Source organism: Mesomycoplasma ovipneumoniae (genome assembly GCF_030012565.1).
In the GTDB taxonomy this organism is placed as follows: Bacteria; Bacillota_I; Bacilli_A; order Mycoplasmatales; family Metamycoplasmataceae; genus Mesomycoplasma; species Mesomycoplasma ovipneumoniae_D.
The window spans coordinates 346,027-576,712 of sequence record NZ_CP124621.1 but is presented as its reverse complement, the minus strand read 5'-3'; the positions used below and the strand labels follow the sequence as shown (position 1 = coordinate 576,712).

Sequence of the window (230,686 nt, the reverse complement as noted above, 5' to 3'; positions counted from 1 at the left end):
AAAAACTTTAACCCTGGTAATGGACAACCAGTCCACAAATACCTCTTCCCAATAAAAGGATATGATGGACTCCAAGTTGATGCTGAAAATCCTTATTTTGTCCCATGGGTATCACATGATAAAGCCTGACTTAGAATTACTTATTAATTTAAACAACTAATTTATTTCAACCAATTAAAGGAGATAATTATGAAAAAAGCAAATCAAGAATACCAAAACAATAAAACAATTAACAACCATCTTAGTAAAAAATTACTTGCAAGCAGCGGTTTTTTAACCGGTGCTATTGTTTCGCTCTCGCCTTATCTTGCCAAAGTAATTACTCCAAAAACAATCTATGTCCAAAATTTTGTTGCTGACAATGTAAGTCCTAATTCAGGTGATTTTAGTTTTAAACTCCAAGGTAAAACAAAACAAGATACTGACTGAGCAAAAAAAGCTGATTTAGAACTTGTTTATATTAGTCAAAAATCACGTTATAGTGTTAAAACTAAAGTCGAGTATGACCCAAAAACTGACACTTTTCATACTTATGCCGATAATTTGCTTGGTGGTTCAATTTATGAATTACAACTTGTAGCCCCAAATAATCCGCGTTATTATTTTAGTTTTTCAAAAACATCGCAGTTTTTTTCAACAAAAAATCAAGTTGAAAAATTTAGTCATTATGATATTGAAAATGATACAATTTTAGATCTTGATTTATTTGACTCACAAAATTTACTTGATTCAGCTAATTTAATTTTGTACTACAAAGAAATTGGTTCAAATAAAATTCAAGAAGCAAAAGGACAACTTGTTGCCAAAAATGACCAAAAACAAGCTAGTTTTGTGCTCAGAAATTTAGATCGCAACCAAAAATACGAAATTGTTGGCACAAAATATTACTTTGATGATCCTGATCAGCTTTTTGATTTGGCAATTTCGCCTTTGGCTAATCGTTATTTTGCCCCAAGCCCAATTGCTGGTAAAATTTTAAATCTTAGCCAAAAAGCCTACGGTCTAAATTCAGCTTTGCTTGAGATTTCTTTGGCTTTTGAAAACAAAAATATTAAAATTAATCCAAATGAAAAAATTAATTTAGAATATTATTACAAAGACGAACTAGATAATTTCCAATTTGGCGTTGCAAATGATGTTAGCTTAGTAGTCCAAAACAATAAGGTTTTTGCTAATTTAGATTTAAAACAAATTCCTGGTGGAACCAAATTCTGAATTTCACGAATTTGGAATAACTCTGGCTCCTTGGCAATTTCAACAAATAATAATCTTTCATTTATTTCAGCACCCGAAATTGCCCGAATTAGAACTTTTGTTGATGCAAATAATACCTCAAGTTTTGATATTAAATTTAATGACCAGTCATTAATGTTAAATGGTAAAGAAGTAAAAATTAATTTCTTCGCTGATGACCAGCCAACTAAAATGCTATCAAGTTCAGCCCAAGTTGTTGGAAACAAACTATTTTCTTTGGCAAAAAATTTACCAAAAGAAAAACACTTTACAATTTCATCACTTGAAATTGTTGAAAATGCCACAAATTTTGACGAAAACGGTCAGCCTCAGACTAGTCAAATTTTCTTTGCCCAAAATTTTGACCAAAAACAGAAAAAGTTCTTTACTAATGCAACAAGTGCAATGGTTGAATCAGTTGTTGTTGACCGAATTAGCGAAGATCAAAGTCGCATTAGCATGATTCTTGATTCAGTTGATGATTTTATTAAAGATAAAATTGCAACTCTATACTTTAAAGTGGCTGGATCAAGTAATTTAATTAAATCTCAAGCACAAGCTTTTAGTATTAATGGTAATAAATTGGTTCTTAGTTGGGATTTAATTAACCTTGAGCCCGGAACTAATTATTTAATTGACTCAGTCGGAATTGCTGATTCTGCAAACGAATTTGTTAATAAATTATTTTTAAATTTTGGTCCTAATATTAGTACAAATAAACTAACCTGGACTACCCGTCCGGCTGTTAGTTCAATTACTTATACAACCAAATCTGACACTGCAGTTGAGCTTAATATTGCCTTTAAAAATATCCTAGAGTCACTAAAAAAAGCAAAAATAACTTATAAAGAACTAATACCTGGCGGGACTTCTAAGACTATTGATGCAATTATTGAAAATAATTCAATAATTGCCAATTTAGAAGTCAATTCACTAGCAAAAGGACAAAACTACTTAATTGAAAAAATCGAAGTTGAAGACTATAAGTCATCAAAAGGTGACTCCGATATTCTAGGCGTTTCAAAAACAATAACTCCGGCTCAGAAAATATTTGGTGTTCATGCTCCTCTGGTTTTAACTAAAATTGAAAATCTCGATGAGCAACAAACAACCGCCAAATTAAAAGTAACTTTTAGTCCTGAGACAATTAAGGCAATTGGAAATGACAAAGTAAAAATTTACTATTCTCTTGCTGGCTCATCACAACTCTTATCAGCTTTTGCAAATCAGACTACTAATAGCCAAAACCCTGATAATTCTTTAACTTTTGAACTAAGTGATCTTGAAATTGGTTCAAAATACAATATTAATTCGATTGTTCTTACAAAAGAAGTTGAACTAAACACTCAAGATACAAATAGAGTACTTACTGAAAGAAATATTTTATTTGGCGATGCTGATCACAAATTTGACTCAAGTCAGTCTTCATTTTTCACTCAGAGTGCAATTATTGAAGTAGGGTATGATAATTCTTACGAGCAGCGTGTAATTGCTACTTTCATTTTAGCTGATGCAAAAGGTGTTTATAATGGTAAGACCGCAACACTTAAATACCGTCTAAAAGCAAAAAATGGCGATGAGAATTTAGCAACAAATGCTAACTTTAAAGAAGGAAAAATTAGTGCTAAAGTAAATAGTGCCCGTATTTTATTTGATATTACCGACCTATACAAACAAGGTCTTTATGAAATAGACAAAAACTCACTCGAACTTGAAGGTGCAACAACTTCGCCAGCTACTGCTCCTGTCCAAGCCAATGCCCGAGTTCGCCGTTCCCTTGCTCAATTTGCCGACACCAATACAACCGCAATTTTAATTCCTTTTAAAGATAAACTGCTTGACTCAACCGAGAAAAGTCAATTTGAAACTATTCCAAAAACTGCTAATGTTACAAAAATTCAGCTAACAAATCGAACTAAAAACACAGCTCAATTTGAAATTGAATTTGGAAAAGATTTTATCCCAAATCACCAAAATGCTCAGGCAACTAACACCGAAAAGCTTGATGATTTTCTTAACAAAAACAAACTCAAAGTTCGCTTTAAAAAATATGGTGGCGAGCAACAAGAACAAATTGTTGAAGCAAAAACTGATGTTGCCAGCCAAAAAACAACTTTTGAACTTACAGGTCTTGAAAACGGTCAACAATATGTAATTCTTGGCTTTGAACAAGTCCAAGACGGTGCTACTCAACAAAGCACCCCAAAAGTTGATATTTATTTAGATGATCTTGATTTTTATAAAGACCAAATAATTGCAACCGCAGCGGTAATTAAAAAAATTGAATTTGATACTGAAGTTGAAACCCAAGCCCGTCTCAGACTTGAACTCAAAGATGATGGAAGATATACTGCCGGTAAAAAATTAATTGTTGAGTTAGAAAAAATTGACGGAGCTCAAACTCAAGGTCAACCTCAAGGTCAAGGTAATAATTTAACCTTAAGTGGGACTAGCCTTAATGGAATTTATGATTTTACCTTTTTAAATTTAGAAAAGGCAACAAAATATAAAATTAAATCAGTTAAATTTGAAAAAGAAACTACTCCCGCTGCTAATTCTGGTGTTCAGACTTTTGCTTCAAGACGTTCTAAGCGTAGTTTAGATCCAGTTTTAGTTAATGTTGACTCCCAAAGCGCAATCCAAGAAGAAGAAATTGAACTACTTGAAACTGATACAGATTTAGAAGCTAAAAAATCATTTGTTACAACAGCTAAGACTGCAAAAATTGTCAAAATTGAAACTGAGTCAATCCAGACAACCTCTTTAAATGTTAAACTTACTCTTGACAATATTGATGACTATTTAGGCCGAAAACAAATTGAGCTTAGCTATAAAAATTTATCAACCCAAGCAAGCCAAACTGAACAAGTTGAAGCAACTGTCGATACATCAGCCAAAACAATTACCTTTAATTTAAGCAATTTATCTCCTGGAGATAAATACGAAATTGAAAATATTAAACTAAAAGAAGACTCTACCCAAGTACGAAATGAACTTGATCTAAAAAAACAAGAATTTAAATTTGAATTTGATAACTCACCAAATACTCAGGCTGGTTTTGAAAAACAATTTTTCTCACCAAGACCAAGTTTAGCCCAAATTAAGCCAATTTCAACTTCTGAGACTTCTGTTCAAATTAATGTTAAATTAAATGACAATGGTGCTAATTGAAATAATAAATTTTTACAAATTAAAATTAAATCAAAAGGTAACCAAACTCCTCAACCTAAAATTCCAACTGTTTATAGTGCTGAAATAATTAACGGAAATGCCGTTTTTGACATTAGTGGTTTAGAAAAAGCTGGCCAATATGAAATTGAAGAGCTAAAAGTTCTTGACAGCTTGCCAACCCAACCTCAACCTGACCAAATTCAAGGCGGAGAAGCCGTTGATGGCTTTGACGGTGCTACTACTGCTACTACCCAACCAGGCACCCAACCTACCCAACCAGGTACCCAACCAGATCAAAAAGTAACTAAAGAATTTGTACTTGATGCTGAATCAGCAACAATTACTGATATTAGTTATAAATCTGATAATACAAGTGCTAATGTTACAGTTAGTTTTGCCCAAAATGAGCAATTTTTATACCAAAGTAGTGCTAATACAAAAAGAAAACTTCAATTTACTTTCCAAGATAGTCAAACTGGTCAGCAAGTAACTACCGAACAAGAATTTGGAACCAGTCAAGGTCAAGGCACAAAGCCAACTATTGACCTTAGTCTTAATTCAGTTAACCCTGGAAATTTATATGTTCTTACAAAAGTAGAAGATATTACTCCTGAAGTTGAAGGTGGACCAAAAAGACTAAAAACTTTCAAATTTAGCGATCCTCAGTCAGCCCAAGGAGCCCAAAATCAAGCTACCACAACTCCTGAAGTTTTATCAAAACTTTATTTTGCAACTAAACCTGAAGTAATTGCCTATTCAATTGATAAAATTTCTGAAACAAAATATCTTGCTAGCTTTACAATTAGAGACCCACTTGCCGGAAGAAATATCACAAATGGTGGATTTGAAGGTCGTGATGTTGAAGCAACTTTACAAAAAGTTGTTGATGCAAAAGGTGAAGACCTTCAACAGCAAACAGTTTATAATGTTACAAAAAAAGCAAAAATTAAAAACTCTAAATTTAGTTTTGAATTTGAAGACTTAGAAAAAAATGCTATTTATAAACTATTTAGTCTAACTTGAGCTGATATAGATAAAACACAGCAAACAATTTCCGGGGTTCAAGCAACTCGGATCGAAGTTGATCCAACTACAAAAACTAATCCAAGTTCAAATCAAGTTTTTTCAGATTTTGCAATTAAACTTAGTGATCCAGGGACAAAAACACAAATAGAAGGAAATGTTGCTGGAAATGGACAAGTTGAATTTGGTGGTCAATTTACCATTAGACCTGAATCGGCAAAAATTGTAAGCATTGATATTGATGACAAAAAAGTTGATAGTGCAACAATTACTTTAACTTTTGATAAAACTGATGAGTATTTAAAACATGTTGACTATAAAGATAAGTTAGAATTAGTTTATTACCAAACAGGTTCAACTATTGAAAAAACTGCTCCATTGACTCTTGATGCCGCTGACCAAGCTAATGTTAAATTTAAAGCTGAACTAACAGGCCTTGAAAAAGGTACCGGATTTCGTGTTTTAGGAATAAAACAAGCAGGTGCAGCTCAGTCCTCAAGACGTCGCCGAAGCACAACTTCTGCCAAACCATTAAATTTTGTTTTTGATACAAAAGTAACTGAAGAAACCAAAAAATTTGCTACCTTACCAATTGTTAATTCAATTTTACAGTTCCGTAATGATACAAACCCTGAAAATTATGATTTTATTTTAAATCTTAAAGATACTGGAGATGTATTTAAACACATTCAAGCCGGTCAAAAATCAATAAAAGCAAAAATTCAGTTTAAAAAAGTTGTCGATGGTAATGAGGCAAAAGACTCAATCCGGGATGTATTAGCAGAGCTACAAAAAACTTCTGCAACAAGTGGTCAAGCTAAACAATCAGCAGACGAGCCAATTCAAGACAGTACAACATTCAAATTTACGCTAACCGGATTAGATCCTTTTGCTCAATATTACATAACAAAAATTGCTTACGATACAAATGGCGATACTGATAATGCTTTAGATAAGACCGAATCTAACGAAAATTCAGGACTCTTCAATTTCTCACCTCAGGCTGAAGAAAAACGGGCATTTTTAACTTATCCAGCTAAAGTTGATGTAAAGTCAATTGACATTGAACCTGATTTTAGTCAAAATAATGCAAAACTAACAATTAAATTTGATCCAAAATTCAAAGCCTTTCTTGAAACACACCAAAAAATCAAAGTCAACTATAAAAGTCCAAAAGGTTTAGGACAAAGTGTTGAAATTAACAAAGACAATTTTAATGATTTTAAATCAAAAGTAAATACAAGTGCTCCAGAGCCAACTGTTGAAGTAACAATTAATAATATTAATGAACCAGGAAAATATGTTGTTGAATCACTTGATTTTCTTAATGATCAGCAAAAAGACTCTTCTTCTTCTTCTTCTTCTTTGTTACCAAACTTAGAAGTTCCACCAATTGCAATTAAAGAATCAGTTACTATTGCAAAACGTAGTTTTTATACAAATACAAAAATAATTGCAATCCGTAAAAAAGCAATTTCAGAAACAAGTGCAACAATTGAACTAGTAATCGAAGATCCAAATGGTTCATTTATTGGTAAAGCTGTAAAAGGAACTTTTACATATGGTACTAACCAAACAATGGAAGAAGCAGGCACAATTATTGCTGATCAAATTGAAAAAACTTCAAAAGTTGTCTTCCAATTAAAAAATCTTGATAAAAATACTGACTATAGCATTACTTCATTAGTTTTTGATCAAGCTCAAAACCAAACTCAAGCTAACCTTGGTGGTGCTCAGACTCAATTTCAAAATCAGCAAAATATTGAATTTGACGACCAAAAAATCCAGGAAAATGCACAGCAAGACTCAGGTCAACAAACTCCTGGCCAAGAAAAACAATTTAAAACAACTTTTGAATCTGCAACCGCTCTAGGAATTACTTATCAATTAGATAATAAAAGAAATGGTAAACCTTGGCAAAAAGCAAAAGTTAGAGTATTTTTCGCAAGTCAAGACAAACCGCTTGAGGAAAAATCAACAAGACTAAAATTAGTTTATAAATCTTCAAAACAAGGAATTTCTAATACGACAACAACTTCTGTTCAGGCTAATTTAGTGCAAACTCAAGGTCAGACTTCTCAGGGTTGACTAAATAACCAACCAGCCCAGGCTCATTATTACTATGAATTTGATCTTGATAATTTAGATGCAGGAGCACAATATACAATAATTGGTCTTGAAGATGAAGCCCAACAAATTAAAATTATTGTTCCTGATCCTAATGCTCCAGTTGCGGTTAATTTTTCTTCTCAGCCAAGTGTCCAGTCTTCATTTAGTTTTAATACTGCCCCACTGATTACAAAAATGACTTATGTTCCTAGTGAAACAAGCATTAAACTAAATTTAGCTGTTGAAAACTCACAAAAATTAGACTTTAGCAATCATCGAGCTATTATTAAGTTCAAAAAACTTCGTAGAAAGAACAATACCTATGGTTGGTGAGATCCAACAACGGCTAGTGCTACTGATCCATCTTCAACCGAAAATATTGATTCAGTTACAGTTAGAGTGCCTCAAAGACAACCAAGTGCAGCAGTTCAAGCTCAACAAGAAAGTGAAGAAAATTTTGGAATTACCTTTTTAGAATTTGAACTAGGCGGGCTTGAAAAAGGTAATTGGTACTTAATTGAAGAAATTAGTCTTGCGGCTAAAGGACAAAACCTGACACCATTAAGCCTTTATATTGACAAAGAAAAATTGCAACCTCTTGACAAAAGAGTTGAAACTTCTGAGGCAGAAAAATGACAAACCATTGTTAATACAACAGTTGAAACAACAGCAATTACAAGTGTAACAAGTTCAACGACAAGAAATTCAAGAATAACAGTTAGCGGTAGACAAAAAAACCAGGCTGAACTTACAAATGGTTATTTCCAAATTGAGCTTGATAGTGGTGATTGAACCTTTTTAAAAGATAAATATAATATTCAACTTGAACTTGAATCGGTTGAAAGAAAAATCTTTTATACTGAATCAAAACTGATAGCTGAATCAAGTGTAACTACAAGTGGCCGTACTATAAGACGAATTGTTCTTGAAGCCAAAGGTCTTATTCCTGGAGATAAATATACAATTAAAAATTATATATTTAATCTAAAAGAAGGGGTTCAGAATAGTTACGCCGTTCGCTTGCCACAAAAATTAAAAGTAACTCCGCCAGTTAATGCAACTATTGACTTAAAAACTAAAAATGCAATTAAGGCAATTAAATATGAGTCTGTTTCTGAAGGTCAAACTAATGTTGATGTTGAATTTTACAACAACAATGGTGAGTTAAATAATAAAAATCTTGAATTAAACGCCAAAATTGACGAACAATTTGGAAATAAATACATTCCTAGTTCTTGAACACAAAGCGATAAAAGAGTAACTACCACAAAACGATTAACTGCACAAGCAGGGCAGATTACTTCAACATTACAATTTGAAATTAATTCTGGCCTCAAAAAAGCAAAACAATATATTATTGAATCAATTAAAGATAAATCAACTAGGTCTGGAACCCCTATCACCTTCGACACCCCAATTAACCAAGAAAGTGCCTTACAACGTAAGTTTTACTCAACAGCTGAAAATACTAGATTAATTAAAACCGAAATTAAAGACGTAACAACCGATTCAGCAACAATTACGCTAGAATTTGACCAAAATGATGCTTTCTTAAAAGACGATCTTGTTACCTTGTATCTTGAAAAAGGTGATAAATCCCAATCAATTGGTGCAACAACTACTATTACTACAGGAAGTGGCGGACAGGATAAACTACAAGCTACCTTTAAATTCTTAAATATCCTTGAGCCTGGAAGAAAATACAAAATTAATGCCTTGACATCAAAAACTGTTGATCTTAAAGTTGATGAGTCTCAAAAAGATCCAAATCCTAATTTAACTCAAGGTTGAAAATTTGCTACTGGTGGTTCAGGTTCTTCTACAAGCTCCTCAAGTTCTTCAAGCACCTCAAGAAACCAAGTTATTCTTGATTTTATTACTCAACCTTTAATAACAAATATTGTTAAAACAGAAATTAATGATAATGATGCTACAATCGAACTTGAAGGTTGAACTAAAGATCTCCAAGATGCTGGCTTCAGTCCTAAATTTACTGTTACTGAGAAGAATCCTACTACACCAGCTCAACCGCCACAACCTGCTGGATCTGGTGGAGCTAACAACACCACCAAAGACGGAACTCAACAAAATTCCGTCCCTCCTGCTGAAAATAAAATTACCTTTAAAGTTTCTTCTTTAAATCAATTTACTGAGTATAATAATATAACTCTAACATTACAAAGAAATGGTGGAGGTACTGCAGGAGCTGGAGGAGCTGGAGGAGCTACTGCTTCAAATGTTAACCAACTTGCCCAAGATTTAACTGTTGCATTTGCTCCCGAAATTGCCTCAGGGGCAAAAAAAGATCTGCGAGAGTTTCGAACAACAGCTAAAAAATTAAATTTAGCTGATAGCGATGCAGTAAGCCTAAAGGCAATTTCAACGACAACTGTAAATCTTAGTGTAAAACTAAAAGATCCAAAGCAAGCTGATTCAATTGCCGATGTTCCTTTTATAGTATCATACAAAAAAGTCTTTCCTCCTATTGGTAATGATTTAACAATTGATTCAAATTCAAACCCAGTTTTAATTGATCCAAAAACCCAAACTTTAACTTTTAATATTGCAAATCTTGAACCAGGAGCAATTTATCAAGTAACCGAAATTATTCCTTATGATTCAGCAATTAAAGAAAGTCATAAAATTGAAAACTTACAACATGACGAGCAACTACTAAAATATCTTAAAGATGTTGATGGCTTGCCGGTTAAAAGTGCTTCTAAAAGCGGATCAAAATTCAACGACATTTACTTTGCTCCGCTTAATGTTCCTGTTAGTCTGGAATCAGCTTGATCTCACCCGCTAAGATATGATTATTATGAAGGTGAGCAAGTCTACGTTAAATTTAACGAGCAAGCCGGAACTGCAATAACTATGAAATGGCTAAAACAAAATCTTAAGGCTGAGTTAATCCCTCATAGAACTCACGGTAATACCAATGTAGCAAACCAAAATCCAGTTGAAAAAGATTTATCAACGGCAAGTAATTACCAACAACAACAAAAAGGTCATTTTAATAATGATGTTGTCTTATCAGACTTAAAATGAGATCCTCAAAGACTAACAGCAACATTTAAGTTGCAGCCAAAAACTTTAAAATCAATTGTTGGTGCTCAAATTAAAGTCACAATGAAGGATACAAATAACTATCAATTTGATCCTAGCAAAGAAGATCAAACTACAGGAAGTGGTAATGGCACTCAAAGTAGTCAGATTGGTACAACCGGTCAATCTACCACTGCTAAGCCTCAATCAATAACATTTAGACTTCAGTCTAGTGCTGCTATTGTTACCCCAACTAATGTTGATTATATGAATCCAGGGCTAATTGGCTTTAGTTATGCAATTTACGATCCACTTGATTTGATCCAAAAAACTGGAAAAGACTACAATCCTTTTGGTGAATTCCCGCATTTAACACCTTATGATGAACAAGACTGGCTAAAAGTTATTATTAATAAACAATTTGGACATTCAGTTAGCAGTAGGCAAATTGGTACCCCTGATAGTCAAATTTTTAATAGCCCGAGTTGGAATACTGGCCAACCAGTCCAAGATATTGAAGTTCCTGAAGAGCCAGTTGCAATTAGGACAAAAACCGATGCTGGCTTTGGGATAAAATATGTGACTCTTTATTGAAGAATTAATACTAATTTAGGAACTTTCCAACTGCCTGCAAAGTTTGCAAATGCAAAGCCGCTATGATATCCAGCGGGGAGAGTTGTTAATTTGCCAATTTCACTACAATTTAAAAATCCTGATATAACTAGTCCAGCTTCGACTTATTCATTTGTGCTTAATTCTCCTTATGCTACCCCTGGGCATATAATGCCTTATGCAAGTACTGCTGCACCTCATGATGCTTTATCGATAGTAACTCAAGGTTCGGACTATCGAAGAAGATGGAACAGACAATGAGGTGATAGTTTTGATGATACTCATGCAATTCCCCGAATTAATAAATTTCCAAAAGACATTTCAAAAGTATTTTGATCTGCACCTTCGGTTGAATGAACAACAAATGATCTGCAACTTAATGATATTTTCTTTTTAAATAGAGCAATCCCTAAACTAACAAATAATCGGAATACAAGTACTGGTTATAATTTCGATACCAAAAACCTTAGAATACAAACTGGACTTGTCGGTGGTTTTACTGGATATAACGGTGGGACTTGAAACATCTTATATGTAAAAAATAAAGACCATGACAGAGATAAACCCGATTTATCAAAAGTTAGTCTTACTTGAAATTATAATCAACAACAATTTAACGCCCCAGACTTTGAAAACCTAGCACACAAATCTTCTTGAATAGTCTCTATTACTAGTCATGATGGAAAACCTTTATTATACGACCCAATTAATTACTATGATATGCTAGGTCCGTTTTGACCACCTGAATTACCTGAATAATTTTAATAATATAAACAAAAGAAAAAAGAACAGCAAGCATGCTGTTCTTTTATTTAATTTTTAAAACTATTTTCGTTTTTATAAAGTTCAATAATACCTTTCAATAGATTATCTTATCAAACCGTGAAATTCGGGTAAAATGCTTGGTCTAAGAAAAAAATATGTTATAATCACTTCAACTAAGAATAATTAATAAATTTTGACATTAGAATTAAGGAGGAATTAAATATGTTCTTTTCCTAAAAAATCAAATAATGCAAATTTTGTACTATGTTTTAAAATATTGCATAATGCATTAAAATCAACCTTTTACAAAAAAAAAAAAAAAAAGAAAATGCTTGGTCAAAAATAAAGTTATGTTATAATTAATCTCACTTAAGAATAATTAATAAATTTTGATATTGAATTAAGGGGGATTAAGTTATGTTTTTGCCATAAAAAAATCAGAAAATGCGAATTTTCCATCATGTTTTTAAGTATGATGGAATGCCTTAAATTTGACCGTTTAGAAATCTACAAATTTAAGGCTTTTATTTATTGTTCTTTCAAAACTTCATATATTTTTTTAGGCTCAATTTAAATAAAAAAGAGTTTTCTTTTTACATTGAGTTTAAATAGCAGTTGTATTTTTATGATTTTTGTCAGTGTTTTGAACTAAAAAAGTAGTTTAAAAATCACATAATTTTGCTTTTTAAGTTAAAATTTTAGCTTTTTTAATTCGCTTTATTTGACTGTTAAGTAGATTTTTCTTTTGTGATGGTTATATTTCAAAAATTTTTTACTAAAAAATTTTTTTGTGTTATAATTATCTTGAATAACAAAAAATCATTAATGAATTTTTAGATATATTGTTCATTCAAAACTTAACCCTTTGCTAATCATTTATTCTTAGGAGCCATTCTTTTGAACTTTTGCTTCCTTTAATTTAGAAGTTTAAAAATTTGAATCTAAATTAATAGTAATCCTTTTTTTTGTTGTATAATTATAGTGTTAAATCTTATGTTACTTTGGATCAGTACTCAAGAGGCTTAAGAGGATATGTTGGAAACGTATTAGGGGTTCAAAAAAACCCGCGCAGGTTCAAATCCTGTCTGATCCGCCATATAAGCTCTCGTGGTGAAATTGGTATACACGTTAGATTGAGGTTCTAATCCGGAAACGGGTGCAAGTTCAAGTCTTGTCGAGAGCACCATATAATTAACCCTGTATAAAAATTAAATTATTAAAACTTAAAAAAAAAAAAAAAAACCACTTATTTAAGTGGCTTTTTTTTTTTTTTTAAGTTTTAATAGATTTTTGACTTGCTATTTCCTAAAAATTTCAAATTAATTATCAATAATCACTAGACGGTCTATAAGTTCGCTAATGAGTCCTTGAGTTAAATCGATTAATGAAATAATAGCGCCAGCATTTGAAAGAACACTTGAAGCTAATAATGCTGGTCTAACAGTTGTTTGTATTTTTCTAACACTATTTGCAAGAGTTAAAACTCCTCGAAGTCATTTGTTAACGCTACCTGCAATACCAATTGCATTTGCATGGCTTGCCATTTGCCCTTTGATTTTATCACTAATATCAAAAGGAGCTTTTTGTAGTTGATCATAAAGTTCTTTGTATTTTGCTGAAAGATAACTAAGCATTGAGCCTGCCGCACCGGCTGAAACAGCAGCAACAAAATTAAGAGCAAAACCATAAGCCACGGCTAGTCCAAAATTTATTGCTGCAAATGAAGCAGTTTTTACATGTGACCTTCATACTCCGGCTGAATATCTATTATAAGTATCATTGTTTTGTGGAACTCCGGAAGCTGGTACTCTGCGAAAGCTTATTTTTCTAGGATCTCAAGGGAATGGAACATTACCCATAGATCAACGGTTTTGTGGTTTGTATTTGTATGAAAATGTTACTGATGGCATTTTGACTTTGTGTTGATATTGTTTTTTTAATTGGTCATAATTAATGCCTTTTGTTGCTAAAGTGTCTTTTGCAAGTTTTTCAAGATTTGCCCTTGGATTTGCTTTTACTTTATTAATAAAATTATTGAAATTTTTTTTAAATCTACCAAGATTGCCAATTTTTCGTGCTTCTTGTTCAACATCTTGAACATTTAAAAAATTAACGCTAGAATTTTGTTCCAATTGGCTAATAACGTTATTAGCTTCTGTATCTAAAAAATTATTAAATTCTTCATTATAAGCTAGACTTGTTGAATCTTTTTGATGCCAATTTTCCTGGGAAATAACTGAAATTACTGGAACACTAATTAACAAGCTAGCAAATGTTAAATTGGTTAATGGACTTAGACCAATAATTTTTTTAATATTTTTGTTATTTATTTTCATAAATCACCCCATTTCTTTGAAGTAAAAAAAATTACTATATATCCTTATTATATAGTAAATTTTTGCTTTCAAATTTTTTTCTTTGTTTCTTTTTTCCCGAGTTTGCCAGTTTGATGGCAAAAATTCACTTTTTATTGAATATAAATATGCAAAAATACCCGTAAATCCGTGTTTTTTGAGGCTAAAATCTTAATTTTTATAATTTTGAAATTAACCTTTTGCAAAAAAAAAAAAAAAACTTGGTCTAAAAAAAATTTCTGTTATAATAGAGTCACTAAGAATGAATTAATGAATTTTATATTGAATTAAGGAGGGATTAGTGATGTTTTTTGTCTAATGCGCTCTGGTAGCGCGAATTTTCCATTATATTTTTAAATATAATGGGATGCCTTAAATTTGACCGTTTAGAAATCTATAAATTTAGGGATTTTGGTTATTGTTCTTTCAAAACTTCATATGTTTTTTTAGGCTCGCTGCAAATAAAAACGAGTTTTCTATTTGCATTGAGTTTAAATAGTAGTTGTATTTTTTTATTGTTTTTGTCAGCGTTTTAACTAAAAAGGTAGTTTAAAAATTTCATAATTTTGCTTTTTAGCCTGCTTTTTTGGTTAATAAGTAGGTTTTTCTTTCGTGAGTGTTAGATTTAAAATTCAGTGTTTTTCGTTTGGTAGTTATTTGTCCTGAGTTTTCCAATTATCTTAATAAATTGGTAAAAAATAGGTAATTAACTTTTGCCAAAAAAGTTAAAAAAGTGCCCAAAACCGGACACTCTTTTAAAATTATCTCATCAAACTGGGAAACTAGGGATATCCTTATTATATAGTAAATTTTTGCTTAAAATTTTTCTTTGTTTCTTTTTTAATGAAATACTCTAAGACAATAAAATTTTAGATTTTTTCATTAAAGGCGATCATAAATTCCTTTGGCAAATCAGTGCTAAATTCAAGTTCTTTTCCGTCAATATGTCTAAAAATTAATTTGTAAGCATGCAATCTTTGGCCTAAATTATCAACTTTGGTTCCATAAATTGGATCGCCATAAACTGGAAAACCTATATGAGCAAGATGTAAGCGAATTTGGTGAGTTCTACCAGTCTCAAGTTGGCATTTTATTAGGCTAAAATTTTGGTTTTTGTAAACAAAATGTTTAATTAATTCAACATTAGTTATTGCTTGTTTGGAATTAAAATAACTAACTGTCTTTTTTAAGGGATTTTTAGAATCACGAGCAATTGGCAAATTTATTTTAATAAATTTATGAGGTATTTTTCCAACTACTATTGCTTTATAAAATCTTTGAATTTCTCTTTTTGCCAATTGATCGGCAAAATATGAATGTGATTTTGCATTTTTAGCTACTAAAATAAGACCACTTGTATCTTTATCAAGTCGATGAATAATTCCAGGTCGAACTTTATCAAGATCACTGAGATTATTTTTTAAAAAATCAATGACTCCATTTACTAGCGTTCCGTCTCAATTGCCAACACCAGGATGAACAACTAAATTTTTTGGTTTATTGATTAAAAGAATATCTTCATCTTCAAAAATAATTTCAAAATCAATTTTAGCAGCTTTTAATGATGGTTGTGGACTTGTATAATCATTTATGATCATAATACTTTGACCAGATTTTACAAGTAAATTTTTTTTATAAGTTTCAACATTATCAATTAAAACTTTTTTATTTAAAATTAAATTTTGAGCAATAGCTCGTGAAGAATTAGTTAATTTAGCAACTAAAAGATCAATTCTTATCGGTTCTGAATCATAAATAATATTAATTATTTGATTTTTGTGCATGAATTATTCAAAGTTCTTTATGATAGTAAAGAACAAGTTCATCAATTAATGGGAAAATTAAATGTTGAATTTCAAAATTTGACTCGTCTTGTTGGATATTTTTGCAAACTTCAAGAATTAGCTTGATTTGTTTGCCAATTTTTTCAAGTGCTACTTCAGAAGTTCAAATTTTTGAATTAAATATTTCTAAATCTGAATTTTGACTAATTTCATCAAAACTTGAAATTGCAACTTGTCCTAGTGAACGGATTTTTTCAGCGACTTCGTCAACAAATTCAATTGTTTTTTTTGCTAATTTGTCTGTATATTTATGAATAACTAAAAAATCTACATCTTGTAGGTTTCAATGAAAATTTTTCAAATTAGTATATAAAACAGTTAGATTTGCTTGTAATTTATTTAATTTTGTAATCATATTTAAAATTATTGACTATTTTTTTACAGGATTTTTTTGCGCTTTTGCTGCCATACGACGAAATCTTTCAATTCTTCCGGTAGTTCGACTAAGTGATCTATCACCAGTAAACTGAGGATGGCAACCAGAACAAATATCAATTGTAAATTTATCAACTACTGTTTTGATAGTAAATTCTGAATTACAAGTTGAACAAGTTAGAGCTAAATCGTGTTGAACAGGATGGATATTTTTTTTCATGTTAGTCCTTATAATTTTTTTTAAATCAATTATAAAATTATACTTGTTTTTCGATATTTTAAAAATTTTGTGCTAATTTTTTAATTTCAGTCTGATGTTGCTCAACAAAATCGCTAATTGATAGCTGATTTGCTGGGGCTACTTTTGTTCCTGCAAGAACAAAAGGGCTTGAGACAATTTTAGCACCTAAAAATTCAAAAATTTGTTTAATTAAGGCAGTATGATTTCCAAATGGATATCAACCAATTGGGGCTCCTTGGGCTGTAAGAATTTGTACATTTTTTATGTTAGTTAATAATCCGTGATACTCGCCAGTTTCTTTGTTAAGACTAAAGGTTTGATTTGGGATTGTAATTGCATCAAAAAAGTTTTTAGTTGTGGCTGAATAATTAAAATTTGTCATTGAAGTTGAAAAAACAACTTTATCTACTTTTTTTAATTTATCAATTCAAAACTCTGCTTGTGCATTTTGGTAAAAACTACCATCTGAAAAATTTTTTTCTGTTAAATTAATGTTAGCAATCGCAAATTTATTTAGATCAAGAACTTCAATTTGATCCTCAGGATTAAATTCACGATAAAATTTAACAAAAAGATCTGAAAGAGTTGAAGAATATGATCCTTTTTGTTCATTAACTGATGACTTTAAAACTAGAATATTCATAATTTTCCTATTTTTATTTTTTTTAAAAACTTTTGGCTGTCTCTTTGATATGCTTTAGGAGAGTCTCATCAAAGCCATTTTCTTTATATTTATAAGACTGTTCAATAATAAGCGGATTATTGATTTTTTTAGCACCAAGAAAATTAAAAGTACCAATGATTGTCTCAGCTGGATTTGGACTTGGCAGTTCTTCTTGTTTTGAATGTGAGCTTAATATAATTTGGACATTTTCAATATTATCAAGAAGACCAATTGCTCCACCTTTTTTTGAATATTTATAAGAAAATGTACGATCAGCAAGACAAACTGCATCAAAAAAATTTTTAATTTGGGCTGAATAGCCTCAATTTATTATCGGTGATGAAATAATTACTTTTTTGGCTTGTTTTAGCTTTTCAATTCAAAAATCAGCATCAACTTCTTTCCAAAAACTTGAAAAATTTTCTGAATTTAGGGAAATTTGTCCGACTTTATAATCATTAAGATCAAATTCACTAATAATTGCATCAGGATTTTGCTCTTTATAATGTTCAATAAAAAGTTTTGCAACATTGTTAGAAGTTGAATTTTGGTTTAAATGTGACTTTATGTATAAAACTTCTGCCATTTTTGCCTCCATTTTGTTTTAATTTGCTATTTAATTACTTAAATTTTACCTTAAAAAACAATTTAAAAAAATAAAAAAAAATTATTACCAAGTTTTAAATTTTTTGGTATGATAAATATAGTAAATAAGAAAAGAAAATTAAGAATTAAAATTAGTTTGTTTTATCCCTGACATGGCTTGTTTTTCACTCTTCTAAAATTCACTTTTTTATTTTAGTTCAATAGCTTTTTTTGCATTAAATTTTAAAATATCTTTTAAAATTTAACTTTTGTATTATAATTTAGCCTTTAATGTAAAAGTTTAAATATATTATAAAAACTAGTTGAACTAGCAATTACAGGAGTAGATATGTCATTAAGTTTTTTTTCAAAGGCAAAAAAAGTTGAAAGACAAACCCAAGCCTTAAAAATAATTAAAGAAACTGAGTCAGAAAATTTATCAGCAAAGCAATTAAAATTAATTCGCTGAGCAAACGATACTCCACGAGTTAAAGTTGGTAAAATTCAAGACGCTAACTTACCTGGTTCGATAATAGATTTTAAAAACGTATCAAAATATTATCTTTTTGGCTCTGTTGTTACAAAAGTTTTTGCGGATATTAGTTTTAGTATTGCCGAGGGTGATTTTGCTATTTTAAATGGTAAATCCGGATCAGGAAAGTCAACAATATTGAATTTAATGTCAGGGCTTGATAGGGCAACTGAAGGTGATATTATTGTTGACTCGGTTAATTTAGCCTATCTTAAAAATTCAGAGCTTACAAAATTCCGTCGTCAAAAAGTTTCATTTATTTTTCAGTCATATAATCTTCTTGGAAATATAAATGGATATGATAATGTTCAAGTTGGGGCTTATCTTCAAGGTGATAAAACAAAACTTTTAGATATCCAGGATTTATTTACTGAATTTGAACTAGATGATATAAAATTTAAATTCCCTTCACAAATGTCCGGTGGTCAACAACAGCGAATTTCAATACTAAGAGCTCTTGTTAAAAACGCCAAAATAATTTTCGCTGATGAGCCAACCGGTGCTCTTGATGAAAATAACACAAATATAGTTTTAAGAATTCTTAAATATATTAATAAAAAATATAAAACAACAATTGTCATGGTTTCTCATGATCCCCAAATGGAACCTTTGGCCGATTTGATTATCAAAATAAATAACGGAAAACTGACAACAAAACGCCAAAAATCGCTCTCATTTGAGGAATTTTTGCAGGCAAAACAAAAAACTGCTAATTCATAGCTATTAATTTTAGAACCAAAGGAAAAAAATGAAAATATCGAAAATTTCAGTCGCCGAATCTGTTGGAAAAGGTCATCCTGATAAAATTTGTGACCAAATTGCTGACTCAATTCTTGATAAACTTTTAGATCAAGATCCAAACTCGCGGGCGGCAATTGAAGTGATGGCTTCAAATCGACTTATTATTATCGGCGGTGAAATTTCCACACAAGGCTATGTTGATTTTATCAAAACTGCTTGAGAAATTCTGTTTGAAATCGGCTATACCGAAAATGATTTTACAATAATTTCGAATGTAAATAACCAGTCAAAAGAAATTTCTAGTCTTGTAAATCGTTCTCAAAATAGCCTTGGTGCTGGTGATCAGTCGATTGTTTATGGTTTTGCCACTAATGAGACTAAAAATTTTATGCCGCTCGCCCAAAGTCTTGCACACTCTTTGGTTCAAAAAGCCGAATTTTACCGTAAAAATGGCCAGTTTTTAGAAGCCCTTGCTGACATGAAATCGCAAGTTGAAGTTGTCTATGATCAAGACGACCGCCCAAAAATAACTAAAATGTTAATGTCAATTCAGCATTTAAAAAATTATGACATAACTCGCTTTCGCGACTTTGTATTAAATAAAATTATGATCCCAACCGCCAAAGAATACGATCTAAATTCTGATTTTAAAACTTTCATTAATCAAGCTGGTGAATTTACAATCGGTGGGCCAATTGGTGATAGTGGTCTGACTGGGCGAAAAATAATTATTGACTCCTACGGAGATGCAGCTCACCATGGCGGTGGAGCTTTTAGTGGAAAAGACTATACAAAAGTTGATCGAAGTGGAGCTTATATTGCCCGTTATATTGCAAAAAATCTAGTTGCCGCTAATTTAGCAGATGAAATTGAAATTCAACTCTCATACCAAATTGGCTCTGAATTTCCTGATTTAGTTAATATTACTTATGTTAAAAACCCTAAATTTAGCACAGATCAAATTAGCCAAATTATTAGAGATGTTTTTGATCTTCGACTTGCTAATTTAGTTAGTCAACTTGGATTGTGAAAGCCAATTTACCAAAATCTTGCAGTTTATGGACATTTTGGCCGCGATGATCTTGATCTTAGCTTTGAAAAGACTGATTATGTTGAGAAAATTCACCAATATTTATCAAAGCAAAACTGAAAAAATTAGCCCTATTTTTTTAAGATTTTTTACTACCTATTTTTGTAATTTATATTATAATTTATATTGAATAAGTTAAACATAAAATAAGTAAAACAAAGTAATTTGCAAAAGGAGATATCATGGTACTGTATTTATCAAAAAGAAAAAAAATAATTGCCGTTTCATTGCTTGGACTATCCGTTGCCAGTGCAGCTTATATTCCGAGTGTTTTTTCGGGTAGTATTTTTGATCCTTTAGAAGTTTCCTATTCAACATCAACTCCTTCAATAGTTTTAAAAAACACCCCAAATGATGTTAATTTTTCTCCTGTAGCAAATACAAATTTTATCAATCCACCTAAAAAACAAAATCTACCAGAAGCTCCTATTCCAAGTCCAGGACCAAAAATAGTTGTCCCAAAACCAGTTGAAACTGTCCAACCTCCAACAGTCAAGAAAATTGACAACCCAGTTCCTCAGTCAACACCAAAAGCAAAACCAAGACCAATCTCACCAATCGTTACCCCAATTCGAACTATTGCCCGCCCAACTCCTCGTCCGGTCCAAAGAGTAAGAACAATTCAAACAGTTACTCCCCCAGCAGTCCAAAGTCGACCGGTAACTCCTACTTTTACCCCGCCTGCTCCTACTCCTTCAGTTTCTTATCAGCAAGTTGATACAAACGGTAAATATGGCCAAGCTCTCCAAAACCTTAGATTTCGAGCTTCAACTAATGTAACTACTGCTAATTCAAATATCGAAAGAATAACAGCTGAAATTCAGGAATTACAAAGACAACAAAATCAAAAACATTTGTCAGTTTACTGATCAGGGTCAAAAGTTGAAGGTACTGAAGAATATAACGAGCGTCTTAAAGTTTGAAATGAAAGTTATAAAGTCCAAATTAACAAAAAAAGATATGAACTTGAACGTCAACAATACGATTTAAAGTACCACTCTGAACGTAGAGCCCGTTTTGAACAAGGACGCCTAGATAGCCAAGAAATTGGTCTGCTTGAAAAGGTTATACTCCCGATAGAGAAACCGACGGATGAAAACCTAGAAATAATCATGTCGAAAAAGCAATTATAGCTAATAATGCAAGAGGAATTGCGCCTTATAATAGCCGGTGGCCAAATCAAGACTCAACAGTTTTAAGTAGCCTATCTCGTCCAGGTTGATCTGGCGGACTAAATAATCCTAGCTCACATGTAAATGATTCAAGTTTTACTTCAGCTCTACAAACAGCGGGTATTCCTAATGGTACCAATGCTATTCGCTTAATCCAATACAAGAAAGACGCCGGTAATACCGCTGGAGATAATAGTATTAGACAATTCAAATCCCTTTATTTAGACTCTTCAGATCCAACTGCTCTGTCAAAATTTGAAAGCATTCTTGAAACTTTAGCTAAATCTCATAGTGATTTAAAAGAAGTTGTACTTCAAAATGTTAAAGGCGACTATACCTCAACAATTGAACAAATTATCTCAAAACTGCCTAAATCAATTACTTCCTTGCGTCTTTTTGTTGAAGACAACAAAGGACTTGAGGCTCTTTCAAAATTAGAAAATCATAAACTTACTGAATTATCACTTTATTCAAATACTCAAAAAGAAACCGGAACTTGAGCTATCAATCCTAATGGTCTTAAAAATGTTGACTTTATTAAATGAGACTTTGTGGATAAAGCAAGTATAAATCTTTATAATCCTAGCGCAAAACTACCTGGTTCAATTCGTTTTGATACGCTTAGTTGAACAAAAGATCTAGGAAGTACTGAAAAAATTAATGAAGGACTAAAAATTGCTTTTGGATCAAAAATTAATCAGCGAGTATTCCAAGGAGTTTTTGGAGGCCGTGGGGGCTATCCACCTAACCTTGATTTTTCTAAAACCGATATAAAAACTTTTAAAGATATTAAATTTGACGAGGCTAACAATGAATTTAATCGTCAAATTTCAACATGAGAAACTGACACTGGTCAACCAGAAAAAGCTAACTTTTTCTTAAAATTCCGCGACATTTCCTTTGGAATCGACGCTAATAGTTCTACTTCAGGACCAAAAACTTACACTGTTGAGCTTGATAAATTTGATGGTCAATTCCAAAAAAGATTGAATTTTGGGCCTTTGTTTTCAAATATTTTCATTAAGGACAAAGACGGAAAACAAGTTCAGGGTGCAACTTTAGTTCTTAAAGGAACTTTTTCTCCAAGTGCCAAAACTGACTTAGAACATTTCCTAAAAGCTGCAAAGCGAACTGATGCTTTCAGTAAAATTCAAGTTGATTCTTCTTTGGCTTCCCAACTTGGTAGCTCAATTGAAGGAATACCTGTTGAAACTAAAGTATCCTAAAAATCCTTAAAAATTTTTAAATATACAAAAATCCAGCTTTAAATAGTAAAAGCTGGATTTTTTATTATAATTTAGAATATTCCTGAGTTTGGCAGTTTGAGGGTAAAAATTCACTTTTATCGAATATAGGTATGCAAAAATACCGGTAAATCCGTACTTTTAAGCTACAACCTTAACTTTTATTATTTTAAAATCAGCCCTTTGTAAAAAAAAAAAAAAAAAATGCTTGGTCTAAAAAAAATTTCTGTTATAATAGAGTCACTAAGAATGAATTAATAAATTTTGATATTGAATTAGGGAGGAATTAGTTATGTTTTTTGTCTAATGCGCACTGATAGTGCGAATTATCCATTATGTTTTTAAATATAATGGAATGCCTTAAATTTGACCGTTTAGAAATCTACAAATTTATGGCTTTTAATTATGGCTCTTTCAAAACTTCATATATTTTTTTAGGCTCGCTGCAAATAAAAACGAGTTTTCTATTTGCATTGAGTTTAAATAGTAGTTGTATTTTTTTGTGATTTTTGTCAGTGTTTTAACTAAAAAAGCTAGTTTAAATATTTTATAATTTTGCTTTTTTAGTTAAAAATGCCGTAAAACTGGAAATTTTTTTAAGATTATCTCATCAAACTGGGAAACTCAGCAAGGGTTACCGATTGAGGCTAAAACTTCCTAAAAATCGTTAAAAATTTTTTGGACAAAAAATTTTGTTTTTTTTAAAAAATCATTTATAATAATTTCTAAATCTATCTAAAAACAAAATTAGCTAAAATTTAAATTCAAAATTTGCCTAATTTTGTTTTTTTGTTTTAGGAGGTTAAAATGCAAATTTTTTATGTCTCAAAGCGCAAAAAATATCTAATAGGAGCAGCAGCAAGCGCTATTGCCGTTAGCTTTTCCTTTGCATTAAATGAAGTAGTAAATAATTTTAACTGAGAATCTCCTTTGGTTGCTTATTCACCAGAAGCACCATCAATAATTCTTAAAAATATACCAAATGACACTGCTTTTAATTCGCCAGTTACAAATTCTAAATTTACACCAGTCCAAAAACCAGAACCTAAAAAAATTGAATCAGATGCCCAAGTGGTCCAACCACAAAAAGTTGAAAAAATCCCGCCAAAAGTTGAAATTCCAAAACAAGTTAAAAAAATTGCTATTGCCACTCCTAAGCCTCAACCTGCTCCAAAAATAACAAGAAGAATAGTTAGTCGAGTTGAGTCAACCGTCCCAATTCCAGCTCCAAGTGTTTCAAGAACTGCAAGTTCGCCAGTTCATAGCACAGCAACCACTACCCAAAGAATCCAAACTTCGCCAAGACAATCTCAATCAGTTAATGTTTCACCCGGAGCAGTTGAGCGAGCAAAAGCCAACTGGCGTTTAGGTCTTGCTGCTTCAACACGAAGAACTGAGGCAAATATTGCCGCACGAGTAGCTGAAATTGCCGAACTAGAGCGCCAGTTAAAACATGAATTTAAACGTTATTACCCTAATGGCACCGACGAACAAAAAAAAGTATTTGAAGAAAGTCTAAGATACCAAATTTGAGTAGCAAATAATTACAAAACTAGAGAAGATAATTACTTAAAATTTTTAAAACAACAAGCAATAGAAGGTCCAAAATTTACTGATGTTCAATACAAATTAATCGAGCGCGGAATGACTGTTGATACTAATGATCATCACGGTTGAGTTTTTGTAAATCCTGATGACAACCCAATAACAGGAAAAAATGGACTTTATCGTCAACGGAACCAAAATCGTCTTTTAAGTAATGAAGGTTGAGTTCAACGTAATCCACACGGAATTGCTAATCAAAACTATGAAGGTTGAGACAAAGCCGATATTTCTTCTAACAGTGAATGAAAAACTGAAATTGACAAAGTTGCCGGTTCAGGTTCTGGCTCAATAAAAGTTTACCAATATACTCAAAACGCCCAAAATAAACATAAAGCTGTAAAATCCCAAATTATTGCTGTTTCAATTGATGCAAATGATAAAAATGCTTTTGAAAAATTCCAGGAATTTTTAAAATCAAATGTTGGCAACAAAATTGATGCTGTTGTTCTTAAAAATGTCGGCACAAAAAATAAAAACCAAAATATTGACAAAATTTTGCAAGCCTTACCAAATAATGTCCAAAAACTAACTTTATTTTTAGATGACCAAAAAGCAATAAATGGCCTGTCAGCACTTCGGGGCAAAAAACTTAAAGAATTAGAACTCTATTCTAACGAAAAAGCAATCGCTGATAACTGAGCAATTAATCCAAATGCCGTTGCTGATGTTGATTTTATTAGTTTTGATTATAATAACGCCGCTGATTTTCACAAAAACACACCTGATGAGCAAATTCCTGGATCAATTTTATTTGACACACTCCGTTGAGATAAAGGAGATAGTGAACAGAAAATCACCGAAGGTTTAAAATTAGCTTTTGGCTCCAAAATTTACCAACGTCCATTTCAAGGTCGCCATGGTGGTAAAGGTGGCTATCCTCCAAAACTAGATTTTTCTGAAACAAATATTAAAACAATTAAAAACCTTAAATTTGATGAAGTTGACCAAATTTTTAATGATAACATTAAAAACTGAAAAGAAGATAAATATGCATCTCAAGACTATGAAGGCTTTAAAAAGCTAAGATTTACTGATATTTATTTTGCCGCTGATACTAATTCTGGATCTAGCACTAATTCAGGTCCAACTTTTTCAGCTAATGTTTCCGATTTTGAAGGCTCAAAATATACTGACAAATTAAGTGGAATTTCTGAACGTTATGACAGTCCTTCTGGGCGAATTTATTTTCGTGACCAAGCTGGGCAAAATCAGCAAAATGTTACATTTAATATAAGTGGAACTCCAAACGAAGATGCCAAAGAACAACTTAAAGCTTTTGTTGAAGCAGTAAATAATACTTATCCTTTTAGCAAAATTGTTGTAGATTCAGAACAAATTAAACAAGATCTAATTAATTTCTATCAAGAAAAAACTAAAGATCCAAGACAAAAACAAGCATCACAAGGTAAATTTGCCTTGCGTGAAATAAGTGTTAAATCCTCATCATCATAATTTAGACTACTAAAAATTTTAAATATAAAAAAATCCAACTTTCACTATTTAAAGGTGGATTTTTTATTATCTTAAGTTTCCCAGTTTGACGGTAAAACTTCACTTTTTAGTGAATATAAACACGGATAAATACCGGTAAATCCGTGTTTTTTGAGCTAAAATCTTAATTTCTATTATTTCAAATCTAACCTTTTGCAAAAAAAAAAAAAAATGCTTGGTCTAAAATAAAATTATGTTATAATGAATTTCACTTAAGAATAAATTAATAAATTTTGATATTGAATTAAGGGGGAATTAATTATGTTTTTGCCATAAAAAAATCAGAAAATGCGAATTATCCATTATATTTTTAAATATGATGGAATGCCTTAAATTTAACCGTTTAGAAATCTTCAAATTTAGGGCTTTTATTTATTGTTCTTTCAAAACTTCATATATTTTTTTAGGCTCAGTGTGAATAAAAACGAGTTTTCTATTTGCATTGAGTTTAAATAGTAGTTATGTTTTTTTATGATTTTTGTCAGTGTTTTAGCTAAAAAAGGTAGTTTAAATATTTTATAATTTTGCTTTTTTAGTTTAAAAAGTGCCCAAAATCCGACCTTTTTTAAGATTATCTCACAAACCGGAAAACTCAGGAGGTAAATTTACCTTGCGAGAAATAAGTGTTAAACCCTCTTTAGAGTTTTCATCATAATTTAAACTCTAAAAAACTTTTAAATATAAAAAAATCCTGCTTTTACTATTTAAAGGTGCATTTTTTATTATAATTTAGAATATTTAAAGGACTAATTAATGAATAAAAAGCCAAATATACCGCTAGTTAAATTCAAAGACTTCAATTCAGTTTGAATTAGTGATCAAGTTAAAAATTTATTTGAGATTTCCCGAGGCCAATCACTAACCAAAAACCAAATAAAAACTAAACCTGTAGAGAGAGAGAGAGAGAGAGAGAGAGAGAGAGCAGCTACATCTACCCGGTTTACTCATCGCAAACAGAAAATCAGGGGATTTTAGGCTATTATAACGAGTTTTTGGCTGAAAATGTAATAACTTGGACCACCGCCGGTGTAAATGCTGGATCTGTTAATTTTCGAAAAGTCAAATTTTTTGCAACAGGTTCTTGTGGAATAGTAACTTCAAAAAAATATCCTGAAAACGAATTTTTTGCTATTGCTATTGGATTGCAAACGAAAAAAAATGTCACAAATGGTATTATTCCTTCACTAAAAATTATCGATATGGCTCAAATTGAGTTAAAATTCACCCCTGATCTTAGCGAGCAACAAAAAATTTCTCAACTTTTTGAGACTTTTGAAAACTTAGCAAACAAACTTGAGGAAAAAATTCACCTTTTAAAAGATCTTAAAAATAATCTAACAAAAAAAATGTTTACTGATATAAGTTCAGATTTTCCTTTAATTAGATTTAAGGGCTTTAATCAACCTTGAAAAACTGAGCAAATTAGTGATCTTTTTCAAACTTATAAAAACAAAAACTCAAATAATTTAAAACTTATAAGTTATTCAGTTTCAAATAAACTTGGATTTGTAAGCCAAAAACAACTTTTTAAAAAAGGTGGAAAAGCAATTTTTGCAAATAAAGACAACTCACAAATAATAGCAAAAAATTCTTTTGCATTTAATCCTTCAAGAATTCAAGTCGGTTCGCTAGCTTTATATAAAAATTTTTTGCCTGGATTAATTAGTCCGATGTATGAAGTTTTTAAACTTAAAAAAGATTATAATTCTGATTATTTTTTAATTTGATTTAAAACCGAAATTTTTAAAAAATTGATGCTAAAAAGTACAAACAAATCTGTTAGACATATTTTTCGTCTTAATGAAATTGAAAAATATTTTATAAAAGTCGCTGATACTGTCGAGCAAGAGAAAATTTGGCAACTTTTTGAAACTTTCGACTCACTAATTGCTGCTTATGAACAAAAAGCAGAATATTTTAAGAATTTAAAAACAAGTTTTATCACAAAAATGTTTGTTTATTAGCTAATTTAAGGGATTTGTTTCCTTTTTTTGTTTTTTTTGTTAAAATTTTTTACAGAACACATAGGAGGAAAAGTGACGAAAAGTACAATCACTAAAAAACTACTAACTAAAAAAAATATTTTTCTTTTAGGGCTAAGTACTATTGCTGGTGGAGTAATTATTGCCACTCCGCTACTCATTTTTGCAAATTTAGAACTAAAAAACCCGCGAATTGATGTGCAAAACCAAGCAAAATCAATTTCTTTTATTAGTATAAAGGACAAATATTTAAATGCTAATTCAGACTATTTAGATCTAAAAAAGAAACTTTTGAACGACGATAACACCAAAAAAACTGACATTGATTTAACAGATTTTTTTGATTTTTACCAGACTAACAACTCTAGCATTCCCGTTAATTTTTCAACCGATCATAATTGAAAACCTTTCAAATTGGAAATTTTTGATATCAAACCTGATGATAATGAGCAAACATTTGAGGTTTACTGGCGAGTTTTGCAAAAATTAGACGACAATAAAACAGCAACTTCTGACTTATTTAAACAAAAAGTTGCCTATAATTATGTTCCAGATTATTCACTTTCTAATTTTTCAACTTACTCAGAAGACCAGCTCAAGAAATTAAGACCTTATACAAATAGCGAGGTTAATTTTTCTTTTAAAAAAGAATTAACAAAGCTAATTTCAGTTGAAGATTTCCAAAAAGAAGTTAATAGCGCAAAAAATGACACTGAAGCTAGAGAAATTATTAACAAATATTTTAACCTTGATGAAACAATTTCAGAAATTTTTAGCAATAAAAGCTTTTACTTTGAATCTGAAAGTGGTATTCAAAAACCTCGCTATGATATAAATTTGGTAAAAGATCAAATTATAACTGATCGATATTTAGTAAAAACAGCAACTCCTGGGGTTTATAAATTGACCTTTGTTGCCCAGTTTTCTTCTGATTTTTCAAAGGAAATTGCCGCTGATATCAACAAGAATTCCAAATTTTTCCTTACTACTCAACTCAATTTAAGTGATTCTTTCCTTGATAATTCAATTAGCGATGATATTGTTTTAAGTGAATTTTCTGACAGTGATTATTTTCCAATAAATAATTTTAGTCAAAATAATTCAACTTTAATTACAGGGTGAGATTTTCTAAATTATTATAATAATGAAATTTTTGCAACCAAAGAAAAGCGTGCCGATTTTCTTAATTCACTTATTGAAAAAACTGTAAAAACACCACTAATATCAAAAATTAGATTCGAAAATAAACTAGCAAATTTAAATTTTAACCAAATTTCAAAATTTTTAGATGTTCAAATAAAACTAGATTCTGAACAAGTTAATCTAGATTTTAAAGATAACAACGTTGTTGCCCAAATTAACGGTGATATTGTTATTAAAGATAAAAGAAATGATAAAATTGTTGCTACAAAAAAATTTTCTCAAAGTATTAAAAATTTTGATATATTAGCTCAAAATGACCCTGATTTTGCAGCTTCAGTTAACAAAGGTAGTTTGTCTATTGAGCCAAAAGTCCAGGAAACTGTTGCAAAAGCTAATCAAAAAGGAATTCCAAAAGAAGAATTATTAGCACTAATTCAGTCAAATAATTTCGATAAATTAAAAAAAGTTCTTCAAAATTCCCGTTATTATGGTTTTAGATTTGACGAAACCCAATTAAAATCAATGGTTAATAGTTATAATTTGCCAACTGTTGAAGATTTAATTAAAAACTCAAATGTCGATGATGCAGCCTCTAAAGGTATAACATCAATTTCTTCTAATTATTTCAATAGTGACGAGAAAATTTCACAATTTTTGTCATTTTTATCAAAACAAGACATTAGTTTTGTCGCAAAATATTGGTTTGATTATTTTAAACATTTTGGATTAATAGAAGCTGGTACAAACTGGCCAGAAAATTTTGATATTAATGAATTATTTAAAAAATTAAGCGACATTAAAATTAAGCCTACAAAACAACCACGGGGTCAAGCAACTGAAGAAACTGGTGAGCCCAAAGTTTGACTTTTTTCATTTAACTATGATTTTTTAAAGTCTAATGACCATCTTGAAAATAGTTTTTATATTAATAACGAGCTTAAAAATACTCTTAATTTGATGAAAACAAATTCATCTTTTAGTCCTGAATATTTTGTAAAACAGATTGAATTACATGCAAAACAACTCAGTGCAACTGATTTTGCACAGCAAGACAATAAAAATAATATTGAAAATCTTACCGATTTTCTTGCAGCTTTTTATTCATTAGCTTATTCAAAACAAAAGAGTCAAAAACTTTTTACTGGTAATTTTGGTAAAGATTTTAATTACAAAATTCAATTTAGCCTGGAACCTAATTTAACAAATGTTGATACTTTAGAAAAAACAGATGCCGAAAAATTAAAAGTAAAATATTGATATAATATTGGCTCAGTTGATAAAAACGGCGATCTAGTTAGCGTTATTTATCAAACAAAAAAATCAGAAATTGAACTAAAAATTAATTCTGAAAACAAACTTTTAAGTGATGAAGTTGATAAATTAGATGAAATTGCCTCAACTTTTTCACCTAGTTCACAAATAGTTTTCTTAACCAAAGAAGACTTTGATGATTTTAAAAATCGAATCAATCTCGCTGTATCAAAATCAGATGAGAATAAACCGGTATCTGTTGATAAAGAAGTAGAAAAACTACCTTTTAGCAGTTATTTAACCTTTGAACACAAAGATTTAGATTTAGGCTTTTATGCAATAAAAAAAGCAAAATCAACTCAAACACAAGGTACAACAGACACAACAACACAAACTACTACCGACACTGACATTAGCGGTGTAATTGAGAAAATTACTAACCTGACTAGCCCAGTTCAACATAATTTATTTTTATATCTTTATGATAAAAAGAGTCCTCAAAATTTCTCAAGTCAACCTATCCGCGTTATTATCATGGAGCACACAAGCTCTTTATTCTTAAAATAAAAACTTATAAAGGAAATTGTTATGAAAAAGCTTAAATTAAATCATATAATTTTTGCAATTATTGGAGTTAGCGCGGTCGTTAGTGTTTCTGCCAGTGTTCCGTATTTAGTCTCCTTACAGTCAAAAAATTACAATTCAAAATTATCCGAATTTGACGAAAAACTAGCGAATGCTACAAATCTAAATGTTAATTCTGAATTTAACACTACTGAATTTGATAGTTTAGTTGCTAATTTAAAACTCAAGTCAAAATTTGCTAAAAAATTAAGTGCTTCTGATGCCCTAGATTTGCATTTTGATAAAGCATATAATTTTGACTTAAATAATGCAATTGATTTTAGTCAAATTAGTCAAAAATATCCAGATTTAAATTTCAGATTGGTTATTCCAAGGAGTCAATCTGAAGTAAAAATTGAGTCAAATAAAATAAAAAATCTTGCTGTTAATATTTCAAATTCAAGTAAAAGCATAAATTATACAGCAAGTTTTGACTTAGATTTTTCCGATCAAGATAAAACCTTGAATTTTTCACCACAAAATTTGAGTGCATCAATTAGTCTTTTAAATCAAGATTTTTTAGAAGGAAAAACTGCAACCGAAATTGCTATTTTGTTTTATAAAGAATTTAAGGAAAATTTTGAAAAAACAAAAAATTCAAGTTCAGCATTATTTGCAACATTTTCTAAATTTGGCGGAATTTCCTTTAATATAAATTCTGAACCGGTTTTTGTTTTTCCTTCCAATTTTGAAATAAAACCTGAATTGCAAGAAGAAAAATTAAATTTTACAAATGTTGATGATGTTAATAATAAAATTGATTTAGCATTAAGTTTATTTGATAAAAAAACACAAAAAAGTAGCAAATTAACACTTAACTTTGTTGATGTTCCTAAGAAAAAACACCAAAAAAAATCTTCTGAATTTTTAAAAATTTTCAAAAAAAATTATAAATTTAACTCAACAATTTCTAAACATTTAGCGCAAAACAAACTTAGCGTATCAGAATATTTTGCCCAAAATCCTCAAAATTTAAATCTTGAGCAGTTTAATTCTTGGTTTACTTCAAATTCAAATGAAAATGAAAACGAAAATAAAAGATTTCTAGAAGAAATTAAAGATTTAATCCCTAATTTTAGCCCAAAAAGTGTCACTTTTTCAGTAAAAGAAAACAAAAATAATCCTAAAAATTCTAATATTGTCAATGTTGGACTAAATATTGAAGGTAATTTTGCTGAAAAAACATTACTTCCTTTAGGTCTAAAACTTGGCGAAGATAATGCTTATACTTTCCATTTTGAACTAGAATTTGATGCAAACGAAGAAATTTATGGCGCATATTTTAAAAATGCAATTGAGAGTTTTGATCAGCAAGGGTCACAAGATATTGACAACTTAAGTTTTGAAATCAAGAAAGACTTGCCAATTACAGTTTTTGCTTCAACAATTGATGATAAAATCCAACCTTTTTTAAATAAACCTTACGATATAAAAAATATAACAACCCAACTAACCCCTTTTTTCGATGCTCTTAATTTTTTTGCAACAAAAAGTAATAAAATTAATCAGACTCAAATAACATCAACTACTGATCAGGCTGCTGATCAGGGTGCTGAAGGTATAACTCAGGGAGCCGAAGGTGCAACCGCACCTACACCTGTTGCTACAAATGTTAGCGCCTTACCAACCTTATTCCAAGATGATACATCAGATTCAAATACTTCTTCAGATTCAGCTTCAACCTCTCCTTCAAACCCAGATCCAACTACCCCTCCAACTACACAACCAACTCCTCCAAGCCAATCTCCAGAAACAACTACCGCGCCAAGTGATCAATCTTTAGGTGATTACCTAAAAAAACTTCTTGAAAATCTTGAAAAATCTGATCTTCCTGAAGGGACTTCTATTTATTTTTCTAGAGATTTTCAAGATGAGACCTATGAAATTAATCTTAAGATTAAAACCCCTAATGGAATTGAAAGAAATTTAACAGTTGAACTTGATAATGTAAATAAAGAAAATAAACTTTATAAATCTTTTTCTGACACCGTAAAAACTCACATATTTTTAGATTGAAAAACTAATGTTGAAACAGAAGAACAATCTTTAGATGGCAAAAAACAGCAAGTTGTAAAATCAATTTCAGCTGTTAATAATCCAAATTTTAGATTTAAGGCAAATGAAGCTCCTTCAAAAATATTAAAACAAAAAGTTCATATTGATGAACAAGAACAAGGTATTTATCTAGCCGAAGGTGGAATTTCTTTAGAGAATGATTCAAAAACCAACAAAGATCTAAAATTAGAAAGCGGCACTTCCTTGCTTTATGCTTTTAAACCAAGTAAATTACCTCAGACAGATGCGCTCCAATATTTTTTACTAAAAACAGGTGAAGAAGAAAACGATTTTAACTTAATTATTGAAAAGGAATTATTTATCCCGGGTGTTTTTAAAATTGGTGCTGATTTTTCTAAACCTAAACCTAAGCCAACCCATGGTATAAGTTTTAATAACAAAAAAGAAGGATTTCAATCAACATATAATGGTAAATTAGAGTTAAAATTAGAAAAAAGTACTGATGGAGGACCCCTTGAACCTAGTTTGCAACTCGACCCAAAAAATCGTCACTCAATATTCCAAGATTTTCTTAATAATTCTGAATCCACTATTATTTTACGTGTAGATATTGAAAAAAAAGATAGCAAATCGATTATGAATATGAAGTTTTATTCTACCGAATCTGATGATGCTAAAAAACCAATTTTCACCTGAGAGCGCGATATACCAGGAAATGCAAAATTAAATTTTAAAAAAGGCTTTACTTTTGGAACCACTAAATCAGAAAATCAAAAGAGCCTCAACGAAAGCGAAAGACCTGAAACTGGAATCACCTTTAAAGGTTTTGTTTTTTTTGACACACCTCAAAGTGAAGAAGAATATAATAAACTTTTTGAAAAATTTAGATCCGAATATCTCTAATCACAAATTTTAATTATAAAAAAACCTCGTAAAAACGAGGTTTTTTTATAATTAAGCAACAAAATTTAGACCAAAACAAAATAAATTACTAGAAACAATTAACAAAAGTGGTACAATCAAAATCATGTATAAAAATTATTTGTCTGAATTTTTCCTGCTAATTAAAAAAAAAAAAAAAAAGTTTGGTCAAAAATTAAAAATAAGTTATAATTAGAGTCATCTAAGAATAATTAATAAATTTTGATATTGAATTAAAGCGGAATTAGTTATGTTTTTGCCATAAAAAAATCAGATATTGCGAATTTTCCATTATGTTTTTAAATATAATGGAATGCCTTAAATTTACCCGTTTAGAAATCTACAAATTTAGGGCTTTTAATTATTGTTCTTTCAAAACTTCATATGTTTTTTTAGGCTCGCTGCAAATAAAAACGAGTTTTCTATTTGCATTGAGTTTAAATAGTAGTTGTATTTTTTTATTGTTTTTGTTATTTTACCCATAATGATTTTTGCCAGCGATTTAACTAAAAAAGGTAGTTTAAATATTTTATAATTTTGGTTTTTAAGTTAAAAACGCCGAAAAACCAGACACTTTTTTGATATTATCTTATCAAACTGGAAAACTCGGGAATATATATCACTTAGAAATATTGAAAGGATATGTGAAGAATTAAACTTTAAAATTGAAGATGTATTAAAATTATTTAAAATGGAGGAAAAAACAATTATGAGATATGAAGATTTAGAATTTAAAATACCTATAGAGGCTAAGGAATATGAAAAAGATTCAAAATTTGTTATTGAACAAATAATAAATATATTACATGAACGAAAAAATTCTGGTGATGATAAGATTATAATAAATACAAATTTAAAATTAGGACTACCATTAGAAAATATAAACAAAATTGCAGGTCCTATGATCGAAGCTTGGGCAACTGAGGTTTTTGCCGACATTAGAAATGTTCAAAATAATAAATATAATTTAATGAATGTAGAAACGTAAGAAAGATTATGGATGGCAGACATTATACTCGAGTTTAAGAAGGATAATGTTAAAGTTCTTACAGGAAATATTGATGTAAAGGCGACTGCAAATGATATTGTTGATAGTGGGAAAGGTCCTAATATTACTTCTTTTTCTAGGATTAGGACAGCTTATGTAGTTGATCCTGACTATATGTTTATAGTGTTGTCGATTAAGCATAAAGTTTATTCAGAAAGAAATGAACGAACACAATTGACGGATGGTGTTATGCAAGTTGTTGACTTTAATGCGTATGACTTAAAATTTATAGGAGATAATGACATAAGCTATAATCCGGCTCTAGGCACTGGCCAAATACAAATAAAAGATATTCATTATGTTAGTTTTAAAAGAAGAACTACCTGGGAAATGTGTCAATTATTAGATAAAAAATATTTGCATAGTAGCAGAAGAACAATTGAAGATTTCTATAGAGAGGCAATTAAAAATAAATGGATAAAACTTTAAAAATAATTTGTGGAAATGCAATTGAAGAACTTAAAAAAATTGAATCTAAAAGTATTAATTTAATTGTCACAGATCCGCCATACAATTTGAATAAAGATTATGGAAATAATAAAGATAATTTGGAATTTGAAGAGTATTTAGAATTTTCAAGACAGTGGCTTACCGAAGCAAAAAGAGTACTAAAAGATGATGGAACTATATATATTTTTATGGGTATGAGATATATATCATATATCTATAGCATACTTGAAAAAGAATTGAATATGCATTTTAATTCATGGATAACTTGGTTTTATACACAAGGGGTAGGGAAGACAAAAGGGTTTTCCCCTAGACACGATGATATACTAATGTTTACCAAGCATAAAAGTAAATTCACCTTTAACTTAGACGATATAAGAATTCCACAAAAATTTTACCGTTCAATAAATAATATGAGGGGTTCAAATCCGGGAAATGTATGGCAATTTTCTCATATGCATTATTGTAATAAGAATAGAAAAAAACATCCCACACAAAAACCAGAAGCTTTATATGAAAGAATGATTTTAGCTTCATCGAATGAAAATGATACTGTACTTGACCCATTTGTTGGTAGTGGAACAATGCTTAGAGTTTGCCAGCAAACTAATAGACGAGGTATAGGGATAGAAATTAATGAAGAGTATGTTCAAATGTGCAAGGAAAGATTAGAAGAAGATTTTACAGGTTTTGATAGTGGAGATGAAAGAATTAAAAGAGTGCCTAACGATTTAAATGATTCTAGTATTAGAAAAGAATATCTTGAAAATCACAAAAAATGGTTTTTAAAAAACCATCAAAACTTAATAAAGAAATTTGAAGATGAAGTAAATAAAAAATACTTTCATAAAAATGACAATTAGATAAAAATCTAGTAGTTTTTTCCAAATTAAAAATATAAATTCAACATACAAATATTTTTAATTTAAAAGGACAGCAGACATGTTGTTCCTTTAGCAATTTTTAAAATTATCACATCAAATAGGGAAACTCGAAAAAAAAAAAAAAAATGCTTGGTTTAAAAAAAATTTCTGTTATAATTATGTTCACTAAGAATAATTAATAAATTTTGATATTGAACTAAGGGGAATTAGTTATGTTTTTTATCTAAAAAATCAGAAAATGCGAATTTTCCATTATATTTTTAAATATGATGGTATGCCATAAATTTAACCGTTTAGAAATCTATAAATTTATGGCTTTTGATTATGGCTCTTTCAAAACTTCACATATTTTTTTAGGCTCAATGTAAATAAAAACGAGTTCTCTATTTACATTGAGTTTAAATAGTAGTTGTATTTTTTTATGATTTTTGTTATTTTATCCATAAATTGATTTTTGCCAGTGTTTTAAAATAGGTAATTAATTTTTACCAAAAAAATTAAAAAAGTGCCCAAAATAATCAGTACACTTTTTAAGATTATCTATCAAGCTGGTAAACTCGCGAAAATGTTTAAATATAATTAGCTGTTGGAATTTTTTTGGATAATTTTGTTTATTTTTGCTTCAAGACTTTTTGTTTCAAAAGGTTTTTTTGCTAAAGTTTTGTCTTTTTCAAGAGCTCCAAATTTTGATTTTGCACTTATTTGTAAAATCAAAATTAAAAAGCTAAAAATTAGACTTATTCACATTTTTGTATAATTAGGAAAATCAGAAAAAATTGAATCTGTGACGGTGGTTTCGCCAATTTTTACATTAACATTTTGCTCAACTTGAGCCGGTTGAAGGGCAACAATAAAGAAACTTAAAATAAAAATAATTATAGATAAAGTAAAAATAAATTTATAAAATCCTTTAAGATCGCCAAATTGTTTTCATAAATAAATATGTTGTGCTAAAATTAAAAAAAACAGAATAAAACCAAAAACAATAACAAGTGAAATTAAACTAATAAAAATCGGTCAAAGTGGCAATGAAGTTGATTTGCTTCTAGCAATTTCAGTAATTTCTTGAGTAGTTAAATTAGAAAAACTACCTTTTGAAACAAAATCAATTTCCCAATCAATTCGTTCAAGAAACTGTCAAATTTGGACAAAAGAGAAAATTATAATTATTAAAAGTAAAATTTTACTTATTAATTGTAAAACTTTACGAGTAAAATAGGGTGCGATAAAAAAGTAAATTTTAGCGCTTCGTGATTCTAAATTAGTTATCAAGATCAATTCGCTCCTTTGTTATTGCATCAAAAATGTGGATCCGTTCTAAATTAAAGCTGAGTTTAACTTTTTGATCTAAAAAGTATTCAAAAATATTGTTCTGGTTGGAAATTAGTTCGAGTTGATCGCTAACTTTAATTGCAACAAGTTGATCTTTACCAATTAACTCAACATTAGTAATAATACCGTCAAATTGGGCCTGATCTTGATTTAGATAAATATCTTCAGAACGAAAGCCGACTTGTAATTCTTGATTTTGACTTAATAAATTTGCCAATTTTTGGTCAACTTCAAATCAAATTGGAGCTTTTTTAGCCTTTATTTGGTTGTTCTCAACGATACAATCAAATAAATTCATTGTTGGCGAACCGATAAAAGTGGCAACAAAAGTGTTTTTAGGTTTAAAATATAATTCTTTTCCGGTTCCATTTTGCTGAATTTTACCATCATTAAAAACTACAATTTGGTTTCCCATCGTCATTGCCTCAAGTTGATCATGAGTTACATAAATACTTGTAGTTTTGAGCATTCGGTGAATATTTACAATTTCACGGCGCATTGATTCACGTAATTTTGCATCTAAATTTGAAAGTGGTTCGTCCATTAAAAAAACTTGCGGTGCACGAGCAATTGCCCGTCCAATTGCAACCCGTTGACGTTGACCACCAGAAAGATCACGCGGTTTTGAGTATAAATAGTCGCTGATTTTTAAAATTTGGGCAACATTTTTCACTTTTGAGTCAATAATGTCGCGTCTTTCTTTTGCAATTTTAAGTCCAAAAGAAATATTATCATAAACATTCAAATGTGGATAAAGGGCATAAGACTGGAAAACCATTGCAATATTTCGCTGATGGGGTGGCAGGTTATTATACCGTTTGCCATTAAAAATTAAATCACCTTGAGTAATTGAATTTAGGCCGGCAATCATTCTTAAAAGCGTTGTTTTTCCTGAACCTGAAGGCCCTAAAAAGATGCAAAAATTACCACTTTCAATTGTAAGATCAATTGCCTCGAGTGTATATTTGTCATTACCTTCATATTTTTTTGAGACATTATTAAGAACAATTTTGGCACCTTTTGTTTCTTCCTGTTGTTGGCCAATTTTTGCAACCATCTTATTTAAATCAATTTGATTTAAATCTAAATTAAGATCTTCAAGTTCAAAAAGTTTTTTATTTTTTTCCATAATTAACCTTTAACCGCTCCTTCAGAAAGTCCGCCAATTATGTATTTTTGCAAATACATAAATAAACCAAGCGCAGGAAGAGCCGCAAGTAGAGCCCCAGCTGCATAGGCACCAGCATTGACATGTTTTGGCTCAACATTAATAAAAGTTTCAAGCCCGACAGCAAGAGTTAAGTCTTGAATATTGAAAAGCACAAATCTTGGTAAAATAACATCGGTAAATGGTGTTAAAAAAGACCAAAGGGCAACCATAATTATTGCAGGTCGTAAAACTGGTAATAAAATTTTGAAAAAAACACCAAAATTTGAACAGCCATCAATTTTTGCTGAATCATCAAGCTCGCGGGAAATACTATCTAAATAAGCTTTGAGCATGAAAGTATTTCCAGAAACTGCCCCACCTGAGTAAATAATTACTAACATAAATATCGGTGAAATTCCGCCAATTTGGCCAATTTGGACTAAAATATAGAGAAAAATTAACGAAGAAGTTGCCGGAATCATTTGCAATAACATAATTATTGTCAAAGAATGTTTTGAACCTTTGAAACGAAAACGTGAATAAGCATAACTATTTAGTGCAACTGCGGTAGTTGAAATAACCATCGTTAAAAGCGCAATTGTTAGTGTATTTCCGTACCAAGAGAAAAAATAAGACCGTTCAGAAGTAAATAAATAAGTGAAATTATCAAATCCAAAAACAAACGGCGTAATTGTAATAAGTCGAGTATTAGCGACATTAAAAGTAGCAATAACTAGTGAAACTATTGGAAATAAAACAACAACAGACCAAGAAATTAAAATTAAATAATTAAGAAAAATTCAAAGTAACTCAATTGGTTTAATATCGCGTTCATCGCTTAAATTCAGACGTTTTTTTGGACTAGAAGTTTTGGCAACAAACTCATAACTAGCAATTTTTGACACTAATAAGTTCATAATTTTATCTCCTTTGCATTGATTTTATAAAACCACGAAGGGCAAAACTAATACTAATTAGCGCTGCCAGTGTTGAAAGTGCGGCGGCAAAAGCTTGGTGACCGTCAATTTTTATTCCTTGAGTTGTTAGCTTAAAGACCCAAGAAATAATAATGTCAGTTGAGGCCTCGCCAAATGGGGAGGCATTTGCATAAGCAGGCCCACCGCCAGTAAAAATTGAAATTGTTGTAAAGTTATTAAAGGCGCCGACAAATTGTCCAATTAGCATTGGCGCAATTCCCAGAAGCAGCTGGGGAAGCGTTAGCTTTCAGAAAATTTGCGATTTTGAAGCCCCATCAACAGCACCAGCTTCGTAAATTTCGCCCGAAATTGCCTGCAGATTTCCGGTAACAAGCATAAAAATAAAGGCATAACTAATTCAAGTCTGAACAACAATTAGTAAAACTCGGGCCGTACCAATTTGATTTAGTCAAGAAATTCCGTCTTTAATAAGTCCTAAATTAATTAAAATTAAATTAATATAACCTTTTGAATCAGCGGCAAACATTGAACGAATAAAAGACAAGGAAACAAACGCCGGCACTGCCCAAGGTAAAATAAATATTAGCCGAAAAATTTTTTTACCTTTAATTCGGGAAGAATTTGTTAAAATTGCAATTAAAATTCCTAGACCAATTGGAAATAGTGTTGATAAAACTGTCCAAATTGCTGTCCAACCCAGAACTGAAGCTAATGATTGAAACAGTCCAAGTTGGCGATAATCTCACCATTTTCCTCATTGCTTAAGTCCAACTCAGTTGACTGTCTGACCTGGGGCAGCATGATTGTAGCCATAGTCAGTAAAAGAAATTAAAACTGAAGTAATTATTGGCGCAGCAACGATAAAAATCATTAAAGCATGGCCAATTAGTGAAATCATTCACGGAAATCCGGTAGTCTGGAGTCACTGTTTTGAATAGAGTCATTTTCCCGGAACAACGCCAGCTTCCATTGCTTTTGCAATTCTTCAAGCCGAAATTGCCCCAATTATAAAGTAAATTAGCACAAAAGCCATTAAAATTACCGACAGGACGCCACCAAAAAGGTAAAAACGTGCATCAGTAAAAATACCATCCCGGGGCGAGTGCAGATTTGCTCCTAAGTCAGCAAAGCCCGGAATTCCGCCCATTTTCGACCAGTAAGCCCCAAATGAAAAGGGAATTATAAAAGCATAAGAAATTATACTAACAACTGAAAGTAAAGATCCTTTGATAAACTGACGAAATACAAATAATTCAGCAAGCCCCGGAAAGATTAAATTCAAAAAGAAGCTAATAAAACGGACGTTTTTTATTGTCTCAACAGGATAAGATTTTAGTGCTTCATTTGCTTTTGATTCATAAATTTTCTTGTTAACTTTTAGTTCGTTAAAATAACGGTAATTATTTGTTTTGAGAATTTGTTTGAATTTTGTTATTTTTGAGCTCAAAAACAGCGTTCTTTTTTGGTCGGTTTTTGCAATTTTGGCTTGTTTTTGCAAGTTTTTAAAGGCTGTTTTGGCAATTTCGTTTTGCTGAAGTCGCTTTTTGTTTTTAGCAACACTTTCGACATAATTTTGCTTAATTTCACTGATTTTTGTTTTAATTTCTTCTTGCTGAGTTTTAAAATCTGGACTTGATTTTAAAACTTTAAGCTCGTATTTTGCAAGAATTTTTTCATTTATAAATTTTATCCGTGTCTTAAAGTCTTCGATCGTTTTTTCTCTGGTTGCCCAGCCTAGATCTTGAAGATAATGACCTTTGTATGAATATTGTTTTAAATATTTAGCTTTTTGGAGCAAAATTTGCCATTTTAGACTTGATTTTGCCAATTTTTTTATTAAAAAGCTACCATAAAAACCAAAATAATGACTTTTAATTAAATCAAAAAGTTGTTGATTTTCATCTTTTAATTTATGGAAAAAATCTAGCTTGTCTTTTAAAATTTGACCGTGATTTTCTAGGGAAATATCTAAATCTGGAATTTCAAAATTTTGATTTTTTTGAATGTCGTAAAATAATTTAATCGCCTGATCAAGGAAATTTATTTTTGTTTGGGACAAACTAAAGGCGAGATATTTTTGTTTTTGAGCACTAATTTTGCTAATTTGGGCATTAATTTCGTGCTTAAATTCATTTAGTTTGCTAATATTTTTGGACTCAAAAGCGATAATTTCTTTCTTTTTTTCGCTAATTAATTCTCTTTGGGCTGCATTTTGCTGATTTGCTTGCTGTTTTAGGAAATCAATTGCATTTTTATAACTATATTCGAGCGAAATTATTTTTTGTTTTGCTTTGAGTTCTAAATTTGACTTTCTTTTTTTATATAAGTCAGTTTGTAACTGTTTTGTTTCAGTGTAATTTTTTTTAGCCAAAGCTGATTTTTTTAAGAGTTCTTCTTGTTTTTGTTTAATTTGCTGATAAAAATTGACAAAAAAATCACTTTTTAGTTTTGACTGAGATAAGAATTTTTTGCCATCTTCATCAAGAAATTGGCTAATTTTGTTTAGATTAAAATCAAAGTCTTGGTATTTTCTAACATAATTTAGGCAAACTTGGAAAATAAAGTGCTTTTTTATTAAGTCAACTTCAGATTCTAAGGTTGATTTTTTTGTTTTTTCAAATAATTCAACTTTAACTTGCGGGCTATCTTCTGTTTGGTTGAGTGATTTTGAAAAATCTTTAAATCAATTGCGAAGATTTTTGAGCTCTTTTTCAATTTTTTTAATTTCAAAACTGAGCAATTTTTCGACTGAAACTGCAAAATTAAGTTTAATATAAGCGTCTTTGAGAACTTTTAGCTCATTTTTAAAGGCAATTTTTTGACTATGTAATTCGCGTTTTAGATTATCGCGAATTGTTTGCCTGGCCCGTAAAAACAGCTCTTTTTCAATGTTTTCTTGAATTTTGATCTTATCTAAAAATCTTGAGTGAGTAATTTTTGCACTATGATAATAAGATTTTAGCGTTTTAGCCTCAATATCAATAATAGTGTCAAATTTCTTGCCATAATAATTATAGAGTTGTAATTTATGCATTAAAACCGCCACTTGCTAATTTGTATTTTGAAATAATTCGTTTAAGTCGGTAAATGTAGACTGAATAAATCAGCACAAGAACAATCAACCCACAAAAAATAGAGATAAAAATTCCGCTTATTAATTCAGCACTGTTTAATTTTTCTGCTCCTTGAAAAAAAGGATAGCCAGCCATTGAACAAAAGACAAAAATCCAAAAAAAGTAGAATAAATAGCCAATTTTTACTTTTGAATAAGCCAAAAAAAGGTAAATTCCAAAGAAAATCACAAATAAATTTGTCCCAATATAAGCACTTAATTTTCCAGCTGCTAAATTTGAGGCTAAAATTTCGCGTTGATTTTCTTGATCTGTTTTACTGATTTGATCTAAATGTGTCCCAAAAACAAAAGGGATTAAAATTCAACTAATAAGCGCGATTGACAAAAAAGCACTTAAACTAATTAGCAAATAAAAATGTGCCTTTGGTATGTTGATCTTAAATTTAAAAGGCCCCATTTTTAACTAAAATTTACAATAACCCTGCTAGTTCCTTGGTTTGCAAGAAGAATTTTTTTGTAGTATTCAATTGCAACTTTGTCAAAAAATATTTTGGCAAAATCTTCTTCGTTTTTAATTTTACCCAAAACACTTTTGTGGAAAACTTCTGAACCAAAAGTTTGATCATTTCAAGCTCCTCAAACTGTTGAACTAAATTGTGGATTTGATCTGTCAAAACGAGAATTATCGGTATTAAGAATTCCAACACCTTGATTTTCAATTGTTTTATCTGAGTCAATTACGTTAAGAATTTTGTCAAAACTTTTTGATTTTAAGTATTCACTAATAATTTTTTCAGCATCACCTAAGGTGTATTTGTCAACAGTTTGACCTGATTTTGTGGTAGTTTTTTGTGCTTTTGTTTGCTTAATTGTCTCAGGACTAACAAATGAGCGAATTAGGGCAGCACTAACATAATTATTTAAATAAGCACGGGCAATTTTTTCAATTGTTGCATCAGCAGCTGGATTTTTGGCAATTAGTTTTGCTTTTTCTTGAATTTCTTTAATTTCAGCAACAATACTTGCCTCAAGTTTTGTAAGATCATGATTATTTTCCAAAATTAATTTACTGTATTTTTCAATTTTTTGGTCTTTTTCAGATTGTTCATCACCATTTGCGCCAAAAAGGAAAGCCTCAACTTTACGAACGTGTGCGGTAGTATCACTTTGGGAAATATCAAGATCGTATTTTCCAGCTTTTGCATCTTTAATTCCAACTTTGAAAAAACTCTGATCAATTTGTCAGCTCTCACCATTTCCGGTGAATTTAGATAAATCTGTTTGGCCAAAAATTGTTGCTAAAGTATTACGGATTGCCGCAAATTTTTGGTATTTTTCAATTAAACTGTTAATTTTATTAGCACTTTCAACTAGGCTGGCATCAAGATTGTCTGTTTCAATTCTCGCCCCAAAAGTGAGATAATTTTCTTCTGAGCTAGCATCTGGATTTGTTGTTTTGTCTCAATTTGACTCAACTGTTTGGTTGATATACTTTGGATTTGCTGTTTTTTGAATTTGGGCATTTATTGCATTTTCAATTTCATTATCGTCTGTATATCCTAAGTCTTTTTTAAGTGTTTCAAATTTTACACTAAGAGGTTGATTAATTTTTTCAACTTCCTGTTTGATTTGATTTGTTAGCGCTTTTACAAACGGAATTTTTGAATCATCTTGGAAATAAGCGGTGTTTGTTTTAGCCGAAAACATTATTTTAAAAAGATCATTTAGGGCTTGTTTTCGCTCAGGAGATGATGAATTATTTCGAGAGTTGATCAAAAAAGATCATGAACCTAGCGCCTGTTTAAAATCAGTTTCATTAGTTGCTTTTGTGATGTTAAAAAAAGACTTGGCATCTGCAGATTTTTCTGAGTTTTGCACATCTCAAGTTCCAATAATTGCAAATTTTAGTTTCTTTTCTTTCATTAGCCGAAAAATTGTATTTTGGGTAACATTCATATCAGATTTAATAATTTGCGCTAAGTCTGCCTGTGAAATTCCCTTTTTAGACCAAATTGAATTTTTATAATCAGCTTCACTTTCATAAGCAGCTTTAAAAACTGGGTAGTAAATTTTTGCCACTGATTTAAAAGCTTCACGGAAATACTGCTGGTATTCATTGTTTTCCGGTTTTAAATTAGCATCAACAACCGGATCAATATCACTATGAAGAAGACCAGAAGTAAATTGATTATTTTTAGTATATAATAATTTTGACATTAAATTTAACGGTTTTCCGTCTTCGTCTTTTAAGTTTTCGCGCTGAGCAATTTTTTCAAGGGCACCAGCAAGAACACCATTTCCGTACCAAAAATCTTGGATTCTAAATAGACCTTCGCCTTTTTCAACAAGTTCAGCAAGTGAATCTGTGTCTGCATTTTGCAAAATTGTCCGGGTTTGGTCTTCATTTTCTGTTGAGGCTAGAACAATTCCTTCTTTGTTGTGTTGGATTCCAACAAATTCTGAGTGGACTCTGTTATCTTTTAGACCAAAAACAGTCCCGAAATTTCTCATATTTTCTTTTTCTGTTGCTGTAGCACCAATTTGAGCTGTAATTTCGTCAAATAAATTAGGTAAAAAATCATTAAGATAAGAAACTGCCCCACCTTGGACTAAATCGGTAATTCGGTCTTGGGGTGCATAAAAAATATCAGGTGTATTGTTTGTGTCTGTGTGTCCAACTGTTGAAAAATCTAGTGCTGAAAAGACATTTTTGGAAATAGTTCTAATTTTAAAGCCGTTTTTTGTTGCTGAATCAGTTTTGTTAAATTCTTCAATATTTTGTTTTCAATAATTTGTCTGGGCTGGGTCAACGGCGACAATAATTTCTTTATTATGGGCAAATTCGTTTACAGGACCCCCACAAGCTATTAAGGCAATTGGGCTAAAAGAAACCATTCCAAAAATTGATTTTGTTATTTTCTTCATGATAATTCCTTTCAAAAAAAACACTTTTACATCTATTTAAAAACAATTTTGTGTTTAAAAAAGCCAAAAACTGAAATAATTAAGCTAAAAAAGCTAAAAAATGGAAAAACATTAGTAAAAATTGACAAAAATGTTACCCATTTATAATCTTCAGTTTTTGAAAGAATGTAAATCAAGTGAATACATAAGAAAATATTGACAACTCAAGCTGTTATGCTAATAGATATTATGAATTTTCAAAAATAACTACTAAATTCGTTAGCTAAAATTAGACTTCAATTTTCGGAAATTTTCCATTCATATTTTCCAAAAGCTAATAAAACTAATACTCAAAAAGTAGAAATTACAAAATTTCCAATAAATAAATAGAAGTATTCGATGATTTTAGGACGATACTTTCGTTCAAGAGGCAGTTTTCCTAAAAAAATATATCGAAACCTTGTTTTTAACGTTGGTTTTGAATTTGTCATATGTCTATACGTACTCTTTTCTAATTTTATCAAAAAAAATAATTTTTTATTAAAAAATTAAAAAAACATAAAAAAATTCTTATAAAATTATTTTTTTGTGAAAAATCAATATTTTTCTTTATTTTTTGCAAAATTAATGTATAATTATTCCAACTATTAAAACAGGTTTTTACCGAGTTTGCCAGTTTGATGGCAAAAATTCACTTTTTATTGAATACAAATATGCAAAAATAACGGTAAATCCGTGTTTTTTTCCTAGAATTTTAATTTTTATTATTGTAAATTTAACCTTTTGAAAAAAAAAAAAAAAATGCTTGGTCTAAAATAAAATTATGTTATAATTATTCTCACTTAAGAATAATTAATAAATTTGGGTATTGAATTAAGGGGGAATTAATTATGTTTTTTGTCTAAAAAATCAGAAAATGTGAATTTTCTGTCATATTTTTAAATATGATGCAATGCCTTAAATTTAACCGTTTAGAAATCTATAAATTTAAGGCTTTTAATTATGGATCTTTCAAAACTTCACATATTTTTTTAGGCTCAATGTAAATAAAAATGAGTTTTCTATTTGCATTGAGTTTAAATAGCAGTTGTATTTTTTTATGATTTTTGTTATTTTATCCGTAAATTCATTTTTGCCAGTGTTTTAAAATATGTAATTAACTTTTGCCAAAAGAGTTAAAAAAGGCCCAAAACTAAACTCAGACAGAAGAGCCAACACCTTAGCGTTAATTTTTTTGTCCTGGTTTGAACCGGACACTTTTTTAAGATTATCTCATCAAACTGGGAAACTCGGGATTTTTTGCAAAATTAATTTATAATTATTTTGATTATTAAAACAAGTTTTTGAGTATCTAAAAAATGGTATTTTCTAGGCTAGCTTAGAAGGTGGCTAATAAAAATATCTCATGCAATTATTGGTTTGAGACAATCTGAAAAAATAATTAAAAAAAATAAAAAGAATTTTTTTATGCTAAAATAGTAGAATGCAATTTTTTTATTATTTAAATATAAAAATTTAAATTTTGCATTTATTTTTCGGCAAGTTATATTGAATTATTTAAATTTTTGCCAATAATTTGCCAAATTTTTTTATTATTTAGGTGTAAACATGCTTTTTGACTATGAAAAAAGTCTAATTCGCAAAAATTCGCGCGGAAAAATATACCTAGAACCGCTTGGCTTGTTTTTGAAGGATGAAAAGTTTCATTTTTATTTTTGATCTCCTGATGCAATTTCAGTTGAATTTTTAATTTATAAGCATTTTGAAGATTCAACCCCTTTTAAAACAATAAAAATGAAAAAAATAAAAGGAGCCTGGTTTTGCAAAATTAGCAAAAATTTTGAATCATATTCATATAATTTGAAAGTTGAACACCCTAATTCGACAACAACTTTCGCCCTTGATCCATATGCATTCAGTCTTGCTCCTTTTGATTGAACCAAAAATGAAACTCCTAAGGCCTTTTTAATTGATATTTTTTCAGAAAAAGCCGGCCAAATGCCTTCAGATATTAACTTATTTGAGGTTGATCCCAAAATTGATGCCCAGATTTACGAGCTCCATGTTCGTGATTTTAGTTCGCTTTCAAAAAAAGTCCAATATCCTGGAACTTTTATTGGAGCAATTGACAATGGTATTTTTTCTTACTTAAATAAGCTGAATTTAAACTTTTTACAATTACTTCCACTCCATTCTTGCTATACTTTTGCCCAAAAAAGTGTTCCTATTCTCCACCAAGGCGACGGAAAAGGCCATTATAGTGCTTATAACTGGGGTTATGACCCAATTGGTTTTTTTTCACTTAATTCTAGTTTTTCAACTAATCCACAAGACCCTTATGCAAAAATTGCTGAATTTCGCAATTTTGTTGATCAAGCTCACAAAAACAATATTGGAATAATTCTTGATGTTGTTTATAACCACACTTTTGAAAATTCAGTTTTTGAAAATGTTGCCCCAGGTCATTTTTATCGCGAAAATGCTGAAATTTTTCCAGTTGGATTTGCGCCCTTAGACTCCCAAAAACCGATGGCTTTTAGGTTAATTTTAGACTCACTCATTTTTTTTGTTAAATATTATAAAGTCGATGGATTTCGTTTTGACTTAGCTTCATTTTTAGATAAAAAATCACTTAAAATTATCGATACAGAGCTAAGAAAAATTAATCCTAACATTTTATTATACGGAGAAGCTTGAGATTTTAGTGATCTGCCTTTTTCTAAAAGACTAACAAAAGGAAAAGAAGGCAATAATTTTGACTTTGGATATTTTAATGACACAATTCGCAACGCTGTTCGAGGTAGCGATTCACCAAAAGACAAAGGTCTTATTTTATCAAAAAATGCTGTAAAATTCGGCGCTTATGTCTCTTCAATTCCAGGAAATATTGCTGATTATGATTTTAAAGATTTTTACCATTCTAAAAAACGCTATGATCTTTTCGCTAATGAAATTAGCCTAAATTTAGCATATTTAACCTGCCATGATGGACCAACTTTAGCTGATAAAATTTTGTCTTCTTGTCCAAAAATCGGGAAAAAACAATTTATTGAAACTTACCGGCAAGCCTTGATGCTAGTTTCTTTTGTCCAAGGAAAAGTTCTTTTTAGTTCCGGAAGTGAGTTTTGCTTTTCAAAGGTTTGTGATTTTTCGGGAGCAACTTATCAAGCTTGCCATCCAAATTTAAATCAAAAAAATCCACCTTTTGAGTTTTTAAATGCTGATTTTTTTGATTTTAATTCTTATAAGACAACAGATTTTACTAACGGTCTAAAATTTGATATTTTAAAAAATAAGCAAATTGAAGAACAAATTTTTAATTTTTTTGCCAAAATTAATGAATTTCGGCAAAAAACCAAGTTTTTTAGGCTAAAAACAAACCAGCAAATTAAAGATTGTCTAAATTTTGAAACTGTTGACAAAAATAAAGGATTAATTATTTATCAAATTGACTTAGAAGGTCAAGCCGTTAAAATTATTCACAATTTTTCAAATAATCAGTATGAGTATAATTTTGATGACTTTGAAATACTTTTTAATTCAAAATTGAATAATATTAACAATTTAATTCAACCTCATCAGTCTATTTTGCTAACAAAAAGGATAAATTTTTACTAAAATGAAAACAAATTTAAAAGATAAAGTAGTATACCAAATTTTTGTCAGATCATTTTATGATGCAAATAATGACGGAAATGGTGATATTCTTGGAATTTACAATAAACTTGAATATCTTAGTGATTTAGGAATTGACGCAATTTGACTAACCCCATTTTATGAAACTAATTTTGTTGATGCGGGTTATGATGTTCTTGATTATAAGTCAATTTGGTCTAAATTTGGTAGTCTTAATGACTTTGCTAAATTGACAAAAAAAGCCGCTGAATTAAATATAGATATAATAATTGACGTAGTTTTAAACCATGTCTCAAGTCAGCATTCCTGATTTAAAAAGGCAATAGAATCACCTGAAAACAAAGAGCATAATTATTTTATTTGAAGAGAAAAATTAAGCCCTGAAGAACAAAAAGCAACTTCAATTTTTGGCGGATCTGCCTGAGAATGACAGCCAGATGTTCAAAAATATTATTTCCACCTTTTTAGCACTGACCAAGTTGATTTAAATTGAGCCCATCCAGACACACAAGCTGCTTTTGTTGACATTATTAATTTTTGGTATGACCTTGGAGTTCGTGGTTTTCGCCTTGATGCCATCAAACATGTTGCTAAAAATTTTGAAAATGTTGAACAAAATCCGTATTTTTCCTGATGCAAAGGTGCCCAAGAATATCTTGAAAAATTTAACGAACTTGCCTTTAAAAATAAGCCTGATGCCTACACTTTTGGCGAGGCAAGTGGAATAACTGTTGAAGAATTAATAAAATATGGGGCTGGAAAATCACCTTTGGCCAATAATTTTTTCAACTTTTCATGATGATGAATTGGCTGGTCAAATAAAACTGGCAGAAACGGATTTAATCCAAATTGAGACTATCAAGATTTTATTAATGCCCAAATCCCATTTCAACACAATGAAGAAATTAGTCCGAGTTTAATGAGCAATTTTCTTTCAAATCATGATACTTCCAGGGCAATTTCGCGTTGAGGAGACTATCCATTTTTCTGAAAAGAATCAGCAAAATCGCTAGCTCTTTTGCTTTTTTCAATGCGCGGAATTCCGATAATTTACTATGGTGAAGAAATTGGAATGACAAATTCTTACTTTGAAAACAGACAAGATTTTGTTGACATTGATATGAAAAATGCTTTTGCTTCACTTGTTGACAGAGAAAAAATTTATTCTGAATCAGAAATGTTAATTTATGCAAATATTAACAGTCGCGATTCAGGAAGAGGTCCTTTGCGCTGAAATTTAGATAAAAACAATGGATTTTCAAGCCAAAAAGCCTGAATTAACACAAGCCTTGATGACCCGCGAATGAATGTTGAGACTCAAGTTTTAGACAAAAATTCAATCTTAAATTTTTATAAAAAATTAATTTTTCTTTATAAAAATGACTTAAAAGATTTGCTTGTTGACGGAACAGCAAAACTAGAAATAACCAAAGACGGAATTTGCAAAATTAGCCGTGAATTTAAAGGTGAAAAATTAATTTTTTACTTAAATTTAACAAAAAAAGAATTACCTTTTGCCGAAAAAATTCAGCAAAAACCGTTACTTTCTTCATATCAAGATCTCAAAAAACCTGAGGATTTTTTACGCCCGTTTGAGTCAATTTTAATTAAGGAATAAAATGAAAACTAATCAATTTTTAACGTATGATAATTTAAAAAAACTAGTTATTCAAAATGGCTTTGACCGAAGATTTACAGGAAAAACTGAATCAATTTTTGCCTTAACAAATGGATATTTAGGTCTCAGAAGTAGTGACGAAGAACCTGATTATTATAATAAACCAGGATTTTTTGTAAGTGGTGTTTTTAACAAAGATGTTGAACATGAAGTTCCGGAAATTTGTAATTTAGCTGATTTAATTACAACCCCAATGTTTATAAATGAACAGCCTTTAATTCTTGATTCTCAAGACCAATATCAAAAAGTTTTTGATATAAAAAATGGATCTCTATCGCGCACAGTAACACTTAGTCGCCAAAAAAATGCTATAAAAATCGACACTTTTCGTTTTGTTTCACATCAGAACCTCAATTTTTATGCCCAAAAAATTGAGGTTGAAATTCTTGAAACCGACCCTGAAAACGAATATGTTCAAATTGAATTTCGCCCGCAAATTAATGCCCAAAACACAAACACAGGAACCCAACATTTTGCCGAAGGCGAAAAATTTCGCCCTTTTGAAAATGCTCTGCAGTTAAAACAACGTTCAACTAGCTCAAATTTGTTAGTTATTCACAATTTAGTTTGCCATTTTGAAGTCGACGGTCAAAGAATAAAACCTGGAGATGATAATTTTCAAGTTGATGCCTCAAGACGACTAATACTGTTTCGAATCAAAGGAAAATTCAAAAAAGGAACAAAAATAAGTCTGATAAAATTAATGTCAGTTCATACTTCCATTGATGACTCCGAAAATTTAATTGACGATTTTGACCTTGAAAAACAAGCAAATTTAACACTTAAAACCTTGTTAAACGCCGATTTTCATGAGTCTTTTTTAGAATCAAGCCAAGCTTTAGACAAAAATTTATGACAAAAATTTCTTGTCAAAATTGACTCAAATTCCCAATTTGACCAGCTAGGACTTGATTTTGGCCTTTATCATCTAAATGGACTTTTTCGCAAAAATTCGACCGAAATTAACGCAGGGGCCAAAGGTCTAACCGGCGAAGGCTATCAAGGTCATACCTATTGAGATTCAGAATTTTTTATTAATCCTAATTATCTTTTTGTTGAACCTAGTGTTGTCAGAAATTTATTAATTTATCGTTATAAAGGTCTAGATGCTGCCCGAAAAAAAGCCGCTTCTGTTAAAGTCAGATCGCAAGAATCTAACCTTGAAGGAGCCCAATTTCCCTGAGAAATGGCACTGCCTAAAGATGGCGAAGTCTGTCCAATTTGAGGTCAAGTTGATATAATTTCTGGAAAACAAGTCCCAATTGCTTCTGCCCGCCAAGAAATTCACGTCTCAGCTGATATTGCATATGCAATTCAACAATATTTTGTTGTTACTTTGGACCAAGATTTCATGGAAAAATACGGCTATGAAATAATTTTTGATACTGCTTGATTTTACACAAACCGGGCTGAGAAAACTACTGACGGAAAATTTGCAATTAATGATGTAATGGGGCCAAATGAATACAAAGGAAATATTAACAATTCGGCCTATATTAATGCAATGGCAAAATATAACCTTGATCTAGCACTTTTTTATTTTGAAAAAATAAAAAATAGCCCAGTATTTAAAGAAGTTCTTGCAAAAATTCCTTATAAAATTGATTTTGAAAAAATCAAAATTGTTGGACAAAATTTAGTCCAACAAAAACCAAATTCAGAGCTAATTATTGCTGAAAATGACAGCTTTTTAGAGTTAGAACGAAACGATATTAGCGAATTTAAAATGCTTGGTGATGCAGGAAAAAAACTTTTTTCACTTGTAAAAGGACAAAAAATTCTTGCATCTCAACTAGTTAAACAAGCTGATGTTGTCTTACTTTTATATCTATTTCCTGAACTTTATTCTGAAGAAGTTAGAGCAAAAAACTTTGATTTTTACGAGGAAATTACAACACATGACTCCTCACTTTCGGCGGCAACTTATGCAATTGAAGCAATAAGACTTAACAAAATCGACAAAGCTTATCAACTTTTTCAGTACGGAATTAACATTGATTTAGGCCAAAACATGAAAAGTTCTGATGCTGGAATTCATGCCGGATCGCTTGCTGCAATTTGACAAATGGTTGTTTTTGGCTTTGGTGGTCTAACTTATTTTGACCATAAAATTCATTTAAAACCTAATTTACCAAAAGAGTGAAATTCATTAATTTATAACTTTAGCTTTCAAGGTGCAAATTTACAAGTAAGAATTGATCACTCGACTTTTAGGGTTGAAAATTTCAATAAAAAACCTGTAAAAATTTGAATAAATAATCAAGAACAACTTATAGAAAGTGTGCATTTTTTTGCAATAAACCATGAAAATTAAAGGACTAATATTTGATCTGGATGGAATAATAACAGATACTGCCCAATTACACTTTTTAGCCTGAAAACAATCACTTTTAGTCGAAAATATTGACTTTAGCGAGACTGAAAACGCCCAATTAAAAGGCCTCTCAAGAAAAGAAACACTAAAAGCAATTTTAGAACTAAAAAAACTGACCTGAGATGAACAAAAAATTGATACTGTCTGTTTTAAAAAAAATGAAATTTACTTAAAATTACTTGAAAATCTAAATAAAGACCATCTTTTACCAGGAATATTAGATTTACTAACAAGTGCAAAAGCCAAAAAATTGAAAATTGGACTTGCCTCAAGTAGTCTTAATGCCCCTTTAATTTTAGAAAAACTTGGAATTATTGCTTTTTTTGACTATATTGCTGATCCTAAGAAAATCAAAAAACCTAAGCCAGCGCCTGATATTTTTCTATTGGCTTCAGAAGGATTATCTCTAAATCCCGAAAATTGCATTGGCTTTGAGGATTCTCTTTCAGGGTTTTTATCAATAAAAAGTGCAAAAATGAGATCAGTAGTTGTTTCTTTAGATCAATTTAGTGAATTTAATCAAGCTGATTTTTGATTTTCATCAACAGATCAGCTTAAAATCGACCATATTTTAACAGTTTTAAACAGCTAACAAAAAAACTTTTTAAATAACAAATTACTAAACAAATTCAGACACAAATTTTTTGTCAGGCAATAGACACATTTTCAAATTTTTACTTTAATATTGTTGAATTTTTGCTCCAAAAAAGCAAAAATTCAACACAAATAATTAATAAATAAAGATATTGGTTTTACTAAAGATCACTTTGTTGTTGGCGAAGGTCTAGCTGGTGGTGCTATTGATTGAACAGACCCTAAAAATGAGTTTGATATTGATAAAAGTAAAGATAAAAAAATACCATCATACATAAAAATATATTTTCCCAATTATCATGTAAGGAGATTAAGAGTGATAGGGGATGAGGAAAAGGGTATTGAGTCGGAATTTATACCAAGAAAAAAAATGTTAAATGTTGAAAAGGTGCATTTTTTATATGGAAAGGCAATTAGATTTAGTAACTAACGCAAAAAAACAATTAATTAAACTAAAATATATAGAAATTAATATTAAAAGTCGTTGTTCAATTGGCAATATGACTGATGATGATGTCGATTCAACGTCTGATTGTTATTATAAGAATTATCCATTTCCAAATTTTTTATACAATTACCTTAAAGAAACCTACAATCCCAATCCAATTGAAAGAATTATTAGTTTAAATTATAAACAAGAAGATTATGTTTATAATTTAAAATTGGAAGATATCCCAAAAAGTGCGTTTTTTTTCAAAAAACTCAATGATTTCCATTTTTATAATGATATTAGGTGTTTAATTGGTGAATGAGACGACGATGAATATTGTGAAAAAAACGGAAAAGAAAATGTTGATTCTATCTCTGAACTTTCTCCTGCATATGCTTTTCACGACGGTAAAGCTTTTAAAAAAGTTGTTGTTGTCTTTGAAAACTTTGATGATATTGAAAAATGCGAATTTTCAATATCTTATCCGGCTATTTTTTGAAAAATGTTTAAGTCAAAAAGCAAATTAAAAGAAATTGAAGCTTTAATTATTAACGAAATTCAGGAAAGTGTTCCTTATGCAAAACCAAAAAATTTAGCAAATTACCATGAAAAAATCTTTGATTTTTTATCAAATAGATATGAATATGATTCAAAGTTTGTAGATATAAATAAACCATATTTAGGACAAAATGTAGAAAATATCTATAATTTGTTATTAAAAGAGAATTATAATTTTAGCGAAGAAACCCAAATTGAACCAATTCAAAATGTATTTACTTTTGAAACTTATGAAAATTTGCTTAAAAAATTTGAAAAATACGGGATTAAAAAGCTTAATTTAAACATTGAAAATCGCGATAAATTTATTCTTAGTTGATTTGATAAATTTGGACCGGAATATCGAAAGTATTGTAGCGAACTTTTTGGTGAAAGAGGCCAAACTTATTATGATAATGTGAATAATTGGACAAATAAAATCGAATTAATCTATTTGTTGCAAATTTTATTTGGTCCTAAATATTGAGTTGAAGATCTAGATTTTTATCCCGATGATCCTGATTTTCTTATTCTACCAAGCTGAGCAAAATTAAAACTCGAAAATTTCGAAATTTTTTACTTTGGCGGATATGAATACGGCCTTTTTGATGAAATAATTTCTCAATTTGATTCAAAAAAGCCAGTTTTTTGATTTCAACCATATTACTACTCCGCCTATGGAGCGGGTGATGCATGAATTTTGCCAATTGCATTGAAAAATTTTATTTTATTGAATGTTGATGGTGAAAAAATTTATTACTGATTTGGACATTCAAATTTATATAATAATATTTATCAAGGTAAATACGAAATTTTAAAATATTATTTTAAACAAAAATTAGTCAAACTTGAACAAGATATTTTTCTGCGTGATGGCATGGATCCGGCGTTCTTTGTCTCTTGGCCACCAAGGCAAAATAATTTATATAAAAATGTGATTGGAACATCTATGGAAGAATTAATTTTATATCGGGATGCGTTGAATAAATTTCTAAAAGAAACAGACCATGAATTTGAGTATTTTACAGAGTTTCTAGAAAATACTAATTTATATAGCCAACAAGAAAAAGAATTAATCTTAGAAGAACATGCCCCCTTTTCTTGAGATAATGATGATAGAACTGAATATTATGATGAAATTGCAAGAGTAGATTTTCGCGGTTATAAAAGTAAAAAATTTCTTGAGATAGAAGGAAAATCGTAGATCTTTTTGTTAATTAATAAATTTAATGATAAAAGATTTAACTTTATTTTTAAAATTCTCAACTTGTTTTTTTTATATTCTTGTTTATTTAAAAGTAGGAATTTTTTAGTTGAATTTATGTTTGGTTGCAAAGGTTGCCTGAATTTTTCTATCAATTTTTTTAAGACTTAAATTTTAATTGAAATTTTCCCTAAAAAATTTTTAATCTATGCTATAATTTTAATGAGTAAAGAATTTGAATATAGTATATAAAAAGGGAGAAAACATGAATAAAAAACTGAAACTTTTTAAGTTTATTGTTAATATTATTACTTTTTCATTATTAAGACTAAGTGTTTTTAGTCTACTTTGATATTTTCAAAATACAAAAAGCTATTCAGATTTTAAACTCACAACCCGTGATTTAGATTTATTAAATTCAAAAAAACCGCTAAATTTTGATGATTTAGCCCAAATTTTTTCAACCAAAACCAAGAAAATTCGCTTGTTATTAATGCTAATATTAAAAAAGCACAAACATATCTAAACAACACAAGCACTAATTCAGCCCTCCTAATCAGATGATATTGAAATTCAAATTAATCAATATGGTCACCTAATTTTAAATAGTTATTTACTTAAATTTGTTAACAAAAAAGTTTAGCTTTATTTTGAAAAGCGCGTGCCAAAACTAAAATTTAAAGCTGATGTTGTTGAATTTAGAGAATTTCAAAATCAAACTTGGGTTGAAAAACCTTCTTTTTTAACTAGTATACTAATAATAAAAAATGTTAAATGTTGAAAAGGTGGATTTTTATATGAAAAACCAATTAGATTTGATGTCTAAAACAAGAAAACAATTAAAAAAACTAAAATATTTAGAAATTGATTTTAAAACTTATTGCTCAGTTAATGACATATTTTCCGATAATGATTTACCCTGCGATCCCTATGAAAAATATGAAGCAATTCCAGACTTTTTATGAGTCTATGTCATGGATTTTTGCTCGGTTGTACACAATCCAATTGAAACTATTATTGGCTTAGATTACAAACGTGATGATTATGTTTATAATTTAAGACTAGAAGATATCCCAAAAACAGTCTTTTTTTTGAAAAAACTGCATGACTTTGATTTTTATGATGAAATTAGGTGTTTATCCCGTAGATGAGGTGATGAAGATTATTGCCGAAAAAAAGAAAATCTAAGTAATGAGTGTGAATGAGAACCCTATTTTTCGGACTCGACCTATGACACTAAAGGCTTTAGATCGGTAATCGTTGCTTTTGAAAATTTTGGTGATACAGAAAAATGCGAATTTTCAATTTCCTTTCCTGCAGTTTTTCAAAAAATGTTCAAATCAAAAGACGAACTAAAAAAAATTGAAAGTATGATAATTAAGGAAATCAAAGAAAGCGTTCCTTATGCAAAGCCAAAAAATTTATGAAATTATCGGGAAAAAATCTTTGATTTTTTATCAAAAAGATACGAATATAATTCAAAATTTGTAGATACAAACAAACCATATTTAGGGCAAAATGTAGAAAATATCTACAATTCGTTGTTAAAAGAGAATTATAATTTTGACGAAAAAACCCGAATTGAACCAATTCAAAATGTATTTACTTTTGAAACTTATGAAAATTTGCTTAAAAAATTTGAAAAATACGGGATTAAAAGGCTTGATCTAAACATTGAAAACCGGGATAAATTTATTCTTAGTTGATTTGATAAATTCGGTCCTGAATATCGAAAATTTTGCATCAACCTTTTTGATAAATTAGGCCAATTTTATTATGATAATTTGAATAAATGAACAAATAAAATTGAATTTATCTATTTGTTGCAAATTTTATTTGGCCCTAGATATCATATGGACACTGAGAATGTCAATCTTGCTGAACCTGATTATTTTATTTTGCCAAGTTGGGCAAAACTAAAACCGCAAAATTTCCAAATTTTTTACTTTGGCGGGCAAGAATATGGCCTTTTTGATGAAATAATTTCCCAATTTGACTCAAAAAAGCCAGTTTTTTGGTTTAAACCGTATTATCGTTCTGCTTATAGCACCAACACTGGTTGAATTTCACCAATTTCGCTAAAAAATTTCATTTTACTGTATGTTGACGGGCAAAAAATTTATTACTGAATTGGCCATTCAAATTTATATGACGATATTTTTCAAGGCAAATATAAAATTTTAAAATATTATTTTAAACAAAAATTAGTCAAACTTGAACAAGATATTTTTTTGCGAAATAACCAAGATCCGCAGTTTGTTTTTTCTTCTGCATCAAAATCAAATTATTTAAATAAAAATGTAATTGAATCTTCTATGGAAGAACTAATTTTATATCGTGATGCAATTAAAAAATATCAAGAAGACACAACTCATGAATTTGAGTATTTTGATGATTTTGTAGAAAATTCGATTTTATATAACCAACAAGAAAAGAAATTGATTTTAGAAAGCCACTTTGATTTTTCTTTAAATTATTGAGAAAAAAATAACTATTTTAAAGAGATTGATAAAACAGATTTTCGCAGTGAGTACAGCGAGAAATCTCGCAATGATGAGAAAATGCATGCTGATCTTTTCGATGATGAAAAACTTTGATGCTAAACATTTTAAATTCTTTTTTTAAAATTTTAGATTTTTTATTTTTGTTTATTCAAAAATAAATATTTTGTTAGAAAAATTTTGTTTATTTGCAAAAGTTGCTGAATTTTTTGTGCCTATTTATTTTTTTAAGAGCTGAGTAAATAATTTAGCCGATATAAAAACCCCCGAGTTTGACAGTTTGAAGGCAAAAATTCACTTTTTAGTGAATACAAATACACAAAAATGCCTGTAAATACGGGTTTTTTAAGGCTAAAATCTTAATTTTTATTATTTTAAAATTAACCCTTTGCAAAAAAAAAAAAAAAATGCTTGGTCAAAGAAAAAATTATGTTATAATAAGTCACACTTAAGAATAATTAATAAATTTGGATTTTAGAATTAAGGGGGAATTAGTTATGTTTTTGCCATAAAAAAATCAGAAAATGCGAATTATCCATTATATTTTTAAATATGATGGGATGCTTAAATTTGACCGTTTAGAAATCTACAAATTTAAGGCTTTTAATTATTGTTCTTTCAAAACTTCATATGTTTTTTAGGCTCAATGTAAATAAAAATGAGTTTTCTATTTGCATTGAGTTTAAATAGCAGTTGTATTTTTTATGATTTTTGTTGTTTTATCATAAATTGATTTTTGCCATTGTTTTATAATAGGTAATTAACTTTTGCCAAAAAGTTAACAAAGGCAAAAAACAAGACATTTTTTAAGATTAGCTCATCAAATCGTGAAACTCGGGAAAAAATTAGAAAATTTATGGTCAGCAATTTTTGCATCATGATTTTAATGCAAAAATTGGACTTAATTTTTTAAATTAATATAGATTTAATTTTACTTTGGGGTATAATTATATGATTATGAGTAAATCTAAACAAAAATCACTATTTAATGTTTTGAGAAAAAATATTTTGTCAAAAACGGGAATAGCAGTTAGTCTTTTTGGAATTGGAGTTTTCACAGCTACCATTGTTTTAACTACTCGGATTTCTTATTCGGGTAATCCGCGAGAAAATGTTCAAAATTTTGCCAAAAAAATTAACTTAGTCTCATTTAAATTAGGCGATTTATCTGCTAATGATGATTATTATAGTATAAAAAACATAATTTTTGATGAAAATGGAAACAAACAAAAGGATCTCGATCTTAGTCGTCTTGTTGATGTTTTTCAAAAAACAAATGATCTAAACCAAAAAATTGATCTCACTGATGAAGTTGATATTCATAAACCACACTTAAAATTCGTTGATATTACAGCAAATGATGATAGTCGAAGTTTTGAAATCAAATATCAAGTTAAACAAAAGCTACCTGACCAAAGTTTTGTGCAGTCAGATATTTATTCTCAAGAAATTAGTTTTTTGCAAAAATCACAGTTTTTACGCTCAAATTTTAGCTCTAAGTTACAAAAAATTATCGAACTTTTTCAGACTAAATTTTCTAGTCTAAAAGATAAAAACTCAACCAAAGAATTCTCAGCTGATTTGGGAAATACCCAAGCAACTTTAAATGACAACATTTTTCTAAAGCGAGCTGAGGATATATCAAGTTTTTTGAATTTAGCCCGTACTTCAAAGGAACTTGAAAATAAAATAAGTAAATTATTACCACAAATCAAGCATATTTTATTTGATCTATATAATAGTGAGGAAAATTTAATCCCTGATTCTAATAGTAAAATCTTTAATTTTTCCTTTGAAAAAAATCAGTTAACAAATGAATATGCCTTTGTTGATGGTAGAGGTTTTTTAAATCTATTTTTAAAAGCTGAATTTAGTTTAGAAGCTCAAAAACTACTTGATTTTCCAGAAGTTAAAAGTTGAATTGAACCAGTTAGAATTGTTGACAATGAAGGAAACTCATTATTTACAACTTCAAAATCTTTAATAGAAAGTATCGAGTTATCAAATACTGAATCTAAAAAATTAGTCAATATTAGTGTTCTAGATTTTCTAAATTTATTACAGACAAAATTCACCTTATCGAACTTTGACATAAAAAACAAAAAAATTAATAAAGAAATCGTTCAAATAATCAATCAAGTTTTAGAAAAACCTTTGAATATTGGACTAAAAAATTCATCAAATAAATTACCTAATCAAGGTGTTAATTTAGTTTTTGATCCTTTTAATGTTGAAATTTCTAAAAATGACAGTAAATTTGACTTAAAATTACCTTATAGAATTCAAATTTCTGAGAAATTTTACGGTAAAGAATCATCGGAAATAGTTGAAGAAAAATTAGGTGTTCTTAACCTAGAAAACTTTAGCATTATTGATGAAAATAGCGACCAAAAAATTGACGACGGACGCTATTTTCTTTTTTTAAATCAAAATTTTGATTTAAAAATGCTCAAAAAAGATGAAGCTGCTAAATATAAAAAACAGCTTCCTGAAGTTAAAAAAACTGAAGAAAATGAAGGATCAGATGCAAAACAAGTTGCTGTACAAGAAGAGAATTCCATCCAACCTGCAGCAACTGAAGCAACAGACGCAACATCTCAAACCGAATCTACTAGCGACCCTGAAGGTAATACTCAAACCAAAAAACAACCAAAATACAAATACTTTTTGCTAGATTCTAACAATCCTTATAGTAAAAAAGAAATTGATCAACTAATTCAAGATAATGATTTTGGAAAATTAAGTCGTCATCTTCAAAGTATAAGTGGTTATAATTATAATTATTCAAATCACGAAAGTTTAATCAAAGCTTGAACCGGAACACTAATTTTCCCATTTGACTATGCAAATAGTTTTAAGGCTGATAATTCACTACATGCACAAAAAACCGGTACAATTTCATTAGATTCGACTCAGTTTTTGCAAAATCCTAATGAAACTGGTGCTTTTTATTCATTTTTAGCAAAACAAAATCCTAGACTTGTAGTTCAAGCATTTGTTGATTTTTTAAAAATATCAGGTTTAATTTTTAATTTTGTTGATCTTGATAGAGATTATAAATTTGATTGAAATAAAATTTTTGAAAGTGCAAGACAAGTTAGACTTAATTCAAGCAATTTTAAGAAGTTTAGCTTTAACAATCAATATAGCAACCTTGAAAATTCAGGATTTGTATCAACATTATTTTTACCTAAAGATGTTAAGTCCAAAATTTCAACTTTAAAAAATGATGAAAAAATTCTCGAATCATTAACAAGTCTAAACCTTTTTGCCCAAAAAAGTGATCAAATTGCAAAATTTGAAAAAATTGATGAAAATATCGCTAATTTTGAAACTTTAGCAGATGTAATTAGTGCCTTTTATTTCAAAGCAGGTCTTCTAAATAATTATCAAAATTGGTCAGAAATTGCCCTTCTAGATTCAGAAATTGTTTTTGAACCAAATGATGAAATTTCACTGACTGATCTTGAGGAAATTAAAAAACAAACTTCTTCTGACCAAAATGAAGATATTTCAAAAAAATATAAAGCTATTAACTATTATTATAAATTAGGAATAAGGGATGAATCTGGAACAATTAGTGCTCCACTTTTTGAAAGTCCAAAAACCACACTAATACTCAAAACAATTGATGAAAAAACTGCAAAAATTAACGAAGTTACTAAAAAACTCGACCAAATAATCGATGCAATTCCCGTTTCTTACCAAACAATTCACCTAAGTGAGGAAGATTTTAACAAATTAACTGGTGCAAATAGCGCGACATCAGGCGGATCAAGCGGAAGTGTTGCGGTTCAAGCGGCTTTGATTTCTAGTCTTTCTTCAAAAAATTTAGAACCAAAAGTACCTGTAAATCTTTTTAGTGATGCTGAAGGACATCAAGAAACTCAGCAATCTGAACAAGCACAAACTGAACAAGTTCAGGGCGAACAACAAGCTCAAGAATCTCAAGAATCTGGGGGTGGACAAGAAACTCAAGAAACTCAAGAATCTCAGTCAACAGAAGGCGATACCGAGACTCAAACCCCTGTTGAACCTAAACAAGAACAAGACGAACTTACACAAAAATTACCAAAATTTGGTGCAGAAATTAGCCAAATTCTTAACAAAAGTTTTACTAGTTTATTTACCTCAACAGAAAAAGATAGTCCTAAATTAAAAATTAACATTGAAATTAAGGATGATATTTTAAATGATCCAAATAAAAAACTTATCACAATTCAAGTAGGAATTCCAGAATCTTATCTAGATCAACTTACTGCCGAAGAAAAAACCGATCAAGAAGCAAAAAAAGACGATGAAACAAGTTCAGATCAAACTGAAACTGAGCAAGAACAAAAAAATAATGAAGCCGGGCCAGATCAAACTCAAACTGATCAAGGACAAAGTGATAATGGAACCGCTTCAAATCAAGGTCAAACTGGTCAAGAAGGAAATAGTGGATCAACCAATTCTGAAACTGTTCAAACAAGTGAAGTTTTAGCTTCTGAAAGTCCAGCGTCTCCATCCCCAACTCCAGCGACACCAGCTCCTGCGTCGCCTCCAGCAACTCCACCAACCGAAGCCCCTGCACCTGCTTCAGAAGCATCTCCAGCTTCCCCAACTTCTCCAACTCCACCAACCGAACAACCAAAAGAAGAAAAATATCGTTATTCAAAAAAATTCAATATTACTGTAATTAAACAAGTTAGCACGAGTCAAACTCCAAGCGATTCAACACCACAAACTACAGAGCAAAGTTAAAATAAGGAATTAAAATGATTGCAAAAAAACATATTAAAATAATAACAATTGGCTTAGGAACGACAATTTTTGCTTCAACAGTTGTCGGTATTGCCCTTGGATTTAATAGTTATAATAAATCATATTTTGAAAAAGTTGCTGAAAAACCAAAAGATTTCAAACTTGATTCTGCTAGTTCAATTGACAAACAACAAGTTTTTGGACTACTAGATAAGGTCAAAATTCAAACTAATTTTAGTGATTTATCAGCAAAATCAGCGTTTGAATTAGCAACAAATCCTTTATATAGTTTGGATTTAGCGACAGTTTTTAACTTTGATGAACTAAAAAATAACGGTTTTGAAATAAGTTTTGACTTCAAAGATGTAAAAGTTGAAAATAGTGCAATTAATGATGTTTTAATTTTTGTTAGCGATCCTAAAACTAATGCAACAGTCACTAAAAAAATTAATTTAACCGGATTTAGTACAAAATCTGACTCAAATCAGCTCGAGAATTTTGATATTGACACAAAAAAATCTTCACTAATATTAAAATCCAGAAAATTAGTGACTCCAAGTGAGCTAAAAGCAAAAATTCAAGACTCCTATTCAAAATTCTTGAAAAATTTAAGTCCAGCTCGGGCACTTGAGCGTGCTTTTATTGAAAACAATATCGGACTTAACCTAATTAACGGACAAAATTTGCCTACTTTTTTAAACTCAAAGCAAATTATCACTCCTGTTTTAAAAGACAAAAATCTTAGTTTTTCAGAACTCGACGATTCAAGGGCGACTTTAAGCCTAAATTTAGAAATTCAAAATTTAGGCACTAAAACAAAGACAAATTTCAGACTGCCAATTCAAGGACTCTCCAATTTGTCCCAAATTTTTGAAGACTTATCTGTTTTTATCGCCCAAAGTGGTCAAGATATTTTCAAACTAAAACCGCAAGTTCAAGCTAATTTAATTAATAAAGATCAGTCCTTAGCAGAAGTTTTATACCAAAAAGCAAATACAGACTTTAATTTTAGTTCATTTTTTGAATCTAATTTCCTAAAATCTTTTAAATTCCGTGCAGGTGATAATGATATTTGGGATATAGAAATCATACCTTCTTTGAAAAAAGTTGAAGACTCCGAAAAAGATGAACTCTTAAAGGCTCAGCAAGTTCGCTTTTTAGTCAATGTTAGTCCAACAAAAAATCAAAATTTAGCACTAAAAGTCCCAAATTTTGACTTAGAAATAGATTTTCAACCTGACTTAAGACCTCTTGAGCGAAAAATTGCAAAAGCACAAGGAAGTCTTGCAAAATCAACTAATTTTTCATTTCAAAAAGCTGAAAATAGCCCAACAATCACGGCCACTCAAATTAATTTATATGTTAGCCAAATTTTTGATATAATTAAAAATAATTCTGAAGATGAAGACGATAAAATTATTGAAAAAGTTGCTGCTAATACTTACTTTTTAGAAAAAGGAAAAACTGGAACTCCCGAAGAAATTGAGCAATTTACCAAAGATTTACAAGAACAAATCAAAAAAGACGCCGAGATTAAGCCCCAAAATCCTGAATCTCAAAACAGTCAACAAACTGACAATCCAGGCAGTCAAAAAACTTTTGGACTTGGAGTTTCAATCCTAAAAACACTACTTTTAGCAAAAAACAATGCCCAAAATGTTGAATTAGAACTAAATTCGACACCTCTTTCAAAAGCATTAGAATTAAATTTTAGTCTTATTGATAAACAAACCGGCCAAAACCTAGCTGATTCAAAAATAGTTATTTCTAATATTTTTAGTGAAAAAACCGCTTATGATATTACTCGCGAATTTAATCCTTTAGTTTTTATTGATGGTAAAAATGATGTTGTTCTTCAAGAAGATGGTGAGTCAATTCTTAGTGATTTTGGTCGCCCCGAACTGAAATTTAAAGGGAAAATAACTAAAGAAAACGATGGATATTCAATCACAAAAACAATAAAATTCCAACCAAGTCAAACTAGTGCGACTGGCGATTCGGGGGCAGCGGGATCTGCGGCTCCTTCAGGAACGGCAGCTCCTTCAGGATCAACAGCTTCAACAACAGCCCCACAAAATCCAACTAATATTGACAAAGGTTCATTCTTTTTGGCCTTTAAAATTAGCGGAATTAACGATTTTAACAAGCATTACCTAGTTTCATCAAAAGAAGGTAAAGGAATTTTTGTCCAAAGAGTAAAAAACACTCGGTCAAGAGGATCTTTTTTAAGACAAACTGATAATTCTACCGACACAACAACCCCACCAACTGTTTCTGAAGCTCAAGAAATCAAAAATGCAAATCCACAATTTGCATATATTTTAGGAATTGATTATGACTTTAAATTTAGTTTTGGCAACACCGGTGGGGAAGAAGCCAAACCCGTCAGATCCCAACAAGCCCTAATTTTGCCTCCTGAAGTTCTAAAAGAAATTAAGCCTAATCAATTTGCCGAACTAACAAGGCAAGCCAGCGATGAGACAACAATTACTTTGCAAAATCGATCACTACTTTACCGTAAATTTAACCAGAAAAACAACTTTGAATCAGACACCCAGTTTATTCAAGATGGATCAACAATTGTTGTTGAGATTTCGATGAACAAAGAAGCTGATGGATCAGGAACCTTAGAGGTAAGTGGATATTCATCTTCAAGTCAGAGACCTAAATTTGACAAGGTTTATTCAAAAACTATTTTTAACAAAGATGAACAAGGAAAATCTTCACCTAATAAATTTAACAGCTACAGTCTTAATTATTTCCAAATCGGACCTAATCCTGATGTGAGTGCACAACAACCTAATGACTCAAGTCTTCCAAAACCAATTTTCCCAGATTCAAAAGCAAAAGTTTTAATTAAGGCTTTTGCGGTTGTAAGAAATTCTGATTTTGGCGATGATGAAAATGCCGTCAAAGTTGCTCGTGATAAAACATTAGAATCTTTTGTAGATGCTTATTTAAACTAGTAAATTTAAATAATTTTGAAAAAAGTCTAATTAAACTTAATTAAATAATAAATTAAACAAATAAATTACCCCTTTGAGTTTCAACCAAAGGGGTTTTTATCATTTTAAAATTAACCGTTTGCAAAAAAAAAAAAAAAAATGCTTGGTCTAGGAAAAAATTCTGTTATAATAGAGTCACTAAGAATAAATTAATAAATTTTGATATTGAATTAAGGGGCAATTAGTTATGTTTTTGCATAAAAAATCAGCAAATGCGAATTATCCATTATATTTTTAAATATGATGGAATGCCTTAAATTTGACCGTTTAGAAATCTACAAATTTAAGGCTTTTAATTATGGCTCTTTCAAAACTTCACATATTTTTTAGGCTCAATTTAAATAAAAATGAGTTTTCTTTTTACATTGAGTTTAAATAGTAGTTGTATTTTTTTATGATTTTTGATGATATTAAAATTAAAATAAATCAAGATGATCGGCTAATTTTAAATAGTTTTTCATTCGAATTTGATAAGAAAAAAATCGAATTTAGTACCTTTACTCAATTTTTTTACTGTTTATGCTAATTTATTGAGAACTCTTGGCAAGCAAGATGTTCTAGTGCATCAGTAATCCTAGAAAATAATGACCCCCATTATTAACTTTTATATTACAAAATAGTTTTTGTTAAGATAATAAAAACAATAAATTTAAGTTTTTTTATTGTTTAAGTTTATCTTTTTGGGCTTTGATAAATTCCGAAACTACGTCATAATGGATGTATTTTTTGATTTTATTCTTGTTATCATCAGTATTAGCTAAATTTTTTATTTTGATAATATTTTCTTTTACTTCTTCATTTAGTCTGCCTTCAACTAACCTCTCGATTCGGTCGTTGTGATCAACAGTGTTATTATCATTAATATAATTCTTAAGTTTTTTACTATCGATATTCATTTGTTCAGCGAATTTATTTATTTCATTATCAGAATTTTCACTCCGTTTTTCATCAACGCAAATATTAATATCAATGCCTCGATTATCATTATACATTTCAATAAAACATTCTCTAGCAAATGGCTGGTCAACTTTAAGAAATTTTGTAATTTCGCCTTGAACTTGCACTAAAAATTCCTCTAAAGTTATTTTTTTATTGGACTCATAAAACAAACTTTGAATATATGAAGAATCGATTTTTTCTCTTAAAACACTTGGTTGAAGATTGTCTAATTCATTAAAAACTTCATCATATTCTTTGTTTGGATTGGTGTTGTTATATTCAATTCGAACATCCTCAATTCTCACGTTTAACTTTTTTCACTGCTCTTCATTTAATCAGATTTTCTCATTTTCTTTATTTTTTTTCCAGCTAAATCCGAGAATTTCGGCACAAATTAAACTTTTTTTAATTTTTATAAAACATTCTACAAACTTTTTAGCATCATTTGGGTCGATAGATTCAGGTACATTCTCAAAATCGGGATGCTTTCAATTACTAAAAAGTTCTTGTAAACTTCTAAAATTCTTGTTAATTTCCTCGTAAAATACTTCAATTTTCTTTGGATCTGCCATTTTTGGATCTGCATAAGCATAAGCTTTTAAAGCTTCAGTAAGCTTTTCATATAAAAAAATTGGTCGGTGATAAAAAACAATATTTCCAAAAGGTTTATTTTCGTTGTTTTCAATGCGGTTTGTTCTTGAAATTGCCTGAATTAAATGTTCGTATTTAAGAAGTCGATCAAAATAAACCGTGTTTATGTATTTTGAGTCATAACCTGTTAAAAGTTGGTCAACAACTATTAACAAATCTAACTGACCTTCGAAACTGCCATTTTCTAACTTAGTTAAATTATCCCTCTTTAATCTGTCTTGAATATCTTTTTTAAACTTTTTATGTGTATTATAATCAAAAGATTGACGAAAATCTTTGTTGTATTGTTGTAAAATTTTTTCTATATCTTCTTTTTTGTCCAATCCTCGCGATTTATTTGACGAATCAACAGATGAATCAATTGAAGGATCAAAAAGCGCTGTAACTTTTAAATTTAGCTTTTGTTCATCAATTTGTTTTCTAAAAATTTCAAAATATTTAATAGCACTTTCGATTGATTCAACAGTTAGGATTGCCGAATAAAAATATTTATTACTTCGATTAGGCCATAATTTTAAAATATCTTTGACAACCTCTTCTTTATATTGTTTTTCATGAGTTGTACCGTATCTCTTGAAAATTTCCTCTTCGAGATCAATAATTTGTTTATCATTTTTCCCAAATTTAGAACGGTATTCAGTAATTCCGATTTTATTTTTAACGTTTTCTTGAACTAAGTCTAGTGTTGTAGAAGTCAAGTGTTCCATAAAATTGTATTCTGAACTAAATGCTAGTACTTTTTTGTCTTCCATAGCATTTTCCATTGTGTATTTGTGCAATCTTGGACCAAAATTATCTTCGGTAGTTACCCCCAGATCATCAGAACCTACCCTATTTTTAGCGTTTATTTCAATTATTGGTGTACCTGTGAAGCCAAAAATAACTGAATTTGTCATGTTTTTGAGAATACTAGTAAACATGTCGCCAAATGTTGTTCGGTGTGCTTCGTCAAAAATGAATATTTTTTTCTTTTTTGTAATTTTGTTTAACTTTTTACTGAAATTTTCATTTGTTATCCGTGATTGTTTATGAATTGAAGTTATAATTAATTTTTGTCTTATAGAATCAGTAGAAAGATGATCAATTAAATTTTCCGTTGATTCTGCTTCAATAACATCGATTTTTCCTGAAGAATTAAAGTTATTAAACGATTTTAATGTCTGAGTGACGAGTTCAATTCGATCAGCAACAAAAATTACAATATCACTAAGCTCTTTTTCCAAAATGAGAGTAGCCAATTTAAAACTAGTTAGCGTTTTTCCCGATCCTGTCGAGTGCCAAACATACCCACCTTTTTGGCACTCATGCAAATTATTAGAAAAATTTAGTTCCCTTTTCAATCGCCTGCCAATTATTTCTTCAACTGCATGAACTTGATAACTTCTTAAAACCTTAAGATTTTTTTCCTTGTTATCCGCGATTATATAGTCGCCAATCATTTTATGAGCCATTGGAATACTGAAAAATTTGTCAATTAATTCTAAATAATCATTTATAGGACGATTATTTTTGTCAGTTCATTTTAAAAAATTTTTATCATTAATATTTTCAATATCATTTGTGTTTGGCAAATACAACATTTCATTAGGTTTCATTGCCACAACAATTTGTACTAATTTAAAGATTCTTTTATAAAATCCACTCTTGGCATAATTTTTAATTTGGGTTATAGCACTTTGAATTTTTTCAGATTGGTTTTTTAATTCGATATGAATTAAAGGCATCCCGTTAAATAAAAGCATTAAATCAGCACGCTTTTCATCATTCTTTGTTGTCTTAAATGTTACTTGACGCGCAATTTGGTAAATGTTATTTCCTATGCCGATATCTTTTTTTGAAAATATTTTTAGCTGTACTTCTTGGCCAATTTTTTCCGGGTCTAGCGATGGATTTGATCTTTTAATGGAAATATACTCATTAGTTAGTAATATATTTGTTTCAACAAAGTTTGGGCAATTATCAATTTTTTCAATAACTTGTTCCATTTCTTCATCACTAAGATTAACATTATTAAGTACGTCTTTGTTGTTATGAAACAAAATGTCCTTCCAATTTTTTACTAAAATTTCCTCTGTAACATTTTCTAAAATGACACTATAGCCATTTTTATGGCCAGATTCATCTCTAAAACCTTGCCAACCATTTTTTGGGCTTGTTAATCTATCAACTATTGTTTGTTCAAATTCTTTTTCACTTTTAAAATTTTTCATATGCACCTAAATGAACATTTCATTTAATAAAGTTTTTTTAATTTTTTGAAAATAGGCAATTTTTTGCTCATACGCAAGAATTAGTGAGTCAAAAGTTTCAAAAAGTTGCGAAATTTTTTGTTGTTCACTAATGTCTTGGCTGAATTTTACCTCAATTTGAGCCATATCGATAATTTTTAGAGAAGGGATAATGCCATTTGTGACATTTTTTTTCGTTTGAAATCCAATTACAATGGCAAAAAATTCGTTTTCAGGATATTTTTTTGAAGTAAGTATTCCACAAGAACCTGTTGCAAAAAATTTTCCTTTTCGGAAATTAACAACTCCTGCCTTTACACCTGCGGTAGTCCAAGTTATTACATTTTCAGCCAAAAACTGGTTATAATACCCTAAAATCCCATGATTTTCTGTTTGCGACGAATAAACCGGGTAGATGTATCCGCGGTCTCTCTCTCTCTCTCTCTCTCTCTACGGGTTTAGTTTTTATTTGGTTTTTGGTTAGTGATTCGCCTCGGGAAAGTTCAAATAAATTTTTAACTTGATCAGTAATTCATGCAGATTTGAAACTTCTGAATCTAATTGAAGGAAAATCTGAACTAAAATTAGCAAACATTTTATTAGTAAAACCATTTTTAAGATTTTTCAGAAGGCTCATTTTTTCTTCAAGTTTATTAACTAAGTTTTCAAGTGTCTCAAAAAGTCACGAAATTTTTTGTTGTTCAGACCAGCCTGGTTGAAAAAATGTAAAATTAACAAAAAGAGGAAGTCAATGCCGTCCATGATGTCTTACGTTGTATTTAATTTTTTGTAAAATTAAATAATGAAAGTAAAGATTATCTTTTGGATTTTTATTGATTAACAATTTAAGCGCAGAACTTCTAACTTTGAAATCAAAATCGATAAACCGAGATTGAGTTGTAAAATCATCAAATAAAATTATTGGTGAATTTTCTGATGCTTTTTTAATATTTTTTGTGTCTTTTGCATAACCAAGCACAAAAGTTTTTCCCGGAGTTAAAACCGGAGTCCCATAATTAAAATATTTAGTTGATGACTCGATATATTTTCATGATTGTTCGTGTTTTAAAACATCACCCAATCTTTTTTTAACTCAGGGCTGATTAAATCCTTCTACTCTAATTTTAGAAATATTGCTATTTTTGGACATTAATTTGCCTTCAAAATATTAGATAATTTTTTAATGGCTTCCATGTCTGCGGGGTTTCCCTCAAGTTCATCCAAAAAAGTAGACATTTTTGTTTCCAAATCAGAAACTTTTTTTTGAATATCAACAAAAGTGTGCTTATATTTGTTTAATATTTCGGATATTCCTGAGATTTGCTCATCAACGAATTCTTCACTTTTTTCCTTAAAGTTTTGAATAAACTTTTCTCATCATTTTGAAATTAACAAATCATAAAAATCTTTTTCATTCAAATTCAAATATTGATTGTAGGAATTATTAGTTAAATCATTTTTTAGATTAGTTAAATCTTTTTTTACTTTTTCGATATCTGAATATTTTTCATTAATTTGAATTATTAAAGATTCAAAAGAATCTTTTTCTCTTGATTCTTTTGAATCTTTAAATGTTTTAGCTAATTTTTTAATGCCACTTTGAATTCAAGTGTTTTTCTCATCATTATAAATTTCATCAGTTTTATCTTCATCACTAATTATCTGGTATAACTCTTTGATTTCAGACTCAATTTGATCAATTTGATCTTGAACCTTATTTAATTGAGCAAATTCACTTGGAAAAAATTTTTGCTCAATTAAATCATTGCTAAAAAGTTTAGATTTTCATGACTTAATTCTACGAAAATCTTTCTCTTTCTGATTAATGCTATCAACTGATTCAATTTGATCATTTAAAAATTCTTTGATATCTAGGCTGCCAGAATCAGGAAAATTTTCCCGTAAAAGTTCTAAATCTTCCTTGACATTTTCAAAATTATCAATTATAATTTGGTAAACATCATAAGTATCAATTAATGGAAACTTTAAAGATGAAAAAATGTACTCAGTTATATGTTTTTCTAGCTTAATTAAGTTAATGTTCTTAATTGAATTAATATCTGATACTTTACTTTTGAAAAAATCAATAAAGTCACGTACTTTAGCTTCAAATGATTCTAGATAATCTTGAAAATCACCGTCATTATAAATAATATTTATATAGTCTTGCGAAAGCAAATCGTAATAATCGCTGTTTTCCTGGTTTTCTTTAAACATTTTTTCCTTGATTTGAGGGAAATTAAGGAAAAAACTATCAAAACGTTTTAGTTCTTTTTTGCTAATTGAGCCAAAAACTAATGAAAATAGGTCATGTTCTTCTTCTTTTTTCCCAGTTAGTTCAACATATCGTGAAATATTTAAATTAAAATTATTTTTTTCTATTTCTTCAAAGCTAATTATTTTTGAAATTTCAGTTTCAAGGCGGTAGTTAACAATATCAGCAATTTTTTTGATATGTGATTTAGCGAAGCGGTTATTTTTACCATCTTTAACAAATAAATTTGAAGCATCAACAAAAAGAATATCATTCTTAAAACGATCTTTTCTTAAAATGATAATAACTGTTTCAATTCCAGTTCCATAAAACATATTACCTGGAAGTCCAATTATAGCGTCGATTTGCCCTTTTTCAACTAGTTTTTTTCTAATTTGACCTTCACGACCTCCTCGAAATAAAACTCCGTGAGGCAAAATAACAGCGCCAATTCCGTCTTTTTTTATGTGATATAAGTCGTGTAACAAAAAAGCATAGTCTGCTTTGTTTTCAGGCGGCTCTCCGTATTCTTCAAATTTTTCTGTATGACCGGCATTTTTTGGTTCTCATCTTTGAGAATATGGCGGATTTGAGACAACAGCATCGACAGTTAGCAATCGATATGTGCTAGTGTCTTCATTTTCAAATAAAGGTCAATCATCTTCCAAAGTATCCCCTCTACGAACATAGATTTGATCGGAATTTATGTTTGACATAATTAAGTTCATTCTTGTTAAATTATAAGTTTCGTTTTTAATCTCTTGAGCATAATAAGTAATTGAACTATCGCTATATTTTTTAAATTCTTGACCGATGTTTAACAGCAAACCACCTGAACCACTCGTTGGATCATAAATACTAATATCTTTGCGGTCTTTTAAATAAAATGCAACTATTCGTGAGATTAAGTCACTTACCTCATGAGGTGTATAAAATTCGCCAGCTTTTTTTCCAGCAGTTGAGGCAAATTGAGCAATTAAATACTCATAAATAAAACCTAGAACATCGTATTGCTGCCTAGTGGTTGGAATTTCGTTGATAGTGTCAATAAGTTGAGAAATGACTTCAGTTTGTTCTTTGGCATTTGGTGCGAGTTTTGCCAAATCAGTTTCAAATTTAGAAAATAAACCTTTAAATAATGAAGCATGAGAAGACTTTTTAGATTTATTAACTATTTCATTAACTCCATCACTAAAATCCTTGAATGCACCTTGAAAAGCTTTAATGTCAAATTTTTGTTTATTTTTGACTCAAGAATCAAATAAATTGCGATGCTGGATAAAAAATCCATTTTTGTCTTTTAATGACTCTATCTTTCTATCAACCACTCCCCAACTTAAGACTCCAGTATTTCCAAGGTCAATATCACTACGGTCCAATTGATCATCCAAAAGATAGAGATCATCCTTATCAAATTCCTGACTAATTAAATATTCAGTCTGTTTTTGACATAAAAATTTGTATAAAAGTAAACCTAAAATATAGTCCTTATATTCATAGGCCTCAAGATTTTTTCGCAACCTATTGACACCATGTCAAATTTTTGCACCAAGTTGCTGTTTAGTTATTTTGCTCATAAAAACCACCTGTAAATTAAAAAAATTATATCATATTAAGGAATTTTCGTTACTTTTTCCGCATAAAGTTTACAAATATAATTTTGCAAATTTTCTTTTTTTATTTAATTCAGCTTAAAAATAAAAAAAGAAAAACAGTAAAAAAATGCTAATTTACTGTTTCCTGTGCAAGTCATTTTTATTTTTTTTATTTTTTTCTTCTTTTTTAAAAAGTTATGGTATAATTAATGTTGATTTCATATATATTATGAGATTTTTAAGATAAGTAAAAATATTTTAAAAATATTGGTTTAATTCCCATCTCATAATAATTCTAGCAACCGGTGTGCCGGTATGAAACCAAGCGTAAGTTTAATTTAAAAACTTACGCTTTTTTATTTTTTATTTACAACAATTTTTTCGTTTTGAAAAAAGAAACAAAGTAAAAATAAACTAACTTACTGTTTCCTGTGCAAGTCATTTTTTTTTATTTTTTTCTTTTTTAAAAAAAGTTGTGGTATAATTAATAGCGATTTCATATATATTATGAGATTTTTAAGATAAGTAAAAATATTTTAAAAATAATGGTTTAATTCCCATCTCATAATAATTCTAGCAACCGGTGTGCCGGTATGAAACCAAGCGTAAGTTTAATTTAAAAACTTACGCTTTTTATTTATTACAACAATTTTCTCATTTTGAATTGGAGTAAATCCCTTCTTTTGATTAGAAGGGTAAAATTCTTTTATTAATTTTGTTAAATTAAAATCTTCAGTAACAAGAGGAATTCCACCTGATAATGAAATATTTGTATTTAATTTGTCGTAATAATTTTTTTCTATTCGTAAATTATTATCATAAAAATTGTTAATTAAGCCAAATCCATTAATAAATTGGAGTTCACCTTTTTCGTTAAAAACTCCTGAGCCTGATGCGCCAGGCCCGTTGTTTGTATAAAAGTACAATGATAAGCGTGAAAAATTTTGTTGGGGATCAGAAGCATAAACGCCTTTGAAATTATTTTTCATAGGTTTTGACTTTGGTCAAAAAAGTCCTACATTAAAATCATAGGTTGAATCACCTTTTTTCCAAACTTTTTCTGAAATTTGAACAGGTTTTTCTTTGACCATTTTTTCTCAGAAATCAATAAAATTTTGATAAGTTGCTAGAAAATTTTCAAATTTTGACTCAATTGAATTATTTTTAGCATTATTAGCGTCAGTTATTGGTTGATTTTGTTGAATTTTTGCTAAAATATCATCTTTATTATCTCTATAAAATTTAGCTAATTTTCTTAAATCATCAATAAACTTTTTGTATTTAAAATAAAAAACTCCGACATCAAATTTTTGATTATCAAAATCAGAAGGAATTTCAAAATAATCATTATAGAAATTGATGACAAATTCTAAAATTTGAAGTTGATTAAAGTTGCTAATTTTTTCCTCATAAATTTTTTTTGCATAAAAAAGAAATGCTATATTATCTCTGTCAAGGCTATAAATTTTTCCATTTTGATATCATTCAAGAAAATTTCCGCCTAAGGTATTTCAGAATCTTATTTTTTGGGTTCTAATTTCGAAATTTTCATCGTTGTTTTTATAGCTTTCCAGTGGTCTTAAAACGTGATTATTTGTAATTAATAATGTTTTTTCATTATTAGAATCTAATATTGCAGCAGTTCCGGTCTTAAATTTTACGTTTTTTTGGTAAATTCAATCATATTCATTGGAATGATTTAAGGGTTGGGCATATGTACCAATTCTATTAAGCTTAAATATTTGATTTCGCGCTTTTGAATCAAAAATTGTAAATTTTTGATTCAAAATATTAGATTTAAAGTTATTATTTTCTTCAATTAAATTATCAACTAAAGGATAATTTAAGTCATAAACTAATAAATTATTATTTTTTGGGCCAAGAAAATTTTCATCACTTTCTTTTGTGACAAAGTTATTTTCAGTATTAAATTTAAAGCGCTCATAACCTTCAGGAAAAATAACGTTATTTTTTGTTATTTTTTCAAGATCTAAAAGAGAAAGTTGTTCAAAAAAACTTTCTCTTTGTCCATATTCTTGGCTTAAATCTTGATTTTGATCACTAAAAAAATCATTAAATTGGTCAATTTGGGCTAGGTAATCTTTGCTAAATTTGTCTTCACTGTCAACTTTTTTGTCTTTGTCTGATTCAAGTAGTAAATCAATGCCACTAATTTTTTTTACAGGGGCCGCCGGTTGATTTAAATAATTGTAGGTCAAAAAAGCGGTAACTGAAGCTGCGCTTAGAAAAAATAACGCAAAAATTGAAAATAAAATCTTTTTTTTCCTTGTCATGGCTCCCTTTTACATCAATGGATAATTTAATAAATTATATATAAAAATACTAAAAAGGCAAAAATAAAACATAGAATATCAAGCAAAATAAAATATCAAAGTCCAAAATATGGTACAATTTAGTTAATTTTTATTTTATTAATATATTATTAAGAGAAAGTATTTTAATGAAAAAAAGCATTTTTATGACTTTTGTGGCTTTAGGTTTTTTAGTTTCTTGCGGCAATACTAAAATCGAATTTAATCCTATTAATTCAAAGCCAGGTTTTCAGGATGAGGTTAATCCCAAAAAAAACCCTTATCTTCTTGAGCTTGTTGATGAAAATTATTCCTATTCAGACTTTAAAGCAAAATATCAGCAAATTTTTAAACAAATTAAAAGCAAAAATGTTGATGAATTTCCTTTTGCTTGTGATAATGGTGCAAGAAATTGTCTAAAAGATCAAGAAATTAATTATCTTGTTATAAAACAATTAGTAAAAGATAAAATTCTTAATTTTAGCTCTGTTAGTGATTTGCCTTTGCCTGAAAATATCCCCAAAATACAGGTTAGTTTTATTTCAATGATGTCAAAATTTTTTGATGAAGATAAAAAACTTACTTTACATCTCGAATTTGGCCACTTTCATTCAAGTCAGCCACACATAGTTCAAGATCAACATTTTACATTAAACTTCAAAAAATAAATATTAAATTGTCCGTAATTTTAAAAGGAGAACAATGCAGTCTAATAAAAAAATTTACGAATTTTTACAAAAATTAGATATTAAACCAAATTCAATAGACATTTATATTCAATCATTAACACATAAAAGTTACAACTTTACAAATCCGTCAACACCGCATTATGAAATGTTAGAATTTCTTGGAGATTCGGCAATTCATTATGCTGTAACTCGGGCAATCTATGATAATTTTTATAAAAATGAAGGTAATTCAACTCAACTTCGGGCGGTACTTACTTCGACAAATTATTTAGCTAAAGTCTGCCAGGATTTAGGGCTAATTGACCTTGTATTTTTAGGTAAAGGTGCATCAGAAATTCGTGAAAATAACAAGTTAAAAGCCGATGTTTTTGAAGCATTTTCAGCAGCAATTTTACTTGATCAAGGTTTTGAAAAACTTAATGAATTTTTGGCAAAATATTTGTATAATGGTGTAAATTTTGCATGCGAAAAAGAGTACAAAGACCCAAAGTCAATTTTTCAGGAAAAAATTCAGTCTTTTTCTTCGCTTAGCAAAATTAATTATTTACCAACTCGCCTTGCTGATGGAACTTTTCGCGTTGACCTAATTTGGGAAGAAAAAAAATACGGTATTGGCTACGGAAAATCTATTAAAGAAGCAGAATTTAATGCCGCAACTAACGCACTCAACATTTTTGCCGTTGACACAGATCAATAAAAACTTGAAGATACTCGTTACTAAAGAATGATTTTTTTTGCAAAAATAGGAGAAATATTTTGCTAATTTCGTTTGAAAGTATGCCTTCTAATTTTGCCGGATAGTTCAAAATTTCCTTATTTTCAAGGAATTCTTCCCGGTCAACAATATCAAAACTTTTCTTATTATAAATTTTAATATCGATATCAAAATCAACAAATTTGATTGTATTTTCTTCAAAAATAAAATCTGAAGCTAAATTTATATAGTAATGATAACTAAAATGTTGGCCTGGTTTAAAAGTAATAATTGCATTATGCATTGTTTTTTTTGGAAAAACAAAAATAGTCGGTTCAGAAAAACGTCATGATTTTGTGCCATATTTTTTCACAATGCTGCCATTTAAACTAACAACAACATGAGTAAGTGAATTTGAAATTACTCTTGCATTTGATCATTGGCGATACAAAAAACCATTATATTTATAGGCTTGAATGTTGATTATTCTTTCTGGATAAAGTTCTTGAAACGAGTTTTTTTCTACCATTTTTTTAATCCTTTTTTTATTTTTAAATTATAATATTTTATACTAAATTTTTATTATAATTTACCATTAAAACAATGAATTTAACAACATTTAGAGCAAATATTAAAGAATTTTTCAGAGTCAACCATAAAATATTTCGATTTACAAGCTTTGAACTCGTAATTTCAGGATATTTAATGGCGATGTTTTTAGTTATTGCTTTTATATTTAAAACTAGTCTTCCACGTAGATTTAACATAGCATTTGAACTTCCATTTTACGTTTTGATAGGAATAATTTTAAGTTGGTTCAAAGGCGCAATTGTTGCTTTTACGTTCGATTTTGGGAAACTTTTGCTCACAAGTCGCGTTTTTTTCTGAACCCCAGAATATGGAATTATTCCGATTTTAGTTGCAATTTTTTCCTCACTGGCTTTTAATTTTGCAAACAAAAATAAAAAGGTATTAATTTTCTTATTAATTTTAACTTATTTAATAACTTTTTCAGTGTTTATTTTTTATTTTTTTATGAGCGAGTCTGAAATTCAAAGAGTCGCAAAAGATTGAAAAAGGCTTTTTAATAAAAAATTAGTACTTTTATTAATAGGGATTTTTGGCGTTATTTTATTAGCATTTACAACATTTTTAGTAATTTTATATTGAAAAAAACCGACTCAAAAATTTAAAAATGCAATAATAACGCTTTTTGTCCTTAGTATTTGCTTTCTCGTTTTTCGTTGATTATGACATCCGTTTGCATTTGTGCAATATTATAATCGTTTCTTGAATCGAAGTGGAAGAGATAGGCTTATTGAAAATTATTTTTTCTTTTATTTAACACCAATAATTTTAAAATCAACAATTTCATTTCCAATTTATTCATTTTTTTTGATCAACATAGTGCCATTAATTCAATTTTTAAACGATAAACATAACTTTCGCTGAAAATTTGGTTATTAAGATTTTTTTCTTGGGAAAAAAGGTTTTTCAAGTTTTTCAAAAATAATGTTGTCAAATTTGTCTAATTTTGTAATCAATTCAAAACTTGTGGTTTTTATTCCTAAAAAATCAATAATTTTTCCGACGGTTTTAGGCATAACACAATTTAGACATGCTGAAATTGTATAAATTCCATTTAAAACTAAAAGCAAACTTGCACCTAATTTATCTAAGTTTTTTTCATTTCATAATTGTTTAATATCAAAATAACCGTTTAAATTTTTTGCTAGTTCAATTATTAGTTTAAAGCCTTTTTCAAGCTGAAAATTTGATAAATTTTCGGAAAATAAATCAAAACTTACCAAAATTTTTTCATAATAACTAATATCTGTTCAATCTAAATCTTCAATTTTAAATTTCAAACCGTTATTAAAATATTTCAAAACAAGTGCAATTGTTCGACTAATTAAATTTCCATATGTGTTGACAAAAAATGAATTATATAGACTTTCTAGTAATTTTTTGTCAAAAATACTATCATTTTCAGTACTTATTTGACTTACAAAATAAAATTTAATAATTTCAGCATCAAATTCATCAAGTAATTCAAGAGGATTAACTACATTTCCTTTTGATTTTGACATTTTTCCTTCAGGAGTTATGAGTCAGCCGTGAGTCAAAATTGTTGAAGGCAACCTGAAATTTAGTGATTTTAAAAAAATTGGCCAATAAATACAGTGAAAACGGGCGATTTCTTTTCCAACAACATGAACAATTTCTTCGGCCTGGTTTCAAAAATTTTGACTCTGTGGTGAGTCAAAATTAATTTGGTCGTCAAAAATTGATAAATAACTAAAAAGAGCATCAAGTCAAACATAGATAGTCTGATCTTGAAATTTTTCAAGATTTATTCCTCATTTTAAATTTTTTCGGCTAACAGATAAATCTTCTAAACCTTTTTGGAAAAAATTTTGTCTTAGCTCATTTGCGATTTTTTTGTCAGAAATAAAATTAGGATTAGCGTCTAAATAATTTTCTAGCCATTTTTGGAATTTACTGATGGCAAAAAAATAGGAATTTTCTTCGACTAATTCCATTTTTGCACCGCTAACTGGGTGAAAAAATTCGTTGTTTTTTTCGATACATTGAACTTGAGATAAAAATTCTTCGTCACTTACAGAATAAAGTCCTTGATATTGACCTTGAAAAATGTCGTTATTTTCATGCATTTTGTAAAAAATTTTTTTAACAAAATTTTTATGGTTCTGACTAGTTGTTCTTAAAAAATAATCATAATCAATGCCAAATTTTTGCCATAAAATTTTAAATTTTTCAACGTTTTGATCAACAAAACTTTGGGGATCTAAACCTGACTGATGGGCTAGACGACTTATTTTGTGACCGTGTTCATCAGATCCTGTTAGCATTAGTGCCTCAAAACCTTGCATTTTTTTAAAATTTCTGAGCACTCATGCCAAAGTCGAACTATAAAGATGACCAATATGGAGATTTCCGCTAGCATAGTAAATAGGAGTTGTGATGTAAAATTTTTTAGCCATTTTTAACCTTTCGGGCTACATAAAGTTTCTGAATTTCTTTGCGATAAACATGTTCATTTTTATTATTAGGGTGTAAATAGAGATTATGTAGGAATTGAGTCCCCCACTGCGCGTTAAAATCTGATTCAATTAGAACAAATTTGGGACTAGATCCCACCCTTGCCATTACAAATTGAACACGCTTTGGCTCAAATCGACCCTGACGCAAAAATTCTATCACATCAATAAATCTCTCGATTGGTAAAACCAGTGACAGTCTTCCTTTGTCTTGAATAATTTTGCTTGCCCCTAAAATTAATTGCGATAAATTAAGGCTAAATTCATAAATTGCATTTTTAAACTCAGGGCTAACATTGCGGATTTTTTTGGTTCCGACTTTAAAATAAGGAGGATTAGCAAAAATTAAGTCGTATTTTCGTGACTGTTTTTTATTATGTTCAACTCAAAACTGATTAAAATCAGCACAAATTAGATTAATTTGACTTTCTTTTTTATTGATTTCAACGTTTGTTTTCGCTAAATTAATGGCTTTTTCATTAATTTCAATTGCATCAATAATTAAGTCTTTTTTTCGATGAGCAACAAAAATTGCGAGTGCACCGTTATTTGTTCCTATTTCAAGTGCTAGTTTTACTTTTTTAGTTAAGGTGATGAAATTTCCTAGCAAAATAGTATCAACTGAATAATTAAAGCTTGTCTTGTCTTGTCAAATTTTAAGGTCATCATTATAACCCAAATTATTCAATTCAAGATTATTTTTCATATTCAAAAGTTATTAATTTTGAATTTTTACGATAAAAACGACCAAATTTAGCTAGTTTTTTGCCATTTAGCACTGTTGCATCAGCGCAAAAGTGATTTCGAATTTGAAGCATATACTCGCCAACACCGTATAAGTCAACAGGGGCATTTTGTTCTTCTAATTCTCTAATTTTCATAGGGTTTAGTCCTGATGAGGCGATAATTTTTACGTGTTGACCGTTGTTTTTATCTAGCTCTTCACGTAGTTTTTTGATTAATTTTGCATTAATTCCAAAATCGTCTTTTTTAGGATCTTCGAACATTTGATCGGCAATATTTGAAGAAGTATCAACTCTGACTCCCGCTAAATCTTGACCAAATTCAGCCAAAACAGCTAAAGACTCTTCAATTACATTGTTGTTAAAATCTACAAGAGCTACAAGTGGTTGGTCTGGGAAAATTTTACGGTAAGCTTGTGAAGTTTTAATAAGGTCGCCGTCAAAATTTTGAATTAAAGAGTGAGGCATTGAACCAAAATTTTTAGTAGCACTTTTTCCTGACTGAGCTAAATTGCTAAATATTGAAATACCGCCTATTTTTGCTGCTTTTCCGTCAATTTGATGCATCAAATAGTGATCAGAACGATCGGCCATAAAGATTATTTCTTTTTCATTTGCTGCTTTTTTGCATAAATAAGCATTTGTTGCTATCGAAGTTGAACGGGCTAAAATTCCGTCAATAATTCCTTCAACATGACCAAAAAGATGCAAAGGTCCCTCTAATTCAAGCACTATTTCACGTTTTTTTACACGAGTTCCATCTTTTAAATAACGAATTTTATATTTTTTATAGTCAGTATTATCTACTAAAAAATTTAAAACTTCATCCATTCCGCCAATAACGGCAAAATCTTTACGTTGGAAAAACTGTAAAATAACAATATTTTTCGGATTAAATTTTGCAAGTATTTTTTGACTATCAAGAAAATAGTCAGATATATATTTATTGATTTTTGACATAATAATTTAGTTGATAAAATAATAGTAAAACTACAATATTATTATACTATATTTCCGTCGATTTGGCCATAAAAAAAATTTTTTAAAAAAAATAATACAAAAACACCTTTTTGTTATAAAATTTTGTTTGCGTACTAAATTTTATAATTTTTAAAGGTGTTTTATAAGCATTTACTAAAAGTTTAAATCAAAATCAATTTGCTTAGAAAATACTAAATTTGTTATCGAAGGCAAGATTTAATTTTGCTGCTTTTTTGCTTTCATAACTATGCTTTTTTTGACTTGCAATTATACCAATTTCAATTTCTTTATCTAATTTTGTGTTTGTATACACGCCATAAGAAAATTTTAAGTCTGGTTTAAAATTTTTTCTAATTGTGTTAAGAACATCGTTAATTTCGGTTTGTAAAATTGAATTATTAGCACTAATTGTAATTAACATTTCCTCGGAAGATGAGAGATCAAATTCGACAAAATGGTTTTTAAAGGCATTTTCAGTTGCAACTACTGCCCTATTTGGACCAGTTTCGCTTGCATATCCGACAAAAACAAAGTTATTATTGGATAAAATTGACTCAATTATAGAACTGTTAACATGAATTAATGCATTTTGTTGACAAATAGCTTTTGTTAGAATTGAAATTTTCTTTTGAATAGTAAGGACTATTAATTGAAGAACATTTTCAACCATAAGACTCGGAAAAGTTAAACTTATTTCCTCTGGTGAAATTAAAATCAATGAATCAACAATTTTTTTTAGATTTTGAAGCACGTCAAAACTTGTTTCGCGTCTAAATTTTGACTCATTTTCAGAAGGATTTGTTGCTAAAACTATTATAATTATATTCATTTTTTGAGCAATTTCAGCTACTTCTAAAATTGCTCCTGATCCAGTTGATCCGCCTAATCCTACAATCAAAAAGAGAATTTTGACCCCAGCAAGAATTGATTGAATTTCTAAACTTTTATCTTTTACTGCTTGGTTTGCTTTTTTCCAGTCATATCCAAAATTTGATTGACTAAGAATTAGTGAATTTTGATCGCTAAAATTGAAATTAGAATATTCATCTCGTGAATTTATAAAAAATTTTGGAAAGCTAGCTTGATCTAAATTGATGTTTTGAACAATTTTAGATCCAAAATCACCTAATCCCATTAGCATAATTTTACTACATCTTTCCATAGTATTTTTACCTATTTTTCAATTTTTCTTTTTTTATGAATTTTTAATTAAAACTCGTAATTTAGCTGATTTTGCTCTTGGATTTAGTAAAACTTCTTCTGGTGATGGTCGAAAAACTTTCGTTGAGAATTCTGGATCGCCTTTTTTAAAAAAATCTTGCTTAGATTTGCTAACTAAATTTAAAAATGCATCTTTTACTAATCGATCCTCTAGCGAATGGAAGCTAATAATTAAAACTTTTGAACCGTGCTTTAAGAATTTGGGTAACTTTTTTAACAACATTTGCAGAGATTCAAGTTCGTTATTTACTTCAATTCGCACAGCCTGGAAAACATTTTTTACAAAGTTTTTTTTAGATAACGCCAGTGCTGGAATAACTTTTTTGACAATCTTAGTAAGATCAAAAGTGGTTTTCAAAGGTCTATTTTCAATGATTGCTTTTGCAATTTGCCGTGCAAATTTTACTTGTCCGTATTTGTAAAAAATCTGAACTAGTTTTTCTTCAGAATATTGATTTAAAACTCAAGAAGCATCAAGAGATTGACTTGTGTCCATTCTCATATCTAAATTGCCATCTTTAGAGTAAGAAAAGCCACGCTCAGGATTATCAATTTGAGGTGAAGAAACACCTAAATCAACAATAAACCCGTCTATATAATCAATTCCTAATTTTTCTAAGTGATAATCAAAATTTGCAAAATCTGAACAAATAAAATTAACATTTTGACTAATTGCAGTTAATTTAGATTTAGTTTCGTCTATGGCTTGGATATCTTTATCAAAAACAATCAGTTTTCCCGTTGTTAATTTTTCAAGAATCGCCTTGGAATGTCCGCCACGCCCTAAAGTTAAATCAACATAAAATCCTTCGGGATTAATTTCAAGAGCTAAGATAACTTCTTCTAACAAAACTGGAATGTGCATTTTATAATTCTACTCCCGATTTTAGCAATTCTTTTTCTAAATCAGCGGTGACATTGCTGTCAGAAAACTTTGCAAAAAATTGATCGTATCTTTCTTCAGGCCAAATTTCAATTTTGTTATTAACCCCTAATAAATAGATTCTTTTTTTGACAGCGGCCAAGTCAAGTAAATTTTTGGGAATTAAAAACCTACCTTGCTTATCGACAGAAACTTTGACGGTATTACCAAAAAAATATCTTGCAAAATCACGAAGTCGTGGATCTAATGAGTTTGCTTTTCCAATTTTTTGGGCAATAATATCAAATTCGGCTTGGCTTCTGATCTCAAGAATTTTGTCCAAATTAGCTGAAATATAGAAGTCACCATCAAGTTCATCACGAAAAGCAGGAGGTAGCACAATTCTATTTTTTTCATCTAATATTCTGAAAACAGTTCCAAACATTTTTTATCTCCACTGTCAACCACAATTATACACTAAATCCCATTTCAAACAAAAAAAAATTAATTTTTTTTATTGCTCATTTTTTGTTTGAAAAAAAATGACTGATTTTAGGCGGTATTTTTTAAATTTTTTGCATTTTATTAGTGGAGTGAAGTGGGAGCGATTTTTATTAAAATCAACAAAAAATTTAAAAATATAGAACTTTTATGATCAAAAGCTCATTTTTTTGAGCTAAAAAAGGTATTTTTATGCAAATAGTAAAAATTATTTCAGTTATTAAAATTAATTACTAAAATAAACCAGCATTTTGAAAAAAATTTTAAAATAATTAATTATTTTTAAAAATTTAAATTAAATTATAGATTTGTCAAAAAATGTAATTTTATTGACTCAAAAGAAGTAAAATTTAGCTTAACTTTTTTGCTTATTATATATTATATAATTAGTGTGTGTTTTTGATGTCTGAATTTTGTATTGTAAAATTTTTAAATTTATTAATATAAGTTCTTATAAGAATAAAAATGCCAAATCATTAAAAACATGCGTTTTTTTACCTTATTTAATTAAAAAGAAAAAAATAATTAATATTAGTTATAAATTGGTAAAATTTAATGAAGAAATTGAAAAAGGTGCTAATATTAAATTAACTTTTTAGATTTAAATTAAATTTGTAAAATAAATAGGTTAAATAGTTTCACAGGAGAATTTAATGAATCAAAATCATGACCAAGAAAAAAATAATCAAAAAATAAACGACCAAAATCAGTCTAATTTTTATAATTCAAAAAATTATGGCGCTAACAAATCTCATAATTCGCATTTTGCTTCCCGTGATCGCAAATATCAACATTATAGTAATTTTCAAAAACCAAATCACAGTCAAGATTTAAAAACTAACACCGCAAATCCATTTCAAGGAGATGACAGTCAAACATTTGTAGACCAAAAAGATATTGAAATTCAGGCCCAAAATAGCCCTCAATATGACCATCAACCAGAAAAATACGTTACTTATCAGCCTAATTATCTAAAATCACAGCAAAATTCAGAAATAGCTCAAGAGCAAACAAAAGAGTCAAAAAATTTCCTTGAAAAAGTCACAAAACCAAAAAAATCTAACCAAATTAATTTTTCATGACTTTTGCATGATGATGAAAATCAGTTTTTTTACTTTTTGTCCGACTCAAGAGCTGTGGCTGAAATTAGTGATTTAAATAAAAAAATGCAATATCGCGAAAAGCACTCAGCCTGAACTTCAAGTTTTTACCAACTTAATTCAGATATTTTTCAAAAGCATGAAAAAAGAACCAAAAGTAAAATAAATCCTGTCGAAAAACTTTGAAATAATATCTCTTTTACTGCAAAGTCAATTTATTATTCAATTTCAACCTTGCTAGTTTCGATGTTAATGCTTATTTTTTGATTATTTTTTGCTGGAATTAATAATTTTCAATTCTGACAGTATCTAGCATTTGTTGGCTCATTTGTTCTATTTTTAGTAATTATTCAAACTTTAGTTTATTTTAATAATTCAAAAAACCGCAACAAACCAAGGAAATTACTTTTTTATTATATTGCCGATTCAATTTTTTTACTATTAAATTATATTGTAAGGCTAATATTTTTGCTTAGCCCGATTTTTAGTCATAAACTGATAGTTTTAAATGTTAATTCTGAAATAATTAGTCAAAATTTAGCGCAATTAAATCCTTATAGTCAAATTTTATATTATATTTTTTGGTTTCCAGCACTAAGTTATTTTTTTGGCCTTGGATTTTTTATTCTTATTAAGTGATCTGAATTTGTTAAAAACTTTTGATTTACTTTTGCTATTTTTAAAATTTTATCTTATCAAAAATTAGCAAATGAATATAAAATAAGACATGATGATGAAAAGCTTGCTAAAAAATTAAAGGATAGATGAATTGAACTGTACAAAATAGGGCGTCCATTAGGTAATTTTTTACATCCTTCTTTTATTTTTGCTTACAAGCAAATTAAATTAGACCCAAATCTTCCAATTGAAGAACAAGAAAAACTAGTAAATGATGTCTTCCAAATAGTAACTGAGGATGTGGCAAAATATCGCTAGTCCGAAAAAAAAAAAAAAAAAAAAATTAAAAAAAATTTATCAAATCAAAAAAATATGTTATAATTAAAAAGCTGCAACGGATCGGGGGGGTTTGCAGAGCGGCCAAATGCGGGTGGCTGTAACCCACTTTCTTCGGATTCGGGGGTTCGAATCCCTCACCCCCCACCATTTTGCCCCATAGCCAAGCGGTAAGGCAACGGTTTTTGGTACCGTCATTCGTTAGTTCGAATCTAACTGGGGCAGCCAAATGTTAATTCACCATCTTTTATTTTTTAAATTATTTATTTTATGAAACGACCTGAAAAGATAACGCCAAGTAGCGAAGATTTTGCAAAATGATATGTTGACGTTATAACTCAGGCGAATTTAATGAGTTACGGTCCAATCAAAGGAACACTTTACTTTAAACCTTTTGGATATGCAATTTGAACTAATATAACTAAAATAGTTGATGCATTTTTTGCTTCCCAAGGTGTAAAAAATGTTTATTTTCCTCTTCTTATACCTGAAAGTTTTATAGAAAAAGAAAAACAACATATAAAAGGTTTTGCGCCAGAATTATTAACAATAACTCATGTAGGCCAAAAAAAATTAGCTGAAAATATTTATATAAGACCAACTAGCGAGCTCCTTTTTGCTGATTATTTTAAAAATGAAATTGCTGCAAATAACATTTTACCGTTAAAATTAAATCAGTGAACACAAGTTTTGAGATGAGAAAAAACTACTAATCCATTTTTACGAAATACTGAATTTCTTTGACAAGAAGGTCACACAATTCATTCAGATAAATTAGAGGCTCAAAATTTTACCAAAAAAATAGCTAAATATTATAAATTCTTTTTAGAAAATTATCTTGCTATACCAACAATATTTGGTAAAAAAACTAATCGTGAAAAGTTTGCCGGCGCTGTTACAACTTACACTATTGAATCAATGATGCAAAATTTCCGCGCACTTCAATCAGCCACATCACATTTTTTAGGCCAAAATTTTGCTAAAAATTTTGGAATTCAGTTTAAAAATAACAAAAACGAATTTGAGACGCCATATCAAACATCTTGAGGGATTTCAACTCGTCTAATTGGTGCTCTTGTGATGGTTCACAGTGATGATAGTGGTTTAGTTTTGCCTCCAAAAATTGCCCCATATAAGGTAGATATTCTTGAGTTTTTTGCAAAAAAACATCCAGAAGTAAAAGACTTTTCAAAAAAAGTAGCTAGAATTCTTAAACAAAGAAAAATTAGCTACCAAATAGATGAATCAGATGAGCAAATTGGCTTTAAAATAAATAAGTCCGAAGTTTCTGGATCACCAATTCGAATTGAAATTGGACCAAATGATGTAAAGAAAAATCAAATTTGCCTTGTTCGTCGAGATAATCGTCAAAAAATTTATTTTAGCCTTGATGAACTCAAAGACAAATGCCCTAAAATTCTTGATGAAATTCAAAAAAACTTGTTTGAAAAAGCTAAAACTCGCATAATTGAAAATACAGTTTTTGTAACTTCATATCAAGATCTTCAAGCTGAAATACAAAAAGGGAAATTTGTTATTGCTCCTTTTAGCGAAACTTCAGCAAAAGAGAAGCAAATACAAGATGAGACTACCGCAACAGCTCGTTGTATTTTGCCAAAAAATTCAATATTTAATATACCACAAAGCGCTAATTCAATATTTAGCGGCAAAAAAACTACTAAATTTGTCTTATTTGCAAAATCCTATTAATTTTTTCTATTTATATCTTGCAAAAAAGCAAAAATGTGGTATCATTTATATAAAAAAGGAGGTATTATGCCAATCTTTGATATTCACTCAACCGATGACATTAATCAAAAAATTTTAACAAGCAAAGCTGCAATTCTCGTATTTCACCAACCTGGATGCGGAGCCTGTGTTCTTTATGAACCTTCAATCGATCAAATGAACGATAAATACGGAGTAAATGGTCTAGTTATCATTAGAGTTAATGTGCGTGAAAATATTTTATTTGCACGTGATAACCAAATCCACGGAACTCCAACAACATTATTTTATAAAGATCACAAACTTGTACATCGTCTTGAAGGTTATGCTCCTGCTGATGTATTAGAATCACAATTAAAACATTTTGAGTTAATTTAATACTTAATTTAATCTTCATTATTTTTAATAAAAAAAAGCAATTTCATTCGAGAAATTGCTTTTTTTTATTACATTAGAAATTATATTAAAAAGGTTTATAAGGTAAACTAATTGTTGCAAAGGAGTTATTTTTAGATTGAATTAAAATTCTATTAAATTTATAACCATCTTGTAAGTCAACTCGAAACTTATTTAACGAACTATTGAAAGTGGTATCTACAACTTTTTTCATTTTTGACTCGTCATTTTTAATAAATTCAGCTTTTAACTCGACATTTGCATTAGTGTTTATTCAATTTTTTAAAAGTTGGATTTGAGGATCAATTCAAAGCGCAGAATCTTGTTTAACTATCGCAATTTTTTTCTCAAACCAAAGGTCACCTTTTAAGTCATCAGGGAATTGATCTTGCGAAATTTCTTCAGAACTACCATTTTTAACAACTTTAATTTTTTTGAGCGATCACTTATAGTCGTATTGTCATTTTCCAGCTGTGTTAAAGGTTGCAGTTGAATTGTTTATGTTTGCATTAACTTCAGGGGTCATTAGTTTAGTAATAGCTGGATCATCACTTTTGCCTTCAAAATGTGCCACTACTTCTGTTGCACCTTTGAATTTGTCATTTTTAATAGTAAAAACATGATTACCATTAACATCAAAGCTTAGACTTGACCCTAATTTGTCAGCGATTTTTGCGCTCATCTGTTGCGGTGTGTTTTCTTTTTGCTCCAAAGGTTTATAAGGTAAACTAATTGTTGCAAAGGAGTTATTTTTAGATTGAATTAGAATTCTATTAAATTTATAACCTTCTTGTAAGTCAGCTCGAAACTTATTTAACGAACTATTGAAAGTGGTATCTACAACTTTTCTCACTTTTGTGCTGTCATTTTTAATAAATTCAGCTTTTAACTCGACATTTGCATTAGTGTTTATTCAATTTTTTAAAAGTTGGGTTTGAGGATCAATTCAAAGCGCAGCATCTTGTTTAACTATCGCAATTTTTTTCTCAAACCAAAGGTCACCTTTTAAGTCATCAGGGAATTGATCTTGCGAAATTTCTTCAGAGCTGCCAGCCTTAACAACTTTAATTTTTTTGAGCGATCACTTATAGTCGTTTAATAATTTTCCAGCTGTGTTAAAAGTTGCGGTTGAATTATTTATGTTTGCATTAACTTCAGGAGTCATCAGTTTAGTAATAGCTGGATCATCACTTTTGCCTTCAAAATGTGCCACTACCTCTGTTGCATCTTTGAATTTATCATTTTTAATAGTAAAAACATAATTACCATTTACGTCAAAGCTTAGACTTGACCCTAATTTGTCAGCGATTTTTGCGCTCATCTGTTGCGCTGTTGTTGGATTTTGACCTTCTTTTTCTTTTTGACCGTCACCTGTTTGACTAGTGGCGCAACTTGTTGCTACTAAAAAAACAATAGGGGTCGAAAGGATAAATAAATTTCTAAATTTTGTTAGTTTGCGTGCCATTTACACCTCTTATTTTGTTTAATATTTTAATAGTACAAATTATACCATTTTTCTTAATATTTTCTAGGAATTTGACAAAAATATTAAAAATTTACAAAAAATTATAAATTTTTAATTTTCTAAAAAAACCACCTGAGTTTACCAGTTTGGTGGCAAAAATTCACTTTTTAGTGAATGTAAAATATGCAAAAATACTACTAAATCCGGGTTTTTTGACCTAAAATCTTAATTTTTATAATTTTAAAATCAAGGTTTTGCAAAAAAAAAAAAAAAATGCTTGGTCAAAAATAAAGTTATGTTATAATAATTCTCACTTAAGAATAATTAATAAATTTGAATTTTAGAATTAAGGGGGAATTAGTTATGTTTTTGTCATAAAAAAATCAGACAGCGCAAATTTTCCATTATATTTTTAGATATGATGGAGTGCCTTAAATTTACCCGTTTAGAAATCTTTAAATTTAGGGTTTTTGGTTATTGATCTTTCAAAACTTCATATGTTTTTTTAGGCTCGCTGCAAATAAAAATGAGTTTTCTATTTGCATTGAGTTTAAATAGTAGTTGTTTTATCATAAATTGATTTTTGTCAGTGTTTTGAACTAACTAATTGACTTTTTTAAAAAAACCAAAATCAAAAGGAAAATGATTTTGGTTTTAATGAAGAAAAATTAGTCTGTAAAAGTTTAGTTTTGCTTAATTATTAATGATTCATGATCCATATCAGGATGTTTTTTGATATTTAAATAATCAAGCACTGTTGGGGCAATATTTGCCAATCTTCCGTTTTTTAATTTCAAACTTTTATCACTTGAAATTAACATAACAGGAAATACGGTATGTTTTGTTGAGGGCTTATTATTTTCATCCTCAGTAAGCTCAGCATTACCATGGTCGGCTGTAATGAAAAAATGAAAATTATTTTCCTTTGCTCAGGTGTGAATTCGACCAATTTGTGAATCTAAAATTTCAACTGCTTTTATAGTTGCTTTTAAGTTTCCTGTATGTCCGACCATATCTGGATTTGCAAAATTGACGATAATAAGGTCATAATTTTGGCCAACTTGGATTAATTTATCAGTGATTTCGACAGCTGACATTTGTGGATAATCAGCATAAGACTCAACTTTTAATGAATCAACAAGAATTCGGTCAGAATTTTTTAATTCAAGTTCTACGCCACCGTCAACAAAGAAAGTTACATGAGCATATTTTTGCGTTTCAGCGAGTCGAAGTTGTTTTAATCCTGCCTCATCTGCTACTTTTCCAAGCGGATTTTTGACTTTCATTTCCTCAAAAGCAATATCGCAATTTATCCCTTCATATTTCATCATTGACACAAAAGTGTCGATTTTTACAGGATATTTTGGTTTAAAAGTATATAAATCTGTTTGCAAAATTAAATGTGAAAGTTGTCTTGCACGATCAGGGCGAAAATTAAAAAAAATAACGCCATGATTATCATTAAGAAAATCATTTTTATTAACTTGCAAATTTATTGCCGGTTGTAAAAATTCATCGGTAATTCCTTTTTCGTATTGAGAATCAACATAATCAATTGGATTTGTGAACGTATTTTCGGCTTTTCCGCGAATGGAATTATAGCCTAATTCAACACGGTCAAACATTTTATCACGGTCCATTGAATAAAAACGGCCAGAAATTGAAGCAATTTTGTAATTTTCAAAATTTTTCAATTTCTTTATTAATAAGTTAAGATTTGGCTTAATTGATTCAGGCGCAACATCTCGACCATCGCCAAAAAGGTGCAAATTAAGTTTTTTAACACCAAATTCGGCGGCAAAATCAATTAGTGCAAAAAGGTGATCTTGATGTGAGTGAACGCCTCCTGGAGAAAAAAGTCCCATAATTTGCACGGGCGTATCAGTTTTGATACTATGCTCAAAAACCTTAATAAATTTTTCATTTTTGAAAAACTCACCGGTTTTTAAAGCATTATTTATAATTGAAATTCCTGTATAGACAATAAATCCGGCTCCGATATTTAAATGGCCAACTTCTGAATTTCCCATTTGTCCTTCAGGGAGTCCAACTTCTTGACCTGAAGCGGCGATCAAACTATTTGGATAATTGTCAAAAAGATGATCAAAAACCGGTGTTTTTGCAAGTGCAAAACCGTTTCCTTGACTTTCTGGACGTAATCCAAGGCCGTCAATAATAATTAAAATAACTTTCTTTTTCATTATTTCCTACTTTTTAGCGTTTTTTACTGATCGCATAACCGCTCTAATTTGTGCCTCAGATGGTTTTCGACCCATTTGCATGTACATTGCGCGAATCATGCCTTCAGTTATTGGTGGATTTTCGCGGATTTGTTTTTCAAACATTTTTTTTGAAACTATTAAGGCAATCACACCGCCAATAATAAATAAAATAATTCCAACACCAATAGTTATGCCAATTCAGCCACCAAGACCAACTCCCCCAGCTGTACCGACATTTGAGATAATTTGTTCTGAATTTTCTTGAAATAATTTAGCTATTTTTTCCATTTTTTTCCTTTAGTTTCGTATAGACTTTATCAGTAATGCTAAAATGTAATTTTACATTTTCTTCAAGGAAAATTGTCCCGTATTTCTGAATTTGTCCCAGGCAAAAATTAACAATTTTTTCAATTTGATTTGAACCAGCTGGAAAAATTGCTTTTCATTTTTCTTGCCGTTTGTTGAATTTTTGACTCAGGGCATGTTTTGCAATTATTGAAGCAGCTCCGACTTGTTTAATTTTTGTGTCGGCTTTTTTCTCCAAAATTAAGGGGTATTTTTCAAAATTTCATGGCTCAATGTTGAAAAATTTACTTATTTTAGCAAAATATTGACTAAATTTTTGCGCCGAGACAAAACCATCAATGAAAATTTTATCAATTGGAACATCTTTAAAAATTAAAGTCAGTTCTCTGAGCACTTTAAAATATAAAAAAGCTTTGATTTCATGCGAGTTTAGCCCTTTTTGGATTAGATCATTATAGTCTTTCATCTCTAAAGAGATAAATTTATAAGTAATTTTTTGGTCTAAAATTTCAAAAAGTTCACTAATCTTTTTTTCATTTAAAAGTTTTGAGTCAACAATTTTTTCAATAAGTTGCCCTTCAATTTCTGACTGGCGAAAAACAGCGCAGCAAACAGTTAAATTTGTAAAATACTCGCCAACACCAACCTCATCACAGCCAATTACTAAATCATCAACCTGATATAATTCCGGTTTAAACAAGATCATCTTCCTTCAAATTGATAATTTCTTTTTTGAGTTTTTCGGTTACTTTATTTCTATTGAGTTTTCATTCAACAAAATTAATAATGATAATTGGATATTTTTTTTGTTGAATGAATTTGATTGCATCAAAATATTCAATATACTCTTTAGGTTTGCGATATTCAAGTGAATCTAAATAAATTCCAAGTAAAAATTTGCCTTGATCAAAAATAGCAACATCAATTTGCTCGGTTCCGACAACATAGTTGGTTTTTAGCTCTAAATTTGGGAAAAGTGCTAAAAATTCTTCGGCAAATTCTTGCTGAAAGTCAGCAAAAAAGCTTGATTTTGCAACATTTTTTAACTCTGAAAGTGAAAGTTGTACTTTATTTTTACGTGAATAATTTATTTGTGATTGAACATCAAGATCCAAGAAATTAATTCAAGATTTAAAAATCTCAAGATCATCAGAGTTAGAAGTATTTTGAATTTCATCAGCATTTATTGACTTGCAAATTATCATTTTTTGACGTGCACGAGAGGTAGCAACATTTAGGGCGTTTTTTCCACCTTTTCGTGCTATATAAGTTGAACCAAATTTTGCACTTTGATCGTAGGCAACTGAGACAATTACTAAATCAGCCTCATCTCCTTGAATATTTTCAAGACTATTTACAATAATTTTATCAGTATAGATTAATTTTTCAATTTCTGGATAGGATTCAAAAATTATTTTTTCAATTGCATTTTGCTGATTTTTATTAAAAGCCAAAATTATCATTGTCGAAAACTTGTTGATATTTTTTTGGGCTATATCAACAACTGCTTTTGCCTCAACAATATTTTGCTGACCGTCTCACTGACCATTAACATTATGAACTTCAATTACATCATTGCCTTCAAAATTATGATTATTGGCAATTTTAAGCTCTGAATCATAAAAATGACGCGAGTTAAAAGACATCAATGAGGCATGATGTGAACGGTAATTTTTGTCTAACATAATGTTAAAAACACCTTTGGAATGGGCATATTCGAGAATTGATTCAATATTTGCAAAGGCATCATCTTCTGATTCATCATTCATTTTTGAAGCAAACCAACGAATTGGTTGCATTTGTTGGTGGTCACCAACAAGAACTTTAATTTTTCCGTAAAATAAAAGTGGGAGTGCTTCTTCTAAAAACATTTGTGAAGCTTCGTCAATAATAATGTAATCAAAATAACGTTTTTCAAACATTACAAGTTCAATGTCAGGAGTTGTAATAATAACTGGGAACAAAATCTTAATAATTTCGGCATGTTTTAGTAAAAACTTGTAAGGTGACATTTTCTTTTTTTGTTTAACACTAAGTCTGAAGCGAGTATATAGTTGTTGAAATTCAGGGTCATTATTTAATTTTGCTAAAACTTCAAAGACTTTTTTTGCATGGTGAATAAATAAAGCTTTATCATCAAGAACTTCAACTTTTGGTTTTTTAACAAAATTGAGAAACTTTTCGAGATTTTCAAAATTAGAAATTTCTAATTTTGAAATTTTGTTATAGATGTTTTCCAAATTGTCATCATAATTAGCTAGGTTTTCAAGAATTAAGTCAATGTCTTGGCGAAGTTCATTAGAAGCCATATGCATTGCTTTTTCATAAAGTTTTAATTTACGTTTGAGTTTGCTCTCAATAATATGTAATTTTAGACTATTTCTTGAATGTGGTGATCTTTTTGGATTGATATTAATCGATTTATTTAGTTTAAAAAGAGTTTCAGCAATATTTAGTGCAAAAAAATTATTTGCTTTTTCAATTGTTTTATAGGCATCAAGTGTATTTGTTAAAGTTTCAATTTTAGGGAAAATTTTATCTAAAAGTTCTAAATATTGGCGATCATCATCGGAAAAAACTTTAATTTCTTTAAGCTTTGATTCCATATTGAAATTTTCAATATTTTCAATATATTCTTCAATTGGCTTGTAAAAATCTTTATAATTTTCCAATTTTTCATTAATGACAAAAAGACAGAAAAATGACATCATTTTTAGTCTTTTTCTTAAAACAACAAGGGCAATTTTTTTCTGCGAGCTAACAAGTGCGGTTCGATTTAGGGCAATAACATTGGAAATAATGTTTGCAATTGTCTGAGATTTTCCAGTTCCAGGAGGACCTCAGATAATTGTGTTTTGCAAAATTGCCGAAATATGAGCACAATCTTGGGTAAAATTGGTAGGCTGAATTTTAAAAAATCCTGTAAATTTCGGTGAAAAAATTGATTTTTCAACATTGTTTCTATATGTGGTTTTGTTAATATCAACATCAATTAAGTTGTGAATTTCACCAGTTTTGATCATTTTTTCCATGATTTGACGCTGATGTGATCCGCCAATGTTGAAAAATCCTAGAACAACTCCGGGGTGAAAATGTATTGTATCTTCTGGAGTTGAAACATCTTTTGCAATTTTTCCTTCAATGTTAGGAATTTCAAACTTATCATTATAGAATTTTTTAACATTTTCAATTACTTCTTCAATTGAAAATTCTGAAAAATCAAAATCAAAGTTAAAATCAATGTCAAGTTTCTTTAAAAATGCAAGAAGTTTATTATTTAGTTTTATATGTCCATCAGCATTAAGTCTTGGCACTGAATTTACAATAGTAACTTCACATTCTTTAACAAATAAAGGTCCAAAAAAACTTCTATCTTCAATTGACAAAGAAATATAGCAAAATCCAATGTGCAAAGGCCAAACATTTCGATCTCTAAGAATATCATAAGCTTTTTTGATCAAACGTTTTCATTTTGCTAGACTTGTTTGTTTTTTATATGATATTTTGTTTAATATGTCTTTTTTTGCTGACTGAAAATCAGAATTAAGCGCTCTTTGGGCAAGCGGGTTTAGTTTGTAGTCTGAATTTTTTAAGTATTCAATTAATTCATCTTTGTCATTTATTGATTCTATTTTTTCAATAAAATCATCAAATTCACTTGTTGTTAATGACACAGAAGAAATTGGCGAAGAGATTAATTTTCTAAGATCGCTAGTTTTTAGGGCAGAAAATAAATCTATATAATTTTCGTTGTCGATTCTTGTAAAAAGTGCTGAATCTGCACGTTCAATTGTGATTAAATTTGCTAGTAAACGCTCGTAGCTTAAATTTTGATTTGTACCAGTTGAATTTTGGGTTTCACGGGTATGGGTTCCAAATTTTTGCATTTTTTTATGTAATTTCCTTAGGATTTTTTAAACTGTTTTTAAACTTATTCAAAATTATTTATAGCTTTTCAAATAGCCTTAGATTTATTACCAACTATTAAATTAATCTCGTTTAAACCAACAACAACGCCTGAAATCCCTTTTAATTTTCCAATTTCTTCAACATTGATGCCTTCAGTTGATTTTAATTTAATTTTTAATCTAGAAACTGTAAAATCACATGAGTCAATATTTTTAGTCCCGCCTAAAAATTTAACTAGATCATCAACTTTGAAACCGATTTTGTCATCAAAGGTGATTTCAGACTTTGTTTTATTATGTTTTTCTTTAATACGTTTAGCAAACAAACCAAAGCTAAAAATTTGCAAAAGAAAATAAATGATTTTGGAAATTAGCTTCATAATATCTTTTTAAATTATACTCATTTTCTAAAAAATTCGTACAATTATGCTAAAATTTTTTTGCTATGAAAAAAAGATTAGTAAGTGGAATAACTGCAACTGGAAACTTGACGATTGGTAATTTTCTCGGTTCGATAAAACCGAGTCTTTCGTTTCAAGATCAGTACGAAAATTTTATCTTTGTCGCCGATCTTCATGCCCTTACTTTGCCAATCGACCCAGAAAAATTAACCCAAAACCGGGCTAGTATTTTTGCATTTTATCTTGCATGTGGTTTTGATCCTGAAAAAACCGTGTTATTTTTTCAATCTGATGTTAGTGCTCACAGTGAACTTTTTTGACTTTTACAATCCCAAACAACAATTGGCGAACTCTCAAGAATGACGCAATTTAAAGATAAATCTCGCCAAAAACAGGAAAATAATACCGAAAAAGTGCCAACAGGTTTGCTAACTTATCCAATTTTAATGGCTTCAGATATTCTTTTATATAATCCTGAATTTGTAACCGTTGGCGCTGATCAATTACAGCATTTAGAACTTACACGAAAAATTGCTCACCGTTTTAACAAAATTTATAAAACAAATTTTGTCATTCCTAAGGCAATAATTTCTCAAAATGCGCAAAAAATAATGTCACTTACTGATCCGACCAAAAAAATGTCTAAATCAACAAGCCAAAAAAACTCGGCAATTTTTTTAAGCGATTCGCCTCAAGAAGCCTATAATAAAATTCAAAAAGCAAAAACTGATTCTGAAAATAAAATTTATTTTAGTCAGGAAAAGCCTGGGATCAATAATCTTTTGAATATTTTTATGGGTTTTACTGATAAAACTCAAGAAGAAACCCTTAATTTTTTTCAAGATCAATCCTATAAGTTTTTAAAGGAAACAGTTGGAACAATTGTTGCTAATTTTCTCGAAGATTTACAAAAAAAACACCAAAAAATGTTACAATTTGTTGATGATTTTGCAAAAAAAGGGGCAATAAAAGCAAATCAAATAGCAAATTCAAATTTAAAAACAATAAAACAAAAAATGGGGCTTTAACTCATGGAATTAAAAATTGATTATGAACTTAATCATTCTACCTCTCATCTTTTAGCGCTTGCAATAAAAACACTTTTTCCAAATGTAAAATTAGGAATTGGTCCTGTTTATGATGATGGTTTTTATTATGATTTTGATCTAGAAAGTCCACTTTCTGAATCAGATTTTGGAAAAATTGAAAAATTAATGAAAAAATTAGTTTCAAAAAATTTAAGAATTGTTCAAACAGAAGGTAAAAATCTTGATTTTCAAAGTCAAATTTACAAACAAGAGCTAAAATCTGATCTTGAAAACAAATCTGAAAAAGTAACCTATTTTTCAATTGTTGACCAGCAAAACAATATACTTTTTGAGGATCTTTGCGCTGGAAGGCATCTTGAGAGTTTGAATCAAATAAAAAATTTTAAACTTTTAAAAATTGCAGGTGCATATTGACGTGGAAATTCAAAAAATAAGCAGCTCACTAGAATTTATGGTACAAGTTGAGATTCAAAGGAAAATCTTGAAAAATTTCTTCAAATTTTGCAAGAAAGACAAGAAAGAGATCATCGCCGAATTGGTTCAAAACTAAAACTTTTTAGTTTTAGTCATTATTTTGGACTTGGTTTCCCAGTTTGACTTGAAAATGGGATGAAAATTCATAACAAAATTAGGCAAAAAATATTAGAATTTGACCGAAATTACGGTTTTAGAGAAGTTTTAACCCCTCATTTTGGTCACCAAAGCCTTTATGAAATTTCAGGACACTTACAACATTATAAAGATGACATGTTTTCGCCAATTAAAGTTGAAGATGAAGCGCTTATTCCACGACCAATGACTTGTCCACACCATATAATTTTATTTTCTGAGCAACATTTTAGTTATCGCAATTTGCCTTTTAGAGTTTCAGAGCAATCTAGATTATATCGTTATGAAAAATCAGGTGCACTTTCAGGTTTAGAACGAGTTCGAGCAATGGATTTAACTGAAGGTCATATTTTTGTCACAAAAAAGCAAATTTTTAGCGAAATTAGCCACCTTTTTAAGATGATTCAAGAAGTGCTTGATTTTTTTAAAATAAAAGTTTTTTATATTTCTTTTTCAAAAAGAGACCCACAAAACAAAGAAAAATTTTTTCAAGATGATTTAATGTGGAATCAAGCCGAGAATGATTTAAAGCAATTTCTTGATCAAAACAACGTAAAATACGTTGAAAAAATCGGTGAAGCTGCTTTTTATGGTCCAAAAATCGACTTTCAAATTAAGACAGCACTAAATAAAGAAGTTACAATTTCGACTTTGCAGCTAGATTTTCTTTTGCCACAAAAATTTGGAATTAGTTTTACTAACGAATTTAATCAAAAAGAAACTCCAATATTGATTCACCGTGGTTTGATTGGAACTTATGAGCGATTTATTGCAATTTTATTAGAACAAACTAAAGGAAAATTACCATTTTGACTATCACCAAAGCAAATTATCGTAATTCCCGTTGGTGAAAAACATTATGAATATAGTAAAAAAATCCACGAAATACTATTTAATTTAGGGTATAATTCTGAAATTGATTTAAGATCTGAACGAATTACACGTAAAATTCGTGAAGCTAATTTACAAAAAACTGCTTTTCAGATAATTATAGGTGATGAAGAAATAGCAAAAAACGAAATTACTTATCGCGAATTTGGTTCACAAGAATCTTTTAAAATTTCATTAGTTGACTTTATTGAATTGCTAAAAAACCGCGAAAAAAATGTATAAAAAAATAACAAAAATTCCGGATTTTGTTTTTGCATTAATTGTAATTTTTATTCCTATTAGCTTAATTTATATATTTTTTTCACCTGATTTTTGGCAAAAAGAGATAATTTCATATTGAATTTTAGCCATTATTGGGATTTTAAATTTTTTTGTCTGTTTTTTTGCCTCACTGGTTTTAACTAGACTAAAAGTGGTCGATTTTTCTTTTATTTTTTATTATAGTGTTATTTTATTTTCATTAACTTTTTTACTGCTTACCTATCCGCTTAATTCAACAAGAGCTTTGCTAATTTTACGAGTTATTTTAGTTTTAATTTCAATTTTTTTAATTATTCCGTCTTTGATAATCAAAAAGAAAATTGCTAACCGTTTATATAAAAACAAACTAAAATCATCCAATAAATAGCGATTATTTTGATATAATTAAGTTATAAAATTATCAAAAGGAATTAGTGCATATGGAAACTAAAAAATTGCAAAAATATGATGTAGTTATTATTGGCACTGGAATAATCGGCACAAATATTGCTTATGAATTAAGTAAATTTGACTTAAAAATTGCAATACTTGAGGCAAAAAAATACATTGCATCAGAAACAACAACAGGAAATTCAGGAATAATTCACTGCGGTTTTGACCCAAAACCGCATAAATTAAAGGCAAAATTAAATGTTTTAGGACATAAATTGTGAATTGAAAACATATTTCCAAAAGTAAACTTTCCTCGTCAACAAGCAAAAAGCATTGTTCTTGCCTTTGATTCAGAAGAAGAAAAAATTATTTATGATCTTTATGATCGCGGAATTATCAACGGACTTAGTCAATCACATTTAAGAGTTTTATCAAAAAAAGAGCTAGAAACTCAACATCCTTTAGTTTCAAAACAAGCATCTTTAGCTCTTGAGTGTGATAATTCATGAGTTATTGATCCGGTCAAATCTAGTCTTGCTTTTTTAGAAATTGCCCTTAAAAATGGTGTAGATTCTTATACTAACACAAAAGTTGTTTCAATTTCAAAAAATGACCAACAGTTATTTCAAATTGAAACAAATAATGAAGAAAATAAATTTTTTGAAACTAAAATTATTATTAATGCAGCCGGTCATTATGCTGATGAAATTGGAAAATTAGCCGGATTTTCCGAATTTAGTCAAAAACAAAGAAGAGGTCAATATTTAATTCTTAAAAATCACCCTGATGTAAAAGATGTTTATTTTCTAGTGCCTCAAAAATATGGAAAAGGTGTAATTGTCGCGCCTCGTCCTGATGGTAATATTTTAGTTGGACCAACAGCCGAAGAAAATATCGATAAATCAAAGGTAAATTGTCTTGACTTCAATCTTGTTGAGCAAATTCAAAAAATTGGTCATAAAATTATTCCAACCTTAGATTATCAGGAAACAATTTTTGCACTCGCAGGCTCAAGACCAATCGAAATTCAGGATAGCGATTTTGTTATTCGGCCTTCTTATAAAGATCCCAATTTTATTTTTGCTGCAGGAATGCAGTCGCCAGGTTTATCAGCAGCCCCTGCAATAGCTTTAGAAATTGTAAAATTAGTTGAAAATCAAATAAACTTAATAAAAAAGTAATTTTAGATCACTCCGGTTAATATTTATAATATTCCCGAGTTTCACAATTTGATGATGTAATTTTAAAAGAGTGTCCTGGTTTAGTTTCGGGTACTTTTTTAACTTTTTTGGCAAAAGTTAATTGCCTAGTTTAAAACACTGTCAAAAATCAATTTATGAATAAAATAACAAAAATCATAAAAAAAATACAACTACTATTTAAACTCAATGCAAAAAGAAGACTCGTTTTTATTTGCATTGAGCCTAAAAAAACATATGAAGTTTTGAAAGAACAATAACCAAAAGCCCTAAATTTGAAGATTTCTAAACGGTTAAATTTAAGGCATACCATCATATTTAAAAATATAATGGAAAATTCGCATTTTCTGATTTTTGGACAAAAAACATAACTAATTCCCCCTTAATTCTAATATCCAAATTTATTAATTATTCTTAAGTGAGATTTATTATAACATAATTTTATTTTAGACCAAGCATTTTTTTTTTTTTTTTACAAAAAGTTATTTTAAACTAATAAAAATTAAGATTTTAGTTTCAAAAATACCCGTAAATCCGGGTATTTTTGCATATTTGTATTCAATAAAAAGTGAATTTTTGGCACCAAACTAGTGAACTCGGGAATATCAAATAAAATTAGTAAAAAAGTAATTTTAGATCAACCCGCCTAATATTTATAATATTTTTCCCAAAATTAAAAAAGATACAATGATTTATTACATCTTTTTTAATTTTTTTAGAACATTGGCAACATTTTTGTCAATGTTTGGCGGGTAAATTATTTTTAGTTTTCTTAGATCAATTCCTACAAAAGCATTTTCAGAAAATTTTTCAAGACTCTGAGGTATTTTAATAGTTAAAAGCGAACTTAGAGAATTAAATGTAAAATCGGGAATTTCTTTTGTGCCTTGACTAATTTCAATTTCAGTGATTTTTTGATTATTTGCAAATGTATGTGGGTCTAATTTAACATTTTTAGCAGTAATAATTTTGCCTTTATAATTTTTAGGGATAAAAATAATTTTGCTTAAATCGTTATTGTATAAAATTCCGCCATAGTCTCTAAAATAGTAATTTCCTGGTTCGACAGTGATTTTTTCTAAATTTTTTGCATTTAGAGAAAATTTGTAATCCTCGATTTCTTGGACTGTTTTTGGCAAGACAAATGAAGAAAAGTCGTATTTTTCAGGCATTATAATTAATTTTGTCAAGTTTTTATTATATAAAACGCCGTTTTTTGATGCAAAATAAGGGTTTTGGGGATCAACTTCAATACTTTTAACACTAAAAGTTCCACTTTGATAATCGATCCGCGAAACATTTGGACCAATGTATAATTTACTTGCTTTTTTTAGAAAATCATTAGAAATTCCGACTACTTTAGACTTATTTTTAATTTCAAAGGCAGGCTTAGCATCGCTAGTATTAGCAGAAACAAGCGAAACACCTAAATTATACTCATAAGTTTGGCCATTTTCTGAATAAAATGAGTCAAGAATTTTAAAGGTTTTATGATCTTTTGCAAATTCAGCATCATTTCTTCTGAATTGTCCTCAAGTTGGGTCTGAGTGAAAAAATTCTTTGGTTTTTGTATCAAAAACTAAATTTCACTGGTGTGGACCAAATTTTGATCAACCAATAACAATTGAATTTTTAATACCAATTGAATCAAGCATTGCTTTATATAAATTAGAATAACCACCACAAACAGCGTATAATTCTTCTAAAACAGCCGAAGGTTCAACCGCGGGAATTCGACTTAGATTTCAAGCATATTTTACATTTTTAACTATTCAGTCAAAAATAATTTTTATTTTTTCTTGATCAGTTTTTGCCTTAGATTCATCGATTAATTTTTTAGTAAAATCGGCAACTTTTTTACGATTTTGTTCGTTATAGCCTTGATATTCAAAATTTCTTACATCTTTTGGGTCAATTAAATTCATAAAACTTTTGGCAGAATTATTGGAATTTAAATTACCTTGATAATCTTGGTATTTTTCAATCCCTAAAGGATAAGAATTTTCGTTTCTTTCTTTTGGTTTTTCATCTTGAATTTTTGGCTCGATTATTTGCGAAAAATCAGTTGAATTTTTATAATTAGTTTTAACTTCATCAAAAATTTTTGTTAGTTTTTCGATGTTATTTTTGAAAAAGGACTCGTTTTGATTATTATGGTCACGAATTTTTTCGTATTCAACTTCGTCAATTACTTGATTTAATTTGTCCCTAAAAAATTCGTGTTTAAGCTCTTTTAATTCAGTGTTAATAAAATTCTTGACATCATTTTCTAACTGCAAATATTTTTGCGAATAATTTGCAAAAACAGCCACTTCTGGCTGCTTTTTAGTGATAATCTCGGTTTTATTATCATTTTTTGGGCTTAAAAGTTGCTTTTGTTGCTGTTGTTGCTGTTGGTTTTTGTTTTGGTTAAAATTTTTTAAAATTTGTTTTTTAACTGTTTTTGTTTTTATATTAGGTTTTGGAATTGAAACTAGATTTGACTTTTGATCAATTTTTTGATCAAAATTGTTTTCTTGGCTAATTTGGGTTTCTGAATTATCTAGCAAATCGCCGGTTTTTTCAGCTGTTAGAGTTTCTTTTTGAATAAAATTATTCTCTTGAGATTGAGTTTTAGCATTTTCATCTTTTTTGTTTTGCAAGTCAATTCGTGAAGTAGTAAGTCCACAAGAAGTTAAAAGCAAACTCCCTGAACTTATTAACAATAAAAACAGTGATTTTCTAAGTTTTTTCATAATGCCCCTAAACAAAATATTGACTATAAATTATAGCAAATTGCTTAAAAATTTCCAAGAAAGAAATCAAAAAACTTAGTAAAACAGGCAAATTAAATCGCAAAACCTAGTAAAACCGCGGCTAAACTAGGGGCAATAATTGGATTTCATGAATAATCAAATCCATAAATTTCTTTTCAATTATTAACATTCAAGAAATTATTATGTTTTTTTAAGACAAATGAAGTAAGGAAAAAGATAAATCTTGGACCAAAATCACGCGCAGGATTTATAGCATAACCAGTTGAAGAACCAAGAGATAGTCCAATTGAAAGCACGATTAGTGCAACAATTACTGGTCCCATTGTTTGAAATGATTTATCCAAAAAGGCAATTGTGGCAAGTAAGACAATAGTTCCGATAAATTCGTATAAAAAGTTGCTTACATAAGATTTTTTAAATGCCGGTCCGGTGTGGTGACATGAGGCAATAACTTCTGCTTTTGTTTCTTTAATATGACTTCAGTTAATCGTATTTAGAATTATCTGGCCAAAAATTGCCCCTAATATTTGCAAAGGAATAAGTGCTAAAAGTTCGGCGTTTTTTTGGTTGATAGCAAAAAAAATTGAAACTGCAGGATTTAAATGGGCAACAGAAATATTACCGGCTATTCCGTTAGCAACCATAATTCCTAAAAGCACACCAAGAGCCCAACCAAGGGCAATAACAATCCATTTTCCTGATTGATTTGCAAACATTTTTGTTGCACTTACAGAATAATTAACGCCATTTCCTAGCAAAATTAGCGTTGCCGTTCCCAGAAATTCAGATAAATAAATGATATTTTCCATGTAAAATTTCCTTTTATTTTATGTCTTTGACTCAATTTAGAGTTTTTTTAACAGCAAGATCTCAGTTTGCAACTAGTTTTTGAACCTGATTTTGGTCAAGTTGTGGCTTAAATGTTTTGTCAATTTGTGAAATTTGTTTTAATTCGTCAATTGATTTTCAGAATTTTGCATGCAATCCTGCAAGAAAAGCCGCTCCCATTGCTGTTGTTTCGGTGTTTTTTGGCCTTGAGATCTCAAGCTCAGAAATTGATGACTGGAATTGCATTAAAAAATCGCTTTTAGAAACACCACCATCAACTTTCATTAGTGTAATTTCTTGACCTAAGTCAGATTTCATCGCTTTGATTAAGTCATTTGACTGAAAAGCGATTGACTCAAGGGCTGCTTTAATAATATGTTCTTTTCTTGTTCCTCTTTCAAGACCAAAAATTGCACCCCGAGAATAAGAATCTCAATAAGGAGCTCCAAGTCCAGTAAAAGATGGAACTAAAATTGTCCGGTGGTCGTCTTTATCAGTTTTGGAAATAAAATAATCAGTATCAGCGGCATTTTCGATTATTCCAAGTCCATCACGAAGTCACTGAATTGTTGCACCAGCAATAAAAACTGAACCTTCAAGGGCATATTCAACCGGACTATCACCAATTTGTCAGGCAATTGTTGTTAAAAGATTGTTTTTTGACTGCACAATTTTTTGGCCTGTATTTGCTAAGGTAAAACATCCTGTTCCATAGGTATTTTTTACCATTCCAACTTCAGTGCAAAGTTGACCAAATAAAGCAGATTGTTGGTCACCAATAACTCCATAAATTGGCACTTTTCCTTTTGCATTAATTGATCAAAAACTTGGTTCAACGATTCCATAATCGGCCGCAGAAGGTAAAACTTTTGGCAAAATTTCGACTGGTATTTCTAATAAATCAAGTATTTTTTGGTCTCATTTTTTCTCTTTGATATCAAACATCATTGTTCTTGATGCATTTGAGACATCAGTTGCGTGAGTTTTTCCTTGAGTTAATTTTCAAACAAGTCAAGTGTCAATTGTTCCGGCAAGAAGATTTCCTTGGGCCAAAACTTCTTTAGCTTTTTGGACATTTTTTAAAATCCAACGTATTTTTGTTGCACTAAAATACGGATTAATTAAAAGTCCAGTTTTTTCTCTAATATAATCTTGGTGTCCTTGTGAAATTAATTCATCACAAAAGTCACTTGTACGGCGATCTTGCCAAACGATCGCATTATAAACCGGCTCACCGGTTGTTTTGTCTCACAAAACCACAGTTTCACGTTGGTTTGTGACCCCAAGCGCGATAAAGTTATCTGATTTTAAATTAGCGCGAGTTTTGGCGCTTTGCATTGTGTAAAGTTGAGTATTCCAAATTTCATTTGCATCATGTTCAACTCAACCTGATTGTGGATAATATTGTTGAAATTCCTTTTGAGAAATGGAAATTACATCGCCATTTTTATCAAAAACCAAGCTTCGGCATGAAGTTGTTCCTGAATCGAGTGTCATTATATATTTTTGATTGATGGTGTTGTCCATTTTTTAGCCCCCTTTTTGTGCTTTTTTTAATTTAATTATACCATTTAGATAAGATTTTATTATTTATAAAAATGTAAAATCTTATAATAAATTTTAATTTTGTCTAATTTTTTGTCAAAATTAAAAATTAGATAACAAAATTACATTTTTTGCAAAAATTTTTGTATTGACAGTGGATTTAAATTCAAGGCGATTTTTTTAATTAAGACATTAATTTTGTTTAAAAATAGCTAAATTCATATTGTTTAGGCTAGATTTGGTGAATTTGTAGTAAAATATATAAATTATTTTTGCTTTTTTACTTTAAGGATATCTAATGTTAAAAAAAATATGTTCCCCACAAATTAGATTTAAACAATTTGACTCAGCATGACTAACAAAAAAAGTAGGGGACTTATTTTTAATAAATCGAAGCGGTAATTTAACCAAAAAATATTTTCGCGCGTTTGTTTCAACAAAATATATCTATCCAGTTTATTCTTCACAAATAGAAAATAACGGAATTTTGGGCTATTATAAAGACTTTTTGGCTGAAAATGCAATAACATGGACAGCAAGCGGGAATGCTGGAATTGTCAATTTTCGAAAAGAAAAATTTTTTGCAACCGCTGACTGTGGAATTTTAATCTCAAAAAAGTACAAAGCAAACGAATTTTTTGCAATTGCAATTGGTATCAACACTCGCGATCATATTACCCAAGGGCCAATTCCACATTTAATTAGTTCAGAAATGGCCAAAGTTGAGCTAAAATTTACCCCTGATATCAGCGAGCAGAGAAAAATTTCGCAACTTTTTGAAACTTTTGAAAATTTAGCTAATAAACTTGAAGAAAAAATACAGTTCCTGAAAAATCTTAAAAATGATTTCAGTAATAAAATGTTTGCTAATTTAAATTCAGATTTTCCTTCAATTAGATTCAAAGGTTTCAAATCAACCTGAATTACTGATCAAGTCAAAAATTTATTCGAGATTTCCCGAGGACAAACACTAAGCAAAAACCAAATAAAAACTAGACCTGTAGAGAGAGAGAGAGAGAGAGAGAGAGAGAGAGAGAGAGAGAGGCTACATCTACCCGGTTTATTCATCACAAACAAAAAATCAGGGAATATTTGGGTATTACAACGAATATTTGGCGCAGAAAAAAATAATTTTTTCAACTCACGGAAATCCTGGATCGGCTAAATTTGTTGAAGAAAAATTTTTTGCAACCTCTAATTGTGGAATCTTGACTTCAAAAAAATATCCTGAAAGTACACTTTTTGCAATTCAGTTCGAAAAAAACTCCAAAAAATTCATTTCTCAAAGTACAATCCCGCATTTAATTAGCTCAAATGTACTCAAAATTGAGCTAAAATTCACCCCAGATGTTATCGAACAACAAAAAATTTCGCAACTTTTTGAGACTTTTGACTCACTAGTTCTCGCTTATGAGCAAAAAGTTGAATATTTAAAAAATTTAAGAAATAGTTTTATAAGTAAAATGTTTATATAAAAAAATTTTGCTTTTTGTTAAAAATGCTTAAATTTCCCGAGTTTGTCAGTTTGTCAGTTTGGTGAGACAATCCTGAAAAAGTGTCCGATTTTGGGAACTTTTAACTTTCTTTGCAAAAGTTAATTACCTATTTTAAAACACACTGGCAAAAATCAATTTATGGATAAAACAACAAAAATCATAAAAAAAATACAACTACTATTTAAACTCAATGCAAATAGAAAACTCGTTTTTATTTGCAGCGAGCCTAAAAAACATATGAAGTTTTGAAAGAACAATAACCAAAAGCCCTAAATTTATAGATTTCTAAACGGGTAAATTTAAGGCATTCCATCATATTTAAAAATATAATGGATAATTCACACTATCTGATTTTTTTATGACAAAAACATAACTGATTCCTCCCAAATTCAATACAAAATTTATTAATTTATTCTTAAGTGATGCTAATTATAACATAATTTTATTTTTGACCAAGCATTTTTTTTTTTTTTTTGCAAAAGGTTAATTTCAAAACTATAAAAATTAAGGTTAGTGTCAAAAAACACAGATTTATCGGTATTTATGAATATTTATATTCACTAAAAAGTGAATTTTTGCCATCAAACTTGGAAACTGAGGGGTTGAATATTTAAAAAATTTAAAAACAAGTTTTATTGCTAAAATGTTTATATAAAAAATTTTTGCTTTTTGTTAAAAATTCCTTAAATTTAATTAGAAAATGAATTTTTTTGAAAAAAATTTTGATTTTTCATACTATTTTTTGTTAAATTATTTAAATGATTATGCTATAATTTAGACTAGGTAAACAGAGGTGTCCGTTTTGGGCTGAGAAAAACTCTTAAAAGTTGATCTAGGTAATACTAGCGTAACGAGTTTGTCCTTTTTTTCAAAAGCAAATGCTAAAATCGTCATAAAACACCTTGTTTACTAAAACACAAAAGGAAAATTGTTTGTAATGACGAAAAAAAATAAATTTCACTCTAAAAAAAGAAATTTTTTAAAAAAATTGTCTTTTCTTTCTTCTTTTTTAACAGTACCATTAGTGATTTCTGCATGTATCAATACTTCAGATCAAAATCCAGAGCAACTAGCTCAAACATGAGATACAAAAGTTAACCTTGGTTTAGGTCAAAGTTGATTTAAACTTAAATCTAAAGAACCTGATCGCGTTAATAAATTTCTTAGCAATTTAACAGAAGAATTTAAGAAACTAAAAGAGGCAAATCCACAAACTAAAGACTTGCCTGATGTGAGTTTTGATTTTGTTGGAAATGATGATGCAAAATCAAAAATTTTGCAATTAAAATCATCAAATAACTCAGCTAATGCTCTCGATTTTGTAATTGCTGATGCAACTACAACTATCGAGGATGACCAAGACAAACAACTTTATAATGGTCTCCAGACTTTAACATGAGCTTTTAAAAATAGCCCTGAATCGCCGGTTTTTTACACCAATGGAACAGAAAATGACCCATTATATAAAGGGGCAAAACAATTAAATGAACTATTTAATAAAACTCCTTATAATGAATGGTCAAGTGACCCAAACGATGCGCAAAAATGAGACACAATTGCCTATCGATTTTTATATGATGAATCAAACCCACGAAAAATAATTTCATATTACCGTGGTATGATTATGATTTATGGCGATGAAAAAACAAGAGCTGAAATTAAAAAAAGTTGACATGATAAAGACTGACCTAAATTTAGAAATTATGGAATAATTCACGGAAATCTAACTTCTGCTGGAACATTTAAAATGCAGAATTATATTCTAAAAAAACATTTTGGTTCAAGTTTTAGATCGGCTAGTTTAAATGAAGATCGGCTAGGACATTCAGATAAATATATTCAAGGGGATGGACATGCAATTGGTCAAGATCCAAATTTTAGAATTGCTTTTGATGATGAGGCTTCTTTTGCTTGAACTGAAAATAAAAAAGATTCAAAACAATATACTTCAAGCGAAACAGACTCTAAACCAGACTCAAAAGTTGAAATTTTTATGCTAACAAACCCAGCTTCATATGATATTGGTTCATTCCGCCCAAAATTCAGTAAAATTCAAGCTGATTTAATTTCTCAAGCATTTATTAACCTGGCAAAAAACGGAAAAGATGAATACGGTCCAAACGTTGGGTACAATGGTTATAGAAAAGTAAATCAACAAGACCCTGAATTCCGTAAGATTTATGCCCAATCAAAATCAAACTAAAAACTGTCTAATTTTTGAAGATTTTTCATTTAGACATGACAAAAACGGAAAAAATTTAATAAATCCTCTTAATTTTAAGTTATGTAATACAGAACTTTTATTTGTAATTGGCCCAAGTGGTCAAGGTAAGTCTTCGTTTTTTCTGTCAATTTTACAAAATATTTTTGTTTCAGGTAAACTAATTTGGCAAGAGCAAAATTTATTGGATCAAAACAAAAAAAATAAAAAAAAATTTTTAAAAACAGTTGGATATCTTACTCAAACACCAACTTCAATAAATTTTCAAAGCGTTTATTTAAATTTAGCAAAAAATTTACCTAAGTATAAAAATATTTTTTATAGTTTATTTGCAATTCCAACCAAAAGCCAACGAGAACAAATAATTAAAATTATGAGCCAACTTGGTTTGGAAGAAAAAATTTACTCTATTTTTCAGGACTTATCTGGAGGTCAGCAACAGCGAGTTGAAATTGCAAAGCTCATGTTACACCACCCAAAAATAATTCTTGCTGATGAGCCAACTTCGGCTCTTGATCCAAAAACAGCTGCAAAAATCATTGATTTAATTATTGATTTTGGAAAATTAAATAATTCAATCACAATTATTATTTCTCATAATATTAATTTAGTGAAAAAATATGATGGCAGAATTTTACTAATAAACAATGGAAATGCTAACTTTTATAATTCATTTTCAGATATTGACCAAGAACAAATAGATTCAATATTTGGTAAGGATGACAATGAAGATGACGATCATTAGCGCATTTAAAAACAAGCCTTACCAAAGATTTAAAAAAACAAAACTTTTTTTCACATTTGTTTTTTTAGTTTTGTTTATTGTATCTTTTTACTCAATTTTTTCCGAAATTAATTATAATGGTTGAACCCTTTTTAAAAAAAATTTAACCGACTTGTTTGCTTTTTCAAACAAACATCCTTATTATAGTGATTCAGTTTTTTCTTTAAGCATGAGATTTTTATGGATCACAATTAAATACACATTTCTTGGCACTTTTATCGGTGCAACTCTTGCTTTTTTTTCTGCGCTTTTTAGCTCACAATTTATTAAAAATAAATATTTAAAAAGCATAATTTGATGAATTATTATAATTCTTAAATCCTTTCCAATCACGTTTATAATTGATCCTTTAAAACTTATTTTTGCTCCAAAATTAGCGGCAATTTTAATTGTGACTTGATTTTCTTGAATTTGGTTACATCGGTATTTTTATTCTTTTTTAAATTCACTTGATTTAAGCGGGTATCAAAAAGCGATAATTAAAGGAAAAAATCGCTTTTTTGCATTTAAAAATGAAATTTTACCTTTTGTAATTAATAAATTTTTTGGGCTATTTTTATTCAGTTTTGAAGCAAATATTCGCTGAACAACGATTATTTCTGCAACTGGAGTCATTGGTATTGGAATTTTAATTAATGATGGGGTTCAAAATCCTGCATTGGGTTGAAAAATTGTCGGAATTCCACTTGCAGTTTTATTGGTCTTTGCAACTTTTTTGGAATTTTTAATAATTTTCTTTAATAAATTTATATTACACAAAAGATCTGTTAATATAAACCAAAAAAATAAATATATTTTATGGTTAAAAGTAAATTACAATTGAATTTTAAGGATTTTTTTTGGATTTCTTATATTAACCTTATTAATTATTAGCATTTTGGATATTGAGTCATGAAACGTTAATCAACATCAAATTAATCGTTTTTTTGGATCACTTTTTGTTATTGACTGAAGTGTTTTTTTACAAGGACAATTAGACAATCCAATTTACATGGTTTGAAAACTTTTAGCTCAAGTTATTGTCTGTCTTGCAATTATTGGAGTAGTTTCAATTTTATGACTACTGGCTGCAAATGAAAAATTAAACCATTGAATTAAATGATCATTCTTTAAATTTTTGCTTAATTTTTTTAGAATAATACCATCAATTGTTATTTTTTATCTTTTCTTGAGTTTTGCTGTTCAACCAATTTTATGGGTAACATTTCTTGTTGGTATTAAAAACGGCCTTGGAATGGCAAAAAAATTAAATGAAACTCTTAATTCGATCGACTGGCAAAAATACAAATTGCTAAGACTTCGCCAATGAAGTAAATTTAAGACAATAACTCACTATATTTTCCCATTAATTTATAAGGAATATTTTAAATATTTATCGGTTCAAATTTCAGATTCAATTCATGATTTGCTTCTTTATGGAATTTTTGGCGGATCTTTATTGGGACAAAAGCTCACAACCCTTTCCCAGACAGGTATTGCCGGTGATAGAACTGCATTTTTTACTTTTTCGTGAGTAACATGGTTTTTAATTTTATCTATCGAAATTATTATTATATCTATTCAAAACAATTATTTTAAAAAAATACTCGCGATTATGGTCAAATTGAAAAATATGATTTTTAATATTGGGGCAAAAAAATATTTATTATAACCTTTTCCTTAAAATTAAATTTCTCCCGAGTTTGCCAATTTGATGAGATAATCTTAAAAAGTGTCCGTTTTTGGGCACTTTTTAACTTTCTTTGCAAAAGTTAATCCTGAGTTTCCCAGTTTGAAGGCAAAAATTCACTTTTTAGTGAATACAAATATAAAAAAATACCGGTAAATCGGTATTTTTTTATCGTAAAACCTTATTTTTTATTAATTCCGTTTAATTACATTTTTAAATTAATTTTTATGGTATAATTATAAATTATGAAAAAACAAAATTTGGTTTTATTTAATGTTTGAGGAAACTCGAAAGATAAACTATATAAATATGTTGGCTGAACACAAGGTTACGGTAAAGCTCCAAAACGGTGATTTAGTTTAGGAAATGTGCAAAATTTGGAAAAAATTAATCCAAATGCTATTCAAATTATCAAAGAAAAGTTGAAATTGTTTTCAAATTTAGATGACATGAATAAAGTCAAGATTGCTTTGCTTGATTCTATTAAAAATTCCACCATAATCGAAGGTTCGGTTTTTGTTGGTGGGGAATTAATTGAAAAACTTATTGAAAAGCACAATATTTTTGAATCACTTCCTAAAAGTAGACATAAAAATATGAAAGAAATTTTTAACTACTTAATTTCAAAACGGATCACTGATCCTGGCAGCATTATTAATGCTTTTGATAAAAAAGATGACTACTCAAATCAAATAAATACTTCCAAAAATAGCTTTTATAGACTCTTAGATCTTGTCTTTGAGTCACAAAATCAACTTTTAAATAGTGTCAACAAAATGGTAACAAGTGAACTTGGAAAAAGGGACAATGAATTTTATTTTGACTCATCAACAGTCTATTTTGAGACATTTGAAAGAAATGGATTAAGAATTCCTGGTTATTCTAAAGATGCTAAATTCAAAGAAGACCAAATTGTCATTGGCTTAGCGTGTGATAAAAATGGTATTCCTTTTCATATTAAAGTTTTTAAAGGAAATACAGCCGATTCTAGTACATTAATCCCTTTTGTATTAGATGTTGAATCCAAATATAATATCAAAAATATGACAATAATCGCTGATCGCGGCATGTCAACTGCTGCAAATATTCGATTTCTTGAATCAAGAAACTATAATTTCATTATTTCTTATCGTGCAAAGGTAGGAACTCAAAAATTTAAAAATTATTTACTAGATCCTAGCGATTATGTTAATGTAAGTGCGGATTTTAAGTATAAAAAAGAAGAATTTTATTCATCTTATAAGAATAAAAGATACACCGAAAATATTAGAAGAAGAATTATTACTTACAGTACAAAAAGAGCGATAAAAGACAGAAAAGCTCGCGAAGAGCAAATCCAAAGTTTTATCAAAAAACAAAATAAAGACGGTTTTATCGAGGTAAACAAATTGTTTGGTAAAAAACCTAAATATTTTAAGGAAATTTCAAACATGAAATTTGAATTAGATCAAAGTAAAATTGACAAAGACAAACAGTTTGATGGTTACTATGTTTATGAAACAAATATGCTAAATTTGAACGTCTTAGACATAGTTGAAAAATACCAAAAACAGTGGAATATTGAAGCTAATTTTAGAAGTCTAAAAGGTTTGTTGAATATTCGGCCCGTATTTTTAAGAATTGACGAGCATATCCTAGCTCATACACTTTTGTGTTTTATCTCGCTAGTTATTTTAAAAACTATAATCTTTAAAATCAACAAACATATCAGCGATAACAAGTTATTTGAAAACAATCAATTAACTGAGGTTGGTTTAGTAACGATGTTACAAAAATTGAGACAAAGGGTTGAATTTAACACTTTAGATCAGCAAATGATATTTAAAAATCGCGATGGTGTCCCTAGTGATCCGAATATTTGAAATAGGTACGATTTTTACTTTAATATCTTAATAAATAGGTAAAAAAAATTGTAATTAACTTTTAACAAAAAATTTAAAAAACTGCCTAAAACCAGATGCTTTTTTAAAATTACCTTATGAAACTGGGAAACTCGGGATAATCTTAAAAAGTGTCCGTTTTTGGGCACTTTTTAACTTTCTTTGCAAAAGTTAATTACCTATTTTAAAACAATGGCAAAAATCAATTTATGGACAAAACAACAAAAATCATAAAAAAATACAACTACTATTTAAACTCAATGTAAATAGAAAACTCGTTTTTTACTTACATTGAGCCTAAAAAAATATATGAAGTTTTGAAAGAGCAATAACCAAAAGCCCTAAATTTATAGATTTCTAAACGGTTAAATTTAAGGCATTCCATCATATTTAAAAATATAATGGATAATTCGCATTATCTTATTTTAATACGACAAAAAACATAACTAATCCCCCCTTAATTCTAATATCCAAATTTATTAATTTATTCTTAAGTGAGTTTATTATAACATAATTTTATTTTAGACCAAGCTTTTTTTTTTTTTTGCAAAAGATTAATTTTAAAATAATAAAGATTAAGATTCTAGGTCAAAAAATGCGGATTTAACGGTATTTTTCAGTGTTTATATTCACTAAAAATGAATTTTTGCATCAAACTGGAAAATCAGGATATTTATTATAATGTTTATCCTTAAAATTAAATTTCTTTTATCAATATAAATACAAACATGAAAAACAAACATTTTTTCATGTTTTTTTCCTTTTTTAGACAAAAACTAGGTAAAAAATTAAACTAAGTACATGAAAAAAATACAGGTTATCAGTTTAATTGTTTTGGCTGGATCTCTTGCTGGATTCTCGTTTTTGGCATACAAACTTCAATCTCATGTCACGCCAAAGAAACAGATTTCTGTAACAATTTTACATGGAGTTCGCAATCCTGGTACAAAATTTTTCAATTATGGAACAAAATGACGACAAATTTTTGCCGATTTTGATGTAATTCACGGATATGATACTAGCCAATATGAGTACGAACTAGAAGTTACAAGTGACCAAAAAATTTCTTTAAAACCTGCAGAGAAAAAATCCACATTAAATAAAATCACTCTAAAAGCATTAGAAAAAATTATCACTAACAAAAAAATAGCAACAAAATTACATGCATTTTTAAAAGAATCAAAAAATAAACAAATAACTTGAAAAGAAATCGAATGAGCTTTGCATCTTGATTCGGCAACTTTAAAAATTCTTCAAGAAAATTTTATTCTTGATTAGCAATTTTTTTAAGTTGTGTTTTCACAATTTTACTAGTTGATAATTTTAGAATTGCCTGAGTTGTATTGTTATTTTTATCAGTTTCATTTTTAATTTTTGTTGGCGAATTTAAAAAAATTATTTTTTTGCTGATATTATTGTTATTTTTTTTAGTATCTTATTGGCTAATGTTTCCAAAAATTACAAATTCAAGTGTTAGTTTTGAAAGTAAAGTTATCGATAAAGTTAGTTTTGGGAATTTTGTAAAATTTGAGAATGACAAAATTTTTATCCGTGGGAATCAATACGAAATTGGAACACTATTAAAACTTAGCGGAAAACTTGTTAGACCTAAAAACGCATCAGATTTTGACTTTATTTCCTATTTGAAGTCAAAAGGTTCATTTTTAGTTTTAGAAGATGCAAAAATTACTTTTTTAGAAGAAAGCAATACTATTTTTGCAAAAGTTAGAAAATTTTTCTCGATTCAAGAAAATTATTCCAAAAAGCTCATTCCGATGATTTTTCTTGCTGAAACTCCAGTGGATGCTAGTGAATTTCGAAAAATATTAGTAAATCTTGGAGTCTACCAAATTTTTGTCGTTTCAGGATTTCATATTAATCTTTTTAAACAATTATTTTTTTCATTTTCCAAAATGTTGAAAATACGGCAATTTATATACAAACCTTTGTTTTTCTGTTTTTTGACTTTTCAACTGTTTTTGTTCAATTTTTCAATTTCATTCTTAAGAGGATTTTTATTCTGAGGTCTCATTGAAGTTAATAAATTATTTTTGAATAAAAAATTTAATAAAATAGAACTTCTATCAATGAGTGGAATTTTAATTTTATCTATAAATCCTTTGATTTTTTACTCAGTAGGGTTTGTTTTGACATTTACAATCAGTTTTATAATAACAATTATAAATCAGATAAAATTTCAAAAAAATTGGCACAAAGTTGTTGTTAATTTCTTATTTATAAATTTTTTTAGCAGTATTTTTTCAACTTTTTTAAATTCATATTACAACTTTATGGCTCCGATAAATACGATTGTTTTTACCAGTTTTTTTACTTTTTTATACGCAAGTTTGCTTATATTCATTTTTAATCCACAAATTGTTGAGTGAATTAGCAAGTTTTTCATCCAGAGTGTTGGCTATATTCAGGAATTTCAAATTTTAACTTTAAATATTCAATCCAGTTTAGCTTTTTTAATTATTTCATGTATAATTTCATTAGTATGTTTTTCATCATTGGAAGCGACAATTTCCTTGTCCAAGAAAAAATTTTCAGACTCCCAGAAATTAAAAACTCATTATTAATAAATTTTTTTGTAAATGATTCTCTAGATTTTATACAGGAAAACCTTGAAGGTTCGTCGCTTTTTGACGAGAAAAAAGTATTAATTTTTAATAATTTTTTGCTTTTTTCAAAAAATGAAAAATTAAATAATCTACTAGCTTCTAAAATCACAAAGACAAAACACACAATCATTTTTAAGTATGTTTTTGACGAAAATTTAACCAATTTTGCTCTTAAAAATTCATGAATTTATAAGCATTTCGCTTCTCAAGCCGCTAAAATAATTGAAGTCCAACAAATTACAAAACAAAATGTTGGCCAATTTATTGCTCAAATGGTCAAAAAATTTAATGTTGAATTAGAAACAACCAAAATTTTTGAGCTTGAATCAGTCTTACCGCTAAATGGTTGAATTATTTATAATGAAATTGCAAAGCTAAAAACTCTAAATAAACCTATAAATTCAGCAATAATTCGCCAATATATAAGCGATTACTCATCATATTCAACTTGAGGTTTTATTGAATCATTTGTTGATTTTGATTTAACAAAAGTCCTAAAATTTTACCGGCAAAAATTATTAGAAGGGCACACAATTGGCTTGTTATTAGGACAAATTAACTCAAAATTATTGCTTAGTTTTATTGTTTTTTTACATAAAAAAGCAGGTAAAAAAGATTCTTACATCACTAAAAATCTTAATATTTCTGATTTTCAACTTAAAAAAGCAGTCGAACTATATAATAAAAACGGAATTAAAAAAATTGAAAAATTAATAATTAATCTTGCAAAATTAGATACGGAAATCAAAACTTCACAAATTAATAACAAAATAGCCTTTGAATTATACTTGCTCCAAGTCTTAAGATAGCTAATTTAATCCCCAAAATTGCAAAAAAATGGTTTTTTAAATAAATTATAGTTAAAACACTGACAAAAACCATAAAAAAATACAACTACTATTTAAACTCAATGTAAATAGAAAACTCATTTTTATCTAAATTGAGCCTAAAAAAATATGTGAAGTTTTGAAAGAACAATAACTAAAAGCCCTAAATTTATAGATTTCTAAACGGTTAAATTTAAGGCATTCCATCATATTTAAAAATATAATGAATAATTCGCATTTTCTGATTTTCTATAGCAAAAACATAACCAATTCCCCCTTGATTCAATATCAAAATTTATTAATTCATTCTTAAGTAAGTCTAATTATAACAGAATTTTTTCTTAGACCAAGCAGTTTTTTTTTTTTTTTTTACAAAGGGTTAATTTTAAAATAATAAAAATTAAGATTTTAGAGTTAAAAAATACGGATTTTCGGGTATTTTTCTGTATTTATATTCACTAAAAAGTGAATTTTTGCCATCAAACTGCCAAACTCAGGCCATTAAAAATAAATTTTAAAATTTTTTTCTTTTTAGAAAATTTGTGCTATAATGATGGCAAATTTAAAATCATCTCAAAAAATTACCGTTTGTTTTTATTAACATGTTTTAATTCAAACAATTTATTTTTTGGGATGATTTTTTATTTTTAAAAACAAAACAAAAAACAAAGACGGATCAAAAAACTATGAAAAAACTAGCAAAACCAATTTTATTCTCACCACTTCTTATCTCGGGGTTAGCCTTAGTATCCTGTACATTAGGCACTACGAATGCTAAGGAATTTAAATTTGACGGAAATAATGACGGGCAGCTTCAATTTGTAACAAGTTGAAATGAAAAACAGCCAAGATTTCAGGCCTTAGATCAAGTTGTTAAACTTTGAAATGAAAAACCAGAAGTTAAAGATCAAAATAATCACGAGTATTTACCAATTAAATTAACTCCAAATTATGACAAAGACTACACCGTAATGGCTGCTAAATTCGAGCAAATTTTTTCTGCCAATGATAAAAATCAAACCCTAAATCTTGTAATAAATTATCCAGCTGTTGCGGCAAGTGCGGCTAAACATAAAATGCTTTTAGATCTAAACAAGTTTCCAGATTTAGCCCAGACTATAAAGGATACTTATCACCCAAAATTTCTCGAATCTAATACTCAAATAGCAACTCTTGATGAAAAGGGAATTTATACAATTCCATTTGTTAAATCTTCGCAGACTTTAGTTATAGATGGACCTGTTATGGCCTGAATTATTGAAAATGCAAAGAAAAATGGCGCTAAAATTGCAGATTCTGCCGAAGACAAACGTTTTTTTGAACAGTTTTCCTTGCCAGACTCAGACATGGAGCATATTAAAAAACTATGAGCACCGCGAAGTTTTGACGATAAAAACCCTAATCCTTGACAGAATTTTGAACTTTCTCACGAGACATTCAAATATTATGATAAAGTTTTTGATTTTTCCAAAAGAATTAAACAAGGATTTGTATTAAAACCGGCAGACATTAGCACAGGAGATTTTCCTTTTGGGACTGATGACATTGAAAATTTAGCTTTTGCCAAAATTTTTGCATCAGCTGGCGGTGATTATTCTAAATTTATGTTCGAGGTAACAAGGGAAAAATCAAAAGAATTAGAACGAGTTAGTTTTGATAAATTATTTAATAAAAATTCGCAAAGTTATCAAAATACAAAGAAAAATTATGAACAAATTTTAGATCTTTTTAAATCAGATGCATTTTTTTATCCAGGAAGATTTTCACAAGAAAGTTTTGCCAACAATTTGATGAATAATCACCAACTTGCCATGGCAATTTCCTCAACAAGTAATTATCAACGCCGGTTTGTAAAGTCAAACTCTAATTTTGTTTTTCAAGTAAATGGTAAAACTGAAAAAATTCCATTTTCTTCAAAAATCCAAGCATACCAAATTCGTGAGCTGGATCCAGACCAAAAAGATTCCCAAAAAGCAATTTATGAACTAAAAAATGTCTTAACAAGTCAAATTAGCCAGTTAATAAATGAGACTAAAAGTTCAACTTATGCTGATTCAAATGTTTATTTAGATCCTAAAGACACAAATCTAGCTAAAAAAGTAAAGGAATTTGTTGATTCTAATTCAAAAGATTCTCGTCAATCTTATTTAGTTTTTGGTGAAGATTTTTCTAAGTTTTACCAAGAAAAAATTAAAAACACTGACTCAGAAATAATTAATCTTACAAATAAAAATGACAAAAACGACATTTTTTTACTAAAAAATGCCAGTGTTGAAAATCCAGGTGGGGATAAACACTTAAACCAAAATGAAGTTGTTTTCCTCCAAGAGCCAATTAAAAATTCAAGCAGTGATTCAAAAAGCATTTATACTTACCAAGGTCCAGATTTAATCGCTTTTCACTCAAATGCCGAAGAAGATATTGCAACAAAAAATTTCCTAAAATGAATGCTAACCCACAAACAAGACTTTACATACCAAGGCCAATCTGGTGAGGCAAAATATCATGGTAGTCCGAGCGAATATGTTGCATTTCGTGGAAATTATCTAGCGCCAACAAAACAAGTTTTTGGCCAAAATTTGTCTAATACTGAACAATTTCAGCAAAATAATTCTTTTAGAGCCGCATTTAAAAATTTTAAAACCGTTAATGATGACCCGCAGCACAACTCATTTTATATGGACCCAGTTGACTCAAGAAGTGCGCTAATCCGTCTTGAGGTAAAATCAACGCTAAACCAAATGGGTCGTCTTGTTGCTGATGGATCCCAAGATCAAGCTAGTTTTGAGAAATTTTTAACAGCACTGCAGACAAAATTAAATTCAGCAAACGTGAGTTAATTTTTGACCAAAAGGCTTAACTTTTTTAAATTAAAGTTTAATAAATTTGAAAAAAATTCAACAAATTTAAGAAAAAAACGTAATTTTTGTTAATTTTTTCTAAAAAGTTATATAATAATCTCAAATGTTAAGCACAACTGGAAATTATTTATTGTTAGTTGGTCTAAATTGTTAAAGTTTTGACTAAGTAAATTAAGATAATTTATCGTTGTGCTTTTTTATTTTAAAAACTAACAGGAGAGCAATTTGGAACAATAAAATTAAAAAATTAAAGTCACTTTTAAAAAATAAATAAATATATAAATTACAGATACTGCAAATCTTCTTATTAAAAAAGAAATTTAACAACAATGGAAAAAATCAACAAATTTAAGTCAATATTTTTAAAAACAGCAATTAGCTTAGGACCGGTTTCTTCTTTGGCTATTTTGACATCCTGTTTTTCAAATGCAAATCACACTGAATTAAAATCACAAAAAGACAATCCACTTCATTTTGAAACCGAAAATGACAATACAATCGATTTTCGCGTAATTTTTGGACTTACAGATCCCCGAACTCAAGCTCTAAAAACAATTTTTGAAAAATGAAACCAAAAATCCGAAGTTAAAGACAAACAGGCAGGATTTTTACCAGTTAAATTAGAACCAAGCGCGGCAAATTACATCGATGATCAAACTAATTTAACAACATTTTTACAGGTTAAAGATACAAAAAAACTGCCGAATTTAACACTAAATTACCCAGCTCTGGCGGCTAGTTTGAATAAACACGGTATGATTTTGGATCTAAACTCCCAAAGCGATTTAGCCCAGACTATTAAAAATAGTTATGATGAAAGATTTCTGGTCGAAACAAAAAATGTACCTGGAATTGACCAAAATACACTAGCTTTTTTGCCAATACTAAAAACTTCAAAGGCACTTTTGCTTGACAAACCAGTTTTATCATACATATTAGAATCAGCAAAAACAAGTCCTAATTTTAAAATTAGCGAGTCTGACAAAACACGAGTTAAAAATCTAGATCCAAAAAAAACTGATCTTGAATACATCAAAAAAGTCTGAGGAGAGTACAAAAGTTTTCCTTCAGATCAAGGCGGTTTTGATGGTTATACTTTTAGTTTTGAAAAATTCAATAATTACAAAGATCTTATTGATTTTTTAAGTCGAGTTAGAAAATCATTCCCAGATGCCGAAAAAGGTAGTCAAACCGAAAAAGTTAACTTTTTACTCGGACTAAATGATACAGCTGCACTCTTCTTTTTTGTAGCTTTTGCCCAGGCAGATGGTGAGTATGAAAATTCAAGTTATTTTAAAAATCTTGATGGTGCTTCGCTCAACTATACAAGTCTTTTTGATGAGACAACCAAAAGTCACCAAAATACAAAAAAAGCCTATGAAATATTGGTAGATTTAGTAAAAAATAAATTACTTGGTCCAACAAGCGGCAGAACTAGAGCTAGCGAATTTTTAAAAAATCACCAATTAGTTTTTGCAATTACTTCAACAAGTGATTATTCACGTAACTTTGAAAAACAAGGACAAAATTTTTTACGTCTAAAAGTTAATAAAAAAACTTTTGACTACCCGGTTGGCTCAAAATCTAAAATTTGAAAAATAGTAAGTGAAGAAAATATGCCTTCAAATGCAATTGCAAAAGTTCACCAAATTTTAGATAATTCAACCGGTTATGTTTATGAATCGGATGCATTTTCTGTTCAAGAAAATGAAATTTCATTAAGCAAAACTGATGACAAGGATTTAATTGAAAAAATAAAAAATGCTATAAAATCAAAGCCTAATTTAAACAGTTTTAATTTTTTAGCAATTGATTCTGGTTTTGACAAGTGAGTTGGTGATAAAGTCAAAGAAGATTCAAATACTTCTTCACTTTATGTTGAATCAGCAAAAAACAAAGTTAAACTCTTCAATCAACCTGAAAATGCTTTTATTTTTTCAAAATCACACCAAAAACTTAATGAAGACGAGTTAGAGTTTCTCAATGAGCCTTCAAAAACACAAGAGTCAAATAAATTTAATATCGTTACGTCCCAAGGCCCATCTTTGATTGGATTTTACAATAATGAAGTCGAAAATGAGGCCACACTTAACTTTGTTAAATGATTTATTTCGGAAAAAATTGAATTTGACGGGCCAAATAACAAAAAAATGGTTCTAACTCCGAGCGATTTTTTAGCATTTTCAGCTTCAAACATCAATCCAACTAAGGCAAATTTGGAATCAAGTTTTGATCAGAATCCAGCTTTTGCAAAAAATAATGCTTTCAAAGTTGCTTATGAACAATTCCAAAGTCAGCTGAAAAACCCTGAAAAATATAGAGTTTTTACCGAACCTGCAGGAATTGACTCAAATACTTTCCGAAAAGCAACTCTAGGAAGTGTTTCTCAACTTTACAATCAGTTTTTAGCCAACCCGAATTTAAATCTTGAGTTTAATACTTTTCTTAGAATTCTAAAGGAAAATATCGGGGCATCAGTTAAGTTAAAAACAGAAAAAAATACACAAAAATAAAATACTAAGGAGAAAAAAATGAACACACATAGTAAAAAAGGTACAAAATTAAGGCATAAAAATAACACAGCAAAGAAAATTAGTCGGATTTTCTTATCTTCTTTATCAGTTTTAGCACCAGTTGGACTTATTGCTTCTTGTGGTGTTTTGTCAGGTTCAAATGGAGTTAGAGGATTTACATTCGACACTCCTGAAGATGGTGAACTAGTTTTTGGTCACAATTTTTCTTCAAGTGGAAATGAAATTAAAGCATTAAATAAAATTATCGAACTTTGAAATACAACCCAAAAAGATAAGCCTGATTTTATAAAAATGAAAGAACAATCTTATCAAGGGGGATATTCAGGAGCATCTAATTCAATTAACACTTTTTTAGAAACAAAAGATCGACTTAAATTACCTAATATTGTTACAAATTATTCATCTTTATTGGCAATTGTAAATAAACATTCAATGACATTTCCGATTGTTTCTGATTTAAAATCAGATCAAGAGCCAACTGATGAAAGTGAAAAAATTACCAAAAATTTCCTAAAAGAACAAGGAATTGAAGACTTTTTACAAATTAATTCAGAAATTCCGTTTCTTGACGAAAAAGGAGTCTATACTCTTCCATTTGGAAAATCTTCTGAAGGTTTATATGTAAATAAAGTTTTATTTGGTTGAATTATTCAACAGGCGATGAATGACTCAAATCCAGCAAAAATTAAAGCTGAAGACAAACAGTTTTTTGAAGAATTTACCAAATTAGCTACTGAAAAAACTAAAGATGTTGCTGAAATTAAAAAACTTTGAAAAGAATACGCGCCAAGCACCGATGGTCTTTCTGGTTATGAATTTAAAAAATCTGATATTGAAAACTTTAGTGATTTACAGAAATTATCTTCAAGAATTGTCAAAGCATTTCCAAAAGCACTTGAAGGTTCAAGTCTAACTGCAGCAAAATCAGTTTTAGGAATTGACAATGCAGCTACTTTAATTTATGGACTTTCACGTTCTTTGTCAGAAAATGATAAATCTAAAGAAGTTACCGTTTTAAATCGAAAAGAAAATCTTATTAGTTATACATCATTTTTCAAAAAACCTGAATCAGATAGATACAAAAATTTAAAACAAGTTTATGAACTACTCACCAAAGGAATGGCTGATAAGTCAATTTATTTTACAACTCCTGGTGAATATAATTCAACTTATTTCCGTAATCACCAACAACTTTTTTCAATCGGATCAACAGCAGGATTTCACCATAATTACATAAGAGCAAACGACAAAAATTACAAAGTAAGTTTTACTCACGAAAATGTTGAACATATTTACAGCCCAAATGCAAGATTTTCGGCAGTAATTAAGGCATCAGATTTAGCAGACATCTCAAAAGAAATTAAAGTTAAAGCGCTTAATGGTAAAGACACCGTTAAAATTAAGCAGTCAATTTTAGCTGAAATTAAAAGTCTTCTAGAAAAAAACCCGAAAAAAGAGTTGTTTTATTTTACTGACCGAGATGAGGTTCCTTCTGGAATCATTGAAGGATCATACAAAGTTCTTGATAAAGAAGAAAAATTTAAGCCAATTGTAATTACCGGATACAATGGCGTTGAAATAACAGAAGCCTCAAGTTCACTTAACGAAGATGAAATGGATATTTTAGCAGCACCGCACAAATTTGACAATAATTCAAAAATTACTGCCGTTACTGCCCAAGGTCCTGATTTAATTTTTATTCATGCAAATGAAAAAGAAGACCGTGCTGTTAAGGCTTTTGTAAATTGAATCCTAACTGAAAAAGTCGACTTTGGCGACAAATTCGGAAAAATAACTCCTGTTGAGTATTTTTCAAAAGCAACTTCATATTTATTACCACTAAAATCAACCCTAAGAACCGATGTTTCTAAGCCAAAAAATAAAGGTCAAAAGTTAGCACTTGAACAATTTAGTCGTTTTAATGACGAACAAGCTAAGGCTAAATATTCGCTTGTTTATGATAATGCTGATGCTAGATCCTCTGTATTTCGTTCAAATTTAGACTCAACCGTTGCACAAATGCAATCACTTAAGGCAGCCAATGGCACTGTTCCTAGTTTTAACGATTTTCTAAACACTTTGAGTCAAAATTTAGGACCTGATTTTGCAAGAGAAAAAAACTAAACCGATAAATTTGTCTTATGAAAAGAAAATTTTTAAAGCTGTTTTTTACTAGTATAAATTTTACTTTTATCCCTTTTTTTATTGCCGCTTGTACAACAGATCACGCTGCTCAAGGTTACTTTCAGGCGCAAAAATACTATAAAATAGAGGATTTTGGGCTAGATCCTGAGTTAGATTTGCACGATAAAAAAAGTCAATATGCAAAAGACATTGCAAAATTTCTTAATCCAAATTATTCTTGAACTCAAGAAGATAAACTGAAATTTAAAGATGATATTTTGCCTGATTCAAAATTTTTTGGCCGCCAAAAAGTTACAATTCAAAAATGAACTGATGGCGATACAGCAACCTTAAAATCTGTTGGCGAAAGCAAAATTGAGCCTGTTTTTAATGTCAGAATTGAAAGTATTGACACCCCAGAGGTAGGAACATCCCAATCTGGAACTTATAAAAAAACCGAAGGGCTTGAGGCCGAATATGCAAATCGAGCAACTCGATTTGCCGAAAAAATGTTGCCTGTAGGTACACAAGTTTATTTTGTCTACCCAAAAACAGGTCCAGCGCGTTCTTTTAACCGTTATGTTGGAAGTTTATTTTTTGGTCATAATGGATTTTATAAATCTTATGGCGTTGAAATAACAAAAGCAGGACTTGCTGTTCCAACTTTGCAATCAGGATTTTCAGGAATAACTAACCAGACTACAATTTATTATTATAATTCAATCAAACAAGCAGCAGCAGTTGAAAATTCCATCAATAAAAAGTTCGGAATTTATGAAAAATTAAAAGATTCAAATATATCTTCGATTAATGAAAATCTTGAATCTATCTATAAAACACGAGGTCTTGCAAAAATTTCTGACTTTTTAGTTCTAGGTGAAGCAAATAAAGATAAAAATGTTGTTGACTGGTATGAATTTAGGTTAGAAAATTCAAAAGATACAAAAAGTGGAAATAAAAGTGGAAATAATAAATAATATGAAAAAAGCAGATGATAATAAAAAAATCGAACAAAATAACTTTGAATCCGAGTTAAAAAAAATTCGGCAGGCCTCAAATAGTCGTTATAAATCGAAATTTTCAATCCCTGCAATTGAAATTAAAGACTTAACAATTGACTTTGGTGAAACACTGGCTGTTGACAGTGCAAATATTAAAATTTACAAAGGTGAACTTGTTACACTTTTAGGACCCTCCGGTTCAGGAAAAACTACAATTTTAAATGCAATTGCTGGTCTTTTAAATCCAACTTCAGGTCAAATTATTTTCAATGGCGATGATGTAACCCGAAAATCACCTCAGCAACGTAAAATTGGTCTTGTTTTCCAAAATTATGCGCTCTATCCGCATTTAAATGTTTTTGGAAACATTGCTTTTTCTTTGCATAATGACCCAAGATGAAAGCAAAAAGCACTTGAAAAATCGATGCTTGCACGTGTAAATGCTAATTCAGTTGTTCTTGCCAAAAACGGCGCTTCACTTGAAGATCTAGAAACTTACAAAAATAAACTATTTGATTATTTTGATATTTACCGCCAATTAGAACATGATTATAACGAACTTAAAACACAAATTTATCATAATTTAAATCAACTTCAGACCGATTATTTTTTAATTGAAGCTCACAAACAGGCTGAAATTAAAAATTTAACGATTGATTTCTTAAAATTAGGCAAGTCTGCATCAATTTTTTGAGCTTTTTGGAAAAAAATCTTTGGCAAAAAAGAAGGGGAAATTTGCCCAATCCAACAGGCGATTACCTTTCGAAAAGCTTATAAATTAAAAGTTGACAAAATCAAAAAACAAGCCAAACTTGACAAAAAAGCTCATAAAAACAAAATCCAAGAAGAAAAATATGCAATAAAAAATGCTCCTGAACTAGTTCGCGCTCGGCAAAACTTTTTAGAACAAAAAGCACTTTTATATGAAAAATTAGAAAAACTTGAGAAATTACAATCACAATTTCTTACTAATTCAAAAATTGAGTTGGCTAAAATTCAACAAGGTTATGAAAATTTTACTAAACAAACAAGTCTAAAAGATGCCGAATCACTCAAATTAGATTATCAAGAACAAATTGAGGCTTTTAATCAACGAAAAAAAGAAAAAGAGCTTTGATTTAAAACTGAAATTGAAAACGAAAAAAATCAAATTAAAAATTCAGGAAAACTTGCAAATCTTGAGCATACTTACCGTGAAACTACAAAGAAATTTCTTGAAACAAATACTCGTCATTCACCGAATTTGTTGCTTTTAAAATCGCTTAAGACTAAATCAAAAACTTACAAAAAGGAAACTTTAAAGCTGTTTTTGGACTATGAAAGAAACTTAATCAATAAGTTTTCCCTTAATACTTCAAAACTAAACGAGCAAGAATTAAAACAATACCAAGATTATCAAAATGATAATATTTCAATAAAAGAAGCAATAAATCGCGCTGTTTTACGGACAGCCGAAAAAGTTGAAATAACGAAAAATTTAGCTAAAAAACCAACAAAACTCTCTGGTGGACAACAGCAAAGAGTCGCAATTGCCCGTGGAATTGTTCGACATCCTGATATTTTACTAATGGACGAGCCACTTTCAAATTTAGACGCCAAACTAAGAGTTCAAACTCGTCAGTGAATTCGAAAAATTCAAACTGAAATCGGAATAACAACAGTTTTTGTTACCCATGACCAAGAAGAGGCAATGTCAATTTCGGACCGAATTATTTGTATGTCAACTGGATATGTTCAGCAAATTGGAACTCCAACTGAGTTATATCATAATCCTAAAAATGAATTTGTTGCTTCATTTTTAGGTGTTCCTGAGATGAATATTTTTGATGCTTTTTATGACAAAGAAACTAAAAGTGTCATTGTTGATAATCAAATAATTTTTGAATCACTAAAAGATTATCAACATGAAAAAATAAGAGTCGGAATTAGAGCCGAAGATTTAGTTGAAAATGAAGCTGGTAATTTTCAAGGCAAAATTAGCGTGATTGAATATTTAGGAAAAGATATTCTTGCCAAAATTGATGTTGAAAATATTGGCCAAATTTCAATAATCTTACGTAAAAAACCGGCCTATGAAGTTGATGAAATTGTCAAATTTAATATTAAATCAGGAAAATTACATCTATTTGATTATCAAACAAGGGAGCGAATCCAATGAACTTAATTAGTAGATATTTCCTAAGACAGCGAATTAAAAAAACTAATCTTGAACTGGGAATTCTGGACCAAAAGCAACCATTTTGAAAGCCTTTTTTAATACTTTTGCCTTCAATTTTAGTTATTTTTATTTTTACTTTTTTGCCATTTTTATACTCAATTTCTAAGTCTGTAAGTATCGAAATTAATCCTAATATTGCCGGAAATACTCGATTTGGTTTTGATAATTTTGTTGATTTAATTACCCTTGATACCAATTTTCATATTGCAATTCGAAATTCTGTCATTTATTCAATAGCAGCACTACCACTTGGACTAATAATTAGCTTAATTATTGCCTCAACAATTGCCTCGCTGCACCGCAAATATGCCCGTGGATTTTGACAGACAGTCTTTTTTTTACCTTATGTAACCTCAGGTATTGCCGTTTCAGTTGCTTTTGCCTATATTTTTGATAGTGAAACTGGCTTTATTAACCGTCTTTTTGGGATTTCAACAAGATGACTAAATTCCGGAAATCCTTCATCTTTTAATGCACTTTTAGTTGTTTTAATGTCAGGGGTCTGAAGAAGTCTTGCTTTTGAAGTTTTAATTCTAACAACCGCAATGCTTTCAGTTAATCCAACACTTTATAAAGCAGCGGCAATTGATGGAGCTAGTCCAGTTCGCCAATTTTTCAAAATTACACTGCCTTCAGTTTCAAAAACAATTAACTTTTTAATTACAATCGGAATTATCGGCGGAATTAAGGTCTTTCCAATCGGTATTTTTGCCAACGAAACTGAAGCAATTAGTAACGGAGGCGCAACTTTACTGATCTATATTTACAAAAATGTGCGCGGAACACCTAACTTTGCCCAGGCAGGTGCACTAACTATTTATCTTTTTGTTTTTGGAATTGCCCTTTCAGTTGTTGTCAAAAAGTTTTTAAGCACAATATTTTTAGTAGCTGACAAAATTACGGAGAAAAATGTTCATTATAAAATTAAAAATTCTAAAATATATTAGCGACAAAAAAACCGCTAAATTAACAGAGTCAATTAATTCGCAAGTTCGCAACAAAAATATTACAAGTGCAATTTCAAGCTTTTTACTCAAATTCATCGTGCTTTTCTTTTTTGGAATTCTAATTGTTTTTCCTTTTTATTTTATGTTGGTTTATTCACTCTCGCCTGAAGAGCAAATTCTTGACACCCGAATTCCAGTTTACTGGCCTAATCATTTTGCCTGGGACAATTTTGTCAAAGCTGCCCAGTCAGGTTATTTTGCTGCTCTTGGAATCACGATATTGGTTACTTTAATTTCTGTGGTTGCAAAAGTTTTTTTCTCAATGACTTTTGGCTATGCTTTTTCACTAAGAAAGTGGAAATTTAAACAAGCTTCTTGAGTAGTTTTCCTTTCAATTTTAGTTCTTCCTGAAACTGCCCTTTTAATTGGCCAATACCGAATTATGGTAATGCTCGGGTGAAATGACGGTTTTCAGTCAATTTTTGCCCTAACTAGTCCATTTGTTGCCTCTGTTTTTTCAGGATTTATGTTTCGAAATGCTTTTGAAGAAATTCCTGATCGAATTAAAGAAGCCTCAATGGTCGATGGTTGTTCTGGGATTAGATATTTTTTTAAGGTAGCCACCCCGATGATATCACCAACAATTTGAACTGTCGGAATTCTAACTGCTTTTTCTGCCTGAAATTCAACGCTTTGGCCACTTTTAATACTGCAGTCTAATTCAGCTGATCTAACTACTCTAAATACTTGGCTGTTACAAAAAGTTGGAGTCGCTGATGAGACCGCCCAGATTCCCGGAGGCTACTTTAAAAACATCAGAATGGCCGGTGCAATTTTAACAATTCTGCCAATGTTTATTGCTTATTTTGTCTTTCGTAAGAGAATAATGAGTGCAGTCTCACGTCAAGGATCTACCGTAAAAGGATAAAATATGACTAGATTGAAAAGTTTTTTTAAAAAAAATAAAGAAAAAATCGGACTTAAATTACAATCATCATTTATTTGAGCTTCAGTCATTGTTGGTCTTGGCTTTACTGCACTAACTTTTTGAGCAATTATCTATTTTTTCCAGCAAGCATTTATAGACGGCTTTTTATAAAATAAGTACAAATTTAAACAAAAAATCCAAACATTTAATTGTTTGGATTTTTTGTTTTTGGGTGTGTTAAATATTAAAAATTTAGCTTTTTTAGTTAGTGTTTTACAAAAACTATAAGTATTTAATTTTATGAGATATAAAAAGGGGCAAAAAACTCCTGAGTTTTACAGCTTGGTGGCAAAAATTTACTATGAATATAAATACAAAAAATACCGGCAAATCCGTGTTTTTGAGGCTAAAATCTTAATTTCTATTATTTTAAAATTAAGATTTTGCAAAAAAAAAAAAAAAAATGTTTGGTCAAAAATAAAATTATGCTATAATAACCATCACTAAGAATAAATTAATAAATTTTGATATTGAATTGAGGGGGGAATTGGTTATGTTCTTTGCATAAAAAATCAGAAAATACGAATTTTCCGTCATATTTTTAAATATGATGTATTGCCTTAAATTTAACCGTTTAGAAATCTATAAATTTAAGGCTTTTAATTATGGCTCTTTCAAAACTTCACATATTTTTTTAGGCTCAATGTAAATAAAAATGAGTTTTCTATTTGCATTGAGTTTAAATAGCAGTTGTATTTTTTTATGATTTTTGCCAGTGCTTTAAACTGAAAAAGTAGTTTAAAAATTTCAAATTTTGCTTTTTAAGTTAAAATTTTAGCTTTTTTAGTTTGAATGAGAGGAAAAATTGAGAGAATTAGTTATTTATTTTTGATTTTGATTGCGCCACTTTTGGTTTAATTTTCTAAATAAAACAAAATACTAAGTAAAATTGTTAAAACTAAAACAATCAAGATGACTAATTTACTGAATTTTGACCTGTAATTTTTACCCTATAATCAAAAAAATAGCCTATTTTTAAAGCTATTTTTTTGAAAAAACATCTTTTTGTTTGGCTAGACCTTCAGGAAATAAATTAGTTTTAAAATTGCTTTGATTTTTATAAAGTTCAGATAGTGCTTTTCAATAAGATTTTTGTTGCTGAGCATCACTAGAAGAATCGCCATAAATTAAATCATATTTAGGAAGATTATATTTGCCATAATAACCTTTATAATCATAGCCATAAGATCGTAAATTTAATGTTAAATTTGCTGAAGCTTGTGAATCTGAGGCATAAACAACAGAATAAAGTTGGCCGTCTTTAAAAAAGACAGGACTACCAGATAAACCACCGCTAGCAGTATAATTATCAATGAGAGTTCCAAGACCGCCATTTAAATATTTTTTGGATTTACGTTGTTTGTCTTTTTGGTCAAAATAATCAAGTTTTGTAAAAGATTTAGCCAATACTGGTGCAGTTATAAAATAATCGCTAATTCCGGGAATATTTACAAAACTGCGATAGGATCTTGATCAGGCAAATTCAGAACCGCCTTTAGTTGAAGTGTCATTTTCGTTTCTAGAATTAAAAAGTTTGGAATTTTTATTAATCCAAGGTGAAACGCTGTAATCTCTTTGGGCAAAATCGGCTGGATCATCGTTTTGAGAAATAGTAGGGTCGCCTTTTGAACCTGGGTAACCTAAGCTGTAAAAAGGGAATTTTTCTAGTTTTGAATATTGATCTGAATTAAACGGATTAAATTCAGAAATTTTTAACGATTTTGACTTGTGATTATTATAAAATTCTTCGGTAATTTTTTTAGCTTCTGCTTCATTATTGAAATTTATTTCAATAATTGCAAAATCAAGAAATTCATCGACATTTTGTAGATCTTGTTGATCACTAAAATCGCTAGGTTTGAATTTAAAAACGTCCGAACCCATTAAAATAGTTCTAACATTCATACTTTGGGTTGGTTTTTGGCGGGATTTTGGTTGGCTATTTACCCCAGCTAATTCTGGAGATTCTGAACCGTTATTGTAAATTTTACCGTTGTTTTCTTTGATATCGAGTTTGACTGTGTTATAAAATTCGTCATCAATGATTGCTCCTCTAGTGGTTGGCAAAATTGTATTCAAAGGAACGGTTTGTTTTAATTTTGTAAGAGTTATACTTTGTGTATTTAAATGAAAATCAGAATCATTATAATTTGAAAAATCACGGCCATAATGTTTATCTTTGTGAAAATCGTTGGCGATTTGCAAATTATTTGCCACGTGAGCGTTAGTTAAAAAGAATCATTTTAGTGGATAGGACGAATTTTGCGGAATTTGGTAATCTAAAATTCCTAAGGTTCCAAAGGAAAAATTAGTGCGCGTAATTGGATTGTTATTGTCATTTTGGTAGGCATCATCAACAACTAAATTTTCGATTTTTATTGAAACAACATTCGGAATTAATTTCCTATAATCCTCAGAAACAATTTTTCTTGGCAAACCAATTCGATTTGGACCACCATGAATATAGTCAGAATTTTCGCTAGATTTTCATCAAGCCGGCGTTTTAAATCCTGCTTCATAAGTATTGAATTTTATTTTATTTGTGTTTCCATTATCGTCAAAAACTGGTAAGGAAAAAAGGCGAAATTGGGCTTTTTCAAATAAAGGTTGGTTTGATTCTTTTGCTTTTTGATTTAATTTTGCAATAATTTCAGGCTTTTGTTTTGGAAAATTTTCAGGTTTTTTTTCAAGTTCACTTTTAGACCCAAGACCAATACCGCCACCACCGCTAGAATTAGTATTTATACGGTACCAATCTCATTCTTTTTCGGGAAAATCATTTTCGTATTGATCAAGAATTGTCCGCTTGCCATCCTTGGAAAAACGACTAAAATTTTGTCCAGAAGGACGAGAATTATTAGTTAATTCAACGATTTTTTTATCAAGTTCTTCTGATGATTGAGGATTTTGGGAGCCTTGAGGCAGCTGCTGTTCGGTTGACTTTTCCTCTTTAAAAATATCTTTAAGTGCGCCTAAGGTTAGTGTTGCTGTTGATCTTTGAGCTTCAAGATCATATTGAGTTTGCTGTGCAATTTTTTCTAAAGCACTAAAAATATTGTTAATTTGGGTGATTTTTTCCTGTTTTTTACTTAAATCTTTAACATTATTATCAAGAAGTTGAAAAACTGACTTTTGTGATTCGGAAATGAATTTTTTAAACTCATTTTCTGACTTTTGACCAAAAAGTGATTCAAAATTTGAATCAATTTTTTGAAAAACTAAGTCAATTTGGGGTGAATTTGAAATATTTCCTTCAGTTGGAGGTGTTTTTTGACTTTGTTGATTTTGTTCTGAAGGTAGTTTTTGCTGTTGGTTGTTGCCGCAAGCGATTGCAAAAAATGGAACAGATAAAAGTGGAAATAAAAATTTAATTTTCATTTTATACATTTCCTCCTAAAAATCCTTCTTGAACAGTGTTTTGCTCAGCTTTTTTAACTGAAACTTGAACAGATCCAATTCGTGAACCAACCTGTCTTAAAACTGATTCATTTTCAACATAAAGACGATTTACTGATAAATTACGTGAATTTGCTGCTCTAATAAAGGCGTTAATTTCAGATATTGCATCTCCACTAGGTGTCCCAGATAAAAAGATGGCTATCGGGCTTGAATTTTGAGTACCGTGATTGTCGCGAAACTCAATTTGGGCTCCACCTGGTTCGTCAAAAGTTAGCCGTGAATTTAATTGACCGCCGTTAAAATCGTCTCATTTTGCAACAAAATTGTTGCCCTCATCAAGGCCAAAAATTAATTTTTTAAATTTTATCGGACGAAATCCGGTAAAATCTTCGTTAGAATATTTGTCATCTTTTCAATTTTTAACATGATCATTTCAGATTTTATCGAGTTTTTCAAGACTTAAGCCTTTGAGTGATTTGATGTTTTTTGCTCGTGAAAAATCAAGATTAACCGGACGACCACCTTTGCCGCCGTGAGATCCTTGAAAAATTCGCTGATAAACTTTTGAGTCAAAAACAATTGAAAGGCCTTCATCAACAGTTTGGATTGTATCCTGAGCATCTCAGGCTAAAGTACTAAAAACAATTGATCCAGGTATTTTTTCACTAGGATGATTTTTATGAAAAGTTGCGGCATTATTATAATCAAAACTAATGTAGTCAATGTTTTTTAGCGCATTTGGATTAATTGACCAGTTATCTGACAGTGCATCAATATTTGAATAGAGCTCAAGTTCATCAAGTTTAATTTTTTCTAAAGGACGTAAATTAGCCGTTGCATTGTAATTATCAAGGAAAAGTGTTAATTTTTTAATTGAAGGCGGAATTGAACTTAAAATTTTTTCAACATTTTGGTTTGAGTTTTCATCACCAACATTTTTTAGAACAATAGCTTGAATTTTATTATCTTTTTGGAGTACTTTTGTTAAAATTTCCTGAAATTTTTTAAATGCATCATTGTCATTAGCATCAAGAACGATAACTTTGAGCGGTTGACGATTAGCTTTGTCCTCATTTTTATCATTAGGGGTATAATTATAAACTTTTACTGAATTTCCAATTGAATTATCAATTCCATTAAACTCACTTGAGACATCTTGACGGTCTCATCCTTCATAAGTTAAGTCAGAAATTGTTCCTGGAGTTCGTGAATATCAAGAAGGAATATTTATAAGACGGCGATTATTTGCTGCTTTTAGTTGATTTAGCACAGGATTATCAGATTCATTTTCATAACCTCAAACATAAGGCGAGTCAGTTGAAGGCAACATTCCCCGCAAAAGCCTTTTAATTTCGTCTTGATTAAATGATTTTTTGGTTTGTTTTAGCTCTTCAAGTGCTTTTAAGTCACTTTTAACTCTTTCAAGTTGGTATTCAGGAGCATTTGAACCATCAAAAGTTCGTAATTTTTGAATCCGAAAATTTTCTCAACTTAATTTTGAAACCTTATTGGGATTATAAATCGGATCATCAAAATGGTGGTCATAAATACGGTTAATTTCGTCAATTTCTTGTTGAAATCCGGCAATTTTTGCTTTCGCTTCTCTGATTGAATTATCGATTGCTTGACTATATCGCGCTAGCGCAATTACTTTTAATTTTTCAAGATTAGAATTAACATTTGCTTGTGATTGACTAACAACTTTTGTCTCAGTGCGCGGAACTGTTTGAGGTTGGGTCTTAGGTGGATTTATCGGTACTATTATTGCTTTTTCAGGAGTTGTTATGACTGGTTTTGGCTTTGGTGTTTCTACTTTTACTGGCTCAACTGGTTTGGGAATATCTATTTTAGTAACTTCCGGTTTTGGGACTTCAGTTTGTGCTGGTTTTTCTGGTTCTTTTAGAATTTCATTTCTGTCTTGGGGAGAAAAAACTATTTGAGGCCTAGGAATTTGACCTGTATAAGGATTTAATTGTTGGGTGAATCCAATGGTTAAAGTCGCAATTACTGCAGGAGTTGTTGCTAATAAAATTGTTTGTTTTCGTTTTGAAACTCTAGGTAAAATACTCAATCTCATAATCGTTCTGCCCTTCCTAAATGTTTATTAGCTAAATTTTACTATAAAAAATAAGACTATACAAAAAAATGTAAAATTAGATAAACTATAAATTGGTGTTTTGATTTAAACATCTTCGAAAAAGGCTCGAAATGAAACAATTCAATAAGAAATTGTCAAAAAAGTTTGCATAAAAAACTGGAATAATTGTTAGTTTTTTATGCCACTTTAAAACAAAAAACAGTTTGAAAACTTATAATTTAATTCTCAAACTGTTTTTACAAATTTATAATAGTGAACAAATATTTTTTAGATTTTCTCAAGAAGACCTAAGGCATATTTAGCGGCATTTTGAGCACCTTGTTTTATGTTAAAATTAACTTGAGAAATGTCAAGATTTTGACCAATTTTATCGCTCAAATATTTAATGCAATAAAAATTTAAGCTATTTTTGGCGCTTATTTGAGCAAAAGAAAATGCTTCCATATCAAAAAAATCAACAAATTGAAAATCTTTTACTTGATTTTCTTCAAAAATAAAACTATTTGATGAGCCTAAATTAAAATTTTGAGTAGCAATTAAATTATTCTCGTAAAATTTAGGTTCAAATGGTAGTTGGCCTGGTTGATATCAAGGTGTTTTTGCATCAAGTAGATAAAAACGTTTGGGAAATATCAATTGATTTTTCATTTTTGAAAAATCAATTGATGAACTACCACCACAAGCACCATAATTTATTATATTAGTAATTAAAAATTTTACTGCAACTGTTTGGGCAAAAATTGCTGAATTAATTAAGCCAATTTGCGAATGAATATAAAAAAAATAAATATTTTTATATTCATAAACTGGAAAATTTAGGTCTAAAACACTAACATTTTTTATAAATTTTGCACCAAGTAATTCTAAATTTACTTGTTCTTCCTTATCAGCATAAAAAATAGCGGTTTTAATTTTGATGTTTTTCATATAGTTTCATTTGATTGGCTGAGTTTTTCATATTTTCATGCTCAATTTTGGACATTCTTACAAGTTGGGTAAAGGCTTTATTTAAATCTTGTTTTGCTAAGTCGCGTAATTTTTGAATACCTGAAAATCGGCGGCCGCGAGCTAATTTATCCGCGACATAAATTGCTTTGTCAAATAATGACATTTCAAAACAAAGGGTTGTATGACAAGAAATAGCACGAATTATTTGGTCAAAAGGCAGTAAATAAACATTTTTTAATCAAATTGAAGCCGAAAGTTGATGAAGTTCGTAGTCTTGAAGATCATTAGCATCAATTTTTTGGGATTTAAGAAAATCAATATGTTCTTGCCTGCTTCATTTTTTGGTCAAATCATGAAATAAGCCAGCATAATAAGCCTGTTTTGAATCTAGACCATAAATTTTAGCATACTCGTTTGAGAGTTCAGCGGTATTTTTTGAATGGATAAAGCGGTCAGAATTGCCAAGAAAACCTTTAAGAATTGAATTAGCATATAAAAAATTAGCACCAATAAAAGCATTTACTTTTCGATCAAGGCCAAAAAAGTTTCCATTTCTAATTTCTGAAGAACTAAAATTAGGCAACTGGGTTGGCAAAATTAAGGCATTATAACGCTTAACATTTCCTAAATCAGGATAATTTTTACGCCTAAAAACAACAAGTTGGACTTTTTCAAGAATTTGTTTGTAATTTTTCCACATTTTAAAACTGGCAAGATTATCAGAACCTATTATTAAAAAAAGTTGTGCATCAGGATATTTTTGCTTGAAATAATTTACTGTTTCAATTGTATAACTAATTTTTTTGGCTTTAATTTCATAATCACAAACTTGCGTTTTTTCAATTTGGACTAATTTTAGCATTTCAAAACGAAATGCGGGATCAACGTTGTTTTCTTTATTGTTTTTTAAGGGATTTATGTAATTTGGGACAAAAAAAAGCATATCTAAATTTAAAAAATCGATTGCTTTTTTTGCAATTTGTATATGAGCTTTATGAACGGGATTAAATGAACCGCCATAAATTGCAATTTTTTCTAATTTCATTTTTTAATACTCGGTTGCTTCAACTGAAACCGCTGAACGCGCATATTTAACTTTTTTCGATTTTTCAAGTTCTTTTTCAGGATCTTTTAAAAAACGGTTAATATAATAACCAACGCCGCCTTCTTTATTTGTTTTTTTAAGAATAACGGTTGCATGTTTTTTTACTTGCGAAGGCGAATTTGCCATTGCAACAGAAATTGTGGAAATTTCAAACATACCAATATCATTGTAACTATCACCAATTGAAATTATATTTTCTAAATCAATTTTATAATAACGCGAAAGCATTGAAACAGCCTTAGATTTATTAACTCCAATTGCGGTCATATCAAACACGTATGTGTGATTTTCTCCCTTTGATCAAGCTGAAAATTCACCTAGATCACCATAGCGCCTTTCCAAATATGATTTAAAATCGTTGATGTTTGTAGTTCGTTTTGTATCAAGAATTAAACAAGTTGGTTTTAAAGGTATTTTATGGAAATTTAGACCAGGTTTTAGATTTTTAATATGGTCAAATCCAAAAACTTGTTCTAATTGTTTATCGCGTTTTTTGATTTTAGCTCATCCAGGTCCTTCAATTGCAACATTTGAGGTTTCAGCTTTTACCCGTTTGTCACCCATTATATATAAAATATCATTTAAATTGATGTAATTAATTGTTGGAATAAATTCAGAATCTGTTGGGTTATGAATATAAGCACCATTAAAATTAGCAACAATTGTTTTTAGACCTAATTTTTCATATATTGGTTTTGTTGATCTTCAAGGTCTTCCTGTTAGAATGCAAACAACATGTCCTAATTCAACAGCTCGCTTAATTCCTGATTCAGTATCGGGATGAATTTCGGAATTCGCACTATCAGAAAGCACTGTACCATCAAGATCAAGAACAAAAAGATAGCGATTTTTTAAGATTTTCATTTTGTGAAATTATACCATAAATTTACTCGATATTATTATTTTATACCGATACAATTTTTAAAATATCAAAATCATATTTTTGGGAGTATTAAATATTTTGATTACAAAACTAAATTTTGGAGAAATTATGAACCTAGCGAGAAAAATAATCAATTTTGGAAGGATTATTCTAATTTTGGAAAAATTTTGATGAAAAAATCAAGTAGTAGATTTTTCTGGTAATTATAGTGAAAAATGACTTGAAGATAAAAAAATATGCTCTAAACTTTTGATAGAAAAAACTTCGTTAAAAAGAGTTTTGCTCAACTATTATATTAATTTTTAGGGTTATCTATAATTATCAGGATAAGTTCCATCGCGGATTTGCTGCAAAATTTGGTCTTTTAATTTTTCTTGCCTTGTGGAACCGGAAAACCGATTACGGTCAGCATTATAATAAATCATTGTAATCATGTCATTTAGATTTACGTCAGAAGGTGTATAATAAGTATTTGAAAACCAACCTACATGTTTTACAGGATTACCTATTATTTGGTCGATAAAGGTTTTATAATTATTATCAGTAGCTTTACTTTTATCTGATTGTTGACCACTGTGTAACGATGCGCGGATTATTTCAGATGCAGTTGAAGATGAAAAAACACCACCATAAAATGCCCATTTTCGAACTACCTCAGTAAGCTTAGAAATTCTTGATTCATAAGTATAAAAAAGAAGGATTAGCGTTAATCTATAAAGGAGTCTTCCTTTTGATGTTTGTTTGAAATTATTGAATGATATTTTACTAGTTCCTTTGTTCTCAGAGTACCAAATTCTATGAAATAATTTTGAAATTGCTTCAAGTTGAGGATCTTTTTTATTTGATGAAAAAAGATCCTTAAAAGAAATTCCGGTAAAAGGTATGTGATTTAATTCTTTTAAAATTGGCGAAGCCTCGTTTTCCTTTTTCTTATCTCAATTTGGTGAAGCTAAAAATACTAAATCAAAGAAATCAGCAAGTGATTTAGGTGTTATTTTTTGTCCTGTTGGTGTTTTTAATGTTAAATGTTCTTCATCAATTAGACCTTTTTGTTCGCTTGGGGTTTGCCCTGTTGAGTCATTTGTGCTAATTTTTGGTTCAATTTTAACAACTAAATCAAGATTAATTAATTTTGCAAAATCTAATTTACTAAAAATGGCGCTAAAAAAACTAGATGCTTCTTTGCTAGAATCTAAAGCTTTAACTGCATCTAACATTTGATCTAAAATATCAGAAATTAAAGGATTGTCAAAACCTAGACCAATGAATTCTTTTAAAAAAGCTTTAGGAATCTCTCTTGGATTTTGAACATTAAATTTAGTCAAACTTGGGTTGCTGCTGTCTAAATTTAATTTTAAATATGAGGCGATTACATCAACTGCTATATCTAAAAATTTATCATGTTTTACTAAAAAATCAAGCACATGTCACAAATAGGCCTTCAAAAATTGGCTATTAGTTTGGGTTTGTGAACTCTGGGCTTGATGGTTATTTTTATGACTATTATCATTACCTAAAAATTTAGTTAAGATTCCTGAAAATGTTTTTACATCTTTAAATGATTGTTGATTTTTATTTATATGATCTAAAATTCGAAAAATAAAAAGTTTGTTTGCAGAATTTGGTAAAAAATCTAGCAACAAACTTTTAAATGTTGGCTCAATTTTTTCCTTACTTTCTTTTGATAGACCGCTAAAAATTGAAAAACTAGCAATATTTCCTACGCTTAATAGTTCAATTTTTTCTTTGAAAAAATCAGATTTAAAAATCTTTGTCAATATATTTCAAATATTATCTTTTTCTGATTTATCAACTTGATTATAAACTGTTGCAATTTGCTTGACTAGATCAACGATAAACTCTTCATTTCCAATTTCAGATTCTAATAATGAATTCAAATTGGAAGTAGAAAACTGACCGTTAGTTAATTTAGTCAAAATAGTTATAAGCTTTGTTAAAAAAGCATTTTCTTTTGAATAATTTGCCGACTTATTGACTGGATTTTGTTTTTGTGTTTCTGTTGAAGATGAAGTTGGGGATTGTTCTTCAGGACCAGAATCACTAAATGGTCGAGCTATAATTTGAAAATCAGAAATATCTTGACTAACATTTATTTGTTGAGGTCGTTCTGAAAAAATATCTATTGACTCTGGCTCATTAGTGTAATAACTATCAATATTATTTCGAATTATTTTCTTAATTAGCTTGAAAAAAGATCCAAATTCTGCTTCTTCAAATTTAGTGTTAAAAATTTTTTCTGATAATTTTGCAAAATTGCCTGTTAGATTGTTTTCTTTTTCGTCTAATTGAACAATAAATTCACCGATAATTTTATTAAAATGTTGCCTTTCAAATAAAGACTTAATTAATGATAAATTATTTAATGGCTTATTAATTTTTGCTTTTGCAACTATTTTAAAATAAGAATTAAATAAATCTTTAAGTCCTTCAGATTGTAAAAATGAATTAAAAATTGGAACAATATCTTCGCGATATCCTTCTGGAATACTTGATAAACTTGATTGAATTTGCTCTGCAATAGGCTGAGTTTTCATTACCTCAGCAATTAATGAAGAAATTTTATCTGGAGTAATTTTATTTTGGTCTTGGCCTTGTTTGCTTGTTGCATCTGAAGAATAGTAATTATTTGCAATATCAACACTAAAACTATCAAATAAAGTCTCAATAATCGATTTATTAGGGGTTGGATTATTAGAAATTGCATCTAAAATAATGGTAATTATTGATTTTATTATTAATGGCAGTTGAATTTTTGTCTCATCTCGAACACTTAGGATTGAATCTTTTAGTTTTGTCAAAAAATCACGAACAAGTTCTAATATTGTATTAACAGAATCTTCTGATAAATTTAGTTTATATTCATCCAAAATTGCCCGTAAAAATCCAGAAATTGATTCTCAAGTTGTTGTATTTCCTAAAAAAAGTGTAAAAACTTTTTCAATTAATTGAGAGTTTTCTGTAATAAAATTCTCAATTAACGAACTAAAATCAGAGTGTTCTTCAAACTTTTTATCATCAAAAAAGTAATCAATAAGTTTTGAAAGTAATTCTTCAACTTCTGAAGATTCAAAGAAGCTAGATAAAATATTTAAAAGGGGTTTTTGAATTTTTTCCTTGTTAAAAAAACTATTTTGGTTTAGTTTTTCGATTAATTGCTTATGTAAAAATGATTGATCAAAAAGGTTTTTGAAAAATAAAACCAGATCTTGAGTTGAAATTTTGCTTTTAAAATCAAGACTAGCAAGACTTTTTAAAAGTGAATAAATTTGTTCTTGACTAAAAAAGTTATTTAGAAAATAACTAGAAAAATTTTGAAATGAAAGTTGTTGGTCAAGAAGTGCGATTTTTGCTGAATATTCTTGAATTTCTGATTCATTATTTGCTTTTCTTGCTGATTCAAGGTTGTTTTTAAGTGAGTCATACTCGTTAAAATTTGATTTTGTAAAAGTTTCGAAAGTATTTATTGCGCCTTTAACAAATTCAAAAATTAAATTATTAGTCGGACTTGTTTTATCATCTTTTCAAATTTGATATTTTGAGTAAAAATCTTCAAAAATTAGTCTAATAATTTCCGAAAAAGTTTTAACCGATGTAGGTTTTAAACCTTGCTCACTTAGTGAATTGCTAATTAAATCAATTAGACTATTTAAGAAGTTTTCATTTTGAACATTTTTTGCAAGAAAATCGTAAATATTTTCCTCGAGTTTTGGTAAATTATTAGCTAAAAACTGAAAACCAAAACGATTTAAATCATCAATTCGCTTATATTGGCTTTTATTTATCAAAAAATCATTAATTGCTGAATTTACGATATCTGATAAAGGTTTGAATGAATTTGAAACTAAAAAATCCTTGACCGAATCAAAAAGGAAGGAAAAACTAGCATAATTTGGCGAAGAAGTATCAATAAAGTTGCTTAGGTCAAATTTTGTTAGAATTGGGTAAAATTTATTAAGTAATTTTTTAAGTGACTCAATTTGATTATTGCTTAGCTCAAAACTTAAAAGTTCATGAAATAAATCAAGTAAATTTTTGGAATCTTTAAAAAAAGATGTGTAATTTGTATAAATTTGGTCAGCAAAAATTGATGAAATACTCTCAAAATTTTTATAATCAGATTGCTTAATAACTTCTAAAAAGTTTTTAGCAGCAATGTCATTCAATTTGGTCCAGACATTTGTTCGCACAATAACATCAGCAAGCGAAACTAAAAGATCAGCGAGCGAATCTTGATCATCTTTGGGCAAATTCAAATTAAAATTATCGTTAATAATTCCAACTAGAACCTTAACAGACTCATGATGTTTTAGAGTTTCAGAAATAAAATTGCGGATAAAACTAACATTATCAGCGTCATTTTGAGGATTTTCAAGGTAAGTTTGGATTATTTGCTGAAAAGTGGCAGAATTTTTATAGTCTTTAGTGCGAAGCTGGAAATCAGTAATTATTTTTGTAAATAATTTTCTAATTGAGTCAAAAGTAAAAACTACCTTTAAATTATCTTTATATGCAACATCAAGTTTGATAATATTGTTAATAATAAGATCCTGAACTAAACTTTGGCCAAAAATAGAAGCAAAAATTAGTTCTTTAGTTTTTTCAGGATTTTCACTGGCAAATTCAGAAGTTACAACTGTATTTAAAACATCAATTATCTGTTTTTCATCAAAGTCAGCAAAAATTTGATTAACTAAATCAGAAATTGTCGCCTTTTGTCAGTCTTGGGTATCAATAATATTTTGAACATAAGTCTGAAAGCGCGTAATTATTTGACTAAAAAAGCCACTTGAGAAAATTTTTTGCAAAATTTGGGCAAAAGAAGCGCCAGCTTTTTGGTTTTCTTTTCAAAAATCAGTTAAAGTTTTTTGCACGCCTGGATTATTTTGGAGTCCTAACTGGACAAAACGGCTTAAAAAATCACCAAAATTATTATTTAATATAACATTTACAAAATTTTCAAGCGGTGATTTTTCAGTTTTTTGAATGTCTGCAGTCGTTCTTTCTTCAATTTGAGAGGTCTCAGAAATAAACTTATCAGTTGAGCCTTCAAGACTTAAGGCCGCAAGAATTTGTGAATTTGGTGCTATATTTAAAGTACGACGATAATTATTTAAATCTTTTTCGATATAATCCTTATCTCAGCCTAATTTTTTGTGTTCTTCGTTTTTAAATAAAATATCTTGTTCCAAAGCAAGTTTGAACAAGAGGTCTTGGGCCATTTTTTTGTAACCTTTTGTCGAAGGGTGAATATCTAATTCTTTTGTTGCAAATTCAGTTGGATTTTCTTGTCAAATTTTTTCATTATACAAGTCAACATATTGAACTTTTTGAACTTTGGCAACTTGTTTAATTGTTGAATTTAGACGTTTTATTGCTAAATTAGCATAGTTTTCGGGCAACCCTATTTCATTTGTTAGTAATTTTTCAAAAAATTTAACAATATTTGATGTCAAAGAATTATATCCGACTAAAACGATTCGAACATTAGGATTGATTTTGCGCAAATTTTCAACTAATGTTAGCAAATTTCGATAAATTTTTTGGTAGGCTAGTTCAATATTTTGCATAAATTCAAAACTTGCCTCAGCTTTTGTGGCAAGTTTTTGGAGTGGTTTTGCAATTACACGAAAATCAATAGATTCAATTAAATCGTTTGCCCCTAATGAAAGTGTTATTAAATTTGAATCTTGAATTTTTTTGTGGAGTTTTGGAAAACTTGTTGCCGAAAAGTCATCAAAAACTTCACGAATTTGTTGTCCATATGGCGAATTTAATTTTTTGTCTAGATGATAATTGAAACGAAAATGTGTTTTGTCTGAATTTTTGTATTTTTCATTTTCAGGATTAAGTAAATATAGTCAATCTGTGACTGTTGTTCAAGAAAGTGCCAAATTGTCAAACGATTTAAGGGCGTTTGGATTAACTTTCTGAATAAAATTAGCAAAAAAGGCAGGATACGAAAGTCCTTTTACTTGATTTTTTTCATCAAGCATACCTCTAACATCAAAAGAATAATCCCAGTTAAAACCAGCAGAAATTGAATCACCTAATGATAAATAATTAATTTTATCCAAAAGCTCTTCAGTTTCTTGGGCCGAGTGGGTAATTGGTATGTTAATTTGATCGGTTTTATCGCGATTTTTTATGCCAATCAAAGTAATTCCAGAAATAGTTAAAGATAAGGTGCTAAAACTCAAAAATATTTTGAATGCTTTAGAAAAATCAGGTTTTGAGATACTTTTTTTCATTATTTTACCCCGCTTCTTTTTGTTTTTCCAGATTTTTTTAAGAAAAATCGATTAGATTGGTCCAATTAGTTAAGGAGCAAACTAGAAAATAAAATTAAATTATACACTAAATAAGTTTAAAAAAACTCAGATAATTATTTTTTCTGAAAATTAGTAGAAGAAATTCAGACAAATAATTTTTATCTATGATTTTTGATTGTCGCACTTTTGTTAATTTTTTGTACTAATTTACTTGGTTTAGTCTTAAATTTTGTTGGTTAATTATAAAAAAACCTCGTAAAAACGAGGTTTTTTTATAATTAAAATTTGTGATTAGACATATTCAGATCTAAATTTTTCAAAAAGTTTATTATATTCTTCTTCACTTTGAGGTGTTTCAAATAAAACAAAACCTTTAAAGGTGATTCCAGTTTCAGATCTTGAAAGTCGTAGTTTGTCTAATTGTTCGTCGATTTGTTTTTGACGTTCTGATTTAGTGGTTCCAAAAGTAAAACCTTTTTCAAAATTTATTTTTGCACCATTTGGTATTTCACGACTTCAGGTAAATCTCGGTTTTTTAGCATCATCAGATTCACTAGAATAAAACTTAATGTTCATGACTGATTTATTGTTATCTTTTTTTTGAACATCCACACCTAAAATAATAGTAGATTCAGAATTATTAAGAAAATCATGAAAATCATTGTGAGGATTTTTTGGATCAATTCCTATTACAGTTCTCATAGTATTCTTTTCAATTACAACTGTAATTTCACCATTATATGTTGTTTGAAATCCTTCTTTATCAGGTGTTAGAAATCCATCTTTATTCTCACGAAAAATTTTAGCCGGGGGCTTTGGGACAAAGTCAGCGCCGATTTTAAAAACATCGGGCACCTTATATTCCTTTTCAATAACTAAGTTAAAATTATTTTCTGCTTCACCTGTTTTTAGTAAAAAATATTGGAAAAAGTCTATCTGGGGCAATTTATTTGGTTTAAAAGCATAAAGGAAGGAAGTGCCGTCTTTTAAATTTAGATCAGTGTTACTGTTTGAATCTTTCTCCAAAGAAATTCCACCTTCGGCTAGATAAATACCTTGTTCTTGTTCATCAACATGAACTTTTTCTTTTGATTTATCAGAAGGTGCGCCATTTGCCTTAAACCTAAAATTTGGATTATTAACGGCTGAAATTGATTTTACAACTTGCTGTTTTTGACCATCTTCTAAAGATTGTTCTTCTGTTTCAATATTAGTTTTTCAATCTAAAAATAGGTGAGTTTTTACACTATCGGAAAAAGATTTATAAAGTTTATTATCTTTATTTACATCATCAACTTCAACTGTTAAATTTCTTTCAATTCCATTAGGGGTTTTAATCTTAAGACTTATTTCATAGGTCTCATCTTGATGATTTGCAGAAATAGAAACAGAAGTGCCTTCAGGAAGATTAGATTTTTCAAGACTTTCAAGAAGTTTTCTTAGATAATCACCTAAAGATTGATCACTTGGAGAAGTAGTTGTGTCTGGAGATTGGCTTGGAGGAGTATCTGAGCTTGGAGAAGGAGAAGCTGATTCTGAACCTGAAGAAGTTGAATCTGTGTTCGAAGGAGTCGAACTTGATTCTGGTGCATCTTGGAATAAGGTTGCTAAAGCGCCAACATTTGTAGCAACATCTGTAGAAGTATCCGAACCATCAGTGGACTGATTAGCGCTCTGATCAACAGTTGGAGCTATTGGAGTTTGAGTAATTTTGTTACTTTTTGTTGCAAAAAAATTAAGAGCATCGAAAAAAGGGGCTAGTTGGGTTGTTATATCTTTTATATCGTAAGTTCTATTTAAAAAAGGTTTGATTTTATCATCAATTGTTGAAGCAAAAACTGTAATTGGCAAATCTTTCTTGATTTCAAAGTTTAAATTGTCAATATTTTCTGATCCTTGTTGATCAAAAGTCTCAATTGCATTTTTAAAATATGCGCCATAAATTTCTTCATTTGCATCAAATTCTAGTTCAAAATTGAAAGTATAGGTATTATCTTCGCCAAGATTTAGACCTAAAGGAAGTAATGTTCCATCACTAAAATTACCTTCAATATTTAGTCCAACATTGACAATATTAGAATTTTTAGGGTTATTTTTGTTTTCTTTTACTGAAAAAGTGACACTTTTTGGAGCAAAATTAGGGATTAAATCTTTAATTTCTTCTAGAAATTTATTGTTTTCACTTGCATTTTCAGTTGTATTTGAACTTGAATTTGAAGTAAATCAAGAATTAAACTGTTGAAGATTTAAATTTTGAGGATTTTGAGCAAAATATTCTGATACACTAAGATTGTTTTGTGCTAAATGTTTAGAAATTTCTGAGTTAAATTTATAATTTTTCTTAAAGATTTTTAATAATTCAGAAGAATTTTTTTGGTCAGTTTTCTTAGGTACATCAACAAAATTAAGTGTTAATTTGCTACTTTTTTGTGTTTTTTTATCAAATAAACTTAATGCTAAGTCAATTTTATTGTCAACATCGTCAATGTTTGTAAACATTAATTTTTCATCTTGCAAATCAGGTTTTATTTCAAAATTAGAAGGAAAAACAAAAACCGGTTCAGAATTTATACTAAAGGAAATTCCGCCAAATTTAGAAAATGTTGCAAACAGTGCTGAACTTGAATTTTTTGTTTTTTCAAAATTTTCCTTAAATTCATTATAAAACAAAATGGCAATTTCCGTTGCGGTTTTTCCTTCTAAAAAATCTTGATTTAGAAGACTAATTGATGCATTCAAATTTTGTGCTGAAAAATTCAAGGTTTTATCTTGATCTGAAAAATCTAAATCAAAACTTGCGGTATAATTTATACTTTTACTAGAATTTGAAATATTAACGGCAAGATTTTTTATTTTATTTGACTCAATTTTTACTTCAGATTGACTCCTTGGAACAACCAATCTGAAATTGAAATCTGGATATTTTTCACTAATTTGACTAAAGTCAATTGCATTATTTAAGTCAAAATTATATGACTTATCAAAATGCAAATTTAGCGCATCAGAAGCACTTAATTTTTTAGCAAATTTTGACTTAAGTTTTAAATTAGCAACTAAACTATCAAATTCAGTCGTGTTAAATTCTGAATTAACGTTTAGGTTTGTAGCATTAGCTAATTTGTCGTCAAATTCCGATAATTTTGAATTATAATTTTTTGACTGTAAGGAGATTAGATACGGAACACTAGCAGAAATACTAACGACCGCGCTAACTCCAATAATTGCAAAAATTATATGATTTAACTTAATCTTTTTCATGATAATTTCCCTTATAAGTTTATTATTTTAACAATAGAGAGCTTGTGTGCTCGATGATAATAACGCGGATAGGTCGACTTGAGAAATTTTGAGGATTATTTTTATCATAAAGATATAAAAATAAATTATATTGAACTGAGCTAGCCGGGCTAGTAATTTTCTCAATTACACCGCTAGTGTCACCGTCGGTAGTTTGCATTGATGTTGTGTCTGACATCCCTGTTTGACTTGGTTTTGCTTTTTTTATTGCAAAGCCTAAATTTATATCTTTGTGTTCTGAGATTAAATAACTGCTAAAAGGTAGTTTTTCTACTTCTTTATCAACAGGAACTGGTTCGTTTTCCTTTGATTTTGAGATGGCGGCTTTGATTTGAGCTTCAAAATCTTTAAAATCTTGATTGGTTAAGAAAACTATTTGCGAATTTGGTGAAAAAGTTGAGGCAATTTCATCTAATTTATCAACTTCATCACTTAAAAGTTTGTTATCAGGGTTGATTTTTAGTTCAATTTCTGATTTTTTTGTTTGATAAATAATGCTAACTAAATCACCATTTTTATCAACTGGACCAATATTATATCAATATTTTATTTTTAATTTTTCGGCATCTGGTTTTTCTAAAGCATCAACATTTGTTAAATTAGGTTCCAGGCTAAATTGAATTTTGTAATTAAAATCCTTTCCAAAATTACCAGTAAAAAGTTTTTGATCCTTTTGTTTTGAATAAGCTAATGAATAAAAAGCTGCAAGAAAATCAGTAAGATTTTCAATATTATTTTTCCCGGTTTGCTGTGAAAAATCAGGTTTAGTGAATTTATTTGATTGTAATTCAATCTGTTTTATAAAATATTCAGGACTAAAAGATGAATTTGTTTTCATCAAATTAAGCGTATTTTTAAGTTCATCACTGATATAAAAACCATTTTCAAGAGGTTTTTCAGTATTTAAAAAACCATAGTTAAATGAAAAAAGTCAAACTGTTGGCTCAGAATCGTCATCATTAATTTGACCACGCGGTTGTTTTGTAGGCTTAATTTTAATGTCGCTTAATTTTTTAAATAATTCATTACTATTAGAATTTTCTGGCCAGTTTGTTTTATCTTCTATTAATTTAAAATGTTTAAGATAATCAAACCAATATTTTGCGACAAAACTAATGTCTTGTTTTGATAGAAATGACAAAAATTGTGAAATTTTCTCATGACTATTAAAATAATTAGAAAAAATTGATGTTATACCTTTGGAGGCTGCATCATCAACATTTGAATTTTTAATTAAATCTTCAACAGTTGGCAAATTGTAACTATCAACCATTGATTTTAGTTGAGTTTCGTCAAATCTAAAACCATAATAACGAGAATTTTGAAGAACTTTCTTTAATTTATCAAAATTATTTGACTGAATTAGTGCTAATAATTCGTCTTTTGGAATTCCTTTTTGATTTGCTGGTTTTTGGAGTTTTGGTTCAATAGTCAAACTGCTTTTGTCAACTAAAGCTGCAAAATCAGGATCATTTTGAGCTAATATTTCAAAATTTTTAATACTTTGTGAAAATTTTTTTGTAGCAACAATTTTATCGTTTCTTTTATCTTTAATAACAATATCACCATTAATTTGGGCAACAACATTGTTATCTTTAAAATCTAAATTGACTTGCTCAGTGTCTAGTTTTATTTGAACGTCTAAAAATTTTGAAATTTGGTTAAAATTTAAATTTTCTAGCTTATTTTGGAATTTGATCTTTGATATTAGTGGTGTTTTTACAATTTTTTCAATAAGTGAATTAAGAAAATTGGCGCGATTTTCTTTGGTTGCAAAAATTTCATTATTATAGTAATTTAGAAAATCTCACCCTGTAATTAAAGTTGAATTATTTTGACTAAAATTATCTATTGCAAAATAATCACTGTCAGAAAATTCACTTAAAACAATATCATCACTAATTGACTTATCAAGGAAAGAATCACTTAAATTGAGTTGAGTAGTAAGGAAAAATTTGGAATTCTTGTTAATATCAGCAGCAATTTCCTTTGAAAAATCAGAAGAAAACTGGGCAACAAAGGTCAATTTATAAACGCCTGGAGTTGCAGTTTTTACTAAATATCGATCAGTTATAATTTGATCTTTCACCAAATTTATATCATAGCGAGGTTTTTGAGTACCGCTTTCAGATTCAAAGTAAAAGCTTTTATTGCTAAAAATTTGTGAAATTATCTCATCAAGGTTGAAATATTTGTTAATAATTTTTCTAGCTTCAGTGTCATTTTTTGCGCTATTAACTTCTTTTTGGAAATCTTCAACTGAAATTAGCTTTGTTAATTCTTTTTTAAAAGAAAAATTAACCTCACTATTTGTGTAAGGTCTTAATTTCTTGAGCTTGTCTTCTGAGTAAGTTGAAAAATTAGAAAGTGAATAATCTGGAACATAATTATAAGCAACTTTTTGTTTAAATAAGTCAGAAATTGCTGTTTTATTGTCATCTAATTTTTGTGAAACTCGCCAAAAAACCTCAAATGTTTGCTCATTATCGTCAGGTTTGATATCAAAAATTTCTAGTTTGAAAGGTTTTCAATTATGATCGGTAGAAAAATTAACGGGAATGCTAGAGTTATTTGTCTGGTAAAAATCAAAAAAATCTGTTAAATCAATGTCAGTTTTTTTGGTATTATCGTCGTTTAAAAGTTTCTTTTTTAGATCTAAATAGTCTGAATTAGCATTTAAATATTTATCCTTTATACTAATGAAAGAAATTGATTTTGCTTGATTTTGCACATCAATTCGCGGGTTTTTTAGTTTTAAATTTGCAAAAACAACTAGCGGAACGGCAATAATTGCTGCACCAGCAATAGTGCTTAGACCTAAAAGAAAAATATTTTTTTTAGTTAGTAGTTTTTTAGTGATTGTACTCTTCGACACACTTCCTCCTAAGTATTCTATAAAAAATTCTAGCAAAAAAAAAAAAAAAACAAAGAAATATTGTAAAATAGTATGTTTATTTCAGAATATTGAAAAAATGTCTGTCAAAATGAAGCAATACAAATTTAGAGTTAAAGACAAATTTAAATACATCAAAATTGACAGTCTAAAGGTTAAAAATTAAAATTTTGCACTAAATTAAAAAAAGGAAATTAAATCAATAATTTCCTTTTTTGATGTTTTGAAGAAATCAATCCCGAGTTTCCCAGTTTCATAAGGTAATTTTAAAAAAGCATCTGGTTTTAGGCAGTTTTTTAAGTTTTTTGGTAAAAGTTAGTTACAATTTTTTTACCGATTTATTAAGATATCAAAGTAAAAATCATACCTATTTCAAATATTCGGATCACTAGGAACGCCTTCGCGATTTTTAAATATCATTTGCTGATCTAAAGTATTAAACTCAACCCTTTGTCTTAATTTTTGCAACATCGTTGCTAAACCAACTTCAGTTAATTGATTGTTTGTAAATAACTTGTTTCAAATTTCATGATTGAAATTTCCTTAAAATATTTAGGTTTTTTGACAAACAATTTGTTTACTTCAATAAAACCATTTTATTTTGTTTTTTCATAATTTATAATTATACCATAAAATTACTTAAAATATAATTAAATGCCATTAATAAAAATTAAGGTTTTACGTTCAAAAAACACTGATTTACGGGTGTTTTTTCATATTTATATTCACTAAAAAATGAATTTTTGCCTTAAAACTGGGAAACTCGGGAAAATTGACAGTCTAAAGGTTAAAAATTAAAATTTTGCACTAAATTAAAAAAAGGAAATTAAATCAATAATTTCCTTTTTTGATGTTTTGAAGAAATCAATTGAGTTGACTAATTTTGATTTTATCTTTTTAGTTTTGCTTGTGCAGCACGGGCTGCTTCTCAAATTACTTCGCTATAAGTAGGGTGTGGGTGAATTGCTGCTGCAAGTTCATGAATTGTTACCTCAGCATCCATTGAAACGACAATTTCTGAAATCATATCAGTAGCTACTGGACCGATAAAGTGAGCACCAAGAATTTCGCCATATTTTTTATCAACAATTAATTTAGCAAATCCGTGGGCATCTCCGGCAGCAATTGCTTTACCAATGTGAGCAAAACTAGCTTTTCCAACTACAAAATCATAACCTTGTTCTTTTGCTTGTTCTTCAGTTAGACCAACTGAAGCAATTTCAGGGTGAGTATAAACGCAAGCTGGAACGGTTTTATCGTTATATTTTTCACCTTTTCCGGTTATTGTACTTACTGCAACAACGGCATGACGGTAAGCAACATGGGCTAGCATTGCTTTTGCACAAAGGTCACCAATTGCATAAACTCCATCAACATTTGTTCTGCATTGGTCATCAACGATAACACTTTTGCGAGCATCAAGTTCAACTCCAACTTCGCTAAGACCTTCAGAATTTGGCTCACGACCGATGCTTACTAAAATTTTATCAGCGCTAATTTGTTGTCTTTTTCCGTCAAGTTCGTAAATAATACTATCATTTTCATAGCTAATAATATTAGAATTTAGGACAACATTAACACCACGGTCAGTTAAGTTTTTTGTAATAATTTGTGAAATTTCGCCATCAAGGTTTGCTAAAAGTCTTGGAAGATTTTGTAAAATTGTTACCTTAACTCCAGCAGCGACAAAAATTTGGGCAAATTCAACACCAATAACACCACCACCAATTATTACAATTGAATTAATTTTTTCTTCAAGATTAATTGCTTCTTTTGAAGTTAAAATTTTTCCAGATTGGTAACCTTGTTCAAAACCAGGTAAATTCAATTTACGGTCACGTGACCCAGTTGCAAGAATAATATGTTTTCCACGATAAACTTTATCTTCAACTGAAATTTCGTGTGCACCGAGGAATTTGGCCTCACCAAAAATGCTTGTAGCTCTTGCTGATTTTACAATTGCCTTAACTCCACCAACTAATTTGTTAACAACTTCAGTTTTTCGTTGGTGCATTTTCTCTCAGGAAATTTTTACATCAGTTTTTCCTTCAAGACCATAGTCGCTAAAGTGACTTACATAATCAAGAACTTCGGCAGTTTTTAACATTGCTTTTGTTGGAATGCAGCCAACATTTAAACAAACACCACCTCAATATTCTTTTTCAACAATTAAGGTTGATAAACCACTTTTACCTGCCTCGGCAGCTGCAAGATAACCACCAGGACCTGAACCGATAACAATTACATCAAATTCTTGGTCAACTTTACCTTGGTAAACTTTGCCAGTATTTACAGAAGAGGTAGGTTTTTCAGGTGCTTTTTCAGCTTTTGGGGCAGGAGTTTTAGCTGGTTTTGGTGTTGATTTTTTTGGACCAAAATCAAAACTTAAAAGATCATTGCTTACTTTTACTTCACCAACAACACTTGCTCCGCTTGCTTCTTCTTCCTTTTTCTCTTCAGTTTTAACTTCTTTAACTTCGGCAACATCGCTATCACCTGATCCATCATCAATATAATAAATTTCTTGACCAACGTGAATTGTGTCACCTTCAGCCATTAAAACCTTAACAATTTTTCCGGATTTTGGCGAAGGTATGTCAGCGGTAATTTTGTCAGTTTCAACTGAAAACAACGAATCACCTTCATTAACTTGGTCGCCTTCTTTTTTGTAAATTTGGGCAACTACTCCTTCATGGAGCCCTTCTCCAATGTCAGCAAATTTAAATTTATACATTATAAAATTCCTAAAATTTCTGGTTTTTCTAATAATTCTTTAACTCTTGCGGCAAAACGACCAATTGTAGCTCCATCAATTCAACGGTGATCGGCTGCAACTGTTAGATGCATAATTTTGGCTGCAACAATTTGTCCGTCTTTAACTTCGGCTGAATCAATAATTGCACCAACTCCAGCAATTGCTAATTCTGGATAATTAATTACCGGAACACCATAAAGAGAACCAACAGATCCATAATTAGTAATAGTGAATGATCCGCCTTGCATTTCACTTGGTTTGATTTTACGCTCACGAGCTGCTTTGGCTAGTCTAACAATTTCACTGGCAATTTCAACGATTGAAAGAGTTTGGGCATTTTTTATTACTGGAACCATAAGACCGGCTTCAGTATCAACGGCCAAACCTAAGTTTATAGTATCAGGATAGACAATTTCATTTGCAGCTTCGTCGTATTTTGCAGCAATAATTGGGTATTCGCTAAGTGCAATTAAAATTGCTTTTGCAATAAAAGCTAAAAATGTTAGTTTTATCCCAGTTGTTTTTTGCACTGATTCTAAAACAGATTTACGAAGTTTTCAAAGATCTGTTACGTCAATTTGGTTTACTAAATTAACATAAGCCACAGAATTTCATGAATTTGTCATTGCTCTTGCAATCGCTTTACGGATTGGAGCAATTTTTTCGCGTCTTCCATCTAGTTTTGATGTTGGACTTACTGTGGTTGTTGAGGCTGGTTGGGTTTTTGGAGTAGGAGCCTCAACTTTTGGAGCTTCGACTGCAGGAGCAGGCGAAGATTTTAGAGAATTTAGATAATTCTCAACATCGGATGACTCAATTTTTCGTCCTTCAATTTTAAGGTCAACAAGATCGATATTTGCTTGCTTAGCCATCGCTCTTGCTTTTGGGGTTGCTAAAATTTTTGACATATAATTTCCAAACTAATAATTTAAAATATAAAGATTTTCGGGTTGTCTAGATAAAAAAATAAAGATACTTAATTAAAAATACAACAATTAATTATACATTAAAAATCGGCAAAAAAAAGAATTTTTTCAAATTTTCCAGCATAAAAGTTTTTTATTAACAAAAAAGTTTAGTATTTTAAATTTTTAGACTAAAAATTACTTGTTTTGGCTGTTTTAACTTAAAAGGCTAAATTACAAAATATTTAAACTACTTTTTTAGTTAAACTGCCCCGGCAAAAATCAATTTATGGACAAAATAACAAAATCATGAAAAAATACAACTACTATTTAAACTCAATGCAAATAGAAGACTCGTTTTTATTTGCATTGAGCCTAAAAAAATATGTGAAGTTTTGAAAGAGTCATAATTAAAAGCCTTAAATTTGAGATTTCTAAACGGGTAAATTTAAGGCATTGCATTATATTTAAAAATATAATGGAAAATTCGCAATATTTAATTTTTTCAAACAAAAAACATAATTAAATCCTCCCTAATTCAATATCAATTTATTAATTCATTCTTAGTGTTGTTTATTATAACACAATTTTTTCTTAGACCAAACATTTTTTTTTTTTTTTTCAAAGGGTTAATTTTAAAATAATAAAAAACCCCTTTTGTTAAAACTCAAGGGGTAATTAATTTGTTTAATTAATCTGTTTATTTAAGGTTTCTTTTTGTGAATGTTAAATTCTTTGAAGATTTTCCAAAAGCATCGCTATTAAATCAATGGTCTCGGACTTTTTTAAGTCTAAAGGATCAATGATAATATTGCCAAAGTCTAGATTTCAAATTTTTAGACTAAAAATTACTTATTTTTGGTTAGTTTTAACTTTTTTTTAAAGTCCAAGAATCAAGTTGTTTTTTAGTTCCATAGACAAAATGGTTTTGGGTCAGTTTTAATTCTTCAATAACATTAGGAAATTTTTGCTCTTCAAGATAGACATTATTAAATAAAATTGGACTAAATGGAATATGAGCGTTTGAAATTTTCGGGATTGAATTTAATAAATTAATTGTATAAGGATGAGTTGGATTTTGGAAAATTTCATCAGTTTTACCTTTTTCGACAATTTTGCCAGCATGCATAATTAAAACTTCATCAGCAAGATATTCAACAACAGAAAGATCGTGGGCGATAAAGATTAAGGAAAGATTTTTTTCTTTAACTAATTTTTTTAACAAGTTAATAATTTGTGCCTGAATTGAAATGTCAAGTGAAGCAATTGGCTCATCGGCAATTATAACTTTTGGCTCAACAATTAAAGCCCGGGCAATTGCAATCCTCTGACGCTGACCGCCAGAAAACTCGTGCGGATAACGGTAGGCAAATGAGCGTAAAAGTCCAACATTTTCAAGTGCTTCATAAATTAGTTCGCTCAGAATAAATTTCTTAATTGAACGCTTTAGCAGAAAAAATGAAGGCGCTTTTTTGATTCCATAAAAAAGTTGAATGTTTTTATAAACATTCCTAATGTTGATTTTTTCAACATTAAGCGTCTTGATTATGGCGATTTTTTCATTAAAACGGTTGTCAATGTTTCGAATTTGGTTGCTGAATTCGGCGGTTGACTTAATTTTTGCAATAAATTTTTGGTGAATTGCAAGAACTTTTTTCTCTAAGAGCGAAATTTTGCTAAAAAAATCAGTTTGAGCCTGTTTTTGAAAGTTTATTTCTTTGATTTGCTCGCTATATCAGTTGTTGTAGTTTTGAATAAATTCGTTTTTAATTGTATCATATTCGACTTGTTTTTTTGCCAAAATTTCTTCTAATTTTGCAAGTTTTTCAATATTTTCAGTACTAGAATTACCTCTTTCTTTATTAACAGTGTAAATATTTTTAAATTGGAGATATTTTGTTTTAAGGTTGACTTTTTGGGCAAAAATTTGTTTGTTTTTCTTTGCACTTTCAAGGAAGCTATTTAGCTCAATTTTCAAAAGATGTTCAGAAATTTTAGCACGAAAATCTTTTGTACTCATGTAATTTTTTGCATTTGTTTTGTCAAAAATTACGTTTTTATAAGTTTCTGACATCTCTTTTTTGAAATTATTCAAAATTTCAATAATTTGCTCAATTTGGCTGATTTCCAAAAAGGAAAATAAATTTTTTTCTCAGATTTTTCGACTGTGATGGGCTAAAAACTTGCTAATTTGGCGGTTAATTATTGCCTGTTTTTTATAAAAAGAATATTTTTCCAAATCCCTTGAAGTTAGGGCATTATTATTTGCAATTTTGTACTCGTAGAAAAATTCGGCAATATAAGATGAAACAAGGTTGTTTTGATTTGTAAATTTAAAGAGTTCTTGACTAGCCTCTTTTTTTAAATTAATCCCTGATTCATTGAGTGTTTTTTTGAAAAATGATTTTTGGGCTTTAATTAGTGATCTTAGGTCTTCGACATCTTTTAGGGACTGGCGATATTCGGCCTCAACTTTTGCCTGCTCTTTTTTACGGTAAATTTTTTGAATTTTGTAAAAATAGTCGTGTAATTTGGCCACATTTTCATAAGCTAAATTATAAATACTTGCCAAAAGTTTTTGTTTGCGCTCAAAATAAAGTAAATATTGGCCAAAAAATTCGTTATTTAAATTTTGATTGCCACTTTCAGGACTAAATTTTTCAAGTTCATCTTCAATTATTTTAATTTGCTCTTGTCAGTAGGCAAAAAATTGCTCGAGTTCGTGATTTTGGCCTTGAAGCATTAAAAGCTCAATTTCAAGGTATTTTTTTTCAAGAGTTCGTTTAAAGTGAAAAATTAAATCATTTCAGTCAAGAAAAATATCTTTCATTTTGGATTTAATTATGCCGTTAATTACGAGTGTTTCCTTTAAAATTGAGTAGATATTTTTTTGCTTATTAAGCGAAGAAAAAGGATCTTGAAAAATCATTTGCATGTTTTTTCGTAAAAAAAGGTTTTGTTTGCGCGAGAGTTTTTTACCTGAAATAATTTGACCCAAAAGTTGAACTTGACCACCAAAGTTTTCATAAAGCCGAACAAGACAGCGACCAATTGTGGTTTTTCCTGAACCTGACTCGCCAATAATGCCTAAAATCTGGCCTTTTTTTAACAATAAATTAATTCCATCAACAGCTTTGACGGTCGCAAATTTGTTTATAAAATATTTTTCTAATTTTTTTGTCTGTAATGCAATTTCCATTATAATACTTCTTTAAATAATTTTATTCTCATTTTTAATTCAGGATTTAGTTCAACTTTTGGCGCTTGAGGATGTAAAAGTCAAGTGGCCGCATAGTGGCTTTCAGAAATTTTAATAAGTGGCGGTTCTTTTTCAAAATCAAGTTCTAAGGCATAATCGTTTCTTGGAGCAAAAGGGTCACCGGCTGTTAGGTGTCTTAAATCAGGCGGACTCCCGCTAATTGTATAGAGTTCTTCTTTTTTTGAGCCCTCGGGAATTGCCGAAATTAGCGCTCAAGTATAAGGGTGTTTTGGGTTTGTAAAAATATCTTGGCGAGTTCCTTTTTCAACAACCCGGCCAGCATACATTACATAAATATAGTCACAAAATTTCGCAACTATTGAAATATTATGGGAAATAAAAATAATTGAAACTTTATATTGATGGCGAATTTTATCTAAAAGTGCCAAAACAGAAGACTGGACCGTTGGATCAAGGGCGGTTGTTGGCTCATCGGCAATAATAATTGAAGGCTGAGCGGCGACTACCATTGCAATTACTACCCGTTGTTTCATTCCGCCAGATAAGGTATGCGGATAAGAATAAAAGCGATCTTTTGCATTTTCAAGTCCAAAAGACTCAAGTAGCTTAATTAAAAAGTCAATTTTTTCTTGTTTTGATTTAAAACGCTTGTCGTTTTTGAGACTGTCGAGCAATTGTTTGCCAATTGTCCGGGTTGGATTTAGGGCAACCAAAGGGTCTTGAGGAATATAGCCAATTTTGTGACCGCGAATTTGGCGCCACTGATAGTCTTTTTTGAAATTTGCGACATCAAGACCGTCAATTTCCATTTTTGTCGCAGTAGTTTTTGCAAAATTATTGATTCCTAAAAGTGACCTTGAACAGACAGACTTTCCTGAACCTGACTCGCCAACAAAGGCAACAATTTGGCCTGAATAAACACTAAGATCAATGCCTCTGATCACTTCAAGATACTGTTTTTTGCCGGTTTTGAAACTAACACGAAGATTTTTTACGTCTAAAATACGTTTTTTTTCCATTATTTTCTGCCTCCAACTCGAGGATCAAGGGCATCATGAATTCCGTTGGCAATAAATCGACTTGTAACTGCTAAGGCAACCAAAACCATTGAAGGTAAAAGCAAGGCAATTGGATTTTTGTCCGCCAGAGGAACTGAAGAGTTAATAATTAGACCTAAATTTGCTGATGACTCCGGTCCTTCTTGTAAAAATCCAAGGAAAGCAAGTGATGCGATTGTTGAAATTGATGAAAAAATACTTGCAATAAAAGTTGAGAGTAATTTTCCGAGAATATTTGGCAAAATGTGTGAATAAATTTGTCTGAATTTTGAAGCGCCAATTACTTTTGCTGCATAAATATATTCTTCGTCTTTGACAATAACAGTATAAGAACGGGCTTGATAAGTTGGAATTGTCCAGCCTGTAAGAGATAAAAGAATAATAATTGTGATTGTATATGGTCCTCAAATTGCAATAAAAATAATAAAGATAATAATTCAAGGAATTGCGCCAAAAATGTCAATAATTCTAAGAACAATATTGTCAATTCAGCTTCCAATGTGATAACCAAGATAAGTTCCTAGCACAATTCCGATTAAAAATTGAATTAAAGCAATAAGTACTGAAATTCCAAGCGCATTTAGGGTTCCTTGTCAAGTTCTAAGTCAAATATCACGACCAAATTGGTCAGTTCCAACTAGTGAAATGAAATTTTTGCCATTTTCAAGTGCACTCATGACTTGATAAGGATTCACGTTAATTTCTCAACGGTTTGGGAATAATTCTTTTGTTGAACCTTGAATTAGGGTAATATTTTTTTCAACCTCAATTGCACGGATTTTCTCGAGAATATCGGTTGAAATTGTTGTTTTTATTGTCCCTAAAGTGCTTGGCAGCTGTTCGTAGACAAGCGAAGGATCGGCATTTGAAATTGGCTTATTGACACTATACGGGCTAAAAATTATTGTAAAAATTGCAATAATTAGCACACTAAGAAATAAAAGCGTGGAAATAAGTGAGATTTTTGACTTAAAAAATTTTTGGATTGTATCTTTTCAGAGTTCAACAATTTTTCCTGTTACTTGGTAGTTTTTTTCCGAAAAACTAGCTAATTTAAGGAGTTTTATCTGGTTTTCTTTGAGATTATATTTTTGGTTAAATTCTTTAGGATCGAGCATTTTTTTCCTCCGCAGGTCGATAATTACGTGCTTTTCAATTTTTAATTCGCGCTCAGTAACTTACTGGTGAATCCTGACCAAAAGAAATTCGCGGATCCATAAAAACATAACTTAAATCACCAATAATATCAACAACTAATGAAAGCGAAGTAAAGAAAATAATTGAAAACATTGAAATATTAATCTCACCATCAAAGGCAGCACTAACTAAAATGGTTGAAGAACCCGGAATTCGGAAAAATTGCTCGAGGACAATTGAACCCGAAAGGAGAATAATATAAGAAAAAATCAAAGATCTTACAAGCGGAATTGCTGCGTTTTTTAGGACATATTTGAAAAAAATGTCCAATTTTGAAAGCCCTTTTGCTTTTGCGATCAAAATGTATTCAGACGACAGAACACTAATAACTTGGTTTCGAACTAAAAAAACATAGCCAGCAATTGAAGTGATCGTAAAGACAAAAATTGGCGGCAAAAGTGAGGCAAATGAAGTTAGACTCCCGTAGGTTTCGGCATCTTTAAACTCAAAAGGAAGTCCAATTTTAATTGCAATTAAAACAACAAAAGGTGCTAGGACAAACGATGGAATTGCAACAAAAAAAGTTGAAATTCCCGAAATTGCCGCATCTTCAAGTCGATCACGCCGATAAGCGGCAATTGTTCCAAGAACTAGTCCTAAAGTGCTACTTATTAAAAATGAAGGCAAAGAAACTAAAATTGTATAGCGCAAAGGCATGAAAAATAATTCAGGAATTTTGCCATCTTCGCCAGTTTTAAAACGGGCACCAAAGTTTCCTTGAAAAATATCGGCCGTATAATAAGCTAGTCTTGTCAGAGTCGGCTGGTCAAAATAATATTTTGCGTGTAAATCAGCGATTTTTTTGGCCTGGTCAGATCCTTTTGCGCCTTTATCAATAACATCACCAAAAGGATCAGGTGAAAAATTAGCAAGTAAAACAAAAACTAAAATATAAATTGCCACAAAAGTTAAAAGCGCAAGTCCTAACCGTTTCAGAGAATATTTTAATATCATTTTTAATTTGTTCCTTTTTTATTAAGGTTTTGGATTTTTTCTTTGAGTGGCTTAATTGTAATCATGTCCGGCGGAACAAAACCTGAATAGGTATTGTTTGAATATGGAATTGAAATGTTTGGATTTTCTAAAAATGCATATGGCGTTGAAGATGCTACATTCAAAAGATCATTAAGTCCAAATCCTAAAAGTGAGGTTAATTCCGCACTTAATTGAATCAGTTCTTCGTCAGAATTTTCTTCTTGGTAGGACAGGTTAAAAATTGCTGACTGGGCGCTAAAATCAAAAGAAACCTTGTTTTTGTTGTCTTTTTTTTCATTAATTTGGTCAACAAAAGTTTTGTATTTCATAACTTTTTTAGTTGCATCTTTTGGATCAGGACCTTCTTTGACTTCACCAGTGAAAAAATAAGTGAGATCAGGAGCCAAATGCTGATCTGTTGCGCCAAAATCTGGCGCATTTGGTGCATCTTTTCAGTCTTTGAATTCTCTTATGTAACCTTTTTGGGCAAATTTGTCAAAAAAATCTTTAACAGCAAGTGCATAACGATACACGTGCGGATAGGATTTTGCAATTTTTGACTCTGGACCTTGGGCATAAATCGCTGACAGCATTGCATAACCCACACCGTTTCGCTGAATTTTACCGTCTAAAGCTGTCCCAATTCCGTCATAGTCATAATGTCAACCGCCAAAATCAAGCCCGCCTGTTCGTGTTAGTAAATAATTTAAACGGCGAGTTCGGTCTGTCACTGGCCAAATTAGGTTAACTTTTAGCCGCGGATCAAGATCCATTATCGCTTTTGCACCGCTTGTAACTGCGGCAATTTGTTTGTTGGAAGAGTTAACATAAAAACTGTGGTTTGTTCATTCAACTTTTTGGTCAGCAGGAATGTTATTTTTGGCATAAAAATCATCAAGTAATGCTTTCATGCGCGTTTTTAGCGCTTCAAATTGGGGTGCCTGGAATTGTTTAGCAGCATCATTGACATTTTCAAAATTTTTTTTCTTCTCATCTTCGGGAGTTTTGGTATAATGTATTTCCCCTGTTTGATCAACAAGTTTAATTGTATTTGCTTCTTGGTAAAAATCGCGGGGTGTTTTTGAATCTGGCTTTGAGGTAATTTTGTTATCAGGTGAGACAAAATTATATCAAGGCAAGCTTGAGTTTGAAATTGATTGGGCTGTTGTGTATAAATTTCAGGCATTTGCAATTATTTGCCGAAATTCAAGACTTGGACCTGAAATGAGATTTTCAACAACTTTAGCATTTCCTTTTGCAATATCAGCAAGTGAAGCACCAAAATTTAATTTTGCAAAATTATCATTAAATCCATAGTATTTTTCATCAAAAGCAACGCCAACTTCCGGTCTAAATTCTTGTTTTAGCGAACCTGGGACAAGCACAGAGTAATACCATTTGTGCAAATCATCTTTACTTTCTGCTTTATTGAGTTTTCAGCCGTATCTTTCTTGATCACCTGAAACTAAATTTTTAATTGAATCATTTAGCTGATCAAAACTGGTAGCCAATAGTGTCTGTTCGCGATAAGAGTTGAATTTTGCATTTTCAAAAGCTGAAGGACTGCTATATTTAGAATAAAGAGTCGTAATTTTGTTAAAAATATAAGGTAATTGCTCTTTTCAGCCAGTTCGTGGGTAATATTTATTGATTTTTCAAGTCTCGCGATGAGTTTCCTGACTAAGTTGGGTATATGGAGAGACAAAAAGCTGATCTTTGCGGAAATCTTCGCCATACCAGTAGGCTCCATATTTAAGTGCCTCGCCAGTTTCGCCAAAACGACCTGAAGGTTTTCCGGCTTTTATAGTTTGAGTTTCACTGTTTCGTTTGTCGATAAATCCAGAAGGCGCCGGGTAAAACATCGCTCCAAGTATTGACTTTTGGTAAAATCCGTTAAAAAATACCTTATCTTTTGAGGCACCTTTGTAAAAACTTACCGATTTTTGCCCTTGAAAATTAGCGTTTTTGCCTTTGTATTGTTCAATATATTTATTTTCATCGTCCAAATCGGCCAAATCTAGTCCAAAAAGATCTAATAAATACCAATTAATAACAGTATTTGTAAAATATGTTGACTTTGGATCGAAATTAGGAATTTTTTTCTGTGCTTCTTCGTCAATTTTTTTGCTTCCGCCAACACTTGCGCGATATTCTGGATCTGAGAGTCTTTGGGCTTTAAATCCGTAGTAATAATCTTCAGGTTTTAGGGTATATTCGGTCGGATTGCCTTGATAGTCTACTCATTTTACGTCATTTTTTAAGAAAAAATGAATTGATTCAGCCTCGTCAAGCGCCTGAACAAAAAAGTCAGAATTAATTGAATTTTTTTGGTCTGATTTTAATTTAATAACAAGCGAATTGGTTGTCTGCCCAGGTTCAAGATAACCTTTTTCATGAGCATCACTGTCAAAAACTAACTCACTGCCGTCTTTTTTTCGCACTACAATCGCAGCAGCATTAACAAAAGACTCATAACTATATGTCGGCTTTGTGATAGAATAATTGAAACTTTTGTCAAGTTTTTCTTTGGATTCTTCGCTAATTCCATCTTGTTTGATCTCAACGCTATTTTCATAAACAGTTTGGACTAAATAAGAAGCTGTATAATACGAACTAGCGATTGAAGGCGAGGTAAAAGTGTTAGTTCAAGTTTTAAACGCACCAGGAGCCGAAGTGTCAGAATTAACAGTCGTAATTCATTCTTGCCTTTCTCAAGCGGGCTGAATTGAGCATGAAACAAAAACTGCCGTGCTGAAAACACTAAGTACTGAACCGATAAAAAGTTTTTTCATTTCCCTCCTTTTTTAAAAACAAAAACTACTATCGAAAAAGATAGTAGTTTTTGTTTTTTTATCCTATATAACTTAATGTTATGAACAAATTGAGTCAAAAACTACTATTTCAAAGAAAATGGAAAACTTAACATTAAAATTACTAATAATGTTAATGTTGTTTTTTCATGCTTTTCTAATAGAGTTTTTTGATTGCATTATTTTTCCTGCTAGAAATTATACACTTTTTTTAAAAATAAACAAACAAAAAAAATATTTTTTTTGTTGGGCATAAAATCTAGATACATATATAATAAATATAAATTATATATATGAAATTTTTGACTTTATTTGTTTAGCAAATTTGCCTGTAAAAAATTAGTTTAAAAAAATGCTTTAGTCAAAAAACTAACTACCCGGTTTTTAACGACTAACAAAAAAATGATCTAATTTTTCAAAAATTTAAATCCCGTCAATTATTTTCCTAAGTTTCTCAATTTGATGCAAAAATTTACTTTTTATTGAATACAAATATGAAAAAATACCGGTAAATCCATGTTTTTTAGCCTAGAATCTTAATTTTTATTATTTTAAAACTAACCGTTTCAAAAAAAAAAAAAAAATGTTTGATCTAAAATAAAATGTGTTATAATATCTACAACTTAAGAATAATTAATAAATTTGGATATTGAATTAAGGGGGAATTAATTATGTTTTTTGTCTAAAAAAATCAGAAAATGCGAATTATCCATTATATTTTTAAATATGATGGAATTCCTTAAATTTAACTGTTTAGAAATCTATAAATTTAAGGCTTTTGATTATGGCTCTTTCAAAACTTCACATATTTTTTTAGGCTCAATGTAAGTAAAAATGAGTTTTCTATTTACATTGAGTTTAAATAGTAGTTGTATTTTCTTTGATTTTTGTTAGTGTTTTAACTAAAAAAGTAGTTTAAAAATTTCATAATTTTGCTTTTTGGCTAAAATTTTAGCTTTTTTAGTTTGCTTTATTTGATTAATAAGTAGATTTTGCATTCATGAGTGTTAGATTTAAAATTTAGTGTTTTTGCCTTGATAGTTACCTTTTTTGAGTTTGCAGTTTGATGGCGTTCCTAATAATCCAAATATTTGAAATAGGTATGATTTTTACTTTGATATTTTAATGATTAATAAAAAAATGATCTAATATTTCAAAAATTTGAATCACAGTTGATTATTTTGCCAAAAATGATCTAAAAATCATAAAAAAATGTATAATTTATATATAAATTTATAAGGAAAGGGATAAAACATGGCGCTACCACTTTTACAAATTGCTCTTGATAATCAAAGTATTGAAGAGGCGATATTGTCTGCAAAAAAAGCAGAAAAATATATTGATGTTATTGAAGTTGGAACAATTTTACTAGCCGCTGAAGGTAAAAAAGCTATTTCTGAACTTCGAAAAAATTTTCCTGATAAAATAATTGTTGCTGATGGTAAGATTGCTGATGCTGGAAACATTTTTGGAAAAATGTTTTTTGACTCAGGCGCTGATTTTACAACTGTAATTTGTGCAGCAGAAACTCCGACAATCAAAGATTTAGTCAATCTTTCTCATGACTACAGTCAAAAAATGGCTAAAAGTCTTGAAATTCAAGTAGAAATGACAAATAATTTTACTTGAGAACAAGTTCAAGACTGAAAAAATGCAGGTGTTCCCCAAGTTGTTTGACACCGTCCGCGCGATTCGCAAGCTAGCGGAGTTAAATGAGCCCAAAAAGATATTGATATTGTAAAAAAACTCGCGGATTTAGGCTTCAAAGTTACAATTACTGGCGGAGTTGAAGTTGAGGATATTAAATTATTTAAAGATATTCCAATTTACATTTTTATTGCCGGCCGTTCAATTCGTGATGCTGCGAATCCTGAAGAAAAAGCAAAGGAATTTAAGGATGAATTTAAAAAATACTGAAATTAATTTTCCTTTAGGAATTTACGAAAAAGCGATTGATAAACGTTTGACATTTGTCGACAAAATTAAAGTGGCAAAAAAAGCAGGATTTGATTTTATTGAAATGTCTGTTGATGAAAGCGATGAATTTGCTGCTCGTCTTGATTTTTCTAAAAATCAAATTAAAGAAATTCGTGATACTTTATTTGAAAATGATTTTTATATAAATTCTTTGTGTCTGTCATTGCACCGAAAATTTCCTTTTGGCGCAAAAGATGAAAAAATTCGCCAAAAAGCGCTTGAAATTATGGAAAAAGCGCTAATTTTGGCAAAAAATCTCGGAATTAGAATTATTCAACTTGCTGCATATGATATTTATTATGAGCAGCCTCATCCTGATTCTGAGATTTTTTTCATTCAAACAATGAAAAAAATTGTTCAATTAGCAAGAAAATATAGTGTCACAATCGCTTTTGAATCAATGGATACAAAATTTGCCGGAACAATTTCAAGACTACTTTATCTTCAAAAACAAATTGGCTCAGGCGTGCTTTTATACCCGGATTTAGGTAATTTATCCCGTTTTTCGAATGATTTAGAAGCAGAAATCAAACTAGGAAAATCAGAAATTGTTGCCTTTCATTTTAAAGATACTCTCCCTGGAATTTTTAAAAATCTTGAGTTTTCCCAAGGTGATGTCGATTTTGTTTCTGTATTTAGCTATATTTTAAAAGCCCAAATTGCCGTGCCTTTTGTAATTGAAATGTGGCACAAAGAAGAAAATTTTGACCAAAATTTGCCACTTTCTGAAAATATGGCAAAACAAAGCCAAATTATCGCAAAAGCACGTGATTTCTTTATTGAAAATTTAAGGATTGCTTATGAAAATCAAAGATAGGGACGAATTAGTTTTACTGCAAAAACAAGTTTTGGAGGCTAATCTTTTATTATATAAGTCAAAATTAGCGCTTCACACTTGAGGAAATGTTTCGGCCATAAGTTCAGATCGCTCATATTATGTAATTAAACCTAGTGGAATTTCTTATGAAAAAATGAAATATTCAGATATGGTTCCTGTTGATCTTGAAAATAATGTTCTTGAAACTGACTTAAATCCTTCAAGTGACACACCAACTCATTCACTTCTTTATAAAGCAGATCCACGAATTAAGGCAATTGTCCATACTCACTCGCCTTTTTCAGTGGCTTGAGCCCAAGCTGGCAAAGAAATTCCTGCCTTAGGAACAACCCATGCTGACAATTTTTATGGTTCAATTCCTTGCACAAATTCATTAACTGACGAACAAATCAATGGTCAATATGAACACAACACCGGTGTTGTTATAGTCGATCATTTTAATAAAAATAATATTGATTTTATTGCAACTCCGGCCGTTTTAGTAAAAGAACACGGACCATTTTGTTGGTCTAATAAATCTGCAGAAGACGCTGTTAAACTCGCTATGACTCTTGAAGAAGTAGCAAAAATGGCCTTTTATACAAAACAAATAAATCCTGATCAAAGTCAGGCTAATATTGTTTTACAAAAAAAACACTATAACCGAAAACATGGTAAAAACGCATATTATGGACAAAAACAATAATACTATCAAAGAAAAATTAAAAAATATCGAAAATTTTGTTTTCGATCTCGATGGAACTTTATTAAAATCTGATCACCAAATCAGCCCAAAATCTGTTGAAACAATAGAAAAATTAAAAAAAGATGGCAAAAAAATTATTTTTTGCTCGGGTAGACCTTGATATTTTATAAAAAAATATTATTTTGCACTAAAACCAGATTTTCCGATAATAAGTTGCAATGGTTCACTGATTTATGACTATAAAAATGAATCTGTTGTTTTTAGTAAAACTTTTAGTCCAAGTCAAGTTTTAGAAATTTTTAAGAGCCTAGCCAAAAATCAAGTATTTTTCTTGATTTATACAACCAAAAATATGCTAGCTTTTAGCCAAAAACAAACAACATGCCCGTGATTTTCTTTCCTTAAAAATGAAAATGAAAATTTTTCTGAAGCTGAAAAATTGCCTTTAGAATTTTACGACTATGAAAGTTTATCCCAGAGCGAAATTTCTAATCTTGACGTGGTAAAATTTTTACTTATTAAACGAGATAGTAACCCTGAGCTTTTTGAAAAATCAATGGACGAACTTAAAAATGTTCAAGGAATTTATTTTGTTCAGTCCCAATCTTCAGTAATTGATATTATGATTTCTGGTTCAAACAAAGGTCAAGGACTAAATTATTTAGAGCAAAATTATGACCTAAATCTCGATAAGACTTTATCTTTTGGCGATGCAAAAAATGATATTTCAATGTTTGGCCAAACTAAACTAGCTATCGCTATGGGTCAAGCGTCTGAAGAAGTAAAACAACATGCTGATTATATAACAGATTCAAATGATACCGAAGGAATAGCAAACTTTTTTTCAAAATATTATGGCTAATATCCGATTAAGAGAAAAAATTTCAAAATTTATTAAAATAAAAGTTAACCACTTATCAGATGGATATTGACTTGTTCCTAGTTTTACTAAACTTTTCTCACCAAGAATGACGGCTGTTGTTATAAAAAAAGCAAAAACCTTGGAAGAATTAGTCGAATTTAACGACTTTTATAAAAAAGAATTAATCTTTAGTTTTAACGGCGATCATAATTTTTATAATTTTAATATTCTAATGAAATTACGTAAAATTGATTTTCGTCTTGATATAAAAGCTGTTTTAAAAAAACCTGATGATGCTATTTTTATTTTTTTTCCTGTTCCAAATTGCAAAATAGTTTTAGATAAAAAATCATTAAAACTAATTTATAACGGAATTATTCCCTTTTTTTCAAAAGAATATTATTCAAATTTAGCTCTTTATCAACGCGAAAACGCCGCAAAACTACAAAATAATGATGTTTTTAAAGGGTTTTTTTGAAGGCGAAATGGATTTGAAGAAATTTATGCAAAAAATGAAGCATAAATTGAAAAATATGGTATCATTTTACAAAGTGAAAAAACTAAAAGAATATCTTTTTTCTTTTAGTTTTTTATTTAAGGCTTAGAAGTAGGTGTAAAAATGAAATTAAAATTTAAAAAATCTTTGGCTATAATCCCTTTGTCTTTCCCGCTAATTGTTGTTTCATGCATCGAAAATCAAGACCCAGAAAAATATAATTTATTAACCGATATTTTGAATGTACCCCTATCAATTGAAACTCAGGAGATTGCAAATACTGCCTTTGCGAATTTAATTTACAATTTTAGTTCAGAATTAAATTTACAAAATTTTATTCCAAACGAATCTAATGATGTAATTAAAAAGAAACTTGAAAAACTTGCTAAAACTCCTAATTTTGCTGAAATTGTTAAAAAATATTATCAAGGCACATCTTATTTAACACCTTCTGAATTTTTAAAACGATGAAAACAGTCACAAGAAAAATACCTAAAATCCACAGATTTAAAGGCACTTCCAGAATTTTTACCCGAACATTTCGGATCAGGTATTGCTGTAAATAATTTGGAATTAAAAGAAGAATATTTACGCTATAAAGTAATCAAGGAGCTTGCTAAATTAACTATTAAAAGGAAAAGAGAAAATGAGGCTAAATCCCAAAACCAGCAAGCGCAAGAAAATTCAACCCAAGAAAATGAAGTAATTGCAATCGGTCTTGATTTGATTGATTTCATCACTGACGAGATAGAAGCTGCAACCAGACAACCTGTTTCAAATTCCTTTTGATGAAATTATAATTATAAAATCTTGAATAGAGCTAATCAAGTTATCAAAGATATTACCAAAACAAATTTGGATATTCCGATTTTTAATGATAAAAATTACCAAAAAAAAGCAGAACTGGCTGAAAAATTAGAAAAATATTCAATAACAGGCAAAGATGGTCGAAAATATAAAGTTCAACCGCGTGCTTTTTTTCTTAATGACCAAAAAACACATGTAGATGAGTCAACTAATACAATAAAAGATGCAATTTATCGTATTTATTGAATAATTGACCAAAATACTGATACCCCTGAGACTAAAAGTCAGCCTGAAAATCAAAATCAAAGCGAACCTAAATCTACAAGCCAAAAAAACTTGATAAATCAAAAACCAAGCCTTTTTTCACAAAATTCAGTGCAAAAAGCCGTAACTTTCCAACAAAATTTTCCTTTACCAGCCCAAGGTCCTCAAACTAGAGAAGAAGCAGAAGCTGAACAAATTGGGATGATTAATGATTTTGATAAATATAAATTAACTGACAAAATCCAAAAATATCCTTTTATAAATTCTAATAATTTCCATCGAGGCGGACTTTATAGTGCGACTTTGCTTGAGCTTGAAGATGCAATTAAAAAACAAGATCCTAGAAATCCAAAAATATTTTACGTTGAAAGACGAATAAATATTAGTGGTTTTCTTAAAAGCGGTAACCTTTTACCTTTCCAACCTATTGATTTTGAGCAAAATTTAAAAAAACTATCAGAACCAGACAAATATGTCCAATTTCTTGAAGCAGCCCCTATCAGATTTCTGAGAGGAAATCAAATTGTAATAGTTAATGCAAAAAATATTGATAAAGACTAAAAAATATGATAAAAATTTATATCCCTGATGTTAAAAATGGCGTTTTAGACACCCAATTTGGTAATGGCAATTTAGGCAAAAAATACCCTAATTCGGTAAGTTTTCCCATAAAATGAGACAAAGTTAAAGGCGCAAAATCATACGCCCTGACTTTAATTGACTACGAAGCAACTGCTGAATTAGGTTTTGTTTTTATTCACTGAGTTGCGGCCAATATCAAAAAAAACAAGCTAAAATGAGATGACTCCTTTTCGCGCCAAGATAAAATGTATCAATTTGAAAATTCAATGACCCGTCATGCAAATAATTATTTACTTGATTCATTTTATCGACCTCATCCTGATGGAGTCTATTTTGGACCACTGCCGCCAGCTAATGATCATAACTATCGACTCGAGGTTTTTGCCCTTGATGTTGAAAATATAATTCCTGAGGATTTAAAAAATAAGCCTCTGTTTTACGATGATTTTCTTGAATTAATTAAAAATCATGTCCTTGATTTTGGAATTAGCTCATTTTTATACCGTTCTCATGGAAAAATTGAAAACAATTTGCTTGTAAAAAAACAGATTTCCAAAAGTGAGCTAAACGCACCACTGGCCAAAGAAGAGCAAAATTTTTTTCTTGATTTTTTACCGATAAATTTTAGCTCATCAGCACTAATTGCCAGAGAAAATGATTATCATCTTTTAGATATCGAATTTTTAGGCAAACAAGGCACAAGCCCATTTTTTAGCGCCCGTAATTTTGACATTGAAATTTATTCTGAATCTAATAAAATTAAAGAATATGCTATAATTATAACTAGTTTTGCCGAAAATTTTTCGCTCGGAGTTGGACTAAATGTCTGAAATCGGGTTGGAATTATCAAAAAAACTGATGATTATAAAACGACTTTAAGTGCTGGAAAAAATAGTTTTGATCTTTTTGATAGTGATATTCCTGTTTTTAATAGTTTTGGATCATTTTGTGCTGATTCAATTGCTAAAAAAATCAACCTAGATTCCTCAGAAAAATTTGAATTTATTAAAGCAAAATACGGAGTTATTTATCTTCCTGGTCTTACAAACGGCCAAGGAAAATACCAACTTGAAATTTTTGGGCTTAATCAAGTAATTGACTGGAGTCAAATTGCGCGAAATTTAAATAAACCTTTGACATCATTTGAGGTTCTTAGCGCGATAAAAGGAAAAGTTATTGGCTATAATCGTACTTTTTTTAAATTAATTTAATTTTTTTTAGCCTAAATAATCAAGTTTTTCCTCAGTTTGCCAGTTTGATGGCAAAAATTCACTTTTTAGTGAATATAAATATTCAAAAAGACCCGGATTTACGGGTATTTTTTATGCTAAAATCTTAATTTTTATTATTTTAAAATTAACCATTTGCAAAAAAAAAAAAAAAACGCTTTGCCTAAAATAAAGTTATGTTATAATAAGACTCACTTAAGAATAATTAATAAATTTGGTATTGAATTAGGGAGGAATGAGTTATGTTTTTTGTCTAAAAAAAAATCAGACAGCACGGATTATCCATTATATTTTTAAATATGATGGAATGCCTTAAATTTGACCGTTTAGAAATCTACAAATTTATGGCTTTTAATTATTGTTCTTTCAAAACTTCATATGTTTTTTAGGCTCGCTGCAAATAAAAACGAGTTTTCTATTTGCATTGAGTTTAAGTAGCAGTTGTATTTTTTTATGTTTTTGTCAGTGTTTTAACTAAAAAAAGTAGTTTAAATATTTTATAATTTTGCTTTTTTAGTTAAAAAATCCTGAAAAACTGGACACTTTTTAAGATTATCTCAACAAACCGGGAAACTCGTGATTTTTTAACTTAAATAATCAAGTTTTTTGCCATCACGGAAAATAAGTGATATTTCGCCAGCTAAAACAACTTGATCTTGAGAATAAATCACAACTTGTTGGCCAGGCGTTACTGCAGTATAATTTTGATAATAAACATAAAAAGAATTATGGTCAATTATTTTGATATTAACCTCAACAAATTCTTGACGGTAGCGAAATTTGGCTTTTAAATTTTCAAGTGGAAAATTTTCTGTCAAAAAATTAGCATTAGTTGCTAAAAGCTGGTTTGATTCAAGTCAAATTTTTTGACTTGATGGAGCCGCATACAAAATTTTTTCTTGAAGATTGTGACCAACAACAAAATAAGGTTCATTCATTCCGCTTAGGCCAAAACCTTTTCGTTGCCCAATTGTAAAATACATAATTCCAATATGTTTTCCGATAATTTCATTTGTGGTAATATCGACGATTGGACCAGGTTGAGCAGGAATATAATTTTGGAGAAAATCAGTAAATTTTCTTTCACCAATGAAGCAAATTCCAGTTGAGTCTTTTTTTGTTGCATTCATTAGCTCTAAATTTTTGGCAATTTCTCTAACTTCACTTTTTAAATAATCGGCAAGCGGGAAAATTGTTTTTTTTAGCTGATCTTTTGAAAGTTGTCCTAAAAAATAAGTTTGATCTTTATTTTTGTCTTTTGGAGTAAACAAATTTCCGTTTTTTGTTTTTGCATAGTGACCCATTGCAATAAAATCGGCTTGATGAACATTAATTGCATAATCAAGAAAATGTTTGAATTTTATGTTTTTGTTACACAAAATGTCAGGATTTGGAGTTAAACCGGATTTGTACTTTTGAATTAGATCGCTAAAAACTTCATCTCAATATTGTTTTACAAAATCTACACGGAAAATTGGCAAATTTAGTTGCTCTGCCACTTTTTTTGCATCCTGCCAATCTTGCTCTTGCGGACAAATATGATTGTCGCCTAAATTTTTCTGACCTAAAAAATCATTGTTAAGGTCAGAATCTCAATTTCTCATAAAGACACAAATAACTTCATGCCCTTGTTTTTTTAGAAGGTATGCGCTAACCGCAGAATCAACGCCGCCTGAAAGACCAACAACAATTTTAGCCACTTTTTAACAAATTACTCCTAATTTTTTGGTTTGGAAACTCAGAAAAATGCTTTTAAACGTCTAGAAATCGATTTCATTTCTCGAGTCAAACGCCAATTTGTTGCTTTAATTCCAAAAATATTAATATAAAAAAGCGAAATCATATATGGAAGAAAAACAACCGAAGAAGCCATTAACAAGTTTAACAAAATTACGACTGAGTGGCTGTTTCCTGAATAAAAAAATGGATGTAAGAAATTTACAAATGGATAAATAGTTAAACCTGTGTAAAAAAATACCATATTTTTTATTTCTTGAGCTCCAACTTTTTTAATTTCAGGCGCAACTCATTGTCTAAGTGTGAAAAAATACAGAAGCACACAAAAAATATAATAACAAACTGAATAAATAACCCCTAAACCTAAACCTAATTTACTAACTGAAAATTGTTTTCGATACCAAAAGAGTACAAATATTGCAAAAACTGGATGAAAAAAATGGACAGTTGATGTTGTTGCTAAAACTGATCAAGTCAAATTTAAATTTCAAGCCAATATAGATCAAAAAACAATCAAAACAATTGTTAAAATTACTGTAAAAACAAATAAAATTTGAAATTTTCGTTGAGTTGCGTTAAGGACAAACGTAAATAAGGTAATTCCGTAAATTAAGTTTGACTGGTAGGTCAAGTAAAAAAAGGCACTAAAATTTTGAAAATAATTAGTAAAGCTTATAAAATAATATCTGTCAAGAACAAATTCGCTACGGTTTTCAATCATTGAATATCCGATTAGCGAAACTGTAATTGAAATAATAAGTAAAGAAAAAATTAATGAAATCTTTCGTTCTTTTTTTCAATTGGAAAAATGATCAAATTTTGTTGCTAGGTAAGTATCGTTATTTTCTATCATGACTAAATAATATATAAAATTATATTATAATTAGTAAAAAATGGTTAAAAGTTTTTATAATTTTTTAGCATTTTACCAAATTATAAAATTTGTTATTGTTTAGACTATAAATATATAAAATATATAATTTTATTCAGTATTTCCTAAAAGACTGAGCACTAAAACTAAAATGAAACAACCATTTTACAAAAATGGCAAAAAAATAATTTGACTATTAACCGTTTAAAAATAAAAAAATCAATTTTTAGTATATAATATATTTAAAATTATTTTACTTAAATTTGACGGTTTATTATCATGTTTATTTTTTCGTTTTTTTACAGCGCTATTTTCAGACGGAAAATCCAGAAACGTTCAATTTTAGCTTTGATTCTTTGAGCATTATTTTTAGCTATTATTGGTTTTGTGATGGGTTTTGTTCAAGAAAAAGTTTGATATGACGTAGTTTCAATTTTGGGACTTTTATCAATTTCAATTTCAGTTCTTGCAACGGTATTAAGACTTGGTTTATTTAGTAGTTTTTCAATTTCTTATCATAAATGGCGAATTCAATCGCAAAATAGGATGTTAGAAAAACGGGGATTTAAACCTGTTAGTCCAAAAATTGATTATAATTTTGTCAAACAAAAACAAAAAGAGCTATCTATTCTACCAATTTTTCTGGGATTTGTTGTTGGTTTTGTGCTTTTAATTATCGCTTTACCATTTTTAATTATTAACTCTTAAAAATTTAAAATCTTTTTTAATCGTTTTTAACTAAATATCGAATATTCTTGCCTTTAACCTCAAATATAATAATATTTATTTTTTTGACATATTTTTTGCTATAATTTATATATTATAAATTGATTGTCGAATAAGGAGAAGGGCGGTTTAGTTATGAAATTTAAATTTTTCAAATCTTTAGCACCTTTGCTTTTGGTTAATTTTTTTGTAATTTCATGCACTAATTTTATACCTTTCCAAGATAGAAAAAATAAGGATGAAAGTGCTAAAAATCCAGCAATTACTGAAGAAAATCAGCCAAAAAATCAAATTTTACCAGAATTACAAACTCCAAAAAATGATTTGGCACAAATTACTCAAAATTTGAATCCAATTGGAAATATCAAAACAATAAATGATTCGAATAATGATTCACCATTAACCCGTGAAAATAATAACCGTATCGCTGAAAATTCTACTTCTAAAAATAATCATAATTTAACAAATTCATCAATATCAACAATTCAAAATCCGTCTTTAAATAAAAGTCAAATCGACAATTTAAATTTTTCATCATTAGAATCATTAGTCAAATCAAATCAACCTAAACCAAAGCCAAAGCTGGAACCAAAGCCTGAGCCTAAGGTTGAGCTTGATCCAAAACTTGAGCAAATACTTGAGCAAAAACCTGAGCCAAATCTCGAACAAATTCCGCTGGTAAATTCAGAAATAAGCCAAGTTGTTGAAAATTCACCTGTTGAAAAAACACCGATAATAAATGAGAAGTTAGAATTTTCAAAACTAAGCAATTATGACGGTAAACCCGCGCAAAAAATCGGATTTGATGAAACTAATAAAGTTCGAGGTAATAGTTATTTATATGAACCTTTTGCACTAAACCCAAATGTGATAAAACAAGAAAATGATGATCATTATCTTGGCGAAAAAAATGAAAACTTGAATATTTATTGACTTGATAAAATAAATACAGGCAGTCTTTCCAAAAACGAAGATGCAAGGAAAACTTATTTTGGTTACTTTAATCCTCGTTTTCGAAAAAATAATTTTAAACCTGATTATTTTGGTTTTAGATCACTTGACTATTCAGATCAAAGATACAAAGATATTTTTCAAAGAAATATAAGATTTTCAACCGGAACTGCCATATTGCTTGATTCTCACAAAGGCGAAAGCGTTTTTTTAACAAATAAACATGTTTTATATATTAATCAAAGACCATTTTGAGAATTAATGGCTTATCCTTTCATGCGTTTTTATTTTAATGATAATGTTAATACCCTTAGTTCTTTAGCTAATTCTGGAATGTTAAGTTTATTTTGAATAAAAAATGAATATGACAAACAAATTGAGCAATTAAGAAAAAGATATAATAGAATTCCAAGAAATAGTTCAATCTATATCAAACCAGCTAACGTAAGAGAATTAAGTCAATTTAGCACTAATTTGCACAGAAGATATTTCCGAGAAGCAAAAAATTTCAACAATTTTGGCAAGGATGTAGGCATATTTTACTTTAACCATGCGAAATTTAGAAAAGATATTCAAGACATATTTGATTTTTACCAAAAACATAAAGGGTGACTTTTATCTTCCTTTCGTTATTCGAATGGTAAAACTTTTGAAGACGATGTGAATAGATTTACCAGTCAATTTCAAAAATTTTCTAATTTCTGAGATCATGTTCAACAGTTTCCACCGCTAAAAATTAGTGAAAAATCATGAAAAAATGGCGAAATTGACTATACAACTAAAATTGGCGGCTTTTGACCTGGGTTTGCATTTTCAAAAAACATGTTTAAAGGTGTTTATATTAAAAATGGCGCCCCTAGTTTTTTTGTAACAAACGGTCCTGGAGCTTCTGGTTCTGGAGTTTATAACACAAATGGCGAATTAATTTTCATAAATCAGTTAATTACTCTGGCAAAAAATCAAAAAAAACTTTACTACGATCAAAACAATTTAACATCACATATGACTACAGGTATTTTATTTCGAAATGATAAAATCGATTTAGTCACAGAAATTAAAAAATTTTATTATAATAAAAAATAAAATTTTAAAAAATAGGAAGCATATATGTGCTTCCTATTTTTGTCTTAAAAAAATTTTTTTTAAACTTTTAGATTGTGATAAACATTTTGAATATCGTCATCTTCAAGAAAATTATCAATTTGATTTAGTATTTTTTCAGTACCTTCTTGATCAAGTTCAACCCAAGAATTAGGGAAATAACTAATTTCAACAGCGCTAAAATTCACACTAAAATTGTTTTCAATTGCTGATTTTAAGTCCTGAATTGCGCGTGGTTCGCAATATATTAAGTAACTTTCTTCATCTTCTTGAAAATCATCACCACCATTTTCAAGAACAAACATCATAAGATCATCGCCATTTATTTGATCAGTTTTGTCAATTTCAAGATAACCTTTTTGTTCAAATAAATAAGGAATTGAATTCTGTTTTCCAATTTGCCCATTTGCACGCCGAAAAAGTGCTTGAAGTGATGAAACTGATCGATTAACATTATCAGTTAAAATTGTGACAATTAGGCTAATTCCGTTTGATAAAGTTCCAGAATAAATTATTTCTTTAAAAGTTTGACCCTCGCTAGTTGCTCCTTGGCCTTTGGCAATTGCTTTTTCAATGTTTGATTTTGGCATTGATTTTGCTCGTGCTTTAGAAATAATAAGTCTTAAAGACGGATTAGAATTAGGATCAGGTCCGCCTTTTGCTACTGAGACCATAATTTCTTTTGAAAATTTGTTAAAAATCTTTGCTTTTAGGGCATCTTGGGCACCTTTTCGGTGCTTTATATTAGCTCATTTTGAATGACCAGCCATTTAAAAATCTCCTAATTTTTTTGCAGGTCTTGGCAGTGGATTACGTTTGTGGGCGCTTAAATTGTGTAATTTTTCAATTTTTACTCTTACTTGATCACTAACTAAATTTGGATCTGTAAAAAATAAATCTAAATCTTTATAAGTAAAACCTAATTCATCTTCATCTTTTTGGTTATCTCAAAGATTTGCGCTTGGGGATTTTTGAATTATTGAATCTGGAATTCCAATTTGTTCACTGATTTGATAAACTTGCATTTTTGTTAAATTAACAATTGGTAATAAATCCACGCCACCATCACCGTATTTTGTAAAATAGCCAAGATACATTTCAGAAAAATTATCAGTCCCAAGAACTAAATAGTCCAATTCTTGAGCAAAAGCATATAAACTAATCATGCGAAGGCGAGGTTGAATATTGTAATTTGCCAGTTGATTTTTAAGATTAAATAAATCTTTTAAGTTCTGGAAAGTTGAACTTAAGTTAATTTCTTTAGTGGAAATTTTAAATTTTTTAACTAATTGGTCAATATCAGTTTTATCACCGCTCATATCACGAATCGGCATAATAAGACCTAAATGCGAATTAGGGAAAGCTTCTTTTCCTAAAAACGCAACAAGTGCAGAGTCAACTCCACCAGAAATACCAAAAATCACGCCTTTTTTATTTGCTTTTTTTACTTCTTGGCGAATTCATTCTATAATATAATTTATATAATTATTTATTTGTGCATTATTTTTCATAATTAGAATAATTTCTTGTATAATTATATCACAAAAATAATTTTTTAGTATAAAATTTCATATAAAATATACAATTTTTGCAGGAGGATATAAATGACGTATCAATACGATGCCGCTCAATTATTAAAATCAACTAAATCATGAGTAAATAAATTATTAATTGTTCGTATAGTTAAATTTGCTTTAGGTACTATAGCATTTATTGTATTTATTGCCGGAATTATTGGTGCTGTGGGTCAGATTAACACCAACCCAGAAGAGAGTAGAAAAGCTATCATTACAGCACTTCTTGGAGGAACCACGATTGGAATTCTAACGACTGTTTTTTGGAGTATAATATCACTTGTTTACTTAATTTTATTAATTATTTCCCCTTTTAAATTACATGATCTACCAAGACGAATGAACCTAAAAAATGTTCACCTTGTTTCAAAGTTTCAGGGAATTTACGTACTTTCTATTCTCGCAATTTTTGTTGGTTGAATTAATATAATTTATCTTATTATGCTTAGATCATTTATTTCAAAGTCAGAAAAAGAAATTATTGAAGATTGTCTTGATTAAGTTTTTATAATACATAAGAAAAAAGTTTTTTTTAAAAATTAAAATAAAAAGGGTGAAATTTCACCTTTTTATTTTAATTGAATAATATTGGAAATTATTTATGTCTTATTAAATCTAAAGATTCAAAATATTTTACTACTTCACTTTCGGTATCCAGGTTTGAAAGTTTGATGGCAAAAATTGGCTTTTTAGTGAATATAAATACGCAAAAATGCCGGTAAATCCGTGTTTTTTGACGATAAAACCTTAATTTTTATTATTTTAAAATCAAGCTTTTGCAAAAAAAAAAAAAAAAATATTTGGCTTAAAATAAAATTATGTTATAATAACACTCACTAAGAATAAATTAATAAGTTTGATATTGAATTAAGGGGGAATTAAGAATGTTTTTGCCATAAAAAAATCACAAAATGCGAATTATCCATTATATTTTTAAATATGATGGAATGCCTTAAATTTAACCGTTTAGAAATCTCTAAATTTATGGCTTTTAATTATTGTTCTTTCAAAACTTCATATATTTTTTTAGGCTCGCTGCAAATAAAAACGAGTTTTCTTTTTGCATTGAGTTTAAATAGTAGTTGTATTTTTTTATGATTTTTGTTATTTTATCCATAAATTGATTTTTACCGGTGTTTTAAAATAGGTAATTAACTGTTGCCAAAAAAGTTAAAAAGTACCCAAAAACGGACCAGTTTTAAGATTATCTCATCAAACTGTGAAACTCGGGAAAATAAAAAGGTGAAATTTCACCTTTTTATTTTAATTGAATAATATTGGAAATTATTTATGTCTTATTAAATTTAAAGATTCAAGATATTTTACTACTTCACTTTCGGTATCAAATTGCAAGGCTTCATTTGCAATTTTAACCATTTGCTCGTAATTTAGGTCAGAAATTAGTTTCTTTACTTTTAAAACACTACTTGTTGAAACTGAAAATTCATCAAGACCAAGACCTAATAAAAGTGGAACAGCATTGATATCACCGGCCATTTCACCACACATTCCAATTCATTTTCTGTGTTTATGAGCTGCATCAATTGCCATTTTGATTAATTTTAAAAGCCCAGGGTTTAAAGTTTGGTATAAATAGGCAACTTTTTCATTCATTCGATCAGCGGCAAAGGAATATTGGATTAGGTCGTTAGTTCCAATTGAGAAAAAATCAACATATTTTGCAAATTGATCAGCATGAATTGCTGAAATTGGAATTTCAATCATAATACCAATTTTTATATCTTCACGTTTTGCAACTTTCGGATTTTCTTGACTAACTTCTTGATAAACTTGCTCAAAAATAGCTTTTGCGGCAAAAAATTCATCAAGAGTTGCAACCATTGGAAACATAATTGCTAAATTTCCAAATTCAGATGCCCGGACTAATGCCCGAAGTTGAGTTTTAAAAATATCAGTCTTATCAAGTGACAAACGAATTGCACGATATCCTAAAAAAGGATTCATTTCTTTTGCAAAATCAAAGTATTTTAAGGTTTTATCACCACCAATATCAAGCGTTCTGACAACAACTTTTTTAGGGTTTTGACTTTCAAGTACGGCTTTATAGCTAAAAAACTGCTCATCTTCAGTTGGCCAATTTTGGTTATCCATATATAAAAATTCAGAGCGGAAAAGACCAATTTCATCAGCATTTACTTTTTTTGCAGCATATGAATCATCAACTGAACCAATATTTGCAGCAATTACAACTTTTTTCCCGTCAGCGCTTTTTGATTCTTTATTTAAATAGTCTTGAAGTTTTGCTTTTTCATTTTCGTATTCTTGTTTTAAAATTTCAAATTCTTTAATTTCACTTTCACTTGGGTTAAGAATTCCTTGTCCAAGATCACCGTTAATTGCTAAAATATCGCCAGCTTCAGCCTTTTCAAGGATATCGCCAATACCTAAAATTGCAGGAATTTCCAGACTTCGTGCCATTATTGCGGAGTGAGATGTTTTTGAACCAATATTTGTGGCAAAACCTTTAACATATTCATTTAATTGAGCAGTATCAGAAGGTTTTAAATCATCAGCAACAATAATTACATCTTCATCAATCGCACTAAGATCAATTATTTCCAAATTTAGGATGTTTTTTATTATTCTTTGTGAAGCATCTTTAATATCAACCGCTCTACCCATTAAATATTCATCACCAGTTTCAAGTAAAAAATTAGTATGATTTTTTGCTGTTTCTTTTAGGGAATATGCAGCTGAATATCCACTTTTTATCATATTAATTGTATCATCTTCCAAAACCGGATCAGTTGCAATTAAAATATGAGCATCAAGAATTTCAAGTTCGTCTTGATTAAGTTTAGTTGCTAATTTTTTAATTTTTTCAATTTGTTCAACAGATTTTCGCACTCCGTCTTGAAAAATTTTGATTTCTGCATCAATATCAGTTATTTTTGCATCACTAATTTCAATTTTTTGTTCAGTAAGTTTAAAAACTTTTGCTATCGATATTCCGCTAGAAGCACCAATTCCTTTAAATTTATATGAGCGAAATTTTGACATTATAGACCTCCAATTTTAAAAAAATTAATTAAATTATAAAATATTTTGCCTAAAATACAAATAAATAAATCTTATTGACTCAAAAATTTATTTGTTAGGTCTAAAAGTTTATTTTTTTCCCAAATAAATTTAACTAATTTTTCACGATCTGTTTGAGTTAATTTGATATCTTTTGTTTTAACTTGTCCAAAAATATCGATTTTTACAGGCAGAGAAAAAAAATCATCCCTAATATTATAAAAAGACTCAACTCAGCAATTTAAAAGGTGAAAATTTTGTCTTTGATTTAAAATATCAAGCAAAATTTTGGAGATAATTAGTCCTAGAACTCGACTGTGTGGCGTCTTTCTGATTAAATTTTCGTGTATTTCATTATTTGTTTGGGCCACATAATCATCAATTTTGCGGATTTTATCAATGGTAGTCTCATTTTTTTCAATGTTTGAGTCAAGCAAAAATGAATGACCATGGTCACCTAATACTAAAAATTCATTATCTTTTGCAATGTTTAAATTTAAATCATTAACAAACAAATTTGCATGCATGTTTTCTAAATTAGGGCCAATTCCAAATACTTTTTTGCCAATAAGTCCGGTAGCAAAACTAAAAATTTTACATAAAATTGAATTGTTATAACCTAAGACAAAAGCAATTCCGTTAAAATTAGAGTGTCGAACTAAATAACCAATTTTATAAATTTTTTCTGAATTTTCAAGCGCAAGATCAACTAGACTCATTCCAGGAACTAAATTTTGGGCTGGATCAACTATCAAAATATTTGCTTTTTCTAAAGAGTCATAATCTTCCAAAAATACTTTATTTTTGTATCCGCCTTGCTTTATTATTAGATTTAATTCCTTAATAATTTGATTTGTTTTTATAAAATTTTCGTCAATTAGTAAAAAATCAACATCTGTTTTTGCCAAAATTAAGTTATAAATTAAATTTATGCTAGTGTTTGTCACTCCGATAAGTCCTATAATCATATTTTATCCTTTTGTAAAAAATATTTTTTAACAGTTTGTGGTATAATTAGTTAGTATTTAACACAGTCGAGCTTAGACTCTAATTTTAAATTTTCACTATTTTATTATACTATAAATTAGTAGAAAAGTAGAAGAGGTTCGTTTTGCTACAAGTCAGAACAAACATTTTTAGATCAAATCAATATTTTAAATTTTTATTTAAATTAAGTTTTAAAAAGAAAGCAGTATATGTTTTTATTATTCTTTCTTTTTTAACAACAGTAATGTTGTCCTTAATTACAAAATTTTACGCAACTGAGACAAATTTTAGTCTTTTTTCATTTATTACCCTTTTTATAAATCTTTCACTGACAATAATTATATCATCCTATATGTTTTTATCTATTTTTAAAGATTTGGCAACTCAAAGTCTTGATATAATAACTTTCACAAAACCATATTCTCGTCACTATTTTATTGCGACAAAAATCTTGTTTTTAACATTTTTCGGACTTATTTGGTCAGTTTTTATTGATTTTTTATTAATAGGATTTTATTTAATTAATTATTCATTTTTTGACCAAGTCAACACACCTTTATTATTTGGGTTTTTATCACCATTTTTTTCATTTACTATTTTTGGCGGAATTACAGTAATTGTTAGTCACAAATTTAGTTCAAAATCATCACTTGCTATTGCTATTTTTTCATTTGCACCTTTTATTTTAATTGGCTCAACAACAGCTTTTAATTCAACCTCAAGCATTAATAGATTTGCCGAAATTCTTAATTTAGAACATAATGGTTATGATTCAAAAACAATTGCTGATGTCGAAAAATTTTACTTAAATGACAAGCAAGACCGTTTTTTTATAATTCCAAAACAAGTTGATAACCCTAATTTTACCGATCGACAAATAAATTATATTCAACAAGCTTGAAACGATTCTTCAGCTGCAGCCCAAATCTGGCAAGTAGCTTCTTATTTATTAATTCCTTACCAATTAATTAATATTTTTGAACCAAAAGATCGTGATGCAATCGAAAATGCTGCCGGAAATCAGGATAGTTTTCTTAAAAATTACATTTATGCAAACAATTTAGAATCAAAAGAAAAAAATTATCTTCTTTCAACAGTTCCAAGTCTTCAAAAATATAAACTTTCAAATAACCAAGAAGTAATTTTAGTTCCTGGAGCTCTTAAAAATGATTCACATTTTGAAGATCTTGAAAATCGAGAAATAATTTATGCTAATGAAGATGCGTCTAATTTTGATAAAATGCTTCCACAGGACTCCCAAACTTTCGGGCTTACATCTGATCTTGTTGGTAAATTAAAGTGAAATTTAATAAAACAAGTTGTTTCATCTAAGGTTTTTAGCAAATACGCGCGTACATTTTTTGAAGGCTTTACAGAAGAAAATACCCAAAAAGATATTCTTGAAAAAATTTCAGCGGCCATTTCAACTGATAAAGAACTTTTAGATTTAGTTGATGAACAAACTGTTGTTCTTGCAAAAAATCCGGACATAACACAAATTGAAAACCAAGTTCAGAAAAAAATATATTTGGCTACCTCACTCATTTATTGACTTTATTTTAATAAACAAAATAGCTTTGTTCTTAATAATTTATTAAAAAATGACAAAAATAATTTTGATCCAGCGCCATTTTTTGTCAAAATTGACCAACAAAATTATCAAATCGGCGGATTTTCATCATTTAGCGCCGAACAAAGACTAGTTGACAACAAAGTAATAAAAAGATTTAATTTAGCAAAAAGCAACAACTTTTTATTCCAACCAGTTTTACAAATTATGGAAATAAAATCTAATCATCACGTTGTAATTAAAAATTTCTACCCGATAATTTGAGCATTTATTTCAATAGTTTTAGTTTATTTCATCTTTCGAATTTACACTAGAAAGGATTATAAATAATGTCAAATTGAGTTTTGGAGGTTAAAAATTTAACAAAAATCTACACTAAATCCGAAAAAGGGGCAAAAAATGTCACTTTTAAGGTTAAAAAAAACACAATTCATGCCTTTATTGGTGAAAACGGAGCGGGAAAAACAACTGTTATTAAGTGTATTGTCGATGCATATCAGAATTTTTCAGGAACAATTCTTATTAATAATTTTTCAAATAAACTGCCAGAAGCAAAAAAATTTATTGGTTATGTTCCCGAAAATTCAATTTTTCCACCTGAGTTAAATTCATACGAATTTTTGTATGAATTTGGACTAATGTCAAAAATGAACTCTAAGTTAGTAAAGCAAAAAATTGACTATTATTTAAAACTTTTAAAAATTGAAGATTTAGCAAAATTAAAACCATTTAACTTTTCTTCAGGGCAAAAAAGAAAAATTATGCTTGTTCAGTCTTTGATTCATGATCCAGAACTAATAATATTTGACGAACCTTTTTCAAACTTAGACCCTTCAGCGCGAAGTGAATTTTTAGCAATTATTAGAATTTTACACAAACAAGGAAAAACAATTTTCCTTTCAAGTCATAATTTGCAAGAAATTGATTCTTTAATTGATAGTTTAACACTAATAAATAAAGGGCAAATTTACTACTGTGGTCAAAAAACAGAAAATCTGCAAAAAATGTACCAAAAATATATATTAAATACGGGGACTACTAAATAATGTTGAAGAAAAAATTACTGATTTTAGCTACACTGCCAACCTCTTTTTTGTTTATTTCTTGCAGCGGAATTTATAATTTTTACGAATCTCAACCAAAACCCGAGAATAAATCATTGCTTACAAATCTTAAATTTCAGGAATTTGTTAATTCAGTTTTTTCTAATAACGAACTTCAAAAACAAGACTATATTTCAAACCAAATTAATCTAAATTTGCCAAAATTAACTAGCGAATTAAAATATTCTCTTATTTTTTCAAGACCATATTTTACTTTTTTCAAAGATCAATACACCGAAACACGCGAAAATTCGCGATTTACAATTCATTCATATTTATCAAGAAATTGACTTTTTTTACTTGAAAATATTGACAAATTATCTTTTATTTTCAATCCTTACACCGGAAGATTTGTCAAAAATGCTAATGAAGAAAAAATAAATTTGCTAAAAGATAACAAAATCAAAATTACAAATAAAAATTTTGATTTTGTTAAAATTGACAGAGAAGCCGATCAATTTGATAAAAATAGCGTTTATTATTTGATTTTTGACAAAAATAAATTTATTAGATTCACCGCTTTTGAAACTAATAACGAGTTAAAAACAAAACTTGACTATAATATGTTTGTGCTTGAAGATCAAATTGCTGATAATTTTTCTTTTGCAAATGCCATCGAAAATTGAGTAAAAACTGAAGAACAAAAGTATTTCAAAGATAAACTTGAGACCGCACGCGAAAATCTAACCGATGATTTTGAAGAAAAAAAGGCCGAATTACAAGACAAAATCGCTAGATTTAAAAGTCAAAGCACCCAAAACCTTGATTCTGAAGACGAAGAGGACGAGGATGAAAGCAATTTTTGTAGTGCTGAAAATTTAAGCGCATGTACACCTCAACAAAGAGAATTCATAGAAAAAACCAATCGTCGAGCTTTTGGAACCCGACGAAACGTTAGAGCCACAAATTTTCAAGACGTAGATACTAATCCTGATCAAAAAAAATCAGGTCAAGAAGTTTCTGATCCTAATTTAGAGCTTGCTGAACTTGAAGAAAAGTATAAAAATGATCTTGCAAATCTCGAAAACACTGTAAAAAATCAGCTATTTAATGAAAAAAATGATCTAACTAGCTCTAATTTTTTCTCAAATATTACTACTGATATTTCTTTATTTAATTCTCCTTATAAATTTCACAAATACAGTTTATATTCAATAGATTTGGAAAAAGGTAGCGATATTAGTACTAAACCTGAAGAACCGTCAAAGAAAAATTCAGCTTTTATGGACAATTATTCTAAATTTATTGATGAAAAATTGGACATTAAAATAAAAAATGAAACAGCTGAAGAATTCAATAATCGCCGTGTTTTTGACTTTATTTTTCATACTATTTGACCAAATAATGAAAACAAAAAAGTCCAATTTTTTAATGCTTACTATGCAAAAGAAAACATTGAAAAATTAGAGGCTGAATGAAAAAAAATTCAAGAAAAATTAAATAATACTGATGGTCCAGATTTTGAAGCCGCAATTGAAGAATATAAAAACTTTGTTGATACAAACTGACTTTTTATTCTTGAAAGACTTGACAAACTTAGACTTGATTTTTATAAATGATACTCATTTCCTGATCAATTTAACGAAGATGGTAGTATAAAAGTTGCTCACAGTGATGAATTTAAAAAACTTGTTAAAGACCAAGAAGATCTTACCGAGCCTTTTTATTATGCAAATAAATATCTTGAGTCAATTTCTGAAGGTGACACATCAAGATTTGTAAGTAATTATAAAGATCTTTATATATTAAAACAAAACACATTAATAAATTTAAGAGTTGATAATTCAGGCTCAGAGCCAAAAGTAAGTCTAAATCCTTTTGTATATCATTTTCCTAAAACAAAAAATAAAATTTCGGCCAAAGTTCTTACCGAAATTTTCCACCAAGCACTTTATCATGCCTCTCAGGAAGCTTATCATGATTTTGAAAATGATTTTGTAAAAAAATTCCGTTATAATTTGCCTGCGCAAATGTTTTTTAAGGAAAAAGATGAAAAAAAATAAAAAATTACTATTTTCCGTTAACTTATTAACATTTTTATCAGCTGGTTTTTTAGCTAGTTGCACTCAGCCAACTAGTCAACCAACTAATTATCAAGCTAAATACGAAAAATTTGCAAAAAATGATATAGTCCAAGCAGAAAAAGCCCAACCTTTTTTAGAAAACACTATCATCAATCAACTTTTAGATAAAATTTATGAAAATGCTGACTCAAAAGAGCAATTAATAAACCGAATTTTAACGATTGATTCTGATAACTATTTGAATGATCTAGCCTTTAATTTAAGTTTTTATAACTCAATAAACAACTCGCCAAGTGATTCAATAATTGGTGGCTTTGGAAGGGGCAATTCAAATCCTGTTTTGTTTGAAAAAGCTAAATTTAGTGTTAATGAACTATTTGAAAACAATTGACTTTGGCTCTTAAAAAATTTGAATTCTGCTGTTTTTGTCCGCGGGCTTGCAAAAATTGACCAATTTCAGCAGCAAAACGATGAACTAAATATCGGTCTCAGAAATGAAGCTTTAAAAAATAGTTTTTATCAACCTAATTCAAATAAATTTATTGACATTGCAATTGTAAAATCGCCGAGCGAAATTGATCCAGAGACAAATATTGAAACTAAAACTTATCAAGTTTTTCTTTTAAATCAAGATAATTTTATTTTTAATATAACTATTAAAAAAGAGTTCAAAAACCAAAAAATGCTTAATTTAGAAGCAACTTTAAGTCCGTGACTTCAAATTTACCCTAAATTTATCGGCCAAAAAACTGAAAAATTCCCACTACAAGAATATGCAAGAATTACTACAAACTACCGAAGCGGTGTTGAAGGTGTTAGCGTTCCTCTTGTTGAAAAGTTAATTTTTGAAGAAAATCTTGGCGGAAATGTTTTATATTATACTCTAGTCGATTTTCAAAAAAAGTAAGATAGTTTATTAAAAAAATTTTATTTTTTTATTGGTTTTTTTTATTTTCATGTATAATTTTAAATCGATAGATAAAATTAATTTTTAGATTCTTTCAAGAAATATAAAATACCTAATTTTTTAAAAAAAAGGAGTAAAAATGGCATATTTAGACAAAAAAAGGAAAGATGGCTTATTGCAAAGCGACGCATTTTACAATGAGCTCTTTCTTGGTTTGTTTGGGTTTGGTTTTTGGTATTTGGGTAGAATAAGTCTAGCAATTATTAGATTTACCTTTACTCTCGTTGGTCTTTTAATGATTTTCATTTCCCAAATGATGTATTTAGGATCAACAGCCCAAGACGAAATTGCAAGAGATGTCCAAATTTTAACAATCACAGGTGGAGTAATTCTTGGTCTTTCTGTAATTTGAAACATAATCACCTTAATTATGATTTTCACCGCTGATCTTCGAGACGGAAAAAGTGTTAAAATTGTTCATTGAGGAACAGAAGTTGAAGATAACCCTGAATTAGAAAACGAATTTGATAATCCTCCTGTTGAACAACCTGAACCTGTAAGTATTGCACCAATGGAACAGGAACCTGTTTTTGATGAACCATTAGATTTACAAGTTCAAACAACTGAAGAATATGTAGAACCAGAACCTGTTTTTGAACAGCCTGAGCCTGAAATTTATGTTGAGCCAGAACCTGTTTTTGAGCCAACTTACTACGAAGCACCAGCTGAACCAGTTTATGTTGAACCACAAGTAGAAATAGAACCAGAACCTGTTGTTAATTTAGAAGAAAATCTTGATATTGCAAGACAAATTGAAATTATTAACGCTGAACAAGTTCAAGCAAGTCAATTAAACATTGTTCACGAAATGGAAATTCCTGTTGACTTACACAATTTAAAACACATTCATCACACTACATTTACCATTGAAGAAATTGAGAGTGGAATTGTTGATGAGCACTTTGAAATTCGCGGACAACATGATATCAATTGCCATTCATAAAAAAATAATTAAAAATAGTTATCTATTTTAATATGCGATTAAGAAATATTCCCGATGCACTTGAAAGAATTCAAAAACATAATTTACTAGTTGAAAATCCAATATTTGTTGATGATTCTTGAATAATAGAAGTAGGAATGGGTAAAGGGCAAATGATTACAAAACTTGCTTTTGAAAATCCTTCTAAAAAGTTTTTAGGTGTTGAAAAATTTCCCTCTGCTGCTGTTAAATCTTTAAAATATGTTGATACTTATAATTTAATAAATTTTTTCATCCTTATTTGTGATGCAAAAAATTTATTGTCAATGTTGAACGGAAAGGTAAGTCAGCTATGGCTTACCTTTCCTGATCCTTGGCCAAAGAAAAAACACTATAAGCGTAGACTTACTTACAAACTTTTTCTTGATATTTATAAAGAAATACTAACAAAAAATGGTATTCTAAAATTAAAAACCGATAACCAAAAATTTTTCCAGTACTCTTTAGAATCCTTAGAACAAAATGGTTGAAAAATAATCTACCAAACTAATGATTTACTAAATTCTTCCCGTGTTAGTCAAAATGTTATGACTTCTTATGAAGAAAAATGAGTTGGACTTGGTTATAAAATCCAGTATTTAGAAGCCACTTTTAATTAGATTAGTATTTTTCTAATATTTTTTAGATTACTTTTGTATTGAATTAGTGCATTAATTTAAGATAACTTTTTTTTATATTTATTTTTCAAAAAAATATAGTTTTTAGGCTATAATTTCTATAACCAAACTTTTAAGCTATATATAATTAATTTAGTAAGGCTCACATATTTAAAATGAAAAAATTCTCAGAAATTTTTGTCAAATACTCCAATAAATTTGAATCAAATAGGATAACAATCGAACCTGTCTATTTTGACTCGCAAATCCCAATGCTATTAAAAGAAGACCTTGCAATCACTGAATATCTTGGCCAAAATAAAGCATATATTAATTTAGGTTCGCCCACAAAAGAATTTACACCTTCAAGATTTCGCAAAATTGCACAAAAACTAGCTAATTACCCACGAGATATCCAAATTGATTTTGATAAATTTCCAAATAGCTTCCTTCGTTATTTAATTGAAGTTGTTGCCTTTGTTCGTTCTGATATTTTTTCCCTAAGAGCAGAATATGATAAACAGCGAACAAAATACCGTGATATTTTAGTTGTCTCGAGTTATTTAGATGAATTAAAACCAATAATTAATAAATACCAAATAATCAATAATGCTGTAAATTATGCTCGCTATTACCAAAATATCCCACCAAACATTGCCTCTTCAGAGTTTTTAGCAGCTGAAATACAGAAAAAAATTTCCCAAAACCCTAAATTAACTGTAAAAGTTCTTGGCGAGTCAGAAATCCGTAAATTAGGGATGAATTTACTTTTAGCTGTAAATCGTGGCTCAACTTATGATGCCAAACTTGTTGTTATTTCTTATGATGGACTGCCAGGAAGTCAATATAAAACTGCTTTTGTTGGAAAAGGAATAACTTTTGACTCTGGTGGATATAATATAAAAACTGGTACATATATGAATGACATGAAATACGACATGTCAGGGGCAATAATTTGTGCTGCTGCTATTGATGCCCTTTCACAATTTAATCCGCTAGCTAATGTTGTTGCCGTCTTACCACTAACAGACAACCGGCTAAATGGTGATGCAAATACACCTGATTCTGTTTGAAAATCAAAAAATGGTAAAACTGTTGAAATTAACAACACTGATGCCGAAGGTCGCTTGATTTTAGCAGATGCAATAACATATGCAATTCGTGAAGAAAATGCAACCGAAATTATTTCAGTGGCAACTCTAACAGGCGCAATTCGCGTTGCTCTTGGTGAAACTTTTACTGGCGCATTTGCTAATGATGATAAAATTTGAAAAAGTTTCAATGAAGCATCAAAAGAAGCTGGTGAATTAATTTGGAGAATGCCACTACACCTAGATTTTGCCCAAAATATTCGTGATTCCAAAGTAGCAGATCTAAAAAACACTGATTTTTCCGGTAAGGCTGGCTCATCATCTGCTGCAATGTTTATTGCTGAATTTGTCGAAGATAAACCATTTCTTCATTTAGATATTGCCGCGACTGCCTTTGTTCGCAATCTTCCAACTGGTGTAATGGTTAAAACACTGGTTGAATACATTTTAACAAAATAAAAATTCTAAATTAATCTAGTTAAAAAAGATAGCGCTAGCTATTTTTTTATTATTTTTTAACTGTTTTTAGTTAGTCTTAACTATTTAAAAATAGTTTTAATTTAAATTATTCTTGCTAATAAACTGCAAACCAAGGCCAAAAATAGAACTTAACACTATAAAAAACGCTTTAATTTATTTAGTTTTTTCTCTTTTATTAAAGAAAATTTCAAAATAAATCTTGAATATTTGGTCAGTTCTTTTATTAATTAATTTTTCAATTTTATTAAAATCCTCTTTATATTTTTCGAGTTTTTTATGATTCTTATCAGCAGGGGCAATTTCATAATAAAGACCTTTATTGCAAAGACTTTCTAATATATAATTTCCGTTTATATCAGTAACTCCTTGAATCAAAACATCTTGTATATTTTGACAGATTGGTTCAGAAGTTTTATTTTGCTTTCTTGAATTAGTATCTTTATGAAGAAGTATTAAGTTTCCAATTTTTTGTACTATTTTATTATACTTTTCTTGGTAACTTTTGTCGTTATTTATTAAAAAACCTATATTATAATCTTTGCTAGGTTTTTGCGGAAAAAAGTGATCAACTGAAATAGGATCATCTATATTATTGTATAAATTTGTTAATTGACTTGTAAATTCAGTCCCAAAATGTTTATTCTTTTTATATTTTGGATGAATTTCTCCGTTTTTTCTAAGGCTAATTCGTACTCTCAAAATAACATTTTTTTTCAAATTTTTATCATTTTTGTCTTCATTTTCTATGTAGTTTCTAAAATCGTTAGAGTTAACTTTATCAGTTTCGTTTGTTAACGATTCTACTAATTTGTGATAAAGTTCTTTGTCATTTTTTAAAAAACTTGGATTATTTTTTTGTTGCAACAACATAGTATAGATTCCTTTTCTTAATGATTGGCCACGAAAATTACTGTAATAAATAATTTTAGACTTTTCAATTTGAAATAAAACAGAACTAAATAACTCCAAATTTTCTTTTTTGTTGGTCGAGTTTAGACTATCTTCAAAAATCCCAAATTCCTTTATTGCACTTTGGATTATTAATGAATAGGGGTTGTTAGCACCTTTTTTTGAAATCATATTGATTTGTAAATTTATAAAAGCTAGTTCATTTGTATTAATTTTGTCTTTAAATTTTTGGATTAAAAGTTCTAAGCTAGTGTCATTTATATCTGTTTGATTTAATAAAAAATTTATATGTCCGACATATGCATATTCAAAGACTAATATCTTTTTAACAAATTCTTCTAGCGTTTCCTTAGTTAATGCCCTGTTATTTGTTCATTTATTTAATAAATTATCAAGTTGTTGGTATAAGGAAAATAAATTATTCTCTGTATTTTGGGTATTGAATTCATCCTCAATAAAATATTGTTGATTTTGTAAAAATGCCCCTAGTTTCTTTTTATTTTCTTTTTCTCCACCAAAATATTGTTGTATCAGTTTGACATATGGAATTTGTTCTTGTTGGGATTCTTCATTTACCCTAGAGGCGATTAAATCAACCACATCAATTGGTTTTGATTGAACATTTATACTAATAAAAAGTTTTGCAAATTGCTCATCTTTAATTTCCGAAATTCTAATTAATGTTAATAAAACCTTATTCAGAATAAAATTTGTAAAATCATTTATTCAGTCTAGTGAGTTTTTATTAATTTTAATTTCTCATAATTTTTCTAAAATTTTTTGTATATTTCTGGAAAAAATAGTGTTGTCCATTTTTTCATTATTTTTAAAAAAATTCAGCAAAGGGGTATATTGGCTATTGTTTTTAGAAAAGTTTACTAATATTTTGCTTATTGTTTGATAAATGCTAGGCTGTTCTAAAAATATATTTTCGTCAGGATGGCTTGCCATCTTTAGTATACTGATCAAAATTAAGATAATAGAAACAGTTCTTTGCTGCCCATCAACAATTCAAAACCCTTCGCTTGCTTTTTTTTCTGCAAAAATAATCGTGTTTAAAAACAAAAAATCTTCTTTAGTATCAAACTCTTTGAAAATTAGGTCAAAAAAATTAGCTATTAGGCCAGTATCTCAAGTATAATTTCTTTGAAAAAAAGGTAAATAGATTTTGTATTCATGAAATTTTTGTAAATATTCTTGCACTGTTATTGTTTCTGAAGACACATTTTTGCTTTTTTCTCTGACTAAATTAATATTATTATCATTTTTTTTGTAATCTTCTTTTATTTCAGCCTTCATTATTTCATTAATCCAGCTTTTATTTATAGAAGTTTTACTTTTTGTTGGTTCATCATCTTCGTCTTCATGTTCGTCTTCATCTTTCACATCAATAGCTTCAAATTCATCTTTCATATCAAGAACTTTGCTATTATTTTTATTTAGTTTTTCATCTTTTATTACTAAATCTTCTGTGTTAATGAATTTAGACTCATTATTTTTTATTTTATTGTCGACTACTAAATCTTGCGAATTTTCAATTTCATCCTTTTCTAAAATTTCTATTGTTTTTTGTAGATAATTTTCTATTTTGCTTATGAGGGTGTTTCTTTGTTTATCGCCTTTTATATCTTCCGTTATTGGTTTTCAAAAGCTACCGAAACTTTCAATAGCACCTTTTATAACAGCATCATTTTTACCACTGTTTTTTACTAAAATTTCTTTATATTTGCTATTAAGATACAAAGCATCAAAAGATAAAAGTAAATTAAAACAAATTGAATTTAATTTTTTATCAATCGCCTTGTTTGCTTTTTTGAATGAAGATATAAATTTTTCAAATAAATCTAAGGCGATATTTTTAATATGATTATGCCTAAAAGTTGAATTTCCATCTCATTCATCTCGATTCTGTTTATAAAAATTGGCTAAATCCTTCTTAATCTTAAGTCTAATAAGAGGAGGATAATTTTTTTTATTTATAGATACAATTTGAAGACTTTCAAGTATGGCAACACGTTGTCAAAACGTTGACTTGGCTATGTGTTTTTGTCGTTTTCAATCTTTAGTAGTAATTTTTTTGTGTGCAAATTGTGAGCAAGGAACTATTTTGTTAGTATCTTCAACTTTAAAATCTAAATGCTTTTTGTCGATTATTGGGCCTAAATCTTCTATAAAAGGTTTGATATATGCGAATATAGCAGTACCAATTTTTCATGGCTTTAAGTTATTATTTTTTGCACTATTTCCATTTTTATTAACTTTTTTCTTCGCCATAATTCTCCTTGTCGATCTTATAAATTAAATTTATTAGCGCTTCTAAAATTGTTACTATAATAGAATTTCCTGGCTTGGCGATATAATGATTCTTTTGTTAATATATTTTTTGAAATTAAAGGTCTGAGCTTTTCAAAGTCGCTATTTTCAAAACCCATTAACGAAAAAGCTTCACGATTTGAGATAAAACGATAATTAAGTTTTTTTTCTAAATTATTTTCAAATTTAATAATCCCGGTATTTGGATTCCTGTCTTGCTTGGTTGTCAAGGTTCTAATAATAAAATTTTTTGACTCATTAATTTTTTCAACTTTTTCAACCATCTTAATCCGGGACGGAGTCGCATTAATTAAAAACCCAGCATTTTCACTATTTTTTTCATCAAAGTTAAAAATCGATTGAAAAATTTGCTTCCTTTTATCCAAATTGGTCGAAATGTCTTGACCTAAATTTAGGATATATTTTTTAAATTCTATGTCGCTGGCAAAAGGGGTTTTTATTTCTTTTAGAAAACTAACAGCAAAAACTCGATTTCTTTTTTGAATTGAGCCAAAATTAAGCCCATTTAATGTTGCAGTAAAAGTTTTATAACCTTGTTTTTCCAAAGTTTCTTTTCAGATTTTATATTGATTAATAAATTTTTTTGATATTAAATTAGGCACATTTTCCATTAAAAGATACTTTGGCTTAACACTCAATCCCTTAATTAGTGAATAAACATTTCAAATAAGAGAACTTGTTGAATTTTTATCAAAAATGCCATTTGCACGGCCCATGTTAGCAATCGAAAGACCTTGACAAGGGAAAGAATAAGTGACAAAATTAGGAGCTAAGCGATTAATTTCTTCAACATTTAAATTTATAATTGAACCTAAATTATTGCTTTTTATAATTGAAGCCACAAGAATTTTTTTAAAAGTTAAATCTTTTCTTGTTATTTGTGAGGGTCTTTTTGAATCTAGAGACAATTCAAATTTTTTTAAAAAAAAATTTATTTTTTCTGGTGAACTAAGTTGATTTTCTTTTAAAATTTTATCAACATCAGACAAAACATTATGATGGATTTGAGCATATGTAATAATTGATCGAGCATCTCAATCAACTGTGGCAACAATTTCAAAAAATTTTTTCTTGCCTTTTTCAAAATTAGCAATAGCTTTTGCTTGCGCCCCAATTCCAGAAAAGGTTTCTAACACCTTAATCCTAGACATTAGAAATCCTTTTTGCTTGGGTTTTATTAATGTTAACTATATATATATATATATATATATATATATAGTTCCAAAATTAACAATTTTTATCATATTAGTAAATTATACACAGTGTATGAACTTTTTTGGAAAAATAACCTAATATCAAATATTTTTTTATTATGAACTAAAGCTGGGAATGTTTATAATTTTGAAACTACAGATTTAATTTCTTGATAAGTATCTAAATCAATAAGTCTAAAGAACGGGGTTAATTTGCCGTTTTTTAATTTTTTACCTCTATACAAGCCAACAATTTTGTTTTTGTAAAATAGAGGAGAACCTGACGAACCTTGCGTGTAGCTGATATCTTGAACAAAAACATTTTCCTTATCCAATTATGCAATTTTGTCATTTAAATAAAATAATGTTTTTAATGTTTTGGGTTTAAAATCTTCGTTTAAGACCACGAGAAAACCTAGGGCTTATAATACTAAAATATCAGTAAAATAAGGATTTTTTAAGCATTTGATGCTTGTATAATTCTTATATATTTATGGTATAATAAATTATACAATTTTCTATAATGGAGGTAAATAGGGTTATTTAATTAATATTCATAAGCGTATATTAAAAAAAGGCTAAATATCCGTTATTTAATCAATTTAAAAATGAACAAAAAATTTAATTATGATAATTCCATAAAATTTATAATACTTTTTTTATTGTCAATTTTTAAAACAATAATTTTTGTTGTAGGTGTTATTTTAACTGGTATTAGCGGTGTTGATGGCGAACAAACAATTGGATCAGATTCGACAACACCAATTGGAAGATTAAAAACAACAATAAGTGGTATATTTTTATTATTGTTTCTTGCCTCATTGGGTTTGCGTATCTTTTTTGCTTGAAAATTGAGGGATGATGAAGTCTTTAGACAAACTGGGCTAGATGTTAAGCAATATTCGATTGGTTTTGCGCTTATTCCTTTAATTACTTCAATTTTATTAATTACTAAGTCACTTAGAGACAAAATTTCAATTGGCAATGATTGGACTACAAGGCAATTAATACTTAAATGAAAAATCATTAACTTTGTTAAGGATTTAGTTGTTCTTCTTTGGTTTACCTCGATTGTACTTGCTATTGTTTCGTTAATTCTTCGCTCTAGCACAAATAATACAATATTTGAAGAATTTAATGATGTTGTAATTATAATAATCTTTGTTGGGATTTTCTATTTTTTAATTCCATTTTATTTTTTGGCTTCCTATTCTCTTAAAATATACAGATTAATCAACAAGAGAGAAAAAACTTATTGGGAATCAGCTAGTTACGTTTTTTTCATGCCATTTTTTTACTTCAATGCTTGAAAAAATGTTTTGAGACTTTCTAAAAAATTAAAAATTACAGAAAATAAACTAACAAGCCAAAATGAAGTAGAAACACAAGTAATTAATAACAAAATTAGTCGACAATTTTATCAATTTACAATTGTAAAAAATATATTCTATTTAATTTTTCTTATAATTTTTACAGCGACAATGTCGCTAGCTATAACTAAAAATGAAATTTTTCGTAACACTGGTGTTAGTCTAATTTTCTTTAATTTATTTAATATTTCGACTATGACTTACCTTATATACATTGGGCCTCGTTATTTAGCAGATTCTGTTAACATGCATTCCAAACGAGCTTCACTAATTTTATATATTTTAGACATTTTTGTGCCTACAGTTTCAATTTATAACCTAATAAAATATAAGCAAAACAAGACTATTTTAGTTTAATTCTTATCATAATTTTATATCCTACTATTAATTTTTTATTAAGGAATTGTAAAAAAAATACCTTATTTTAAAATACTTTATTACATATACTGGTTTTATAAACTTAGAGTTTAGACAAATTATACTAACTAACCAACTAAAAAATATCAAATTACCTAGCCGGTAAATTTAAAAATAATTGAAATATGACCAATTTAATTAATCTAATAAAAGAAAAAAAATTAAATGACAAAAATTCTAGAAAATTTTGAATTTTGTTTGTTTTGTCAATAATTAAAACAATGTTTTATCTTTCGTTATTTGTTTTATATAGTAGTTCATATGAGCATACTTCTAGATTGAGTTCGCATAGAAAAAATAATGTTGACCTAGACACTTTAATTGGAAGAGTATTGATGGTCATAGTTTTAATAGCTATTTTTTTGTTTTTCATTTCATTATTTTTTCGGATTTCTTTAGCTTGAAATTTAAGGGATGATGAAATTCTTAAACAATCTGGTATAAATCTTAAACAATTTTCAAATGCTTTTTTACTTTTCCCTTTAACTATGTCGTTTTTATTAATTAATAACTCGTTTAGTCCAAAAAATACAATTGCCAATCATTGAACTACCGGACAACAAATAACTAAATGGAAAATTATTAATCGTTTTGTTTTATTGACTCTATTTTTTACCATATTATCGGCTATAATTTTTACATATGGGTTATCCTCTAGTGGTATTAGGCAAATCGATAATAATTTTATTAGAAATTTTGCAGATGTTCTACGGGCAATATTTGCTTTTACATTTTGGTTTGCGTGAATTTTACTTTTTTCATTAGCTTCTCATTTGTTCAAAATATATAAATCAATTGATAAAACTGAAGAGGCAAATCAAACATCTACTATTTTAGCTTTTTTTGCGAGTTTTTTGGGACGCTACGGTCGGTTGTTTTACAGAAACACCAAAACTGTAAGTTTTGATTCGAACATATCGCATATAGAAGAAGAATTAAAGACAAATGAAGAAATAATAACAGAAGAATCCAAAACCAAAACTAATTGAGAATTTTACAAATTCTCAATTATCAAAAATATATTTCATTTTATTTTTATTATCCTTTTTATGATAGCAGCCATAGTTTTACTAGTTGTGCCTACTAATCAACTTATTGACCAAAAAGCCAGTATTGGCATTTTGTTTGGTTTATTTAGTATTGCATTTTCACTTTATTTTTTTTACATAGTACCGCGTTATATTGCAAATTTTTCAAGTCTAACAAAAAATGGTTTTTATATAATTTTGTATATCTTAGACATTTTTGTGCCTATAGTTTCAATTTATAACCTAATAAAATATAAGCAAAATAAGACTATTTTAGTTTAAATTTTAGTTTTTTTGTTTTAATTAATTAGAATAAAATTCAGACAGGCATTGGTGAGCCTGTCTGAATTTCTAATATTTTGAGTTTCCTAGTTTGATGATGTAATCTTAAAAAAGTGTCCTGGTTTATTTCACCCTTTTTATTTTAATTTTAAAAAAATTTTTTGTTTTATGTGTTACAAAAAATTAATCAAGAGAATCTTCAATAATTTCTTTTTCTGACTTTGAAATAAATGATCTAAGCATAATAAGATAAATTATACTAATTAAAGGAATAAAAATTGCAACAATAGAAAGTCCGAAAATTAGCTTAAACTTTGAAATAAAGTGAGCATTTTTTAGGTTCATTCGCATTGGTAGATCATTTAATTTAAAAGGGGAAATAATTAATAAAATTCAGTAAACAAATGATAATACACACCAAAAACCAAGCATTACAAGTACAAACGTAGCTGCTTCTAAAATTGCTGAGAAAGCTTTTTTAGCATCTTCTGGGCCGGTGCTGCCCTGACCTGCACCAACAGCACCTGCAGCAAAAAATACAATAATTGTTATAACACCTAAAGCAAATTTAACTATACGAATAATTAATAATATATTTGCTCATGATTTAGTTGATTTTAATAATTGAGCGGTATTGTTTTGATAAGACATCTATATCCTCCTGGAAAAAAAATTGTATATTATATATGAAATTTATACTAAAAAAATTATTTTTGCACTATAATCATACAAGAAATTATTCTATTTATGAAAAATAATGTACAAATAAATAATTATATAAATTATATTATAAAATGAATTCGGCAAGAGTAAAAAAACAAATAAAAAAGGCGTGATTTTTGGTATTTCTGGTGGAGTTGACTCTGCACTTGTTGCGTTTTTAGGAAAAAAAGCTTTCCCTAATTCACACTTAGGTCTTATTATGTCGATTCGTGATATGAGCGGCGAAAAACTAATATTGACCAATTAGTCAAAAAATTTGAAATTTACACTAAGGAAATTAACTTAAGTTCAACTTTACAAAACTTAAAAGACTTGTTTAGTCTTAAAAACCAACTGGGAAAAATCATAAAAAAAAATACAACTGCTATTTAAAATCAATGCAAAAAGAAAACTCGTTTTTATTTACTTCGAGCCTAAAAAAACATATGAAGTTTTGAAAGAACAATAATCAAAAGCCATAAATTTGTAGATTTCTAAACGGTCAAATTTAAGGCATTCCATCATATTTAAAAATATAATGGATAATTCGCATTTTCTAATTTTTTTATGGTAAAAACATAACTCATTCCCCTTTAATTCAATATCAAAATTTATTAATTTATTCTTAGTGAGTGTAATTATAACATAATTTTTTCTTAGACCAAGCATTTTTTTTTTTTTTTGCAAAAGCTTATTTTAAAATAATAAAAATTAAGACTTTGGCTCAAAAAACCCGGATTTACCGATATTTTTGAATATTTTTCTCACTAAAAAATGGGTTTTTACCATCAAACTGTCAAACCCAGGAGACATTTTTGTGCTACAGTTTCAATTTGTAACCTGATAAAATATAAGCAAAACAAGACTATTTAGTTAAAATTTTAGTATTTTTTGTTTTAATTCGTTAAATAAAATTCAGACAGGCATTAGTTGGCCTGTCTGAATTTCTAATATTAATTTAACTTTAGAGAGTTTTAGGAAACAAATTTTTTTAAGTTTATTTTAAATTTACTTATTTTCTAAAAATTTTAAAACCTTTTCAAATAAATAATCAACACTAAAACCTTTTAATTCATAAACAATGTCTCCTGGGGCTGACTCGCCAAAGCCACTGGCAAAATGTCCAGAAAATTTTTGGACAGTAGCTAATTTAAATCACAAAGGATCATTTGAAGCCTCAAGGGCAAAAATAGGCAACTTTTCTAATTCTAATTTTTTAATCAGTAGTGGATTTTCAACTAAATTTTGTAAAATTGGAACTGAAATCAAATTAGCAAAAATTTGATTTTGGGCTAATTTATCAATTAGTTTTTTGGCTAATTGGATCTCTGAGCCAGAAGCGAGTATATTTATTTTAGCTAGTTCTGTTTTTTGAACATAGTAAGCTGAGTCAATTTTTTCAAGATTTTTGTTGTAAGATTCTAAGGGTTGTCGTGTTGTAATAATTGCAACTGGTTGATTTTTGGAATTTAGGGCATAATTAAAGGCAAAAATTGTTTCAAATTCATCACAAGGCCGTATTACTAAAAAATTTGGAATTGATCTTAGCATTGCCAGTTGCTCAACAGGTTGGTGGGTCGGTCCATCGCCGCCGACTTGATATGAGTCATGCGAAAAAATGTAAATTGGGCACAGACTCATTAAACCTGCAAGACGCAAAGCCGGTTTTGCATAGTCACTAAAAACTAAAAAAGTCGAGCAAATTGTATAAAAATTAGCATAAAGTGAAATTCCGTTGTTAATTGCCGCCATTGCAAACTCACGGATTCCGTAGTTAATTAGTTTCTGACCGCTAAATTTAGTTTTAGTTGCAACCCCAAGATCTGCAGATCCACCTAAAATAAGTAAGTCAGTGTTGTCAATTTTTTGGATAATTTGCTCAACATAATCGCGAATTGCTAAGTTTGCTTTAGCAAAAGTCAGTCCTTCTAGACTAAAAAGTTCTTTGTTTTTAATGAAGTTTTGAAATCTTTGTCCAAGAAGGGGATATTTTTGCTTGTAAAGTGTAAAATTTTTTTCTCAGTCTAAGTATTTTTGATTTTTTGGCACTAATAAATTAGCCCCTATTTCATAGGCTTTTTTGTCGTACTCAAAAGGATCTAAATTTTCTAGTCCCAAATTAGCTTTGAATTCATAGGTTTTTTTAGCACTGAGTGATCCATGGTGTCCTTTTGTTGAATTGGCAAATTCTGTTGCAAAGGCAATAATAGTTGGAACTTGAATATAAACAGGTCTGTCAGATTTTCTTGCCTTTTCAAGGGCAAAATTGATATTTTCAACTTTATTATCTTTTAAAATAATTGCATCAAAGCCAATTGATTTAAAAAAACTGGCAAAATCAAGATTATTAACTAAACTAGCGCTTGTATCAATTTGAATGTTATTAAAATCGTGCATAAGTATTAATTTTGACAGTTTATTTGTGCCGGCAAAAGCTAGGGCTTCTAAGGCAACACCTTCTTGAAAATCGCCGTCGCCACATAAGACATAAGTAAAATGGTCAATAATTTTTAAGTCAGATTGATTAAATTTTTGGGCCAGCCTTTTTTCGGCTAGTGCCATCCCGACAGCCATTGCCACCCCTTGGCCAAGCGGCCCAGTTGAGGCATCGATATATTCTAATTTGTCAACCTCGGGATGCGACGGTGTTTTTGAGTGTAGTTGTTTATGATTTTTAATATCTTCAAGCGAAATTAAGCCCATTAAATGATACAGAGAATAGAGTCCCATTGAACCATGCCCGGCTGATAAAACAAAGCGATCGCGATTGATTCACTTTGGATTTAGCGGACTAAAATTTAAATTTTGACCAACTAGGCTATAAAAAATTTCACTTGCACCAAGAGCCATACCAATGTGACCACCCCCAGCATTATTAATTGAATCAAGGGCGACTGCCCGCATTGTTGCTAAAAAAAGCTTTAAATTAGGCAGTTTTTGCTCGTTTTCCATGGTATTTTTTGATAACTCCGTCGATAATAAAAATCAAGTAAACCAAAATGCTAAAGCCAAGAATTACATATTTTCCAACTTTAGGAATTAGTCCAAGAATTCCGGGAATATAGCCAATAAAATAGTCTGTATCGCCTCAGTTTAGACTAATTAAGGATTGTTTTGTGGCTCCACCGGCGGTAATTAAATCACCAAGTGAGTTAGACTCAAGCGGTGTTCAATTTCCAAGGGCAAAAAATACCGGAATAAATGTGATAATCAGTCCGCCAACAAAAGGTCCGATAATAGCGCCTCAGATTCCACCTTTTACGTTACCAAAAACTCCAGAAGTTGCTCCTAAAAAGAAATGTGGAACTAGTCCTGGAAGAATTACTGCCGGAATAAGTGCTGCATAGCCAAGTCCTAGCGTGATAAAAAGTCCAATTATTCCTGCTAAAAAAGAGGAAATAAAGCCAATAATAATTGAATTTGGCGCGTAAGGAAAAACTACCGGACAGTCAACAGCGACTTTTGCATTTTTAATCAATTTGTCCGAAAAACCTTTAAACATCGGCACTAATTCGCCAACAAATAATCTAACTCCGGCAAGAATAATTTCAACTCCGGCAGTAAAAGTAAAGGCCGAAATTATCATTGTTACAACTCAGTTTCTTGAGGATAAAATCTCAATTACATTAGCATCGGCAACCTTGTCAAAGCGGCCTAATTCATAAAGAATTCCGGCTGGTAAAAAGGCAAAAATGTAAAAAAGAAAGACTGTTAGAGATATTGAAACCAAAGTGTTTCGAAAAAAATAAAGTGACTGGGGAAATTTAATTTCTTCTGTTGAAAGCAGACTTTTTTTGGAAATTTTAGCAATTGACTCGCCGATTAGTCCAGAAAGGGCATAGCCAAATCCGCCGGTGTGGCCGAGGGCAATTTCGTTTGTGCCGGTAATTTGGCGCATATATCTTTGTTGGGCTGCAGGTGAGATTACCATATAAAGGGCTAAAATACTTGCTCCGGCAATTAGTGCCATTGCAAAATCTGCTGAACTATTTTGAAAATCAAAGCCAGAAGTGTACATAACAGCGGCTAGCATTAAAGAAGAATAATAAAGAACATGCCCGGAAAGATAGACATATTTTAGTCTTGAAAAAGTTGCAAGAATAATATTTAAAAGCATCGCAATGACCATAATTAGCGATCCTAAAGTTGCAATACTTGGCAAACTCTGGGCTAGGGCACCTGCAAAAGCATCATTATTTGGAATAACACCGCTTAGATTATAAACTCGTTGAAAAAGTGGTTGGAATGAATTTAGCGAGCTAACTAAAACACCAGCACCACCACCTAAAATAATAAAGCCAACACTAACTTTAAAAGAACTAACAATAATTTGTGAGACTTTTTTGCGCATTGCAACAGCGCCAATTAGTGTAAAAAGTCCAACAAGCAGCGCTGGTGTGCCGACAAAGTCTTTTAGAAAACCTAAAAGTCAAAGACCGAAATTCATCAGTTATCCTTTCATTTAGTTTAGTTTTAAGGCTATTTTTAGTTTGGATTCAAGTTCTTCTTTTGATAAAATGTTAGTTAAAATTACCATTTTTTCTTTGTCAAAATCAAGACTTGGGGCAACATCAGCGCCAATAACTACTAAATCAACCCCGCGGGAATTAAAACTGGAAATATTAGTGTGTTCGACTGAATCATAATTGACATTTAATTTATCAAGCACAAATTTTACATTCATCTCTAATAATAAAGATGAACCTAGTCCTGAACCACAAACGCATTTAATGTTCATTTTTTATACCTCGGTATTTATTTATAATTTGATAAAATTCTTTAATTGTTCTAGAAGCATAAATTTCTTTTTTGAAATCTGAATTACCAAAAAAGAGGCCAAATTCTTGAATTAAGCCAATATGATCATCAGAATTTGGCGCAGACAAAGTAATAATAATTTTTGCTTTTTTATCTTTTTGGTTATTAAAAGTGATCATTTGATCTAAGACTAAAATTGAACTTCCAACTTCTAGACAATAATCGCCAACTGGCGCATGCAAAAGTGCGACACCTTCTTCAAGTACATAATAGGCACCGTATTTTGCGGTTTGTTCCATGATTGCTTTTTCAAGATCGTAAGTTGCTTTTTTATTTTCAACTAAGATCCTTACGCCCTCATGAACTGCTTGTCTTCAGTTTGTTATTTTGCAAAATTTAGTCATTTTTTCATTAAAAAGTTCCATTTTTTCCTCCTGTATTAATAAAAGCAAGTGTCATAAACAATGTAAGTGCAAGTAAAAGAACGCCAATAAAGGCAAAAAAGACGATTCACCCTGCTTTTGTTGATGTTTTTGTTTGAATTTCTTTTGGTTTTGGCATTGACTTGATGTAGAAAAATTTATTTGGATTGTTCCTTAAAATAATTGCTTCATTTTTGGACTTTTGCAGTAATTTTTCCAGTTCAATTTCACTTTTGTTTTCAAGCTCCTTCATTTCAAAGTCATATAGCTCAACAAGTTGTTTTTTTAATTCTTTTTTTCTCATTTATTTCCCCAATGCATTAAATTTGTTGATAAAATTCTGTAATAAAAACGGATAAAACAAAAAATACTTCTTTAAAAATGCAAGTTTTTTGTATTTAAAATATGAATTTGCAACTTTAAATTCGTCCTTTTCTAACTTTGTCAGCAAAATTTGCCTTGATTCTTTATAGGATTGTGAATAAATTTTTCGGTTAAGAAAAAAATCCAAAAATACCACAAAAACAGTCAAAATCAAAAAACACAAACTAACTATTAAATAGCTTAAAAATGCAAATAAAAAACTCAAATGAAAACTTATAAGAAAACTGGAAAAAAGAAACATATCAATTTGCAATGATTTTTTGCTCTTTAGGAGATAAAAATTATAAAAATAAAGCAAATTAACTATGCCATAAATGTTATTTTCTAAATAAAAATTAGGAATTTTAATTATTTTTTGGCTGATTCAAACTGGTTTTAAGAAAAAATCCTTAATTAGTAAAATTATGAATTTTTGCTGATATTTACTAATAAAGTCTTGTTTTATCGTTTCAAGATCGAGTTTGATTGGAATTTTTAGCTTAGAATATTTGATTTTTAGATTAACTCTGTAGATAAAAAAGATAAAAAGTTGAACAAGGAAAAAAATAATTCAAGCAGCTAAAATGTATCAAGACAGATTTTTAAGCATTTTTCTCCTTGTTAAACTTATTAATTGAGCTAAAATAATCAATTATTTTTTTGGGAACATAAATTTTTTGACTGTTTTGTCTTAGTTTTTTTATAATCTCAGCTTGGCTTCAAATTTCAAATCTAGTTTTGTTGTCAATTTGACTAAAATCAATCCGATCATCAACTAAAATGACAATTTTTGAATTAGAAAATTTCTTATCAAGAAATTTAAAAAGTGACTCAAATTGGCTTTTGGAAAAGTAATTTTGCTTTAAAATCTTACCTTTTTTCAAAAAACTAATGTTTTCATCAATTATTATTTTTTCAATACCAACTTGATAATTGATAATATTAGAAACGAAAAAAAGGTTTGATTCATTGACAATAAGACCAGGTAAAACTGAATAATTTAGTTTAGAAAAACGATTTTTTAAGAGCAAATTTGTCATAACTTTTACATCTGCAGAGGCATTTATAATTTCAAGAGCATCAATTGTGAATTTTTCTACCGAAATTAGTTTTTGTTGAGAAATTTTTTCTGGTGTTTTTTCAAATAATCTTTTGAAAATGAAAAAAATCAAAATAAGAAACAACAACCCGACCGTTGAATACAAAACAATATTAATTAAGGGCATTTTTTTGATTTCCTCAAAGTCTAGAGAATTCAGAAAAATTTGCATATGAAAAAATTATGCTACCACCAATTGCCACATCAACTTTTCATTTTTCAAGCTCAGCTCAATTTTCCTTGCGTAATCCACCGTCAGTGTAAATTTTAATTTTTTTATTCATTGAGCGAATTTGCCCTATTTTTGAAAGAAGTTGCAAATTTAAAGGCTCACCAACTCCACCAATTTTATCTATTGTCATTAATAAAATGACGTTTGAACAAGAAATTATTTCACTAAAGTCTTCAATTTTTTGTTTGGCTTGAATCATTAGACCAAAATTTATATTAGAATAAGACTTATTTAATCTTTCTAAATCAGTTTTTGAAACTTGTTCAGCGGGTAAAAAAATTGTTTTAAAACCTGTTTGAACTAATTTTTCAACTTTTTCAAGTGAATTTTTACACATTAAATGTGCGTCAAATTCAATATTAGGGAATAACTTTATTAAATAATTTGCAATTTGGTAATTTAGTCCAAAATTTGGGGCATAAATTTGATCAACAAAATCAATATGAGCGTATTTTAGGCCGTTATTTTGCAATTTTGTTAAAATTTTAATTACTTTAAAAATGTTAAGTGCGCTAATGCTTTGTGAGTATTCCACATTAAACCCCATTCACGATTTTTCTAGTTAATTAAATTCTACTTTTTTTTTTTTTTTGCAAGCATTTTTAAAATTTTTTTCATTCTAGGGGTAAAAAATTAAAAAATCGGTTGTTTTCTACAAAAAACAGGAAATAACGTTTAAATTAGCATATTAATTTTTGGCACTTTCAAAAAAAGTCTGACAAAATGAAACAATGTAAATTTACATTAAAAACTAAGAGCTTGTAATGGAAAAACAGCTGTAAAAATAAGGATTTTTTAAACTTTTCATATTTGTACAATTCTTATATATCTATGCTACAATTATTTATAATTATTTAGATTTTTTGGGGGAAAATTATGAAACAATTTATTTTACTAAAGAAAGTTAGTTCTAGTTTAGTTTTCCTATCATTATCACCAATAGTTATTATCACGGCTTGTAAAAGTGTGGTGGATAAAAAACCTACTACTTCTAAGATTGATGAAACTAAAAATGATCCTAAGATTGATGCTTCTAAGGGTGAAGTTTCTAAGAATGATCCTAAAAATGAAACTAAAAATGACCCTTCTAAGGGTGAAGATCCTAAAAATGGTGCTAAAAATCAACCAGAGAATCAAGAACAAGTTATTCCAAGGCAAGAAAATAATTCAAATATAGAAAACACAGAACAAAATATTAATGTTTCTTCCATTTTTGAGGATAAAACCTTTTTAGAAAACAAGCAAGCTGAAATTGATAATGTTTCTTTTAAAATAAATAGGTCAAAAATTGAATTTAAAAATATAAATTCTGCAAATTTATACCATTTCAACAGTCAAGGCAAATATGTAAAGCTACTTTCAGTTGATAATTTAGATTCTAATTTAACAAACTATAAAATCAAATTAGATTCAGAAGATTTGCAAAAAAATGTCTGATTGAATGTAAAAACTGTTGAAGATGAAGGTAATTATTATAAATTTGTTGGTGAATTTAGCCAAGATTTCATAAATATTTTAAATAATGGTACTGTTAGTTCTACTTTTGATATTTATATTCCTAAAACCAAAAATGAATTAGGTGCAATCACGACTTTTGAACAATTAATTAGTCAAATTCGTGCAAATCCCTCTGGAAATTTTAAGTTAGCAAATGATATTTCTGCAGAAAGTACAGAAATAGGCCACAATTCTACATCATATTTAGAAAATGTTTATTTTTCTGGAAGTCTAGAAAGTATTGAAGGCAAAAATTTTACTATTTATGATTTAGAAAAGCCACTTTTTGACAATTTAAATAATGCCACAATCCAAAATATTAATTTTAAAAATCTCAAAGTTAAGTCAATAAATAATTCCCAATTTGCAGTTGGGGCAATTGCAAATTCTTCATCAAGTTCAACAGTTAATAACGTTCATCTTTTTGGCGATGTTAAAGGTCCAAAAATCGTAGGCGGAATTGTCGGTGTGCTAGATAATAATTCTGTTATTAAAAACTCAAGTTTTCATGGAAATATTTATTCTTCCCAATCTGCAGGCGGTCTTAGCGGAATAATAACAAGAGGAAGTTCAATTGAGAATTCTTATGCAAATATAAACATCACCTCTAAATTAATAAATTCCGATAAACTTGGCGGGATTGTTGGTGAGCTAGGTCAAAATTCGTCATTAAAAAACATTGTAATTGAAGGAAATGTTTTAAATAGTGGTCTTGATGAATTTGCTAATTCTGGTGGATTAATTGGTTTGGTGTCCACAAACGGAACCCCAGATTCTCCTGATACTGGAGGTGTTGAAAATATTTATGCGAAGATAAATTTTTTTAATGCAAAGCCAATTTTTGGTAACTTTTATAAGTCAAGTTTTTTTGACTATGAAAAGTCGTTTAAAAATATAAACTTTGTTAATAATGCTGATAATGAAAGTTTTTCTTGACTCAAAATAATTGATGAAAATACTTTTAATGAGACAGCAAAAAAATGGAAACATTTAGATAATCAAAACATTAAGCTAAAAACTTTAAATTTTTCCTATTTAAAAGGATATCAGCCTGATTTTAGAATTGCTTATGCAAATTTTGCAAAACTTTTACCATTTTATGATCGTTATACAATTATGAATTATGCACATAAAGTGGCTAAAAATTCTAAACTTTACAGCAAAAATTTGCTTGGATTTGAATTTTATGACAATGAAAATTTAGTAAAAAATCTTGCCAGTGAAAAAACAAAAGTAAACAAGCTAAGAATTTACTTTGGAGATGGTCAAAAAGAAGATTACAAAATAGACAGTTTTAAGCAAAATACTAATGGAATCACTGACTTTTCTTTTGAAAATAACGGTGTTAAATTGATGGTTCATCCAAATATTTTAATATCTGATAAGAAAAATCAATTGGTTTCTGGTTTAATAAATCTTTTAAAAAATACTGATTTATCAGATAATTCAATTTTTGATACTCAAAATAATTTTGTTGATAACAGTCCGATAAAAGAACAGCTTTTTATTGATAAATATGAGACTGAAGTTAAAAAAGATTTGGAAAACATAATTAATTCAATCTCAAATAATATTGATATTTTTGACCTAAATGATACTAAATTTACTGAATTTTATAAAAAAGATTTGGAAAAAGAGAAAAATTCTATCTATATTGGCTTAAATTATTTGTACCGTTGATACTCAATTTCGGATATTAAAGATAAATTATTGTATTCTTTAGGAATTTATGGAAAATCAAATGATAGTCTATCTTTGTTAAAAGACATTGGAAAATTGGACTTTATTAATCTAAAAGCTAACAAAACTGCAAATGGTTATCATGATGCTTTTTCAAAATATTTAAAACCAAAATCAGTTGCCGATTTTATTGAATATAACTATAATTTATTTAAGGAAAAAGACCAAAGTCCCGACAAATATTTTGAATCACTCACAAAAGCATATATTACAAAAGTTGAGAGCAAATCAAATACAACAATAAATAAGCCAATGATTGAAAGATTTAAACACGAAGATCAAGCTAATAAACTTTTGCCACTTTTGACTGTAAAAGACGAAAATGCACTTTGATTTATTTTTACAACAAATAGCAATATTTCAGGATTATTTTCCAAATATGGTTATTCAAATGAATTATTAAAGACACAAGTTAATGAGTTTGCCCAGACAGCTCAGGGCTACTATGATGTTTTGTACCGAATTTTAAATGAAAAATCGAAAAAAACTATGGAAAATTACATAGTTGATGTTTATGATAGCTTTGCTTCAAAAAATGACCCTGGCGTTAGAGCTTATTCTTTGCCTCTTGATCATTGATTATCATTAGCAAATAAGGATTATGCTGCTTTTGTTCCTGAATGAAATAAAAAACGTATGTATTTTGATGGCACAAAAATATTAACAAAAAATGCAAAATCGGTATTTTCACATGAAAGTACTCATACTTTTGATAACGATATTTTGCTCGATGGGTATGGCAAAAGATTTGGTCATCGTGCTGAATCTTTTGCCAAAGGAATGTTTCAGGCGCCTTTTAACGGTAATAATGGAGATTTAGCCTTTAATTTTATTGAAAAATACGAAGGGCAATTAGTCCGTAATTCAAGTCCAGAAAGATTTAGTAATTTAGCTGATTTGGAAAAATACTATAAAAATTTGTTTGATTTAATTTATGTTTTAGACTTAGCACAAGCTGAGGCAATAATTGCCAAAAAGCCAAGCACTAGTGATTATAGAAAAATCCAACTTGGAAGTGGCGGTTTTGCAAAAAATGATACTTTATCTAGAGTTGGAAGTTCTGAATTAAATTCGATAAATTCAATTGATGACTTAGTTGACAAAAATATTGTTGGCGCGAATGTTGCAGGAGACTCAAGATCACCATTTGGTCATAATAATTACTATACAGTAAATTTCTTTAGACCATATTTTGGAATACTTGAAAATAAAGAAGGAGTCACTGGTGGACTCAATTTTAGAAGGGTTGCTTTTGAACTTCTTGCCGAAAAAGGTTATTATGGCGGGATGATTCCTTATATTTCTGCCAAATCAAATAAGCAAACTAATGTGCCAGAAGGACTTGTCAAAGGTAGTGATACTCATGTTTTAAAAATGATTTTCGGTGATAAATACAAATCTTTTAGTGATTTTAAAAAAGATATGTACAAACAAAGAAAAGATAAACTCAATAAATTAAAGCCATTTAGTTTTGATTTTAGTAGTAAAAAGTACGAAATAAAATCCTTTGAAGACTTAAAAAAAGTTTTTATTGAAAATTCTGAGTTAATAAATACAATAAGAGTTATTATTCATGTTGAAATGTATAAGCAAACTAATGAGTACCGCAACTCAATATTTGATGAATAATTAGAAGTGTTAAACTAAAAGTGATTTATTTTAAATAAATTAGTGAATAAATGCTTTTTCGGAGTTTCCCAGTTTGATTAGATAATCTTAAAAAGTGTCTGGTTTTAGGCTAAGTTAGTACACCAATTTCAGACTTATTCGAAAAAAGGTGTGACAAAATTTAAGAATAAAAATTTACAGTTAAAACAAATTCAAATACATCAAAATTTCCATATTTGCACAATTCCTATATATCTATGCTACAATTATTTATAATTATTTAGATTTTTTGGGGAAAATTATGAAGCAATTTATTTTACTAAAGAAAGTTAGTTCTAGTTTAGTTTTCCTATCATTATCACCAATAGTAATTATCACGGCTTGTAAAAGCGAAGTGGATAAAAAACCTAATACTTCTAAGATTGACGAAGCTAAAAACGATCCTAAGATTGATGCTTCTAAGGGTGATGAAGCTAAAAAAGATCCTAAAAATGAAACTAAAAAAGATACTTCTAAGAGTGAAGATCCTAAAAATGATCCTAAAAAAGACACGGATAATCAAGAACCAATTATTCCAAGGCAAGAAAATAATTCAAATCTAGAAAACACAGAACAAAATATTAATGTTTCTTCTATTTTTGAGGATAAAACCTTTTTAGAAAACAAGCAAGCTGAAATTGATAGTGTTTCTTTAAAAATAACTGGTTCAAAAATTGAATTTAAAAATATAAATTCTGCAAATTTATATCATTTTAACAGTAAAGGCAAATATGTAAAACTACTTTCAATTGGTGAATTAGACTCTGATTTAAAAAACTATAAAATCAAATTAGATTCAGAAGATTTACAAAAAAATGTCTGATTGAATGTAAAAGCTGTTGAAAATGAAGGCGACTATTATAAATTTATTGGTGAATTTAGCCAAAATTTCATAAATATTTTAAATAATGGCACTGTTAGTTCTACTTTTGATATTTATATTCCTAAAACCAAAAATAATTTAGGTGCAATCACGACTTTTGAGCAATTAATTAGTCAAATTCGCGCAAATCCCTCTGGAAATTTTAAATTAGCAAATGATATTTCTGCAGAAAGTACAGAAATAGGTCGCAATTCTACATCATATTTAGAAAATGTTTATTTTTCTGGAAGGCTAGAAAGTCTTGAAGGTAAAAATTTTACTATTTATGATTTAGAAAAGCCGCTTTTTGACAATTTAAATAATGCAACAATCCAAAATATTAATTTTAAAAATCTCAAAGTTAAGTCAATAAATAATTCCCAATTTGCAGTTGGGGCAATTGCAAATTCTTCATCAAGTTCAACAATTAATAACGTTCATCTTTTTGGCGATGTTAAAGGTCCAAAAATCGTAGGCGGAATTGTCGGTGTGCTAGATAATAATTCTGTTATTAAAAACTCAAGTTTTCATGGAAATATTTATTCTTCCCAATCTGCAGGCGGTCTTAGCGGAATAATAACAAGAGGAAGTTCAATTGAGAATTCTTATGCAAATATAAACATCACCTCTAAATTAATAAATTCCGATAAACTTGGCGGGATTGTTGGTGAGCTAGGTCAAAATTCGTCATTAAAAAACATTGTAATTGAAGGAAATGTTTTAAATAATGGGCCTGATGAATTTGCTAATTCTGGAGGACTAATTGGTTTGGTTTCCACAAACGGAACCCAAGATTCCCCTGATACTGGAAGTGTTGAAAATATTTATGCAAAGATAAATTTTTTTAATGCAAAGCCAATTTTTGGTAACTTTTATAAATCAAGTTTTTTTGACTATGAAAAGTCGTTTAAAAATATAAACTTTGCTAACAATTCTGATAATGAAAGTTTTGATTGACTCAAAATAATTGATCAAAATACTTTTAATGAGATAGCAAAAAAATGGAAAAATTTAAATAATGAAAATATTAAGCTAAAAACTTTAAATTTTTCCTATTTAAAAGGATATCAGTCTGATTTTAGTATTGCTTATGCAAATTTTGCAAAACTTTTGCCATTTTATGATCGTTATACAATTATGAATTATGCACATAAAGTGACTAAAAATTCTAACCTTTACAGCAAAAATTTGCTTGGATTTGAATTTTATGGAAATCAAAATTTAGTAAAAAATCTTGCTCGTGAAAAAGAAAAAGTAAACAAACTAAGTATTTACTTTGGTGATGGCCAAAAAGAAGATTTCAAAATAGACAGTTTTAAGCAAAATGATAACGGAATCATTGACTTTTCTTTTGAAGATAACGGTGTTAAATTTATTGTTCATCCAAATATTTTGATATCTGAGAAGAAAAATCAATTAGTTTCTGGTTTAATAAATCTTTTAAAAAATACTAATTTATCAGATAATTCAATTTTTGATACTCAAAATAATTTTGTTGACAACAGTCCGATAAAAGAACAGCTTTTTATTGACCAACACGAGACTGAAGTTAAAAAAGATCTGGAAAGCATAATTGATTCAATCTCAAATAATATTGATATTTTTGATCTAGATGATACTAAATTTACTGAATTTTATAAAAAAGATTTAGAAAAAGAGAAAAATTCTATCTATATTGGTTTAAATTATTTGTACCGTTGATACTCAATTTCGGATTTTAAAGATAAATTATTGTACTCTTTAGGAATTTATGGAAAATCAAATGATAGTCTATCTTTGTTAAAAGACATTGGAAAATTGGACTTTATTAATCTAAAAGCTAACAAAACTGCAAATGGTTATCATGATGCTTTTTCAAAATATTTAAAACCAAAATCAGTTGCCGATTTTATTGAATATAACTATAATTTATTTAAGCAAAAAGACCAAACTATCGACAAATATTTTGATTCACTGACAAAAGCTTATATTACAAAAGTCGAAAGTAAATCCGATACATCAGTAAATAAGCCAATGATCGAAAGATTCAAACAAGAAGAACAAGCTAATAAACTTTTGCCACTTTTGACTGTAAAAGACCAAAATACTCTTTGATTCATTTTTACAACAAATAGCAATATTTCGGGATTATTTTCCAAATATTTTTCTTCAAGCGAATCATTAAAACCACAAATCAGAGAATTTGCTGAGGCGGCTCAAGGTTACTATGATGTTTTATACCGAATTTTAAATGAAAAATCAAAAAAAACTATGCAAAATCATATAGTTGATGTTTATGATACTTTTGCACCAAAAAATGAACCTGGCGTTAAAGCTTATTCTTTGCCTGTTGGTCATTGATTATCATTAAGAAATAAGGATTATGCTGCTTTTGTTCCGGGTGAAAATAAAAAACTTATGTATTTTGATGGCACAAAAATATTAACAAAATACGCAAAATCGATATTTTCACATGAAAGTACTCATGCTTTTGATAATGATATTTTGCTTGACGGATATGGAAAACGATTTGGTCATCGGGCTGAATCTTTTGCTCGAGGAATGTTTCAGGCACCTTACAGTGACGAACCTGGAGATTTAGCCTTTAATTTTATTGAAAAATACGGAGGTGGTCAGCAATTAGTTCGTAATTCAAGTCCAGAAAGATTTAGCAATTTAGCTGATTTGGAAAAATACTATAAAAATTTGTTTGACTTAATTTATGTTTTAGACTTAGCACAAGCCGAGGCAATAATTGCAAAAAAGCCATCAGACACTAGTGATTATAGAAAAATCCAACTCGGAAGTGGCGGTTTTACAAAAAATGATATTTTATCTTGAGTTGGAAGTTCTGAATTTAATTCGATAAATTCAATTGATGATTTAGTTGACAAAAATATTGTTGGCGCGAATGTTGGAGGAGACTCAGTCAGATCATTTGGGCATAATGATTACTATATAGTAAATTTCTTTAGACCATATTTTGGAATACTTGAAAATACAGAAGGAGTCTCCGGTGGACTCAATTTTAGAAGGGTTGCTTTTGAACTTCTTGCCGAAAAAGGTTATTATGGCGGGATGATTCCGTATATTTCTGCCAAATCAAATAAACAAACTAATGTGCCAGAAGGACTTGTCAAAGGTAGTGATACTCACGTTTTAAAAATGATTTTTGGCGATAAATACAAATCTTTTAGTGATTTTAAAAAAGATATGTATAAGCAAAGAAAGGATAAACTCAATAAATTAAAGCCATTTAGTTTTGATTTTAATAGTAAAAAGTACGAAATAAAATCTTTTGACGACTTAAAAACAGTTTTTATTGATAATTTTGATCGAATAACTACAATAAGAATTGATATTCATGTTGAAATGTATAAGCAAACTGATGAGTATCGTCAATCAATATTTAATGAATAATTAGAAATATTAAAGTAAAACTGATTTATTTTAAATTTGCAATGCAAATTAAAATATTTTTAATAAATTAGTCCCGAGTTTCACAGTTTGATGAGATAATCTTAAACTTAAAAAAGTGTCCGGTTTTTCGGCGTTATTAACTTAAAAACCAAAATTATAAAATATTTAAACTACTTTTTTAGCTAAAACACTGACAAAAATCATAAAAAAACAACTACTATTTAAACTCAATGCAAATAGAAAACTCGTTTTTATTTGCATTGAGCCTAAAAAAATATATGAAGTTTTGAAAGAACAATAACCAAAAGCCCTAAATTTATAGATTTCTAAACGGTTAAATTTAAGGCATTCCATCATATTTAAAAATATAATGGATAATTCACATTTTCTGATTTTTTTATGACAAAAACATAATTAATTCTCCCTTAATTCTAATCTCAAAATTTATTAATTCATTCTTAGTAATGCTTATTATAACATAATTTTGTTTTAAGCCAAACATTTTTTTTTTTTTTTTGCAAAGGATTGAATTTAAAATAATCAAAATTAAAGTTTTTACATCAAAAATACCCGTAAATCAGGGAATAACTTATTTAACGCTGCAAAACGCATCTATATAATGAAAAAGGCAGGTAAGAAATTGAGACATAATTAAAAAACAATTAGAAATTATTTCCCCTAATCGATTAAATAATGTAAAATTAAATTAGATTTCTATTTGAAAAATCCATAATAAATCTAAAACACAAAATTATGAACACTACCTCATTAGGTTATTTTATGGCTAACATTGGACTGTATTCTGTTTGTTGAAAGAATATTGTCGAAAATGCAATGCAAAAATTGTAATTGGAGATATTATATGAATATTTTATATGATAAAAACAAGAAAGAATACAAATTAGAAAATAGAAAATTCACAAAAGACGAATTTGTAGAATATATAAAGAATAATATGATGGAAGCAGGCCTTTCAAACGAAGACATATCTTTAGAAATGGATAAACAAAGCCAAGATAAAGAAAACAAAAAAGATATGGAAGATGTGTTTTTGACTTCATATAATAGTTTAATTCCTAGAAATCGTATTATCTTTGGAGCGCCTGGTACTGGTAAAAGTTATACTCTAAATAATGACTTGCAACAGCTCTTAGGAGAAAATAATGAAGATCAATATGAGAGAGTAACTTTTCATCCAGACTATTCATATGCAAACTTTGTTGGCACATATAAGCCTGTAATGGTTGATGATTCTTTCGAAAATCTTACAGTTACTGATAAATATATTCTTTCTGTATTAATAGACAGAACTAAGTCAGCTCAAGAAAAGTATGACTTATTGTTTGATAAATTTAAGGTTCGCGGACTTAATAGATTACCGGTATTGTTAGGCTTATACATAGACGGGGACTTTACTATCAGAAGATTAAAAGGTACTGCTGCCACTGATAGTAATGTAGGACGAAATATTGGAATAGATATTAGACAATATGTAAACTTATATAAACCAGAATCTAGAAAAAAAGATATTTCATACAAATACGTTCCTGGTCCATTTATGAGAGTTCTTGTTAAAGCCTTAAAAAATGCGATGACCGATAATCCTAGACCTTTTGTATTGTTAATAGAAGAAATTAATCGAGCAAATGTTGCTGCAGTATTTGGTGATATTTTTCAACTATTGGATAGAGATAGTGATGGTGTAAGTGAATATAAAATTGCAACCACTAATGACATGAGAAGATATTTATCAGAACAACTAGGAGTCGAAGAATCAAAGCTTGAGTCTATAAAGATACCAAATAATATGTTTATATGGGCTACTATGAACATTGCTGATCAAGGTGTATTTCCAATGGATACTGCATTTAAGAGAAGATGGGATTTCACATATTTAGGAATTGATGACAATGATCATGCTCTACATGGAAAATATGTTATGCTTTCTGATAATAAGACACAAAAAGTTGAATGGAACAAATTGAGAAAAGCTATTAATAAATTCCTTGCTGATTGTAAAATAAACGAAGATAAACAATTAGGCCCATATTTTCTTTCTAAAGATATTATAATTCCTGAGCAAGGAGATGAAATTAATAGAGAAAAATTTATTAGTGCATTTAAAAATAAAGTGATTATGTACTTATTTGAGGATGCGGCCAAACAAAAACGATCAAAACTATTTGAAGGCTGCTCTAATGATAGCACGAGATATTCTCAAATTTGCAAAGAATTTGAACAAAAAGGTGTTGGAATATTCAACCCTAATATTATATCAGATTGCGATATTGAAGATGTTGAACCTAAAAATGACAACTCAGATAATTAGGGGGGCTTTTTCTATGATCTCTATGATCTCCAGATTTGTAAGGGAACAAATACGTTATACTCAAAAGGAACTTTGTAGCATTTTGAAATGTAATGAAGATGAAGCCGTTATATTGATTAGAAAATTAAAAGAATATGGTGTCTTAAAAACGGTAAAAGCTTCTGATAAACAAAAGAACATGAATGAACTACTAGATGAAGATATCGAGATATCTGGTGTTGAAGTAGGCAAGAATGAATATTTTTATGTATTTACTTTTGTTGGAGTTATTGTTCTAGCAGGTAGAGTGCTTAAGTGTTATCCAAAGTATCTATTAAGCAATAAGAATCCTACTAATGAGTTAAAACAAATAATAAAAGTTCTTGAAAAATACAATTCTTCTGAACAGATTATAAAAATGTTTAATGATAGCAGTCAAACTAGTTCATTTAATCTTTTGGCAGTAATCTTGTTTTTATTAAATGATTATTATGAAAATGGAATTTACAACAGTACAGAAGAAATTGTTGAATTCAATGGGACAGGTGAAATTCTATGGGATAAAACTATACATGAATCATTTGCAATTTTATCAAATGAAAAACCATATTATATGGAATTACACACTCGTAAAAGACTTACCAATGAGTTTGATTATTTTACTCGGCTTCATCAATGCATACTAACAAAGATTTCCGAAGAGTTAAAGAATGCCAATCTTCTTGATTTATTTGAAATCACAGAAGTAGATTTATCTGATGATAAATTAGATGATTTTGGCGATGAAGATTATATTTTATATAGAATTGAAAAAGAACTAGGTCTACAGTATAACACGAGAAAACAATTACTTTTAATGACCATATATTCTTATATAGACAAAAAAGGCAGTCTTTATGATCTTGATTGCTTATCTTTGTTTGGGACTAATAGTTTTAATTTAGTTTGAGAAAAGATTTGTGCAGACATTATGAACAATCAATTAGAAAATAGTTTGGGCGCTTTGAATCTTCCAGTGCTTTTAAAAGATGGTTATGATAAAAAGAAAAAATTAATAGATTTAATTGAAAAGCCTTTATGGAGTATTACAGGCAAAGAGGCGAAAAATACTTTAATACCAGATTTAGTATCCATCTTTCAAAATGATGGTAATTATGAATTTATTATATTTGACGCAAAGTATTATAATGCACATTTGGAATACGGAATTACACCAAGCAGACAGCCAGGAATAGAATCAATTACAAAACAATATTTATATCAATTAGCTTATCAAAAATTTATAAATGATCATGAGTTTTCAGCGGTTAAGAATTGTTTTCTTCTACCTTCAGAAAATGATTCTATCGAAAATAAAGGTGAAGTAAAACTTGAAATGATGGAAAATATTGGATTGCAAAATGTTCAAGTAAGATTTATTCCTGCAGTAATGGCTTATGATCTATATCTGACAGAAAGAAAAATGGATTTTAATCTTCTAGATCTATAAAAATATGTTAGCAAACTGTAAAATAGAGAATCTGTAAAATTTAAGTGATTTATGCAAGCAAAAGTGCTTGCATTTTGCTTGATTGTAAGTTCAAGCGCAACACAAAATAAGGTAAAAATAATTGCGTGACCAGAATTTTTTTGTTTCTATTATTTTTTTAAAATAAAAAAGAAACCCGAGTTTCTCAGATTGATGAGATAATCTTAAAAAGTGCCTGATTTTAGGCACTTTTTAACTTTTTTGATAAAAGTTAATTAACTATTTTTTTACTGATTTATTAAAATATCAAGGTAAAAACCATACCTATTTTAAATATTTGGATCACCAGAACGACATCAAACTGGCAAACCCAGCAAAAATAACTATCAAAGCAAAAACACTAAATTTTAAATCTAACCATAGGAAAGAAAAAAACAACTACTATTTAAACTCAATGCAAAAAGAAAACTCGTTTTTATTTACACTGTGCCTAAAAAAACATATGAAGTTTTGAAAGAACAATAACTAAAAGCCATAAATTTGTAGATTTCTAAACGGTTAAATTTATGACATTCCATCATATTTAAAAATATAATGGAAAAAATTCGCACTGTCTGATTTTTTAGACAAAAAACATAACTAAGTCCCCCTTAATTCAATATTAAAAATTTATTAATTATTCTTAAGTGAAGTTTATTATAACATAATTTTTTCTTAGACCAAGCATTTTTTTTTTTTTTTTGCAAAAGGTTAATTTCAAAACTATAAAAATAAGGATTTTAGCACCAAAAAACCCGGATTTACGGGTATTTTTGTATATTTTATATTCACTAAAAAGTGAATTTTCCATCAAACTGGGAAACTCAGGGGTGTGATTTTTACTTTGATATTTTAGTAAATCAGTAAAAAATTGTAATTAACTTTTGCCAGAAAAATTAAAAAATCCCCTAAAACCCGACCCTTTTTTAAAATTATCTCGTCAAACTGGGAAACTCAGGATTATTTTTTTAAAATAAAAAAAGAAAAAAGCTCCAAATTCGACAGGAACTTCATATTAATTATAGTGTTAAAAAATATAAAAAAACATAGTACAACTATTCTTTAATACAGATTACATACGTAACGTTTTTGTTTATTTTTTAACTTATTGGTTCTGTTATTCTTCGGGTTTTTGTGAATTTTGAAACAAAAGATTTCTGTTTTTTAATTCTTCATCAATGATTGATATATTTTCAATACAAAATCTTTCTTTAATAAATCAAGTAGCTATTTCTTCCTTTGACCAATCATAACCTTCAAATCCTTGTTCAATATAATCTCTAAACTCATCATAAAAACAACTATTATCAATTCATTCAGCTAATGTTTGGTTTTCATAAGCTGATTTGAATTCTAAAAGTTTGTTATCTTCTGTATTATAGAAAAAATAGTTTTGTTGAATTTTAGTTAATTTGTCTGAATTTATGTCATATTCATCAACAATATTTAAACTTGTTCTTCTTCGCCCCCAAGGAAGAGTGAGACTACCTCAGACATCACCATCTGATACTTTATAATCTTTAAATTCTTCGGTGTTAAAAATATTTTTTTTAACTAAATCGATAATTTTAGCGACATTAGTGCCTTTATCTAATAGTTCATTATCATATATATAATGATAAATTGGAGTATAAACTCTATCAACCATTAATTCTTCTTTTGTTATATTTATTCCAGATTTAACTGGATTTAATTCTACTGATGTGTGTTCTTTGCGATGATAATTTACAACAAAAGCATTGGCTTTTCTAATTGTTTCAGAATCTCTATTTTTTGATAATTCTCTTCATCATCCTTTTTCTTGGTCAAAACTAGCTTTGCTTGCATATAGTAACTCTGGTTCAATAATAGGTTTTTGTTTATTATTATATCCTATAATACTTACATTCATTAATGAGATGTGGTCATTTTTAAAGTTTTTCTCTATTTGATTAATAATTTGCATTGCATAATTAAAAGGCAGTTGGTCAATTTCTGGATAATTACTTCTTCCATAAGCGACTTCAAAATCTTTTGCGCGCATTCTAAAAATTTGTGAACAATCAAGTAGACTATCATTAAAAATAAAGAATCAGACTTTGTCGCACTTGCAGGAATAAGAATTTCTGTTGGTAATTTATCCATTAGTATTCCATTTTTAGAAGCTCTTCGTGCTTTGACAAAATAATACATATCGTCGTTATCGCTATATCAAATAACAACGGGGTGTTCGTTAATTGGTTGGCCATAAACATTGAAAAGTATATTATGTTTTGGCATATAAGGTGTGAATTTTGCTCATTTACTATTTTTTATTCAATCTTTAATTGCCATGATTTATTCCTTTAATTCAAATTTATTCTTATTAAAGATATATTATACCAAAAAAGGGAAAAATTTTTCTAAAATTTTAAATTAATAGAAAAAATCATGACAACTAGTTATTTGTCAGTAATTCTGATTGTGGTACTTTTGTTAATTTTTTTAACCAGACTTTCAAGTAAAATGATTTTTCATATTGGGTGTAAATCATTATTTGCTCTTTTAGCAAAAATAAAAAATACTAGGATATTATTACCCTAGTATTTTAAATGCCTAATAATATTAATAGAAATTAATTAAAAACCATTAACAATTTCTTGATAAACCCCTAGTTTTTTAGTATGCAACCACAGTTCCTTGACAATTATTTTCTCAATTAGAACAACAAACTTTTCGATAAAATTAAAGTCAATTTGCTTTTGCGAATTTATTGGTAAATAAAAAGAAATATTACCAATTTTGCTATTAGAAAAGCTTTGATAGCTAAGACCACTAACTACTTTTTGAATTGTTGCTACAAAAAACAAAAATACTTTTGCTGAAAAATTTTCATAGTATTTTGGTTCGAGTAACTTAATATTTTGACTACTAAAAAATTTTTCTTTTTGATAAAAACAGGCAAAATTCACTTGGGAAAAAGTTATTCTATTGCCTAAATTTAAATATTTCTCATTCTCAATTATATACCCCCGCACACCATTATTTTTTGTTTGTCTGCCAATATAAGGGGAAGTCCCTTTAATTTGCTCGTCGTAAATTTTAACTTTATTTGCGTCCAAACCATAAGCATTTTTAATTTCAAAAATGTCTTCAATTCTAAATTCTTTCCAGACTGTATTGAGATATAAATTCTCTATTTCCGCTTGAGAAGCGGCTCTCTCTCTCTCTCTCTCTCTTGTTGTAATTAAAATCATTCTGAGCAAATCCCGATGAGATTAAATAGTCTTCAAGCCCTACTAAGTGAGCTGATTCAAGTTCTTTAATAAATTTTTCTATAAAATCAAAATTAATTTGGTTTTGATCATCAATTGGCAGAAGGAATTTAGTTTCTAAAATACTTTCTTTTGACGAATTTATCCCCCAACTTAATTTTGCAATTGCTTTTTGAATTGCAATTGCGATAAACATTAATGATTTTTCTTTAATTGTATTTTTTCCTTTGTATTTTAAGACTTTAACATTGTTACCGGTGAAATATTTTTGTTTTTGAAAAAAACTAAAAAAAGTATCTTGGGCAAAACTAATCGTGTTTGCAGGATTTAAGAATTTTAAATTTTCCTGAATATACCCTTTAATTCCGTTATTTTTACTTTGTCTTACAACATAAGGATAAGTGTTTGGAATCTGTGTATCATAGATTTTAACTTTATTAGCATGAATGACTTTATTTGAGCTTGAAACTTCAAAAATATCTTTAATTCTAAATTCTCCCCACTGAACTGTTTGTAATTTTTCAATTAGTGGGGGATCTACTTTTTTATTTGGTCTTGTTTTTTAGCTCCAATTTCGGTACCTTTTATAATTTCACTAACTTCCCAAGCTAGAAAATCAGCAATTGAATTTTTAAAATCACTGATTTCCGGTTTTAAATCAGCTTGTCTTGTCTTATTCCAGTCACCACCGTTTAAAGGATCAATCACATCGGTAAAATAACATTTTTTATCAATTAAATTCAATTTATGATTTCCAAGATGTACTAAATCGACGATTTCTTGGTAGCGTGCAATGGCATTATCGCTATCGACTAAATTAACACTCGCTTTCTTTCGATTAGTTCTTTTATAACCATCTTGGCTAAAGTCAATAAATTTAACTAAATGATCTTTATTATGAGTTTTTCCAACTTCAAATACATAAATGTGTGTCTGCACACTTGATTTACCTAAAAATAAATCGATTGGCATTTTAATACTTGCCAGTAGCGTATGGTTTTTTAGAATTTTTTTATTAAAATCTTTTGCTTTACCAGAACCTGCCGAAGATTGAATAATGATAGCAGCATAACCATTTGTCATCATTGAAAGGGCTTTTTCAACAAAATTCATCCCATTTCCAGGTGCAGAATAAGGGGGATTTAAAACAAAAGCATTTGCTGGAAATGCGCCACCGTCATTGTTAAAGTCTTTTAATGAATCTTTATTTAGCAAATTAGAAGAGCCATCGCCCATAATAATCATATTTAATATTGCGAGCATATGAATTTTAGGTAAAATTTCTATTCCTAATAATTGTTGTGTTTTGATTTGTGCAATTTTTCTTTCTAATTCAGAAGGTGATTTTGCTTTTTTAGTTGCATCAGCTATCATTTCATTCATGGCCGCAACCAAAAGCCCTCCTGATCCGGTAGCAAAATCTCAAACATAAGAGTTTTGGTCAACCCGAGCAAGTTTTGCAAGTAATTTTGCGACATATGGTGGTGTTAAAACAACATCATTATTTGCATCCTCGCTATAACCAAGTCAAGAATACATTTCGTTAAAAAGTTTTCCGGCAAAGTCGATTTCTAAACCGTTTTTGAAAAAATATCCAATATCATCAACAACTTTTCCAAAAATTCTTTTGATTCTTGACTCGCCATTTTCTGGAGCATTTAGCCTTTCATCTTTCAGGCTCGGTGATAAAATATTAATTAAAGTTTTCTGTTTTTCGGTTGGTATCTGTTTATGTCTTAGGAAATTAATAATTTTATACAGTATTTTGTCCCCATCTTGACTGTTTTCTTCTTTGGATGATTTAAGTTCGGATTTATTAAGTGGGGCAACTTTATAAGGGATTCCTAAACTTGCAATTATACTAGCTACAATTAAATATAGTTTTGTATCAGGTTCGATATTATTCTCATTTTTGTAAATATCATTATTAAGTTTTTTAAGCGCAGCTATCATTTCGGCTTCTGATCTTTGCCTTAATTTATCTCTTTCCTCCTCGCTTAAAAATGATTTTTTTGCTTCTTTAATAAATTCATTAAAGTGTTTTTTGTCTAAAAAACTAAAATCGCTATATTCGCCTATTAATTGACCTTTACCATAATTATCATTTGAGACTCACCAAACCTGAACTTCGCGTTCAAGTTTGCCATTTGTATTTTTCTCGCCAACAGCACCAATTACAATAATATCGGTATAATAAGTTGCTTGCTTTATTCCTGTAGCATAATGAATAGCTCCATTTACTGCATAATTTTTAATGTTATTTCATTGCGTAAGGTCAGGATATCCATTTGAATCTAGTTTTACCATTTTATTAAGCCCAACTTTATATTCGATCAAAATAGGATAACTATTGCCTAGTTCGTCCTCTAAAAGCATTTTGCAATCAGGACGATTTCCGCCATTTTTTCCATTTTTGGATAAATATTCCTCAAGCGCAGAATTAATATCTTCATTTAACCATTCATTTTCTAGTCTAAAATCAAGACCCATATTATTAAGTTCAGAATTAAAGCTTCCTGCAATTGTGACTTCTGAAATATTAGATTTCATTATTTGTTCTCCTTTTTTGAAGTTTTTTTAAATTAGAAAAATAAAATTAGTTTTGACCCTGAGATTCAACCGGTTCACTCTGACGGGAAGCCGGTAAGTTAGTACACTGATTTAGACTTTTAATTGGGCTAAATTTTTTTAGTTTTAATCAATCATTAATTGCCATGATTCATTCCTTTGATTTAAATTTATTTTTATTAAAGATAAATTATAGTGGAAAAATGGCTAAATTTTCCTAAAATTTTTCTTTTTTTAAAAAAATTTTTAATATAAAATGAAAATTTTTTACCATCTAAGGACAACAATTTTAATTAGTGATTTAAACTTGGCGGTCAAAAACTAGTAAAATTTGTGATCATTTTCTAATATTTGTTACTAGATCATAAAAAAACTTCTAAACACCTTTAGAAGTTTTTTTATGATTAAATATATAAGCAAAACTCTAATGAAAAGAATATAAAAATATTAATATTAATTCAAATTTTATAATCTTTTACTATCTTCTATTAGTTGGATTCTGATAATTAGTAGGATAAGTTCCATCATGGATTTGTTGCAAAACTTGGTCTCTTAATCTAGGTTGGTTTGTATCTCTAGAAAATCGATTACCTTCTAAATTATAATAAATCATTGTTAGCATATCATTTAATTTAACATCGGAAGCTGAATAATAAGACGTTCAAATTTGCCATCAACCAGCTTTAGGTTTTACTGGGTCACCTATTATTTTGTCGATAAAAGTTTTATAATCATTATCGTTAGTTTTGTTTCTATTTGCTTGTTGACCGTTTTGTAACGATGCGCGGATTACTTCAGATGCAGTATAGGAAGCCAAAATACCGCCATAAAATGCTGAAGATCGAGCTCAAAACTGAGAAATTCTAGATTCATATGTATAAAAAAGAAGGATTAAAACTAATCTATAAAGTAGTCTTCCTTTTGATGAGTCTTTAAAGTTAGAGATTGATATTTTATTAGATCTCTCAGAGTACCAAATTTTATGGAATAATTTTGAAATTGCCTCAAGTTGAGGATCTTTTTGACCTGATTTAAAAATTGATTCAAATGAAATTCCGGTGTATTTTATATGATTTAATTCTTTTAAAATTGGCGAAACTTCATTTTCCTTATCCTTATTTCAGTTTGGTGAGGCTAAAAATATTAAATCAAAAAAGTCAGCAATTGATTTAGTTGAAATTTTTTGATTAGTTGGAGTTTTTAATGTTAATTTTTCTTCATCAATTAGATTTTTTCGATCGGTTGAACTTTGGCCAGTTGAGTCATTTCCATCAATTTTTGGCTCAATTTTGACAACTAAATCAAGATTAATTAATTTTGCTAAATCTAATTTGCTAAAAATAGCACCAAAAAAGCTTGCACTTTTTTCATCAGGATTTAAGGTTTTGATTGACTGTACAATTTGATCTAAAATTCCTGAAAGTAACGGATTTTCTAACCCTAGATTTACAAAATCCTTGAGAAATTTAGTAATTATTTCTCTTGGTTTGTCTATTTTAACCTTGGTAAGATTTTGATTATTATCTAAATTTAATTTTAAATATACAGCAATTATATCGGCTGCTAAATCAGCAAATTCATTATCTTTTATTAAAAAGTCAACCACAGATCATAGATATGATTTTAAAAATGCTGAATTTGATTCATTTTGAGAGTTTACCTGGCTATTATTGGGTTGATCACTTAAAAATTTAGTTAAAAGACCGGAAAATGTTTTTACTTCTTTGAATAAAGCAGAATTTTTGTTCATATAATTTAAAAGACGAAAAATTAAAACTTTATTCATTGACTCAGGTAAAAATTTCAGTAGCAACTTTTTAAGTAATGGTTCAATTTTTGCCTTTTTGTCCGCTGATAAACCACTAAAGAGTGAAAAGCTGGACACATCGCCAATGCTTAACAAATTAATTTTGTCTTTGAAAAATGATGAATTAAAAATTTTAACGATGATATTTCAGAGATTGTTTCTTTCATCTTCAGAAATTTTATTATAAACTGATGCAATTTGTTTTATAAGGTCGATAATAAATTCTTCTTTTCCAATTTCAGTCTCTAAAAGTGTTGTAAGGTTTGAAAAAGCAACCTCACCGCTTGTTAATTTGCTCAAAATTGATACAAATTTTGTTAATAAGGCATTTTCTTTAGAGTAATTTGCCTGGATTTGCGGTGAGGTTGTTTCTTGAGAAATTCCAGATGATGAAGAGTTTTGGCCAGTATCACTAAAAGGTTGAGCGCTGACTAATACTTGGGAAAAATCCTCGCTTACATTAACGGTGGAAGCATCGTCTGACAAAATTCCTGTTGGATCCATTTCCTCTTTGTAAAAATTCTCAAGATTATTTTTGATTATTTCTTTTATTAGTTTAAAAAATGGCTCAAATTCAGTCTTGTCAAATTGAGTATTAAGCATTTTTTCAACTAGAGTTGAAAAATTATCGCTCAAAGTGCTGCTTTTTTCATCTAATTTAACAATAAATTCACCAATAATTTTATTAAAATATTGCTTTTCAAATAGTGTCTTAATTAATGAAAGGTTATTTAGTGGTTGTTTAATTTTGGTTTTTGCAACTATTTTAAAGTATGATTTAAACATATCTTTTAGTGCAGGTGATTCTAAAAACCAATTAAAAATTGGCATAACACTGTCAAGATATTCTTTTGGAATATTTTCTAAACCTGCCCGAATCTGTTCAGAAATAGGCTTACTTCTAACAACTTCGGAAATTAAAGTCGCAATATTATCCTGGGAAATTTTGCCTGGAGTATCAGTTTTTGTTTCCTCTGAAGAATAATAAAAATTAGCAATATCAACGCTAAAACTGTCAAATAAAGTCTCAAGAACCGGTTTTTTAGGGGTAGAATTACCTGAAATTGCATCAAGTATAATTGAAATCAGTGCTTTTATTGTTAGTGGTGAATAAGTTTTTGGGTTCTGATCAAAATCTAAAGTTGAGTCTTTTAGTTTTGAAAAAATATCACGAACTAAAGCCAAAATTGTATTAACTGAATCTTCAGGCAAATCTAATTTATATTCAGCCAAAATTATCCTTAAGAATTCAGAAATTGAATCTCAAGTTGAAGAATCTCCTAAGAAAAGGGCAAAAACTTGCTCAATTAGTTGAGTGTTTTGTTTGAGAAAATTTTCAACTAGTGAATTAAAGTTTGGATGTAATTCAAATTGTTTTTCGTCAAAAAAATACTCAATAAGTTTTGAAAGTAGTTGTTCAACTTGCTTTGATTCAAAAAAGTTTGTTAAAATCTTTAAAAGTGATTGTTGAATTTTAGGGTTGCTAAAAAAACTATTTTGGTTTAATTTACCAAGAAGTTGGTTCTGTAAAAATGACTGTCCAAAAAGGTTTTTGAAAAATAAGACCAAGTCGCCATCAGGAATTTTAGTTTTAAAATCAAGACTTGCAAGATTTTTTAAGAGTGTATAAATTGTATCTTGAGTGAAAAAATTATTTAAAAAGTATGAAGAAAAATTTTGGAAGGATAATTGTTGATCAGTTAAAGCAATTTTGTCAGAATATTTTTGAATTTCTAGTGCATCTTGTTTTTTCTTAGCTTCTTCTAAAAGTAATTTTGCTGAATTATGCTCTTCAGAATTTTCTTTATAAAAAGATTCGAAGTTTTGTAGTGCAGCTTTTACAAATCCAAAAATTAAATTATCAGTTGGAGCTTCTCTGTCTTCTTTTCAAGCTAGATATTTAATACGAAAATCTTGGAAAATCAGCTCAATTATTGATGTAAAAGTTTTAATTGAATGTTCAGTTAAGCCTGATGAGCTTAATGAACTTGAAATTAAACTAGTAAGATTAGTTAAAAATTCCTCTTTTTCTACATTTCTGGCGATAAATTCATAAATATTTTCCTCAAGTTTTGGTAAATTATTAGCTAAAAACTGAAAGCCAAAGCGATTTAAGTTGTCAATTTGTTGGTATTTGTTTTTATTTACTAAAAAATCATCAATGGCTTGATTTACAATGTCAGCCAGTGGTTTAAATGAATTTGAAGCCAAAAAATCTTTAGCTGAGTCAAAAAAGAATGAAAAACTAGCAAAATTAGGGGTTGACTCATCAATAAAATTAGTTAGGTCAAATTTTGTTAAAACTGGGTAGAATTTATTAAGTAATTTTTTTAGGGAGTCAATTTGGTTTTGGCTCAAATCAAAACTTAAAAGTTCGTGAAATAAATCAAGTAAATTTTTTGAATCTTTAAAAAAAGATGAGTAATT

The 230,686-nt window shown here is 29.1% G+C and carries 146 protein-coding genes, 4 tRNA genes, 1 pseudogene and 1 riboswitch (2 of these 152 running past the window's edge); of the genes and pseudogenes, 78 read left to right on the top strand and 73 right to left on the bottom strand.

Annotation, left to right across the window (positions count from 1 at the left end; all coding sequences use genetic code 4):
• From QJQ40_RS02070 to QJQ40_RS02055, 4 genes are all read left to right on the top strand, one after another.
• Nucleotides 1-147, top strand: partial view of a hypothetical protein gene (locus QJQ40_RS02070; RefSeq protein WP_282860986.1) — the end only. It extends 11,859 nt beyond the left edge of the window; only the last 147 of its 12,006 coding nucleotides appear in the window; its start codon lies off the left edge, out of view; its stop codon occupies nt 145-147.
• A gap of 42 nt (nt 148-189) precedes the next feature.
• Entirely contained in the window at nt 190-11,952 is an 11,763-nt protein-coding gene (locus QJQ40_RS02065; RefSeq protein WP_282860985.1) for a DUF1410 domain-containing protein, read from the top strand.
• A 1,009-nt stretch (nt 11,953-12,961) separates the two neighbouring features.
• A tRNA-Ser gene (locus QJQ40_RS02060) sits at nt 12,962-13,054 on the top strand.
• A 5-nt stretch (nt 13,055-13,059) separates the two neighbouring features.
• Nucleotides 13,060-13,144 (top strand) — tRNA-Leu (locus tag QJQ40_RS02055).
• Nucleotides 13,145-13,277: 133 nt separating this feature from the next.
• Here QJQ40_RS02055 and QJQ40_RS02050 read toward each other — a convergent pair.
• The 6 genes from QJQ40_RS02050 to QJQ40_RS02025 all read right to left on the bottom strand — a co-directional run bounded on the left by QJQ40_RS02050 (nt 13,278) and on the right by QJQ40_RS02025 (nt 18,022).
• The gene (locus QJQ40_RS02050; RefSeq protein WP_282860984.1) at nt 13,278-14,294 is read right to left on the bottom strand and encodes a hypothetical protein; all 1,017 of its coding nucleotides are present in this window, start codon (nt 14,292-14,294) and stop codon (nt 13,278-13,280) included.
• Between the two features lie 887 nt (nt 14,295-15,181).
• Nucleotides 15,182-16,096: an RluA family pseudouridine synthase gene (locus tag QJQ40_RS02045; RefSeq protein WP_282860983.1), complete on the bottom strand. Its 915-nt coding sequence runs from the start codon at nt 16,094-16,096 to the stop codon at nt 15,182-15,184.
• Nucleotides 16,074-16,511, bottom strand: a complete 438-nt coding sequence (locus QJQ40_RS02040) for a Dps family protein (protein WP_044283876.1) — start codon at nt 16,509-16,511, stop codon at nt 16,074-16,076. The genes QJQ40_RS02045 and QJQ40_RS02040 overlap by 23 nt, the downstream gene beginning before the upstream one ends.
• A 15-nt stretch (nt 16,512-16,526) precedes the next feature.
• On the bottom strand, nt 16,527-16,751 hold the full coding sequence (rpmE, locus tag QJQ40_RS02035; protein ID WP_044283875.1) for a 50S ribosomal protein L31: 225 nt from the start codon (nt 16,749-16,751) through the stop codon (nt 16,527-16,529).
• 58 nt (nt 16,752-16,809) lie between these two features.
• Nucleotides 16,810-17,415 (bottom strand): FMN-dependent NADH-azoreductase, encoded by a 606-nt coding sequence (locus QJQ40_RS02030; RefSeq protein WP_282860982.1) that lies wholly within the window; start codon nt 17,413-17,415, stop codon nt 16,810-16,812.
• A 22-nt stretch (nt 17,416-17,437) separates the two neighbouring features.
• On the bottom strand, nt 17,438-18,022 hold the full coding sequence (locus QJQ40_RS02025; RefSeq protein ID WP_282860981.1) for an FMN-dependent NADH-azoreductase: 585 nt from the start codon (nt 18,020-18,022) through the stop codon (nt 17,438-17,440).
• Between the two features lie 348 nt (nt 18,023-18,370).
• On the opposite strand from QJQ40_RS02025, the gene QJQ40_RS02020 reads away from it, so the two are divergent.
• The 12 genes from QJQ40_RS02020 to QJQ40_RS01965 all read left to right on the top strand — a co-directional run bounded on the left by QJQ40_RS02020 (nt 18,371) and on the right by QJQ40_RS01965 (nt 36,194).
• On the top strand, nt 18,371-19,273 hold the full coding sequence (locus QJQ40_RS02020) for an ABC transporter ATP-binding protein (RefSeq protein WP_282860980.1): 903 nt from the start codon (nt 18,371-18,373) through the stop codon (nt 19,271-19,273).
• A gap of 28 nt (nt 19,274-19,301) precedes the next feature.
• Entirely contained in the window at nt 19,302-20,453 is a 1,152-nt protein-coding gene (gene metK / locus QJQ40_RS02015; protein WP_282860978.1) for a methionine adenosyltransferase, read from the top strand.
• Between the two features lie 113 nt (nt 20,454-20,566).
• Nucleotides 20,567-21,517 carry a hypothetical protein gene (locus QJQ40_RS02010; protein WP_282860977.1) on the top strand — a complete coding sequence of 317 codons (951 nt, stop codon included), beginning with the start codon at nt 20,567-20,569 and terminating at the stop codon, nt 21,515-21,517.
• Nucleotides 21,511-22,782 (top strand): putative immunoglobulin-blocking virulence protein, encoded by a 1,272-nt coding sequence (locus tag QJQ40_RS02005; RefSeq protein ID WP_318034737.1) that lies wholly within the window; start codon nt 21,511-21,513, stop codon nt 22,780-22,782. Before QJQ40_RS02010 ends, QJQ40_RS02005 begins: the two co-directional genes overlap by 7 nt.
• A gap of 825 nt (nt 22,783-23,607) precedes the next feature.
• A complete protein-coding gene (locus QJQ40_RS02000) occupies nt 23,608-25,857 on the top strand; it encodes a putative immunoglobulin-blocking virulence protein (RefSeq protein ID WP_282860976.1) in 2,250 nt (749 codons plus the stop codon).
• Nucleotides 25,858-26,649: 792 nt separating this feature from the next.
• On the top strand, nt 26,650-26,871 hold the full coding sequence (locus QJQ40_RS01995) for a hypothetical protein (protein WP_282860975.1): 222 nt from the start codon (nt 26,650-26,652) through the stop codon (nt 26,869-26,871).
• Nucleotides 26,826-27,860: a restriction endonuclease subunit S gene (locus QJQ40_RS01990; protein ID WP_318034736.1), complete on the top strand. Its 1,035-nt coding sequence runs from the start codon at nt 26,826-26,828 to the stop codon at nt 27,858-27,860. The genes QJQ40_RS01995 and QJQ40_RS01990 overlap by 46 nt, the downstream gene beginning before the upstream one ends.
• 72 nt (nt 27,861-27,932) lie before the next feature.
• Entirely contained in the window at nt 27,933-30,839 is a 2,907-nt protein-coding gene (locus tag QJQ40_RS01985) for a P97 family adhesin (protein WP_282860974.1), read from the top strand.
• A 21-nt stretch (nt 30,840-30,860) separates the two neighbouring features.
• Nucleotides 30,861-33,815: a P110/LppT family adhesin N-terminal domain gene (locus tag QJQ40_RS01980; RefSeq protein WP_282860973.1), complete on the top strand. Its 2,955-nt coding sequence runs from the start codon at nt 30,861-30,863 to the stop codon at nt 33,813-33,815.
• A gap of 727 nt (nt 33,816-34,542) precedes the next feature.
• Complete coding sequence (locus tag QJQ40_RS01975) at nt 34,543-34,821, top strand: hypothetical protein (protein WP_282860972.1); 279 nt, start codon at nt 34,543-34,545, stop codon at nt 34,819-34,821.
• Between the two features lie 12 nt (nt 34,822-34,833).
• A complete protein-coding gene (locus QJQ40_RS01970; RefSeq protein WP_282860971.1) occupies nt 34,834-35,310 on the top strand; it encodes a hypothetical protein in 477 nt (158 codons plus the stop codon).
• Nucleotides 35,295-36,194 carry a DNA-methyltransferase gene (locus QJQ40_RS01965; protein ID WP_282860970.1) on the top strand — a complete coding sequence of 300 codons (900 nt, stop codon included), beginning with the start codon at nt 35,295-35,297 and terminating at the stop codon, nt 36,192-36,194. The genes QJQ40_RS01970 and QJQ40_RS01965 overlap by 16 nt, the downstream gene beginning before the upstream one ends.
• A 600-nt stretch (nt 36,195-36,794) precedes the next feature.
• Here QJQ40_RS01965 and QJQ40_RS01960 read toward each other — a convergent pair.
• From QJQ40_RS01960 to QJQ40_RS01935, 6 genes are read right to left on the bottom strand one after another with little or no spacing between them, the layout of a single operon-like run.
• Nucleotides 36,795-37,487 carry a hypothetical protein gene (locus QJQ40_RS01960; RefSeq protein WP_069099610.1) on the bottom strand — a complete coding sequence of 231 codons (693 nt, stop codon included), beginning with the start codon at nt 37,485-37,487 and terminating at the stop codon, nt 36,795-36,797.
• On the bottom strand, nt 37,477-38,676 hold the full coding sequence (locus tag QJQ40_RS01955) for an ABC transporter ATP-binding protein (RefSeq protein ID WP_282860969.1): 1,200 nt from the start codon (nt 38,674-38,676) through the stop codon (nt 37,477-37,479). The genes QJQ40_RS01960 and QJQ40_RS01955 overlap by 11 nt, the downstream gene beginning before the upstream one ends.
• 2 nt (nt 38,677-38,678) lie before the next feature.
• On the bottom strand, nt 38,679-39,614 hold the full coding sequence (locus QJQ40_RS01950) for a sugar ABC transporter permease (RefSeq protein ID WP_282860968.1): 936 nt from the start codon (nt 39,612-39,614) through the stop codon (nt 38,679-38,681).
• 4 nt (nt 39,615-39,618) lie between these two features.
• Entirely contained in the window at nt 39,619-42,669 is a 3,051-nt protein-coding gene (locus tag QJQ40_RS01945; protein WP_282860967.1) for an ABC transporter permease subunit, read from the bottom strand.
• The gene (locus tag QJQ40_RS01940) at nt 42,662-43,165 is read right to left on the bottom strand and encodes a hypothetical protein (protein ID WP_282860966.1); all 504 of its coding nucleotides are present in this window, start codon (nt 43,163-43,165) and stop codon (nt 42,662-42,664) included. The genes QJQ40_RS01945 and QJQ40_RS01940 overlap by 8 nt, the downstream gene beginning before the upstream one ends.
• Before the next feature lie 2 nt (nt 43,166-43,167).
• Nucleotides 43,168-45,633, bottom strand: a complete 2,466-nt coding sequence (locus tag QJQ40_RS01935; RefSeq protein WP_282860965.1) for a hypothetical protein — start codon at nt 45,631-45,633, stop codon at nt 43,168-43,170.
• 1,587 nt (nt 45,634-47,220) lie between these two features.
• On the opposite strand from QJQ40_RS01935, the gene QJQ40_RS01930 reads away from it, so the two are divergent.
• The 9 genes from QJQ40_RS01930 (at nt 47,221) to QJQ40_RS01890 (ending at nt 66,275) form a co-directional block, all read left to right on the top strand.
• On the top strand, nt 47,221-49,230 hold the full coding sequence (locus tag QJQ40_RS01930) for an alpha-amylase family glycosyl hydrolase (RefSeq protein WP_282860964.1): 2,010 nt from the start codon (nt 47,221-47,223) through the stop codon (nt 49,228-49,230).
• A 1-nt stretch (nt 49,231) separates the two neighbouring features.
• Nucleotides 49,232-50,866, top strand: coding sequence for an alpha-amylase family glycosyl hydrolase (locus QJQ40_RS01925; protein ID WP_282860963.1), 1,635 nt, complete (start codon nt 49,232-49,234; stop codon nt 50,864-50,866).
• A gap of 1 nt (nt 50,867) precedes the next feature.
• Nucleotides 50,868-53,240: a glycosyl hydrolase family 65 protein gene (locus QJQ40_RS01920; protein ID WP_282860962.1), complete on the top strand. Its 2,373-nt coding sequence runs from the start codon at nt 50,868-50,870 to the stop codon at nt 53,238-53,240.
• Complete coding sequence (gene pgmB / locus QJQ40_RS01915) at nt 53,230-53,892, top strand: beta-phosphoglucomutase (protein WP_282860961.1); 663 nt, start codon at nt 53,230-53,232, stop codon at nt 53,890-53,892. Before QJQ40_RS01920 ends, pgmB begins: the two co-directional genes overlap by 11 nt.
• 403 nt (nt 53,893-54,295) lie before the next feature.
• The gene (locus QJQ40_RS01910; protein WP_282860960.1) at nt 54,296-56,065 is read left to right on the top strand and encodes a hypothetical protein; all 1,770 of its coding nucleotides are present in this window, start codon (nt 54,296-54,298) and stop codon (nt 56,063-56,065) included.
• Between the two features lie 265 nt (nt 56,066-56,330).
• On the top strand, nt 56,331-56,591 hold the full coding sequence (locus tag QJQ40_RS01905) for a hypothetical protein (protein ID WP_282860959.1): 261 nt from the start codon (nt 56,331-56,333) through the stop codon (nt 56,589-56,591).
• A 271-nt stretch (nt 56,592-56,862) separates the two neighbouring features.
• A complete protein-coding gene (locus tag QJQ40_RS01900) occupies nt 56,863-58,668 on the top strand; it encodes a hypothetical protein (RefSeq protein WP_080719444.1) in 1,806 nt (601 codons plus the stop codon).
• A gap of 855 nt (nt 58,669-59,523) precedes the next feature.
• On the top strand, nt 59,524-63,309 hold the full coding sequence (locus tag QJQ40_RS01895) for a P97 family adhesin (RefSeq protein ID WP_282860958.1): 3,786 nt from the start codon (nt 59,524-59,526) through the stop codon (nt 63,307-63,309).
• A 14-nt stretch (nt 63,310-63,323) separates the two neighbouring features.
• On the top strand, nt 63,324-66,275 hold the full coding sequence (locus QJQ40_RS01890; RefSeq protein ID WP_282860957.1) for a P110/LppT family adhesin N-terminal domain: 2,952 nt from the start codon (nt 63,324-63,326) through the stop codon (nt 66,273-66,275).
• A gap of 698 nt (nt 66,276-66,973) precedes the next feature.
• Here the strand turns inward: QJQ40_RS01890 and QJQ40_RS01885 are convergent.
• The 5 genes from QJQ40_RS01885 to QJQ40_RS01865 form a co-directional block, all read right to left on the bottom strand.
• Nucleotides 66,974-70,114, bottom strand: coding sequence for an HsdR family type I site-specific deoxyribonuclease (locus tag QJQ40_RS01885; protein WP_282861631.1), 3,141 nt, complete (start codon nt 70,112-70,114; stop codon nt 66,974-66,976).
• 6 nt (nt 70,115-70,120) lie between these two features.
• Nucleotides 70,121-70,507 carry a restriction endonuclease subunit S gene (locus tag QJQ40_RS01880; RefSeq protein WP_282861637.1) on the bottom strand — a complete coding sequence of 129 codons (387 nt, stop codon included), beginning with the start codon at nt 70,505-70,507 and terminating at the stop codon, nt 70,121-70,123.
• Nucleotides 70,494-71,282, bottom strand: coding sequence for a restriction endonuclease subunit S (locus tag QJQ40_RS01875; protein ID WP_282861630.1), 789 nt, complete (start codon nt 71,280-71,282; stop codon nt 70,494-70,496). Before QJQ40_RS01875 ends, QJQ40_RS01880 begins: the two co-directional genes overlap by 14 nt.
• Nucleotides 71,282-73,963, bottom strand: coding sequence for a type I restriction-modification system subunit M (locus QJQ40_RS01870; RefSeq protein WP_282861629.1), 2,682 nt, complete (start codon nt 73,961-73,963; stop codon nt 71,282-71,284). Before QJQ40_RS01870 ends, QJQ40_RS01875 begins: the two co-directional genes overlap by 1 nt.
• 629 nt (nt 73,964-74,592) lie before the next feature.
• On the bottom strand, nt 74,593-76,275 hold the full coding sequence (locus QJQ40_RS01865) for an Mhp366/Mhp367 family surface (lipo)protein (protein ID WP_282861628.1): 1,683 nt from the start codon (nt 76,273-76,275) through the stop codon (nt 74,593-74,595).
• Nucleotides 76,276-76,442: 167 nt separating this feature from the next.
• Between QJQ40_RS01865 and QJQ40_RS01860 the strand changes: the two genes are divergently transcribed.
• A complete protein-coding gene (locus QJQ40_RS01860; protein ID WP_282861627.1) occupies nt 76,443-76,961 on the top strand; it encodes a hypothetical protein in 519 nt (172 codons plus the stop codon).
• A 34-nt stretch (nt 76,962-76,995) separates the two neighbouring features.
• Entirely contained in the window at nt 76,996-77,679 is a 684-nt protein-coding gene (locus QJQ40_RS01855) for a ribonuclease III family protein (protein WP_282861626.1), read from the top strand.
• On the opposite strand, the gene QJQ40_RS01850 is transcribed toward QJQ40_RS01855, so the two are convergent.
• Complete coding sequence (locus QJQ40_RS01850) at nt 77,639-78,205, bottom strand: DUF402 domain-containing protein (RefSeq protein ID WP_052328383.1); 567 nt, start codon at nt 78,203-78,205, stop codon at nt 77,639-77,641. The two genes, QJQ40_RS01855 and QJQ40_RS01850, sit on opposite strands and share 41 nt — an antisense overlap.
• A 74-nt stretch (nt 78,206-78,279) precedes the next feature.
• Here QJQ40_RS01850 and QJQ40_RS01845 point away from each other — a divergent pair, with 74 nt between their 5' ends.
• Nucleotides 78,280-79,143 carry an ECF transporter S component gene (locus tag QJQ40_RS01845; RefSeq protein WP_258824994.1) on the top strand — a complete coding sequence of 288 codons (864 nt, stop codon included), beginning with the start codon at nt 78,280-78,282 and terminating at the stop codon, nt 79,141-79,143.
• Here the strand turns inward: QJQ40_RS01845 and metG are convergent.
• The 6 genes from metG to mraZ form a co-directional block, all read right to left on the bottom strand.
• On the bottom strand, nt 79,140-80,681 hold the full coding sequence (gene metG, locus QJQ40_RS01840) for a methionine--tRNA ligase (protein WP_282861625.1): 1,542 nt from the start codon (nt 80,679-80,681) through the stop codon (nt 79,140-79,142). The genes QJQ40_RS01845 and metG overlap by 4 nt on opposite strands.
• Nucleotides 80,674-81,444, bottom strand: a complete 771-nt coding sequence (locus QJQ40_RS01835; RefSeq protein ID WP_282861624.1) for a tRNA1(Val) (adenine(37)-N6)-methyltransferase — start codon at nt 81,442-81,444, stop codon at nt 80,674-80,676. The genes metG and QJQ40_RS01835 overlap by 8 nt, the downstream gene beginning before the upstream one ends.
• Nucleotides 81,434-82,441 (bottom strand): nicotinate phosphoribosyltransferase, encoded by a 1,008-nt coding sequence (locus QJQ40_RS01830; RefSeq protein WP_044286008.1) that lies wholly within the window; start codon nt 82,439-82,441, stop codon nt 81,434-81,436. Before QJQ40_RS01830 ends, QJQ40_RS01835 begins: the two co-directional genes overlap by 11 nt.
• Nucleotides 82,442-82,643: 202 nt before the next feature.
• Nucleotides 82,644-83,624 (bottom strand): cell division protein FtsZ, encoded by a 981-nt coding sequence (locus QJQ40_RS01825; RefSeq protein WP_258824998.1) that lies wholly within the window; start codon nt 83,622-83,624, stop codon nt 82,644-82,646.
• Nucleotides 83,625-83,657: 33 nt separating this feature from the next.
• Complete coding sequence (rsmH, locus tag QJQ40_RS01820; RefSeq protein ID WP_044286006.1) at nt 83,658-84,548, bottom strand: 16S rRNA (cytosine(1402)-N(4))-methyltransferase RsmH; 891 nt, start codon at nt 84,546-84,548, stop codon at nt 83,658-83,660.
• A gap of 1 nt (nt 84,549) precedes the next feature.
• Nucleotides 84,550-84,990 (bottom strand): division/cell wall cluster transcriptional repressor MraZ, encoded by a 441-nt coding sequence (gene mraZ, locus QJQ40_RS01815; RefSeq protein ID WP_044286005.1) that lies wholly within the window; start codon nt 84,988-84,990, stop codon nt 84,550-84,552.
• Between the two features lie 709 nt (nt 84,991-85,699).
• Here mraZ and QJQ40_RS01810 point away from each other — a divergent pair.
• From QJQ40_RS01810 to QJQ40_RS01790, 5 genes are all read left to right on the top strand, one after another.
• Entirely contained in the window at nt 85,700-87,082 is a 1,383-nt protein-coding gene (locus QJQ40_RS01810) for a hypothetical protein (protein WP_282861623.1), read from the top strand.
• Between the two features lie 84 nt (nt 87,083-87,166).
• Nucleotides 87,167-87,250, top strand: a tRNA-Tyr gene (locus tag QJQ40_RS01805).
• Nucleotides 87,251-87,253: 3 nt separating this feature from the next.
• Nucleotides 87,254-87,328: transfer RNA gene (locus QJQ40_RS01800), tRNA-Gln, on the top strand.
• Nucleotides 87,329-87,370: 42 nt separating this feature from the next.
• Nucleotides 87,371-88,810: a proline--tRNA ligase gene (gene proS / locus QJQ40_RS01795; RefSeq protein WP_282861622.1), complete on the top strand. Its 1,440-nt coding sequence runs from the start codon at nt 87,371-87,373 to the stop codon at nt 88,808-88,810.
• Between the two features lie 66 nt (nt 88,811-88,876).
• On the top strand, nt 88,877-89,206 hold the full coding sequence (locus QJQ40_RS01790) for a thioredoxin family protein (protein WP_044286002.1): 330 nt from the start codon (nt 88,877-88,879) through the stop codon (nt 89,204-89,206).
• 85 nt (nt 89,207-89,291) lie between these two features.
• On the opposite strand, the gene QJQ40_RS01785 is transcribed toward QJQ40_RS01790, so the two are convergent.
• The 6 genes from QJQ40_RS01785 to QJQ40_RS01760 form a co-directional block, all read right to left on the bottom strand.
• Nucleotides 89,292-90,689 carry a hypothetical protein gene (locus tag QJQ40_RS01785; RefSeq protein ID WP_282861621.1) on the bottom strand — a complete coding sequence of 466 codons (1,398 nt, stop codon included), beginning with the start codon at nt 90,687-90,689 and terminating at the stop codon, nt 89,292-89,294.
• 683 nt (nt 90,690-91,372) lie between these two features.
• Nucleotides 91,373-92,890, bottom strand: coding sequence for a 2,3-bisphosphoglycerate-independent phosphoglycerate mutase (gpmI, locus tag QJQ40_RS01780; protein ID WP_282861620.1), 1,518 nt, complete (start codon nt 92,888-92,890; stop codon nt 91,373-91,375).
• A 6-nt stretch (nt 92,891-92,896) separates the two neighbouring features.
• Nucleotides 92,897-93,199 (bottom strand): YneF family protein, encoded by a 303-nt coding sequence (locus tag QJQ40_RS01775; RefSeq protein WP_080684852.1) that lies wholly within the window; start codon nt 93,197-93,199, stop codon nt 92,897-92,899.
• Nucleotides 93,183-93,923: a ribonuclease HIII gene (locus QJQ40_RS01770; RefSeq protein WP_157356172.1), complete on the bottom strand. Its 741-nt coding sequence runs from the start codon at nt 93,921-93,923 to the stop codon at nt 93,183-93,185. The genes QJQ40_RS01775 and QJQ40_RS01770 overlap by 17 nt, the downstream gene beginning before the upstream one ends.
• Nucleotides 93,910-97,104: a DEAD/DEAH box helicase gene (locus QJQ40_RS01765; RefSeq protein ID WP_282861619.1), complete on the bottom strand. Its 3,195-nt coding sequence runs from the start codon at nt 97,102-97,104 to the stop codon at nt 93,910-93,912. The genes QJQ40_RS01770 and QJQ40_RS01765 overlap by 14 nt, the downstream gene beginning before the upstream one ends.
• A 44-nt stretch (nt 97,105-97,148) precedes the next feature.
• The gene (locus tag QJQ40_RS01760; RefSeq protein WP_044284230.1) at nt 97,149-97,505 is read right to left on the bottom strand and encodes a PTS transporter subunit EIIB; all 357 of its coding nucleotides are present in this window, start codon (nt 97,503-97,505) and stop codon (nt 97,149-97,151) included.
• Nucleotides 97,506-97,570: 65 nt separating this feature from the next.
• On the opposite strand from QJQ40_RS01760, the gene trpS reads away from it, so the two are divergent.
• Genes trpS through glpO form a run of 4 tightly spaced genes read left to right on the top strand, consistent with a single transcriptional unit; the run spans nt 97,571 to nt 101,889 of the window.
• Entirely contained in the window at nt 97,571-98,554 is a 984-nt protein-coding gene (gene trpS, locus QJQ40_RS01755) for a tryptophan--tRNA ligase (protein WP_282861617.1), read from the top strand.
• Between the two features lie 3 nt (nt 98,555-98,557).
• Complete coding sequence (gene thrS / locus QJQ40_RS01750; protein ID WP_282861616.1) at nt 98,558-100,297, top strand: threonine--tRNA ligase; 1,740 nt, start codon at nt 98,558-98,560, stop codon at nt 100,295-100,297.
• Nucleotides 100,290-100,703: an MAG3450 family membrane protein gene (locus tag QJQ40_RS01745; RefSeq protein ID WP_044285994.1), complete on the top strand. Its 414-nt coding sequence runs from the start codon at nt 100,290-100,292 to the stop codon at nt 100,701-100,703. The genes thrS and QJQ40_RS01745 overlap by 8 nt, the downstream gene beginning before the upstream one ends.
• A gap of 52 nt (nt 100,704-100,755) precedes the next feature.
• Complete coding sequence (gene glpO, locus QJQ40_RS01740) at nt 100,756-101,889, top strand: type 2 glycerol-3-phosphate oxidase (protein ID WP_282861615.1); 1,134 nt, start codon at nt 100,756-100,758, stop codon at nt 101,887-101,889.
• A 713-nt stretch (nt 101,890-102,602) separates the two neighbouring features.
• Here glpO and QJQ40_RS01735 read toward each other — a convergent pair.
• From QJQ40_RS01735 to glpK, 3 genes are all read right to left on the bottom strand, one after another.
• On the bottom strand, nt 102,603-104,642 hold the full coding sequence (locus QJQ40_RS01735; RefSeq protein ID WP_282861614.1) for a leucine-rich repeat protein: 2,040 nt from the start codon (nt 104,640-104,642) through the stop codon (nt 102,603-102,605).
• Nucleotides 104,643-104,734: 92 nt separating this feature from the next.
• Complete coding sequence (locus tag QJQ40_RS01730) at nt 104,735-105,472, bottom strand: MIP/aquaporin family protein (protein WP_282861613.1); 738 nt, start codon at nt 105,470-105,472, stop codon at nt 104,735-104,737.
• Between the two features lie 13 nt (nt 105,473-105,485).
• On the bottom strand, nt 105,486-107,018 hold the full coding sequence (glpK, locus tag QJQ40_RS01725) for a glycerol kinase GlpK (protein ID WP_282861612.1): 1,533 nt from the start codon (nt 107,016-107,018) through the stop codon (nt 105,486-105,488).
• A gap of 316 nt (nt 107,019-107,334) precedes the next feature.
• Between glpK and QJQ40_RS01720 the strand changes: the two genes are divergently transcribed.
• From QJQ40_RS01720 to QJQ40_RS01640, 17 genes are all read left to right on the top strand, one after another.
• Nucleotides 107,335-108,201: a restriction endonuclease subunit S gene (locus QJQ40_RS01720; RefSeq protein WP_282861611.1), complete on the top strand. Its 867-nt coding sequence runs from the start codon at nt 107,335-107,337 to the stop codon at nt 108,199-108,201.
• Nucleotides 108,086-108,511, top strand: coding sequence for a restriction endonuclease subunit S (locus QJQ40_RS01715; protein WP_080719442.1), 426 nt, complete (start codon nt 108,086-108,088; stop codon nt 108,509-108,511). The genes QJQ40_RS01720 and QJQ40_RS01715 overlap by 116 nt, the downstream gene beginning before the upstream one ends.
• Nucleotides 108,512-109,311: 800 nt before the next feature.
• Nucleotides 109,312-109,403: riboswitch (TPP riboswitch) on the top strand.
• Nucleotides 109,404-109,469: 66 nt separating this feature from the next.
• Nucleotides 109,470-110,735, top strand: coding sequence for an ABC transporter thiamine pyrophosphate-binding lipoprotein p37/Cypl (gene cypl / locus QJQ40_RS01710; RefSeq protein ID WP_282861610.1), 1,266 nt, complete (start codon nt 109,470-109,472; stop codon nt 110,733-110,735).
• Nucleotides 110,713-111,498, top strand: a complete 786-nt coding sequence (locus QJQ40_RS01705; RefSeq protein WP_282861609.1) for an ATP-binding cassette domain-containing protein — start codon at nt 110,713-110,715, stop codon at nt 111,496-111,498. Before cypl ends, QJQ40_RS01705 begins: the two co-directional genes overlap by 23 nt.
• Nucleotides 111,479-113,188 (top strand): ABC transporter permease subunit, encoded by a 1,710-nt coding sequence (locus tag QJQ40_RS01700; protein WP_282861608.1) that lies wholly within the window; start codon nt 111,479-111,481, stop codon nt 113,186-113,188. The genes QJQ40_RS01705 and QJQ40_RS01700 overlap by 20 nt, the downstream gene beginning before the upstream one ends.
• A 263-nt stretch (nt 113,189-113,451) precedes the next feature.
• On the top strand, nt 113,452-115,110 hold the full coding sequence (locus tag QJQ40_RS01695; protein ID WP_282860989.1) for an IS1634 family transposase: 1,659 nt from the start codon (nt 113,452-113,454) through the stop codon (nt 115,108-115,110).
• Between the two features lie 777 nt (nt 115,111-115,887).
• Nucleotides 115,888-116,364: an MAG0490 family ComEA-like DNA-binding protein gene (locus tag QJQ40_RS01690; protein WP_282861607.1), complete on the top strand. Its 477-nt coding sequence runs from the start codon at nt 115,888-115,890 to the stop codon at nt 116,362-116,364.
• 167 nt (nt 116,365-116,531) lie between these two features.
• Nucleotides 116,532-117,668, top strand: a complete 1,137-nt coding sequence (locus tag QJQ40_RS01685) for a ComEC/Rec2 family competence protein (protein WP_282861606.1) — start codon at nt 116,532-116,534, stop codon at nt 117,666-117,668.
• Nucleotides 117,587-118,519, top strand: a complete 933-nt coding sequence (gene holA, locus QJQ40_RS01680) for a DNA polymerase III subunit delta (protein ID WP_282861605.1) — start codon at nt 117,587-117,589, stop codon at nt 118,517-118,519. The genes QJQ40_RS01685 and holA overlap by 82 nt, the downstream gene beginning before the upstream one ends.
• Nucleotides 118,520-119,223: 704 nt before the next feature.
• Nucleotides 119,224-121,377, top strand: a complete 2,154-nt coding sequence (locus QJQ40_RS01675) for a P68 family surface lipoprotein (RefSeq protein WP_282861604.1) — start codon at nt 119,224-119,226, stop codon at nt 121,375-121,377.
• Nucleotides 121,378-121,727: 350 nt separating this feature from the next.
• The gene (locus QJQ40_RS01670; protein WP_282861603.1) at nt 121,728-123,911 is read left to right on the top strand and encodes a P68 family surface lipoprotein; all 2,184 of its coding nucleotides are present in this window, start codon (nt 121,728-121,730) and stop codon (nt 123,909-123,911) included.
• 18 nt (nt 123,912-123,929) lie between these two features.
• Nucleotides 123,930-126,056 carry a P68 family surface lipoprotein gene (locus QJQ40_RS01665; protein WP_282861601.1) on the top strand — a complete coding sequence of 709 codons (2,127 nt, stop codon included), beginning with the start codon at nt 123,930-123,932 and terminating at the stop codon, nt 126,054-126,056.
• Nucleotides 126,057-126,073: 17 nt separating this feature from the next.
• Entirely contained in the window at nt 126,074-127,033 is a 960-nt protein-coding gene (locus QJQ40_RS01660; protein ID WP_282861600.1) for a thermonuclease family protein, read from the top strand.
• 1 nt (nt 127,034) lies between these two features.
• Nucleotides 127,035-129,221 carry an ATP-binding cassette domain-containing protein gene (locus QJQ40_RS01655; RefSeq protein ID WP_282861599.1) on the top strand — a complete coding sequence of 729 codons (2,187 nt, stop codon included), beginning with the start codon at nt 127,035-127,037 and terminating at the stop codon, nt 129,219-129,221.
• Nucleotides 129,212-130,222, top strand: coding sequence for a carbohydrate ABC transporter permease (locus QJQ40_RS01650; protein WP_282861598.1), 1,011 nt, complete (start codon nt 129,212-129,214; stop codon nt 130,220-130,222). Before QJQ40_RS01655 ends, QJQ40_RS01650 begins: the two co-directional genes overlap by 10 nt.
• On the top strand, nt 130,185-131,150 hold the full coding sequence (locus QJQ40_RS01645; RefSeq protein ID WP_044285977.1) for a carbohydrate ABC transporter permease: 966 nt from the start codon (nt 130,185-130,187) through the stop codon (nt 131,148-131,150). Before QJQ40_RS01650 ends, QJQ40_RS01645 begins: the two co-directional genes overlap by 38 nt.
• A gap of 3 nt (nt 131,151-131,153) precedes the next feature.
• The gene (locus tag QJQ40_RS01640) at nt 131,154-131,321 is read left to right on the top strand and encodes a hypothetical protein (RefSeq protein ID WP_169815917.1); all 168 of its coding nucleotides are present in this window, start codon (nt 131,154-131,156) and stop codon (nt 131,319-131,321) included.
• A gap of 870 nt (nt 131,322-132,191) precedes the next feature.
• On the opposite strand, the gene mip is transcribed toward QJQ40_RS01640, so the two are convergent.
• The 16 genes and pseudogenes from mip to QJQ40_RS01560 all read right to left on the bottom strand — a co-directional run bounded on the left by mip (nt 132,192) and on the right by QJQ40_RS01560 (nt 165,025).
• Complete coding sequence (mip, locus tag QJQ40_RS01635) at nt 132,192-134,588, bottom strand: Ig-specific serine endopeptidase MIP (RefSeq protein WP_282861595.1); 2,397 nt, start codon at nt 134,586-134,588, stop codon at nt 132,192-132,194.
• Between the two features lies 1 nt (nt 134,589).
• The gene (locus QJQ40_RS01630; protein ID WP_282861594.1) at nt 134,590-136,686 is read right to left on the bottom strand and encodes a putative immunoglobulin-blocking virulence protein; all 2,097 of its coding nucleotides are present in this window, start codon (nt 136,684-136,686) and stop codon (nt 134,590-134,592) included.
• Between the two features lie 288 nt (nt 136,687-136,974).
• On the bottom strand, nt 136,975-137,634 hold the full coding sequence (locus QJQ40_RS01625) for a 5'-methylthioadenosine nucleosidase (RefSeq protein WP_282861592.1): 660 nt from the start codon (nt 137,632-137,634) through the stop codon (nt 136,975-136,977).
• Entirely contained in the window at nt 137,615-138,700 is a 1,086-nt protein-coding gene (locus tag QJQ40_RS01620) for a nicotinate-nucleotide adenylyltransferase (RefSeq protein ID WP_282861591.1), read from the bottom strand. Before QJQ40_RS01620 ends, QJQ40_RS01625 begins: the two co-directional genes overlap by 20 nt.
• Before the next feature lie 3 nt (nt 138,701-138,703).
• Nucleotides 138,704-139,624, bottom strand: a complete 921-nt coding sequence (locus QJQ40_RS01615) for a Cof-type HAD-IIB family hydrolase (RefSeq protein ID WP_282861589.1) — start codon at nt 139,622-139,624, stop codon at nt 138,704-138,706.
• Between the two features lie 327 nt (nt 139,625-139,951).
• Nucleotides 139,952-145,912, bottom strand: coding sequence for an SGNH/GDSL hydrolase family protein (locus QJQ40_RS01610; protein ID WP_282861588.1), 5,961 nt, complete (start codon nt 145,910-145,912; stop codon nt 139,952-139,954).
• A 312-nt stretch (nt 145,913-146,224) separates the two neighbouring features.
• Nucleotides 146,225-149,191, bottom strand: a complete 2,967-nt coding sequence (locus QJQ40_RS01605) for a P110/LppT family adhesin N-terminal domain (RefSeq protein WP_282861587.1) — start codon at nt 149,189-149,191, stop codon at nt 146,225-146,227.
• 22 nt (nt 149,192-149,213) lie between these two features.
• Nucleotides 149,214-152,105 (bottom strand): P97 family adhesin, encoded by a 2,892-nt coding sequence (locus tag QJQ40_RS01600; RefSeq protein ID WP_282861586.1) that lies wholly within the window; start codon nt 152,103-152,105, stop codon nt 149,214-149,216.
• 348 nt (nt 152,106-152,453) lie between these two features.
• A pseudogene (locus QJQ40_RS01595) lies at nt 152,454-152,642 on the bottom strand (IS1634 family transposase); the annotation flags it as partial.
• Nucleotides 152,643-153,012: 370 nt separating this feature from the next.
• Nucleotides 153,013-154,857 (bottom strand): dihydrolipoyl dehydrogenase, encoded by a 1,845-nt coding sequence (gene lpdA, locus QJQ40_RS01590; RefSeq protein WP_282861585.1) that lies wholly within the window; start codon nt 154,855-154,857, stop codon nt 153,013-153,015.
• Complete coding sequence (locus QJQ40_RS01585; protein WP_282861584.1) at nt 154,857-155,786, bottom strand: 2-oxo acid dehydrogenase subunit E2; 930 nt, start codon at nt 155,784-155,786, stop codon at nt 154,857-154,859. Before QJQ40_RS01585 ends, lpdA begins: the two co-directional genes overlap by 1 nt.
• 865 nt (nt 155,787-156,651) lie before the next feature.
• Complete coding sequence (locus tag QJQ40_RS01580) at nt 156,652-158,982, bottom strand: ATP-binding cassette domain-containing protein (RefSeq protein WP_282861582.1); 2,331 nt, start codon at nt 158,980-158,982, stop codon at nt 156,652-156,654.
• Complete coding sequence (locus QJQ40_RS01575) at nt 158,982-160,022, bottom strand: ABC transporter ATP-binding protein (protein WP_282861581.1); 1,041 nt, start codon at nt 160,020-160,022, stop codon at nt 158,982-158,984. Before QJQ40_RS01575 ends, QJQ40_RS01580 begins: the two co-directional genes overlap by 1 nt.
• A complete protein-coding gene (locus QJQ40_RS01570) occupies nt 160,022-161,179 on the bottom strand; it encodes an ABC transporter permease (RefSeq protein WP_282861580.1) in 1,158 nt (385 codons plus the stop codon). Before QJQ40_RS01570 ends, QJQ40_RS01575 begins: the two co-directional genes overlap by 1 nt.
• Nucleotides 161,166-162,212, bottom strand: coding sequence for an ABC transporter permease (locus QJQ40_RS01565; protein ID WP_044285964.1), 1,047 nt, complete (start codon nt 162,210-162,212; stop codon nt 161,166-161,168). The genes QJQ40_RS01570 and QJQ40_RS01565 overlap by 14 nt, the downstream gene beginning before the upstream one ends.
• Nucleotides 162,213-162,214: 2 nt before the next feature.
• Nucleotides 162,215-165,025, bottom strand: a complete 2,811-nt coding sequence (locus tag QJQ40_RS01560; RefSeq protein WP_282861579.1) for an OppA family ABC transporter substrate-binding lipoprotein — start codon at nt 165,023-165,025, stop codon at nt 162,215-162,217.
• A gap of 1,272 nt (nt 165,026-166,297) precedes the next feature.
• On the opposite strand from QJQ40_RS01560, the gene QJQ40_RS01555 reads away from it, so the two are divergent.
• The 7 genes from QJQ40_RS01555 to QJQ40_RS01525 all read left to right on the top strand — a co-directional run bounded on the left by QJQ40_RS01555 (nt 166,298) and on the right by QJQ40_RS01525 (nt 172,765).
• Complete coding sequence (locus QJQ40_RS01555) at nt 166,298-166,966, top strand: 3-keto-L-gulonate-6-phosphate decarboxylase UlaD (RefSeq protein WP_282861578.1); 669 nt, start codon at nt 166,298-166,300, stop codon at nt 166,964-166,966.
• On the top strand, nt 166,941-167,837 hold the full coding sequence (locus QJQ40_RS01550) for an L-ribulose-5-phosphate 3-epimerase (RefSeq protein ID WP_282861577.1): 897 nt from the start codon (nt 166,941-166,943) through the stop codon (nt 167,835-167,837). The genes QJQ40_RS01555 and QJQ40_RS01550 overlap by 26 nt, the downstream gene beginning before the upstream one ends.
• Nucleotides 167,821-168,543: an L-ribulose-5-phosphate 4-epimerase gene (locus QJQ40_RS01545; RefSeq protein WP_044285960.1), complete on the top strand. Its 723-nt coding sequence runs from the start codon at nt 167,821-167,823 to the stop codon at nt 168,541-168,543. The genes QJQ40_RS01550 and QJQ40_RS01545 overlap by 17 nt, the downstream gene beginning before the upstream one ends.
• Nucleotides 168,527-169,405: an HAD family hydrolase gene (locus QJQ40_RS01540; RefSeq protein ID WP_282861574.1), complete on the top strand. Its 879-nt coding sequence runs from the start codon at nt 168,527-168,529 to the stop codon at nt 169,403-169,405. The genes QJQ40_RS01545 and QJQ40_RS01540 overlap by 17 nt, the downstream gene beginning before the upstream one ends.
• The gene (locus tag QJQ40_RS01535) at nt 169,398-169,928 is read left to right on the top strand and encodes an MPN499 family protein (protein ID WP_282861573.1); all 531 of its coding nucleotides are present in this window, start codon (nt 169,398-169,400) and stop codon (nt 169,926-169,928) included. The genes QJQ40_RS01540 and QJQ40_RS01535 overlap by 8 nt, the downstream gene beginning before the upstream one ends.
• A 96-nt stretch (nt 169,929-170,024) precedes the next feature.
• Nucleotides 170,025-171,533: a hypothetical protein gene (locus QJQ40_RS01530; protein WP_282861572.1), complete on the top strand. Its 1,509-nt coding sequence runs from the start codon at nt 170,025-170,027 to the stop codon at nt 171,531-171,533.
• A 5-nt stretch (nt 171,534-171,538) separates the two neighbouring features.
• Nucleotides 171,539-172,765 (top strand): YbhB/YbcL family Raf kinase inhibitor-like protein, encoded by a 1,227-nt coding sequence (locus QJQ40_RS01525; RefSeq protein ID WP_282861571.1) that lies wholly within the window; start codon nt 171,539-171,541, stop codon nt 172,763-172,765.
• Between the two features lie 602 nt (nt 172,766-173,367).
• Here QJQ40_RS01525 and mnmA read toward each other — a convergent pair.
• Entirely contained in the window at nt 173,368-174,483 is a 1,116-nt protein-coding gene (mnmA, locus tag QJQ40_RS01520; RefSeq protein WP_282861569.1) for a tRNA 2-thiouridine(34) synthase MnmA, read from the bottom strand.
• A 17-nt stretch (nt 174,484-174,500) separates the two neighbouring features.
• Complete coding sequence (locus QJQ40_RS01515; RefSeq protein ID WP_282861568.1) at nt 174,501-175,373, bottom strand: MAGa3780 family membrane protein; 873 nt, start codon at nt 175,371-175,373, stop codon at nt 174,501-174,503.
• A gap of 297 nt (nt 175,374-175,670) precedes the next feature.
• On the opposite strand from QJQ40_RS01515, the gene QJQ40_RS01510 reads away from it, so the two are divergent.
• Together QJQ40_RS01510 and QJQ40_RS01505 are read left to right on the top strand one after the other, a co-directional pair.
• Complete coding sequence (locus QJQ40_RS01510) at nt 175,671-176,099, top strand: DUF3899 domain-containing protein (protein ID WP_282861567.1); 429 nt, start codon at nt 175,671-175,673, stop codon at nt 176,097-176,099.
• 153 nt (nt 176,100-176,252) lie between these two features.
• Nucleotides 176,253-178,151 carry an Mhp366/Mhp367 family surface (lipo)protein gene (locus tag QJQ40_RS01505; RefSeq protein WP_282861566.1) on the top strand — a complete coding sequence of 633 codons (1,899 nt, stop codon included), beginning with the start codon at nt 176,253-176,255 and terminating at the stop codon, nt 178,149-178,151.
• A 59-nt stretch (nt 178,152-178,210) separates the two neighbouring features.
• Here QJQ40_RS01505 and QJQ40_RS01500 read toward each other — a convergent pair whose 3' ends face one another.
• Both QJQ40_RS01500 and nadE read right to left on the bottom strand, forming a co-directional pair.
• Entirely contained in the window at nt 178,211-178,939 is a 729-nt protein-coding gene (locus QJQ40_RS01500) for a YebC/PmpR family DNA-binding transcriptional regulator (RefSeq protein ID WP_282861565.1), read from the bottom strand.
• Nucleotides 178,940-179,680, bottom strand: a complete 741-nt coding sequence (nadE, locus tag QJQ40_RS01495; RefSeq protein WP_282861564.1) for an NAD(+) synthase — start codon at nt 179,678-179,680, stop codon at nt 178,940-178,942.
• Nucleotides 179,681-179,773: 93 nt separating this feature from the next.
• Between nadE and QJQ40_RS01490 the strand changes: the two genes are divergently transcribed.
• Entirely contained in the window at nt 179,774-180,244 is a 471-nt protein-coding gene (locus tag QJQ40_RS01490) for a hypothetical protein (RefSeq protein ID WP_044285951.1), read from the top strand.
• 783 nt (nt 180,245-181,027) lie between these two features.
• Here QJQ40_RS01490 and ptsP read toward each other — a convergent pair.
• Both ptsP and QJQ40_RS01480 read right to left on the bottom strand, forming a co-directional pair.
• Nucleotides 181,028-182,764, bottom strand: a complete 1,737-nt coding sequence (gene ptsP / locus QJQ40_RS01485) for a phosphoenolpyruvate--protein phosphotransferase (RefSeq protein ID WP_282861560.1) — start codon at nt 182,762-182,764, stop codon at nt 181,028-181,030.
• A gap of 71 nt (nt 182,765-182,835) precedes the next feature.
• The gene (locus QJQ40_RS01480; RefSeq protein ID WP_282861558.1) at nt 182,836-183,750 is read right to left on the bottom strand and encodes a lactate dehydrogenase; all 915 of its coding nucleotides are present in this window, start codon (nt 183,748-183,750) and stop codon (nt 182,836-182,838) included.
• A gap of 263 nt (nt 183,751-184,013) precedes the next feature.
• Here QJQ40_RS01480 and QJQ40_RS01475 point away from each other — a divergent pair, with 263 nt between their 5' ends.
• The 7 genes from QJQ40_RS01475 to QJQ40_RS01445 all read left to right on the top strand — a co-directional run bounded on the left by QJQ40_RS01475 (nt 184,014) and on the right by QJQ40_RS01445 (nt 192,561).
• Nucleotides 184,014-185,669 carry an ABC transporter permease gene (locus tag QJQ40_RS01475; RefSeq protein WP_282861556.1) on the top strand — a complete coding sequence of 552 codons (1,656 nt, stop codon included), beginning with the start codon at nt 184,014-184,016 and terminating at the stop codon, nt 185,667-185,669.
• On the top strand, nt 185,669-186,385 hold the full coding sequence (locus QJQ40_RS01470) for an ABC transporter ATP-binding protein (protein WP_282861554.1): 717 nt from the start codon (nt 185,669-185,671) through the stop codon (nt 186,383-186,385). Before QJQ40_RS01475 ends, QJQ40_RS01470 begins: the two co-directional genes overlap by 1 nt.
• Complete coding sequence (locus tag QJQ40_RS01465) at nt 186,385-188,445, top strand: aromatic motif membrane protein (protein ID WP_282861552.1); 2,061 nt, start codon at nt 186,385-186,387, stop codon at nt 188,443-188,445. Before QJQ40_RS01470 ends, QJQ40_RS01465 begins: the two co-directional genes overlap by 1 nt.
• Complete coding sequence (locus tag QJQ40_RS01460; RefSeq protein ID WP_282861551.1) at nt 188,432-189,373, top strand: aromatic motif membrane protein; 942 nt, start codon at nt 188,432-188,434, stop codon at nt 189,371-189,373. Before QJQ40_RS01465 ends, QJQ40_RS01460 begins: the two co-directional genes overlap by 14 nt.
• Before the next feature lie 139 nt (nt 189,374-189,512).
• Entirely contained in the window at nt 189,513-190,376 is an 864-nt protein-coding gene (locus QJQ40_RS01455) for a hypothetical protein (protein ID WP_282861549.1), read from the top strand.
• A 32-nt stretch (nt 190,377-190,408) separates the two neighbouring features.
• Entirely contained in the window at nt 190,409-191,014 is a 606-nt protein-coding gene (trmB, locus tag QJQ40_RS01450; RefSeq protein WP_282861547.1) for a tRNA (guanosine(46)-N7)-methyltransferase TrmB, read from the top strand.
• A 173-nt stretch (nt 191,015-191,187) separates the two neighbouring features.
• Nucleotides 191,188-192,561 carry a M17 family metallopeptidase gene (locus tag QJQ40_RS01445; protein ID WP_282861546.1) on the top strand — a complete coding sequence of 458 codons (1,374 nt, stop codon included), beginning with the start codon at nt 191,188-191,190 and terminating at the stop codon, nt 192,559-192,561.
• Nucleotides 192,562-192,735: 174 nt separating this feature from the next.
• Here the strand turns inward: QJQ40_RS01445 and QJQ40_RS01440 are convergent, their stop codons facing one another.
• From QJQ40_RS01440 to QJQ40_RS01430, 3 genes are all read right to left on the bottom strand, one after another.
• Nucleotides 192,736-195,765, bottom strand: a complete 3,030-nt coding sequence (locus tag QJQ40_RS01440; protein ID WP_282861544.1) for a DUF262 domain-containing protein — start codon at nt 195,763-195,765, stop codon at nt 192,736-192,738.
• Between the two features lie 17 nt (nt 195,766-195,782).
• Nucleotides 195,783-196,976 (bottom strand): DNA cytosine methyltransferase, encoded by a 1,194-nt coding sequence (locus tag QJQ40_RS01435; protein WP_282861542.1) that lies wholly within the window; start codon nt 196,974-196,976, stop codon nt 195,783-195,785.
• A gap of 182 nt (nt 196,977-197,158) precedes the next feature.
• Complete coding sequence (locus QJQ40_RS01430) at nt 197,159-197,353, bottom strand: hypothetical protein (protein ID WP_282861539.1); 195 nt, start codon at nt 197,351-197,353, stop codon at nt 197,159-197,161.
• 273 nt (nt 197,354-197,626) lie between these two features.
• On the opposite strand from QJQ40_RS01430, the gene QJQ40_RS01425 reads away from it, so the two are divergent.
• Nucleotides 197,627-198,745, top strand: a complete 1,119-nt coding sequence (locus tag QJQ40_RS01425) for a hypothetical protein (RefSeq protein WP_282861537.1) — start codon at nt 197,627-197,629, stop codon at nt 198,743-198,745.
• Between the two features lie 281 nt (nt 198,746-199,026).
• Nucleotides 199,027-200,115: a hypothetical protein gene (locus QJQ40_RS01420; RefSeq protein WP_282861536.1), complete on the top strand. Its 1,089-nt coding sequence runs from the start codon at nt 199,027-199,029 to the stop codon at nt 200,113-200,115.
• A 183-nt stretch (nt 200,116-200,298) separates the two neighbouring features.
• Here QJQ40_RS01420 and QJQ40_RS01415 read toward each other — a convergent pair whose 3' ends face one another.
• Nucleotides 200,299-200,766 carry a hypothetical protein gene (locus QJQ40_RS01415; protein ID WP_282861535.1) on the bottom strand — a complete coding sequence of 156 codons (468 nt, stop codon included), beginning with the start codon at nt 200,764-200,766 and terminating at the stop codon, nt 200,299-200,301.
• A gap of 181 nt (nt 200,767-200,947) precedes the next feature.
• On the opposite strand from QJQ40_RS01415, the gene QJQ40_RS03585 reads away from it, so the two are divergent.
• Complete coding sequence (locus QJQ40_RS03585) at nt 200,948-201,085, top strand: hypothetical protein (RefSeq protein ID WP_282861534.1); 138 nt, start codon at nt 200,948-200,950, stop codon at nt 201,083-201,085.
• Between the two features lie 740 nt (nt 201,086-201,825).
• On the opposite strand, the gene QJQ40_RS01405 is transcribed toward QJQ40_RS03585, so the two are convergent.
• The 8 genes from QJQ40_RS01405 to QJQ40_RS01370 are packed head-to-tail and all read right to left on the bottom strand — an operon-like array spanning nt 201,826 to nt 208,238.
• Nucleotides 201,826-203,769 carry a transketolase family protein gene (locus QJQ40_RS01405; protein WP_282861532.1) on the bottom strand — a complete coding sequence of 648 codons (1,944 nt, stop codon included), beginning with the start codon at nt 203,767-203,769 and terminating at the stop codon, nt 201,826-201,828.
• The gene (locus QJQ40_RS01400) at nt 203,744-205,264 is read right to left on the bottom strand and encodes a PTS ascorbate transporter subunit IIC (RefSeq protein WP_282861531.1); all 1,521 of its coding nucleotides are present in this window, start codon (nt 205,262-205,264) and stop codon (nt 203,744-203,746) included. The genes QJQ40_RS01405 and QJQ40_RS01400 overlap by 26 nt, the downstream gene beginning before the upstream one ends.
• Before the next feature lie 15 nt (nt 205,265-205,279).
• Nucleotides 205,280-205,555 carry a PTS sugar transporter subunit IIB gene (locus QJQ40_RS01395; protein WP_010321201.1) on the bottom strand — a complete coding sequence of 92 codons (276 nt, stop codon included), beginning with the start codon at nt 205,553-205,555 and terminating at the stop codon, nt 205,280-205,282.
• Nucleotides 205,545-206,000, bottom strand: a complete 456-nt coding sequence (locus QJQ40_RS01390) for a PTS sugar transporter subunit IIA (RefSeq protein ID WP_282861530.1) — start codon at nt 205,998-206,000, stop codon at nt 205,545-205,547. The genes QJQ40_RS01395 and QJQ40_RS01390 overlap by 11 nt, the downstream gene beginning before the upstream one ends.
• Nucleotides 205,987-206,301, bottom strand: a complete 315-nt coding sequence (locus tag QJQ40_RS01385; protein WP_282861527.1) for a hypothetical protein — start codon at nt 206,299-206,301, stop codon at nt 205,987-205,989. The genes QJQ40_RS01390 and QJQ40_RS01385 overlap by 14 nt, the downstream gene beginning before the upstream one ends.
• Complete coding sequence (locus tag QJQ40_RS01380) at nt 206,302-206,970, bottom strand: hypothetical protein (RefSeq protein WP_282861526.1); 669 nt, start codon at nt 206,968-206,970, stop codon at nt 206,302-206,304.
• Complete coding sequence (locus QJQ40_RS01375; protein ID WP_282861524.1) at nt 206,963-207,586, bottom strand: hypothetical protein; 624 nt, start codon at nt 207,584-207,586, stop codon at nt 206,963-206,965. Before QJQ40_RS01375 ends, QJQ40_RS01380 begins: the two co-directional genes overlap by 8 nt.
• The gene (locus QJQ40_RS01370; RefSeq protein ID WP_334305358.1) at nt 207,573-208,238 is read right to left on the bottom strand and encodes a ribulose phosphate epimerase; all 666 of its coding nucleotides are present in this window, start codon (nt 208,236-208,238) and stop codon (nt 207,573-207,575) included. Before QJQ40_RS01370 ends, QJQ40_RS01375 begins: the two co-directional genes overlap by 14 nt.
• A 329-nt stretch (nt 208,239-208,567) precedes the next feature.
• Here QJQ40_RS01370 and QJQ40_RS01365 point away from each other — a divergent pair, with 329 nt between their 5' ends.
• The 4 genes from QJQ40_RS01365 to QJQ40_RS01350 all read left to right on the top strand — a co-directional run bounded on the left by QJQ40_RS01365 (nt 208,568) and on the right by QJQ40_RS01350 (nt 220,633).
• Nucleotides 208,568-212,557: a ZmpA/ZmpB/ZmpC family metallo-endopeptidase gene (locus QJQ40_RS01365; RefSeq protein ID WP_282861520.1), complete on the top strand. Its 3,990-nt coding sequence runs from the start codon at nt 208,568-208,570 to the stop codon at nt 212,555-212,557.
• Between the two features lie 280 nt (nt 212,558-212,837).
• Nucleotides 212,838-216,836, top strand: a complete 3,999-nt coding sequence (locus tag QJQ40_RS01360) for a ZmpA/ZmpB/ZmpC family metallo-endopeptidase (RefSeq protein ID WP_282861519.1) — start codon at nt 212,838-212,840, stop codon at nt 216,834-216,836.
• 862 nt (nt 216,837-217,698) lie between these two features.
• Nucleotides 217,699-219,165 carry a hypothetical protein gene (locus tag QJQ40_RS01355; RefSeq protein WP_282861518.1) on the top strand — a complete coding sequence of 489 codons (1,467 nt, stop codon included), beginning with the start codon at nt 217,699-217,701 and terminating at the stop codon, nt 219,163-219,165.
• 13 nt (nt 219,166-219,178) lie between these two features.
• On the top strand, nt 219,179-220,633 hold the full coding sequence (locus tag QJQ40_RS01350) for an LlaJI family restriction endonuclease (RefSeq protein WP_282861517.1): 1,455 nt from the start codon (nt 219,179-219,181) through the stop codon (nt 220,631-220,633).
• A gap of 1,135 nt (nt 220,634-221,768) precedes the next feature.
• Here the strand turns inward: QJQ40_RS01350 and QJQ40_RS01345 are convergent.
• The 6 genes from QJQ40_RS01345 to QJQ40_RS01320 form a co-directional block, all read right to left on the bottom strand.
• Nucleotides 221,769-222,674 (bottom strand): hypothetical protein, encoded by a 906-nt coding sequence (locus tag QJQ40_RS01345; protein ID WP_282861515.1) that lies wholly within the window; start codon nt 222,672-222,674, stop codon nt 221,769-221,771.
• Nucleotides 222,575-222,910 carry a hypothetical protein gene (locus QJQ40_RS01340; protein ID WP_282861512.1) on the bottom strand — a complete coding sequence of 112 codons (336 nt, stop codon included), beginning with the start codon at nt 222,908-222,910 and terminating at the stop codon, nt 222,575-222,577. Before QJQ40_RS01340 ends, QJQ40_RS01345 begins: the two co-directional genes overlap by 100 nt.
• Nucleotides 222,911-223,248: 338 nt before the next feature.
• Nucleotides 223,249-223,866, bottom strand: coding sequence for a restriction endonuclease subunit S (locus QJQ40_RS01335; RefSeq protein ID WP_282861510.1), 618 nt, complete (start codon nt 223,864-223,866; stop codon nt 223,249-223,251).
• Nucleotides 223,769-224,332, bottom strand: coding sequence for a restriction endonuclease subunit S (locus QJQ40_RS01330; RefSeq protein WP_282861636.1), 564 nt, complete (start codon nt 224,330-224,332; stop codon nt 223,769-223,771). The genes QJQ40_RS01335 and QJQ40_RS01330 overlap by 98 nt, the downstream gene beginning before the upstream one ends.
• An 89-nt stretch (nt 224,333-224,421) precedes the next feature.
• Nucleotides 224,422-226,434, bottom strand: a complete 2,013-nt coding sequence (locus QJQ40_RS01325; protein WP_282861508.1) for an HsdM family class I SAM-dependent methyltransferase — start codon at nt 226,432-226,434, stop codon at nt 224,422-224,424.
• A gap of 496 nt (nt 226,435-226,930) precedes the next feature.
• Nucleotides 226,931-230,686, bottom strand: the 3' portion of a protein-coding gene (locus QJQ40_RS01320) for an SGNH/GDSL hydrolase family protein (RefSeq protein ID WP_282861506.1). 2,190 nt of this gene lie beyond the right edge of the window; the window shows 3,756 of its 5,946 coding nt (coding positions 2,191-5,946); its start codon lies off the right edge, out of view; its stop codon occupies nt 226,931-226,933.